The organism is Thalassospira sp. (genome assembly GCF_048059015.1).
In the GTDB taxonomy this organism is placed as follows: domain Bacteria; phylum Pseudomonadota; class Alphaproteobacteria; order Rhodospirillales; family Thalassospiraceae; genus Thalassospira.
The window spans coordinates 255,001-484,536 of the sequence record NZ_JBLLNT010000003.1; the positions used below are offsets into that span (position 1 = coordinate 255,001).

Sequence of the window (229,536 nt, forward strand, 5' to 3'; positions counted from 1 at the left end):
CTGCGACAATATCTTATTTGTGCTGCTGCGATTGCAGGGCTTTCACTGGCCGGATGTTCCGGGACCAACCTGGTTCCCAATACGGGATCTGGTGGCGGCGGCGATGGTAAAAGCAACCAGCCCGCACCGGCCTTTACCCAGTTTACAGATATTCCCATGCCATCGAACTCATCGCTGGACATGGATAAAAGCATCATCTTTGGCGCATCAGATGCCTGGCACGGAAGACTGGTTTTGAATTCCGGCGGCTCGCAAGCGCAGATGTATGACTTCTATGAGCGCGAAATGCCAAACTTTGGCTGGAGCAAGGTAACCGTGGTCCGTGCGGACATTTCGGTTTTGGTCTATGACCGCGAAAACCGCGTCGCGACCATCAAGCTTACCGGCGGTTCGTTTGCTGGATCCGTTGTTGATATCACGGTATCGCCGAAAGGCTGATCCACCGGGTCTCACAAATCAGCAAAAAATAAAGGGTGCCATCTGGCACCCTTTTTTCTTTGATCGTCGTATGTTTGGGCTGCTTAGCGCGTGCCAAACAGACGGTCGCCCGCATCACCAAGGCCCGGCACGATGTAAGCTTTTTCATTAAGCTTCTCATCAAGGCCTGCGGTGTAGATCGGAACATCCGGGTGCGCATCCTGGAAGACTTTGACGCCCTCAGGTGCAGCCACCAGCGCCATGAAACGGATATCCTTGTCAGCAACGCCATATTTATTCAGCGTATCGATCGCAGCAACAGCCGAATTACCAGTTGCCAGCATCGGATCGACCAGAATGAAGGTACGGCCTTCGACTTCCGGGAGCTTGACGAGATATTCGACCGGCATGTGGGTTTCCGGATCACGATAGAGGCCGATATGGCCGATACGTGCGGACGGCATCAGATCAATCAGGCCATCGGCCATGCCAGAACCGGCACGCAGGATCGGCACCACGGCAAGCTTACGGCCCTGAATGACCGGTGCACTCATCGGGCAGATCGGCGTCTGGATTTCTTCGTAGCTGACCGGGAGCTCGCGGGTGATTTCATAGCCCATCAAAAGGGCGATTTCCTTGAGCAACTGACGGAAGGTCTTGGTCGAGGTATCGACCTTGCGCATATGGGTCAGTTTATGCTGGATCAGCGGGTGATCAAGAATATGAAGGTTGGGGAAATCCTTGTGCGTGCTCATGTTTCTACCGGCCATCCTGTCTTGCGGGGCAGTCATTACGTCTTAACAACCGCCTGAAATTTGCTTCTGGGCCTACCGCCTAAAGCCTTTGCCCGATGATGGCAAGTAGAATGCCGCAAACAGAGGGCAAAAACAAACCCGTTCGCGGTGAAATCGTCAATCGCCCGGAAAGCCCGGTGAAAGCCCGGCACCCGATACGAAAAACGGGGTAGTGCATCCCTGCACCACCCCGTTTGGTTCGACACATTATATATGTGTGCTATTTGACTTCACGATCATTGGGCTCGGCGCGAACTGGGAAACCGTCAATCGCGTGGTCCTTTTTGATCTTGGCCGCGTCATCACGCGCAGCAGCAAGTGATGCATAGGCACCGATACGGACATAGTACCAAGCCGCGTCATTTTCCGGACCCCGGACAACCACCGCAACCTGAAGGCCCTTCTTGCGAAGTTCTTCTGCGCGCTGGCTGGCATTTTCGTGAACCTTGAAGGCACCAATCTGAACCGAGAACGGCTTGTCGGCACTTTCAGTCGTTGAAGCCTCGGCTTCTGCAGGCGGCGCAGGCTTTGCTGCGGTTTCGGTTGGTGCAGTAGCCGGTTCTTCGGCTTCGGCTGCAGGCTCTGCTTGCTCGGAGGGCGCCTCTGCTGCGTCACTTACTTCCGGTGCGGCCGGTGCTTCTGGCACGTCGGCGGCCTTTGCAACGTCGCGAATTTCCGGGGCAGAGATCGAAGATGTGTCAGAAGTGTATGCATCTGCCGTCTCAGTCATGGCTGCGGCGTCCGAGCTTGCAGTCTCTGAACTTGTTTCGCCCTGACCAGACAATGCTTCTGTACGCTGGGCAATCAGGTCACCGACCGGATCATCACTATCAGCGGAAATTTTTGGTTCTTCAACCGGCGTTGCAGGCTCCGGAACCGGTTCGGTCATGACGACCGGCGCGTCCGGTTCAGAGGCCAGCATCTCGACCGGGGCTTTTTGTGTCGGCATGCTGACGGTCGTGTCTTCGGAATCCATAAACAGGCCTGCGCCCACCAGCATTCCGGCAAAGAACAGCACAAGGCCAAGCATGCCAGCGCCTGTCACCAGGCCAAGGAGGGTTTTGCGATCCATATCAGCTATCCGTGCATTAAAGTTTTGCCGATCACGCGAACGAGGATCCCCTCGCCCGTTGCCATCACCATGCCCGTCCCGCCCATAGATAAAGGCAGGAAGTGGTGCATCCTTTTGCCCGGCTTCCGCATCGGAATCGGTTTCAGGCGTTGCACGCAGATCGGGTTTGTTGGTTTGGTCTTCGCCAACCATGAACTTGGCCATCCTTCACGACATCAATTGATACTGACAATTTGTAACCGCCAGCACGTTTATAAAACGCTAAAGCCGTTCAATCAGACGCAGTTGGCGAGCGAAGGAGCATATGAGGATGGTTATTGGCGGCTGGATGGACTTGGACATGGTCGAGTGCATGGCAGCCCGCGGGCAAAAAAAAGGGGGACTGGTATGTTCCCCGGCATTGTCCCGCACAATTAACCGGATACCAGTCCCCTCGAGTGAGAGAGATCGACCTTCGGGGAGAGAGAGTCCCGAAGATTGTGGTCATCAGGCACGCCATGTCAGCCTGATGACCGGTCACAAACGACATTGCCGTCTGCATTTGACAAACACAGTCATAGAGCATCGAAATTCTAATTGCAAACGATTATCACACACATTCGCATATTTTTTTCAGAAAGATCAATTCGGTGACTTCAAAACCCACATTCCATCCACCATTTAAAAGCGAACTGGACAGACCGGGAACACGATCATTTTGGGAAAATTTCGCAGATTTCCGCAGAAGACACCAACTAAATGATTGTTTTCCGAATTAAGCTCTGTTTGGATCAGAAAAACTACTCTTAGAAGTAGGGGTGTGCGGGAGCGCAGCGCCGAGACAAAAGATAATGAAAAAATACGGTTTGCTCTGGAGTGTTGAATATGACGGGAGAAAAAGCCGCGAAGACGGCTAAGTCGGGAGGTGTAACCAGCCTTCTGACGTTACGGCGAATCTTGCTCGTAATTGGTTTGCTGGTTTCAGGAGCTGTTACATGGATGCTTCTTTGGACTGGCGACACATATAGAAACTTTGCTGTCGAGACGCTTAATAACTCGGTCAGCGGTACGGTTAACTTCTTTGTCGGGTCGCGCGTGGCCACCGACTATGCCGACAAAATCACGCCGATTGGCAATGAATGGTCACGTTTAAGCAGTTTGGTAAAAAGCTATCAGGAAAATGACCAAACCCGTATGCAGGCAGAGCTTGATATTCTGTCGAATACGAGTGCAGTCGTTCAGGGTGAAGTCCTGTTGATTGATGCGATTTCCTATGATCAGGAATTCAATCAGCTTGCGACATCCAACGCCAATCTTGGATCAAGTGTCGCAGACGACCCGGACGTTAAAGCGTTTCTGGTTGGACGCGACAAGGGTGAAGCACGTAAGCCAGCAAGCTTTATGTGGACCACGCCAGAAGGCCGCCCGGTCTTTAGTTTGGTTCTGCCGGTTGGCGGGTTCCGCGCTGTTGGCTTCCTGGAGGTCATCACCGATCCCCTGCCCCAGCTTGAAGGGATCGGCAAGGTGCTGGGCGGCAACTTCCAGATTTTGGACAACTCGGGTGCTGTTGTATTCGAAAGTCTGGAAACTGGTGCCGCAAGCGAAGGTGGCGAAATTCTGGCCGAGGCAGATACAAATGCCCAGGGCGAACAAGCCAGCATCGCACAAGATAGTGCAGCCACAGGCACAACACATCGCGCAGCCGTTGATGTGACCATCAGTGACGGCCGTGGTGGCGTGTGGGCCAATGCCGTGTTTGACCGCGACATTACCGACTTCTATGCCCAGACCGATGATCTGCGAACCCTGTCGATCGAAATCCTGGTTGGCGTGCTTCTGGCAGCCTGGGTGGCCGGTTGGGTGCTGTTGCGGACCACGGTCTTCCGCAATCTGCGCGGATTTGCCCGTGCAATGACCTCGATCTCGGAAGGTGACATCAATGTCAGCCTGCCACGTGTGGGCAGCGATGAAATTGGTGACATGCGCAAGGCATTGGTCGCACTGCGCGAATCAGTGCGTCAGGCAATGATCTTGCAAAACATGGTTGAAAACACACCGACCATGACTGCCCTGATCTCGCCAGAAGGCAAGTTGACTTACCTTAATGCCAGTGCGCAGGAATATGTGGGTGGCACGGCAAGTTCGGTTTCGGGTGACTTCCTGAAACTTGGTCCGGATTTCCAGGCCAAGCTTTCCAACCCGAACAACCTGCCCTTTACCGAGGTGATCGACACAGAACGTGATTACCTTGACGTTCTGGCTGCACCGGTACGTGACAAGGACAATGTCCTTTTGGGTACGATGCTTGCCTGGAACGCAGTGACCCAGCGTGAAGAAAGCAAAATCGCTGTGGCTGAGATGATGGCCGAAGTTGCCCGTGTGGCACAGTCGGTCACCGAACAGTCCGAAGGGTTGCTGAGCCTTGCAAGCGAACTGACCAGTCAGTCCGAAAGCACCGCACAGCAATCTGGTGATGCGCTTGGTGTGTCGCGTGAAGCGGCATCAAATACCCAGAACGTTGCCACCGCGGTTGAAGAGCTTTCATCCTCCATTGCCGAGATTAACCGTCAGGCGACCGAGGCTTCTGATGTGACCGGACGGGCACAGCAGCAGGCAGAGGAAAGCCAGCGCAATATCGGCTCGCTCGAAAAGGCAAGTTCGGAAATCGGATCGATTATTGATCTGATCAACGATATTGCCCACCGCACCAAGCTTCTGTCGCTGAACGCAACGATTGAAGCCGAACGTGCAGGCGAGCTTGGCAAAGGTTTTGCCGTGGTTGCAAACGAGGTCAAATCGCTTGCCGATCAGACGGCGAATGCGACCGGCCAGATCGGTGATCTGACAACTGCAATTCAGCAGGAAGTTCAAAAAGCGGCCCAATCGATCAGCATGGTTGGTGACGTTATTCATCAGGTCAACGATATCCAGTCGACCATCACCCATTCGGTGGATGAACAGCGCCGCGCAACCAGCGAGATTTCCGAAAACGTTCAGCGTATTGCTGAAGGTGCTGGCTCCATGGACCAGATGATCCGGTTCGTGAATGACGGTGCGCAAGGCACGGGCCGCAATGCCCATGATCTGAACACCGCCAGCCATCAGCTTTCGGAAGTGGCCCGCAATCTTTCTGACAAGATGCGCGAGTTCAGCAACCGTATGAAACTGACCTGATCACGGGTCAAACAGCGATCTCAAAACAAAGGGCGGCATCATAACGATGCCGCCCTTTTTCGTCTCACACCGCGAAAGCCGAGATCAGCTTGCCGCCGACTTCGATGCAATTTCATAAAGATCGCGCGAGATTTCCGGCTTGGCCAGAATACGATCCAGTGCCGCCTTCATCTTCTTCGCACGGTCCGCATCATATTTGGCCCATTTACCAAGCGGTGCGCACAGGCGTGCGGCCACCTGCGGGTTGATGTCATCAAGCTCGATCAGGCGATCAGCATAGAACTCATAACCTGATCCATCCTTGGCATGGAAATGACGCGGGTTGCCCATGGCAAAGGCACCGACGAGCGAGCGGACCTTGTTCGGGTTGCGCATGGTAAATGCCGGATGGCTCATCAGATCCTTGACGCGTGCGAGCGTATCATCGCGTGACGACATGGCCTGAAGCGCAAACCATTTATCAAGAACCACGCCATCCTTGGCAAAGCGTTCCTCGAAATCGGCCAATGCTTCGGAACGACCGGCATGATCAAGATGGTTGAGTACCGAAAGTGCTGCCATCTGATCGGTCATGTTGTCGGCCGTGCGGTATTGCTCAGCCGCCAGATCGGCAAACTCGCCCTTCCCGCTTGCCACCAGATAACCCAAAGCCACCGCACGCAATGCGCGCTGCCCAGCCGACGTTGCATCCGGGGTGAAGGCCGCATTTGATGCGTTCTGGTGATAGGTGTTGGTAAAATCATCTAACAGCCCAAGACCAATGCGTTTGCGAAGCTCGGTTCGGACCTGATGAATGGCTTCGGGGTTGGCCGGTTTGCGCTGTTCCGACAAGAATTCCTCGCCTGGCAGCACCAGCGCATCAGCACGGAATGCCTTATCAAGATCGTCGTTGGTCAAGGTTGCCCGCATGGCATTGATGAAGGCATCAACGCTTGCGCCTTGCGCATCAAGGGCGGCCGCCGCATCACCGTTATTGTCTTCAAATGCCGTGATGGCCGAAAGCATCAAACGGGTTGCGTATTTCTGACCTGCTTCCCAACGATTAAAGGCGTCAACATCATTGCCCATCAGGAACACAAGTTCATCATCAGGCTGATCGGTCATGACATTAACCGGGGCAGAGAAACCACGGTTAAACGACACCACCGGCGCCTCTGCCACGTTATCAAAAACAAATTCCTGTGTTTCTGATGTAAGTTCAACGGTCTTTGCCACCAGATCAGTGCCATCCGCACCCAGAAGGCCGACCGAGATTGGCATATGCAGTGGCTGTTTATCGGGTTGGCCCGGGGTCGGGTCGGTTTTCTGCGATACGGTCAGGCGGAACTGTTTGCCATCCGCATCATAGGCGCCCTTCCAGGTCAGCTGCGGCGTACCTGCCTGCGAATACCACCGTTTGAGCTGGGTAAAATCGGCGTCATTGGCGTCTTCCATCGCCTTGGCAAAGTCATCACAGGTTACGGCCTGTCCGTCATGGCGATCGAAGTAAAGATCAATGCCCTTGCGGTAGCCATCCGGGCCGAGCAGCGTATGCATCATACGGATCAGCTCGGCACCCTTTTCATAGACGGTGGCGGTATAGAAATTGTTGATTTCCATATAGCTGTCCGGGCGTACCGGATGGGCCAGCGGCCCGCCATCTTCGGGGAACTGACGTGCGCGCAGCTGGGCAACATCCTTGATGCGCTGCACCGGGCGGGATCGCTGGTCCGCCGAAAACTCCTGATCACGGAAAACAGTCAGGCCTTCTTTGAGTGACAGTTGGAACCAATCGCGACAGGTCACACGGTTGCCCGACCAGTTGTGGAAATATTCGTGTGCCACAATGGATTCGATCAGTTCGTAATCCGTATCGGTCGCGGTATCGGGCTTGGCCAGGATATATTTGGCGTTAAAGACATTGAGGCTTTTGTTTTCCATCGCTCCCATGTTGAAGTCCGACACAGCGACGATGTTAAACAGATCAAGGTCGTATTCCAGACCATAGACCTCTTCATCCCACTTCATCGACCGGATCAGGCTGTCCATCGCGTAATCGCAACGGTCTTCATTGCCATGTTCGACAAAGATGCGCAGCGCCACATCACGTCCCGACATGGTTTTAAAGCTGTCTTCAACGCAGGCCAGATCACCCGCCACAAGCGCGAACAAATAGGACGGTTTCGGGAACGGATCTTCCCACACGGCAAAATGCCGGCCGCCATCCAGATCACCACTATCATTCAGGTTACCGTTCGATAGCAGAACCGGGCAGCTCGCCTTATCGGCATTAATCGTGACCTTATAGGTCGCCATGACATCCGGGCGATCCGGGAAATAGGTGATGCGACGGAACCCTTCGGCTTCGCACTGGGTGCAAAAGGCGCTTTGCGATACATACAGACCTTCAAGCCGGGTATTGTTCGCTGGCGAAATCTGGGTTTCAAATTCGGCAATGAAATTTTCGCCAGGTGCGGTGAAGCGAAGACCGTCGCCATCGACGGTAAAATCGCTTGATGCGAGGCGTTCATCATTTAGCGTCACGGACAGAAGTTTCATATCCTCGCCATGGAGGAATACTTCATCACCGATGCCGGTACCGCGTGCAGGATTCGCAGCCATGAAAAGCCGCGATTTGACGTTTGTGACGTCCCGATCAAGATCAAAAACCAGTTCGACCTTTTCTACAAAAAAGTCAGGTTCTTTATAGTCTTTGCGGTTTATCACCTGCGGCTGTTCTGACATTTCTGTGTCCTTTTTCCCTTGGTCTGCGCGGTTTTGGAACGGATTGTATAAAATCGCCAATATTGCAGCGCAGTGTCGTTATTCAGAACTGAATTTCGGTCATTGGATTAACTGATAGGATAAATTTCATTTTTCCTCAAATGCGGAGTTTACGGCACGTATTTTAGTATGCATAATCCCAAACGGTGGCGCGAGGGGGGCCGAAGTTTCACATTTCGTGGGGCGAGAGTGATCTTTGGTTTCCCTCACTCCTTCTGCCAATTTCCAGAACAAAATCAGTTAAGTTGTTTTGCGGGCAGATGGGCGCGTTTCCGGTCGCATCCACCTCAAAATCAAAATTATCCCAACATTTCTCACCTAACACTTTGTGAGTCCGTTTGATCGGGATAGAATAATTGCGACCTGTCGGGGAACATAACTTCCAGGGGATAATCGCCAATGTCCGAGACATTCCAATTCTGATCGCTGATGACCATCCACTTGTTCGTGGCGCACTAAAGCAGGCATTATCAACAGAACTGGATAACGTGACAGTGTTTGAGGCCGGAAGCCTGTTTGAGGCTTTCGATCAAATCGAATCCCGCAAGGGCGATATCGACCTTGTCCTTCTTGATCTTCATATGCCCGGCATGAACGGCTTTACCGGCCTGTTTTCACTCCGTGCATCCTATCCCGACATTCCGGTTTCCATCGTATCAGCCAGTCAGGAACTGCCGGTTGTGCGCCGTTCCATCGAATATGGCGCATCGGCCTTTGTTCCGAAATCAGCGCCAGTTGATCAGATCGGCCTTGCGGTTAAAACCGTTCTGGATGGTGGCATGTGGATGCCCGATTGGGCACGCGAAGCCATGGAAAACGGCCCGGCCGATGACGAAGCCACTGGCCTTGCCGAAAAGATCGGCCAGCTTACCCCGCAGCAATTGCGAGTTTTGAACATGCTGACCGAAGGCAAGCTCAACAAGCAGATTGCTTATGAGCTTGATGTGACTGAGGCCACCGTTAAGGCCCACGTTTCCGCGATCTTGCGCAAACTGTCAGTCCATAGCCGCACACAGGCCGTGATCATCGCCCGTGAATTGCAGCTTCAGGAACCGGCAATCGAGGCCTAAGAGATTACCCTCTTCAAAGTCCCCTGCTCATCCCAACGAATCCCGTATTATCCTGCTGCGTTCAGGATGCTTGCGGCTGTTGATTTGATCGAGTTTGCCACCGCCTCAATCGCGGCATCATCATGAAGCGCACGGGCAATCGTAAGCCCGCCGATCAATATCCCCAAAAACGACCATGCCTTTGCCGTGCGTTGATCATCGGGAAACTGCGGCAATCCCTTTGCCACCAATGTCGCAATTGTTTGCATTTTACGATCATAAAGGGCACGGGTTTCTTCATCGGCGCGCGTCATTTCCGGTGACAGGCTGGTCATGGCACAGCCACAGGCCAGATCATCGCGATGGGCCCGACCAAGATAATAATCAATAAACGCTTCGGTCCAGCCATCGCCAAAATCACGCTGGAATCGCGGGATGCCGTCAATCACTTCATCCAGTCCAAGATCAAGGGCGGCACGAAATGCGCCGTCCTTTGATCCGAAATGGGCATAGAACGCACCGGATGTGGCATTGGCCGATTTCGCAATGCCATCCACCCCGACCCCGGCAAAGCCAAACTCCCGAAAACCGCGGCTTGCAGCATCAAGAATGTTGCGACGGGTTTCTTCCTTGCGCGTCTGGTTTTTGACCATGTCATCCTCAAAAATATATCGACCGTTATATTTTTAATTGACAGCAGATCGATTGTCGATCACTCATTTAAATAACGATCGTTATATTTTTAATTCCACGGATCAAACATCATGACAGATGAAACCAAAACCCCCGCTGATTTGCGGACCAACCCACCGGCATCGGCCCGCGATTTTCCAGATCGCAGAAGCTTTTTAAAAACGGCTGCCACCGGCCTTGCCGTTGCCGGCACCACCCTTCTTGCACCATCCCTCATGCGCAATTCCCTTGCCGCCCAAACAGGAACCAAATCCATGTCACAGAACGCCTTTATCTATACCGAACTGCAAATCTCGGCCCCGTTTGATCAGGTGCCCTGGAAACGGATCAATGATGCGATCAAGGCCCAGCCGGGCTTTATCAACAAGACCTGGCTATCTGGTGTTGGCAATCTGTCGGCTGGTGGCATCTATGGGTTTGATAGCATTGAAAACGCCCAGAAATTCGTCACCGACTATTTCCCGGCAGAAGCCAAAAGCTTTGGCGTTGCCCAAACCACCCGCGTTTTTGATGCGGTTGCAACGCGTGAAGCCAGCCTTGATATGAATTCCACCCATTACGGCGCAAAGCTTTCGCAGAAACCGGGTGCGTTTGTTTACACCGAAGTACAGCTTCACGTTCTGCCGTTTGACAATGGCCCGTGGCGCGAATTCAACCCGATCCTGAAACAGCAACCGGGTCTTTTGTCCAAAACCTGGCTAAGCGGCCTTCACACCGGAACCGTTGGTGGTTTCTATGCCTTTGACACGATTGAGAACGCCAAACGCTTTGCGCTTGATTACTTCCCGACCGAGACCAAGGCATTGAACGCAGCGTTCTATACCCGCGTGTTTGATGCAAACGCGACCGAAGAAGCCAGCATTGATATGGCATCGCCCTTCTACGGCTAATCCGCGTCTGACCACCTGACAGCAATGGCGCATCATCAAACCGGTGATGCGCCATTGCCATTCGCGAGTTCTGGAACAAGCCAACCCTCCGGCGCGTTATCACCCCACACCCTGCCGCATGCACCCTGCCCGGCAGACCACGCCGGAGAACCTGCATGAGCGATCCCGTTACGACGGAACCCGCAACACAATTGAACCCGTCGAGCCATTCGACGAAACCGCAAGCCGATATTGCCGCCAACGCGCGTGCGCTGGTTTATCGTCGTGCGCGGACGATTTCCGTGATCGGGACATTTGCCGTTTTGTTGCTGGGCTGCCTTTACATCGCGCAAAGCCTGTTGCTTCCGGTCGTTCTGGCGTTTCTGTTGTCACTCGTCTTCTCCCCGCTTGTGCGGATCTTGGCCAATGTCCGCATTCCGCGTGTGTTAAGCGCACTTGCGATTGTCTTGACACTTAGCGCATCTGTCATTGCCGGGATCTATGGGCTGAGCGGCCCTGTATCGGGCTGGATGGATGATGCGCCCCGGATCGAGGAACGCTTGCGCCTGCGTTTGGCGGACCTGAGCGAGCCACTGGATAAACTCCGCGCCGCCCAGCAACAGGTGGCCGAGGCCACCGATCAGAACAATGGCGATCAGGATGTGCAAAAGGTTGTCGTGACCGAACCCAACCTGATCAGTCAGGCGGCACAGGGCGCGCCAGATATCCTGGCCGGGATCGCCATGATGCTTGTTTTACTACTGTTTGTGCTTTCGGCAGGCGATCTGGTTTATGAAAAGCTTGTCCGTGCCTTGCCGACATTTGGCGACCGGCGCAAGGGGCTTCGGATTGCTCATGACGTGGAACGCGAAGTATCGCGCTATCTTGGCACCATATCGCTGATCAATATCTGTCTTGGCATTGTGGTCGGAAGCCTGATGGCGATCATTGGCCTGCCCAATCCGGTCCTGTGGGGCATTGTTGCCGCCGTACTGAATTATGTGCCTGTACTGGGTGCTCTGACCGGGATTGCGATTGTCGCCATCGTGGGCCTTGTTTCCATGCAAACCACGGGTGAGGCACTATTGGCCCCGGCACTTTATTTCGCCTGCACAGCGCTGGAGGGCCAAATCATCACCCCGGCACTTGTGGGCAATCGGCTGCGCATCAATTCCATCGCCATTGTTCTTGCCGTCGCCTTTTGGGGGTGGATGTGGGGTGTGGTCGGTATTCTGGTGGCTGTCCCGCTTTTGATCGTGACGCGCGTGATTGCCAATCATGTTGACGGGTTGGGGGGACTTCGCGAATTGTTGGGCCCGCACAATCCCGGCAATGGCAACGGATCAAACCGCGCCCTGCCAGCACGGGTAAATTCCGGCAGTTCGTGATGAACCGCCATTGCCATTGCCAAATGACCTGATCGCTGCCACCTTTGGGCCATGAACAAGGTCGAAATCATATCCCATGATTGTCTGGGCGTTGAGGCTGTGATGGCCGAAACCCGGCATTCCTTTGCCAAACACACGCATGAGGCGTTTGGCATCGGCTATATGTACTCGGGTGCGCAAAAATCCGCCTCCGGGCGCGGCGTGGTCGAAGCCGGTGCGGGGAACATCATCACCGTCAATCCGCGTGAAGTGCATGATGGGCATCCGATTGGCGACGGCCCGCGTGGTTGGAACATGCTTTATTTCGACCCGGACCTGATTGCCAAAGCTGCGTCTGATCTTTCCGATCACGCCAGCACCAGCTTTGAATTCACCCGCCCGGTGATGGATAGCCCGCAAGTACGGCAGTGTTTTGCCGCACTGTTTGAGGCCATCACGGATGGCACGATGGAAACGGCACAGCTCCGGCGTGAAGAAATGCTGCTGATGATGCTCCATCACGCCATGATCATGCCGGGCGAACCAGCGACCAAATCCAACACCCGCACCGCCGTCGCCCATGCGCGGATCAAACGGGCCAAGTCACTGCTTGATGACAGCCCGACAGACAGCCACAGCCTTGAAGGTTTGGCCGACACAGCGGGGCTTAGCAAGTTTCAAACACTGCGCGATTTCACCCGTGCCACGGGCCTGACCCCGCATGCTTACCTTGTTCAGCGCCGCATTGATTTGGCGCGCGCGATGATCAAATCAGGCGACAGCCTTGCCGATATCGCCAATGCTGCGGGCTTTGCCGATCAAAGCCACCTCAACCGTCATTTCGTCCGTGCCTTCGGCATAACACCGGGCCGCTATGCCCGTGCGGTTCGGGCGAACTAGTTCAAGACCCCAGAAACGACCGCGAACCAAACGTCATTCCCGCGAAGGCGGGAATCCATCTTCGCCGCGATTGCCCATGGATTCCGGGTCTGCGCTCCGCTCCGCCCGGAATGACGGATTCAGGCGGATAACCAGATCATGCAATTCCGTTCAAGAATGCCACGCACGCCGTCCGTAGATTGACCGCACCGCAGTCAAACGAACGGAGCCAACATGATCAGCCTCGATTATCTGATAACGTCCCTCATCATCGTCGCCCTGCCCGGCACGGGCGTGATCTATACCCTTGCCCTTGGACTGGGGCGCGGCATGAAAGCCAGCATCTGGGCCGCCTTTGGCTGCACACTTGGCATCGTCCCGCATATGGCCGCCAGCATCCTTGGCCTCGCCGCCCTGCTCCATGCCAGCGCGGTCGCCTTTGAAATCGTGCGATACTTGGGTGTGGCCTGGTTGCTTTATATGGCCTGGGGCATGTGGTTTGGGACAGGTGCAATGAAAGTCACCGCGAATGAGACCAAAACCGGCATCGCCAAAATCATCCGCGACGGCATCCTGCTCAACCTGCTCAACCCTAAACTATCGGTCTTCTTCCTCGCCTTCCTGCCGCAATTTGTTAGCGCTAACACCCCCGACACGACGCTCGATATGACCCTGCTTGGCCTCATCTTCATGGCGATGACCTTTGCGGTGTTTGTAGTTTATGGCTGCTTTGCCGGAGCGCTTCGCAGCCACATCATCGAACGGCCAAAGGTTATGAGCCTGATTGGCAAGAACTTTGCCGGGGCGTTTGTTCTGATGGGCGCGAAACTTGTGTTCGCCAGTCGCTAGAACAACATTGAGCCCCGACCACGACTGCATGGTACTCTGTTCCTTATTGAAGGAAACTTTTCCATGCAAACAGGATATGCCATCAAGACTAAATCTGACTATGACGCAGTGATGGAGCAGCTTGGAAAGCTCTGGCATGCCATGCCCGGTACGCCTGAAGCCGATCAGCTTGAAGTGCTTGGCATCCTGATTGACCAATATGAAGCGCAACAATTCCCGATAACGGCCCCGGATGGCGTCTAGGCCGCGCTGTTTTATATGGAACAGAACGACTTGGAACGCGCTGAACTTGGCAAGCTGCTTGGCAGTAGTTCCCGCGCATCAGAATTACTCAATCACAAAACCAAACTATTTCTCCGCAGATCAGGAAACCGAATAAGGCTTGGAATATTCTAGCAGATGTTTTGATGCAGTCGGTTCGCGAAAGTGCTTGGTTAAGTCTCGTTCAGATTGAGCAGTTTCTGCCTTAAATCAGCAATGAGCACTTCCTGACGACACATCTTGGCTGCGCCATCGTACCCCGGATACATAGTTGCCGCATTTACCCCCAGTAAACTACACTTTTCATACAGTTCGGGAACCAAGCGAATTGGGAAGGTATACTTTGTGAACAAATGAAGGAGATGTTTGTTCTGGAGCATATCCAGTTCAGAAGTTTCATGTCCCTGCATAACAGTGAAAACCCCTTGCTGAGCGGCCAAGTTCACACTTGTAAATCCAGGGACATTAACGACTGTAAACTGCTCTCGATAAGCGTTCACGGATTTAATGTCTAAAGAGAACACTGCCAGTTTCTGATCCGTTATCAACTCCCGAACCTTACTCACGCATAGATCACCCGCACTTGCTTCTTGATCGAACTGGCGAATCAACTGTTCAATTGCAAAGTAAATCGCCACAACTGGTGACTTAGACCAGTCTAATAAGCGCGTACTAACTCCGTGGTGTTGAGCTTGCGCCATAAACTGCAAAATGCTTCGGTCGTTGCCAGGCCACCTACCTGAGTACTTAATTGGATCAACATGCCGTGATTCTGAATTTGGAATAACTAAGTTTTCGAGTGCATGCCTGAGCATGTGAGAATCACCGGAAACTCTCAGACCTGATCTGTCACAAGCGTTCAAAAAGTTGCTAAGATTTACTATCTCATTGAATACCTTAGGCCCATCTGGAAACCTCTCATCGACAACTGATTCTAAAAAGAAACTTGTATGCCGATCTCGGCAAACAGATGGAGCCAATCCCCAGGTACTATCTCCTTGTCCACGAAATAAGCGTTCTGTATCACTGCTTTTCACAAACTCGAGCAAAACACTGTCCGCACAGTCGAACTCTTGAACTTTGATCACTTCCGAAAACGCCAAAGAACGCTCCTCCTAATATTGTTCACTCCGCCGCATCACTCCCCAACCGATTAAGCGCACGTGTCATCAGTGCACGCAGCTTGGCCGGGCGGAGGGGTTTGTTAAGCAACGAGAAACCCTGTTCTCGGATCAGATCGGCGGTCTCGGTTGAGCGGTCGGCGGTGATGATGACGCCCGGCACGTTAACGGCGTGAACATCGCGGAGCTTGATCAGGACATCAAGGCCGGTCTGGCCGGAATCAAGGTGGAAATCGGCAAGGATGATGTCGGGGGAGAATGTACCCCGCCTGGCTTGCGTGTTGGTCAGAAGGTCTTCGGCGGCCGTTCCCGATTGTGCGGTTGCCACAACGCAATCCCAGTTTTCCAGCATGGCGCGCATGCCATCAAGGATCGTCGGTTCGTTATCGATACAGAGCACACGCAGCCCGCCCAATTCGCCCGCCATGCGGCGTTTGGGTTTCGGTGCGGCGGCTGTATTGGCAATGCCCAGCGGCACTTCGACCGAGAAGACGGTGCCGCGCCCCGGCCGGGAACGTACCGATACGCTGTGACCAAGTGATTTCCCCAGACGGTCTACGATGGCAAGGCCAAGGCCAAGGCCCTTTACATCGGTGGTTTCCGGGCCTTCGAGGCGATGGAATTCACGGAAGATGATTTTCAGTTTGTCTTCGGGGATGCCAGGCCCGCTATCCCAGACTTCGAGTTTGAGCTTATCGCCGCGCACACGGCAACCGACCACCGCCCCGCCGGTGCGGGTATAGCGCATGGCGTTGGAAATGAAGTTTTGCAGGATACGACGGAGCAAACGACTGTCGCTGCGTACCCAAAGATCGCGTTTATGGACCTTGAAGCTAAGCCCCGCATTTTCGGCAATCGGTCCAAATTCGGTTTCAAGCGCGCCCAGCACATCATTGATGGCAAAGTCGCGAATGGTCGGTTGCATCGCACCTGCATCGAGCTTGCAGATATCCAAAAGCTCGTTGAGCAATTCCTCAACCCCTTTAAGCGACAAATCAACCTTGCCCACCAGATCAAGCACGTCTTCGGCCAAGCCCTGTTTGCCGCCCAAGGCCACCGTGAACAGGCGCGCGGCGTTAAGTGGTTGAAGCAGATCGTGGCTGGCAGCGGCAAAGAAGCGGGTTTTGGTGTCGTTGGCTGTTTCGGCCTGTTCCTTGGCATCTGATAGTTCGGAGTTTAGAACTTCGAGTGCGTGGGTACGTTCGGTCACGCGCGCTTCAAGGCCTTCATTGGCTTCTTTCAGGGCCTGCTCGGCGGTTTTGCGCTCGGTGATGTCGTGATAGATGCAGAAATAGCCCAGCACTTCGCCGGTTTCGTCAAAGTGCGGGATATAGGTACCCTCGGCATAGCGGCCTTCGCGCACGCCCTGAATGCCGCGTTCATCATTGCGGTTACGCTCAATCGCCGGGAATTCGATCTCGAAACTCTGACGATAGCCCTTAAGCACCAGATCAATCATCGGGGCGAGATGGACAAAGCGCTCCTCGCCCACCGCTTCGCGGACGGCCATGCCATGTGCCTCAACCCGACGCAGGCCAAACATCCGCTCATACGGGCGGTTGGTAAAGCGCAAGCGCTGGTTCTTGTCGGCATAGGCGATCATGACCGGGATATTGTCGGTATAGATGCGAATGTTGCGTTCGCTTTCGCGCAAGGCTTCTTCGGTCCGGACACGCGCGGTGATGTCGGCAATGGTGGCAACAAAGCCGCCATCGGGCATCGGGTTGGTGCGGATTTCAAGCACCATGCCGTCAGAACGTTTACGCTCGTACGTGTGTGGCAAACGACGCATCTGGGGGGCGGCATTCCGACCCAGCAAGATATCGATATCAACCGATCGCGTGCCGTTGACCCGGCATATCTGAACGAGTTCGGATAGTGGCAAGGTCACCTGAATGTCGCTTGTGGCGATGCCGAGCAAATCGATAAAGCGATGGTTCCATGTCGCCAGACGCAGGTTCTGGTCAAACACCGCGACACCTTGGGAAATGTTTTCAAGCGTGTTGAGCAAAAGGTCACGGTTGAATTTGATGGCCTCGGAGGCTTCATCCAGAAGCTCCATCGCATCACGGCGCGAGACGGCCTTATCGGGCAACAACAACGCCATAACCATGCGTGAGGATGCCGCCCCAACCGCACCGGACAGAAGATGTTCGGTAAAATTCGCCGCATCAACATCGGCCATATCAGATCGTTTGGGTTCCCCATCGCGCGATTGCAGGTAATTGCGAAACGCGCGCTGCGCCCAATGTTTGCCCAGGAAGCGCGCAGCCAGATCTTCAAGATCGCCAAGAGTGACACGGCCCGGCCAGGTATCATTGCGCGTCTTGGTATTTTTGCGCCAGACATCAACAAATACCTGTGCCTGACGACGCTGGGTGACACCCTGCACACCCACTGCCGATCCGACAAACATCAAAACGAAGTTCACACCAAGCGACCAGACAACCCCGTGGGTCAAGTGATCTTCAATGCCGACACCCAGCAACGCCTGCGGGTTGAGGATGGCAATGCCAAACGGCCCCTCGGTCAGGATCGATGCCGGAAGAAGCCCGCCCTGCACGAAGGTCGGCAGCAAAAGCGTATAGGCCCAAAGCACAAAGCCCGATGTCAGGCCAAGCCGAACGCCAGTCCGGTTGATGTTCTTAAGGTAAATGGCGGCCAGTACCGCCGGGCCAAACTGCGCCATCGCGGCAAAGGACAACATGCCGATATCGGCAAGCGCGTATCTTTCCGACAGATAACGATAAAAGCCATAAGCCAGAAACAGAATGGCGACCACAGCGGCACGGCGGATTTTCAGCAAAACCTGACTGACATCGCCTGACATGCGGCTTTGGATTTTTTCTGAACGCAACAACATCGGCATGACCAGATCGTTACAGACCATGGTCGAAACCGCGACGCACGATACAATCACCATGCCGGTACTGGCCGAAAGCCCGCCGATAAAGGCCACAACCGCCAGCCAATCCTGCCCGGCGAGTAATGGCAAGGTCAGAACAAACGTATCGGGGTTGACCTGCGGGTCGCCGCCAAAACTGAACAATCCGGCAATGGCAATCGGCACGACAAAGATGTTGATCGCAATCAGATAAGCCGGAAACAGCCAGCGGGCACTGGCCAGATTGCGGCCGTCGTCATTTTCAACAAAGGTAACGTGGAACTGACGCGGCAGACAAAAGATCGCCAAGGCGGCAAGCAATGTCGCGACAAAGAAATGCGATGTCAGCCAGTTATCGGGGATAAACAGCTCGCGCACCATGGGATCGGATAGCGCGCGTTTATTGATATCGGCAAAGCCGTCAAACATGCCGTAGACGACAAAGAAGCCAACCATCAAAAGCGCGATCAGCTTGACAATGCTTTCGAACGCCACGGCAAGGATCAGGCCATCATGATGCTCGGACGCGTGGATATAACGCACGCCAAACAGGATGGCAAAAACCGCCATCAGGATGGTGACATAAAACGCGGTATCCTTGGAAAAATGGCCTGCGGAATGGCGGACAACCTGTTCGCCCAACTCGCCAATCAGCACATCAAATGATAGCGACACGGCTTTGAGCTGAAGCGAGATATAGGCAAGAACACCAACAACCGCGATCAGGGCAACAAGGGCCGCCAGACTTTGGCTTTTGCCATAGCGCGATCCCAGAAAATCGGCAATCGAGGTAATGTTTTGCTGATGGCAGACGCGTGCGATTTTGGTCATGATGCCAAAACCAATGATCATGACAATGATCGGCCCGATGTAGATCGGCAAGAACGCCCAGCCGCGCGTTGCCGCCGTCCCCACCGACCCAAAGAAGGTCCAGCTAGTGCAATAGACCGCCATGGACAGCGCATAGATGGTGGGCTTGAGCTTGGACGCGCGCCATTTATCGGCATATTTGTCGCCATAATGGGCAATGGCAAACAAAAGACCGATATAGGTCATGGCAACAATAAAGATCAGTCCGCCCTGAAGCATCCGTGCGCAGCCTTTTTTATAGCCGCCATTTCAGGCGGTTAAGCAAATTCCGGTTCGGGGACTATACCACGGCGGCGTTATTGTCTAAAACGACGCAAATTCATTTGAGTCTTAAAGATCAAGGAAAGCGTGGTTGATATGCCGTCTGACTATGGCTTTTACGCTGGAATTCTGCGCTTTGTCGCAAAGAAAACCGAAACCGAAGACCGCGAAATTCGCATCATGATGGGCCATCTGGCCGGTATTTCCGATGCGATTGAGCAATCCGGGCGCTTTATGGTGGAACGCAACAATTGCGAAAGTGCCGCGCGCGCCTTTGCCGGTGTCGCCAAATTCCTGCAGGAACGCATCCTGCCAGAGGCATTGAATGCCGGGAATGAAGGTGCGGTCGAGCAGCTTAAATGGACGATTGAAACGTCACTTGTGATGGCGGCCGAACTGGTCAAACGGGCCGCGAATGAGGAGCTTAAAGATCAGGACAAATTCACGTTCTATCTGCCCAAAGCCCCCAACGCACCGACCGTGCATTAAGCACAGACGAACACCGATTTTGACGACTTCAGATCAGGGTGCCTTGGCACCCTTTTCTTTTATCTGCGTTCAGGACAAAGCGGCTTCTTCGGCCACCACGCGCAGATAGGCTTCTTGAAGTTCTTCCAGGACTGATTTGGCCGGTTTGGGCGCACCAAGATGGATATGGCGCAGCTCATCCATGAAACGCTGCCACATGGCTGGTCCGCCGTCCTCCAACAATTGGGCACGGATCGACAGTTCCTTGGACACTGGCGTATGCCGCCTTCCCCATGCCCCCATTTGCACCAAAAGCGGGACAAGCTCGATTGCTGGTTCGCTTAGGCTATAGATCGATTTTTGCGCGTGGCTTGGATCGGGGGATTTGAACAACAATCCTTCTGCGACCAGTCGTTTCAAACGGGCCGAAAGGATGTTGGATGCGATGCCTTCTTCGGACTGACCAAGCAGTTCCCGGAAATGGCGGCGATTGCCAAACATTACGTCGCGAATGACGATCAGGCTCCAGCGATCACCAAGAACTTCCAATGTCAGATTAATCGGGCATCCCGAACGGTGCTGATCCATTCCCAAAGCATCCTTTTTAACACTGGTTGCAAAATAGGATCGGTTTTGTTAAAAGGCAACTGATTGCATAATGCAATCAGTTTTCATCATAACGGGAGGCCACCATGCCCATCACATTCTACGGTCATCACTTCTCGTCCTTTTGTCAGAAAGCGTTAATTGCGTTTTATGAGCACGGACTGGATTTCACATTTCGCGAGATCGATTTTCAGAACGAAGAAATCATGCAGGAACTCGGCAATCTGTGGCCGATCAAGAAGATGCCGGTGATTGTTGATCAGGGCAGAACCGTGATTGAAAGCAGCATCATTGTTGAGCATGTCGATGAACACTATCACCGCGACTTTCGCCTGATCCCGCAAAATTCAGAACAGGCGATTGACGTTCGGTTCATGGATCGATTTTTTGACAATTATATCGCCACACCGCAGATGAAGCTGGTGATTGATGCGATGCGCTCTGAAGGCGAACATGATCCCTATGGCGTCGCCAAGGCAAAGGTGATGCTTGAAACATCCTATGCCTGGCTGGATGACAAGATGAAGGATCGAACATGGGCGATTGGTGACGACTTCACGCTCGCCGATTGTGCTGCAGGGCCGCATCTGTTTTATGCGCATTGGAGCCACCCGATCGATGCGAAGTTCAAAAACCTGCACGCCTATCGGGATCGGTTGATGGCGCGCCCATCTTTTGCCCGCTGCGTCGAAGATGGCCGTCCCTACCGGTCGTTTTTCCCGATAAAAGTTGCCAACATGGACTAACCGGTCTTCCTTCGCGCCCCCAAGCATACCGCATGCAAAAAGGCCGACACGAAACCGTGTCGGCCTTTTAATCTGGGATGAACCAGGATCAGGCGTGCTTAGGACGCAACATTGGCAAAGACATTGGCGCGCTGGTTAAGGGCTGTTGCCTCAAACTCCTTGCCATAAGGCGCTGCCTTTTTCGCAAAATCCATCAAGGACGCATAGATGCGGCCATTAAGATCATTCTTGCCTGCAATTTCCTCGACGGCTTCTTTGGCGGCACCGGCAAAGGCATTGATCAGATCATCATTGAAATGACGGATCTCGGTCCCCTTGGCGAGGATCGCCTGATAGGACTGAACGTTGTTGAACGTAAAGTCTGCCAGGGTCTGTTCGACATTGGCCTGTGCGGCGACCGCAACGATTTCCTGCAAGTCTTCTGGCAGTTCGGCGAATTTGTCCTTGTTGATAAAGACTTCGATGCCCGAACCCGGTTCGGCAAAGGCCGGGGTGTAGTAATATTTGGCAACCGATGCCAAACCGAACGCGTAATCATTCCACGGACCAACCCATTCGGCTGCGTCAATTGCTCCTGACTGCAAGCTTGGCAGGATTTCAGCAGCTGGCAGAAGCGACGGGGTCGCACCCAGACGACGCATGGCTTCGCCACCGATACCGGCATAACGGACTTTCAGGCCCTTGAGGTCTTCGACCGTGTTGATTTCCTTGTTGAACCAACCACCGGCCTGAAGGCCCGTATTGCCAGCCAGGAACGGCTTGACGTTGAACTGGGCATAAAGCTCATCCCAAAGCGCCTGACCACCGCCAAACCGCAGCCAACCGGACAGTTCCCACGCCATCAAACCAAACGGAATGGTGGTGAAGAACGATACGGCCGGATCCTTGCCAAACCAGTAATAGGGCGTGGAATGGGCCAGATCGGCAACGCCCTGTTCGACCGCATCCATGCATTCAAGTGCCGGGACAAGTTCGCCCGCACCATAAACGGTGATTTTCAGACGGCCGCCCGACATCTTGTTCACACGTTCGGCAAACAGTTCGCCATTGGCACCAAGGCCCGGCGTGCCTTTTGGCCAAGGCATCACCATGCGCCAACTTATGGTTTCATCGGCTTTAACGATGGACGGGGCAGCAGCAGTTGCCGCAAAAGCACCAGCAGCAACGCCGGCACCGCTCAGAAACGCGCGACGTTTCATTGTGGGGCTCCAATTCGATATTGGTAAAATTTTGCGCGAAATACCCGCAAAGGTAATTTCATGACTTTGTTTGACGACAAAGTTACGGCTTTTGGCGCGGGCAACAATTCATGTTTGCGCGATGCTGCGTCCCGTAAACTGCATGACATCGACATTTCGTCGACAATTCTTCACCCAAAGGTTCAAAGAATTTGGTTCACCCCAAACAAAAAGGGGCCGCCCGAAGGCAGCCCCTTGATGCATGTGAACCGGTTGGTTCGATATGTCGCCTTAGAAGCCCCAGACTTTCGCACGCTGCAAAAGACCGGTTGCTTCGAATTCCTTGCCATAGCGCGCGGCTTTCTGAACAAGGTCAAGATAGCTTGCAGCAATACGTCCAGACAGATCGTTCTGGGCAGCAATCTCGTTAACAGCCGCTTTGGAATGTTCTGCCAGGGTCATGATAACTTCATCTGGGAACTGACGGACTTCAACGCCCTTGTCGATCAGCGGCTGATAGGACTGAAGGTTGTTGAAGGTAAAGTCAGCAAGCGTGTTTTCAGCAATCGCCTGTGCGGCAAAGCGAATGATCGCCTGCAGATCCGGGGTCAGGGCATCGAACTTGTCTTTGCCGACAAAGATCTCAAGACCCGGTCCAGGCTCGTGGAAGGCCGGGGTGTAGTAGAATTTGGCAACCTGATACAGACCAAATGCCAGATCGTTCCAAGGACCAACCCACTCGGCCGCGTCAATTGCGCCCGACTGCATCGATGGCATGATTTCGCCCGGGGGCATCATGGTGACGTTGGCACCGGCACGGCGCATTGCTTCACCGCCAAGACCGGCATAACGCATTTTCAGGCCCTTAAGGTCATCAAGCGAATTGATTTCCTTGTTGAACCAGCCACCAGCCTGCATGCCGGAGTTCCCCGCATAGAACGGGACAACGTTGAATTCAGCGTAAGCTTCTTCCCAAAGCTTCTGGCCTTCGCCAAAACGCAGCCAGCTTGACAGCTCCCACGCGGTCAGGCCGAACGGAATGGTCGAGAAGAAGTTAAGAGCCGGGTTTTTACCCTGCCAGTAATACGGGGTGCCGTGTGCCATTTCGACCACGCCCTGCTCGACTGCATCCATGCATTCGAACGGCGGAACGATTTCACCACCACCATAAACGGTGATGTTCAGACGACCATTGGACATTTCCTTGACCATGGCCGCAAATTTTTCTGCATTGGTGCCAAGGCCAGGCGTGCCCTTCGGCCACGGCATTACCATGCGCCAATTCAGGCTTTCCTGTGCGGAAACGATTGCCGGTGCAGCAACAGATGCGGCAACCGCACCCGCACCAAGACCGGCTCCTTTAAGGAACTGACGACGTTTCATTGGGATCCCCTTAATTCTTGTGTTTTGATGGTTTTTTGCGCAACCACCACCCTGCGGAGGGGGATTTTGGCCAAAAGATGCGCCGGTTTCCACTATTTTTGCGTGATCGGGGAAAATAAATTCCCCCGACGCTACGGCATGCTGGTTTTGCTGCGCGAAATGGCGCCCTAACCCAGATAGCGATTATAATCGGCAACGAATTGCTCGACCGTGCCAGCCCCAAGCGGCGTGTTGTAATATTGCTTCCAATAGGCGGCCAACGCATTGACGTCATTGGCATCTGCTGGCATGGCCGCAGGTGCGCGGTAATAGCGAATACGACACATCGCGGTTGCATAGGCCAGATTGCTGGCAAGCTGCCCTGCCTTGTCAGGCGTGCCGTCGGATAGAGCCGGTTGGGCGGCAAGGAAGCCATCAACCTTTGCCTTGAGCTCCGCCCGGCCCGGATAATCAAGATAGTTCACATAGCAATCATTAAGCGTTGCCGGTTCCATCTGAAAGATGCCCATCGCCGGGCCACCACCAACCTGTTTGATATAATCACCCAGATGACTTTCATGGGCCGCCGTTCCCATGATCAGGTTTTCTGCAACGTCTGGTGCAGACAGATCCAGTGCAGCGAGTACTGGCTGGACGACCAAGGTTCTTAGTTGTTCCGCATTGATAGGCATCGCGCCCTCCATTCAACTCATGGTTTTGGTTTTCCATGACGTTTGAGGACATGCCTTTGAGAAAAATTAGCGTCTATCCCGTAGAAATCCTTGGAACTACTCTAAAGAGCCCCTCCTTTTGGGATAGGTTTGTATACTTACATATAATTAACCTGGCATATTCGATACCAACCTAAAGTTAAGCGCCAACATACGACCGCATAATGATGAACTGCTTTGCTCGAGGGGACAGAGAATATGCATCCAGAGTTACGCCGTCGGCTTGAATTTATCGGGTTCGGCAATTCCAAGGTTACACAACTCAAACGTGCCTGGCCGGTCATTGAAAAGAACCTTCCACCGATCCTTGACGAGTTTTATCGCAAGGTGATGGGGAGACCTGAACTGGCCAAAATTGTTGGCGATCCATCCAATATCGAACGCCTTAAGAATGCGCAGCGCAAACACTGGGCCAAGCTTTTCGAAGGAAGCTTTGATGACAGCTTCTACGAAGATGTGCGCCGCATTGGTAAGGCGCACGAACGCATTGGCCTGACACCGGAATCCTATGTGTCGGCCTATAACTTCATGCTCGGTGAAATTTCGGCATTGCTCTACAAGCAATTCCATCGCGATTCTCAGGTATCGCTGATGGTGGTTGCGTCGATCAATGCCCTACTGGTCGATGTCGAAATGGCCATCACCGTCTATTACGAAGAAACCCAGAACACCTATTTCAACAAGCTTCAGGAAATGTCGAAGGAGTTTGAGGAAACCATTGGTTCTGTGGTGTCGGCCGTATCATCGTCTGCAGCTGAAATGTCGCACGCCTCAGACACCCTGATTTCAAGCATGTATGAAACCCAGGGCGAAGTTCAAAAGGCCCAGGGTGCTGCGGAAATTTCAGCAGACAACGCGACCACGGTTGCCGGTGCCGCCGAAGAACTTGATAGTTCCATCCGTGAAATTTCAAGTCAGGTGTCGCGTGCATCGACCATTTCCAACGAAGTCGAAGAGTCCGTGCAAAAAACGTCCGAGACGATCGAGGCCCTGAATGCTGCGGCCGATCAGATCGGAACCGTGGTTGACTTGATTGATAAAATCGCAAGTCAGACCAACCTTCTTGCCCTGAACGCAACGATCGAGGCGGCCCGTGCCGGTGAAGCTGGCAAAGGTTTTGCCGTGGTCGCAAGCGAGGTCAAAAACCTTGCCAACCAAACCGCCAAGGCAACCGGTGACATTACCGAACAGATCAATGCTGTTCAGCAAAGCACGGCAGCCGCGGTAAGTGCCATTCACACGGTATCAGGCCAGATCAGCAATATTGTGGACTCGGTCACCGCCATCTCGGCCGCTGTTGAGCAGCAAGCAGCAGCAACAACTGAAATCAGCGGCAATATCAACGCGGTATCGTCAGCCAATCGGGATGTGAATACCAGCCTTGAGACCGTGAATGGGACAGCAACCCGAACCAGTACGGTCGCAAACGAAGTTTCTGGTGTTTCCAAGCAACTTCAAAGCAACTCTGAACGGCTGCGTTCAGATGTCGACGCCTTTGTTAAACGCCTGACAGCGACAAGTTAACTCCCTCCTATCCAAAGGACACCCCACTGGGCGCAGAGCACCCCGTTCTGCGCCATTTTTTGACTGAAACGATAGTAATATTCAAAATCATTCGCATTTAAATAATCAGTTTGCTATGACAACCAAACGCGGTGCTGCCATTTGGCACGGACTGTTGGATCACCCTGCCCGCCTGTGCCGGGCAAAAACCCGATGAACCAACATCACACCGCACGGCATTTGATCGCCCCTTCATGCAAACATCTGAAATGCGAAACCCGATATGACATTCAAACACTTACGCCGTCTCGTCGCCGCATCCTTCATCATCACTGCCGCAGCCCAGAGTGCTGCCACCGCTGCCAATGCCGGTGAAACCATCACGCTTACCGATGTGTCGGGCCGTGAGGTTACCCTTGAGGTGCCGGTTAAACATATGATCCTTGGCGAAGGACGGTTTTTGCCATCAATCGGTATTCTTGATCCGGAAAACCCGGTGCGCTGGATTGCAGGCATGATGGGTGAATTCAAACGTCTTGATCCGGGATCTTATGCCCAGTACGAAACCAAATTCCCCGAGATCGATGACATTCCACTGATCGGGCGCAGTGGCGAGCAGACCTTTTCCACCGAAAAGGCGATCACGGTTCTGCCAGATGTGGCGATCTTTGGCATTTCAGGGGGGCACGGCCCGGGATCAAAAAGCCACGAAATCCTGTCTGCCCTTGGTGCGGCGGACATCCCGGTCGTCATGATCGATTTTCGCGCCAAGCCGTTTGAAAACACTCCAAAAAGCATCCGCGTTCTGGGCAAACTGATGGGCAAGGAAGATCAGGCAGAAGCGTTTTTGAAGTTCTATGAAGAAAACCTCGCCAAGGTGACGGACCGCACCAAGGACATCACCAACAAACCAAGTGTCTTTCTTGAAAGCCGCGTTGGCCTGCAGCAACATTGCTGCGAAGCTATGGGCAATGACATGATTGGCAAGTTCGTTGAACTGGCCGGTGGCCAGAACGTTTTTGGCGATGAAATCCCCGGCGTGATTGCCCAGGTATCGCTTGAGCAGATCTTGCTTAAAAACCCGGAATTCTATGTCACGACCGCAGTTGGCTCTGCCGGGTTGGATCCTGAAACCAACTCCAAACGGATTGTTCTGGGGGCATCCACCAATGCGCAACAGGCTGCCACATCGCTGGCACATAGCATGGAACGCGTCGGACTTTCCGAACTGGACGCGGTGAAAACCCAAAAGGTCTATTCGGTCTGGCATCACGTTTATAACAACCCGATCAATGTCGCGGCCCTGCAAGCGATGGCGAAATGGTTCCACCCGGAAACCTTTGGCGATGTTGATCCCGATGCGACCCTTGCCGAGTTCTATGATCGTTTTCAGGCGGTCGATTTGAACGGCGTTTACTGGATTGGCCTTGATCAGGCGTCTTCACAATAAACGCCACTAACCATCGGACCCCATGATGAAAGATGAGATGAGCGGCGCAGCACATGCTGCGCCGTCCCTTGCACAGCAATATCGCCGATTTGTGTTCAAACGGATTTTCTGGCTGTGCGTTTTTTTGACCGCCCTAATCGTATCCTTCGTCACCAACGTGATCACAGGCCCGGCCATGTTGTCCTTCTGGGATGTTGTGAACGGCATCCTTGATCGCGAAACCCTGTCCGGTGCGATGCAGGTCATCGTGTTTGATGTCCGCCTGCCCTTTGCGGTTTTGGCCGTCATTGTCGGCGCGACGCTTGGCCTTGCAGGTGCGGAGCTTCAGACCGTCCTAAACAACCCACTGGCAAGCCCATCGACGCTTGGCATCATGCATGCAGCAACACTTGGGGCATCGATCGCGATTGTCTTTCAGCTTGATCAGTTCGGGTTGCCGGAAAACTATATCGTGCCGATCTTTGCCTTTGCCGGTGCGCTGTGTGCGATCTTTCTGATCCAGATGCTGGCAGGGTTTTATGGTGCGACCATTGATACGGTCGTTCTGTTTGGTATTGCCCTTGTCTTTGCCCTTGATGCCTTGGTTGCCCTGATCCAGTTCGTCGCCGATAGCGACAGCTTGCAGCAAATTGTATTTTGGACCATGGGAAGTCTTGCGCGCGCTACATGGGAAAAGATCTCCATTGTCGGTGCCGTCTTTGCGCTTTGTGTGCCCTTTAGCATCCGACATGTCTGGAAAATGACAGCCCTTCGCGGCGGTGAAGATTACGCCAAAAGCTATGGTGTCTCGGTTGAGCGACTTCGCATGCTGGTTTTGCTGCGCGTCGGGGTGCTCACCGCCGTTGCCGTATCCTTTACCGGTGTGATCGGTTTTGTTGGTCTTGTCGGCCCGCATATCGCGCGCCTCGCCTTTGGTGAAGACCATCGCTACTACATCCCGGGATCGGTTCTGGCCGGGGCCTTTATCCTGTCGGCCGCATCGCTTACGAGCAAATCCATCCTACCGGGCATCATGATCCCGGATGGCATTGTCACAGCGCTGATCGGCATTCCGCTGTTTCTGGCATTGCTGCTGTCGCAAAAGCGGCGCGGATAAGGGGACCTCATGACCAGACTTCATATCCGCGATCTTGTCATCGCCCATGGCAAGAAAACCATCCTGTCTGAGATCACACTTAAAAGCTTCGCGCCCGGCAGTGTCGTTGGCGTGCTTGGCCCAAACGGGGTTGGCAAATCAAGTTTTCTGCGCACTCTGGCGGGACTTGCGAAATATGATGGTTCCATCACCTATGACGGGGCAGAAAACCGCAAGCTCAGCCACAATGAACGCGCACGCAAGGTCGCCTATTTGCCGCAAACCTTGCCGCAACCCACAAACCTTGTGGCCTATGAGGCGATCATATCCGCATGCCGTGCAGTGCGCCCGGATCTTATGCGATCAGATGTCGAACAACTGACCGAACGGGTATTTGAACGCCTCAATATCAGCCATATCGCTTTGCAACCGCTTAGCCGCATGTCAGGTGGGCAACGCCAGATGGTCGGCCTTGCGCAGATCATTGTGCGTGAACCAGACATCATGTTGCTTGATGAGCCGACCAGTGCGCTTGATCTGCGTTGGCAGCTTGGCGTTCTTGATGTTGTCAAAAACCTTGTGAAGGACAAACAGGGTCTGGCGCTGATTGCGCTGCATGACATCAATCTGGCCATGCGCCATTGCGATCACTTGATCTTGTTTGGCGAAGGCGGTGTGCTGTCGCATGGCAGCCCGGAAACCGCGATGACGCCGGAAATGCTCATGCGCGCCTATCAGGTCGAAGGCCGGATCGAGACCTGCTCACAGGGATCCCCCTTCATCATTGTCGACGGGCTTGGGCAATCCGCGTCAGACCCACATTCCATACCGCAAGGAGCTTGATCCATGTTCATCACCAAAGGATTGGTCACAACCGACAAGGCCGGCAAATATCTGGTGCAGCTTTGCAAACATTTTGCCCACAAGGTCGATGTTGATCTGCGCGAAACATCGGCCGACGTTGCCTTTCCCATGGGTCCCTGCACCATTACCGCGACCGAGGATGGACTGATTTTCCAAGGTCAGTCAGAAAGCGATATCGGCCTGGAAAAGATGAAAGGTGTGATCATCATTCATCTTGATAAATTTGCCTGGCGCGAAGTGCCGATTGAATATCGCTGGGAAGACAGCACGGCATAAAAGCCTGCCAAAATCTTTGCCACCCAAAACAAAAACGCCAGCCTGTTGGGGCTGGCGTTTTTCGTATCAGCGCAGGTTATAGACCACCGGAATGGTCAGCGTGATGCTGTCTTCAAGCATATCATCAGGGAATGGCGGGAATTGCCGCACCCGTTCGATCATGCGTTCGGTTTCACGGTCCAGAAGTTTCGACCCGCTGGCCGAGACCATTTTGAACACCGAAATCGATCCATCCCGCGCAATCACCAGAAGGACACTGTTCTGGCCTTCAATCCCGCGCCGCTTGGCGCGATCGGGATATTCGCGGTAGCGGTTGAGCATCTGAAGAACCGATGACTGGTAATCCACCATCGCCGCCTTGCTGGCCGCACCGCCACCACTGCCCGATGACGCAGCCGCCGCCTGACTTTGGGCGACCTCGCCCACGGTGCCGTCGGACTTGCTGGAATTGGTCAGGCCTGCGGGTTGCGGTTTGGGTTCCGCCTGTTTTTGAACCGGTTCGGCGACTTCGACCTTTTTGGGTGCTTCAACCTGCTTGACGGGCGGCTTGGGCTTCATGCGCACCGGCAGAACTTCGGCAAGCTGCTGGACGACAACGGGTTCCGGCTCGGGTTCTGGTTCTGGTTCTGGCTCCGGTTCGGGCTGAACCACTTCTTCAATGACCGGTTCGGGAATTGGTTCGGGCTCTGGCTCCGGTTCGACAATCGGTTCCGGCTCCGGGATCAGTTCGGGTTCCGGTTCAGCCTCAGCCACTTCTTCGGGTTCGGGTTCCGGTTCGGGAATGGGTTCGGGTTGTTCGACCGGTTCGACAACTTCTTCTTCGGGCTCAGGTGCTGCGACACTATCAACTGAGTCCGCACTTTGTTGATCGACCTCGGTCTCACCCGTCACGGATTGGCCTGCACCAAGCGATATGCTGATGCTTTGCACTGATCCTGCCCCGCCCCAGCCAGACGGCTGTGGTTCCGGCATAGCAAGCACAATACCACCGGTCAGAACAATGCCGGTCAGTCCCGTTGCAATCAAAAGGTCGAGACGTTTTGACATGCTATTCCTGTCCCGCTTCCATTGCTGTCATCAACTGGACCTTATCGACGCCAAGCTCCTGCAGGCGTTTTAAAAGGGCAACGACCTTCGCCCCCTCGGTCGCGCGATCCGCACGGATTTCAACAGGACGGCCGATATAATCGACCGGCAACATCGAAGACAGACGATCAAGCCCGCCTTTCAGATCATCAATGCCGATCTCGCCACCTTTGCCAAACCACAGGACAATGGTGTCTTCGGGCTGGGCATCGGCGGTGTGGCTGGCAGGTGGATCAACTTCAAAGGGTCCGAGTTTCTGCAGGCTTCCGGCGATCATGAAAAAGATCAAAAGCAGAAACACAATATTGATCAGCGGCAGCATCGGTTCCTGAACAGGACCGTCCTCGGCAATCTGGATGCGGCGTTTCATTCGACAAACTCCACATCCGTTACCCCGCCACGTCCCAGCGCATCCATCACATCAATCAGATGCTGCAGGTTAGCGCCATTAACCGGGCGCAGGCGCACCGGAGATCCGGCGTAATCACGCACAAGGGTTGGTGCCAGATTGGAAAGTGACACCGCTTCGCTATTGATTGAAAGCCCGCCATTGGCATCGACATTGACCGTTACCGGACGCACGTCGCTTTGGCTGGTGGTTTTGCCATCGGTGATGCTGACCGACATCTCAAAGCCCTTCCAATCGAGGAAGCTTGAGGCGAGCATGAAGAAAATCAGCAAAATGAAGACAACATCAATCAGCGGGGTCAGACCGATCATCGGTGATGAACCGCGATTACGTTCGCGCAATTGCATAGGGTTATTCCAGGCCGGATTTTGGCAATATCGGATTATTCGGCAGCGTGACGCAGCTCTGCCACGTTAGAAGCCCGCAGAGTGGCCTTGTGGGCCAACTCGCCCCGATTGACAACCATGGTGCAAACATCTTCCATAACGGCTGCTGCACGGCCAATAACACCCTGCATCCACATATGGAATGCGGTTGCCGGGATCGCGACCACAAGTCCGATTGCCGTGGTCAGAAGGGCCAGCCAGATACCACCAGACAAAACAGACGGATCAATGCGGCTACCGGCCCCTTCCATACGCTGGAAAGCTTCGATCATGCCCATGACCGTGCCCAGAAGCCCCAAAAGCGGGCTTAGCACCGCAATGGCCGACATGATGCGCAGACCACCATTAAGGCCATCGATCTCCTTGCGTGCACGCGCAGCAATCAGATCGGATGCTGCTTCGCGTTCGTGCGAGGATGCAACAGACAAGGTCATACCCGAAAGACCGATACGAGCTGCCGGATGACGACGGCGCGCCAAAAGTTCGGCTGCGCGAACTTCGTCACCCGATGACAGGTGGCGTTCGACATCCTTGACAAAACCGTCGGCAAATACGCCACGGCGCAGGAATCCAACCAGCTTATAGAAGAACAGCACAAGCCCGATCAGCGCCATCGCGCCAAGGACCCAGCCAACAATCCCTGCCCGGTCAACCTGTTCAATCACCGGCAATGCGGTCAGGCTATCGACAAAGGACGTGCTTTGCGTGGTGGCCATCGTATCAACAGGAAGCCCCGTTGCCGGATCAACCATGACAGTGCCATCTGCATTGAGCGTTCCGGTCGCAGACGCATCAGGTGCAACTGCGCCATCGGAAGTAAGCGGGCTTTGCGCATCAAGGGATGCGGCCGACGGATTTACGGGATCAGGCATGTAACTTTTCCGATCAAATAGACGATCATCACCGGACGTCCTGCTCCGGTGCATTTGAAACTGATTTGCATTCTTTACAGTAAATAGAATTGCGATGCAATCGCAACCAACATCAGACACAGCTTTTTCGTGCATATCTGCCCCGCCTTGCGCGGGCATCGTGATGCGATGGAATGTCAGGAAAGATTGGCGGGACTGGCCAATTGGTTGGCGCCAGAAGCCGGATAAGCAAAACCCCCGGAACTTCTGAGTTCCAGGGGTTTTGAATTGGTGAGCCCGACAGGATTCGAACCTGTGGCCAACTGATTAAAAGTCAGTTGCTCTACCAACTGAGCTACGGGCCCTCAACGTTGGTGAGCGGCGTTTTAATGGGACTGGCCGCATCGGTCAACCCCCCTTTTTACCAGAAAACGCACATCTGCCATGAATTCGCATCAAAAGCCCGGAAAACTCCGGTTTTGTGCCTTTAAAAAATTGTCATAAAACAGAACGGCACAGGGCAAATCACGACTACCTTCGACCGGACATCAAATTCGATATTTGCGGGGAAATACGGACAAAGAAAAAGCCCCCGAAACCGGTTAGGTTTCAGGGGCTTATTGGTGAGCCCGACAGGATTCGAACCTGTGGCCAACTGATTAAAAGTCAGTTGCTCTACCAACTGAGCTACGGGCCCTCAACGCTGGTGAAGCGCGTTTTAATGGCACAGGCGGTGCTGGTCAACACCTGTTTTCCATATTTCTCGACTTTTTGCACTTTCACACCCTAAAACGCGAAAGCCGCCCCACGAAGGGACGGCTTTCGGTTGCAACGGATCGAAATACGCGATTACTGCGCGTCTGCAGCAACCTGCATTTTGACGATTACGTCCGGGTCTGCGACGCTGCCATTGGCCCACGGCGCACCCTTTTTGATCATGTCAACATAGTCCATGCCCTCAGTCACTTCACCCCAGATGGTGTATTGACCATCAAGATGCGGCGCATCGGCAAAGACGATGAAGAACTGGGAATCCGCACTGTTCGGGTTTGCCGAACGTGCCATGGAAACCGATCCGCGAACGTGACGTTCGTTGGAGAATTCTGCATCAAGCTTCTTGCCAGAACCACCGGTGCCATTGCCTTTCGGATCGCCGGTCTGTGCCATGAAGCCTTCGATCACACGATGGAACTTAAGCCCATCATAAAAGCCCTCACGGGTCAGTTCCTTGATGCGCGCAACATGGTTGGGCGCAAGGTCCGGGCGAAGCTGGATCACAACGCGGCCATCTTTCAGATCAAGATAAAGCGTGTTTTCCAAATCCTGAGCGACAGCGTCGTTTCCATTGGACATGGTGATAATTCCTAGTACGAGAGCGATTATTGAGAATAGACGAAAAAGACGCATGGCCTGCGTTATTCCTTTTCTTCTGCCAGCTTTTCGTGCAAGCGACTAAGCACGTTAGCAGGCACAAATTCAGTAACGTTACCGCCCAGACGGGCGATTTCCTTCACAAAGCGCGAAGAGACAAACTGCTGTTTGTCGGACGCCATCAAGAACACGGTTTCGACTTGCGGAGCCAGACGGGCGTTCATGCCCGCCATCTGGAATTCGTATTCAAAGTCCGACACCGCCCGAAGACCACGGATAATGGTACTTGATCCGTTTTCCTGAGCGAAATGCATCAGAAGCGAAGAAAATGGCTTTACCGAGGTACGGGCAGCAACTTCGCCGCCCGCAGCCTTCAGCGCACCTTCAACCAGCGAACAGCGCTCCTCGACCCCGAACATGGGCCCTTTGCCGGCATTGACAGCAACACCGACAATCAGCTTGTCCACAATACGGGTCGCACGACGAATAATGTCCATATGGCCCTGGGTTACCGGATCAAAGGTCCCCGGGTAAATCCCGATGCGCGATACGGTAGAAGACGTTTCAGTCATCGAATTTCCATTTATGCGTCGCTGTCTGCGCCTTCAGAGTCCGGCGAAGCATCGCCGGCATCATCAGCACTGATTTCTGCAGTGTCGGTTGCGCCATCAACAGTGCCTTCCGCACCTTCGATGTCGCCCTCTTCACCTTCGTCGTCACCGCCAAGGTTTGACAGACGTTCGACCGCAACGACCTGTTCGTCGTCAGCCGTACGGAACAGCGTCACACCCTGGGTCTTACGACCGGCAATACGAATGTCGTGGGTCGGCATGCGGATGACTTTGCCACCATTGGTGACCATCATCAGCTCGTCGCCTTCTTCGATCACGAAGGATGCAGCGACATTACCGTTACGTTCAGACATCTCAATATTGGCAAAGCCCTGACCGCCACGGCCCGTGACGCGATATTCATAGGCCGAGGTCCGCTTGCCATAACCGTTTTCAGTCACCGACAGGATCAACTGATCACCGGCGAGAATTTCCTGATAACGATCAGCACTCAGAACTTCGAGCGGCAGGCTGTCTTCGGTGATTTCCTCACGGCGAAGCTTACCGGCAATCGACAGATACTCGTCGCGTTCTTCCATGGTGACATGATTGCCAAACAGAACCGACATGGCAATCACGGCATCTTCATCCGCCAGACGAATGCCACGCACACCAACCGAGTTACGGCCGGTAAAGACACGAACATCACCCACGCGGAAACGAATGCACTTGCCCTGACGGGTCGTCAGAAGAATGTCGTCATCATCGGTACAGGTCTGAACCGCGATCAGCTTGTCGCCACGATCTTCTTCAAGCTTCATGGCGATCTTGCCGTTTGATTTCACATTCACGAAATCGGCAAGGCTGTTACGACGGACGTTACCGGTCGAGGTGGCAAACATCACATGCAGGTTCGGCCATTCTTCCTCATCAGGAAGCGGCAGGACCGTGGTGATATATTCACCCTCGGACAGCGGCAGCAGGTTCACAAGCGCCTTGCCGCGTGACTGCGGCGTACCAACCGGCAGACGCCAGACTTTCATTTTATAGACCATACCTTCGGAGCTGAAGAACAGAACCGGGGTGTGGGTGTTGGCAACGAACAGCTTGGAAACGAAATCTTCCTCGCGGGTTGCCATGCCCGAACGGCCTTTGCCACCGCGACGCTGTGCGCGATAGGTCGACAACGGAACACGCTGGATATAGCCGCTGTGCGACACGGTCACGACCATGTCTTCACGGGCAATCAGGTCTTCGATGTCATGTTCGAATTCGGCTTCCTGAATTTCGCTGCGACGTTCGTTGGCGAACTCGTTGCGCATTTCAGTCAGTTCGTCCTTGAGGATCGTCAGCTTACGCTCGCGCGAGCCAAGAATATCAAGGAAGTCTTTGATCTTCTCGCCCAATTCGGTCAATTCGGCCGCGATCTTGTCGCGTTCCAGACCGGTCAGGCGATGCAGACGCAGTTCAAGGATCGCACGCGCCTGTGCTTCGGACAGACGATACATGCCATCGCTTGAACCGATCTGGTTCGGATCGGCAATCAATTCGATCAGCGGAACGATATCGCCCGCTGCCCAATCGCGTGCCATCAGCTGTTCACGCGCAACAGCCGGATCGGCCGCATTACGGATTAGCTTGATCACTTCGTCGATATTGGAAACCGCAATACCCAGACCAACCACAACGTGGGCACGCTCACGTGCTTTTTTCAGAAGATGGATCGTACGACGGGTAATGACTTCTTCGCGGAACTCGACAAAGGCCTGAATGATGTCCTTAAGGTTCATCAGTTCCGGCTTGCCACGGTTCAGCGCAAGCATGTTCACACCAAACGAGGTCTGAAGGGCGGTGAAGCGGAACAGCTGATTAAGAACAACATCAGAGTTCGCATCACGCTTGAGCTCGATCACCATGCGAACGCCTGAACGGTCAAACTCGTCACGCAGATCGGAAATGCCTTCAAGCTTCTTGTCACGGACCAGTTCGGCGATCTTTTCCATCAGGGTCGCCTTGTTCACCTGATAGGGAACTTCGGTGACGATGATGGCTTCTCGGTTCGCACGGACTTCCTCAACATGGGTGCGTGCGCGCATCACGACCGATCCACGACCGGTCTTGAACGCCGAATGGATGCCCGAACGGCCGAGAATAAGTGCACCGGTCGGGAAATCCGGACCGTGGACAAATTCCATCAGACCTTCGACGGAAATACTGGGATCATCGACATAGGCCATGCAGCCATCAATGACTTCGCCAAGGTTATGCGGCGGAATATTGGTCGCCATACCAACCGCAATACCGCCCGCGCCATTGACCAGCATGTTGGGGAAACGTGCCGGAAGAACCGAAGGTTCCTTGGTGGTTTCGTCATAGTTGTCGCGGAAATCGATGGTGTCTTTATCGATGTCATCAAGCAGGAAGTGCGCGGATTTCGCCATGCGGGCTTCGGTGTAACGCATGGCGGCGGCTTTATCGCCATCCATGGAACCGAAGTTACCCTGACCATCAATCAGCGGCAGGCGCATGGAGAAATTCTGCGCCATACGGACCATCGCGTCGTAAATCGCGCTGTCGCCGTGCGGGTGATATTTACCCATCACGTCCCCGACCACACGGGCCGATTTGCGGAACGGCTTGTTATATTCAAACCCGTTCTCGTGCATAGCGTACAGAATACGACGGTGTACCGGCTTCAGCCCGTCTCGGACATCAGGCAGCGCACGGCTCACGATCACGCTCATCGCGTAATCGAGGTAGCTCCGGCGCATTTCTTGTTCGATGGATACCGGGAAAATATCGCGGCTCTCGGAATTGGTCTCTTGGGTGGACAAAGGCCGTGACCTCTTAAACGCTTGATCAGAAATAATTCAATCGGCGTGACATGCACAAGTTTTCAAGCACATGCCGGACCAGAAAGGCGGAAAGTATCAGGTTTGTCGCACACAAACAATATTGACAAATCCCATCCTTCCGCATTGGACGATAAAGTTCGGAAATTATCGCAGAAATCGACTTTTCTCACTGCGAAGACTTGGTTTTTTCGCTTTCCGGCGCTTCCATCACCGGCGCCATCGGATCACATTTTTCAGACCCTTGCACAGATACCGTATCCTTGCGACCAAATCGCATCTGCGATGCAGCAATCCCGCACAGAATAACGGCCAGGGCAATCAGTGCATTTGGCTGGGGCACCTCGCCCAGAACGATAAAGCTGATCACGACACCAACGGCCGGCACCAGATAATTATTGAACACAAGGAAACTGGCCCCCGCCACGGCAATCAGCTGCAGGATCAGGAACATGGCAATCCCGGTCGGGAACATACCCAGATACATGATGGCAAGTGCGCCCGATGCATCCCACTCCATCGTCCATGGTTGATCAAGGATCAGGGTAAAGGGCATCAACATGGCGGCCGCAAAGGTCAGGATCACCGCAGTTGACCCAATGCGCGGCTGATCGCGCAGATTACGTGCCACCAGCGATGAAATGGCATAGCCAACCGCCGCGACCAGAATGGCCAGCTGGAACAGGAATTCCCCACCCAGCCCCGACAGTGTTTCAGGCCCAACCAGAACAATGACGCCGATCGTACCCAGAACAACACCGATCACCTTGCCAAGGGTCAGCTTTTCGTCATCGGTAAAGAAATGCGCCAGAACCACCGTCGTCAGTGGCACAGTCGACATCAGGATCGCGGCCAACCCGGCATCAACACGGGTTTCGCCATAGCTGATCAAAAAGAACGGAATGGCATTGCCGATCAATGCGACCAAAAAGGTCGAGATCCAGGCACGCCGCCCCTTGGGCATATCGGATTTTCGCAGCAACGCAAAAATCCACAAAACCAGGGCCGCAAAGCCAAGACGCCCGCAGGCGACCACCAATGGAGAATAGGCATGCACACTGATCTTGATGAAGGTGAATGAGCTTCCCCACATCAAGGCCAGCAGCAAGAGCAAGCCATATTCACGAATTCCCGGACGTGTCATGTTCCCAGCCTATTTTCGCCATACTTGTTGGGCCATATCACAACGGTCTGCTTCCCGACGTTGTAAAGCCATTCACAGCGTTAGAGGCCAGCTTGCAATTAATCAAGGAAATAGAACCAAATCACCCAACCGGGATGGTCATTTCCACTTGCGCACACCACATAAGATCAGGAGCAAACGCAACACTCAAAGTCCCCACTTTACAGCGCAAAGCGCGATGACAGCCGCGTGACAAATCCACTTTGATCGACGGCCTTGGGCCAGATCAAAGCGCAATCGTTGTAAAAGTGGAAAAACGCACAATCAGCAGAAGTTAATTGTTGCGAATGATTTGCAATATCGATACATTGCGCGCAACAAAAGAAAAGCCGGGATATGAAATGATGAGTTACGTCGATCAGGAATTGACCGTGGAAGACATGCTTGCCGATCCGATCGTGCAGACCTTAATGCGCTATGATGGCATTTCTGCCAGTGACGTTCGTCACACGATTGATCAGGTAAATCAAAATCGCGCGGATAATCCGCCACAACTGGTCGCAACCAGCACTCATCACAACCGCCAACATTGGGCAGCCCCGCATCCGACATCCAATGGCGTGCGCCACAACGCAGCCTGATGCGCCAGAACTTTCTCCTCTAACGCATAGGCCCTATCGCGCAGGCGCGTTCAGCGCCCAGTCATATTCATAATCGCCGACATCAAGACTTTGTCTGTCACCCAGCAGGTTCAATAGGTCCTGCCCGGCAAAGCGTTTGAGATGATCGATGAAATCCACATCGCGCTTGCCGAAATCATCGCGATACCAGTCATACAGACTTGAAAGCACCCATTCGCCGTCCTGATTACGGCGTACCGCACGTGGATGATTGATGAAGTCTTTGGCGGCCTGATCCAGTTGGGCCTCAAGATTTTCCGCATCAAAGGCCACTTCAGCCAAGGCCGGGCAGCCGATCGACGCGCAATTGACCACATAATGAATACGCGCATCCCGCCAAATCGGGCGCAGAATGCGATGTTCGATATCATCAAGGCTAAGCGTTCTGCCCTCAACCGTGATCAGCTTCTTGCCCCATGGCCCAGATGAGAACAGGCCAGGTGAAATGTCGATATCGCGGATACTGTCGACCGGATAGTGATCAAGCACCACCTTCACCGTCAGCGCGTTATAAAGATTGATCCAATAAGCCATCTGCTGATCACGGTTGAAATCATCAATCGCGATATTGGTCAGCATCGTGACATAGGCATCAACGCGCGCAGCCCCGCCATCTGATGTCGCGCGCCCGTAATCAAAGCTGCTGGCGCCGGGCGCTGTCACGACAAGATAGTCATCCAGCACACTCTGCCAGGCAGAATGATCAATTACCTCAGTGCTTTGCGCATCATGGGCCTGCCAATCCGGCCACAGATCGGCCTTGGGCGCAGCCACTGCCGGGCCTGCCACCATCACGGCGAAAAATCCAAAGCAAACCAGAACTGCCAGAACCAAGCGCATCTTCGTCAAACCACTTAATGATCAACACTGCCATAGTCATACGCGGATCAGAACCACACAGTCCCATCAAACCGGCGTGATCGGGCATAACGGCTTTATGTACTATAACCGCGAGTTGGGCTATAATAGGCCACCATGATACAGGCAGGTGCAATACAGGTCATCCCCGGGAGTGGTGGGCAACTTGGCCAGATCATTGCCACACGCGCCCTGCCCGGCTCCGGGAGCCAACCGCCGACCAACGGGTCGGGCGGATCGGGCGCGCCTGCGCCACAAACATTGCCTGCGGCCGTGGCCCTCGTCCCGCTTTCAAGCAACATCCCCGCATCCCAACAAGCTGCCCCGCCTGCCCCACCTGCACAAAACAGTGCCGCACGCGGCGAAAATGCCGGTGCCAATGCGGGAACATCGGGTGCGCAACCGCCACCGCCGCCACCTCAAGCAGCGCCGGTCAATAGTGCGGCTGCGGTCATCACCGTTATTCAGCAACTTGATCCGCGCGACATTGATGGTGAAACCAGTGCTGAGGACACCGACACCAGAAGCCCGACCGAACGTCAGCAGCAGGAACGCGAAGACACACCGAGAAGTGCGCGCCAACCCACGGCCAATCCGGCCCTTCTGACCGCGTCCGAGCGCGAAATCGTTCAGGAATTGCGTGCACGTGACGCTGTTGTCCGAACAGAAGAAGAAAGCCACCAGACCCTTGCCGGCGCCAATGCCGGCATGATCAGCTATAGCTATACCGCAGGCCCGGACGGTCGGCTTTATGCCACCGGCGGCAAGGTCAGCATCCGCCCGATACAGGGACTGGACGGCATTGCCGCGATTGCCAATCAGGCCGCGATTTCGCGCGCGGCATCTGTTCCGGGAAGCTCGGCTGCTGATTTCAATGTCGCCAAGGGCGCATCGATGAACATCTCGACCATGATCGCCTCACAGGCCAGCGCGGCGGCGGAAAGCTATCGCATGACGCTGGGCCTGAATGCCGCACCCAGCACGGTTGATCTAAGCGGCTAGAAATCTCCCCCCGCCCCGTCATTCCCGCGCAGGCGGGAATCCCATAGAACCTACACGCACCTTTGGCACGACCAACATCCAGATTCCGGCCCGTCGCTACGCGCCGTCCGGAATGACGCTCACCCAACAAAAAAGCGGCCCCGTTGGAGCCGCTTTTGTTTTGTCTTTATCGGCTTAGATCAGGCGTAATGCCAGAACACATCAAAGCCCGGATTAAACACCGTGACCGGACCTTCGCCGGTTTCGATCTTCTCAGCAAACTTGGCCGGAACATCGCGTTTTTCCAGCGTGATCATATCGCTGTTCAGCGGCAGGCCGTAATATTGCGGACCGTGGATCGACGCAAAACCTTCAAGCTTATCAAGCGCACCTTCCTGCTCGAACACATGTGCCAGAAGCTGCACGGTGTTGTTCGCGGTAAAGATACCGGCACAACCACACGGGCTTTCCTTGCGCTCATCGGTATGCGGTGCTAAATCGGTCCCCAGGAAGAAGCGTGCATCGCCTGACGTTGCTGCCGCACGAAGCGCCAAACGGTGCTTTTCACGCTTGGCCACCGGCAGGCAATACATATGCGGATGAATGCCACCGACCAGAATGGCATTCCGGTTAATGATCAGATGGTGCGTGGTAATGGTCGCACCCAAATTCTTGTCATTGGCCTTCACATATTCAACGCCGTCTTCGGTCGTGATGTGCTCCATGATCACGCGCAGTTCCGGCAGACGCTTGCGCAGCGGATCAAGAACCCGGTCGATAAACACCGCTTCACGGTCAAAGATATCGATTTCCGCATCGGTCACTTCGCCATGCACACAAAGCGGAATGCCAAGCTCTGCCATCCGCTCAAGCGCTGGCATCGCATTATCGAAATTGCGAACACCACTGTCGGAATTTGTCGTCGCCCCGGCCGGATACAGCTTCAATGCGGTGATCACACCAGCCTTGTAGCCTTCCTCGATATCATCGGGATTGCTGCCCTCGGTCAGATAAAGGGTCATCAGCGGGGTGAATTCATGCCCCTGCGGGATCACAGCCGTAATGCGGTCACGATAGGCCACGGCATCTGCAGTCTTGACCACCGGCGGCACCAGGTTCGGCATGATGATCGCGCGGGCAAAATGCTCGGATGTCTCACCAATCACACCTTTTAACATCTCCCCATCACGAAGATGCAAATGCCAGTCATCAGGACGGCGAAGGGTAATGCGATTTGTCGACATGTGGCGATCTCCTGGCAACCAATAGTCCGTGCGGGAAATGTAGAGCGTTACCTAGCAGATTGCTTGAAGTTTTGGAAACTGAAAAGGCCAAACCCAGTGTATGCCAAGCACTCAAAAAACGTTACCCAAACATCCAAAAACAATCATAGGATTAATATCCACATGATCTTCTAGCGCCAAAAAGGGAGGCTTCATTAAATCAAGGTGCAACAATTTTGGCGAACTGTCCGCACTGCCGAACAATTCAAGCTGGATTTACCTGCATACAAACCTTCGAGTACCAAGAGGAATTTGAGCAAGCAGGAAAACGCTATGCACGCATAGTACGTAACGGATTTTTGAAGTGCCCGGTTTGCAACCATGCAGTTATCGGCGTCGCAAAGGACGGTAAGGTTTCTTACACTCCTTCAACTGAATTGGATGTTCCCGAACATCTACCGCCGAACGTCGAGAAATTTCTGCGACAAGGATTAGAAAATGTGCACCGCAATTTTGATGCCGCAGGAATGATGTTCCGAAAGGCTCTAGAAATAGGCCTTAAGGAAAAATATCCAGAACTAAAAGATAGCCTTTACAAAAACATAGAGAAACTTGCAAAGGACAACGCGCTAACGAACGACTTAGCTGAATGGGCCCATCATATAAGATTTGCAGGAAACGACGCAGCGCATGACGAGACATTCACGGAAGCTGAGGCGAAGGAAATGCAACATTTCACAGAATTGGTGCTTACTTACATTTTCTCCCTTCCAGAGAAAGTAAAAGCTCACTCCGTCGCCAATCAGCCTGACTAGCTGTTTGAGCTCGAGAGAGATTCTCCATATCGAGGTAAGGTGTCGTAGCCACGCGAAATGGCTAAGCATTTCTGCCTGACCTTCTCTCAATGGGCGAGTGATGGGACTTGCCCCCACGCCCCGCCCTATCCTGCCCGCCACTCTTTCCAGCTGCTCTTTATCGCTTCGATCAGGCCAGCGAAAGCACCGGCCCCTCAAGCAGGTCCATCAATTGGCCGAAATATCCACCTGATCGTGCGGGCGAGGTCGGATCAGAGGTGATGGCCACAACCAGATCCTTTTCTGGATGTGCAGCAATGATCTGGCCGCCATAGCCGCGGGCGATAATGAAGCCACTGGTACTCAGGAACCAGCCATAGCCATAATCAAGACCTGAATAAGGCGATCGGGTACGGGCCTCCGTTGATTGGTCTATCCAGTCGGTCGGAATGATCTGATCGGTATCAAACCGGCCCTGATCACGCATGAGCGCCCCGATGCGCAACATTGCGCGCGGTGTTAGCGCCATTTCGTTCCCGCCGAAATAATAGCCCTGCGGATCGCGTGTCCATGCAGGAATTTCAATGCCAAGCGGTTGACCAAGGGTCGCGCGCGCTTGCGCAAGCAGGCTTTTTCCCGTCGCAACCGTCAGCACCACACCAAGGATATGCGTCGTGCCGGTGGAATAGATCATACGCCTGCCGGGTGTTGCGACCATCGGGCGGCGCAGCGCAAAGGAAACCCAGTTGTCGGAATTGACCCACGCGCCGTAGTTTCGCCCCGAGGTGCCCTCAAGCCCGGCCCGGAGCGTCACCAGATCTTCGATGGTTAAATCTTCCACACCGGGGGTGGCATTTGATGGAATGATAGAGGGTGCGACTTCGCCGATGGTGGCCTTGACCGAGGGGATTGCCCCGTTTGCGATCGCGCTTCCCGTCAGAAGCCCGATGATGCTTTTTGAGCAGGATTTGATATTCGCCACCCGATCCAGCCCCGGCCCGCGTGGCGCTTCGGCGACGATGACCTCATCACCGCGCTGAACCATGATGGCATGAAGCTGGGGCATATCCGCAATCCGCGACCGGATGTCGGACGGTGTTTGGGCAAAGGCCCGGCCGACAAAGGGAATTGCCGCAGCCCCCAGAAGGCTTGCCGAAAAGGCACGGCGGGTCAGCATCGATTGCAATTTGTCACTTGGTCTGTCGCTTGGTCTGTCGCTCGGCATTCCATCAGTCCTTGGCGGTCGGGATCAAATGCATATGCGCGCTATACGCAGTCCAAATGATTATGGACCGCACCGCGCGACTTCCGGCCCATCGCCCCGGAAGTAAAATCCTTATTGGCAATCAATTCGTCAGGAATGTGACATCAACCCACGAACGGAGAAAATCGCGTCGTGCCGGAAATCAGGCCTGAAACGCGAAAAGGCCAGGCATTTCTGCCTGACCTTTTCACAATGGGGCGAGTGATGGGACTTGAACCCACGGCCCCCAGTGCCACAAACTGGTGCTCTAACCACCTGAGCTACACCCGCCATCGTGTGGCGCGGTTTATATGGCCCGAGGCCCCCAACGTCAAGCGCATATTTTCACTTTTTTCCCCGGAAATTCGACAAACCTTTCAAAGCGCCGAATTTTGCGGGCTTTGGCCTTTTATCCCCAAACCAATGACGCAATTTGTATGATAATTTGCCCTACCTACCCGTCCGAACATCTTGCATGTCCGGGCACATGCCTTAATTAATGCGGATCAATAACATGCCCGCAAATGCGTGGGTTAAACCATGCATTCATATAACAGCGGGGCGCTTGCAACTTTTAAGCTGCGAGCAACGAAATAGATAACAGACGGAGTATCGGAATGAAGTGGGGCGTTCTTAGCACCGCCAAGATTGGCACGGAAAAAGTGATCCCGGCCATGCAGGAAAGCGATCAGCTGGAAATTCTGGCGATTGCCGGACGCGATCTTGGCAAGACCCGTGAGGTCGCCGAAAATTTGCGCATTCCGCGCGCCTATGGCTCCTATGAGGAGCTTCTGGCCGACCCGTCCATCGAGGCGATTTACAATCCCCTGCCCAACCACCTGCATGTGGAATGGACCATCAAGGCGCTTGAGGCCGGAAAACACGTTCTGTGCGAAAAGCCGATTGGCTTGGACACCGAAGATGCCACACGCCTGATCGCTGCACGCGATAAAAGCGGCAAGCAGGTGTTGGAGGCCTTTATGGTCCGCCATCATCCGCAATGGCTTGAAGCGCGCAAGATTGTCGAAAGCGGTCAGATCGGCCAGCTTACCGCCGTTCAAAGCATCTTTACCTATTTCAACGCCGATCCCAACAATGTGCGCAACAAGAAGGACATTGGCGGCGGCGGGTTGCTTGATATCGGTTGCTATTGCGTTGTCGGCCCGCGCTTTGTCACCGGCAAGGAACCGGTACGTGTTGTATCCCTGATGGATAAGGACCCGAAATTTGGCACGGATCGTCTGGTATCGGGCATGCTTGATTTTGGCTCGGGCCTGCAGGCAAGCTTTGTCTGTGGCACCCAGTCGGCTGCTGTGCAGCGCGTTCACGTTCTGGGCACCGAAGGCCGGGTTGAAATCCTGATGCCGTTTAACCCGATCCCGGAAAACCCGGCGATCATTCGGGTGGCTGGTCAGAAACAGCCGGGCTTTGACGAAGCGCGCGAGATCAAATTCCCGATCTGCAATCACTATACCCTGCAAGGCGAAGCCGCGACCGCAATCTTCAAAGGCGAAAGCCCGGTCGATTATCCGATCGAAGACGCGATTGCCAATATGCAGATTTTGGATGCGCTGACACGTTCGGCCAAGACCGGCAGCTGGGAAATGGTCAAATCCTGATCAATCGCCGCATCCACACCGAAAGACACAAAAGCCGGGGAAACCCGGCTTTTTCTTTGCGCAATCACGTCCCGGAAAACAGGGCCGATTTGGCTTTAAGCCGCGGGAACATGAAATCATTAAACGCCCGCACGCGCGGAACGGACTTCAGATCACGGTGCATCAGCATCCAAAGATCATTATCAAGCCCGTCAATCGCATCGCCCAAAACTGCAATATTGGCAAATGCCCCTGTCAGGAACAGCGGCAAGACCGCATAGCCCGCCCCGGCATCAACAAGCCGCGCAACATTTAAAAGCGAATTGCTGCGCATCGCCACATGCTGATCGGCAAAATGCCGATCGCGCCACTGGGCTGCCTTGATATGCGCCAAGCTTTCATCACAGGTAATCCACGCGCCATCGCCATGCTCGGGATGCCCCATCCCCTTTGCCCCACAGATCACCGACCGGATCGGGGCAATTTGCCGCCCGACCAGATTTTCGTTTGGCGTGTTGCTGGGTCGAATGGCGATATCGGCATCGTGGCGGTTAAGATCATAAAACCGGTTATCGGTCACGACCTGCACAGTGATTTCGGGATAGGCCTTGGCAAAGGCCGCCAAATCGTCACTTAGCACCGCATGAAGCAATGTATCGGTCGTGGTCAGGCGCAGTGTCCCTGATGGTCTGATATCTTGCCCGGCAAGGGTTCGGGCTAGCACGGCCATTTCAGCCTCAAGCTTTTCGGCCGTTTCCATTGCCGCCATGCCCGACGTGGTTGGCTGATAATCGCCCTGCTGTCGCTCAAACAACTTGGCGCCAACGCGATCTTCAATATCAGCCATACGCCTGAAAAGCGTTGAATGATGCAGACCGGTTTGCTTGGCAGCCTGGGTGATGCTGCGCGCGCGCCCGATTGCCAGCACCAGTTTCAAATCATCCCATTCCAGCATGTGCAATCCTCCGAACGAGACCACATTTTGATTCGCATCATTGCACATATCACTTGGATTATTGCAAATTTACTTCGCATCAATGCACATCAATACTGATCCCATCAGCCAACGATATTCCAGATGGAGATTGGAAAATGAGCAGAACCATTACCCGTGACGAGCTTAAAGCAGCCCTTGGCACCGCCAATGCCCCGACCCTGATCGAGGCCCTTCCGGCGCGTTATTACGTTGATGCCCACCTGCCCGGTGCGATCAACATCCCCCACGACGCAATTAACGAAGGGGTCAAACAGATCCTGCCGGATCTGGATGCGCCGATTGTCGTCTATTGCGCCAATGGCCCGTGCAAAAATTCCGGTATTGCCCAGATGGCACTCGCCAAACTTGGCTACACCAATGTCCGTGATTATCACGACGGCAAGAATGACTGGCGCGAAGCGGGTCTTCCGCTTCAGGGTCAGGGCGCGCTTGAGAAAACCGCATAACGCATAATCCCCCACCGCGTCACCGAAAACGGGCCGACATTTTCATGTCGGCCCGTTGATATGTGCGATGTCAGATTGCGGCTTTGCCAGCTTATTTGGCAAAGGCCTTTTTCATGCGCTCAATCGCTTCGGTCATTTTGGCTTCTTCCTTGCAGAAGCAGAAGCGCACGAAGTTGCGCACTCCGCCATCTTCGCCCTGATAGAAGGCCGAAACCGGAATGGCGACGACGCCTGCTTCCTTGATCATGATCTGACAGAACTCGACATCATCACAATCATAGCCAAGCGGGCGGAAATCGCAGGTGATGAAATAGGTGCCCTGGCTATCCAGCACATCAAAACCGACTTCTTTCAGGCCCTTCATCAGGAAATCACGCTTTGCCTGCATTTCCGCCGTGAAGGTTTCGAAATATTCATCATCCTTGTTCAGGCCATAAGCCACACCATGCTGCAGCCCCGGCGGCACGGTAAAGACCAAGAACTGATGCGCCTTTTTGATCGGCTCCATCAGCTTTGCGCAAGCCGTGATATAGCCGATCTTCCATCCGGTCAGCGAGAAGGTCTTACCAGCAGATCCGATGCGCACGGTGCGTTCATGCATGCCAGGCAGAGTCATCAGCGGCTTATGCTTGCGGCCATCAAACACCAGATGCTCATAAACCTCGTCACACAGCGCAATCACGTCATGTTTGATGCAAAGATCGGCAATGAATTGCAGTTCATCATCGCCGTAAACCTTTGAGCACGGGTTCTGCGGCGAATTGATCAGGATAAGCTTGGTCTTTTCGCTAAAGGCTGCGGCCAGTTCTTCGCGCGGCAAATCCCAGTGCGGCGGTGTCACGCGCACCAGTTTCGGGATACCACCGGCCAGCTTCACCATCGGAAGGTAGCTGTCATAAAGCGGCTCGATCAGGATGACTTCATCACCCGGCGCAACAAGACCAAGGATGACATCGGCCAGCCCCTCGGTCGCGCCAACGGCAACCAGGACTTCTTTTTTCGGGTCGACCTCGATGCCATAGAAACGTTTATTGTGGTCGGCAACGGCTTGAAGCAACTCGGGCACACCGGCCAGCGGCGGATACTGGTTGGACAGTTCCATCGTCGCCTTGGCGGCGGCTTCGCGGATATCGGCAGGGCCATCGGTATCGGGCGCGCCCTGCCCCAAATTGATGGCCTGATGTTTCTGGGCCAGTTCGTTCATCACTTCGAAAATCGTGATGCCGCCCGATGCGAAAAGTGGATTGCCGACGAAGTCAGTCATGAGGCGTCCTTATATAGTATGGTTCATACCGGCTGGTGGCGGCCGGCAGATCTTTATCCCTGATTCGCGAAACAATAGTTCGTTTCGTGCCATTCGGGCAAATATGCATGCCAATCAGTGCATTGTCGTGACAATTTCTGTCGCAAGAAGCACTGATATTGGCAAGCATAGAGCAGCTTACCCGCCAATGGTCGCGGAACGCACAGCTTAATTGCATATTTTTTGATCATTCTGCCTAAAACTCAATCACCTGCATTCAAGAAAATCTTAAAAATTTCATGGGTTTTGCTGGGTTTTCACACCAAAATCCTTAGAATGCCGGTGCCAACCAAAACTGGCATGGTCCGTGCAAAAGGGACTGGGCGAAGCATTACGCTTTCCGAGTTCTACGCAACTCTCGCAAAAAGCAGAGGGCGCTTAATGAAAAAGATCGAAGCCATCATCAAGCCGTTCAAGCTTGACGAGGTAAAAGAGGCCCTTCAAGAGATCGGCCTCAAAGGGATTACCGTCACCGAAGCCAAAGGTTTCGGCCGTCAGAAAGGTCACACGGAGCTGTATCGCGGCGCCGAGTATGTTGTGGACTTTCTGCCGAAGGTAAAGCTGGAAATCGTCGTTGAGGACACGCTGGTTGAGCGTGCGATTGAGGCAATCCAGCAAGCCGCTCATACCGGCCGTATCGGCGACGGTAAAATTTTCGTTTCCTCGCTTGAGGACGCGATCCGTATTCGTACCGGTGAACGGGGCAACGACGCGATCTGATCGGTCTTGTCTTTCATTGAACACCGTACGGTAACTAAATTTGAGTTTTAAAGGGTTGCATCATGTCTGACGCTGCTTCTGTACTTAATCTGATCAAAGAAAAAGGCATCCAGTTTGTCGATCTGCGCTTTACCGATACCAAAGGTAAATGGCAGCACACCGCGCAGGATATCTGCACGATCGACGAAGATGTATTTGTTGACGGCATCATGTTCGACGGTTCGTCGATCTCTGGCTGGAAAGAAATCAACGAGTCCGACATGATCCTTATGCCGGATCCGTCGACCGCTGTTGTTGACCCGTTCTCTGCACAGCCGACCCTGATCCTCGTTTGTGACGTTATCGAACCGGCGACCGGCCAGGGTTACGAGCGTTGCCCGCGTTCGACCGCGAAACGCGCACTGGCTTACATGAAGTCCGCTGGTATCGGCGACACTGCATATTTCGGCGCAGAGCCGGAATTCTTCATGTTCGACGACGTTCGTTGGAGCACCGCTCAGGAAAGCATGGGCTACGAGCTGGACTCTGAAGAAGGTCCGTACAACACCGGCACCGAATTCGAAGGCGGCAACCGCGGCCACCGTCCGGGTCCGAAGGGTGGTTACTTCCCGGTACCGCCGGTTAACTCGGCAAACGACATCCGCGCCGAAATGGTCAACTACATCAACGAAATGGGCGTGCGTTGCGAAAAGCACCACCACGAAGTTGCTCCGTCGCAGCACGAACTGGGTATCGCATTTGGCACCCTGATCGAGCATGCTGACGCTGTTCAGACCTACAAATATTGCATCCACATGGTTGCACACCAGTATGGCAAAACCGCAACCTTCATGCCGAAGCCGATCTTCGGTGACAACGGCTCGGGCATGCACGTGCACCAGTCGATCTGGCACGAAGGCAAGCCGCTGTTCGCTGGCAATGGTTATGCTGATCTGTCTGAAACCGCTCTGTACTACATCGGCGGTATCATCAAGCACGCCAAAGCACTGAACGCTTTCACCAACCCGACGACCAACTCGTACAAGCGTCTGGTCCCGGGCTTCGAAGCTCCGGTTCTGCTGGCATACTCTGCTCGTAACCGTTCTGCTTCTTGCCGTATCCCGTACACCGCGTCTCCGAAAGGCAAACGCGTTGAGATCCGCTTCCCGGATCCGCTTGCCAACCCGTATCTCGCATTCACCGCAATGCTGATGGCTGGCCTTGACGGTATCGAGAACAAGATCCACCCGGGCGAAGCAATGGACAAAAACCTCTATGACCTTCCGCCGGAAGAGCTCAAAGAAGTCCCAACCGTTTGCCGTTCGCTGCACGAAGCGCTTGATAGCCTCGATGCAGACCGCGACTTCCTGAAAAAAGGCGATGTCATGACCGACGATCTGATCGACGCATACATCTCCCTGAAAATGGAAGAAGTCATTCGCTTCGAACAGGCTCCGCACCCGGTCGAATTCGACATGTACTACAGCGGCTAACGCTAACACGTTGTTTCTCAATGATTAATTGAGATAGACGTTAGACTTTAAAGGCCTCTTTCGCCCAAGTACCGTCAAGGAAACTCAACAAGTCCCTAAACGGTGTCTAACGCGGAAGGGGTCTTTTTGTTGGTTATATTACGATCCCCAAGTGCGTTCGATGACGTTCCGGGCCCAGCCTTTATTGAGCATGCTTGACATCAACCATTCAGCAACCTTGCTTTCCTTTTTGATGTCCTTGACCGCTTCGAACTGCGCCTGAAACTTCTCTGGGATCTCGCGGGTGTTCCCAGCCATGACCCATTGTTCAAGTTCTTTGCGTTCATCGCCTTCAAGGGAATTGCGCAGGGCACACCGTTTTGGCGTCCACGCGGTCGGTGCAAATCGTGCGTTAGATGATTGATTGTCAGTCATGGCCCTGCCCGTTGTTATGAGGCAGGGTTTAGCAGATCGGGTTATTTGCGTGAACCTGAAAACACGGCCTTGATACCTGACGCGATCTTGCCAACCGCCCCAGCAACGACCTGCTTTGGCCCGCCTGCCTTGCCAGCTTCGCGCAGCGTCATATAGGTGATCACGATATAGGCACTGTATTCGACAATCTGGGAATACATCTGGACGTAGACGCCGCCTGTATCGCCGAAGAACTTTCCTGCGACCAAATCAAATTGAACAGGCACCGGGGCCGTGCCGAACACAGCCCAGAATCCAGCGGAAACTGTATTGATGACGGCCAACAGGATATCAACAGCAAACACTGACATGACCGGCCAAACCATTGCCCGAGTCAGTTGACGCACCACCCAAGGCCGCGTCGTCATCCGCATGATTGCCACTTCGGCGGCAGCTTCAGCAGGCAACGCTGCCAGCGTTTCCGCATCAACGCGACCGCCTTGGATTTCAAGACGTTCGTTTTGCGCGCGATACATCTCGATTTCTTTTGTCATCCGCTCGGCAAAGGCCTGTTTCTGGTCGTCTGGCAAAGCCTCAACTGCGGCTTGCAGACCCGTCTCGGTATCAGGCGCGGTTTTGCCGGTCACTTCTTCATAGACCTGCTTACCTGTATCGAACAGTTCAGCAGCACCCGAAATGGCACTGAAGATGGCTGGCAATGCGGCAAAGAACCCAACCATATCAACCCTCCACGTAACGGTGATAGTTGTCGATAAATTCGGCCTCACTGCCTTTGCCAAGGGCCGTGTTGTAATAACGCTTCCAGTACCGGGCCAAACCGGGCAGGTCATCAGCAGCAGGTAGAGCTTCTGACACCCGCATGTAATGGATACGGCACATCAGCGCCGCATAGGCCAGATTGGCAATCAGGTTGGCAGCATCGCTCAGCGCCGGGGCCTTGTGATGCTCTGCCTTTTCCTTGAGGGCAGGACGGTACTGCAGAAAGTTTTCCTGAATGTCATGAAGCGTTTTCGGCTCCATCTGGAAAATACCGCGCGCCGGACCATTGCCAAGCTGGACAAGGTATTGGCCCAATCCGGATTCCTGTGCCGCCGTTCCCATCAGAAGGTTCTCGGCGGCTTCCGACCACATGCCTGCGTCTTGCAGAACCGGGCGGATCACGCTTTCGCGCAAGTGCTTTGGGTTAATCATGGTCGATCTGCCTTTCTGTCTAGCTTGTCTTCGATCCGTTGCAGATACCGTTCGATCTTGGCGAACGCGGCCTCGGTTCGGGTTGCTTCGCGGTCCAGTCGGACCGACAAGCTGCGTTGCGTTACCTCAACAACTTCAAGGCGGGTTTCGATCTTCATCACGTAGATCGTCACCGATACGATCAAGGCGACCGTTGTAAGCAAGTGCCCTATGTTGAGCGTTTTCTCGAAATGAAATTTGCTGCCGTTCTGTTCTGCCATCTGCTCCCCCTTGGATCGGCGCATTAAAAAAGCCGCTTCACGCGGCCGGTCCCTTGATCTTTGCTTCGAGTTCTTGCCAGGCCTCGCCAGAAGCGACGAGGCAACTTGGCCCGTTTGGGTAAGTGAACAGAATTGTCCAGGTCTGCCCGTCCGGTGCTTTCAAGACTTCGATCACACCGCCGTTCGAGGTCACACCGACCGCAACAGGTTCCTCGCTGTATTTCTTGGAAAGGCTGTCGAGAACTTTTGATCGATCGCCACAGACCGGCGAAGCCTGCGCCTCTGGCATGAGGGGCAACAGCAATAAAAAAAGGACCGCTGTAACAGCGATCCCGAAACAACGGACGACCTTTTTCATGTCCTCATTCCTTGTCGGGCTTGGGGTGATCGCGTTTCACTGCAAGAACCTTGTTCAAAACGCGGTCGGTATCGGCGGGCAGGTCAACGCCGTTCAACCGTTGCTGGTTGACGTACTTCCAAAACGCGTCTAGCTGCTCGCCAATCGGCGGATAAGCAAGACGACGTTGTTTTGATGTGCTGTGTGCCATATTCCGTTACTCCTTAGTATGCCGGTACCGAGACCACCTGCTTAATGCGTTGTTCCTTGTTATTCGCCGTGGTGATTTCCCACAGATAGCTGCTGCCGGTCTGCGCTGATACATCACCCTCTGCTTTGATCAACGTGTCATCTGCTCCAAATGCTCCAATGACAGTGATGTTGCATGTCGACCACGTCGACCCGCCGTCAATTGAAACTCTTACGATCCGATCCGTTTCTTCGGTAACAGCGTCAATATCTTCAACGCGCACATAAACAGTAACGTCGGTTGGTTCAGCGGTTTCAAGGCTGGCCGCATCGGGACGCAGCGTCATGTTCGTTGCATCTGGCAAATCAACGATTTGAAATCTCAAACAGCAGCGGGTCATTCGACGAAACTGTTCCTGTCGTAGTTCCATCCGTGCTTTGCAGACGAACATGACGGGCCGAGCCGACCAGTGAGATGGCGTAGTATCCAGTTCCCGTCGTAATAGTGTCCGTCGCCAGCGTCACTTCTTCTCCGGAAAATGACCCTGTATCAGACCCTAGAATGGTAACATTTGCCCAACAATCGCCCGATGATGTGTTGCGATAAACGTTCATTTCACTCAGGGCATACGACGCCCCAAGATCAAACTGAACATAATCACCAGTGTTCGCAGCGCCTGTTCCTTGCCACGATGTGCCAGTGTTCCCGTCGCTCAGATTAGAAAGCGCACCGGCAATTGTTGCCACATTTGAGGTTGGCGTAACGCCTGATGCGCGATCAGTTCCAGCGCCGCCATTATTGTCGTAATAATCCCCGGCGGCGTCATATGTTGCATTTGTTTTAACAGCCAAACTGTCCGTAATGAAGTTGTCGGAGATCAGCGCGCCATATGTTCCCGCAGGGTCATTCGCTTGGATGTCTGCTTTGATGTACGCAGTGATTGACACGTCTCGAGCAGTGTCGTCACGAACATTCGTAAGCTGGGATCCATCAACGGCGGGAAGTTTTGCAGCTTCGTCCAGAGCGACGATTTCGTTTGCCGCGGTTCCGACTGGAAGGCCGATAAGAGCCTTGTCCTCAGCCACCCATTCGTCACCTGCCTCATTCACTGTAAAATCAAGGCACAAGTAGTCACTAGCAAGAACGATACTTGCCCCACCATTGATCAGCGCACTATCTGCCGCAGAAATCGTCAGATCCCCACTGCCAGCTGTCCGACAAATGCCAATATTGTAGCCCGCTGCCAAACCGGAAAGCGCAGGAAGAGTGACCGGAACGTCAGACACTGCGTTATATGTAAACAGCGTCAGGTTTTCGCCTGCGCCTGGCATGAATGCCCCGGTCTTTTGTTCCCCGCTGGTGTATGGATATGAAGCAGCTGCAACCGCCCTATCCGCCTGCGCCTCGGCAAGGTCGACATAGGCTTGCGATGCAGCGGCACCTTCGACCATCAGGAAATCGCTGCCATCTGCGGTAAAGCCAAGGATCTTGTCGGCGCGTTGGGCTTTGGCTGGGAGGGTTGGAATCTCATCATCACTGGCAGGAAAGCGAACACTGCGTTCGATCTGGGACTGCTGGCGCTGGTTCTGAATTGCGATGGCATCGCCCATGCGCTCGACAGTGGCTGGGGGAAGTTTGTTGCCCGTAAACGCCTCAATTTGCGACAGCGGCGCAATGCTGTCCACGGTAACAATCATGCCGTCTGCCGGGGCCGTGGCGAACGTCACAGTTCCGCCCCCATCATTACCGATACCAGTTACGCTGTCGATTTCCAGATCGCCAGATTCACCCGTCGCAATAACGGTATAGATCGCTTTCAAATGCTCTTCGCGCGTTACCTTGAAGCCATAGTTAAATGTCGTCGTTACTCCGTCACTATTCGTATTAGTCGGCGGAAGGTTCGCTTGTACCGTCATATCGATTTCCCATTAAAAAACCCCGCCGAGAAGCGGGGTTGTTTTGTTAAGGACGTACTTGTTATTCGTCGTCGGTCATCTCTGTTAGGCCGATCTGCCAAAGGTATGAATGCATTCGTCGTGCACCTTCGATTTTCTCAAGAGGCGATCCGGAACGCTCCATCAATTCCGCCATCAGGCGCGGATCTTTAGCCGCCTCGATCAGAAGGTCGTTGACCTTGCCGCGCGGCACCTTGTCAAAGACCTTACGCGCCGTTGAAGCCCCGCGACCAGCTGCGACAAGTGACGCATTGCTTTGACTGGCCATCGCGCCGAACCGCGCGCCAACGATGGAAGAAACCATGTCGATCAGCATGTCCGGTCCGTTTGAAAGGTCGTCAAGCGCGCCAACACCTGACAGGGCATCAATGATGCGTTCGGCCTGATCAAACATCGTGTTAAGGCGCTGGACTTCGTCGGCTTTGAAAATGCCCGACTTTGTCATGATATCCATGATTGACGGTTGGCCCGGGCGAATAGGTGCTTCAAGAACCCTACGAATGCCGCCGATATCGATTGCACCGGATGATGCCGTGCTGCGTTTTACAGCATAATCAAGAATGGTGGCTTTTAGGCCTTCAACTCCATCTGTACCGCCGCGTTTGGCAGTCTTGGCAAACCCTTCAAGGGTGCGAAGCGGGGCAGTGCCCGACGCAATCGCCCGTGACAAAGCGTCAACCGGGTTTTCAAGGTTGGACAGTTTGGAAAACGCTGCACGTTGTTCAATGGCTTTGCTTGCCCCTGTCGCAGCCCGCTCCATCGCCTTCATGCCGTCACTGGTTTTCACAGCGTCAAGCATATCAGCCTTCGCCTGCGGGAACCGATCCAGCACCGCTCCATTGTCACGGATGAACTTGGACAGGCGTTTCGCGTTGACCTGCCCCGTTTGCGGATCAACGGACTCTGCTGCAGCGATCCGCAACATGCGTTCCTGCGCGTCGATCATTTCATCAACGGCAAGCTGCGCATCCGGAGACGCCATGTTCATATCCGGAATAAACCGGGTTGCGCGTTCCAGTTCATCCATGCGCATGGCAGTTGCTTCGGCACCCCCGGCAAAGACGCGGCGAACCAGAAGTTCCGGCGGGATGCGATCGGCACCGCTCCGGGTCGAAGCCGAAGCCGTCCCGGCGAAGGTCCGTCGGAACGTTTCGTTAAGCTGGCGCGAGAACACCCGTGCATCTGTAACGGTTTGGGCAACGTCATCACCAACACCGGCCAGATCATCAAGGGCAGCCTCGGCCATCTGGCCATAGATGCGACTGTCATTAAATTCCTGCTTGGCATCGGCTTCACGGGCAAGGGCCAGCATGCGTGACCGGAAACGCAACAGTTCCGAAACATCGGTTCGGCCCTGTCCTTCGCGCATTCGGGCGACAAATCCCTCAACGATGGTCGGTAGCTTTTCCTCTTCCAGAAGACCGGCACGGACATCGTCAAACGCAGTGATCACGTTTCCGGCATTGGCTTGGCGATCAACCGGAATGCGGTCCCAAAGCTCACGCTCAACAGCGCGGGCTTCTGACAATGCCGTTTCCACGGCGTCACGGGCGACACGTCCAAGCTCAGCGCGTGCCGCTGGTGTGTCCTTGGTGATCTTCTCCGCCGCTTCCAGTGCCTTTCGCTGCGCGTCCTGAACCCGCGCGGTCAAAAGGCCGTTAAAGTAGCGCTGGCGCAACTGAGCTGCGGCACGCAACGCTTCCGGGTCGCCGGTTCGAGCAAGGGCCGTGATCATGTCGCCGATGGCAGACAAGCTGTCTTCGGCGCGTTTCTTCGCCTCTGCCCCAAGCTTGGCACTGCTTTCGGCCAGCTTCTTTTCCATCGCGATAAGGGCTGGCGATCCGGTTTTCTGCCCCGCCGTCATGTTAAGGCCGGGCAGTCCCGATTGACGCAGTGCTGTCGCAAGCTGTTCCGGATCTTCGCCGAACTCGCGCACGACTTCCTGAATGATCTGACCAGCACGGGTTTCGCGTGCGCCAGGACTGAACACGCCAGCGGCACGGCGCAGCGTTGCTGCCCCGGTTGATGACATGCTCGTCGCAATGCTGACCGGGCTTAGAAGGCCTGCCGCGACCTCCGCACCGATGCGAACAGCGTCATTTCCCGGGTAATAGGTTTCAGCAACACCGGACGCAACACCAGCCGAACCAAGGGCAGACAACTCGGCCATGGTAAAGGCCTGCGGGGCGCGGGCTGCTGTTTCGATGATCTTGTTAACACCGTTACCAATCAGGGACGGGGCAAGACGCGCACCGGCACGGGCCGCAGCCAGTGGTACGGCTGCAAACGGCAAACCGCCACCGACAACTTCACCACCAAAGGCATAGGGCCGCAACTCCGGCGGAAGATCATCGACATTGCCATAGGTCATCGGCGCATCGGCGCCAGGAAGTCTTATCGCAGCGGCAAAGTCACGCGCCTCATTCCCGGCCATGTTCCCGGCAATACCACCAATGATCGCACCTGCCGGAATCGACACCGGCCAGAGCGGCGGCGGTGCGGCGGCACCAATCGCGGCCCCGGCACCCATACCGGCCAAAGTGCCACCCGTTTCGATCATCGCACCAGTTGCACCACGTCCAACGGTTGATACTTTGTCAGAAAGGCTTGTTGTTGGCTCCGGGTCGCTTTCCCATGGCGCGGAAGTGTCGGATGGCTGGTCGCCCTGACCAACCATCGCCTCGCCGCTGTTTTCAGAAACAGACGACCGCGCCAAATCAGGTGTTGCACCGCCGCCGATCAGGTTGCCATCGATATATGCGCCATAGCCGCCTGTATCGAGCGGACGAACGTCGATATTGGGTTGCGACACTTCCGGCGCAGCAGCACCTGCAACAGTGTCATTCTCCCAAGGTGCGTTACTGGTTGCCATTCTCGCCGCCTTTCACGCGGATAACACCGTTCGGGTCAATATATTGCTGTCCCGCCAGAACGTTCTGCCAGTCCTGCGCGGTCTTGACGCGGGTCGGAACGCCAAGGTTCTGGCGGAAGTTTGCAAGCGCATTCAGGATGTTCATGGCTTGAATGCGTTCTTCACGGCCAACCTGCGGGTTGTTTGCCGTTTTATAAGCAAAGTCCTGCCGCTTCTGCAGGGCGTCATCAATCCCGATCAGGCGGTTTCGGTAAGCTTCCGGGTTGTCGATCAGTCGACCATCGATATTGATTTCCTGTTCGATGGCTTGGCGCTCACCTTCGGCATAGCGCGGGTTGTTCTGAAGGACGCGCACCAGATCACGCTGCAGGTTCGGGATATAAGCCCGCGCCTGGGTGATTTGCGGATCGTCGAAATTCTCGCCAACGACCGGCAAGCGCCCAAGGAAGTCAACAGCCGCCGGACCAACCCCCGTAACCTTATCGGCCAAAGACCACGCGGTTTTTTCCGGATCTACTTCTTGCAGCGATGGCTGCATCTGTTGCGCCATGGCCTGTTGGGGTGACATTGCACCACCCTGACCGGTCGCGTTAACAGGCTGACCGCCGGGACGGATCAGGTTTCCGGTGTTAATATCCCATTCATAGCCCCGCTGGTTCAGTGCATCCACGACATGCGGCGGCAAGATAGGCTGGGTAATCGATCCGGTATCGGGATCTCGCTGCGGCGTCATGTACCCGACAACAGAGCTTTCAAAGTTACGCTCCTGCTCCGGTGTCATCATGCCAGCGGCGAATGCGGCGCTACCGTTGGTCAAGTTGGCGAGAGCGATGCCAGACAAGCCTTTGCCAAAGCCGAAACCGCCGGTATCAACATCTGCGCCAGCCATTTTCTGAACTTCGGCTTCCGTGGCAGGGCGACCAACAACAGATTCAAACTCTGAAACCTTCTGCGGTAGCGTTTTGCCACCTGTCGTAGAGATACCTGCAATGCGCAATCGCTCGGATGCATCCGGATCGCGACCCATGATCGCCCTGAACTCTTCGATTTTGGCCATACCGGCGCGTGCGGCTTTATCCAGCTCAATACGCTGCGACGCGACACGCGATCGAATGCGACGTGACGTGCCTGCGTCAAGGTTTTCAAGAACGCCTGGCACGGAAAGGATTTCCTCCGCGCCATCCACATCACCCCGATCAAGCAAGGATGTTGCGGCACCTACAATAATGTTCTGACGACCCGCCTCCTGCGCGGAAAGGAAGTCTTCCTGCGTCAAAGCCGGTCCCATATCGGCCAGTTCTTCGTCAAGGCGCTCAAACAGGCCCACCATCGCGCCCGGATCGTTATAGGCGGCGTCGGCAAGTTCGCGGGTTGTTCCGTCCAGCTGGTTGGCAACAATACGGCGGCCTTCTGCGATTTGGGTAACAGCGGCCTGATCCGTCAGTTGGGAGCGGATTCCGTCAAGGCGTTCAAACAAACGAACCTTGCTTTCCGGACTGCCCTGCCAGTCATTTAGCAACTGATCCTGCGTGTCGCGAAGCTGAACGGTATAGTTTTCGGCAACGGTTGGGTCGCTGAAATCGCCTTCGGTCAGAAGGCGGCGATACTCGCCCCGCGCCTGCTCTTCGAAACCACGAATGGCACGCGTCAAATCAACCGCTTCACGCCGCGTCTGAATACGATTACCGGCCTGTTCCGCTGATCCGGCCAAGGCCGCTACGCCCTGCGCAATAGCCGTATTGGCGCGACCTGATTGCGCCGCCGCTTCGACCGGGACACGGACATTCGCGCTTACCGGCTGTGGGATATTACCTGCCATGTCTTACCTCAGATAATTGTCTCGATTGCGGAAATAATATTGACCTCTGTTGGCCGATCCGCTCGTAAATGAACCTCCGCCAACTGATGGCTGGCTCGAACCAAACAAGCCCAAGTCCTTCCAATTGTCGTGCCCGCCGAGCAATGAGGAACTTGCGTCCAAGAAGCCTCCGATCATGCCCGCTCTCCCTGAGCGCCGCGCGGCATTCGCACTCTGATTTCCGAAATAATAGATGTCAGAGATATCTTGCGCCGCCATGCTGTCGGTTTCGTCAAGGACAAGACCCGGCGTGCCTTCAAGGGTGACACCTGCCGCGCTGTAACGGGCGCGTTGTGACGCCAAAAGGCGCTGATTTTGCCGCTGGCGCTGAGCCGCGTCCCGCGACGCCTGTTCGCGGATCAGATCGGCTTGGCGGTTAGACGCCCTACGCGCCTCATTCGCGGCATAAAGCTTGGCCCCGGCACCAAGAAAAGGGGCGGCCTTTGCCAATCCTGAAAGGATGCTTTCAAACATTAATCACCTGTCGTAATGCGTTGGACAAAGGCGCGGATGTTGCACGGCAACGGCCCGTCACCGCCGAACCCGAATGTTCCGTCTTCGTCAAACACGTCATTGATCGTCAGCGTCTCGATCCCGGTGAACATCGGTACCAGATCACCGACAAGGGTTTGCGTGGTCATGAACGTTGCATCGCGCAGCGTTTCGCGGTTTTTGCCGATTTGCAGAACTGACGTGTTGAGGAGATCAAGGCTGGCACCCGTGACGCGTTTTTTCTTTGCCCTGCCGCTGCCCTGCGCCGATCCCGGTTCAATCGGTAACGTCTGGCCGTAAAACGGCGCGTTTAGGCCTGCCAAAAGCTCGTTTGCGGTCAAACCATCGGGCAATTCAATATCGCCATCGCCGCCGCCATCATCTGTCACGGTAACGGCAGGAAGTGCCGCGCCATCGGCCAGCAGTTCAACGCTTTCACCCATCAGGTGCGCCAACCCGCCAAAGGTCGAAAGTGCTGTTTCTTCGGAATAGGAAAGCGCACAATCAAGATAGCGTGCCGTATCGATGTCGGTGCTGTCTTCCGGGTCGTGGAAGTCTTCCAGAATTTCGAGATACCGCACGGTCTGCTCGTTAATGGTGCGAACGACCTCAAGCCACAGAACATCGCGCCCATCCATGAACACAGTGCCGATTTCCTCGACCTTGCCCCACGCATTGTCGTCATACGTTCCGCCGATCTTGTGGCGGTGCCAGGCATAAACGCTGTTTTCGCGGTCATAGGTCATGCCGACAAGCTGGCCGTCGCCTTCACGCACGCCCCAGATGATCGGCACCGGGTCACGCGCGATGGCAAGCTTGCTGATTTTCCCCGCCCTACCCGGACCGGCAATATGTTCGGCCCATTTAGTGATGTCAGGCGCATTAAACGCATCATCTTCAAACGAATAACTGAACTCATGGACGCGCTTCTGCGACCGCGACAGGAAGAAGAACGAGTTGTTCTTGCGCACCGGCTTGATTGCTGCCGATCGATCATTGGCATGGTCGCGGTTCAGGATCGAGCTTGGCGTGATCGGCTCATAAAAACCGCCAGCCCCTGACACGGTTCTCGCTTCGTCACTGGTGCCAAGATAAAGCGCCCGCCCAGATGCTAGCCACGCAATGGCACCTTTAGCGGAAATATCAAACACAAGGGCGTTATCTTCGGCTGTACCAGTCGTGAAGTCCAACAAACGTGGCCCTGAGCTGCTTGGCGTTCTGCTGACCCAGAACTTACGTTGTTTGGCTGGTGTGGCTGCCAAAACAAGCCGCTGCTGATGCTCAGTGATATAGGCTGGCCAATTGGTTCCGGTCCATTCTGTCGGCTTGTTGGTGATCGTCGGCGTGCTGTTAAATGTCCAGTTTGCATGATCGGTGCGCGTCAGGGTCGCAATGCCAATCTCGGGATGGGTGATGTAGAGCGTGTCTTCGATTTGCTGATAGTCGAACCCGAAAATCTGGGTGTCGTCGTAAACCGTTGTGACTTCGTAGATATTGCTGCCGCCATCCAGAACGTGACCGATGTTCCCGTTCGCGTCGGCGCGATAGAACCGGACATAGGTATCTCCGAACTCCAGCATATAGGTATCATCGGCGCTGTATTCGAACGGAACGAGGCGCACCTTTTTGGCGCTGTCCTTGACCTCGGCAATAAACCGGGTTCCAGGGCGGCGCGTCAGCATGCCCTGCGGCAGAACGATAATGTTCTCGCAAAGCGCAAGGCTGCGCTGATAGTTTTCAAGGTCGACGTTCCCGGCATATTTCGGGCTGACCTCGCCACGGTCAAAGCTGAACTGCGATAGAAGACGAACCGACATGTCAGAACCCCATCGCCGTTTCAAAGCCGGATTTTTCGGGCTCGCTGCTCTGGTTCTGCCAAAGCTGATCGGCGGTTTTGCCGATCGCAAGGAACCGCTCATAGGTCACTTGCATGCGCTCAACCCCGGTGTTCGACCCTTCGGTTGACTGCGCCACGGCAAGGGCAAGGGAAGCGCCCATCACATCGGCAAGATACTGATCAAGGCGGGCATAGCTGCTGCGGCGGCACGAAAACACCACCTGCAGCGGGGCAGAAACATCGGTCAGGAGATAATCACCCTCGCGTTCCCATTTCTGCGTAACGCCAAGGGAGATGCCTTCTTTTTCAATAGACCAGACACGCAAACAATCGGCCGGCAGAAGATATTGATATGAATATCCAAAGGCGGGCGTTTCCGTTGCGTCGGACAACAAGGACCGTTTTTTCGCCCAAGTCCACGAATGGGCAGCAAGGACGCGATCAACCGCACCCCGGAAATAAGCTTTTGCAAGGCGCGCGCGGTCGCTGTCTTCGTCAAGCGACGTAATCGGCTGTTCGCCAATCAATTGCATGGCAATATTTGCAATGTCTGTTTCGCTTGGCATGGCGCACCTTCATTAAACAAAGGATCAAAAGAAAAGGGCCACCCGATTGGGCGGCCCTGAGTTTCATTGAGGGTAAAAAGAAACCCGCCTTACACGGCGGGCTTGGTGTCGGTTTTAGGCTCCGCCGTTTTGGCCGGGGTTTTGTTCTCGGCCTTGGCGGCGGGCTTGGTGTCGGGTTTCTTCGGCGGCGTCCATTCTGGATCCTCGGGCTTCATCCAGCGGTCCGAAAACATTTCGTCCGGAACGCTAAACTTGGCGTCGATTTCGCGAATACGCCCACCAAAGTAACCTTTGGCTGTTGCAATGACTTTGACCATGTCGCCCCCTTACGCCGTCTGAACGCCGTGGACGATACCGGCTTTGGCAAGGCCCGCAGTGGTGGTCGCGGTGCCAATGACATAATTCACGCGGATAAAGCGCTTCATGTCATTAGGCAGAACGGCAACGCCGAATTGAAGACCTGCAACAAGATCAGCCAAGGCGTAAACGCGAGACTGTGCAACAACGACGTTGGTCGTGTCGAATGCCTCTTCATCCGCCGTTTCGATCTGGAACTGCATGGTCGCAGCACCGCCAGACGTGACCGTTTCCGTCAGCTGGACAAGGATCGGAACCGGGTTGCCCGGCCCGACATTGCGCGCCAGAGCAGCCGCAGCGCCGTAAACGGTGCCCGGAGCCCCGGTATCAATGGCGTTCGTCGAATTATAGGTGCCCGCTGCCTGCGAGACATCCTGATCATCCGAGAACATGAGTTCTTTGGAGAAGATCATAACTCTTCCTTTCGATGATGAATGAAATCAGGCTGCCTTAGGCAGCCGGGACAACGGATTCGGTGTTCAGAAGCGAGTCAGTTTCGCGGATTGGGATGCCACGATAGGTCATTACTTCCTCGCCTTCGATTTCCCGCGGGGTCAGACGAACAAAGCTGTCACTGGAACCGCCATTGGTTGCAAGACCGTCGAGTGCTTCGAGAACATCGCGGTTGCAATAGATCGCCTGGCGGCCAATCGCAGCATCGCCCCGACGCATACGGCTCTGAAGTTTGTAGTAGGCTTTGCGCAGGAAGCTATAAAGGTCAACGCTACCGGCCTGCATGTCGGAAACATCGATGTTCGCGACACGAGCGTTGTAACGCCAATCAGCAACAGCCAAACCAACATGCCAAGTAAATTTCTCTTCCTTGACGTAATAGGCATTGCCATCGCCATCGGTAACGCGCTGCTCGCCCTTGTCTTCGCGTTTGACGCCTGCCTGAGTGCCCTGCGGATACAGAAGATGGGTGAAGCGATCACCCCAGGTCACAAACCAGATCGAGGTATTGTCGGAGCCGGACCCGCCAGCATGAACAACCTGGTTGCCAGCACCAGAACCGCCACGGACGTTGTAACGAGCCGATAGGCCCTTGAACTTTTCCGGAGTGGTAGCGGTGTCGTGGTAGAACAGACCGGACGCAACTTCCTGATTCATGGCTTCAAGAAACGCCATCGCTTCATTCATGCGAATTTGCGCTTCCTTCCCGTTAGCCAATTCAAGAACGCGGGTATCAATCGAAGAAAGACCTTCGACAAAACCGGTCGTATCTGTGACCTGCTGAACCGTGGATTTGGACTGTGGAATACCCTGATAAAGACCACCCCACGCGAGGCTCGGATATCCGGTTCGGATTTTGTGCTTATGCTCGCCGCCACTGTTACATTCCATGGCGATGGCGTCGTCAAGGATGGGGTTCTGCTGCTTCAGCAGCTCAATGATACGAGCATTAGACCCGTTCGGGTCCGCCTGCTTGTAAACGTCGATCAGGTCAACGTAAGTGTTGCCAAGAGTGGCCATGTCTTAACCCTTTCTGGTTTCGTTCGGATAAAGGACTTCGGCCGTATCTTTTTCCCGGCCTTGAGGTTTGCCATTGCCACCATCGACAAAGGCGCTTTCGCCCACGGCACCCGCGAGTGCATGGGCAAACTTGATGAACCGTGCGTCCTGATGGAGGCCGGTCTTTTTCATGAATTCGCCAAACCCTTCGGGCGCGTATTTCTGCACCACACGGTTGGCAAGGGTGATGTTCTGGGCTGCGTCCTTGCCCCACTCCTTCTTGAGTGCGGCTGCGGTATCCTTCTGTTCCTTGGCCGCTGCGGCTTCAAGTTCCGCCATGTAACTGGCTGTGTTCTCGGCGTCGGCTTTCAGGATGGACTGCAACGCAGAAACCGGGATATCAGCGGCAAGGGCTGCTTCGGCCAGATACGCGGGCGGGGTGTATCCTTCGGGCAGGTCGATGCCTTCGAGATACCCTTCTGCCGTCTCCGGCACGCCAATCGCGGCACGGAATGCGGCACGGTCATCATCGCTCGCGTCATCGCCCGGAACCTTGAAATAGCCTTCGGGGATCTCCGGTGCTTCGCCGCCCAATTCATTCCCTTCCGGCAGTTCCAAAGAAACACCCCCGTCCTGATCATCAGAAGCGGAGGTGTTTGGTGCGTCGGCTTCGTTGCCTTCCGGTGCGGGCGTATCAGTGCCCTGACCCGGATCAATATTCGGATCGGTCATTGGTCAGTTCCATCTGTGATTTATTGAACTCGGCTTGAAGGTTGGCGGCATGGAGCCGCAATTTCGCCATCTCGCTTTCGGGGATGCGAAGGATATTGATGATGTGATTGGCGATTTCGCGCTTGCCCTCGTTGCGTTCAATCGGCCCGCCGGGCGGCGTGACATCGGCCCAACCGGCCTGCAACAGAAGGTCTTCCAAAACGGCTTTACCGTTCTCGGTCGAGAACACCTGACGGTATTGCTCTGCCAGCAACACAGCATCATTCGGCTTTTTCTTGTGGGGCCAGAACCAGAAAAGCGCGCGCATTATTGCTGCCCTCCGCCTGCCATGGTTTCAAGAACCGGCGCCATTTTCGCGGCTTGCTCGACCTGCATTTCCTGTTGTTCTTGCGCTTGCATTGCTTGCTGCTGCTGGGCGCGGGACTGTCGAATGGCCTGAACCGCTTCACGGTCACGCCAGACAGACGGGGCCGCGCCGAACGACTGGCCGACTTCATAAGCCGCCTCGTCGAAATCAACGATATCGAGAACACCCGGATCGTACTGCGCGATCTGACCCACGGCATTGATCGCCTGCATGTTGTTGCTGGCCTGACGCGACCGGCGCAACTGCGACAGTGGGCTGGTAAATTCAAGATCGATCCCGCCGTTGTCGCGCAACATATCAGGCATGGCTGGAAGGTTGATTTCGCCGTTTTCGACCTTGCGGTTCAGAATGCTGATTTCACGCGCCACCAATCGACCAAGCATCGCTTCTTGCTGCTCAAACGGCGGGGAAAGAAGATCTGATCGTTCCTGTGCGCGAATAAGCGCCTCGGTCGCGGTCGTGTCAGGTTTGTTCAGGAACACGGCAAACAGATCAAGATAAAGGCTGGCATTCACCTCGTTGGTGAACATTTCAAACATCTCGTTGCCAAGACCCGGATTGCCGCCCATGGCAAGGGGCTGGACAAGCTGCTGACCGCGTGAGTTGATCGCGCCCCGGTTTTTCGCCCCGGCATTGATGTTCAGAACGCCTTCGAAGTCCTGATGAACCCCATAGGGCGGGTCAATGTTCTTTTCAGCGGCACGCATCAACAGGCGTTTGGCGTGGTGCGCGGCCTTCATGTCCGGCAGGGCGCGCATGCCAGGGGAATACCCGTATGGCAAACGCGGATCTACCCGGCCAAAGCTTGAGAACAGATAGGGCATTTCATACTGCCCGCCCTCGCGCATGACCTTTTTGTTGTCCACATCGACATAAACATCATCGAATGCGAAATCGTTGCGGTCGTTGGTGCTGGGGTAAACCGCATGAATGATATCGAAATGCTTCTCGCCGCGCTGTTTCGGGTCTTCCAGAACGCGCTTGACCGGTTCGGCCAAGCGATCTTCGCCAAACTTCTGCGCCATCTGCTTCGCGGTCATCGGAAACTTGCGATAAACCGTGTCCTCAATCCCGGCGGCATTGACCGTGAACACGATCTGTTCCAGCGGAATATAGCGATACAGGAACGGCGCATCTGATCCGAATTGTTCCTCGACATGGATGCAAGGAACGCCATAGGCCATCATTTCGCGATATGCCGGGCCAATGGCAGCCTGAAAACCGGCCTTGCTGTCATAGCGATAGGAAAACAGGCGCTTGCGATACGCGCTGGTATATTGCTGAACGGCCTTGTTATCGATCAGGTCATCATCGATCGGTTTCAGGTCGTGCCACATATCCCCGCTTGGCACCAGCAACGACAAAGCCGCCGACGCCGAACGCTCCAGCGCAATCACCGGGCGCGAATTGCCGATCTTCGCCAGTCGTTCCACATCCCATTTCGATGATGGCGACGTATCGTTGAACGACGACAGCGGATCGCACACCTCCGACACGCGCCGCCAGATCGACCGGAACCCGACACGGTCGGATTCAAGCGAATTACGCCGAACGATGATGTCATTTGCCAGTGAATCGGCCATTGCGTTTTCCCAAAGAAAAAGGCCGCCCCAAAAGGAACGGCCTTGTGTCAGTTTGTTTTAGTCAAAGAAAAAGGCGGCTCGTAAGCCGCCTTAATTAGCTGTCTTATCCCACATCCAAGGTGGACAAGGGTCCCATTTTGTAAGTGCTACCCGGATCATCATCACTGCCGAACCGTTAAATTTGCCCTCAAGTCCTCGCCAGTATGAGTTAATCACCTCAATAACATGGTCAACCGTTGTTCCTTCTGGCGCGCAGACAGGTATGTTGTCAGCGTTTATTGACTGCTCAAAAGCAATATCGTCCAAAACGCCCGCAACATACATTTTACACATTTCTGACCGATCAACTGAGCGGACAGAGCTATTGCAAATCCCCGCCAACTGATCGCCTGTCAAAAACATCATCTTTGTGAGACGCTCTGCGCTAGCATTTCCTGCGTGTAGCAGCGCTATCAAAGCCACTGAAATAACGACAAGGCGCATCACCCGCCCCACTCCAGCTTTTCAGGTGCTCCGTTTGGCACCTCAACACGCTGATATGCATCTTGGGTTATGAAACTTACGCCGTGAGAGGCCTTGCCTTGGTCGAAATCAAACGCAGAGAACAAAACGACGAAGTTCTGGCCTTCAATTCTTCCATAGCCGGTCTGGTTCTTGAGAGCCGATGGACGAAAGCCGCCATAAACCTCCGCTCCAAGATCGCCCTGCACTACGTCGAGATCGGCTACATCGTTAACAAACGTCACCCCGCAACTACCTGGGCCACCAACCGCAATAAACGAAACGTTCCTGCCATCTTCAACGATCTGGTAGTGCCAGACCTTGATCGGGCCGGTTACGTCCTTTAAGTCAAACTCCTTGCCACTGTCGCCGGTATAAGCCATGGCGGCTTTGCGCAGCGCAGTCGTATCCCCGACATATGGTATACACACCGTTTTCGCAGCATCAGCAACGGTTGCGGAGTAATCCTTGTTCGCGGGTGCTTGCGTCGTCTGACACGCGCCCAGAAGCAGAAAAAAGGCCGTGGCGGCAATTTTACGGATCATTGTTTTATCTCCCTGATCTGCAAATCATGCCATTTCAACCTTGACGCGTCCATTGCAATTGATTGACCCGTTTTCTACAGCAGTTCTTCAATACCGCGCAGTCGGGCGTAACTGATGTTAAGCGGGCTGAAAGTGCGCCGGATCGTGTTTGGGTTTGGCTTCGGCGTGGTGGTCGTGCCGGTGCGCGATGTTGAAAGCGCGGTGTTTGTGGCCGGAAGCAATACCGGGTTGTCATTGGTTTGTCGACCGCCGGGATATTGGTTGCCGAGAGTGGCTCTGTTTCCTGCAGGTGAGAACATGGAGCCTGCGGTATTCGTGCTTGTCGGCCCAGTCGCCACAACCTTATCCAAATCCACAACATTGTCATCAAGCAGGCCAACGCCAGACGCGACCAGCCCGCCAACACCGGGCATTCCGCCAAGGGCATTTGCGACATAACCGATGGCGTTACGGGCCGGTTTCGGATCGGCTGCAACCTTCGTAGCGGTAGCGCCGACAGATGCGCCAAAAGGACCGGCGGCAAGGAAACCAAGCGCACCAGCGCCCAAAGACGCGGCATTCGAACCAAGGAATCCACGCGGGTTATTCACCCCGAACTGATCCTGCACCCACGATCCGAAACGACCAAGCGCTTCACCGATGGAGTTAATACCCTCTTCATCGTCGTTAAACACGTCAGACGCCTGATTAACACCGCCAGTCAATCCACCCAACGCGGCAACAGCGGCACGGTCACGACGGTCAAGCTCTGCACGCATAGCGCCCAAGGAGCGATTTGGCGCGGCTTGCGCTTGCGGGGCTTGGTTATTATTGCCCCCACCATTCCCGCCACGCGATGGCGCGTTACCACCACCTCCGCCGCCACCAAACAGTCGGTCAAACTGCTGCTTTGACATCTGGTTTGCACCACCGTCGCCTTGACCACGGTCGCTGCGGCTTGGGCCATAATCACTTCCGCCCCAGCCTTGTCCGTCTGTTCCTCTGATCGACATGGTTTAATCCTCAGTATTCCGGCTCGTAAGCCATTTCGGCGCGTTCAACCGTGATGGTTCTGCGCACAGGGCGGTTGATCCGGTCAAACAATTCGGTAAAGGCCCAGACCAGCGCGTCAAGGCGATCTGGCGACCCTTCGCCCTCGTACCCAGCTGGGGTCATCAGGCACATCTGTTCTTCTAGCTCCGGATACGTCCCGACATGCGAAACACGGCCAAGCGCGTAAAGCGCAGAAATCGGCTCGGCCCGGACATGCTTGCCACGGGTGGCGCGAACTTCCTCGATCCGAATGTTACGACGCACACTTTCAAGCGTATGGCGCACCATGTCGCCGCCCTGGTTAACCTCGATCACGACGCAATCCGCGTCATGCAGGTCATAGGCAGCAACAACACTTTGTGCCCATTGCTGCGGGCTGCCACGGCGCGACATATCATCAAGGACATAGCCGCGACCATCTGCGCCCAAGCCGCACACCACAATGCCGTGATAATCCGATCCATCATTGCTCGTCACTGCTGGATCAACCGCAACCACGATGCGCGACATTTCCGGGGCTTCGTCGCGGCGATGCTCCTGAAACATCTGCCGGTTCCAGATCGCACCAAGTGCCGTCGGTTCGTAATCGCCTTCCCAGATGTGACGATAGCGGTCGGAACGGTGCTTTCTGTCATATTGCCGTTCTTCCTCAAGCTCGACCGGAAAGAACGGGTTATCACCATAATTGGCCTGAACAACGGTTGCGTTGTCCGGAACAGATACGCCGCGTAACAACTCGTCGACCGGATCAGACGCACGGCGCGGGTTCCAGCTAAACCAAAGCTCCGATCCCGGCGAACGAATGGTCGGCCGCAACATCTCAAGCGATCGGGCCGACATGGTTTGCGCTTCTTCGACCCATGCCGCGTCAAAACCCTCAAGCGACTTGATGCTTTCTGCGGTGTGGTCCTGCATGCCCTGAAACAGGAACAGGCCGTTGCCAGGCGTGACAATCCGGTCATCCAGAATGCGGAAGTGATCCGAAACGCCAAGGCTTCTGATCTTGTCCTCAAGCAAACGCTTGGCTGATTCCTTCAGGCTCTTTTGAACCTCACGCACGCAGACCATGCGAAAGCCCGGTTTGATCAGCGCGGTTTCAACGCCAAGTTCGGCGAAGAAATGCGACTTTCCCGAACCACGACCGCCATGCGCGCCCTTGTAGCGTGACGGCTGCAGCAGCGGCAGAAACACGCGCGGCGTCTGGATATCAAGCGTTGTCATTCTTTGGGATCAACCACAGTTCGGCGGATCTCATTCACCGTCACGTTGTTGGCGACCTCGCTCTGATCTTTCCAGCCGAAGTTATTCTTCAGCGTGAAGACAATGCCGACTTTCTGGCCTTCGTCACGTACAAGCTTTTCGCTGAGTTGCTCCTCGACCGCCAGTTTGGCAAAGGCCATCAGTTCCTGAATTTCCTCGCCGCGGTTGCCGTTGGCGTAATGCATCATCGTGTCACGGCTGGCAAAGCCAAGCGCAAGCTGTAGGCCCGCCATGGTGAACGGGCGCTTTTCGTCAATCTGACGCTGAAAATACGCTTCGACCACGGGCCGCATTACATCGGCACTGTCATAGTCGCGCGGCTTACCCAACGGGTTCAGCGACGGGCAACCCTTTTTCAGGTTTGGATTTGCCATGTGATCGTCCCTATTTCCACGGATCATGCCGGTCAAAGAACCGCACAGCGCCAATCGTTGCGCCAATGATGGCAAGGCAGACCAGGACGATGAAAACAACAGCGATTTTCATGTCAGTCCTCACCACTCCAACGCACCCGCTCGATCTGAACGTGGTAATCCACACCATCGACCGTGACCCAGATGTCACCTGTTTCAACCAGGCCAGAACTTCGGCCCATATCAACCGCTGTTCCCTCGTCGCAAACTTCCTCAAGCTTTTCAGCCACAGTGTCACGGAATTGGAACAGCGCGTTCATGTCACTCCCCTTTCAAAAGCCGCTTTACGGCACGAAACGGCCAGACCACGGCATAGACGATCAGGATCAGCAGGGAGGTCAGTGGGTTGTTCGTGTTGTCCATGTCAGTTCCCGTTCCCGTACAGCGCATTGATTGCGTCTGCTCGTTTGTCTGGCGAGAGGTTGCGGGTCATCCATGTGGTGAAGTCCGGGTTATCCGCGATAACACAGCACATGCCGTTGGTGATGTTGGTCACGCCGCGTTCTTCCTCGGTCTCATCGCCAACCGACCAAACCCACCAGATCGCGTGCATGACTTCGTGAAGAAGGGTGTTTACCGCTTCTGGCCCAGCAAGATGATTTGAAATCTTGATAACGCTACGGACGTGGTCGCACGACCCTAACTTGTCACCGCAGTTGCGCCGTTCTTCTTCGTCCATGAGGTGGACGCGGTACCGCTGGTACCCCACCTTGATTTCAGTAGGGAAGCTATTGCACCATTTGTCCATCACTTCCACCCCGCCAAATCCTCATAGCGCAGCAGAACAGCCACAACGGGCCGTTCACCGCAGCTTGAGCAACGGAGCCTTTCCTTCACTTGTTTCAGGGTTTCGCCGCCTCGGTGTCGCTTGCAGATGTCCTGCCAAAGCATCACGCGGCGTTTGCGACCGCACCGGCATTCGCAGCCTATCGCGGCGTATTGGCGACGGTTCCAGATGGTTCCTATCGCGGTGTTGTCGAGTTCTTCCATGTCGGGCCTCTTGGCCCTGTCCCTGCTTTCAGATAGCGGAACGGGTGGAGAACTTCAAGGCGCTTCGGGACCGCTGGTCAGGCGGCCCCGACTGATCGCGAGCGTGACGATCAGGATTATTGGTCGGCAGGTTTTGCGATAAGTTCTTCGTAACTTGCAGCTTCGGCCAATGCGCTACGCAGGCGATAGCCTTCAAGCTTCCAGATCTGATTGCGCGCATTGTCACGGGCAATCTTGCGGCCGATTTCACGGTCAAAGTTGTCCGGGCTGGCGCAGGCGCTTTCGCCGACAACATGAAAACCATTCTTCAAGGTAAGCGCGCAGACGGTCAGCGTCGTGCCAGGGAATACGTGGTACTGCTCGGTCAGGATCGTGTCATCGATCTCGCCCGGCGTAATACGGGCTGCAGTCAAGCCTTTGTCAACGATCTCTTTTTCAATCTGTGCTTCATTCTCAGTCATCTATCTAATCCTCTATCTGAAACGAAAAACGGCGGCCCGCGGTACTAGCGCGATGCCGCCGTCCATAGAACCCCACGAGAGGTTCTGTTTACATCCATCCAACTGATGCATTGCTTGTTACGGCGATGTCATATGCCCGATGGAAGGGCCTCGTTCCCGGTGTTCCGGGTATTCCGGCTGGCCGCTCACATGCCGCTGTTTAACTGCTCCGCCCTATGTCTTCAGGTGACGAAACGAGCAGTACCAACCTTGCTCCCCACAGTGGCACTATGGGACGAGCAATTTGCATAATCTGCAATTTGGCTGATTGCTCCACCGGGAACCACCCGCGCCCCGCTCTTGCACTCTCGCATTCCCAACGGCCAAGCGCGGCTGGAACATCCGTCGGTACTATCAGTGAAGTCGGCACATGCGACCTGTCACGGTCAGCAGCGGATGCCGAGCAAAACAAAACCCGCCGGATCGCTCCAAGCGGGTGAATGAGGACAGAGGCGTAATCGATCGTACCATCCAGCAGCGGATCAGCAGCGGCCCCGGCCATGTTGTGTTTTCGCGCAGCCTTCAACGCTTCAATCAGCGTCCTACCGTTCCCGAGCCTTCGCAAAGGACTGCACGAATCAAAAATGCGCCCCCGGTTTCCCGTAGGCGCAATTCTTAAACTCTACAGATTTCATGGCATAAATTGCCCCCGAGGTCAAGAGTTCGTTCTCAAACTGTTCGGGTTGGGTTCTGGGTTTGTGTCACGAGCAATAAAGGCTGCGCACCCAATCGTTACCGAAAAGCTGAAGGATAAATCCCGCCAACAGCAGCAAAATTCCAGTGTTCGACAGCGCTTTGTTTCGCGCATAGCCTTTGTTGTTGTCGACCTTGATCGGGTTGTCGTCCTTTAGGTTAAGAGCGAGACCAACTTCTTTGCTGTACTTAGGCGCAATCCCAAAGAAGAAAATCAACACCGCCCCAACGATATCCATCAAAAGGCCTATCGCAGACAGCATGGCTCCGTTGCTCATCATCCCCACCTCTTCAATCGGCAAAACTCTTCCAACACCTCTACGAGGTTGTTAAGCGCCCAACCTTTGCGCTTTCTGCGGGTTTCGTCAACGTAGGATGCAGAGTGGCACTCTCCGATGATCTCGATTGCAGCGGCATGACGGATGAACCGGTCGGGATGATCAACGGCACCCATCACCCGGTCGGCCCATTCCAGGTAATCGCGCTTCAACCCGCTGATATACTCCTGAAACAATTCCTCATCGCTCTTGCCCGCCATCAGGTCAAGGTCTTCGCCAAGCCGCGCAACCTTGACCCGGACCTGCCCCGTGATGACGAGATAGCCTCGTGCAATCCGATCAAATGCCCGCTCACATGGCAACGGACTGCGTTCCATGGCATCGAACAACCGTCGATCCTGCTTACGGCGCGTCGCGCCTTGTTTGGTCCGGGTGCCGCTGATTTTGATGATGACGGTATCGGTTGCCTGATCTTCGTCAAGCTGGACCGGTCGAAAACGCTGCTCTGTCTTGGTGGCCTGCTCCGCCATATCTGCTCCTGCTCCAAACCTTGAAATACGAAATCGACGCTAGATGTGTTTTTCTGCCCGTGTGGCGCGTTTGCGCTCCTGATATCCACTGATAGCCAAAATTACTCTAGCCGCACCTCAGCGGTCGAAATACGCGCCGCAATCGTTATTCCCTCGGTCCAATCGGCTCCGGCCCGCTGCCGAAGGGGTTGAAGCCGTCGTCATCAGACGGCCCAACCAGCAGGCATTGAATGTCGACCATGTTTCCGAGAAGTTTCGGCGGAACGGAGCCACCGTCGCGATCAGGCGCCTGATACGGGAACGTGTGCGCCGACACAGTGACCGGCGTGTATGGCGCAAAGCCCGTTAGGTGTGGCGTGATTTCCTTGGCAAGATCGGCGCAGGCCTTGTGGAGTTTTGCGTTGGTTTCTGGTTTCATTCCCCCCTCCACAGCTTGCCGATATCCATATGCAGCACAACGAAATCCACAGCGACCTCAGAGAAGTTTTGCTTGGCTGAACTGAGCAGATCACACAGCGTTTCCCACAATGCATGGGCAATCATCAGGATGGTTGCCACCGGAATAGAGATTGCGTACAGCGGAACAATACAAGTCCGACGAAGCCAGATGTTTTGGATGTTTTTCACGCGGAACCTCACGCTGCACCGCCTTTCAGGGCTTCACGGGCCTTGATCTGCCACCACAGCAAGTCGGTGGTCTGAGTGGGGCTTGAAATGTCGGTAAGAAACGCCCGCAGCCGTTCGATCTCGGCGGATTGGGTGTTGATCTGTTCCTGAAAACGCTCGACCGATGCCACAAGACGATCACCGCAGTTGCCGTGGTCGCTGTCTCCATCGAACCACTGATCGGCCATCAAGATAGCCATCTCAACGCGACCATATTCGGCATCAAGTTTGCGGAATTTGATGATCTCGTCCGCAGCATCATGCAACAACCGATGAGGCCATTTGATCTCTGCGTTGGGATGGCCGACGCATTTCGCCCGAAGCTCGGCAACGATATCCCGGTCATTTTTCGCCTCGTCACTGCCCATGGGGTTATTTTCACTCATCGCATCCTCCTTTAGGGTCCGAAATCTATTCGTGGTCATGAGGCAAAAGCCTTGGTTTATGCGGGTTGCGCGTGGAACTGTTGCGCCTTCTCAAACTCGTCTTTCGGCATTTTCTTCACCTCAAGCCTTGCCCCGAAACCTTCATCGGTCTGACGCTTGAAGCACTCCATGGCCCTTGCCGGTACTTCGATTTCGATACGCCCAAGGGATTGACCGCGGCGGTAAAGATCGCGGGCTTCGTGAAGGTCTTCGTTGGGTGCCGTCCAAACCATGTAACCCGTTGCGGCTCGATCGAACGCCATGCGGGGAGGTCGTGACATCTTGGCCGAAAGAACACCTTGCGCCATCACCCAAGCCGCAGCCTGCAGGTATTCGCGCAACATCGCCTGCCCTGCTCGGGTCTTGATCTGTTCGAACAGCGGTTTGCAGTTCGCGATAATGCGGCCGCGTTCGCCGTTGGCCATGTCACGGGCGCGGTCGTAGAAATGCTTCGGCTTGACCGTCTCGGTCTTTTGGGCCGGGCGGTGTTTGTCGTAAGCGATTTTGATCTGGTTGACGCTGGGCCGGTCCGGACATTCATCGACCAGTCCGTCAATCGCCTTGTTTAGGATCTTCGGATCAAGCCCGTTTAGCCGGTCCTCGTATTCGACCTTGGCGATGTTCGACAACGGATAGCGCCAGGCGGCGTTAATGCGTTCAACGGCTGTGATAATCTCGGGATCAGTTGACATTCTCGACCTCCTCACCTCGCGATGCGGCAAGACGCTTTCGGAAATCGGCCTTTTCGGCCTCCTCGGCGTCTTTGCGGGTTTTCTCTCGATCAACGGGGAATTGCGTCAGGTTCGAACGTGCGCCGTTGCGCAGAACCTTGGCCACGTAAGCCGGTGGTGATGACGCTGCTGCGATTTGGGCCTGAGCTATCGCGCCCCTGACCTGATCGGCTGGGTATGCCTTCAGCCATTCGTTGATCAGTCTCGGCGCTTGCGTCTCGGTCGAACCGGTTGCGATGAGGTAATCCCGACCTTCGCTTTCGATCCAGATTTCATCATCGTCACGCGCCTGCGCGTCTGAGATAGATGATAATTTATTATTATCTATCTCTGTTGGGCTGTTGGGTTGTTGGGAAGGATGTTCCCAGGATTGGTCCGTGGTGTTATCCGTGGAAATATCCGTTTCGTTATTTTCCAGTGGCTTATCTGATTTTTTGCCTTTTTTACGGTCAGACTGTTGCTTAACCTGTCGTTCAACGTAACCCGCTTCTTCTCGTAACCTCTTAATGAAAACGACCCCGTTTTCGGACGTCAAAAACGGACGAATTGCAGGTCCAATTCTGCTGTTCCAAAGTCGGGTTGACACCTTCGCGACACGGGCAAGACGCGCATCATCATCGGGCAGCGAACAATCTTCCTGAGACCACATCGCCATAATGATCAGCATGTAAGCGCCAATCTCATCGGTCTGCAGGTGCTGGGTCTTGCGATGGAACGCATCGATCCATAGCGGGCAAGGCCGGTTTGCGCGTGATCTGGCGGCGTTAAATTTGCTCATTCCGCAGCCTCCGCGTCGAACTTTCCGACCTCATTGCCCCACGCATCCCAACCCGGACGGGTCTGGCGCGCGAAAAGCTCCAGATACGGGCCATCAAACAGCCCTTCGATCAGGTCATAGGCGCAGTCAGGCTTGCGACTGTGTTCGCGTACCTGTGCCTCGATAAGGTTGCGTGTTGAACGGTTATTGATGGACGGCTTGCCGCGCGTCCCGACAAGGAACAACTCGGCAGCGCTGCGAAAGACATAGCCGGTACCGAAAGGGGTTTTGCCGTGCTTGGTCTTCTTGTGCCAGGCGCCGCCTGATTTGTATTTGAAGCCCCATGCCGCCATCAGATCGATCGCTTCGGGCAGCATCGGGAAGGTCGCCCACATGAAACAGACTGAGTCTTTGCCCGCCGCGAATTCGACCGGAATGCGCTTGATCTCATCAATGCTTTCGCAGCCGTAATGCGCCTGCGGTGATTTCTCCAATCCCTTGTCGGAAAAGGTTTTGAACGGCCACGGCGGGTCGGCATAAATCACGCCATATTTGAGGGACGGGAATTGCATCACGAAATCACCTCCGCGCCGGAACGCTCAAGGTAATAGCCGCGCGTATTCACGGTAATGATGGATAGCTCGGAACCGACGTAAGACAGCTTCTCGCGCAACCGGGATAGCTGGTGTTTGAACACATCAACCCAATAATCCGGCATTTCGTCCGGATCAGGCCAAAGGACTTCGCAAATCTCTTCGGTTGTCTTGATATGCCCCGGGTGCTGACGGCACAGAAATCCAAATATCGCCATTTGTTCCGGCGTGACGATCACCGCACCTTTAGACGCAGCCAGAACAATCCGGTCGCATTCTCGCGGGAAAATGATGCGTGTGGTCGAAAACTTACGATGAAATGCCTTACGAACGACTTGCTCAGACCAATGCGCATGACCGGTTGGTCGCCCACGACGCGGATTAAGCAAGCTCGGCGCCTTGCGAAGTGAGGCATTCCGCGCAGTATCCGGCCTGATTGACCAGTCGCGTGTTGTGATGCTGTTCATTGTGGCAACTCCATGCCAGCACGGCGCATCAGCTCGATGCCCGTGATTGGCGTGCGACCGATGAAGCACATGCCGGTGCATCCGTCATAGAATGCGCCTGCCACCTTTTCGGCGGCTTCCTCGAACAGGTTCGGCTTGTCTTGCTGGATAGCGACCTGAACCGGCTTGTAACGTTTCGCCAGGCGGGCGTCAGGTCGGCCGTGATTGGGCTTGCGCTGCGGCGGCGGTAAATCCCCACCTGCCAATGCAACGGAACGTGACGCAGTTTGACGGGACGCAAAATCAAACCGATCGATCAGCGCGTCAAGGATCTCGTTGCGCTTCTTGCCCTCGGCCATCATGCGGTTTGCAATATCGACAACGGTTTCGCGTTGCTCTTGAGAAAGGCGATCACCACGGTTCATTGTGCTTCACCCCGCTTCGCATGAACGTAATCGGGATCGGCTTTGCCAACGATGCCTGCGGCGTTGGTCGCGGCCAGTTCTTCAAGAAGGCTTTCCGCACACTTGGCGCGATACTTACCCATGGCGCGCGTGTCTTTGCGTTTACGAGCATCAAGCGCACCTTGGCGGTTTTTGCTGTATTTGCGCTGGGCGGCGAATGCATCGGCAAAAGCCTGCCGTTCATCAGGGCTGATCTGGTTCATAGCAAAACTCCGTTCTGCTCCTTCGCCCAATACAAAAGGGCGATGGCGTCTGCTTCGTTGTCGTCTTTTGGGGAATGTCCGCGCTTGCGTGCCGCAGCGATCATTGCGTCTTTCTTGGCGTTGCCTTTGCCTGTCGCGTGTTTTTTGATCGTGCCGACGGGAACGCCTTCATAGGCGATCTTGTTTTCCTCACACCACGCGGTCAGATGAGCCAAAAGACCGCCATAGACATGCGCAGCATCGGTGCCGGTGTGGCGTCGAACTTCCTCGAAATACACGGCGTCCAATTGCCCGTGCATATAGAGAATTTCCTGCAACCACCGGCGGAATTTGAGGTATCGCATCCCCCCGCCCTCGAAACGGCCGGCAGAGAAGTTCTTGGACCCGCTATCGATCGGTTTTGATCCGATAATCGAAGCCCAGCCGGTTGTCGTTCCGAGGTCGAGGGAAAGGATTTTCATAATCAGGCCGCCTCGTTTTCTTTTTCGAGGTCGTCGGCGTGATGTTCGTCAATGCCTTCGGCGTTGTCGTCACCATCAAGCAAATCACGCTGATCTGGTTCGGGTTGCGGCATATCGCCGCCGTCAAAGTCATCCTTTGAACCGGCAACAACCAACAGAACGCATTGACCCTGTGCGTCGAACAGGGCATGACGGTCTTCGGCGCTCTTGGACATGGAAACCACGCCCTTAATACCGTCTTTGATCGTCACCTGATCGAGCTGGGCCGTGATCACCGTGCGCCCCTGCCGTGCAATGGCGCGAATGGCATGGTTGATCAGGTTTTCGCTGTGCTCCGAAAGACGGGCGATGAATTCCTTCTGCTCGTCTTCGCTCATTTCCTGCCAGGTCTTCGGCGCGTTGCGGAACCAGTCGCAGACGGCACGGCAATAATCGCCTTTCAGGTTGCTGGCGACTTCACCGATTTCGCTTTCAGGCACTTCTTCATGGGTTTCAGACATTCGGTATGCTCCTCAATGAAAATTCTTGTTTGCTCGTTTCGCCTTTGCACTTGCTGGTCATGCAGTGACCAAACTCGGCGGTGTGGTGCGGCGTGCCTCTGCCAGAAGGCTCAGTCACAGCGGCTTTGATCTTCCGAACTCCCTCTTGGAACCTTTCGGTTTTCAACCTTCAGGCGGAGAATCAGGGAGGGCTTCATGGAACAGGATGCTTTTGGCTACATCGTCCGCCGCACCAATCAGCAGACCGTGATCTGCTCGTTGCTAAGGCGGTGCCGGGGCTTGTCGCGGGCGACAGGGGAAGGCCCCGGCACAGGTCAGAGAGGGTGCAGGCATTACCCTGCGCGGTTCATGGCTTCCTCCGTTGTCATATGCAGCGCCATTTCGCCTCGCGCGGCCCGCTGCCCGACCTTTCCCAAAATGCCCTTACCTGTCCGGGCCAGACTTTCACCCCAAATGCCCGCCCCAATCTTCAAATCGGGGTCGGGCTTGTTGCGCGGGCTGCCATTTCACCAGACCAGCGCCATTGGCTGGCGGTGAAGATGGGTTGCGTCTTTCGGAGGGTCAGAACCGTGCATGGTGGCCTCCTTTGCTGCTCAGGATGCTTTGTTGATGTTCGTGACGTTGCCCTTCTTGCGGATCGCCTGAATGTCGCGGCGCTTGGCTTCAAGGACTTCAATCGCTTCACAGATCGCCGTTTCGACCTGATCGCATTCATAGGGAATGATTGCTTCACCGCCCGGGCTGTCTGGATGGGTTGCGGCGCGCAACTCGGCACTGATATTACCGACCTTCTCGACCGCATCGGCCAGCCGTTCCAAAAGGTTGCCTGGCTGGTGATTGATGGCATGACCAAGATGCTGCTCAACCGCGTCCTGAAACGCTGTCAGGAACTGCGGGGCATGGCCGTGACCAAGCAGCACAGCCTCAAGCGCTGCTGCATCGACACACCGGATTTCAACGGCATGATCATCGGGATCGCTGGCACGACGCAGTAGCGACATGCTCTTGCCAGTCGCGCCTTTCACATCGTCATCAGACAGGACAGCAACGGCAAAGGCCGCGGCACTGTGAAACGTTCTGGCTTTACGGGGCTTGGTCATTGGAAATCTGCGCTCCGATTACAAAGGACGCTGTTGCGTCAAACAGTTATCTTTCAACTTGTCCGGTTTGCTCCCCGGGCTGCTCTGCTCTCCGAAAAAAGACCCGAGGGGCTAAGGGGGTTGCGGCCCCTCGGGCAAGTTTCGTAAAGGGAGGTCATTCACGTCTGGAAGACGTAGGACCGGGTAACAACGGCCCCTTGCCACATAACGGCGTGGCCCCGATGCCCGGCTACGTAAGGGGAAGAAAACGCGCCGGTAATGCTTTAGGCAACGAGGTCGTAGAAGTCTGTTGGGCTGACCTTGCCGTTTGTCACTTGGTGGATTTTGGCCATCACATCTTTGTGCGGAATGCGGTCGCCATTCTCGTATCTATGGAGCGCCATCGGCGTCACACCTATCAGAGACGAGAATTCAACCCGCGTTCCCTTGTGCTCGTCATTGAGGTATTGGCTAAGCTTCATCGTCGCCTCTAACTGTTTTGGATACATCCAACGGGAAGACTATACCAATATGGTTACAGAAACGCAAGCCATTTTGGATATCCCAATAACCAAGGGAATCTGCCATTTTGGCGACATGACGAAAAAATCTGGAAATAACATCGCCATCCTTCGCGAGGCGAAAGGCATGACCCAAAAGGAGCTGGCCGAGGCTATCGGAACCAGCCCCATGCAGATGTCTCGGCTTGAGCGCGGATTACGCGACCTGCGCCCCCACTGGATAAGGGCGCTGTGCGGAGCCTTGGATTGCTCGCCAGATCAACTGTTAGGATATGAAGCCCCTACCCTTGGGGAGACTCCACCCCTAAAGAGCCAAGCATTACAATACCTCCGGTCGATGTTGACTTCACCGCCGGGCCTCGTGACCTCCCTATCGTTGGAAATGTGCGCGGAGGAGATCAAGCGTTCTTTCTAGACAACGGAGAGGTACAGGGGATGGTTCACAGACCGGGACCACTGATCGGCGTTCCTAACGCTTTCGCCTGCTATATGACAGGAGACAGCATGGAGCCACGGTTTGAAGAGGGAGAGCTTCTTTACGTCAACCCAATCAAGCCACCACGACCGGGACACTACGTACTAATTGAACTCCAGGATCACCAAGCATACGTCAAGAAGCTAGTCAGAAGAGCTGGCGACATGGTGATTGTAGAGCAGTTCAACCCCAAGAGAGAGATAACCTACCCAGCCCAAGATGTAAGACACATCTATCGCGTAGTCGGGCAATTCACCGATCAATAACCAAAAAGAAATGACACAGCCAAACAGCCCGCCCAAATGGCGGGTTTTTTGTTGCCTTGGTTACGAGCGAACCATAAATAACCATAACGGTTAAATTTGTTATTGACGGCAAATAACCATTGTGGTTACTATAACTCATCACAGCGAGAACCGCGCCACGATCAATCAACCGGCGCAACACAGGAGAGCGTGATGAGCAACATTTATTCAGACCTCGACGATGTGGATTGCGCGGCACAGATTGCGCTGATCAAGGAAGAGCAGAACAAGTTCACCCGTGCATTGTTCAATCTGAAATTCGAACTGCTGCCATCCACCATTGATCCGGTCGCCGCCGACAAGCTGCGCGACATCCTGTCGAACCTTGAAAGCGACATGATCGGTCAAGTTCAGGACGAGATCATTTCCGAGTTGCAGGCCCGCATCGATGAAGTCCGTGAAGAGGACGAGCGCGAAGATTACCGCGCCGAAGTCCGTCACATGACCGCACAGCACATCAACATCAAAGCATCAGCTTAACCTGATCGAAGCCGGGTCGCGGCCCGGTTTTCTTGAGTGTTAACAGCAAACATTGAGGACCGTAAAAATGGAAGCAGCAGTTCAAGAAAGCACCGAACTCGTCAGACGCGAAGACCTCGTCCCTGAGGCGATTTTCAAATCGGGTGCAATCGACCCACTCCTTTCGGAAATCGCGGCAAAGGCCCGCGCTGTGCTGCCAAACGCCGATGTATCAACTGTCAAAGGCCGGAAAGAAATCGCCTCTGTGGCTTACAAGGTCGCACAGTCCAAAACGCTACTTGATGGGCTTGGCAAGGATTTGGTTGCTGGCTGGAAAGCACAGGCTACCGCTGTTGACGTGGAACGCCGTCGTGTGCGCGAATTTCTCGATAACCTGAAAGACGAAGTTCGTCAGCCGTTGACCGACTGGGAAACAGCAGAAGAACAACGCATTGCCGCCATCAAGGCCCGCATCAGCGATATCGAAGAGCTTGCCATTGATAGCAACGTCACCGTTACCGGCGCCGACGTTGACCGTCTTGACCAGCGTCTCGATCAGATCATGAAAACAGTGATCGATGAGAGCTTTGCTGAGTTCAAAGCAGATGCGGCATTGGCAAAAGACAAAGCTATTGGAACGGTTTCAGCCGCTCTTGGTGAGGCCAAGGAAGCCGCACGCATCGCAGCAGAGCAGCGCGCAGAACAGGAACGAGAAGCCGCCGAGCGTGCAGCTCGCGAAAAGGCAGAAGCCGAGGAACGCGCCAAACTTGAGGCCGAACAGAAAGAAGCTGAGCGTCAGGCATGGGAAGCGCAGGCCAAGCAGCGTGAAGAAGCCGCAGCAAAGGCCGCTGCCGAAGAGGCGGAAAACCGCGTCCGTGCCGAGGCAGAAGCCAAGGCGCGTCAGGAAGCAGCAGCCAAGGCAAAAGCCGAGGCAGACGAGGCGCACCGCATTGCCAATCAGGAACATCGCCGCACCATCAACAACGAAGCCTTGAAGGCAATCGCGGCTATCGGCGTCAGCGAAGAACAGGCAAAGGCCATCGTTCTTGCCATCTCCAACGGCGATATCCCGCACGTCAGCATGAACTACTGACCACTGACTTCACCGCAGCGCATCTGCGGGTGCGCTGTCATGAACTCAGATAGGAGCGAGTTATGAGTGAGGCAAAACATACGCCGGAGAATTGGGAAGTCACAAATCAAATAGCTGCAACGGGTATACGGTTTGGGCGCGATCATCTGATCGCAAGAAAAGTACCGACGTAGTGGCTAGTTTGTTCTTGCCTTACAGCGCGAGCGCAGAAGAACGCCGGCAGTGCGTTAAGGCCAGATCAAAGATGATTGCCGCAGCGCCTGACCTTCTTTCATCGGCAAAAGACCTGATTGCTCTAATTGAACACCCAAGCGTCGAGCATGACGAAGCATGCCCGCAGATTGTTGCAATGAAAGCAGCCATCGCCAAAGCGGAGGGCCAGTCATGACCCAAATCAACTGGTACGACCTCGCCCGCGTTGACCTGGATGACATAGACGACATGGACCCAGACCAGATCGCTCGCAACACCCCGGAAGTCCATGACGTGGAATGGGCGGACGAGCTGTCACCCCGGCATGATGTCAACCGGTTCCTGATGGTCGTCGGGACAATAACGGCCTGCGTGACCATCGTTCTCTATGCCCTGTCAGAGATGCGCGAACCTCTCGGCAAGGTCTGGGCATGGCTGGGGCTACCGTCATGATCTGCAACTCACGCCTTGCAATTGAGGCCCGTGTCGCATGGCAGCGATCCTTTGACCTGCTGACCTCAGATGACCCGGCAAAACGCATGAAAACCATGCACGAGATTAGCGAAGACATCTGGTTGCAACGCATCCGGCATCCGCTAACCGTCCAGATGGCGCGCACAGTATGCCACGTCAATTCTGATCGGATTACGCGAGGGGACGTTCAATGACCGCCATGATCCACAGATTAACGCGCCCGCTCCGGAAGTGGTGGGCACACAGAAGGATGTTTCAGTGATGAGAACCGACATTGAAGGCGTTTACGACTGGATACGCGAACCAGATAACGCGGAGTTCTTTTCATACGGGGAGCTTCTTGAGTGGGTCGAGAACCGTCCGATCTCACACGTGCTATCTGTAAAGAACGAATTGAAAGCCCAAGCCGCCCTCATCGCAGAACTGGTTGGGGCGTTGGAAAATGCACAACAGTACATACCGATCGATGCTGTCGAATGTCGTGGCGACCAGTGCCGCGAACCGTGGTGCATTTCATGCTTTGGGGAAGAAGACGCCGCCAAGGCAATCGAAGACGCGAGCAACCACAATTGCGAGATCAAGAAAGCCCTCACCAAAGCCAAGGGATCGGAGCAATGAGCCAAGCACAAGAAATCCATTACGACGCCCTGCACAACACGTTGCCAGACTTCGAGCCGTTCGAAATGCCGCAGGCAGAACCAATTCCCTTGCCCGACAACGCCTATGGCGACGGTGTGTATTTCGATCTAGCCGAAGACGTGTATCACGCGCAGCCACGCCTTTCGGCATCCGGTATCAAGGCGACACAGGCCAGCATCGAGGACTTCTGGCACGACAGTTGGATGAACCCGCTGCCGGATCGCGAGGAAAAGGACAGCTTGACACTTGGCAATGCCTATCACGCACGCATTCTGGAAGGCCGCGAGGCGCTTGATCGCCAGTTCGCCCCGATGATCAACAAGGCTGATTATCCCGACGCGCTCGAAACCATGGATCAGATGAAGAAACGACTTAAGGCGCTGGACCTAAAGGTTAGTGGCAACAAGCCGGAACTGATCGAACGGCTTAAAGATGCTGATCCTAATGTTGTGGTTTGGGATGAAATCGTTTCGGAGTACGGCAAGAAACATGCCGGGAAAACGTTTCTTCACGCTGATCAGTTGCAACGCATCGAATATGCCGCCGCCTTTATCGAAAAACACCCGACCTTGGGTAAGGCATTTCGGGGTGGATACCCGGAAGTCACGGTTCTTTGGACCGACCGCGAAACCGGCGTTCGGATGAAGTCACGGATTGACTACCTGAAACCAAGGGCAATCGTCGATCTTAAATCCTTTGCCAACAAGTCGATGAAGAACATCGAACGCGCCATCACCGGCGAGATCGCCAATTACCGCTATTTCATTCAGGCCGCAGTGTATTGCGAGGCACTGGAACAGGCAAAGGAACTGGTGAAAATGGGCAAGGTGATCGGGGATGTTGACCCGGACTGGCTCAAGCAGTGCTGCGCCACGCCTGAACATCAATTCATGTTCGTGTTCCAGAAATCAACCAAGGCCCCGCTGGTGCGGGCCCGGATTATCCCGCGTGACCGGATGCTGATCGAAAGCGGCCGGTCGGCCATGAAGATCGGCATGCGCCAGTTCCGTGAATTTTATGACCGTTTCGGCGACCAGGGGGAACCTTGGATCAATATCGAAGCCATGCAGCCGGTGAATGTCGAAGACGACGAAATCCCGGTCTGGGCGTTTGAATAGGAGGACTATCGTGACGAACCAAGTTGCAACGATTGAGAAGACCAAAGCCCCGGCCAAGGTCAATGCAGTTATCCCGCAAAACCGCACCGAGATCAGCGAGTTTTCCGTCGATCTAATCGCAGCGGGCATGGTGCCAAACAGCTACAACAAAGGCAGCGCGCAGGAAGTGCACGCCAAGCTGTGCATGTGCATTACCAAAGGCCTTGAAATCGGCATGCCGCCGATGATGGCGCTGCAATCGATCTACATCATCAACAACATCCCGGCGATCTATGGCGATGGCGCAATCGCTCTGGTTCAGCGCAGCGGCAAGATCGAATGGATGAAAGAAACCATCGAAGGAAAAGGCAGCACCGATAACTGGACCGCTGTTTGCGAGATCAAGCGCGTCGGGCAGGAAGAACCATATCGCCGCACGTTCAGCTTTGAACAAGCCAAACGCGCCAAGCTGGCGACAAAACCCGGCCCGTGGATGGCATACCCAGAACGTATGTTGCAGATGCGCGCCCGCGCCCTCGCTTTGCGTGACGGCTTTGCCGACGTGCTGTGCGGACTTGGCATCGCCGAGGAAGTGCAGGACATCCCGGTTCAACAGGAATCCGTATCAACCGCATTCCTTGACGATGGCGACGACACCGACGCTATCGAGGATCACAGCACCGAGCAGACGCAGGAAGAACAGCCTGCCGATAAGCCGAAGGCCGACCCTGAAGACTGGGCCAACAAGTTCATTGCAGCGGTGAAGGCCTGCGCGACCGTCGACGAGGTAAACGCCCTGCACACCAAACATCAGACCGTCCTTGATCGCTATGCCGATGAATACGAGGACACCTATCAGCGCATGCGTGACGCCGAAGACGCCCGCATTGAACAGCTTTCGCAGGAGGCGGCGTGATGGAAAATCAGGCACTCAAGGACATTTCTGCCGAACGTGAACGTCAGATCGATGTCGAAGGCTGGACGCTGGAGCATGATGACACGCACGACAAATGCGAGATGTCTCGCGCGGCAGCCTGCTATGCCATGTTCGCCGCCTACCCCAACGTGGCGGGCGCATTCTTTGCAAACCTGATCCTCAACATTTGGCCGTGGGACCAGAAATGGTGGAAGCCAGAAACGCGCCGCCGTGACTTGGTCAAGGCCGGTGCCCTGATCGTTGCAGAAATTGAACGGCTAGACCGGATCGAAGCAAAGACCAGCAAATAACAAAACGGCGCTGACAAGGCGGCAACCTCGCCAGCGCCCATCAATCCCCGCACTCACAATGCAACAAGGAATCGACTTATGGAGCATAACAACAAGAAGCCACGCGGCAAGGCGAACGGTGTTGACGCCGTTGTCGGGGCGCGCATCCGCGAACGCCGCACCCAGCTTGGCATGTCGCAAGAGGCACTGGCCGAAAAGCTCGGCCTGTCATTCCAGCAAGTACAGAAATACGAAAAGGGCTCTAACCGGATCGGCGCGGGACGACTTTATGAAGTCGCCAAGGTTCTCGCCGTTCCTGTCGAATGGTTCTATGCCACGCTCGATGATGGCACCGAAGCACCGGCAGAAATCGGCACCAAGGCCCTGCGCCTGATGCAGCGCTTCAACGCCCTGCCCGACCCGCTCAAACAGGGGATCTATCTCCACGTCGCCAACACCCATGACTTTTATGTCGCACGTCAGGGAGGTGGGGTATGAGCTTCCAGTGGAACCTTGATGACGAAATCGTTGTCGACAACTTTGCCGGTGGTGGTGGCGCTTCAACCGGGATCGAAGAAGCCCTTGGATGTCCGGTCAATATTGCAGTGAACCACGACGCAAACGCTGTTGCCATGCATCAGGCGAACCATCCGCACACGCTACATCTTTGCGAAGATGTGTTTACCGTGGATCCTGTTGCTGTTTGCAAGGGCCGCCGCGTCAAGCTGGCGTGGTTCAGTCCGGATTGCACCCATCATTCCAAGGCCAAAGGCGGGAAACCAAGATCAAAGAAGATACGAGGCCTTGCATGGGTGGTCATCAAATGGATGGGGAAAGTGCGCCCCCGTGTCGTCTGCCTTGAAAACGTCAAGGAATTTCAGGACTGGGGTCCGCTGACCAAGGACGGACAGCCCTGCAAACTGCGCAAGGGCAAGACGTTCCGCCATTGGATCAAACAGATGGAACGCCTTGGCTACAAGGTAGAATACTGGGTACTGCGTGCCTGCGACTATGGCGTTCCAACGATCCGTGAACGCTTGTTCCTTGTCGCCCGCTGTGACGGCCAACCGATCGTCAAACCGGAACCAACCCACGGCGACCCGAAGTCAGATGCCGTCAAACAGGGCAAACTCAAACCATGGCCGGTTGCTGCCGATATCATTGACTGGTCACTGCCCTGCCCGTCGATCTTCATGGACCCGGATGAAGCCAAACAACGCGGCCTGAAACGGCCATTGGCCGAAAACACCATGAAGCGCATCGCACGCGGCCTGCAGAAGTTCGTCTTTGACAGCGCCGATCCGTTCGTTGTCACCGTCAATCACGGCGGCGATACGTTCCGGGGCCAATGCATCGATCACCCGTTTAACACCGTTACGGCGGCACGTGACGGGCATGGGTTGGTGCAACCGTTTGTCCAGCACGTTCAACATGCCAGCAACCCCAATGGCACGATGGCGGTTGACGAACCCGTGCGCACCGTCACTGCCACACCCAAGGGTGGCGGCATGGCGCTTTCATGCGCATACCTGGCGCAACACAACAACACGTCATCTGACAGCCGATCGGCAGAAACACCGCTTTCAACTGTGACAAACACCGGGTCGCAACAGGGTGTGATTGCCGCCCATATCACCAAATTCCGCAATGGCGCAACGGGCCACGAAGCAACCGCCCCGCTGGCAACCGTAACCAGCGGCGGGAAAATGGCCCGCCCCGGGGGCGCCAACCCACTTGGGCTGATTGCCGTGCATATCGATCGCCAGTTTGGCGCAAGCAATGGTGCAGACGTGAACGAACCGACAGGCACCATCACCGCAGGCGGTGACGGCAAAACAGCCCTTTGCACATCGAACTTGGTAAAGCTGCGCGGGACATGCCGGCACGGGCAACCTGTGACCGAACCAGCACCAACTGTCACAGCGGGCGGCTTCCATATCGGAGAGGTTCGCGCGTTTTTGATGAAATACTACGGGACCGGCGAAGGCCAAGTTTGTGATGACCCGCTTGGCACGGTGACATCAAAGGAACGCTTCGGGCTGGTGACGATCAAGGGAGAAGAATATCAGATCGTTGATATCGGCATGCGGATGCTGACGCCACGCGAACTATACGCCGCGCAGGGTTTCCGTCCTGATTACAAGATCGGTGACAACCCGGAAATCGACGGCTTCAAGTTCAGTAAAAGCCAACAGGTTGCCAAATGCGGCAACTCTGTCTGCCCGCCGCTGGCAGCCGCCGTCGTCCGCGCCAACGTCCAGCCATCCGCGCTGCACCAGCAACAAGGAATGTCGGCATGACCATCACAGCAAAACCAATCCTGTTCAGCGCGCCGATGATTAAGGCCCTGCTTCGTGAGATCGAAAACCCCGGCACGGGTAAGACGCAGACGCGGCGGATTATTAAGCCGGATCCGATTGTCCCGGCTGATCTAGAGCATACCGTTAACGAAGCATGGCAATCAGGTTTCATTGACGTCAAATGCCCCTACGGCAAGCCCGGCGATCTGCTTTATGTGCGGGAAAGCTATTTCCAGCGCGGGCATTGGGAGCCGGTGAACGGCAAGAAGACCAAGGGCGGAAAGCAAAAATGGGCATTTACCCCGGAAAGCCATGACATACAGTTTTCTGAACCGGATGAATACCGCAAGGCCCGTGACGCAAAAGACCCTTTCACCGTGGCTTGGCACCAGCGCTTGGGCAGGTTCATGCCGCGCCGTTACAGCAGGATCACGCTTGAGGTTGCGGATGTGCGTGTCGAGCGGTTGCAGGATATCAGCGAGGAAGATGCAAAGGCAGAAGGCGTTTACCGGGACGAAGACCGCCCGGAAGAACATGATTACCGCAATAATGAATGGATGTGCCCGAAGTGTGCCGGAACTGGTCTGTTCACTGCTTATGGCTGGGGTGGCGTAATTCCCGACGCGGACTGTTCCGAATGCGACACCAGCAAGCAGAAGTTTGAGCATCTTTGGACATCGATCAATGGCGATGACAGTTGGCGCGCAAACCCGTGGGTCTGGGCCGTGTCCTTTAAACCTCACCTGATCAACCTCGATCAGTTCATCAAAGGGAGGGCTGCGGCATGACGATCACCCTAAGCGACACTCAAAACGCAGCCGTTAACGCCATCATGGACTGGTACAAGCAGCCAAAACCGCAAGAGTTCTACCTCGCAGGTTATGCAGGATCGGGGAAATCAACCTTGACCGACGAGGCAATCAAACGCCTCAAGGACGAATGCGGTGTAAACAAGGTTTGCACCGGGGCCTATACCGGAAAGGCGGCCTATGTCTTGCGCCAGAAAGGCGCAGAAAATGCACAGACCATTCACTCGATGATTTACACCGCGATCACTGACGAAGCGACCGGGGAAGTCAGGTTCGAACTGGACAAGGACGGTGCAGCGGCGCAGGCAGATATCATCATCCTTGATGAATGCTCTATGATTGACGAAGCCATGGCCGATGACATCCGTTCGTTCGGCAAGAAAATTCTTGTCCTCGGCGATCCCGGTCAGCTGCCGCCTGTTCGCGGCGCTGGCGCTTTCACCAACCGCAATCCTGATGTGTTCTTGCACGAAATTCACCGGCAGGCCGCAGACAGTCCGATAATTCAACTGGCAACCAAGGCACGCCAAGGATTGCCGATCAGCCTAGGTGACTACGGCCCCGGCGTCCGAGTGATTCCGTATGACGCTGCAGCAGGTGAATATGTCTACGACGAAAACAGCCAGGTCATCTGCGGTCTGAATAAGGTCAGATGGAACCTGACGCAGAAAATTCGCCGCCACCGCGGCTATGCCGAACGTAAACCTGAACATGGCGAGACAATCATCTGCTGTCGCAATGACCGTGAGCGTGGGGTTTTCAACGGTCAACAAGGCGTTTTCCTATCGTCTCAGATGTGCCCGACAGAGCCAATGTTTGAAGACATGACCTTCGATCTCGAAGGACGCAAAGAGCACGTCGAGATGACGGTTCACCCCTACCTTTTTGATCAGCATTTCGAAGGACCGATCCAGCGACCGCGCATTGAAAAAGGGATCGGTGAATTTGATTGGGGCTATGTCCTTACCTGCCACAAGGCGCAAGGTTCGCAGTGGCCGCGCATCACTGTGATTGATGACAGCAGATCATTCCGCGAAGACCAGCGCAAATGGCTCTATACCGCCATCACCCGCGCCGAGAAGGAGCTTACGTTGATCGTGAGGAACGCAGCATGAAAATGAAAGTATCAGACCTCGACGGGCGCGCGCTGAATTGGGCGGTTGCGTTTACCCTGTATGGCGAGCCGTCAGCAGTTTATCCAAACTCTTTTGCATTTGATGAATCTTCAAATGTAAAAGCGGTATTAGTGGCGCGACTTGGTGTCGTTTCTATAGATCGCGATGAATTTAATCCATCAGGTAACTGGGCGCATGGCGGCCCAATCTTTGAGAAAACAGGAATATTCCCGACTTATTGCCATGACTGGGACGCATTCCACGGACCTCAAACAGATCCGATGCCTTACGAGGCAGAGGGCGAACGCTGTGTGATGTATGGCGAAAAGCCTTTGATAGCTGGTTGCCGTGCCGTTGTTTACAACGCTGTCGGCCCAACAATCGAAATCCCCGACGAACTGTGCGAGGTGGTTTCATGATCGTAGCAGCAGCAATGATGATCGATGGTGAAGTCAAAGCCCTGCCCGCACCGGCACGGCATCATGACATTATCGGCCGATGGCCGATGCCGGAACACAAGCACGGACTGCAAGGCTTCATCGATCACGAACACGGTTTTGTCACACGCAAGGCAGCATGCCGGATCGCCCGGGAAGAAGGCCAGCTTGTGGGGCGAACCAAGACCGGGCCTAAAGACATTCTATTCAGCGAGGATCTTTGGTGATGACACAGCGTAAGGCAGTGGTGGATGTTTTTGAATTGTCAGAACTGGATACAGGGCAGCGCGCAGCGAAGCGCGCCGGTTGGACGCATATCGCCCAAGGAATGCTACTGAAAGAAGGCAGCAATGCAGGCAAACTCACCAAGGAAGACGTGGAGATCGCGGCGCGGGCCATTGCCGAAGAACGGACTGTGACATTCACTGACGATTGGTGGAAACAGGAATTGGCGCACTATTACAACATGAGCGCCGAGTTTCCCGATTATGAGAATAGTCAATCTTTGATTCCTGATGCCATGCGCGAGGCGAAAGCGGTGATCAGATCGCTTGGACTTGAGGTGGAGGGTTAAATGAGCAACTTTGACACAAACAGCGGTGCCGTCATCAGTGATTGCGGCAAATACCGCTATCGCCTCTGGCGCATCTGGGACAAATCAAAACCCCTAGTCGGCTTCTGCATGCTGAACCCAAGCACCGCAGATGCATCGGTTGACGATCCCACGATCAGACGCCTGATCGGATTTGCAAAGGCATGGGGTTACGGCGGGTTTATCGTCGTCAACCTGTTCGCGATGCGGACGCCAAAGCCGGTAATGCTCAAAGCGGCAGCGGATCCAGTTGGCCCCGACAACAGCAAGCACATTTCCGAAGTCGCTGAAATGGTCGACACGATGGTTTGTGCCTGGGGAACGCATGGGAAGCTTGCTATGGCTGATAAGCTGGCAATGGCTTGCATGCATGGGCAGACCGCAGCCAAGGCCCTGCACATCAATGCAGACGGATCGCCGAAGCACCCACTTTACATCAAGGGTGATGCTGTGCCGGTTCCGTTCAGGGGAGGTGATGAATGAGCGCATTGCCAGCCAACATCCCGCCGCGCTGTATGTCTGAGGAACAGGCCTGTGAATATGTCGGCTTGACAAACCAGAACACTTTTCAAAAGGCGGTCGATGCGGGGATTTTCTGCCCAATCCCTTACCGTGACCGCGCCGGGATCAGAAAAAAGGTCTTTGACCGCAAGGTCTTGGACAAGGCCCTTGACGAACTAGGAGGTCTTACCAACGATGACGACATGGCAAAACGATTGCTGCGGGGAAGCATCAATGGCAGGGCCCAACGGGGAAAGGCTGCGGTATCTAACCGCGCGCCGCAACACTGACGGCACATTTCGGTATTACTGGCAACGGCGCGGGCAACCTCTGACAAGGATGCCCGATGACCGGTCACAGCGTATCAAGGTTTTGAATGCCCTGAACGATTTGGCAGACAAGAACTACGAGATCGATCGAAATCTGCTGCTGAACCTAGCCAAAAGCAATCAGCTGACAGCGCACTCGGTTTCCCGACTAGCAACGCTCGGTCAGGTGGTGGAGAACGAAGGGCAGAACTGGCCCGGATCAATCGGCTGGGTGATTGCCAAATACAAGAATAGTCGAGGCTTCAAGGAACTGGCTGAAGGAACGAAGAAGTTCTACATCCAGTATATGAACGAGGTTCATGCCCTCGGGCCCGACCTTCCGATATCAGCCTTCACGACCCCGATGCTTCAGGACTTCGTCGATACCTTTGACGGTATCAAAGGGGCAGACCGCAAACTGAAAACAATCTTGAACCTGCTGTTCAAAACGGCGATCAAATGGGAAGTGATGGACAAGAACCCGGCACAATTCCTTGAAACAACGCAAGGCAGCCGCAGGCAGATCGTATGGGAACCGGCAGAGATTGAAGCCTGGTATCATGCCGCTCAGTTCGGGGATCGCGCCTTTGCGACAACCACTGCCTTCTGTCTGCTGCAGTACACGGCCCAGCGGCCAATTGATGTTCTCAAAATGCCTGTCAGTCACTTCAATCCAGCAACGAACATGATCCGGGTAAGACAGCAAAAGACAGGTGCGTTTCTTGAGATCCCGCTACACCGTGACGCAATCGACCGGATCGCAGAAGCGGTCAAGCTGGCAAAGGAAGACGGATGCACCACCATCGTTCAGCATGAAGGTCGGCCCGTGCCATATACCACGTTCCTGAATAATTTCAGGCGGGCAACCGCAAAAGACATGGCGCATCTGCAACCGCGTGACCTCAGAAGAACGGCAGCGGTTCGGATGTCAGAGGCCGGTGCAACAACGACTCAGATCAGCGCCGTTGCCGGTTGGTCGATTGAGCAGACTTCAAAAATCCTCGAACATTATGTCCCGCGAACAACTGAAATGGCGCGTGGCGCAATTGCGGCATGGGAAAAGAGTGTCTAACGCGTTAGACTTTTTAGACATGTAAGTTATTGATTTTATTGATTGGTAGTAGTTCGACATGTACTACAGCGGCTAATCCTTTCACCCGAAAGGAACAAGCTTACGGAAAACGCCCGGCCATTTGGTCGGGCGTTTATTGTTTGACCAGCATCCTACCCTAACTACTCCTACGAATAAGGTTTGACTATACTAAGGTACTGACGTCTAATAATGATTACATACAAATATAGCATATTCGATGCTGGCTCGGTTGGTGTAGAACCATAGGGAAATAACACCTCAAACCGTATCCATCGATGCCAGACTAATCTTCTGGGAGGTGTTTGCATGGTGGACCAACAGCCCCTAACAAAGTCCCTAGACAACCAGATTGATAATATTTCGCGCCTTTGGAACGGCGGTAACAAGCAGTTGGCCGTAAGCCTTTGCCAGCAATTACTGCAACAAAATCCGCAGAACGCTCAAGCCCACAAGACATATGCCCGCTTTCTTGATGAGTTCAGGAAATGTTGCTGCGGCAGCACAGCACTATGAGGCATCCTGCAGCGTTCCAGCCACTACCCCGGACTGTTTCTTTGCATTTGCCGAGCTCCTCAAGAAAATTGGCAAACCAGATCTCGCCGAAGAAGTTTTGAATGTTGGAAGCAAGAAGTGGCCGGACAATGCGCTGATGTTGCGCGAACTGGGTGTCGCGTTAGCCGAAAACGACAGCCATTCCCAAGCGATGACTGCGTTTGACAACTATTTAAAGCTTGAGCCAGAGGATTGGATCGGCTGGAATCATCTGGGGTGTGCCCGCGCTCAAAACAATCACGCGGATCAAGCTCTTGCATGCTTTGACCAAAGCTTATTGCTTATAGCCAAACACAACCCTAAAAACGCCACCTCGAAGGACGTAGAAAACGTTCGCCTGAACAAAGCGAACGCGATGATACAGGCTGGCAAAACTTTCGATGCACGTAGAACATTAGAAGATGTTCTGAAAGAAAACCCAGATAGCCATCGAGCCTGGTACGAACTATCCAACCTTGTGAAATGCACCCCACAACAAATCACACGTATGGAATCCTGCCTTGAGCGCGTGACATCCGTTGGTAATCAAGACGCAATGCGTGATTTGCACTTTGCATTGGGACGTGCTTGGGACCAAGCAAACGCGCCGGAAAAGTCTATCGACCACCTGAACCAAGGCAACAAGATCGTTCGCACAGCTTTGACCTACAATTCCCAAGAAGTCTGCGGAAAAGTAAGGCATACTCCGCACTTTTTCCCACCCAGCCTGTTTCTGAACATATCGAAGAAGGCCTCGGAAAAGCCGACAGGATTCCGCCCAGTCTTTATCGTCGGAATGCCAAGAAGTGGATCGACACTGACCGAGCAAATATTGTCCGCACATCCTGACGTGATCGGCGCAGGCGAACTGACGACACTCCCGAACATATGCAAAACGATGCTCGGCAGCAATTTTGCGAGCTGCCCAGAACATATGAAAATTGCTGCTTCACCAGAAACTCACGAGAAAATCCGTAATGTCTATCTTGCTGAGTTAAAACGTATCGCCAGTGATTTGCGTCCAGATGCTGACATTGAAAACGGGAATATCGTCGTTGTGGACAAGATGCTGGGAAACTTCGATATGATCGGGATGATTGTTCAAGCAATACCTGAAGCTCGTATCGTTCACTGCCGTCGAAATCCGATTGATACTTGCTTGTCCTGCTATTCCATGCTTTTCCGCTCCCCAGTCAACTACTCCTACAATCAAACGGAACTTGCGGAATTTTACAAAGCTTATGACGATCAGATGCATTACTGGCACGAAACCATTCCATCATCCGTTTTGATGGAAACCAAATACGAAGACATGGTCGCCGATACAGAACACCAAGCCAGAAAACTGCTCGAGTTCGTCGATCTCCCCTGGGACGAAACTGTTTTGAATTTTCACAGGAATAAGCGCTCGGTGAGTACCGCAAGTATGGTTCAGGTACGCAAACCGATATACAACTCCAGCGTAAAGCGTTGGAAGCCATATGCTCCTTATATTCAGCCAATGTTGAGTGTTCTTGGCGATAAATGATAAGGCTGACGAGCAAACAAAAATCAACTATGGTTACGACCTGCAATTGAAAAGGGTTTAGCTTGGCAATGGAAGCCCAAGAACATCTGAAGCGCGTTAAGGAGCTGTGGGCTTCTGGACAGCATCAGAACGCAGTCAATGAGTGCCAAAAAGCGCTTTCCATATTTCCCCAGCACCTAGACACGCGCCACTTTTATGCTTTGATGCTAAATGCTGCCGGTCGGGTGGAGGATGCATTTCAAACACTAAAGAACCTTTGTGAACGTCCCGATGCGCCACCAATCGTATTTCAGGATTTGGGGCGTATTTTGATGGCGGCAAACAATGCAGATTTAGCGCAAAAAGTGCTTCAATTTGCATTACAGCGCTTTCCTCAGCATGCTGCAGGCTACAGAGAACTTGGCTTGGCGATGCTTAAGAACCGAGAACCGTTACAGGCGATCGAAGTGCTCGAAAAAGGCACTCATCTTGAGAGGGGCGACTGGTCCTTATGGCAGAATTTGGGGATGGCCTATGCTGAAATCGAAAAACCTAACGAGGCCGTACAGCACTTTGATCGTGCACTGAAAATTTGCGGATCACCCGGCAATTTGAGCGAGCCGTTTTACACACTGCCGACCCCGAATGATATTGCTGGAATTAAACTGGCAAAAAGCGACTCACTGAACCACGCTGGTAGAATTGAAGAGTTGAGAAATTGCGTCCTTGATGTTCTTGCCACAGCACCAGAGAACACTCAAGCTTGGTACGCTTTATCCAATTTGATGCACTTCAGCAGTGAAAGCCCTGAATTACAACAAATGGAAAACCTCGCAAAAGACGCTTCTATCGCTGGAATGCCCGCTATTGCAAAACAGTATCTGAACTTTGCTCTCGGCAAAGCATGGCGAGATGCAAAGTCCCCTGAAAATGCCATGAAATACTATGACACGGCCAACCGACTGCGGCGGGCCGATTTCAATTACGACAATGAAGCTGCGTGCTTACACTTACAGCATATTAAAGACCGTTATCCAGCAGCTTGCTTTAGCGACCTGCCCGCTATCGCCTCAAACAAAGATAGCGCTGATATTCTTTTTGTGATCGGAATGCCTCGGTGTGGCTCAACATTAACAGAGCAAATTCTATCGTCGCATCCCCATGCGCACGGCGCAGGGGAACTACTCATTGCTCCGCAACTTAAGCAATCGATTTTTGGCGAACTCTTCCCTTTCACATCTCAAGAGAACCCGGATAGTGAAACCCAAACAAAAATTCAGCAGTTCGGCAGGGAATATCGACAACAACTCGAACAACGTTTGAACCAACGCGGTCAAATGGATCAGATTGGCCGTGATCATGTTATTGTTGATAAGATGCTTGGCAATTTCATGTGGGTTGGATTAATACTGCAGGCTATTCCAAATGCCCGCTTCATTCATTGCACACGCAATGCTGTGGATACTTGTTTGTCCGCCTACACACTGCGTTTTTCCAGCGGGTACCCTTACTGTTTTGATCAATCTGAGCTCGGCAGTTACTACAAAGCTTACGAAGATTTGATGGCGCATTGGCATAACGTCGTGCCTGAAGACCGTCTGTTAAAAGTTTCGTATGAGCGTATCGTCGCAAACACCGAAAGCGAAGCGAAGCGGATCACTGAATTCGCAGGGCTTGCCTGGACAGACAAGGTATTGAGCTTCCACAAAACGCGTCGAGCCATCCGAACTGCGAGCTTTGATCAAGTCAACAAACCGATTTACTCAAGCAGTGTTGAACGCTGGAAACCTTATGCAACATGGTTGCGGCCACTCCTTCAATCACTTGGACACGCTGAGTTGAAAGAAGAAATTTGAGTTCCAAGGCAAGTCAGTCCCCTGACCAACACAAAATTCTTATTGAGAAGTCCCTTCGGCTGCTGGAAGGTGGAAACCTGACAGCTGCTGAACATACCTTTGCCCGCGTCGAAGATACGGCGCGGATGACAGCGCAGGGTCTGTATCTACAGGCAAGAATTCATGAAGCGCATGGTAACAACTTACTCGCCATCAAAGCTTATGAGAAAGCCTGCAACCTTCCAGATTCAGTTCCTGAACACTTTCTCGATCTTGCAAGTTTAATGAGACGGGTTGGCAGTATTGCACAAGTTCGTGACGTTCTCAGGATAGCCTTTCGGCGATTCCCTGATGACTCCAGGATAAGTGCTTCTTTGGGGGCTGCGTTGCTAGAAGAAGGCCATATATCTCAAGCCCGTAAACTTGTGGAATTTGCCATAAGATGTTCTGGCAACAAACTTCTGGCGCATGAGGTCTCCGCAAGCATTTATCGCGCGATCGGACAACCAACTACCGCTTTAGCACATCTTGAGGAAGCGCTCGTATGCTCAAAGGAACTCTCTGGCAAAAAGAGCAAGAACAAACAAACTGAACTTTCTCTGCTTATCGCTGAGACTGCAAGAGAAACAGGGGATCTAGATAGATCAGAGAAATTGCTGCGAAAAGTAATCCGCAGCAATCCCCTCACAACCAGAGCCTGGCTCATCCTTAGCGACGTGATCCGCTTCAAGGAGAATTCACCAGAAATCGCCCGCATGACGAATATACTTTCGGGACGTGACGGAAGCTTATCTAACTCTAACAGAGTTGATCTGGAGTTTGCCATGGGCAAAGCGTGGATGGATGCTGGCCAACCGAACAAAGCCATGCAACACCTTCAAGCAGGAAATTCTCTTCATAGATCTCAAATCAGCTTTGATGGCAAAGCTGTGGCCAATCGGCTTCAGAATTACGCCGACTGTTTTGACCAATCCATGTCAAAAGCCATGCGGCAACAAGACTCCGAAAAACCGGGCAAAACTCCAAAGGTAGCCTTCATCGTTGGGATGCCTCGCTCAGGAACAACCCTGATTGAACAAATCTTGTCCAGCCATAACAAGGTATTTGGCGCAGGAGAACTGACAACACTTCCGCGCCTCAAGAATGCGGTGCTCGGGAAAGATTTTCCTGATACTCCGGGCAGTTTTCAGCGAGTGAAATCAATCGAAAATCTAACAAGTTTGGCAAATGCCTACTTGAAGGAGGTACTCCAACATCTCCCACCATCTGATGATGGTTACCATTACATTCTCGACAAGATGCCTGGCAACTTTATGTTTTGCGGACTAATCGCAATGGCAATGCCACACGCCCGGATAATTCATTGTCGCAGAAACCCGATCGACACCTGCCTATCTTGCTACAGCAAGTATTTCGTTTCCGGCCAGAGTTTTAGTTACAATTTAACGGAACTAGGTAATTACTATCGTTCATATGACACTCTGATGCATCACTGGAGACAGGTACTGCCGCCAAATCAGTTCATTGAAGTTGAGTATGAGAGTGTCGTTGAGGATCTGGAACATGAAGCAAAACGATTGCTAGATTTTCTAGAGTTACCTTGGGACCCCGCTTTACTTGAGTTTCACGCCTCAGACCGCGCGGTCAGAACTGCCAGCGCCAATCAAGTCCGCAAACCGATCTATCGCAGCAGCGTCGAACGCTGGCGGCCGTATGAGAAGGAATTGGCGCCGTTATTTGAGGCCCTTGGCATCAATCCCGCCTAACCTGCCGTAAAACCAACACATTCCGCATCACTGAGCAAACAGGATGCCGGGACATGAGCAAACAGCAAACGGCTGCCAATACGTCACCATCAAAGATCAGTCCGTCGAGCGCAAAGCAGCACAAACTTACGGTCGGGTTGGCGGAGATCAGAAAGCAGTGGTCGAGCGGGCATGGTCGTACCGCGCGGAAAATCTGTGCGAAGCTGATGGTCGAATATCCCGATGATGGCGAGCTGATGCAGATCAGTGGCTTGATGCATAATGAAAGCGGTCAGATTGCCGAGGCCGTCAAATGCCTTGAAAAGGCGTGTAACTGCCCTGCCCCAAAGCCGGTTTACTTCACCGATCTCGCAGCTGTCCTTGCCAATGGCGGATATGAAAATCAGGCCAAGGATGTTTTGCGGCAGGCCGTAAAACGCTATCCTCTGGTTGGCAAGATTCATCTGCAGCTGGGTTTGCTTGAAGCACGCGGAATGGGGACGCGGAATGCGATCCCGCATTTAAAACGCGCGATTGCCTTGGCCCCGAAGGATTGGACGTCCTGGAGTGCGATGGGTGTTATTTTACTGCAACTCGATGATATCGAGGCTGCCATTCAGCATCTGGCAAAGGCCGTTGGATATGCAGAGGAAACCGGTGGTGCCAAGGCCATCAATGACATCAAGATCAGCATTGGCGAATGTCACAAAGAACTCGGCAATGTTGCAGAAGCCTGCAAACTGTTTGAAAGCGTGCTTTGCGAGGAACCACAAAACATCCGCGCGTGGCATTGCCTGCCCCTGGCAACCAAAGTTCCCGAAAATCACCCAGCTCGCGCAGTGATTTACGACATCTATCAATCAGGCCGCTATCAGAAGATGGCGCATAACGAGCAGGAAATGCTGTTATTTTCCATCGCCAAGCTTGAGATGGAACGCAAGGCACCCGATGCCGCGATGAAGGCTTTGAGCGAGGCCAACCGGATCAAGCGCCAAACCATCACCTACTCGCCCGAGGCGATCGACGACATGCTTGCCCATGTGCGCAAGCAGTTCCCTGCCGAGCGGTTTGCAAATCTGGGGCCGATCCGCGATGACTGTGATGAACCGCAACATGTATTCATCGTTGGCATGCCGCGATCGGGCACGACATTGACCGAACAAATTCTGAGCTCCCACCCGGCGATCTTTGGCGCGGGCGAGCTTGATACGATGGTCTATCACCATCACGCATTGATCGAGCATAAGGTCAAAAATGGTGCGCTGCGCGACGATGTGATGAAATATGACGACGATTTTATCCGCATCCTTGGGCAGGTATATCGGCAAGAAACCCTTGGCCGGATCGGACGCATTCAGGCAGCCAATACCGACGCCAGAACAACCCGGCGCATTGTCGATAAGCTACCATCAAACTTTACCCGTGCGGGCATGTTGGCCTTTATGCTGCCCAACACGCGGATCATCCATTGCCGTCGCCATCCGTTGGCATCATGTTTTTCGATCTATAACCGGCGTTTTGGCGGCGTTCAGAACTTCGCCTATGACCAGCGCGATTTGGGCCACTACTACAACACTTATGAAGGTTTCATGGCGCACTGGCGATCTGTTCTGCCAAGTGATCAATTTATCGAGGTCGATTATGAGGATGTTGTAGAGAACCTAGAGAGCGAAGCCAGACGCCTGATCGATCTTGTCGGACTACGATGGAATGACGCGTGTTTAAGCGCCCACAAAACAGAACGCCAAGTCCGCACCCATAGCGCCCTTCAGTTCCACAAACCGATCTATCGCAGCAGCCTTAAGGGATGGGAGCCCTATGTCGCGCATTTGGGTCCGTTGCTTGAAACGCTTGGCCTGGACACATCTGGCAACCCGATCAAAGGATCTGTACGCAAAGCCGGGTGACGAAGACGCAAAGTACTCCGTCACCCGCCAAGCGTGATACATCAATCCTGATGCAGTTCCGGTTCAAGGGCTTGTGAATAGACGCAATAGCGTGCCTTGCCGGCTGCCTTGGCTTCATACATGGCTTTGTCTGCACGGCGGAGCTGTTCGCTCATATCGCAGCTGCCGCCATCAAATACGGAAAAGCCGATAGAGGCGGAAATACCGCAATCAGTGCCTTCCCACAGGAAAGGCTGCTTCATCTCATCAAGGATGGCGTCGGCAATCACAGACATTTCCTTTTCGCCGCCCTTGTTGATGAACAGAATGGTGAACTCATCCCCACCAAGACGTGCAACTTCCTCTGCCCGTCGTGCGGCACGTTTCAATCGCTTTGCGGTTTCGACAAGCACCCAGTCACCGGCCGCGTGGCCCTGCGTATCATTCAAGCGCTTAAATCCATCCAGATCGAGGATAAAGATTGATGCGGGTGTGTCAGTGCCACGCAGGACATTTTCACACTGATCAAGCTTCTGCATAAATCGCGCCCGGTTAGCCAGGCCGGTGAGCTCGTCATTATTGGCCTTGTTTTGCAATTCGCGCGCGGCGTGCTTTTGCTTGGTGATGTCGCTTGTCCACCAAAGCACTGCATCCTCGCCCTCGAACGGCAAAGGTTCCAGCGACGTTTTAAGCCATTTGGCTTCGGGCATGTCCGGACGGCGCAGACGAATTTCAACGTCATGCAACTCGCCCAACATATCCATGTCTTTGAGCGACTGTTTGCGATAGCGTTCCGACAGAAGGATCGAGTCAGATGGCTCTTTTTCCTGCTCAAGCCCCAGCATGTTGGAAAACGTGCTGTTAAAGAACTTGAAGAGCCCGGTTTCACGGCTTGAAATCCCGACACCGATTGGCGCACTTTCAAGAAGCCCTGTCAGGCGCTGTGATGCTTCAGCAACTTCGGCCTGCGCCTTTTTAAGGCTGGTGACATCAATCAGCGATCCGATGGTTCCCGCAATTGCACCGCTTGGCCCCTTCAGGCTTGAGGCGGCGAAGAGGGCGGATCGTTCTTCGTCATCAAGAACAAAACAGATTTCATCACGCACCTGCCCTTCGCTTTTCAAAAGCGGTGCTTCGTGATCGGCAATGGTTTTAGCTAAGCTTTTGGGCGCGATATCACCAAGCTTCTTGCCTGTGACATCCTTGCTTTCAAGGCCGAACAGTTCGGCGAAGGCATCGTTGCAGCGGCTGATAACGCCATCGAGGTTTTTGAGATAAACCGGGGTTGGCAGGACATCAATCAGATGCTGAATAAAGGTTTTATGTTCAGCAAGTGCCTTGGCAAGTTCCTGGGCTTTGCCACCATCGCGCAAAACAAGGGCGACGGTATCGCCGGGTCCTTTGTCGCAATACCAGATAAAGGGCGTTTTCCCCATCCGAAAGCCCGGCAGGTCTTCATGTTTGCCCGAGGAGATGGCATTCATCGCCGTACGCACCGCCAACACCGCATCGCCGTCGGTGAACTCACCGTTTTTGGCAAGGTAAGCGAGGAATTGCTTGATCTCGGTCCCGGTGCGCAAAACTGATTTGGCAGCCGCAAGCTGCTTTTCAGCAGCCGGGTTAATGTGAACGACCTTATGGCCGTTGGGATCAAGGAATATAAGACTATCGCGCGACAACGCCGCCGTTGCCACAACATCCGCACTGATTGACAAGACACCCGGAACGCCGCGAAACGGCGCACTCCCTTAAATTCGTTATGATTGATGTCCCAAACCAGACCTGTTGTTCGGTCTTTAGCTATTTATATGCGCAACCCATTGCATATACCCAAGGATAAGTCATTACTTTTCTTGCGAACAGTACCCTGATTAGATCAATTCCAACGTTTGGTCTGATCAGGTCAGTGGCGGCAAATCGATATAGCCGCGATCGACGCAATGTTCGAGTTCGCGGGCCGCTGCCAACATTTCCTGATAGCATTCGCGCAGGTGTTTGAGCTTGGCAAGTTCTTCTTCTGTCGGGTGCTGATCGCTGCGATCCGCCGTCAGACGAAACGCATATTTCAGATAATCTGCACGCAAGCGGGCAACCGTGATCATAAGCGGCACGGCGTTTTCGACTGTCATGTCGGGGATCGCCGGGCTGATGATCTCGTGATTGATTTCTTTGAGCACATGTTCCATGCCCATCATGAAACGGCTTTTGCTGCGATTTGGATCTTGGGTCATAACCGTTGCTCCTTCGTCATAACGGCCTGAAATCAGGTTATAGTATCACGCCGGAAGGTAAAAACTCCTATAACAGTTTACCACTGATGGTCGCATTGATTTACGGCAATGATCGCAAGCACAATTGATCGCAACTTGCAGGCTGCGCCCAACCGCGCTAGAGGATGGGACAACAGTTTTTCAAAGACGGGAATTTGATTATGGAAGCACGCGTAAAGTGGCTTGAAAACCTTACCTTCACCGGCACCAGCGGCACCGGCCACGGCGTTGTCATGGACGGTGACAAAGATAACGGCTTTGGCCCGAGCCCGATGGAAATGCTGCTGCTTGGTCTTGCTGGCTGTTCGTCGATTGACGTTGTGCATATCCTGAAAAAAGGCCGCGAGAACGTCCTTGATGTTGAAACCGAGGTCAAGGCAGAACGCGCTGAAACCGATCCCAAGGTCTTCACCAAAATCCACCTGCACTTCAAGGTAAAGGGTGAAGACCTTAACGAGACCAAGATCGGCCGCGCGGTTGAGCTTTCAGCAGAGAAATACTGCTCGGCATCCATCATGCTATCCAAAGCAGCCGACGTGACCCATAGCTGGGAAATCATGGAATAAGCCAAATCCCGTTGCCTTTTTGAGGTCACGTTTATTGGCTACCCAAAGCGGTCTGGAAACAGGCCGCTTTTTTGGTACTCGCACCACGGGGCTGCACGCGCTAACATCAAGTGCGGAAAACAAAATCAAGAAGCCAATCACATCTTCAGGACACGGAGCGAAACCCATGGTCACCTCGCGGCTATTGCGCACAAGTCTGGCATCCCTTGCACTTGGTGCGGTATTGGCATTGGGGGCATGCTCTGACAATGATCCGCAACACAGTCCGTCTGATCATGCGGTCAAGGCACCGACAAATGATTTGTCCTTTGCCGATTATGTGAAATCCACCCGCCAACAAATTCATGACGTGCTTGCGACCGAACGCTTTGCCAAGGAAGAAGAACCATTTGGCGGCTATAATATCGATCAGGTTGTTGATATGCGCGCACCCTTTGCGATCGAGCCGGACGACATTTCCTGTGACAAGGTCGGCCGCGATCTCGCCCATGGCGAAAATGTCGGTTTTCTGATGATCCATGGCCTGACCGATAGTCCGTTTTGGTTAAGCGATGTGCGCGATCATCTGCGCAAACAGTTTCCCTGCGCATCCATCCATGGCGTTCTTTTACCCGGCCACGGCACTGTTCCGGGCGATCTTATGAATGTGAAGTTCGATGATTGGCTGGCCACCGTTCGCTATGGCGTCGATGCGTTTGGCGAGGAGATCGAGCATATCATCCCGATTGGATATTCGATGGGGGCGGCCCTTATCGGGCGCGATTTTGATGCTCGCCAGCGCGATGACCGCATCAGCGCCATGATCATGCTGTCCCCAGGCCTCACTGCAAAAAGCGAACAGGCCTGGCTGACACCCTATGCACGCCATGTCAAAAAATGGGTTGGTCAGGGCAAGAACAGCGACCCGGCGAAATATGGCTCGATGGCAATGAATGCCGCGGCCGAATTTCACCTTCTGACCGAACCCTATCGCGATGGGTCGGTCAAAAACTTTGATATTCCTGTCTTCCTTGTCATCAGTTCGGATGATCAGACGGTTGATCCACTGGTCGCGGTTGATTTCTTCTGCCAGAAGGTACAATCGGACACCAAACATCTGATCTGGTATCAGGGCGAAAACAAGGACATCGACGAGCATCCCAAATGTGATGCGATTGACTTTATAAGTTCCGCCAATGACGAGATGCGCACCATCAATCACGCCCATACCGCAATCACCATGCATCCGGAAAATCCGGTTTACGGTCTGAACGGCACGGTACGCGATTGCGGCCATTATGATGACGCGAAACAGCATGCAAGTTGCCAAACCGGTCAGGATACGGTGTATGGCGAACGTAACCTGGTTGGTTCCGCGACACCGGGAACGCTTCGCCGTGGGACGTTTAACCCTGACTTCCCGGGCATGAGCGATAAAATGTCACGCTTCATCCTTGCAGCACTTGGCGTTGAACCAGATATCCTTGCAGAATGAACTTTCCCTGATCAGGCGATTTGATGACTTTTGCCATTGATAGCTTCACCACCGAAGACGGCATTACCCTGCGATACGGGGTTCAAAACCCCGAACACGCCAACATCTTTGTCCTGATATTGCAAGGACGTGGCGAGTTTATCGAACGCTATCAGGAAACCGCAGACGACCTTTCTGAACGTGGATTTGGTTGCGTGACTTTTGATTTTCGCGGCCATGGCGGATCAACCCGTGAAGCGGATGATGTGATGATGGGCTATGTCCGCGATTTGACCCATTACATGTCTGACACCCACAGCGTGATCAACCATATCAAAGCCCGGCACGGGATTACCTGCGACATGCTTCTGACCCATTCGACGGGTGGGCTTGTTGGAATGGGCATGATGCTTGATCATCCGGAACTTTGGCGCAGTGCCGTTATGATTGCGCCGTTCTTTGGCCTTGGAGGGCCTGAATGGCTTTCGCTGGCCGCGCAATTCCTGTCTGGCGGTCTTTGTCGTTATGGCTTTGACAAGCAATACCTGCCCGGCCAAAGCGGGCTTACGCCACTTACCGATTTTGATCCAGAAAACATCCTGACATCTGATCCTGATCGTTATGCGCGCAACCTTGCGATCCTGAAACAAGCACCGGAACTGGTGGTTGGTGGTGTTTCTGCCGGGTGGCTTGATGCGTGTTTCAAAGCGCAGGCAAAAACGGCAATTAGGCTTGATCAGTTAAAATCGGGTCTATGGCCCCTGCCCCCGATATCGGTGGTTCTGGCGGGTAATGATCAGGTCGTGTCAAACAAGGTGACCGAAGAAATCCTCGGTCAGGTTTCAGCGATTACAATCACCGAAATCCCCGAAGCCCGTCATGAAATCCTGCAGGAACGCGATCTTTATCGTGATCAGTTCTGGGCAGCGTTCGACGCCCATGTCGCGCGCCATCACGATTAACCGCTGACCTTTACCGGCTCGATACGACGGCTGCGAAATTGGCTGGGTGCCAGGCCGCGGTGTCGTTTGAACTGGCGGTTAAAATGCGACAGGTTTTGAAAGCCTGCTTCTTCGGCAACCTGATAAATCGGCATGTCAGATGACAGTAACAAGCTTGCTGCCCGCCCCAATCGCAACCCCATCAAATAATCCTGAATGTTTGATCCCATATGGCGGTGAAAGAAGCGGCGTAATGTCCGTTCGCTCATCCCCGCATGTTGCGCCAACCAGGCACTTGTGACCGGCTCCAGGTAATTCCCATGCAAAACGTCCAACACCCGCCCAAGGCGACTTGCGTCATCATGTTCCGGGATGGCGGCATCAAAGCGTTCAGAGGCCAGCGGGCTTAGTTCCGTGGCGTCCATCAGAGTTCTCAGAACTTCGATCAGCATGATCAATTGATCGGCGGCATTACCATGATCAAAGTCAGGTGCGAATGCCGCGACCTTGCGTGCGGTTTGCGCATCAAACTTCACCCCGCGTCGAGCCAATCGAAGCGCGTTTTCAAGACCGACCAGTTCCGGCATGGTTCGACAGACCGAATTAATCCAATCAGATGTAAACCAGAAGACAAATGCTTGGTGCGCAGTCTGGTTTGGCGCAACCTGCAAGGCCGCCTCATGTGCGCGCATGGTTTCCTGATTGGTTGATGGTGGTGCGGCATTTGCCGAATGCCATGTATGGGGCAAGTTCGGCCCCAGAAGAACCAAATCATCATCACCATACGCAGCGATATGATCCCCGACATAGCGCTGCCCCTGACTTCCGAGGGTCAGTGTCAGTTCATATTCCGGGTGGTAGTGCCATTCAAACGGGATCGCCGAAAGGTTCCGATGCAGCCCCTTCCACGATCGATCCTTGGCAATCTGAACATGTTCAAACAAAAGCTTCATGACTTGGCACCACGTCTATTCGGTAGATCCATGACGTCATTTTGGCCAAATAGTATCATTCTTTGTCCGTCGTGTCAGTGGGCAAGCCATCGGGATGCTGATTAAATTTGATCAATTCAAAACCAAAAACCCGGAGGACTTTCATGTCGATGCTTGCCACTGCCCCCGCGACCGCCACCCCCAACAGCGACCGCCCCGGAAACGCGTCGGTCAAGGAAGTTCAGGGAACGCAGCTTCACGATCTTAAAAAGACTTTGCCGCTGCGTGTCCTGTCCGAGGATGATTTTGCGCATTGGCAGACCTATGGCTATGTGATCATTCCAAATGCCGTGTCGGCCAAACAGGCCCAGGCAACCGTCGATCTGCTTTGGGAGTTCGAGGAAATGGACCCGAATGATCCCGAAAGCTGGGGCCGCCCGCAAATGCGCGATCATGCGATGAAGGAGCTTAATAACTCCGGCATGGTCGAGATTTATAACCATCAATGCCTTTGGGACAATCGCCAGACCCAGCGCATTTATGATGCGTTTGTTGATATCTGGGACCGCACCGATCTTTGGGTTTCAATTGATCGGGCGAATTTGAACACGCCAAACAAAGGCAACCGTGCCTTTGATGGCTTCATCCATTGGGATGCAGATACCAGTGCCGATCCCCTACCGATCAATGTTCAGGGGGTGCTATCGCTTGTCGATACCACGGAAGACATGGGCGGGTTCCAATGTGTGCCCGATCTGTTTGCCAATTTCGCCGATTGGCGCAAAACTGCGCCAGCGGACCGAAACCCGTTCCAGCCTGATATGGACACAGTCCCCTATACGCCCAAACGCATTGCCATGAAGGCCGGTGATCTTGTGATTTTCAACAGCCTGCTTGCACATGGCATTCGTGCGAACAGATCCGATCAGGCCCGCATAGCGCAATATATCTCCATGGCGCCAGCAACCCCTGAGGAACAGGACCTTGTCGATTGGCGGGTTAAAAGCTGGTCAGAACGCCTTCCGGCACGCGGCCATGCCTTCCCCGGTGATCCGCGCAATTGGGAACAAACCCGATATGATCGGGCGGAATTGACGGAACTTGGTGAAAAGCTTCTGGGCAAGACGCCTTGGTGACATCGCACTTAAGAACGAAAAGAGCGCCCTTTGCTGGGCGCTCTTTTACATTTAGAAATCTGCAAACAATTAGGCTTGCAGCTTCGCCAGAAGCTTTGCCTTGGTCGCATCATCGACAAAGCCGGCCTCGATTGCCGTGCGGGTCACGCCAAGAAGCTCTTCCTCGCTAAAACCAAACACATCATGGGCGCGCTGATATTCGTCCGCAAGGCTTGTAAAGAAGAAGGGCGGATCATCTGACCCCAGCGTCACCTTCACGCCCGCCTCATAGAATTTACGCAGCGGGTGGGCCGCATAATCCGGATAGACCGAAAGCGCGATGTTCGATCCCGGGCAGACTTCCAGAACGATCCCGCGCTTTGCCAGCGTTTCGACCAATTTCGGGTCTTCGATGGATCGAACGCCATGCCCGATACGGGTGACAGGAAGTTTATCAATCGCATCCCAAACGCTTTGCGGGCCCTGCACTTCGCCAGCATGGGTGGTGCAGCCAAGTCCTGCGTCGGCTGCGACCTTAAAGGCCGGATAAAAAGTTTCTTGGGAAAACATGCTTTCATTGCCGCCCATGCCAAAGCCGACAATATAAGGGTGCGCACACGCTGCCGTTTCCTTGGCGACCTTAAGGGCAATATCACCACCGACATGGCGCACACAGGTCATGATGATCCGGCCAATGATCCCGGTTTCCTTTTCCGCGCGGTCGATGCCATCAACAATCGCTTCAAGATGATCATCATAGGAAAGACCGCATTCCGCCGCATGGGTCGGCGAACAGAACAGCTCGACATAAAGCGTGCCAACCTTTGCCTGTTCGGTCAGGTAAAAGTAGGTCAAATCCGCATAATCCTTTTTGGTGCGGATGGCAGCACTGGCTTTATCAAAGCTTTTCAGGAATTCTGGAAAATCGTTCCAGATATAACGATCTTGATCATCGTAGATGTCATCGGACAGGGCAATCGCATTGCGCGCAGCAAATTCACGCACGAGTGCAGGTGTCAAAGCACCTTCAAGATGCAGGTGCAATTCTGCCTTTGGAAGGTTTCGCGTCATTGGGGCGCTCCGGCGTTTTAAAAGGTCTTTTCTTCTACGTAGAATTACCTTCTAACCCGAAGCACCCGCAACGTCACGCGGCAACCGCTTTGCGCGATGATTTCTGTGCCGACTTGACCGTGGCGATATCCGGATCTTCGCCAAGGCTTGCCAACGGACCGATATAGGCTTCAAACCGCTGCCATTTGCCAAGCGAGTCCTTGAAAATAGGACGCCGCACTTGGATCATGCTGGCCGTGGTGGCTACTCTGCCCTCACGATAGAACTCCAGGCATTTCGGATCCCATTCCAGCCCGCAATGCGCAAAATAGTCTTTGGTCACCGCTTCCGGATCAGCCACCAGATCTTCGTAGCAAAGATCATACAGCTTGCCGTTGGCATCACTCTCAAAGAACGCATTCATCAGATCGACATAGGAGTGGTAGTAGTCGGCAAGCTCGCCCAGATCATCCGCATAGCGCATCGGAATGGAGAACGGTGTTGTGTAAATCGAAAGGCACGTCGCCAAGGGATGACGATGGGTGTGAATAATCGGCGCGTCCGGGAAGACACGGCGGATCATCTCAACCCGTACGAAGTTCGCAGGCGTTTTGTTGGTTACAAACAGCTTGGTCGGCGCATAGGATTTCAGCGCCTCAAGATACAGCTTGCGGATCTTGGCTGCGGCCTTTGCGTCAATCTTTGCCAGTTGATCGGAAATCTTGCCACGTCCGACAACATCCGTCACCGCCTTGGCAAAATCACCGATTTCACCCGCAGCATGCACATCAGGATGCGCACCCAAAATACGCTCGGTCAAGGTTGTCCCAGAACGCGGCATGCCAAGAATAAAGATCGGCTTGGGACCATCTTCATTATCCGGGATCGATACCGAAACTGCGTTTTGTACTGTCGCCATTTCACGAAGCTTCGTCATCTCGACCAGCTCACGCTTCATGTCAAACGGGCGCTCCGCACGATCGGCTGCATGACCCTTTTTGTAGTAGTCAAACGCCGCTTCCATATCGCCGTTGGTTTCAGCAATTTTGCCAAGTGCGAATGCGGCCTTGTATCGCTCACCCGCAGCGGCCTTACCATCTGCAAGGATCGCTTCAAGGTAACGCGGCGCATCGTCCGGCATTGATTGCGGGCGCATGAATGAAATGATCAGATAGGGTTGCGCACCAAAATTGGATTTGCGCTCAATGATCGCAAGGCAGGTTGATACAGCCTTCTCAACTTCGCCAGCCAGCGCATAAGAAGATGCCAAAAGCATGCGAACAGGAAGATTGTTCGGTGCGCGCGCCACGCACTTTTCCAGCACTGCAAATGCATGGTCGTGCTGTTCCTGATGCAGGTAAACACGCGCCAGCAATTTCTGGGCATTTTCGTACTGCGCACTCTGTTCGGACACTTTGGTAAGCAACTCAACCGCGCGCACCAGCTTGGGCGCAAAGCAACGGCCGGGGCTTGTTGCAACAACCCCCTGGAAAATTACATCTGCCAAAATGCAGCACAAGGTCTCATCATGCGGCGCAACACGCAGGCGCGCCTCAATCAGGGACTCGACTGAACTGAAGTCATTTGTAACATAAGAATATTGAACAAGATTCTGCGCGACAGCGCCAAAGTATCGGTCAGAAACCGGTACTTCTCGAAACAGTTTTGAAAGACGTGCCCAAGCTTTGGCTGGCGTGCGACCTTGCAACTCGCTGACCACTGTCATGAGCTGAATATCTACCCTTTTCGGGTGTACGCGCAAAACTTTAGCACCAATCGTCGCCGCCCGATCAAAATCGGCGACTGACATTGCGTGTTTGATATCCTTCGCAATGTCGGTATTCGTCTGCGTCATCCATTTGTCCCTGGCTGCGTTTGTAACGCCCCCTCCCCAAGCACAAAACGACTATAGGTCATTTATTGAATGTCGCACAGCACAAATATCTGAGTTCAGGTACAGAATCACAGAAATGTGACTACAAATCCCAACCAACGCTGCAATCTGCTGAAAATACCTTCCAAAACAGCATTGCTTTCGAAGGCCAGTCAGTTAACCAGCTGCAATTTTGGCAGAAATCCATCTAAACCCGTTTAACGCGAGTCGGAAAAAGAAGTTCGCGCGATGCCAAAAGTGCGCCTGCGACAATCAAAATACAACCAGCAATCACAACGGGTGTCGCAACTGCTTTACCAAACGCGATCAGCACACAGGTGCTCAGCAACGGCGTCCCATAGGATGCCACGCCCAGGATCTGGATATCACCATGTTTGGTGCCATAGTCCCAGACAAAGAATGCCGCCCCAACAGGGCCAAGCCCAAGTCCGATGATCGCCAGCCACTGCGATGGGTTGGGTGAAACCCAAACTTCCGTCATGCCATGTGTGATGAAACCGAGCACAGCTGCACCGGCACAAAATCCACAGACCGCATTGACCGGCACATGGCGATATCGACGGTTTAGTACGGAATAGCCAGACCACAGGAATGAACAGATAATTGCAGCGCTATAACCAAGACCGTAGGCCGGATCAAACGACAGTCCCTGCCCTTTGCTGACAAGCAGCACCGCCCCGGAAAGACCAAGGACCGCACCGGCAATATGATGCCATCGCAGGTTTTCACCGGGCAAAAGTGCCGAGAACAAAACGATAAATAACGGCCACAGATAGGCAATCAGGCTTGCCTCGACCGCGGGCGCATTGGCAAGGGCGACAAAATAAAAGAAGTGATAGCCAAACAGACCCAAAACGCCCAGCACCCAAGCTCCAATTGGCTGGCGCAAGGATCGCAGCACACTCCCGCCCCGAAGCATGATCCAAACCGCACTGAAAATACTGGCAATCGCAAAGCACAGGCTTACCAATTGAAACGGCGATGGCGGAAACCTCGGTCGTAAAAAGCGCCAAAAGCGACCAAAGCAACACGGCAATGCCACCGATCATGGTCGCTGTTCGTTTTTCCACCGCGTGGGTCATGTCGCATTCCGATCTTGTCTTAACTATCGGAACGGAAGATGACGGAATTGACGCGATCCGTCTTTGCCCAAACTCCAATAATTGAGCCCAATCAGCCGATCATTAGACAAAGAAGGACCGTGGTAGTTTAGGCGCCAGGCAGGTTTAGCTTCTGCCGTCGGACTGAAATCGGCGACATACCAAATCGGCGGGAAAACGCGCGTGAAAAGGCGCTTTGATCAGTAAATCCAACCTCTTGGGCAACATCGGCCATCGAGAGTTCAATCTGATCATCTTGAAGCATCGCCCACGCGGTTTGCAGACGCTGCTCGGTCAGCCAACGCATCGGGCTGGTGCCAAGATGTTTTTGAAACGCCGTAAAAAGGCTGCTTTCCGATTGTGCGGCGATGCGTGCCATATCGGTGATGCTGATGTCGTCAGCCAAGCGGGTTTCGGCCCATGCCGTCACGCGGATCAAACGGGACGGAACGTCGGAATGTCGAAGACCATCCACTTTTCGCGTGTGTCCCAAAATCGCGCGCAGATTGCCCAGCATCGCGTTGGAACGGGTATCCGCGTCCGCGTCATCGCTATGTCTAGTTTGCCCATCAAGCAGCCCGACAAGGCTTCCTTGATGCCCTGATTGCAGCTCCAGATAACTCGACGCACTTCCTGCTTTGTGCCAAAGCGCTTCGATCCCGGATTGACGCGCGAGATTGATATCCACATCGAGGACTAAAAAGCGATTGAGCCCCTCTGCCCGGAAAGCATGGGTTCGGCCCGCTTCGACAAAGGCAAGCTGACGGCCACACACTTCCCCACCACGCCCTTCGACCTCAAGCTCAAGCTTGCCGAGATCGGAGATAATGATCTGGTGAAAATCGCTGTGACTGTGGCTTTCCGCCTGAGCGCGATAATGTCGCAGGCTGTAGTGCATTTTGTCCTCAAAGCCGGCGAACCAATCGCCAATCTAATGTCGAGACTGAATTAACTTTACCAGTTGCGTTGCGTCCAGACAGTGAAAATCGCATCATTGGATGGATGATATCCCTTGTCACATCGCCCGTTGGGCAAACTCAGTTCAACACAGAACGCAGCACCTATTGAACCTATGATATTGATAAATATATCACTTATTTCATGGAACTGTTCTTGTTCGCATCACGTATGGTATAAAACGAAACATTAGAATACATCGCGACACACAAAACGATGTTGCGAAGCTGCCAAGACAACCGGGGAGAAGATGATGACCTATTGTGAAAAGTGTGACTCCAATCCGGAAATCGCGCCGCGCACGGGCACCCTGTTTCTATGGCCACCGGTTGCCCACACCACGGGCAAAATCCTTGCCGGTGCAAAATCGATCGGTGTGGGTGTTGAAAAGTCGCCATCGGTTGCGACACTTTCCATCCATTACAGCCGCCCCGGCCTGCGCGCCCTGATCGATGCGATTGCCAAAGACCTTCTTCCCGAAGAACTCTCTGATACCAAGGCATTGATCATGCCGGAAAACCAAAACCCCGATATTGATGATATCGCCCGCCTGACCAGCCTTGGCGCGATCCGGGCTGCAATTGGTGCCGAATGGCTTGGTGATTTGCTGCGTGACCAGCGGCTGAATTCCGCATTCCAGCCGATATTTCCGATCCATGACCTAAGCACGCCTTATGCCCATGAATGCCTTGTCCGTGGTGCCGCACCAGATGGCACCGTGATCAGCCCGGCCCAGCTGTTTGACGCAGCACAATCGGCAACGCTTCTGTTTCAACTTGACCGGGCGGCGCGTGCGGCGAATGTCCGCAATGCCACCAAGGCCGGTGTCAGCGGTAATCTGTTTATCAATTTCGCGCCCAGTTCCATCTATGATCCGGATTCATGCCTGCGTTCGACCATTGATGTGGTCGAGGAATGCAATCTTGATCGCAGCAATGTCGTGTTTGAAGTGACCGAAACCGAAAAAGTCCGCAGCACCGAACATCTCAGCAATATTCTGGAATCCTATCGCGCATCGGGCTTTCGCGTGGCCTTGGATGACGTTGGATCAGGTTATTCCACATTGAACCTGTTGCCGGAATTGCGTCCCGACATCATCAAGATTGACCGCGAACTGGTTGATCATGTGGATGGGGACAAATTCAAACAGGCGATCGTCAGCAAGCTGATCGCACTGGCAAAACAGCTTGATATTCAGGTCGTTGCCGAAGGCATCGAACGCCGCGAAGAACTTGAATTCCTTGCCGAACATGATGTCGATTACGTGCAGGGTTACCTTCTTGGCAGACCGGCATCGGCCCCGTTCAGTCCCGCTGCATCTTGATCCGAAGCGGATAACGCCGCGTTAGACCTGCACCATCTCTTCGATTTCCCGGCGGACCATGCGTTTATAGCTCGCCACGATCTCGCGTCCTTCGCTTGGCGGGACTGAAATGGCAAGGCGCATGGTGGCCTCCCCGCTATACATGATCAGCAAGCAGCGAGCTGAAAACACTGACGCATCGCCATCATTTTTGCGAATGCGCAGGATTGCGCGTGTCAGCTGATCGGCATTGGCACGGCTGACTTCCATTTCCATATCCCGAAGCGTTTTATCAGCCTGGGTTCCGGTCCAGATGTCGCAAATGACCGGCTCGGCCAGAAACAGCTCGTAATAGGTATTGATCAACTGATCAAAGGCTGCGATCAGCTCCTTGGCGGTTTGCGTTTCGGCCAATGCCTCTTCGATGCAATGCTGGGATTCATCGTTATAACGATCAGCAAGCGCATGAATGATCGATGCCTTATCAGGGAAGTATTGATAAAGCGATCCGATCGAGACTCCCGCCTTTTCTGCCAGTTCGCCCATCTTCATCGCGTCGCTGCCATGGGTAGAAATCAGCTCACACGCGACTTTGAGGATGTTCTCGACCCGCTCGCGGCTTCTTTTTTGCGTTGGCGCTTTGCGCATCTTTTTTGCATTATCTGGCAATTACTTACATCCCGTTTTCACCTGCAAGTTCCGTCTCGTTTCACGACGGCTTGCAGGATTTTGATCGCACGACTCTCTTGACGAACAAAATACGAGGATTTATCACATTTGGCAAATGTGAGGATTTATCACATTTTGAAAACTCAAATCAGGAGCCATCAAAATGCAGACCAAACCCCGCTTTCTTGTTCTTGGCGCAACCGCCAAAACCGGCCGTCGCGTTGCCGAAAAACTGATCAAAATGGGCCATGATGTGCGCGCTGTTTCGCGTTGTACCGACATCGCCTTTGACTGGACCAAACCCGAAACCTGGGACGCCGCATTGACCGATATCGATGCGGTCTATGTCACGTTCCAGCCCGATCTGGCGGTGCCGGGATCTGATGAAACCATTGCGGCCTTTGCCAAGCTGGCCCTTACCAAGGGTGCAAAGCGCATGGTGATGCTGTCCGGCCGTGGCGAAGATGCCGCCCATCGCGCCGAGGATGCCCTGCATCAGTCAGGCGTTGAAGCAACCGTCCTTCGCGCCAACTGGTTCTTCCAGAATTTTAGCGAAGACCTTTTCCTGCCCTATATCCAGCAAGGCACCCTTGCCCTGCCCGCAGGCGATATCCCCGAGCCATTCATCGATACCGATGACATTGCTGATTGTGCGATTGCCTGCCTGCTTGATGATCAGCATATCGGCCAGACCTATGAGCTTTCCGGACCACAAGCCATGACCTTTGCCGATGTTACGAAAGTCTTGGGCGATGCTTCCAACCGCAAGATCGACTTCATCCCGATCACCCTTGATCAAATGGATGAAGGCATGAAAGCAGATGGCGTTCCGGACGATTTCCGTTCGCTGATCCGCTATTTGTTCACCGAAGTCCTTGATGGCCGTAACAGTACGCCGACCAATGACGTTGAACGCATCCTTGGCCGCAAGCCAAACAGCTTGCAGAACTATGCCCAAAGCGTTGCCAAAACCGGTCTTTGGAGCATCGCAAAAAGCGCCTGATGTAAAAAAGGGCGCGCAACCGGCTTGGTGCGCGCCCTTCTCATCAATTAGCGACCATCGAAATAAAGGCTATAGAGCAAACAGTGCCTTGTTTTCTTCGATGATTTGCGGAAGACGCTCCATGCTTCCCGAAAGGTGCTTTCGCATTTCTGCACTTGCAGCAATGCCATCACCCGACTGAATGGCGTCAATGATGGCCTTGTGGCCTTCAAGCACGGAAACCATTTTACCAGCCCGTGGCAGATCAAGGGTCCGCACCCGGCCAAGATGACCACTGCGTGCAGAAATCTGCAGATGCAGGTTTGACTGGTTCACACCGTTAAACAGGGCGGCATGGAAACTGTCATCAAGCTGCTTGTACAGATCAATCTGTTCAATATCGCCCACCAGCGCCTCTTGCATCTTAAGAATGCCCTTGGCCTTGGTCACCGCCGAAGACTTTTTAAGCTCGGACAACTGACGGACAACCTCGCATTCCGCCGCAACACGCAGGAAATGTTCCTCGCGGATCCGGTCGACATCGATCTTCGTCACCACCGTGCGAGATTGCGGGTAAGAGACAACAAGCCCGTCCTGCTCAAGACGCATGATCGCTTCGCGAACAGGGGACTGACTGACCTTGAAGCTTTCAGCCAGTTCCGCACGAACAAGGGTGGTTTCCGGCAAAAGTGCCAGCGCGATAATCCGGCTTCTGATTTCTTCATACACCAGTGCTGACGCCGGGACATGGGCATTGGCTTTGATACCCGCTTCATGCATCGCGATCAGTCCGCTCGTAGATGTGTTCATATTCATCTATCTCCCTGGCAATTCTACGAATGCCTAAATCCTTGTGATCACTCATTACATTAATGTGTTGGGCAACAACAACGTCAAACTTGGCACCGCCGCCATCAACACAAAGAAGATCAACATCGCAATGAAGAACGGAATGGATGCCCGGCTATAGGCACCGGTTTTGACATCCAATATCCCGCACACGGTAAACATGATCACGCCAACAGGCGGCGTCAGCCCGCCGAAATTGATCAATGTGACGATCAGAATGCCCATATGAACCGGATCGTATCCGGCATTGACAAGAACCGGCATGACAATGGGCGTCACCAGCAAAATATTGGCAGCGCCTTCGAGGAACATGCCGCTTACGACAAGAACCGCGACGACCAAAATCAGGATCATGGTCGGATTTTCGGTCAGTGTGGTCACAAATTCCGTGATCTGCTGCGGGGCACGTTCGATCGTCATGGCATAGCCCAGAACAGCAGCCATGATGATCAAAAGCATCACCATGCCCAAATCAGAAATCGATCCAGTCACCGCTTCTTTGAACTTGGCAAAATCAAGTTCGCGATAAACGAACAGGCCTACGCCAAGTGCATAAAACACAAGGAATGCGCCCGCCTCGGTCGCGGTAAACAGGCCAAACCGGAAACCGACGATCAGGATCACCGGAAATGCCAGCGCCCAGATGCTTTCAGAAAAACTTGAAAGCAATTCCTTGCCAGCCGGGAATTCAGGAAGGTCGGGTTTATAGCCGTTTTTGCGTGCGACAAACCACGATGTCACCATCAGAACGACGGTCAGGCAAATGCCCGGCACAACACCCGCCAGGAATAGCCGGCCGATGGAAACTTCGTTTACAAACCCGAACAGGATCAAACCGATGCTGGGCGGAATGGTCGCGGTAATCACCGAACCAAATGCCAGAACAGCAGCCGTTGACGCCTTGGAATAGCCCTGCTTGATCATGCTGGGACCAAGCAGACGCGCCTCCATCGAGGCATCCGCAACCGCCGACCCGGAAATGCCCCCCATCATAAAGCTCAGCACAATGGAAACCTGTGCCAGGCCACCGGCCATCCAACCGGTCAGAAGACGGGCGAATTTAACAAGCCGGTAGGTAATGCCGGTCACGTTCATCAAATTGCCGGCCAGAATAAAGAACGGTACGGCCAAAAGCGGGAAGCTTTGCGTGGCTGTGACCATTTTCTGGATCACAACAGTTGGGGGCATCGCACCACTGACGACAAAGACGGGGATAGAGGCAAGTGCCAGCGCAAAGGCAACCGGCATACCAATAATCAGAAAAACGCCAAACAGGCTGGCAATCACAATCAACATCAGTTGGTCCCCCTGTTCCGAATACGTCGAACAAGCTGAGACACCATGGTTCGCATCATAAGCAAAAGACCAACAACCATCGACGCATGGATGTAGGAGGCATTGATTTGTGCCGCACCCACCAGACGGGGATGCATCAGGATCATGTTGGTCCAAGCGTAATTCAACAGAAACGCAAGGAAGCCGATGACCACAACAATATTAAAGATTTCAACCAGCGCACTGGCGCGCGGTGACAGGATTTCTTGCAAGACCTGAAGGCCGAAATGACGGTCTTCCTGCATGGCGATGTCGGCTGCCAGCATGCAAAGCCAGGCAAAAATAAGCTGCGCCATTTCCACCGACCAGATGATCGGCGATCCCATGGCACGCGCCACCGATGCAATGGCCACAAGGATCACGACAGCGACAAGCAATCCCCCGGCACAGGCAAACTCAATACGCTTGAGCATGTATTCTATTCCATCTTGAAGTTTGAAGTGCGTTGCCCTGCACAGAAGGCAACGCACATTCGTAAGGCAGAAGGTTTCGCAAGAGTGCTTAACGCCCAAGGACCTTGTTAACGATCTTTGCCTCTGCTTCGAGATCAAGCATCTGGTAAACCGGTGCGACGGCTTCCTTGAACGGGGCAAGATCAACGTCGCTGACTTCAACACCGCTTGCGGCAACGTCTTTAAGTGCCTTCTCGCCAAGCTCAATGGTCAGGCCCGAAGCATAGCGACCATTTTCAACCGCCAGATCACGCACGATCTGCTGGTTTTCCGGTGAAATTTCGTCCCATGCCTTGGCCCCGACGACAAGGGCAGTAACCAGTTGAATATGACCGGTTTTGGTCACGTTCTTGATCACTTCATAAAGCTTGGCATTCCAGATTGCGGTCGGCTGTGCTTCGGCAGCGTCAATCGTGCCAAGCTGAAGGGCCGAATAAACTTCGCCCCAGGCAATCGGGGTTGGCTCTGCCCCCATCGCGCGGATGGTTTCAATCCAGACCGGTGCGCCGATGGTGCGCATACGAACACCGGAAAGATCGCCCGGATTTGCCACAGGTTTCTGGGTCAGTGCATGACGTGCGCCCTGATACCAGTTTGATGCAATCATCACGAGACCGGATTTCTCACGCAGTTCATCGCCCCATGCGATGTAATCGTCAGACAGGGCGAATTTGTCAGCCTGTTCGTATGTATCAAACAGGAATGGTGCTGACATGATGGCAAGTGACGGCACGAAGCTCGACAAGCGGGCGACATCCGTCACGGTACCAACACCGGCCCCGGCGCGGGCCTGATCGATCATTTCGGTCGTGTCGCCAAGCTGTGAGTTGTGGAACACCTCGATGATCACATCACCATTGGTGGCCTTTTCCACATCCGCTTTGAATTTTTCAAGTCCCTGCCCCATCGGATCGTTCGGTGCCAATACCGTCCCGATGCGAAGCGTTGTTTCCGCCATTGCCGGCATTGCAACCGCGGAAACCGTGCCCGCAAGCACAGCACAGAATCGGAGTGATTTGAGCGTAAGTCTCATTTGGTAGTCCTCCCGTTAAATTGGCATTTGCCATTAATTGATATTTTAGTTTATTTGAAATCTTAGTGATCGATTAACGATCTTGTCAACAAGATTTTCAACTTGTAAAAATCGTTATTATTCAAATACTTAATAAATATCGACCCGATCATCGACCGCGCACTTGTAATCAACCAAGGCAAGATCAGTGAGCTAACTCATTGGTAAAATTTGGGAATTTTCGCGCTAATCAGCATGATCGACGATGCCGCCATCCGGGCCGTCAAACTGGTCAAAATTGATCACGCGATGACAACACGACCATGAATTTTACATGGTCGCGCCATTTGCGTGTTCAAAGCAGATGAAAATCGATCGGAAGATTGCAGCTTCTTGCGCGCTTACCGCGCCACGCTGCGATACTTGGCCGGAGTCAATCCGGTGATGGCATTAAACCGGGTTGTCATATGCGCCTGACTGGAAAAACCGGTGGCATGGGCAATTTCGGCCACCGACAACTTGGGATCTGTCAGCATGTTTTTTGCTGCTTCCACCCGACGGCGCAGGACATATTTATGCGGTGCCTCGCCAACCGATTGGCGGAACATCCGGGCAAAGTGATAGGCCGAAAGATCGGCAACGCTTGCCAGTTCCTCGATCGTCAATGGCTGATCAAGATTGGCTTCGACGAAATCAAAAACGCGCCGTTTGACCCGTGGTGACAAGCCACCGCGCACTTTGAATTCAAGATCGCGCCGCGTTGAATAGCTGCGCAGCATATGCCCCATCAAAAGCTGCCCGGCATTGGACATGGCCATACGATCGGCTGGCACATCCCAATCAAGGGGCAGGATTGCCTGACGCACGGTTTGTTCGATCAAGGGATCGAGGAAGAAGGTCTTTTCGGGAACTTCGACCGCGTTGGGTTCGATATCAAAGGCCTCGACCACCGCACGTTCCCAAGCCGAATGCGGGATATAAAGATGGAACAACTCCACCTCACCCTGCACGACCCAATCTGATGTCATGTGGGCGGGCATCAAACAACACCGGCCCGGACCACCGCCGGTCAGCGGATCGGTTCCAATTTTGCGCTGAATGCCCGTACCACCAGTGACATAGAGACTGATGGTATGGTGATCGGGATCGGTATAGCGGGTCAGGACATCGGCCTTGCGCCGCCAATGGGCGACCGAAATGCTGTCACCAAAATCGCCCGCGCGCAGCAGATTTGCATCCCCAATCAACTGATTGAAGACTTCAAATTTCTGATAGCGCCCGTTGGGTTGAAAACCCGACTGGGACGATGAGGCGACAATAGGCTCGGACATCGATGGTTCCTGTATCTTGGGGACCAATCATCGCACCGCGATCCAAACTTGCAAAGCCCGATCAAAGCAACCCTGCCCTGTTTTGCGCAAGAATGTGAAAACAGGGCAGGATCGGGGGTAGCTGATCACCAACTTGGGCTTAAAGCCTAATGACGATCAGACGGGGTTGGCCAGTGCATCAACGGGCCAGACAGCACATCACCCGCATGCGGGAATTGTCCGGCACGTTTTTGCTGGCTTTCATACAATTCGGCCGGGGTCATGGTGGTGATGTCGCGAAGGGTTGCCGGATCAAGGGCCAGGATTTCCTTGATCGATTTTTGCTTTTCCCACTCTGCCCGCCAGGCATCAAGCGCCTTGCGCAGATGACCAAACAGGCCAATGGGCGAGGTTGAAGGTTTGTCTGAAACACGCTCCGCACCGTGAGGCCCAAGCGCAATCGTGTCATATCCATGCGATATTACGGTCTTCATGATGAGCATCTCCAAAAGTTGATGCGCCAATGATGAGCCTTTCTCATTGATTAGACAAACGAGAAGATTTAACCTTATCTATTAGAAATTCTCACACATAGTTTGACAGCGTCCATCCCACCGTGCGGGACCATGACAGTCACAACCAAAGAGGCTGGCGATGAATTCCACTGCTCCGATGATTTACAATCTGGATCTTGATCTGGCGCGCACCTTTGTCGCGATCTGCGAGACCGGGAATTTTTCGCGTGCGGCCGAACGGGTTCATCGAAGCGCATCAGCCATCAGCCTGCAGGTCAAAAAGCTTGAAGGCATGGTGGGGCGCGAGCTGTTTAAACGCGAAACGCGCAAGGTCACAATGACCGAAGATGGTGAGGTTTTGCTGGGCTATGCCAGACGGCTTTTGAAGCTCAATGACGAAGCCATGTCGCATTTCCATGCCCCGGAATTTTCCGGCACGGTGCGGTTGGGTGTGCCCAACGATACTGGCATTGTTGCGATCCCGGAAATCCTGAAACGTTTTGCGCAAAGCCATCCGCATGTGGATGTCGATGTGCATCTTGGTCCGACGCGCAATTTGCGTGACCGCATTGCCACAGGCGACATCGACATCGCGATTTTTAGCTTCGATCCCGAACTTGATCGCCAGCCCCCCATTCATTCCGAACCGCTTGTCTGGTTGGCTGCGCGCCACGGCACGGCACTTGATAAACGCCCGCTTCCGGTTTCCATGGCCGAACCCGGATGCTATTGGCGGACCATGGCGCTCAAATCACTTGATGAAGCAGGCCTGGAATATCGTGTTGCCTATACCAGTGAATTTTGTCAGGCGCAGATTGCCGCTGTTCGCGCCGATCTTGCGATTGCGCCCCTTCCGATCAGCGTGATTTCCGATGATCTTGTCCATCTTGGTCCGCGTCATGGATTGCCGGAACTTGGTGAATACCGAATGACCCTTGCCATCCGTGACGGCCATGGCCCGGTCGAAACAGCACTGGCCGAACATGTTGTGGCTGGCTTCAGGAAAATCTCGGAACGCGGCATGCGTGTTTTTGCATGAGCATCGGGACGCCCCCCAACGCCCTATTGATCAATCAAACCTGATGGCAAGAATGTAAAACTCACCGCAAGAACGTGAAAGCCGCCAGATAAAACTTGTGGCTTAATCGGGGATATCGGATATGCCCCACATATCCGTTGCACAACCACCTCCCCGCGCCACCAACCTTTTGCGGGGTGTTTTGAAAGCCCCAATAAGATGACTGCCCTTTTATTCATAATCGTCACAGCCTGCTGGGGATTTACCTGGTACGCGATCAAGCTTCAGATCGGGCCGATCCCGGTTGAAATTTCGATCTTCTATCGCTTTGCGCTCGCGGCTGCCGTGCTTTGCGGCTTTTTGCTTTTGACGCGTAAATGGCGTCCGGTGCCGTGGCGCGCCCATCCGTGGATCGTGCTTTTGGGCTGCGGGCTTTTTGGCATCAACTTTATCCTGATGTATTCGGCGACTGCCTATATCGCATCGGGCATTGTTGCCGTGATTTTCACCACCTCGACCATCTTTAACGCGCTGGGCAACTGGGCGTTTTACGGCAACCGTCCGGGGATGCGTTTTGTCTTTGGTGCGGCCTTTGGTCTTGGCGGGATTGCCTGCCTGTTTGCCAATCAGATCTCTGCACTTGCCCATAACCCGCATGCGATCACGGGCATGTTGCTCGCCATGTGTGGAACGGCGGTGTTTAGCTGCGGCAACATGGTCTCGGTCAAGCTTCATGCCATGGGCATTCCCAACCGCGATGCGGTCGCGCGCGGCATGATTTATGGCACCGTATTGCTGTTCATCTTTGCAAGCTTCCGTGGTCAGACCCCGGTCATGCCAACCGATCCGCTTTATATCGGTGGCCTGCTTTATCTGGCCATTCCGGGATCGGTCGTGGCGTTCATCGCCTATCTTGCGCTGGTCAATCGGGTTGGTGCAGGTCGCGCGGCCTATGTCACCGTTCTGTTCCCGGTTGTCGCCCTTACGGTATCGACCTTCCTTGAAGGTTATGTCTGGACGCCGATTGGTGCGACCGGCCTTGCCATGGTGCTTCTTGGCAACATCACGATATTCGCCAAGCTACCGAAATTCATTGGAACAAAAGCCAAGCCCCTTGCGCAGCAATAGCATCGCAATCATTTAAGCGATCCGCAAACGGGGTGCCAAAAGCACCCCGTTTTTTGTTGCCTGCTCCACCCCGCATGCCCGCCCAGCGATCATTGCGTCGCCGCGATCAATCTTGATCGGGTCATGCACATCCATGTCCGAATCTGGCGAGCATGTGACCCTTAACATCCGTATTGTTCGCTCACCCCGCGCCACCACCAAACCAGCGCCTCCCAACTGCCACCAGCGATTGGAATGACCATGTTACCCACAGAAATCACGCCCCACACCCACGCCCCCGATGACAGTTTCGAGAACAGCAAATACGCCTATGCCATCCGGCTTGAGTATGGCTGTGACCCGGATATGATTGGCACCCGACCGATTGAAAGCCCCAAAATGCCAACAACAAAACCCGACCTTAAGATGGATGGCACAAGCTGGATCATGCTTTTGATCCTCTCAGTCCTGTGGGGTGGATCGTTCTTCTTTACCGAAATCGCCCTTGTTGATTTGCCACCCTTTACCCTTGTGCTGTTGCGGGTCTCCATCGCATCCGTGATCTTGTGGTGGGTGGTTTTGTTGCGTCATATCCCGATCCCGCGCGATCCGAAATTCTGGGGCGCGATTGCGATTATGGGGGCGTTTAACAATCTTGTGCCCTTCTCGCTGATCGTTTGGGGCCAAACCCATATTGCCAGCGGTCTGGCCGCGATCCTGAACGCCACCACCCCGCTTTTCACCATCGTCATCGCCCATATTGCGACCGACAATGAAAAGCTCAATCTGCGCAAGGCGCTGGGCGTTCTGATCGGCTTTGCCGGGGTGGTGATTATTATTGGCCTACCGGGCGACGCCACCGCGCCAAGTGATCCGGAAGCCATCATCTCGCCCTTGAGCGTATTCGCACCCTTTGCCGTTTTGCTGGCGACGTTTTGCTATGGCTGCACGGGGGTGTATGGCAAACGATTTGGTGGCATGAACCCGATCCTGACGGCAGCAGGCATGACAACGGCATCAAGCATCATGCTGATCCCGCTTGCTGCTGCCATCGACACCCCATGGGCACTACCGATGCCAGCCCCGCAAACCATCCTGGCCGTGCTTGGCATCGCCGCACTTAGCACCGCACTGGCCTATATCCTTTATTTCGCGATCCTCAAACGTGCCGGGGCATCGAACCTTTTGCTTGTCACCTTTCTGATCCCGGTCAGTGCTATCCTGCTTGGTGTCGGGTTTCTTGGTGAAACCCTCCTGCCCCAACATATCGCGGGCATGGGCGTAATTGGTGTCGGGCTTGCCGTGATTGATGGTCGGTTGATTTCCAAAAAAGCGTGATGAAAACAGAATTTAAAACTTAGCCATTGACCTAACTATTAAACACAACTATAGTTAGCCGCATGGATAAGTATGACACATCACTCGACACCATCTTTCACGCGCTGGCTGATCCGACCCGTCGGGCGGTCGTCCAGCGCTTGGTGAAAGGACCAGCACCGGTGAAAGAGCTGGCAGAGCCCCATGACATGGCCCTGCCTTCTTTCATGAAGCATTTGGGTGTGTTGGAAGACGCGGGATTGATCGCCTCGGAGAAACAGGGCCGTGTGCGCACCTGTTCGTTCAATCCTGAAAAACTGGCCGCAGCAGAGAAATGGTTTGATCAACAGCGCGCCCTGTGGGCAAGCCGTTTCGATAATCTCGACACACTGCTGGCATCAATGCAGGAAGGAAACGATGAAACCTGATCTACGCTTTAACTTTATCGCCGATATGCAAAAAAGCACTTTGACCGTGCGTCGCGAGTTCGCCGCAAAACGGCAGTTGGTTTGGGATTGCTACACCAAAAGCGAGCTGCTTGATCAATGGTACGCCCCAAAGCCATTGACCACGAAAACCAAATCCTTTGATTTCCGCGAAGGTGGGCATTGGCACTTTGCCATGATCGATCCGAACGACACCCATTACTGGAGCCGCACGGATTACGAAACGATCACGCCGATTGATGGCTATACCGGGCATGACAGCTTCACCGATGAAACGGGCGTTGCAAATCCGGACTTGCCGCGCTCGCACATCAGCATGAGTTTCACCGATCAGGGCAAGCATACGCTGATCGAAACCGTGGTGACCTATAACTCACCCGAGGACCTTCAGACCGTGATTGATATGGGTATGGAAGAAGGCCTGGCATCCACCCTTGATCGCCTGGACGAGCTTCTGTTGAAGCTGAACTAAGGCATCTGTGCGAATGATCTTACACAGGGCGGAGCCGTGAAAATCGGCTCTGCCCAGTGCGTTTTAGCCGCCAATTGGCTGCTCATAAACCACCCAGTTCGAAGCCTTGCCGATCCGATCATAAAGCTTTCGCGCTTCTGCGTTGTCCTTTGCGGTGATCCAGGCAAGCTTGAACCACCCGCGTTCCCGGGCGATTTCATCAAGCTCGGCCATCAGTGCTTCGGCAACACCTTGGCGACGTGCGGCTGGGGCGACAAACAGGTCATCAAGCTGCCCGAACCACGCACCGGTCAATGTTTCCGGCACCGCACGATATTGGGCAAAGCCGACAACCTGTGCATCCTTCACAGCCAGAAGGCATTCCATTGGCCCTTCGGGATCAAGGATCCAGCGCCATGTGGTTTGCAACACCGCCTCGGACGGCGTGCAATCATAGAACGCCATATAGTCCGTAAAAAGCTTGGCCCAGGCATCATGATCGGCCTGTTCGGCGGCGCGGATCATCATTGCGGATGTCATTACTCTGCCCCTCCTGCGCCAATGCGATAAAGGTTGGTTCCCTCCGCCTTGGCGGCATACATCGCCTGATCCGCCAGATGGATCAAGGTATCAAGTGTACGGGCATGTTCGGGATAGATCGAAATACCAAGGCTGGCGCCAACCTGATACGTCTTGTCGTCCGAGGCCATCGGGGCCGAGACTGCACCAAGTATCTTGTCGGCCAGTCCGTGGACCTCGGCATCGGTTTCCAGATCTTCCAGCACGACGGTAAATTCATCCCCGCCGATGCGTGCCACGGTATCCGATGCGCGAACGGCGCTCATTAATCGTTGACCGGTGGCGATCAAAATACGGTCGCCCGCCGCGTGACCACGCTGGTCGTTGATTTGTTTGAAACCATCAAGATCAATGAAGACAACCGCGACACGCTTTTTATGGCGCTTGGCCCGCTCAATCGCCTTTGACAGACGATCCTCAAAAATGATCCGGTTGGGCAAACGGGTCAGCGGATCATTAAAGGCAAGATCACGGATTTGATCCGATGCTTCGCGTTCTTCGGTGATGTCACGCACGACCCCCATCATTTTGACGGTTTCGCCCGTGCCATCCTTGATCACGTTACCGGTTTCACGCAGCCAGCGAATATGCCCATCCGGCCAGACGACCCGGTATTCTTCGTCATGGTTTTCCCCGGTTTCGATACAACGAAGTTCGCCTTGGCGGACGCGTTCACGGTCATCGGGATGCACGGCATCGCAGAACAGGGAATAGCTTGGCGTGACCTCGCCCGGTTTGTATCCGAACATGCCATAGATCGCGTCCGACCAATAAAGCTCGTCCGTATCAACCCGCCAATCCCAGGTCCCGATACGCGCGAAATACTGGCTTTGTTTGAACCGATGTTCGTCGTCAGTTACCCCTGCGCGTACACGCGAAAGATCATGCACCAGTAGAATGCGCGTATTACCACCCTGCTCACCCGGACCGACACATGATACTTCAACCGGGAAAGCCACACCGTTTGCGCGAACCGCGTCCATACGAAACGTGGCATCCGCCAGCACATCGCCCGCAGGCATTTCAGGCAGAAGATCGGAAAGAGCAATATCTGCTTGCGCGCCATCGGTTTGGCCAAACATGCGCGCAGCGGCCACGTTAACGCCAATCACCACGCCACGGGCATCAACTGTCAAAACGCCGTCAGAAGTGCCCGAAATCAGCCCATCAAGTAGATTAAGCCGTGCCCGCGCTTGCCTTCGCAATCGGATCATATAGGCCACCGCGCCAACGGCAAGGATGGCAAAAACAATCAAGAAATGAACGGCGTAAGGCATCGATGGGCGTGGTCTTTTCAAGTAAATTCGTAGCGCTGAATATATACATACGTCCGTATAATGAAAAGCCAACCTTTGAGCAGAAATTATCCTTACGGGAAATCATCACCCGGCCTATCGGGCAAAAGCAGGCCGCGTCGAACAAACTCCTGATCCCAAACGTTTGGCATCTTCGGGCAGCGGAGTGATCTGATGCACTTCATCTTGGCGCGACAATCACCATTTAATTAAGCACAGCACCATTCCGCACGTCCTTTAACCTACTGATTGCCGTCAGATAATGATTTGACGTCCGTCAAATTCGCAAAGGGTCAAAGTTGGATATTCATCAAGAGTTTTTCGGAACAGAAAGCAGCATTACCCTGATGAAAAGGAGTGCGTCGCTTTGGTCATTGTTAAAGGACAATCCAAGATTTGCCTATTACGGCCGGACAATCGCCCTGTCCGATATAGAGACCGATACTGCTGAAATCCTTGGATCAATCGCATCTTTGCTCGGCGCATCTGTTGCCTATTATTACCCGAAATATAAGGCCGATGACTTATTCGCAGAGCTAAAAGAACGCGGTTTTTCGTGCGACCGCCATGAACATTATTGGGGTGGTGACGCCGCCTATGAGGCCAGCCGTCAAATCCTTGAGAAACACACGCTACCAGATGATCTGTCGATTGTTGCACTCGACCAATCATCTCCGACTGCACTGGTTGCCGATGTTGCGGCACTTTGCCAATCCTGTGATGTCATGCCCGTACCGGGTGCCATCATGCGGGGTCAAGCCAGGCGTGGCATCAACCTTGTGGCGATTGATGCTGCCGGCGTGCCGGTTGCAAGCGCATCCTCGTTTGTGATGCATCATCCGTCAGGGCCCTGGCCAAACGATGTGTTTTGGGGGATGCTTGCCACGCGCGAAGACAGACGTGGCCAAAAGATCGGCTTGATCCTTGGCGCCAATGCAATCATTCATATGTGGGAAAAGGAAGCCGCCAGAGGTTTCATGACAGGCGTTCGCCATGACAACCCCTCCTCCCAAGCGCTTTGTAGAAAACTGGGGGTAACGGACTCTGACTGGATTTACGCATCCTGCATTAACAATGAAGTCCTTGGCCGCGCCAGCGTCACCAAATAGGTAATCTCTCATTTGCAAATCGTCAAAACGAAACAAGCCCTACACTAAGGAATGCAGGGCTTGTTTGAATTTCAGCACCTAGTTCTGAGCTGCCCTGATCTTGCGGACCGATTGCCCCGAAATCCCCCAATCATCGAGGGATACTTCATCAATCACGACAAAGGTCGTGGCAGGTGATTTGTTCAGAACATCCTGAAGCAGATCGGTCACGCCCTTGATCAGCTGAGCTTTTTCTTCGGGCGTTGGGCCGGTTCCATCCGGTCCGCCTTCGCGGGTAACCTTGATATTGACGTATGGCATGGCTTAGCCCTCCTTCGTTTCGTGATAGGCGAACACCTTCGTGATCACTTTCCAGCCGTCATCGGTGTGGATCAGTGTCAGCAGGTCCTGATAATTCCGGCCCATCATGGTCATGCGGGCCTCGACCAAGCCCATCTGACGGCCGGTTAACGTCACCCGATCAACGCTTTCGCTGCGTTTCTCGCCGCGTACCGCCGGCGGTTCGCGGTTATCGATCCGCGTCATATAGGCTTCCAGATCCATGAACTCGTGATTGCCCTCGGTCGCGTTGACATAGGCAAGTTCGGGATGAAAAACCGTGCGCAGAACGTCGCTATCAGAATGATAAAGGCCTTCGAAATAGCGCTCCATCAGGCCATCAATGGCAACCTCGTTGGCGGATTTCATCACACCAGCCCCTCGGCCTTCATGGCAGCCAGGGTCGCCGGGCGCGCCTGAATACGTGCAACAAACTTGGCAAGGTTCGGCCAGTTTGATAGATCGATTTCCTTGAAGTTCGCCCAGTTCACCAGAACGAAGGTGTAGGCATCCGCCACCGAAAAGCGGTTTTCGACAAGGTAGTCACGACCATCTGACAGCACGCTTTCAAGATGATCGAACTTTGATGCGACCTTGGTCTTTGCTGCAGCCTGCTCTGCCGCGCTTGCGCCGTCGGTAAAGAGCGGCCCCCAGGATTTATGAAGCTCTGCCGCAGCGAAGTTCAGAAACTGCTGCAAACGCGCACGTGCGACCGAGCCCAAGCTTGGCGAGAAGGCACGATCAGGATGGGTATCGGCGATATGCTGAAGAACCGCGACACCCTCGGTCAGATGCTCACCCGCTTTGATCTCAAGGGCTGGAACATAGCCATTCGGGCTGATTTCGCGATAGGCACGGCCGGTCTCCGTACGGCCCTCCTTGGTATCGACACTTTCGATGTCAAATTCTGCACCGACTTCGTGCAACATGATGTGGCTGGCAAGCGAACATGCGCCCGGAAGATAATAAAGCTTCATTGGTAGCTCCTTTGGTTTGGTGTATGGCCCCTTTTTGCCAAACCAGACGAGCAATTGATAATATCGAGTTTTCATGATAACGATCTATAAAATAGATCATCTTGAGGATCCGATAAATCTGGAACAACTCATCGCGGTTGACGCGGTTGTCAGCACCGGCACTTTTCGCGGGGCGGCAGACCGCCTGAACAAGGCGCAATCAGCCATCAGCCATCAAATCCGCAAGCTGGAGGATGAGCTGGGCTTTGCCATCTTCTCACGCGAAGACTATCGCCCGCGCCTGTCATCCGAAGGCGAAGTTTTCCTGCGCGAAGCAACCCGCGTGCTGGATCAGTTCCACCAACTTCAGGCCACAGCCAAAGAACTGCGCAGCACGCAGGAACCGCTGGTTCGGATTGCGCTGACCGCGACCATGTCGCTTGAGCCGATCCTGAAAGTCCTTGGCGAAATCGGCGATAAGTTCCCCAACACCCATATCGCTGTTTCGAGCGAAATGATGGGTGGCCCGCTGGCCCGCCTGATGAAGGGGAATGCCGATCTGATCATCGCGGGGCTCGAAGGTGTCGATATCGATCATGTCGAAACCACCCCCGTCGGCTCGGTCGTCATCCGCCCGGTCGCGCATAAAAGCTTTGCCGTGGCACAGCGCAGCGGCATGCGGTCGCGCATGGAAATGCAAAGCTATGTTCAGGTGATTGTTTCTGGCACTGGCGGCCCGGATTTCGATCAATCACGCGATGTGCTTGCCGGTGGACGCCGCTGGACCGTATCAGATTTCGCCACCAAAAAATCCGTCATCATGAATGGCCACGGCTGGGGTGGCCTTCCCGAACACATGATTGCGGATGAACTCAAAAGCGGTGAACTCGTAGCCCTCAATGTCGAAGGCTTCCGCCCCCGCCATACCGAAGTCTTTGCCATCCGACGGCGTGATCAGACGATGGGTCGGGTATTGGGTGAGATTTGGCGGGCGCTTCAAAACCAGTCTGGGGCAGCGCAACGCTGATATACAGCTCAACGGTAGGGGAATTGTAGAAACCAGCCTTGGGCGTAGAAATGAAATAAGCCCTGCATCCCATGATGCAGGGTTTATTTAAATGGTAGCGGAGGAGGGACTTGAACCCCCGACACGCGGATTATGATTCCGCTGCTCTAACCAGCTGAGCTACTCCGCCACAAGTAATCTTGTGGTGTTCCGTGTCGTTCGGAACGAGGCGGTTTTTAAGTCAGGGAGCCGTCCCCGTCAAGCGCCTTTTTGACCATTTTGTCAAAAAAGATTCCGACAAAACCAGCAGGCGAGGAACATACGCCCTCGCCCACCATAATCGTTTGCCAGCTGGCTTCACGCTGCCGTTGCCGGATTGCTCAGAAGCTCTTCACGTGTTATCCAGCCACCACCCAAGACTCGCTCGCCCTGATAGAAAACGCCGGCCTGGCCCGGTGCGATGCCAAACTGGGCATCATGGAGCTCGATACGGGCTTCGCCGCTTGCTTCGGGGAAGACGGTTGCTGTGGTCGGCTGCATCGCCGAGCGCAGTTTTACTTCGACCTCGACACCCTTTTCATCGACCTGATCGCCATCAAGCCAGTTGAGCTCTTTGACATAGACCATTTTCTTGGCAAGGGCGGCTTTGGGGCCGACCACGACCTGACGTTTTTCAGGCACGAGTTTAACCACATAAAGCGGTTCTGCCGTGCCACCGATATTCAGGCCACGGCGCTGACCGACCGTGTAATGGATCAGGCCACGGTGATCGCCCATGACGTTGCCATCGATATCAACGATCTGGCCCGGTTCACCGGCCTCAGGACGGAGCTTTTCGACCAGACGGGCATATTTGCCATCCGGGACAAAGCAGATGTCCTGGCTGTCGGGCTTATCGGCAACTTCCAGACCGAACTTCGCGGCAAGTGCACGGGTTTCGGCCTTGCTCATCAAATGGCCAAGCGGGAAACGCAGGAAATCGAGCTGTTCCTGTGTCGTGGTAAACAGGAAATAGCTTTGATCGCGGTTCGGATCGGCTGCACGGTGCAGTTCGGCACGGCCACTGGCACCGAGTTTACGCTGCACATAATGGCCGGTCGCCATGCAATCGGCACCCAGATCATAGGACGTTTCAAGCAGATCGCGAAATTTGACGGTCTGATTGCATTTCACACACGGGATCGGGGTTTCGCCGCGCATATAGCTGTCGGCAAAGTCATCGATCACTTCTTCGCGGAAGCGTGATTCGTAATCAAGAACGTAATAGGGAATGTCGATATCCTCGGCCACTTTGCGCGCATCATAAATATCGCGCCCGGCACAGCAGGATTTCGCACGGGTCGGTGCGTTCGCACCCATATCATAAAGCTGAAGCGTGATGCCCACCACGTCATAGCCTTCTGATTTCAGAAGGGCTGCAACCGCAGAGCTATCCACCCCACCCGACATGGCAACAACCACACGGGTATCTTCGGGGGCCTTATCAAAGCCAAGAGAGTTCATTTTTCCCACCCATCTGCGGGTCAAGGCCGCAGCGACAAGAAGTTCATACAAAGTTCGATCTCAAACGACCAACGGGCGGCGCGTACGCCACCCGTGACGGTTTATTCGGGCTTATATAGGCGATGTTGACCTATTTTGCCAGATCAAGTCCCATCTGCCAGAAATCGGCTTCAAGGCGGCTTGCCTTGGCAAAGGTGTCCACCAGACCTTCGATGCGTGCTTCGCCGCCACGCTTGGCGACGGTGTGCTCAAGAAGGTCAATCTCGGCCCTTGCCACGTCCTGGAACTCATCGGACGCGTACATCTCAATCCATGCCCGATATGGATTGCCGTCGAGCTTTGTATCAGAACTTGCCATCAGGCGGTTTGCGATTTCGGCATAGCCAACCATACAGGGCATCAGGGCAGCTTGAAGATCAACCACATCGCCCTGAAGACCGCGATCAAGTACATAACGGGTATAGGTAATGCACGCCCGGGCTTCGGGTTCGGCGATGATATCGGCCTCGCTCAGCCCCCACCCCTTGCAGAATTCCAGATGCAGGTTCATTTCCATATCAAGGATCGCATGAACCGTGCCGGAAAACTGGCGCATTGCCGTCAAGTCTTCGGCCTTATAGACCGCCAGCGCATAGGCGCGCGAAAACTGGATCAGGAACAGGTAATCCTGGATCAGGTAATGCTTAAAGGCTGCTTCTGGCAGGGTGCCATTGCCAAGCTGCTTTACAAAATCGTGGCAGACATAGCTTTCCCAGGCATCGCTTGCGCGTGCGCGCAGTTTGCCAAACAGGCTATCGGCCGGGATGATGTCGGTGAAACTGGCGGTCTGGCTCATGGGGTGCCCTTCCCTGTCTTTTTTTGTGGTCGTTAAACAAAAACGGACCAGCCCACATCACGCAGGCTGGTCCGGAATGTCTGTGGTTTGTGTGCAGGCCGAATGGCGCACATCACACTCCCAAGATCAATCGCGTTCGTCGATCCAGGCCATCTGGATGGCTTCGAGAATCTTCTCGTTCGATTTCGCGGGATCGTCTTCGAACCCTTCAAGCTCGCAGACCCACTTATGCAGGTCGGTAAAGCGAAGGTTGAGGTTATCCTTGTCAGGATGTGCTTCCTCAAGCTCGATCGCGATGTCCTGAATATCTGTCCAACGCATATTCGTCTCTCCTTTGGTGCCGGGATATGGCGACGCCTACCCGGTCAAAAGAAGGTCAAACTTACTTGTCGACCATCATGTTGCGGGTCGCAGCCGGCAGCATAACGCGCAGGCCGTCAAGCTCGTCGCTCATGATGATCTGGCAGCCAAGACGCGAGGTCTCGGTCAGGCCGAAAGCAAGATCAAGCATGTCTTCTTCGTCTTCGGACGGCTCGTCGAGTTTATCGAACCAGTCTTCGTCCAGAACAACGTGGCAGGTCGAGCAAGCCAGCGAACCTTCGCATGCACCTTCAAGGTCAATGCCGTTCTTATGGGCAGCTTCCAGTACGGACAGGCCGTCGGCAACGTCGAATTCCTTTTCGGTGCCATCGGTCTCAACAAAAACGATCTTAGGCATCTGTGCCCTTCTCCTCGGTAATACTTTTCGTTCGATCTCTGTTTGCGTCTTGCCTTTGACAAGACGCTTTGTCCGACCTGACCTTTGGCGGTTGCACGGGACAATCGCCGCAAGTGGCCGGTTTGTCAATTATGCCAGTGCCAATTAGTTCACTTATCAGTTCACTTCATCGACATTTTGCCCGGCAAGTGCCTGGCGGATCCGGCTATCCATACGTGCTTCGGCAAATGGTCGGGACGCATTTTCAAGCGCCTCGGCCGCTTCGTTAATCGCATCACGATCATCGCATGCCATTGCTGCTTCCAGCTTGGCAATCGCATCATTGATGTTTTTATCGTCCTCGGCAGTCAGCAGATCCCGATCCGCTTCCATTGCGGCGCGCACCGCCAGAATATTACGGCGTGCTTCAACGCGTGCTTCGGTCAGGACGCGCAATTCCATATCTTCGCGGGCATGAACCATGCTGTCGCGCAGCATGTTGGCCATATCCACCTCATTGATGCCATAGGTCGGCTTGACCGCGACTTCCTGTTCGGTACCGGTGGTTTCTTCGCGTGCCGATACGGTCAAAAGACCATCCGCATCAACGTTGAACTGTACCCGAATGCGGGCAGCACCAGCCGCCATCGACGGAATACCGGTCAGAACAAAGCGCGCGAGCGAGCGGCATTGATCAACCATTTCACGTTCGCCCTGCACCACATGGATCATCATGGCCGACTGGCCATCCTGATAGGTGGTGAATTCCTGGGCCTTGGCGACCGGGATCGGCGTATTGCGGTCAATGACCTTTTCAACAATCCCGCCCATGGTTTCAAGCCCAAGCGACAGCGGCGTCACATCGAGAAGAAGGTTATCAGAACCACCTGTAAGTGCCTCTGCCTGAAGGGCAGCACCAAGGGCGACAACTTCGTCCGGATCGATATCCGAAAGCGGTTCTTGTTCGAACAGATCGGCGACCGCCTTGCGCACGGCAGGCACACGGGTCGAACCACCGACCAGAACAACGCCTTTGACGTCTTCGGCCAGAATGTCCGCGTCATCAAGAACCTGTTCGGTGATTGCAGTCGTACGCGCGACCAGCTTGCCAATCAGCGCTTCAAACGCGTCACGGGTGACGGTGTGTTTGGTTTCAGTGCCGTTCAGGTCAACAGAAACCTCAACCGCATCCTGATCAGTCAGGCCTTCTTTGACCTTACGTGCGGTTTTAAGCAGGCGTTTGGCGTCCGATGCATCAAGCGCATCCGTCGCACCGCCGTCTTTGCGTTCTGCCAGAAGATGTTCGGCAATCGCGTGATCGAAATCATCCCCACCAAGGGCCGCATCACCGCCGGTTGCCTTCACCTGGAAGACACCCTTTTGCATCTTGAGCAACGAGATATCAAAGGTCCCGCCGCCAAGATCGTAAACGGCATAAAGCCCCTCTGCCCCGTTATCAAGGCCGTAGGCAAGGGCAGCCGCGGTCGGCTCGTTAACCAGACGCAGGACTTCGATCCCGGCAAGCTTGGCCGCATCCTTGGTCGCGGTACGCGCGCCATCATCGAAATAGGCCGGAACCGTGATCACGGCCTTTTCGACCGGCTTATCAAGGCTTTCTTCGGCACGCGCACGCAGCGCGCGCAGGATATCAGCCGATACCTCAACCGGGGTCAGAACCCGATCACCGACATTCAAGCGCACCATCATCGGCTCGCCATTTTCGGTTTCGGATTTTTCCGGGACTTCGACATGATATGGAAGCGTTCCGGCAACCGATTTGACGTCTTCAAGGCCACGACCCATCAGGCGCTTGACCGAAGACACCACACGGTTGGCATCGGTATTGATGTGATCACGGGCTTCTTCGCCAACCACCGGTGCGTCTTCGCCGTAATAAACGACGGACGGCACGATGGCATTGCCACCGGACTTGTCGCGCAGCACTTCGGGTTTTTCTTCGCGTGAAATCGCAACAACCGAGTTGGTGGTACCAAGATCAATACCAACAGCAATCTGGCGCTCATCTTCGTGGGGAAGCGGCGTTTCACCCGGTTCGTGGATTTTAAGCAGAGCCATGAATTCTATCCGTTATTTTAAATGATCAGGCAGCGGCAAGGCGCGACTTCTTCGCGCGCGCTTCCTCGGTCATTTTCATCAGGTATCTCAGACGGGTGGTGAGTTTTTTGGCAACGTCAAACGCGTCATTGGTCAGTGCTGTACCAAGTTCCGCTTCACAGGCGCGGGCCTGTTTGCGGGTATCCTTGATCATCGCATCAATGGTGCCCTTGTCTTCGGCATCATGAAGCGCTTCGCGCATTTCCATCGCTTCCATCAGAAGTTCCGGATCATTGACGGTATGGCCTTCGCCACCCTCGGGTTCAATGCCGGCCAGACGCAGCATGTAATGCGCGCGTGCAACCGGGTTTTTCAGTGCCTCGAAAGCCTCATTAAGGCTGGCAGCCTGTTGGGAAGACAGAGCCTGCTCACGACCGGATTTCGATGCGAAACGGTCAGGATGGAGCAGTTGCTGCTGTTTAAGATAGGTTGCTTCCATTGCGTCGATATCAACGACAAAGGAACGTTCCAGGCCAAAGCGGGTGAAATGATCAAGCTGGCCCGGAGCCTGAATGGCGTTGCAGGTGTCACAAAACAGTGCGCTGACTTCAACCGGTCCCTTGCAGGACCAGCAAGCTTTGTGTGCTGGATGTTCTGTATTGCTCACGCGATGCACTTCCGAGGATTAAGACAAAAACAAATCAGTCAAAAGGACGGTCTAAAAACGTGGTTGCGCACAACCAACCGGCCTTTTCAGGCGATGGCCCCGGCGATGAAACCGGGGCCATTACCAAACAGAAAGCAGGGAAAGCCCGGCCTGATCAGACGTGGAAGGATTCACCGCAACCACAACGACCTTTTTCGTTGGGGTTCCGGAAAACGAAACCTTCTTCCATCTTGTTGACCTCGTAGTCCATCTCGGTGCCAAGCACGAACATGATGGCTTTGGGGTCGATCAGGATTTTCACGCCATCTTGCAGCTCGACGACTTCTTCGAAGCCACTGGCATCGTCAGCATATTCGAGCGTGTAAGACAGGCCCGAACACCCTTTGCTGCGCACACCAAGCCGAATGCCGTGCGAGGGTTTGCCCCGGCTATCAAGCAGTGCCTTGATGTGATCAAGCGCAACCGGTGTGACAGAAATCGGTGACGGCAGAGCCATTTTCTTCTCCTGAACTTCCGAAAACGAAGCGATGGTGACGCTGCTTATTCAGCAGCGTCAGCAGCCGCACCGTTTTTGGTTTTGTAGTCGCTGATGGCTGCTTTGATCGCGTCTTCAGCAAGGATCGAGCAGTGAACCTTAACCGGCGGAAGTGCGAGTTCTTCAGCAATCTGCGAGTTCTTGATCGAACCGGCTTCGTCAAGCGACTTGCCCTTGACCCATTCGGTGATCAGCGAGCTCGACGCAATCGCCGAACCGCAACCAAAGGTCTTGAACTTCGCGTCCTCGATGATGCCTTCCGGGGTTACCTTGATCTGCAGCTTCATAACGTCGCCACAGGCCGGTGCACCAACAAGACCGGTACCGACAGCAGAATCATTCTTGTCCATCGAACCGACATTGCGCGGGTTTTCGTAATGGTCGATCAGTTTTTCACTATAAGCCATGGTCGTTCTCCAATAATCTTTTGGTCTCTCTCACGAGACGATGACGTTAAATCAGGCGCTTCTTAGTGCTCAGCCCATTCGATCGACTTGATGTCGATACCTTCCTGGGCCATTTCCCAAAGCGGGCTCATCTCGCGAAGGCGCTCAACAGCGGTGCAGATTGCATCAACTGCTTCGTCGAGCTCTTCTTTGGTGGTGTAGCGGCCAATGCCGATACGTAGCGAGGTGTGTGCGAGTTCTTCGTCAACACCAAGCGCACGCAGGACATAGGACGGCTCGAGAGAGGCCGAAGTACAAGCGGAACCCGACGAAACAGCAATGTTCTTGATGTCCATCAGAAGGCTTTCGCCCTCAACATAGGCAAAGGAAACATTGAGGTTACCGCAAACGCGGGCTTCTTCGTCACCGTTCAGATAGATGTCTTCAAGACGATCACGGAAACGCGCCAGGGTGTAATCGCGCAGTTCAGCCAGGCGTGCGTTTTCTTCTGCCATTTCATTGGACAGAATGTCACATGCCTTGCCAAGACCAACGATCAACGGGGTCGGCAGCGTGCCAGAGCGCATGCCACGTTCCTGACCACCACCGGTGATCTGGGCGATAACACGAACGCGCGGACGGCGACGCACGAACAGTGCACCAATGCCTTTCGGGCCATAGATTTTGTGGCCAGAAATCGACATCAGGTCGATGTTCATGTCTTCAACGTCAAGGTCGATTTTACCAACAGCCTGTGCGCAATCAGTGTGGAAGAACACTTTGCGTTCACGGCAGATGGCACCGATTTCCTTGAGCGGCTGGATCACACCGATTTCGTTGTTTACGCCCATGACGGAAACAAGTGCGGTTTCATCGGTGATCGCAGCTTTGAGTTCTTCAAGGTCGATCAGGCCGTTTTCCTTAACGCCAAGATAGGTCACTTTGTAACCTTCCTGCTCAAGGTGACGGGCACTGTCGAGCACGCATTTATGCTCGGTCACGACCGTGATCAGATGCGGCTTCTTCTTGCCATAGAACTTCATCACACCTTTCAGTGCGAGGTTGTTCAATTCAGTCGCACCCGAGGTAAAGATGATTTCTTTAGCGGATGCGTTGATGATCTTTGCAACCTGACCACGCGCAACTTCAACCGCGTCTTCGGCTTCCCAGCCAAAGCTGTGGTTACGCGAATGCGGGTTACCGAATTTCTCGGTGAAATACGGCAGCATCGTCTCGACGACACGCGGGTCGGTCGGCGTCGTAGCCTGGTAGTCCAGATAGATCGGCTTTGCTTTAAGCTCGTTCATATTTAAGGCTTCCTCACTCACTCTCTTGTCAGGCAGCGTGACGCGCTTTCTTACGCGCTGCATTGCCCCTCATCCGGCTCCAAACTCGGATAAACGTATCGATATCTTCGTCGGTCGTTTCCAGTCCCAGACTGACCCTGATGGCCGATCCGGCGTCAGAAACGCCCATTTCCTTAAGTACGTGGCTTTCACGTACCTTGCCTGATGAACAGGCTGATCCCGAACTGATTGCAACACCTGCCAGATCCAGTGCCATCACCTGGGTTTCCCCCGGCATTCCCGGCAAGATCAGGCAACTTGTATTCACCAGTCGCTCCGTTCCCTTACCAGCGATCAGAAGCTCCGGGGCCTCTGATGCCAGTTCCGTTTCAAGACGATCGCGCATTTCTGCGACCTTCGTCATGTTCGCCATTTCGGCTTCGGCGCGCCGGGCCGCGGCATCAAAGCCTGCGATCCCCGGTACGTTTTCCGTGCCGCCACGGCGGTATTTTTCCTGTCCGCCACCCCGGATCTGGGGGACCAACATCACGCCCGGTGCAATCGCCAGAGCGCCAATTCCTTTTGGGCCGCCGATCTTATGGGCCGAGATCGACACCATATCAACCAGCAAACGGCCCATATCGACCGGCATCCGGCCCAATGCCTGTACGGCATCGCAATGGACCTTTGCGCCATATTCGCGCGCCAGAAGACCAACTTTGGCAACCGGCTGAATGACGCCGGTTTCATTATTGGCCAGCATCACCGACACCAGAACCTTCTGCCCGGCGTCCGATACTTCTTTAAGCATCATCTCAAGGGCGCCCAGATCAATCACCCCATTGCCATCGACCGGGATGCGTTTCGCATCATGGCGTCCCTCGATCACCGAGGGATGTTCGATCGCACTGGTAAAGACGGTGACGTCTTCAAGTCCGTTCAGCACCAGATTGTTGGCCTCTGTCCCACCGCTTGTGAAAATGATCCGTTCAGAATCACCCCGACAAGCTCGGCGATGGTGCGACGCGCATGATCAACGATCTTGCGGGCCGCACGGCCACTGGCATGAACTGATGACGGGTTCCCCGAAACATCCATCGCAGCGATCATGGCCTGCTTTGCCTCGGGGCAGAGCGGCGCGCTTGCGTTGTAGTCGAGATAAACCTGTTCGGCCATCAGTTTGTAATCATCCTTATTCTCATCTGCCCTCGATATAGAGGAGCATTTACTGTGCCGCAACCTGTGACGGCTCTTCTATTTGCGTTGTTTTTGCCGGGAAGGTGCGAAGCGTTCCGGCAACATTGCGACCAACCACATCGGCCAAGCTGACCGACGCCAGATAGAGATAAATCTGGTTGCCCAGTTCTTCCCACAATTCATGGGTCTGACAGCGGCCCTTATTGGCCTTGCAGCCTTTGGGTGATCCTGATTTGCAACGGGTTGCGCGGATCGGCTCGTCAACGGCCAAGATCACGTCGGCAACACGGGTTTCATCAGCCGTACGGGCCAACAGATAACCGCCGCCCGGCCCGCGCACGGAACGGACAAGCCCGCCTTTGCGCAATTTGCCAAACAGCTGCTCAAGATAAGACAGCGAAATTTCCTGGCGGTCCGCAATATCGGCAAGTGCGACCGGTCGGTCCTTGCTGCTTTCAGCGAGATCGACCATCGCCATAACGGCATAGCGGCCTTTGGTACTCAGCTTCACGGTGCGTCCTCCTGCCTTGCTATCGTGTTCGGCCAATCATGTTCAGCCAGTTGGAGATCCCGATAGCGGGCTGTTCATTTCACATCGCGCAAACGATATTTGCGCAAATCCTATTCCGACGATGCTACGATACGCGGTTTTTCCGGCGTTACGTCATCACCTGATTTTTCGGCTTCAAGGGCTGCGACCTTGTCACGAAGGCCCTGAACTTCACGGCCAAGTTCTTCGAGTGCGCGGGCCACCGGATCGGGCAAATCGCCAAGCGGCGTACCATAAGCACAGAAGCGATCATCGGTTTCACGACGAACGATCTTGGCGGGGATACCAACAACAGTGGCACCTTCGGGCACTTCGGACAGCACAACAGCATTGCCGCCAACACGTGCATTCTTGCGCACGGTGAACGGGCCCAAAATCTGTGCGCCGGAACCGACAATCACACCGTCCTCAAGGGTCGGGTGACGTTTCAGACCACGTTGACCTTCGCTATTCACGCTGGGCGATGTCCCGCCAAGGGTAACCCCCTGATAGAGGGTAACATCATCGCCAATTTCGGCGGTTTCACCGATCACGACCCCCATGCCGTGGTCGATAAAGAAGCGTTTACCGATCTTGGCACCCGGGTGAATTTCAATCCCGGTCAGCCAGCGGAAAATCTGTGACAGGAAGCGCGCCGTAATGCGAAAACCGCGCTGCCACAGCCAATGCGTTCCCCGATAGCCCATGATTGCGTGAAACGCCGGATAACTGATCACGACTTCCCAACGGGATCGCGCCGCAGGGTCACGGGCAATCATCGCGTCAATTTCCTGACGAATTAGCTTGAACATCGGGTGGTCCACTGTGTAATTAGTACCTTCGATTCCCGGCAGCCACGCCTAGCCCCGTCCTCGCAACATAAGCAAGATCGGGTTTCACAGGCACCATCGGGTTAGCCGGAATATAGGATAACCGAGTAACTTGGTCAAGTATTTGCCCAAAGCAATTTATGCGCAAACACGAAAAAACTTACAAAAAGACTCGGATATTTTTGTTACACACATCTTTCCATTCGTGGACAGGAGCAGTCTGATCCATGCCTGAGGTCATTTTTAACGGCCCCGAAGGTCGCCTTGAAGGTCGCTACCATCATAACGGCGCTGACGATTCGCCCATCGCGCTGATCCTCCATCCGAACCCGCAACAGGGTGGCACAATGAACAATAAATTGTGCTTCAACATGTTCAACATGTTCAAGGATCGTGGCTATTCTGTCATGCGTTTCAATTTCCGCGGTGTTGGCCGTTCGCAGGGCGTTTACGATCAGGGAATCGGTGAACTGTCTGACGCGGCATCCGCCCTTGACTGGATGCAGACCTATAACGCCAATGCACGCGCAACCTGGGTTGCCGGTTATTCATTCGGCTCCTGGATCGGCATGCAGCTTCTGATGCGCCGTCCGGAAATCGATGGCTTTATTTCGGTTGCAGCCCCGGCAAGTGAATATGACTTCACCTTCCTGGCACCCTGCCCGTCTTCCGGCATCCTGATCCATGGTACGCAGGACACGAACATTCCGGTCGCCTCGGTCAACAAGCTTGCTGACAAGCTCAATGCCCAGAAAGGCATCGAAGTTGATATGTGCGCGATTGACGGTGCCGATCACTATTTTGCCAAACAGCAAGATGACGTGATCAAGCATTCGGTTGCCTATCTGGACAAGCGCGGCGCCTGATCGCGCGCAGCAATTCAGACAAACACAAATACGAAAAGGCCGCCTGATCAGGCGGCCTTTTTTGTTGTGTAAAGCTTCCCGCCGCAACATGGCTCCGGCACACCGGTAGTTCCGGGGAAGCTTAGCGGCAAGCCGCGCAAATGGCGCACAGCCAAATAGCCAAAGCATTCAGCCTCAACCGCATCCCCGTCCCAATCAAGTTCATCAACCGATCGCACAGGAACACCTAGACGCTCATTAAGCTTGGCCATCACATAATCATTGTGACGCCCGCCCCCGCAGACAAACCAGCTTTTGGGCTCAACGGGCAGATGGTTCACACCCGCAACAATGGCCGCAACCGTGCAATTGGCAAGTGTTGCCGCACCATCAGAAACACCAAGCTTTGCTTCTGTCACCAGACCATCGATGCGAAGCGCCATATCCTCGCGATCAAGGGATTTCGGCGGGACACGATCAAAGTATGGGTCTTCAAGGAATTTGACTTCGACCATCGGATCACCATTGCCTGACGCCGCAGTCGCACCATTCAGATCGACCGGATTGCCGGTATAGCGCAACATCCAGTCATCGATACGTGCATTGCCCGGGCCGCAATCAAAAGCCAGCAATTCATCACCTTCACCGATCCATGTAACGTTTGAAACCCCACCGATGTTTAGAACCGCGACGGGCACGTCCACCCCGGCACTTTTCATCAGGGCCGCGTGATAGACCGGGGCCAATGGCGCACCCTCCCCACCGGCCGCAACATCAGCCAAACGGAAATCTGCCACCACCGGGATGCCGGTTTTTTCCGCCAACATATGTGGTGTTCCGATCTGACGGGTCAGACCCGATGCCGGTTCATGAAACACGGTCTGCCCGTGAAAGCCGATAATGCCGATTTCACTGGGTGACATTCCCGCTTTGGCCAGCAACATGTTAACGGCATCAACATGCACCTGCGTCAAATCATCTGCCACAACATGTTCAGAGTTGGTCGCACTGCGATTACCAAAACATCCGCGCATGCGTTCGCGCAATTCCGGGGCATAGGGCACGAAAACAGACTGACCGAGCCTGCGGACTTCAACGCCATCGGTTTCAATCAGGGCCGCATCCACACCATCAAGTGACGTGCCGCTCATCATGCCGATTGCAGTGATCCAGTCTTGTGTCATGTCGTGCTCCGCATCGCATTTTGCCTTGTTCGTTCGCAGCTTAAGGAGAAATCATCGCGAAATCGTTACCGGGATAGCAGTTCTGCGTGCCGATGCGTTGCCGAGCAGATGTTTTCTGTGCTAGATCATCGCCTCCGCACCTATTGGCGGCTCGAATTTTCTATCACAACCAACATAGCGCAAAAACCATGACTGAACTGAAGTCTGATTTTCTCCGCGTCATGAATGACCGCGGTTACATCCACCAATGTACTGATCTTGAAGGCCTTGATGCCTATGCATCGGAAAATACGGTGGTGTGCTATGTGGGTTATGACTGCACTGCAGACAGCCTTCATGTCGGATCACTTGTATCGATCATGATGCTGCGCTGGCTGCAGAAAACCGGACATAAGCCGATCGTCTTGATGGGTGCTGGCACCACGCGTGTTGGTGATCCGACGGGCCGTGATGATGCCCGCCCGGTTCTGACCGACGAAGTCATTGCCGCGAACATGGCAGGCATCAAGAAGGTCTTCCAGCAGTTCCTGACGTTTGGCGATGGCCCGACCGATGCGGTCATGGTCAACAATGCCGATTGGCTGGACAAGCTGAACTATATTGAATTCCTGCGTGATTTCGGTCGCCATTTCTCGGTCAACCGCATGCTGAGCTTTGACTCGGTCAAGCTGCGTCTGGAACGTGAACAGTCGCTGAGCTTCCTTGAGTTCAACTACATGATCCTGCAGGCCTATGACTTTGTTGAGCTGAACCGCAACTATGGCTGCATGCTGCAGATGGGTGGTTCGGATCAGTGGGGTAACATCGTCAATGGTGTTGAACTTGGCCGTCGCGTGGATGAGAAATCCCTGTTTGGTCTGACGACCCCGCTTATGACCACCGCATCCGGTGCCAAAATGGGCAAGACCGCAGCAGGTGCTGTGTGGCTGAACGAAGAACGCCTGTCGTCTTATGACTATTACCAGTTCTGGCGGAACACCGAAGACGCGGACGTGATCAAATTCATGCGTCTGTTCACCGAAATGACGCTTGAGCAGATTGACGAATACGCCAAGCTCGAAGGATCGCAGATCAACGAAGCCAAAAAGGTTCTGGCATTCGAAGCTGTCAAACTTTGCCGTGGCGAAGAAGCAGCCCTTACTGCTGCTGAAACCGCACGCAAGACCTTTGAAGAAGGTGTTCTGGCTGATGACCTTCCGACCGTGGAAATCCCGCGTGCGGAGCTTGAAGCTGGCATTCCGGCATTTGATCTGTTCCGTCGCGCGGAACTGGCCAATACCGGTGGTGAAGCACGCCGTCTGATCAAGGGTGGCGGTGCGAAGCTCAATGACGAGAAAGTCAGCGACGAAAACGCCACCATCACCGCAGACGCGCTGAACTCTGATGGTGTGATCAAGGTATCGGCGGGCAAGAAACGCCATGTCCTGATCAAGCCGGTCTGATTGCCCAGCACATGAGAATTGAAAAGCCCCGCAGCAAATGCTGCGGGGCTTTTTGTTTGTCTGCGTGATGAGGCATCGCGCCCTAGCCCGGCTCTGCCCCGGTGATCAGGTTACGAAACACACCGGGCACAAAGGTCGAGAGCGGATTGACCGTAACACTTGGCCCATCAAGGTCGCCTTCAACCGTGTAGGTCGGCGCAAAGATGCCGCCCCCTTCCTCGCCCACCAGCAAATCCCCCAGGATCGGGATCGCACCAAGGGCGGAGTTCAGCGCATAGATCGGCACAATTGATCCAGCCAGACGGATTTCCGATTTCGCCAGATCAATTGATCCATTTGCCGTCACACCAACGGCCGTCCCGTTTGCGGCAAATTTCGACATCGAAAGCACATCATTCACATAGGTGAAGTCGCCATTCAGCTCGTCAAACGAAATGCCATTGCCCTGCAAGACATCGTTCAAACCGGTAAGCGACGCGGCACTGAGAACGCGGGCGGCAATCGGAGCATTTACAACACGGAAGTTGCTGACATTGACTTTACCGGTAAATGGCTGGGCGACTTCGCGTTCATCCACCGTGCCTGTGATCGAAAGGTTCCCGGCCAGTAGATTTTCGTACATATCAACAGCACGCAGGAACTTGCCAGCATCTTCACTGGTCAGCGTCACGTTGCGCGTCAGGAAATCTTCGCGGGTCACCTGAACGAACACATTGGCGCGATCGCCCAGCGATCCGTTTAGAACCAACCGATCCCATTCCTGCCCGACGACATGAATGGATCCTTTAACATCGCCCAGCAGTTCGCCATTGGCCATGACCATCTGTTCGATATTTACAAACACCTCGGTCGTGCCACCATCGCGGCTTGCCTGCTGTCCGATACCGCCACTGTTGGGTGCTTTCATATCGCGGTCTTTTGCATCGACCTGCGTATCATCAGCGACGATCCACGGTGTCGCGATCAGCTGACGGGCAGTGATTTCAAGTTCGCGCTTTTGGCCATTCTGGCTAAAGGTCATTTTCCCGTCATTCAGAAGCGGGTTATCGCCCTTTAGCAGGAATTCCTTGGCGGCCAATGTGACGATGAAGTTTTCATCACTGGTTGGTTCATCAGACGTATCGTCTTCGGCCTTTTCGATCAGATAGCGCAGATCAAACTGCGTCCCGCTCAGATCGACAAACAAACGCCCACCCGGCCCCATACGAATGGTGCCAGTCATATCGGTGTTTTGACGGAAACGGGTGTTTTCAATTTCAAACGCCCATTGATCATCGACCGGATTATCACCGCGCCAACGTCCACGACCGGCGGCCTCGACAGCAGGTGCAGACAGGGCAAAGGAATTTAAAACACCACCGCCGTCATAATTGACGGCAACGTCGAATTTCGCCTTGGCCTCTGCACCGGGCATCTTTTTATATTCAACGCCCTCAGCCGGGATTTCGATGCTGACATCATTGAGCCCAACATCCCCGTTGATCACGACATTGGCGTCCGAAACCTTGATATCGACTTTGCCCTTGGCCATGCCTGCGACATAAGGGCCGGGATCAAGTTCGATCTGAGGCAGGATGGCAAGATCAAGATCACCGGACAGGACATAGTGGCTGCGAAGGTCTGCCGCACTGTCAAAACTTTCGACCCAGTTGATCCTGGTTTTGCCTTTGCCGATGCTTGCCGTACCGCCAAGCTCAAGCCCCTTGGTATTCACCTGAAGCTCGAAACTACCGTTTTTGACATCCATGCCCCGGAAGACTTTGGTGATCGCGGCATTTTCAATCCGTGAGGCAGCAGCGACTTCGACATCATCAAATGTCACATCACGCAAAAGCGGGAAATGAAGACGCACGCGCGTTGCCTGCTCACCGCTGACCTGTGCCGGATCAATGCCAAGACGGGTCGCAAAACCAAGCGGTTTGGCCTCGATCAGTTCAAGCGCCTTGCGCGCACTGCCATTAGCAACAATTTCGATGTCTGCATACGGGGTCGGCTCATCAAGTTTGGTGAACAGGATACTGGCATCGGTCACCTTAAGCCCGTCTGCCTCGCCTTCATTCACATAGATGTTAAAGCTGGTTTCATCGAAATCGGCCCGCCCTGCGGAATTGAGCACATCGGGCATCTCACCCAGATAATGTACCCTTACACCAGACATCGTCATCTGCCCGCCAAGATCATCAAGAACGATCTCGCCTGTTTGATCCTGATGCAGTTCGGTATGTAGGGTGGCCTGATGAACAATGCCCTCGGATAGGTTGGTCACGACCCATGTGCGCGCATCCTGCCCGACATTTTCCGGCCACAGACGGTTAAGATCGTTGGTCGCGACATCGGTTGCCTTGGCATCCAGACTAAGACGCCATTGACCAAACGGATCGAGCACCACACCGGTCACATTGGCACTGGCATCGCCGACATTCAGTGTGACGTCATCAATGTTAAACCGGCCGGGTACAAAGCTTGTCGCGATGCGACCGTCACTGACCCGATAAGTCGCGCTGATTTCAGATGGCAATGAGATAACGCCACTTCCGACCACAAGATCAGTGGAAGCAGAAATCAGTTCGCCATTCACGTGATATTTGGCGCGCACCTTGCCCGATACCGGCACATAGGCATCACGCAGTGGCTCAAAGATATCCGAAATGCTCAGAAGATCGGAAAGTTCGACCTCGCCCAGATCGGCTTCAAGGTCGATCTCGCCGCTTTGGCGGCTGTAATCGCCGCTGACATCGACATGAGTTGAAATTGCACCGGCACTGACTTGCAAGGATGCCTCTGCCCCGATACCAAAAGCCTGCCGCGACAGATAGATGTCGGCTTCTGGTGCGGCCCAAACCAAACCAAGCTTCTGATCGCGCACCTGAAGGTCCGCATCAACGATGCCGAAACTTTCGAAATAGGCGGCGGCCGGGAAATCGGTACGCTCACCCGACAGGATTGCGATCACATCCTGAAGCACCTGACTACCGGATTTCTCAATCGGCGCGTCGACGGGTTCAGCGGTTTCAGATGCGCCGCTATCAGGAAGCGGTTGTGCGGCTGTCTCGACATCGGTTGGGGTTGGCAGCTCGATGGTTACCGAAGGTCCGCGACCACGATCATAGGCCAGATCGGAAGCATCATCGGCATCTTCGCCAGTTGAGATGATCCCTGCCAAGGTATCGGCATCAGGGGCTGCTTCATCCGCAACATAGCCGATATCTATTTTGCCATCCGCACTACGTTCAAGGCGGATGCGCGGACCGATCAGGTTCATTTCGCGCAGGGCCAAAACGCCTTCAAACAGTGCTTTGCTCGAAAAGACAACATCGGCTTCGGGGATGTGCAGCAATTCGCGATTTTCCGGACCAAAGATGCTGACATCGCGCAGTCCGACATCGAACTTCTCAGCCCATCCGCGCCAGCGCAGAACAAGATCGCCAACAGCCAATCGGTTATCACCCATCGACTTGTTAAGATGTTCGACAATATAGGGGGTCAGGCGGTGCAGAGACACGGGTTCCTTGGACAGCCGCCATATGGTGACGCCTGCGAACACGCCAACAAACAGGATGACGGCTGATAAAATCAGCGCCAGCCATCCGGCAAATGTTTTAACGTGGCGCACTCTTTATACCCTGTGTTCCCGATGTCATATTTGGCAATAACACCAATCTGCGCAGTCCGGTTGCTTGTTCAGCATTCACGATGAACAATATTAGTTAAAAGTACCAGACTGTTAAGTAGGGTCTGAACCATTAAATTGCTTTTTGTCCGATCACAGAAAAGCTAAACAGAGACATGTCACCCTGTTGATCAGGACATCAAACTCCTTGCAGAGACTGTGCAATCAGGAACAAGCCTGTGCATAGCCCGGTTCGTTACCCTTTCGCAATACAAGGAACGCAAAAAGTGTCTCTTTCCTGGATTTCGAAGGACCTGCCCCAAGCCTTTGACGTCGACCGCGTTGCCAATGCGTTTGAACGCTGGAACGGGCTCGGTGATCGTCCGGTATTTGAAAGCCTGTCAGATAAAATTGGCGATATTGCGTCCAATCCCCAGACACATGCGGTTTTGGCTGCCCTTTTTGGCAACAGCCCCTATCTGACCAATCTGTGTTTGCGCGATCCTGATGTTGTGTGTGACGTGTTTGATCACGGTCTTGATCAGGCCTTTGCCAATGCGCTTGATCCGGTCCGCATCAGTGCGGATGCGCGTGATCTTGATCAGGCGACAACCATGGCAACCGTGCGCCGGGCAAAACGCCGTGCGGCCCTTGTGATTGCGATTGCCGATATCTGCAAGGGCTGGCCGCTTGATAAAATCACCTCGGCGATTAGCGAGACGGCTGAACGCACCCTTGATTTCACCATGGCGCATTGTCTGTCTGCGATGGCGAAGCTTCGCAAATATGATCTGCCCAATCCTGAAAACCCGCTTGAAGGATCAGGGATCTTTTGCATCGGCATGGGCAAGCTTGGCGCGGGGGAGCTTAACTATTCATCCGATATCGACCTGATCTTTCTTTATGATCAGGACGTGGTCACATATCTGGATGACGACCGCCTGCAGCAGGATCTTGTGCGCATGGTGCGTGACATCACGCGCGTGATGGAAGAACGCACAGGCGATGGCTATGTGTTTAGAACCGATTTGCGCCTGCGCCCTGACCCGGCATCGACCCCACCGATCCTGTCAATGATTGCGGCGGAAACCTATTACGAGACTGTCGGGCAAAACTGGGAACGTGCGGCCATGATCAAGGCGCGCATTGTTGGCGGCGATCGCAAATCCGGTGATGAATTCCTTGAAATCCTACGCCCCTTTGTCTGGCGCAAGCATCTGGATTTCCTGGCCATTCAGGACATTCATTCGATCAAACGTCAGATCAATGCCCATAAAGGCGGATCAAAAATCAACATCCCGGGCCATAACATCAAACTGGGCCGCGGCGGCATTCGCGAGATCGAATTTTTTGCCCAGACACAACAATTGATCTGGGGTGGCCGTGAAGTTGCCCTGCGTGACAAGGCGACCTGCGATACTTTGCGTGCGCTGACCAAATTTGGCCAGGTATCCGATGACGTCCGTGATGAAATGCTGCGCGCTTACGAATTCCTGCGCACGGTCGAACACCGTCTGCAAATGATCAATGATCAACAGACCCAGACTTTACCCGAAAGTGATGATGGCCTGCATGCATTGGCCACCTTCCTTGGCTATCCGACACTTGATGCATTCAAAGCCGATTTGCTTTTGCATCTTCGTAATGTTGAAAACAACTATGCCGAACTGTTTGAAGATGACACGCCGCTGACGGGCAGTGAAACCGGCAACCTTGTTTTCACCGGCACCGAAGACGATCCCGATACACTGACCAATCTCCGCGAGATGGGTTTTGAAAATGCCGAAAACGTGTCGGTTACGGTACGTGGCTGGCATCATGGTCGGTATCGCGCCACTAGGTCACGCCGGGCACGTGAAATCCTGACGGAATTGATGCCGACCTTGTTGGGCGCGCTTTCCAAACGCACCAACCCGGATATGGCATTCCGGGCCTTTGATGATTTTCTCAAAGGTCTTCCGGCAGGCGTACAGCTTTTCTCGCTATTTACCGCTCATCCGGAATTGTTGGAGCTTCTGGCGCAAATCGCCGGAACGGCGCCGCGCATGGCGAAATATATCGGGCGCAATGCATCGGTTCTGGATTTCGTTTTGATGAAGGGCTTCCACGAAGAACTGCCCGATGCCGATAGCATGTTGTCCGAGCTTGATGCCCGCCTGTCGCGCGAAGACATGGTCGAAGACTGGCTCGATGCCGCGCGGCGTTGGGCCAATGATCAGAAATTCCAGATCGATGTGCAAACCATCCAGAACCGCCACACCCCGCATGAAGCTGGTCGGGCCTTGGCCGATGTTGCCGATGTCGCCATCCGCGCCCTGTTCCCGCGCATTGCCGAAGACTTTGCAGCCAAGCATGGGCATTTCAGCGATGGCGGCTTGGCGGTCTTTGCGCTTGGCAAACATGGCGGGCAGGAACTTTCGCCCGGCTCCGACCTTGATATGGTGTTCATCTATGATGTGCCAGAAGACGCCGAAGAATCAGATGGTGATAAGCCGCTGACACCGGGCCATTATTTCATCCGGCTGAGCCAGCGTTACATCAACGCCCTGTCGGCGCCCACCGCCGAAGGTGTGCTTTTTGAAACCGACCTTCGTCTGCGCCCGAGCGGGTCCAAAGGGCCGCTTGCAACCCATTTCAAAAGCTTTGAGACCTATCAGCACAATGAAGCCTGGACGTGGGAACATATGGCACTGACCCGCCTGCGCCCGGTTTATGGGCCCAAGGCGCTATGTGACAAGGTACTTGAAACCACCAATGCGGTCCTGTGCCTTGAACGCGATCCTGATCAGCTGGTGCGGGCTGTCTTTGACATGCGCAACCGGATGGAAGCCGGCAAGGGTGATAATCATCCATGGGCACTTAAGATGCGTCGGGGTGGTTTGGTTGATCTGGAATTCATCGCGCAATATCTGCAACTACGTCACGCGCACACGCATCCCGAAATCCTGTCACCAACCACACGCGTTGTGTTCAAGAACCTTGGCGCGGCAGGTATCCTTGATGGGGATGAGGCAGAATTTCTGGCCAATGCCGGGTCATTCTGGCTGGCGTTGCAGGCGATGTTGCGCCTGACGACCGAAGGTCCGTTTGATCCGGAAAAAGCCAGCTCTGATCTGCAACAGATGCTGGCCAATGCGGGCAAATGCGATGATTTCAAAGCGCTTCAGGACAAGATCGAAGATACCGCCACCCGGATCAAATCGATCTATGACCGCATCATTGCCGAACCGGCCGAAAAGGTCGCCCCGCCAGACGAGGCGCAATAACAACAATAGCTTCACACAATATGATCCGAGCCCCCTTGCCTTCCCTATAAGGCTTTGTATTTTCAGTGTCCGGTATGGATGCGGATCGGATCGCAAACCAGAACGAATTGATAGAGGATAGAACATGACCCTTGATGTTGGTGACAAGGCCCCGGATTTCGAACTGCCGACCGATGGCAATGGCAGTGTGAAACTGTCTGATCTGGCGGGCAAGCCGGTGGTGATCTATTTCTATCCCAAGGACATGACGCCGGGCTGCACGACTAAGTCCTGTGAATTCCGTGACGCGGAGCCGGACTTCAGCGCGGTTGACGCTCAGATCATTGGCATTTCCAAAGATAGCGCTTCCCGTCATGACAAGTTCAAAGCCAAACATGACCTGAACTTCATCCTGGCATCGGATGAAAACGGCACCACCTGCGAAGATTACGGTGTCTGGAAAGAAAAAAGCATGTATGGCAAAAAATTCATGGGCATCGAGCGCACCACTTTTGTCATTGATGGCACGGGCGTTATTCGCAAAGCCTGGCACAAGGTCAAAGTCAAAGGCCATGTCGCAGAGGTGCTTGAAGCAGTTCGCGCGCTCTAAGCCACATCGCACAACAAAAATTTTGCAAAGGCCTGGCATCAACTTGCCGGGCCTTTGATTTTTTAGCGTTCCAGACTGGTTGTATTGCAAATTTTGGGCAGCATCAGCGCATACTGATTTGTTGCCTAACCTTGTTTGTCAGGATAAAAATTCGGATATGGGAGTATAGGTGAGCAGGTTTTTCACCTATTCGGATAAATACAAAAACCGGTATGCCGGCAAAGCAGGTAATCCAATGAACAAGAATGTTGTCGATCTTGACGATCAGATGCTGGCCGATTTTCGCGATGAAGCCCACGACATCATCAATTCAATTGACGTCCATCTGCAAAATGCACGTGGCAAAAGTGATCCCAATCATCTGACAGCCATCCAGCGCGAAGTTTTCAATCTGCGTTACAAGGGCAAGTCGGTTGGCGCGCCGCTGATCAATCTGACCAGCCACCGTCTGGCAGACTATGTCACGACGTGCAAGGAACTGAACGAAGGCGCGATCGAAGATATCCAGGCCTTTGTCGATAAAATTCAGTCCCTGCTGGATGGGGATATGACCGCAGGCGGCACCGATACCGCCGAATTCGTGCGTGAACTGCCGTCCAAACGTGCACCTGATATCGATCCCAACTGGCTCAAGAAAGCCAATGTCGAAGCATTGCTGGTCATCCCGCAGCGCTCCATGGCAACCATTCTTGAACGCGAACTTGCTGCATGCGGTTATCGCAGCTCGGTCACGCAGACCTCGTTTGAGGCCATCGAACTTGCTGTGCGTACCCGCCCGGATTTCATCATTGTTGCCAAAACCATTGATGAGCTGACCGGTGTTGATCTGGCCAACGCCCTTCAGGCGATGCCAAAAACCCGTGCGATCCCAACCGCGGTTCTGACATCGGATGCGCCAAACCATCCATCGCTTCAGGATCTGCCATGCCGTACGGCGATCATTCGCAAGGGCAATGCGTTTGGCGAAGATCTGGCCGAGGCGCTGGCGCGCTTTAACATCACCTGATCACATCAGACATCCTGATTTGATGAAGGGCGGTCCGCATTCAGGCAGACCGCCCTTTTCTTTAGGGTCAGGACCTATTAATTTGATTTGAATGGCAGAGCTTATATTTGTGAAATCCAAGAAAAATCCCGCCGAGCGGGTTGGCATCCCGCGCAAGGGGTTTGACGCGGGAGTTCGCAAATATAAGCTCTGTCCTTCGGATCGCTCAGATTTGCACGGGCTACTTTGTCGCAAAACCTTGAAAGATAAGTATCTTCCTGCGGCTTCGCTTCGCGTATCCGCACAAATCTGAGCGACCATTCGAACCAAATTAATAGGTCTTGACCCTAACATTGACCATATGCCCCGCAAATGGCAGACAAAGCCAAGCTAAATTCAATCCCACACCCGGACGATCATGACCAAACTGACCCTTGCCGAGGCCGCCAAGCGCGCCCTTCTGACCGAAGACGCCACCGAAAAAGCTGATGTCACTGCCGAAATGGCGGCGATGTGGCGCGATGGCGAGATTACCGAGGTCGGGTCAACGGACCTTCCAGATCGTCCCGGCCGTCCGGCAAAGCCGGAATTGCTGCCGCCCAACAAAATGCCTAAGCGCAAAAAAGGAAGCGTTCAGGGCCGCATCGGTCTTTTGCATGCGTTGGCACATATCGAGCTTAATGCCATTGATCTGGCGTGGGATTTGTGTGTGCGCTTCCCCGATGCTGGCATGCCGCGTGATTTCCATGATGCATGGGTGCAGGTGGCCGATGATGAAGCGCGTCATTTCAAAATGATCAACAAGCGTCTGGGTGAAATGGGTGCGGCCTATGGCGATCTTCCCGCCCATGACGGGTTGTGGCAGACATCAATGGATACGGCTTATGACATCTTGCCGCGTCTGGCCGTCGTGCCGATGGTGTTTGAGGCCCGCGGCCTTGATGCCACCCCGCCGACCATCGAACGTCTGTTGGCACATGGCGATACGGAAAGTGCCCGCATTCTGAAAATCATCGCCCATGATGAAATCGCCCATGTCGCGGCGGGCCGTAAATATTACGAATATGTCTGTGATCAGCGCGACCTGCCCTACTACACCACCTGGCACGACATGTTGCGCAAGCATTTCCGTGGGCCGCTAAAACCGCCGTTTAACGACGAAGCCCGTTATGAAGCGGGCATGCCGCCTGATTACTATCAGGATTACGTTCTGGAATTGCCCGAGGGCGCAGAGGATCTGTAACGTCCCCTGATCCCTCGGACACCATCAGTATTTAAAGATCACGACCGCTATAGGGGTCTTCGGCGTAATAACGCACAGGCACCTGATCACCGACAATCGTGCCAATCCGGTCGATCCAGCGATTAAGCGCGTCATGAGGTTGCATATCCAGATCGGCCTCATGGGCGAGATGGGTATAGGCATATACCGCGATATCAGCGATGGAATAGCGGTCATTGGCCAAGAAGCGATTGCGCGTCAGATACCGATCAAGATACCCCAACACACCGCAGGCCCCGGCACGCCGTTTATCAAGCTGCCCCTGATTGCGTTCATTCTTGCCCGTCAGGTTCCAGTGACGCAGCGTTGCGATGGTTGACTGGACATAATCGGTTTCAAAGAACAACCACTGGCTGACCTTGGCTCGTTCATAGAGATCCGTTGGCAGATAGTCGCTACCCTCTGCCAGATAAGTCAGGATGGCATTGGATTCAGCAATGCACCGACCATCATCAAGCTCCAACACCGGTACGGCACCGGCCGGGTTGCGTTCAAAAAACGCATCGGTGTGGCTTTCACCTTCAAAGATCGACAGCCATTCGGTGTCATATTCAATGCCAAGATGCGCGCAGAGTTGACGCACTTTCCAGGCATTTTGCGAACCCGGGTAATCATAGAGTTTCATGGTCGTTCCTTTCACAAGACAAAGGGGTGGCGTTCCAGCCTTTTGCTTGGCTGGTTGAGATATTCAGATTGTCAGGATTTCGAAGGGTCTAAGCAAGCAGACGCCCGCAAATATTCAGGCCGCTTTGGCCAACATGGCGGCTTCGTGTTCAAGCAGCCATTTCTTGCGATCAAGCCCACCGGCATACCCGGTCAATGTGCCATTTGATCCAATCACACGATGGCAAGGCACAATGATCGAAACCGGGTTAAGCGCATTGGCACGTGCGACCGCACGAACCGCATTTGGTTTGCCAAGTTCAACAGCCAACCCGGCATAGGAAACACTTCTGCCATTCGGGATCATGATCAGGGCATCCCAAACCGATTTCTGAAAATCGGTTCCGATCATATTGACCGCATTCATTGGCAATTCGCCCGCAACCCCATCGAAATAGGCATCAAGCCAGTTGGTGACTGCTTTGGGTGCAGCCCCGCCCTCAACCCATTCAAGGTTCTTGAAACGGCGGTTTTGAATGGTTTTCAGGCGATCATCATTATCTTCGAAATCGAGATGAACCAGTTTGCCATCCACACATCCAAGCGACAATTTCCCGATCGGGCTTGGGTGGCACACAACGTTGATTTGGGTATTCATCGTCATTCTCCTTCCAATGCGGACCAAAGGTATTGCGCGGCATATGCCCGCCATGGCCGCCAGTTTTCCGACAATTCATCAAGTGGTTTTGGTTTATCCGGGCCGCCGCCCATGGCCGATGCCTTGAGGATGCCAAGATCCGCTGCCGGAAAAGCATCGGGATCCCCAAGGCCGCGCAGGCCAAAGTAATTCAATGTCCATGGTCCGATCCCCTTGATCGCGGTCATGGCATCAATCAGCTCATCACCGGATTTCTGGTCGCAATCCGGTGCCGCAAACAGATCAATCACATCGCTTAGCGTCTGGGCACGGCGCGTGGCCAGGCCAACGGGCATCAATTCCTGCCCGACCAGTGTTTCAGGTGCCGGGAACAGATGGGTCACACCGGTGTCTGCGACCAAATCATCTGGCAAAGCTTCGCCAAAGCGCGCAACGATGCGGCCTGCCAATGTGCGGGCAGCAGCAACAGATACCTGCTGTCCCAAAACCGCCCGCATAGCCAGTTCAAACCGGTCCCAGCAACCAGGCACACGCAATCCCGGGCGTTTATCGACCAACGGTGCCAACAGCACGTCATCGGCAAATTGTGCGGTGATGGATGGCACATCGGCGTCCAAATCAAACAGACGACGCACACGCGCGCCAAGCTCAAGAACCGCTTCACACGCCGGCCCCCGCAAGATCACCTCAACCCCGCTTTGATCCGGGGTGAAATGACAATTCATCAAACCGATACTAGATCCCATCTTGAACCCACGGGCATAGGTGCGTTCGCGAACGGCTTCCAGACCCGGAATGGCGCGTGCCCGGAAGAAGGCCAGAAGATAGTCCGCATCAAATGGCTGACGGGCGCGCAGACGCAGGATCAAATCATCATTGCGCGGGGCAAAGGGATCACTTGATCCGGATTGCGTTGGTGTTTTGGTTTTGATGCCACGACGAAAGGCGGTTGGCGCCTGCCCATAGGCCTGCTTCATCGCATCATTAAACCGGCGCAAACTGCCAAAGCCTGCAATATCGGCGATCTCGGTCATGGTCAGGTTGCTATCGACAATCAACTGCCGTGCACGCAGAAGACGGCGGGCCTTGGCATGTTCCTGTGGGGTGACGCCGGTATGTTCCTTAAATATCCGGCGCAGATGCCGATCACCAACACCAAGGCGATCCGCAAGTCCTGCGATGGAGCCATCTTCAAGCGCGCCTTCATCAATCAGGCGCACCGCACGGGCAACAGTCGCATGAACACCGGCACTGGCCGGGCTTCCGGGGGCGGCTTCGGGACGGCAGCGCAGGCACGGGCGGAACCCGTGCGCAATTGCGGCTTCTGCGCTTGGATAGAATTCCACATTGACGCGTTTGGGCGTAACCGCCGGGCAGATCGGACGACAGAAAATCCCGGTGGTCAGAACGGCGGTATAAAACCGCCCGTCAAACCGACGGTCCCGGGTTTTGAGTGCCTGATAGCAAATATCGTTATTGAGCTGTTCCATGCCCGGCAGTTTAACAGAGCACAGAATAAAAACTCGCCAAATTCGAACTCACACGTGAAAAGCTTTATCCGCGCTTAGGCACCACCTAGTTCAGCGGAATGTCGTTTTCGGACTTGCCATCCTGATACTGCGCCGACAGGCGATCATACTCGTCCGAGATCGCCTTGGCGCGCCCAAGATAGTCGGCCTTCTGATCATCAGCGCAGTCCGCAACCATGCCCATCATCGAATGGCTGTCCCAGAAGGCATTGGATTTATTGTATTCGCCGTCTTCGAGGGTGAAGACCTCCTTCATGATTTTCAGATCATGAGGAATGGCAAAGGCATCGCGCAAATCTTCGTAGGAGAAGAAGTAATAGAAATTATCAAATCCGGCCCATGTGATGGCCGACAAACACATCGAGCACGGCTCATGCGTGGACAGGAAAATCAGATCAGACGTCGCCGGGCGCTGATCGGCGGGTATTTCATAGAACCGCTTGAGACAATGCACCTCGCCATGCCACAGCGGATTTTCGGTTTCATTGTTGGTTTCGGCAATCACCAGTGAAAGATCATCTTTGCGCAGGATTGCCGCACCAAACAGCTTGTTGCCATCCGAAACACCGGCACGGGTTTTGGGCAGGATATCGTCCTCAAGAACGGAAAACAGGCGTTCAAGGATGTTCTGGTCGGTGTTTGCGTCAGACATGATGGTGGCCCCTGATGAAATGCATTTTTATAGGCACCATTTCATCGTGTCGGGGCCGCCATGCCAACCTGTTTTTCGTCTTCTGATCGGGGAAACAGCGTCGCGGTATGCTTAACAATCAAATACCGCGCAATATCCCGTCACTATCGGGCATCTGACGTCGTTCCGGGGGAACCGGTGTATAGAAATCACGGTTCAGAAGTGTCGTGATCGCGATTAATGTTGGCGATTTGGTATCGCGCACCTTGGCGATCAGGGCGTGATCAACCGGCGCCATTTCGCGAATTTTCAGAACTTCGAATACCGGACCATTAGGGGTGGCTAATTTGAACTGGTCGCCGACTGCGACCGGACCAAGGGACTGTTGGGCCATTTGGGACTTCACCTGACGTAAGACGTTTGCTCAGCGCAATGCCTGCCATTGACCGGTGGTGTGCCGATGATTTGTTATTGCTTGGCAGGTCTTGCTTGCCCACACCATGGCAAAGCTATTCGGCAATTGTGTGACAGAAACAGGATTTTTGGGGGCAGTCGCCATTTTCTGCGCCTTTTGACACCATCGCCCGCGTCATTATTTCCCCGCTAAAAGCAAAACACCCCGCCAAATGATGACGGGGTGTTGAAACTTTTCAGGTGGTTAGACCCGATCAGCCGATATCTTCGATCTCGCCAGCCGACCCTGTGACCTTGGCGGCTAGGGCTGCTGCCATAAAGGCATCCAGATCACCGTTCAGAACACCCTGGGTGTCCGAGGTTTCCGTACCCGTACGCAAATCCTTGATCATCTGATAAGGCTGCAGGACGTAGGAACGGATCTGATGGCCCCAACCAATGTCGGTTTTGCTGTCTTCGACGGCCTGTGCTTCGGCTTCGCGCTTTTGAAGCTCCGCCTCATAGAGACGGGCTTTAAGCATCTTCATCGCCGTGTCGCGGTTTTTATGCTGCGAACGGTCGTTCTGACACTGGGCAACGATGCCGGTCGGAATATGGGTAATACGAACCGCAAAATCAGTACGGTTAACGTGCTGACCACCGGCACCCGATGCACGGTACGTATCGACACGAAGATCCTTATCAAGGATTTCGATTTCGATATTGTCGTCAATCACCGGATAGACCCAAACCGACGAGAAGCTGGTATGGCGACGCGCCGAGCTGTCATAAGGCGAAATACGCACCAGACGATGCACGCCCACTTCGTTCTTCAGCCAGCCATAGGCATTCAGACCTGTGATCTTGTAGGTCACCGATTTGATACCGGCTTCCTCGCCATCACTTTCTTCGAGCATCTCAAGCTTGTAACCCTTGGACTCTGCCCAACGGTAATACATGCGCGCCATCATCGATGCCCAATCCTGTGCCTCGGTACCACCGGCACCGGCATGGATTTCAAGATAGGCATCATTGGCGTCAGCTTCGCCAGAAAGCAGGCTTTCAAGTTCGCGCTGAGCGGCGATCTCGCGGATCGCACGCAGGCCTTCTTCGGCCTCTGCAACCGTGTCAGCGTCGCCTTCGGCTTCGCCAAGCTCGATCAGCTCGATATTGTCTTCAAGCTCCTGAGCGAGCTTTCTATAGCCATTGATGGCATCATCCATCTGGGTACGTTCACGCATGACTTTCTGCGCGTTTGCCGCGTTGTCCCAAAGGGTCGGGTCCTCGGCAAGTGCGTTCAGCTCGTCAAGGCGTCTAAGAGCGTTATCCCAGTCAAAGATGCCTCCTCAGCAGTGCCATCGACTGCTTGATTTCATCGACCAATGCCTGTGCTTCAGCGCGCATTGATGTCTCCGTTATTCATCTGAAATTCCGTGGGCCACGTTCGTAACGCGGCAAACTCGGCGCCGCTTATAGCAGTTTTTGCCGTTCTTGAAACCCCTGCAACCATGCAAAAACCCGGCACAGAATTCGTGCCGGGTTGCGCAAGAAAGTTCTGATGACCTGATATGGGGATCAGCCCAAAACAGGATCAAGCGTCACGGTGTAAAGTTCTTCGTCGGTCACATCGCGAAGCGATACGCGGAACTGCTCGGTTTCAGCATCGATATCGACCAGCCCGAAGAACTGCAAACCATAGGATGGCGGCAGGTTAACGCCCTGCTCCTCGGTCGGGTGCTTGGTGAATTTCACCTGCGGACCAAATGTGTTGTCCATCTCATTCGGGCCAAAAGTCCCGGCATGCAGCGGACCAGATACGAATTCCCAGAACGGCTCGAAATCCTGGAACTGGGCCTTGTTCGGGTCATAGTAATGGGCGGCGGTGTAATGAACATCCGCTGTCAGCCAGACGGTGTTATTGATTTTCGCATTTTTGATGAAACGCAGCAGTTCAACGATTTCAAGTTCACGACCTGCCGGTGCACCATCACCATTGGCAAGGTTTTCAAACGTGCTTTTGTTTTTCCAGTCATCATAGACAATCATGCCAACCGGCATGTCAGCGGCGATGACTTTCCAGGTTGCCTTGGAATTCAAAAGACCACGTTTGAGCCATTCCATCTGCGCACGCCCAAGGAAGTCGGTGTTATCGGTTGGGGTCGTGCTGTTATTGGCATCATTGGTGCCGCGATAGGTGCGCATATCAAGGAAGAAGATTTCCAAAGACGGACCATAGGACACCTTGCGATACACGCGGCCCGGTTCGGTCGCATGTTCGGTAATCGGCAGCATTTCGCGGAAGGCACGGTTGGCACGCGCAGCCAAAAGGGATGCCGATTTTTCGGTATAGCGGTCATCACCCAACAGCATCTCGCCCGGATACCAGTTATTGGTGACTTCATGGTCATCCCATTGATAGTAAACCGGGACCAGACGGTTGAACTCGCGCACATGCTGATCAAGCATGTTGTATTTATAGTTACCGCGAAACTCGTTGATGGTTTCGGCAACCTTGGCAGTGTCTTCGGTAGTGATGTTTTTCCACACCTGCCCGTCCGGGGTTTGCTTGGTTTCGGCAAACGGCCCATCAGCATAGATGGTGTCACCGGAATGGATGAAGAAATCCGGATTGTGTTTGGCAATCGTGGCGTAGGTTTTCATGCCGCCACGATCTTCGTCAATGCCCCAACCCTGCCCGGCAGTATCGCCTGACCAGCCAAAACGAATGTTGCGTTTGGCGGCCGGTGCGGTACGGAAATGGCCAATGACGGGTTCGGATGATGCGCGCCCGTCATCAAGATTTTCAAAATGGATCTTATAGAAGATGTCCTGCCCGGCAGGCAGATCATCAAGCGCCAGTTTGCCCGCAAAATCGCGTTCTTCGAGCACATCGACATGGGGAATACGGACCGAGTTTTTGAAGCCTTCGGTGGTTGCGATTTCCGTTACCATCCGGGATGCACGATCAGCCCGGCCCCAGATGCAGGCGGTGTTGGCGGTGACATCGCCACTTTGCACCCCGTGGGTAATGATCGGGCGGTCCGATGCGCGCGAGATTGACGGCATAAAGAAACCACCCATGGCCGATGCGGCCCCCGCGGTCGCGCTGGTGGTCAGAAACTTACGACGGGAAAGTCGAAACGACATCACTAAACCCTCTCCAAGGCATGAAATAAAACCTTGAATATGATGACAAAATCCAATGACAGACCGATGTCACGCACTTGATAATTTTGTCATCGTTTGATGACGAAACAACATCGTCAAACACCCGATTTGAAAGCAAATTCGTTCAGATGAAAACATCCCTGAACGAACAAAGCCGGATGCTGATCACATCCGGCTTTGTTGATATTCTTGCGACCTGATTTTAGTAGATACCGCCAGGTCCGGAAACAGCGCCACCGCTGCTGTCTGATCCGCTGACACCGGTATAACCGCCATCAATCACGCCTTCGGTTGATGCCGGGATGGTGCCTGGTTTGAAGGCTTCCCAAATCACGTCCTGATCGCCCGGACGGGCCGGCAGACCGGTGCGCAATTCAACACGCACCATGCGAATGCCCGGAGGTGTACGGAACGGGATGGCTTTGGTGCCTTCAAGCGCACCGCGCATGAATTCCTTCCAGATCGGGGCTGCCGCACTGGCCCCCTGCTCCTTGTCACCAAGGGATCGGTTGTCATCAAAGCCGACATAAACACCCACAGCCAAATCCGGCGAGAAGCCGACAAACCATGCATCACGTAAATCGTTGGTCGTGCCAGTTTTACCTGCCAGCGGATAGCCAAGCTCGGCAATGGTTCGGCCGGTACCGCGCGATACAACGCCTTCCATGATATGAACCATCTGGAACGCACTGGCCGGATCGGTCAGCTGTTCACGGGTATCAGGCAGATCAGGCGGCATCTGATTGCGGAATGCAACGTCCTGACATTGTGCGCATTCACGTTCATCACGACGATAAATCACATTACCACGGCGATCCTGAATACGGTCAATCAGAGTCGGGGTGATTTTCTTGCCGCCATTGACCAGCTCGGCATAGGCGGCTGTCATGCGCATAACAGTCGATTCCGCCGCACCAAGCGACATGGACAGTACTTCTGGCAACTCATCGACAATCCCGAACCGTTCGGCGTAATCGGCAACCTTTGGCATGCCAATCGTCTGGGCAAGACGCACCGTCATAAGGTTACGGGATTTTTCAATACCAAGACGCATGGTCGAAGGACCATAGAACTGGCCGCTATAGTTCCCCGGCTTCCATTTCCCAAGACCCGGCCCCTGATCAATCACGAACGGTGCATCAAGCACCAGCGTTGACGGCGTAAAGCCATCATCGAGGGCAGCCAGATAGACAAACGGCTTGAAAGCCGAACCCGGCTGGCGACGGGCCTGGGTTGCGCGGTTGAACTTCGACAGATCATGCGAGAAACCACCAGACATCGCCAAAACGCGACCGGTATGCGGGTCCATCGCCACCAGACCACCATTCACATTGGGGATCTGACGCAGGCCATACGTGTTTGGCGGCAGTTTTTCGCCATTAAGTTCGGCAAAATGTTTAACGAAAACAACATCGCCCGGATTAAGCACATCAGACGGACGGTTCACGACCGGGCCAAGGGTTTGGCCCGTTTGCCACGGACGCGCCCAGGTCAGGAAGCGCAACGGAATACGACCCTGCTCGCCCGAAGCCAGACCAAGCTTGGCTTCGTTGGCATCGGTATCAAGAACAACCGCACGGTCCCACGGAACGTCTGACGGGGTTTCGACTTCGCGAAGCGCCTGCTGCCAGTCACCCGACAGATCAATCGTCGTGATCGGGCCGCGCCAGCCATGACGACGGTCATAGGCAACCAGACCATCAAACAATGCCTTGTCTGCAACATCCTGCATACGCGGATCAACGGTCGAACGGACCGACAAGCCACCGTCATAGAGCATGCCTTCGCCATAGCGATCAACAAGCTGACGACGGACTTCCTCGGCGAAGAAATCAGCCTGATAGGTATCAACCAATTCACGGGTTTTACCTTCAAGCGGCGATGTCCATGCTTCCTGTGCTTCGGCTTCGGTGATGTATTTTTCTTCAAGCATGCGGCCAATCACCCAGTTGCGGCGGGCTTTGGCTTCGTCATGATTGCGCACCGGATGATAGTTCGACGGTGCCTTTGGCAGGGCGGCAAGATATGCGGCCTCTTCGACGTCAAGTTCATCAAGTGACTTGTCGAAGTAACGCAAGGCTGCGGCGGCGACGCCGTAGCTGCCACTGCCAAGGTAAATTTCATTGAGGTACAGCTCTAGGATATGTTCCTTGGAAAACGCGCGTTCGATACGGAACGACAGGATCGCTTCCTTGATTTTGCGTTCATAAGAAACTTCGTTGGTCAGAAGGAAGTTCTTCGCGACCTGCTGGGTGATGGTCGATGCACCAACCGGTCGTTTGCCGGTCCCAAGATTGACGACGTTGGTAACCGCAGCACGCAGAACAGATGCAAAATCGATCCCCGGATGGGAGAAGAAGTTTTTATCCTCGGCCGCGACAAAGGCGTCGATCACCTTGTGCGGAATGGCCGAAATCGGAACAAAGACGCGTTTTTCACGCGCATATTCAGCAATCAACGCCCCGTCAGATGCATGAACGCGTGTCATGACCTCGGGCTCGTAATTTTCAAGCTGGGTATAGTCGGGAAGTCCCTGACCAAAATGCCAAAAGATCGCCAGAGCACCAACGCCCCCTGCAATCCCCATCAGGAACAGAACACCGAAAATACTGAGTAAAATGCGCATGTTAAGCAGGTCTTTTCGTTTTGTTGGCTCGATCCGAGGAGCGCGCATATTCCTGCACAATCATCGGAATTGCAATGTCCCACCGGATTTCCAAATCCTACTGGCATCCAATCAGGCCGGAACCCCGCACTTAGCCCCATTATAGAGGCAAAAAAGTGACGAGGTTGTGACAGCCCGCACGCCAGTTAAATTTTTTATAAGCGCGTATCCGGCGCACTCAGTTTAACATGGTGCGCCCCGTCCTGAACATGAAGACTTGTGAATATTATGCAAAGCGCGCGCGCATGCGCACCACCCGACATTCTTCAACAGTTTCAGGGATCAAGCCTAGAACTTGTGCTTTTCGAAATAGAGATCAATCGCCCGTAACACCGCATCGGCGATCTTTTTGCGATGGCCCGGCTGCTGCAGAAGTTTGGCGTCGGTCGCATTGGACAGATAGCCCATCTCAAACAGTGCAGATGGAATATCAGGCGCCTTAAGAACCGCAAAGCCTGCAAAACGATGGGTTCTGCGTTGAAGCTCAATACTTTGGGCAAGCTGGCTGACCATGTTTGCCGCAAGCGTTGCCGACAGGTTCATGGTTTCGCGCTGGGCCAGGTCAATCAGGATGCTTTGCACCAAGGAGTTTTCATCAGAAAGATCAATACCGGCGATCACGTCGGCCTTGTTTTCCTTGGACGCCAAGGCGGCGGCTTCTTTATCCGATGCGTTTTCAGATAGGGTATAAACCGACGCACCGCGATGCTTTGGGTTACCAATTAAATCCGCATGAAGCGAGATAAACAAATCTGCCCCGCCCTTACGCGCAATTTCAACGCGCTGGCGCAGTTTCAGGAAGACGTCCTTGTCACGTGTTAAAAGCACACGATAGCGCCCGGTTGCGGTCAATGTATCGGCAAGCTGACGGGCGGCAGCCAGTGTCAGGTCCTTTTCATAGACATTGCCAACACCAATGGCTCCGGGATCAACCCCACCGTGACCGGCATCAATCGCGATCAGTGGCTTTTCATCCCCGCCACGACCAGATTGGACAGCAACATCAACGCTTTGTTCGGTTGCACTGGTGTCGTTACGGCTGCGTGCAGAATAGGCTTCCATGCTTTTGCGTGATGCGCTCAGGAACGTTTCGCGCTCTGCCGGTTTAAGATCAACGACCAAACGGTTGGGCTTGCCCCCGCCTGCTGGCAACGAGAAGATCTTTGAAACCAGCGATGGCTTGGCAACGTCAAGAACAACGCGGAAGGTGCCCGGCTTAAACAGGCCGTAACGCAAACCGGAAATCAAACCACCACCCGATGTCACCTTGCCCGGAGGGGCGCTCCAGTCGATTTCAGGCATATCGATGATGATGCGATAGGGATCGGGCAGCAGGAAATAGGTAAAGTCGACATCACGATCAAGATCGATCACAAAGCGTGTGTAATCGGGATAAACGCCCAAACGCGCACCCAGCACCTTGGCGGCCTGTGCATTGGCACTCGTCGCGGCAAGCTGGGCTGAAAATAGCAGCAAAAACAATATCATTGCCGCCTTCACCATTTTGGGGAAGGTCCGGAAGAATGATACATTTCGCACAGAGGAACGTGTTTTTGCGTGCCGTGAAGTCATCTGTTGTGCTTGCGCCTGTCTGAACTGCCTAAGCAAGTGATAACCGCTTATAGCAATGCGTTGGTTAACGGGCAATTGACCAACAAGAGAAGTTCTAAAAGGCTTTCCTCAACCCGTCATTTGCACAAGCCAACCACATGACAGGACAAAAGCATTGTCTTTTCATACATTTGCCGGAGATTAATCGTTTCGGGTGAAATCGCGCGGAAATCTTCGCGTTTTTACTCGCGACTGTCAGAAAGTCGTTATCTGGTGCAACAAAACTGTTTGTCGCAGCCGAATAAAACGGATATGTTGCACCCGAGAATTCCTATGCTTTGTGGTATAAACCTAAAACCCACCAGGCTGAGGACGCGACTAGAACAGTTCTTCAGGTCGGTGTCTCGGTGACGCGGCAATTCCCGCTCCCGATAGAGCCCTCCTCCCAAAGGCTGTCTTGGCGCGCTCGAGAAATACGCAACCTAAATTCGTTTCAACATCAAAACCAGGTCCGAACCGGAAGAGCAGCCGACACGCGATGAACCATAGACATACAGGACATATCGCGACCTTATTGGACGGCGCCTCCGGATACGCCGGTTTGTTTGCATATCAGCGCATTAGTGCGCGTGGCATAGAACTGGCGGGACCTCCAGGAACAGGTTCCGAATGGTTAAACGCATGCTTATCGATGCAACGCACGCGGAAGAAAGCCGTGTCGTTGTTATTAATGGAAATCGCCTAGAAGAATATGACGTCGAAACTTCGACGAAAAAGCAAATCAAGGGAAATATCTATCTCGCCAAAGTCACGCGAGTAGAACCGTCGCTGCAGGCGGCCTTTGTTGACTATGGCGGAAACCGCCATGGTTTCCTTGCGTTCAGCGAAATCCATTCCGACTATTACCAAATCCCTGTCGCCGACCGTGAAGCCCTGTCACAGGGTCATTCGCAGGTAAAAGACGCCGAAATCGTCGAAGACAATATCGGTGATGGCGAAGACAGCCCGAAAAAAGACAAGAAACCGACCCGTTCGCGTTCGCGCCGCAAACCGCGCGCCAAGGACAAGGACGAAGCGGTTGAAACAGCAGCCGATGCAGACGCGACCGAAGTCGTCGAAGCAGCCGCTGATGCGACCCCGGCCGATGCCGAAGGTGCCGCAGACGCAGCAACCTCTGAAGAAGAGGATGCAAAGCCGCGTCGTCGTCGCACGCGCAATCGTCGCAAGAAAGCCGATGACGTCGAAGCAGCATCTGATGATGGCGCACCGTTCGAAGACACTGATGGCGATGACACCCCGACCGGTGGCAATGCGGCAATGTCGGCAGAAGTTGCTGAGCTGACCATTGATGTCGATGCAGAAGACGGTGAAGAGGCTGTCACCACGCTTGATATCGATGCCGATGCAGCGGGCGAAGAAGATGTCGAAGACCTTGGCGGCGATGATGCCGACGAGTTCGTCGAATCGCACAGCCGTCAGCTTCAGAAGCGCTACAAAATTCAGGAAGTGATCAAGCGCCGCCAGATCATTCTGGTACAGGTCGTCAAGGAAGAACGCGGCAACAAGGGTGCTGCCCTTTCGACGTTCCTGTCGCTGGCTGGCCGTTATTGCGTTCTGATGCCAAACACCCCGCGTGGTGGCGGCATTTCGCGCAAAATCACCAATGCCAAAGACCGCAAGCGTCTTAAATCCATTCTGGCCGAGCTTGAGATTCCGGACGGCATGGCCGTTATCGTTCGTACCGCTGGCGCAGAACGGACCAAAGCCGAAATCAAGCGCGACTTCGATTATCTGATGCGTCTATGGGATCGTATCCGCGAAACCACCCTTCAGAGCCAGGCACCGTGCCTGATCTACGAAGAAGCCGATCTGATCAAGCGTTCGATCCGTGACCTTTATGCACGTGATGTTGATGAAGTTCTGGTCGAAGGTGACGAAGGTTACCGGGTTGCCAAAGACTTCATGAAGATGCTGATGCCATCGCATGCCAAGCGTGTGCAGCCCTATAAGGATCAGGGCGTGCCGCTGTTCCACCGTTTCCAGGTGGAAAGCCAGCTTGATGCGATGCTCAACCCGGTCGTGCAGCTTAAATCCGGTGGTTACCTTGTCATCAACCCGACCGAAGCACTGGTCGCGGTTGACGTGAACTCCGGTCGTTCGACCCGTGAACGCAACATCGAAGAAACCGCTTACAAGACCAACCTTGAAGCAGCCGAAGAACTTGCACGCCAATTGCGCCTGCGTGACCTTGCCGGTCTGATCGTTGTCGACTTTATCGACATGGAAGATCACCGCAACCAGGCATCGGTCGAGCGCAAGCTGAAAGAAGCAATGCGCAATGACCGCGCACGTCTTCAGATCGGCCGCATCAGCCCGTTTGGTCTGCTTGAAATGTCGCGTCAGCGCCTGCGTCCGTCGCTGGTCGAAAGCGCGTTTGAAGTTTGCACCCATTGCCGCGGTGTCGGCCTTGTCCGTTCGATCGAAAGTGCGGCCCTTCATCTGCTGCGCGTGATCGAGGAAGAAGGCATGCGTCGCCGTTCCGGTGCGTTGACCGTCCATGTTGCAAGCGAAGTCGCCCTTTACATCCTGAACCGTAAACGTGATTCGCTTGGCGAGATCGAAAGCCGTTACGGCTTCAGCGTCATGATCTTTGGCGATGACAGCCTGATTTCTCCGGATCACCGTATTGAACGCACCCGTGCGAAGAAAGGTGACGAGCTTGAAGAAGCTGCTGCACCGGTTCTGAACACCGATAGCGTTTCGCTGACCGCGATTGAAAATCCGGTTGATGCCGACGAAGAAGAAGAAATCGAGCGCTCCGAAGACGATGATCAGGGCGGTAAACGCCGCCGTCGTCGCCGTCGTCGTCGTGGTCGCAATGATGATCGCGATGATCGTAACGATCAGCAGCAGGAAGCATCGACCAATGATGCCGACGATGCCGATGGTTCGGACATTAACGGTGATGACGATGACGAAGAAAGCCAACGCAAGCGTCGCCGTCGCGGCAAGCGTGGTGGCCGTCGTCGTTCCCGTCGTCAGGAATTTGATGGCAACCGTACACGTTCACCTAATGATGATCCGGCACTGACAGCAGCACGCCGCAACCGTGATCACGAGGCACCGGACGGTTCCGAAGAAAACACCGTGATTGACGCCGAAACCGATGGCCAGGACGCAGACAGCTTCGATCAGGAAGGTGTCCGCGCAGGTCGTTCGCGCAGTACGACGGCACCGGCACCAGCCCGTCCGCGTCGTGATCGCAACGACAACCGTCGCAACCGTCGTGACCGTAACAACCGTCCGGGCAAGGATGGTGGCGATGTGAAAAATATTCCGATCCAGTCTGGTCCGGCACCGGAAGCAACCGCTGAAAGCAAACCTGACACCGCCGCGACAGCACCTGCAAGCGCCCCGGCCGAAGTAAGTGCACCAGTTTCAGCACCGGTAGAAAAACCTGCACCGGCACCTGTGGCAGAAGCCCCGAAGGTCGAAGCACCGGCAGAAAAGCCGGCTGAGCCGAAGGCTGCTGAGCCCAAAGCTGAAGCACCGGCACCAGCTCCGACGCCCGCCCCGGAAGCTGCCCCTGCTGCGGAACCGGCAATGGATGAAAAGCCGAAGCCGAAAAAACGCGGCTGGTGGAGCCTTGGTCGTTAAGACCGCCTGACAGAGAACAAACAAAAAGGGCTGCCCATCGGGCAGCCCTTCTTCGTTAGCGGTTACTACTGGTTAATTCAGCGTTTCCAGCTCTGCAGCGCCTTGACCGCACCGATCATGGTTTCTTCGCTATGCGCGAACGAGAAACGCACATAGCCCTTGCCGCGCATCCGGTCAAAATCGGTGCCGGGCGTTGTGGCAACCCCGGTTTCTTCAAGCATCTGGCGACAGAATGCTTCACTGTCTTTGGTCAGTTCACGGACATCGGCATAGAGATAAAACGCGCCATCAGCCGGGGCGAATTTGGTGAAGCCTGCCTTTGGCAATCCATCAAGCAAGATTTCACGATTGCGCGCATAGGCCGCGATATTGGCTTGAAGTTCTTCTTCGCAATCAAAGGCAGCGACTGCGGCGACCTGTGACAGTGCCGGGGCAGAGATGAACAGGTTCTGCTGCAGGCATTCCACCGCACGCATCAAATCTGGCGGGACAATCGCCCAGCCCAGACGCCAGCCCGTCATGGAAAAGTATTTCGAGAAGCTGTTGATGATGATGGCCTCATCACCGAACTCAAGGGCGGTGCATTCGGCCACATCGCCAAAAGAAATACCCTGATAGATCTCGTCACTGATCAGGCGAATGCCGTTATCGCGGCAGTAAGTTGCCAGTTCGCGGTACGTTTCAACATCAATCATGCTGCCAGCCGGGTTTGACGGGCTGGCAACGATCAGACCATCAACCGGCTCGTCCAGATCACGCAACATCTGAACGGTCGGCTGGTAATGGGTTTCAGGCCCTGCTGGCAGATTGACCGTATCAATGCCAAGCGCGCTTAGAATGTTGTGATAGGCCGGATAACCCGGTGCAGCCATGGCAACACGGTCACCCGCATCAAAGGCCGCCAGAAACGCCAAAACAAAGATCGAAGATGATCCGCTGGCAACGCAAACGCGGGCCGGATCGACCGATACGCCAAACTTGGTTTTGTAATGCCCGGCAATCGCTTCGCGGAGCGGATCAATCCCCATGGCGTTGGTATAGCCGATCAGATCAAACTCGAGCGCCTTGGCAGCAGCTTCGCGGACCTTGCGCGGGGCTGGCGTGCCCGGCTGGCCCACTTCAAGATGATAGACAGCTTTGCCTTCCTTCTCACGCGCATTGGCCGCGCGCATCACATCCATAACAATAAAGGGCGAAATCGCACCGCGAAGGGACTGTTTCAAAGCCATCTGTGGGGTCCTGAGTTGTTTAATATGCAACAGGGCAGAAAGATCATAATCCCCTGCCCTGTTTGATCGTCGTCTGATTAACGGGTTCCGGCCATGCCGCCGCCTGCCGGATCGGCAATGAATTGGCAGCTTTCCGGATGGGGTGGCGTTCCTTCAAGGCAGCGAATGATATTCACCGAAGAAGGCCCGTTGGAATTAAGGGCAATACCCGATGCCGAACCGGCACCAATCAAATCTTCGGCCATGGTCGCGATCTGTTTGGTCGCACCAGCCGGGGTACCAGTTCCGGCAATCCCGTAATAATATTCCCAAACAAACGGGTTCACCATCAAGGCCGGGCCCATCAGCGGCGTTGCCGCCTGTGCCGCGTCACCCGCTGCCAGGTTCAAACCAAAGGCTTCGGCACCAAGGCCCGCACCAAACGGGGTGTTCATGGTGGTGACACAGGCCACGGCATTCGCCGCACGGTCGACTACGACGAAACCACTCCGACCTGCTGATGCCTGACCAGACTGGTTGCCCGACGTGATATCGGCCAGATAACGGTTCAGGATATCGGCAAGCTCACCACCCTGCGTGATGACATTCGCGCCATTGGTCGAACGCGGCGGATATGCCAGATACAGCGTTTCATTACCAACTTTGACCTCGGTCGCGGCTTTCCATTCAGGGCGATAGCCACGCATGTCGTCAGCCGTCAGCGTACCACCAGCAGCCTCAACCGCATTGGCGATATCCGCACCAAGCGCACCATTATAAAACTCGCCCGGGCCTTTAACGCGAAGCGACGTCAGAAGGGCCGCAAGGTTCACGGAACGAATACGATCGCCAACTTCAAGCGTCTTGCCATTGGGCATAAAGATTGCGCTAAGCGACGGACTTGCGGCGATGCGATCGCGGTTTGCTTCGATGTCATTGACCAGCGAACGCGATACCGGCACACCAAGACGGGCATATTGTTCAGCCTGGCTTAGGAGCGATCCCCACTGCAGGCGGCCATAGCGCGCGCTAAGCGCATAAAGACCGCGCGGGACTGCCGGAATGGTGGTTGCGGTCTGGCTTGCGCTGGTCCGTGTGCCTGCGCGTGGCCAGAAATCAAGAACTTCGACCTTATTGCTTTCGCGGTCATGGACAACGCAAACGCCGCCGCCACCGATCCCGGCAACCGATGATTTGGTCACCGTCATGGTCGCATACAGCGCCACAGCCGCATCCGCCGCCGTCCCGCCAGCCGAAAGAACATCACGCGCATTGCGCACTGCGCGCGGCTCATCACCGACCACGCCACCGAAGTAACCGGTAACTGCCCCTATTTGACCAAGATTTTCTGTATCAGTACTACTGCAGGCAGCAAGACCGGCAGTCATTGCGATTGCAAACGCGATCCGCCATGATGGCTTGCGCGTCGGCATTGAACCGACATCAGTCGAACGAAAATATGGAACGCACATTTTGCTCAGACGCATTATTACTCTCACTGCCATTTTCCTCGTTGCCCTGCCTAGCACGGTTTTTGCGCAGGGTCGTTCTTTTATCCGCGATACCGAGATCGAAGAAACCCTTCGGATGTATGCCACGCCCATTTTCAGGGCAGCGGGCCTAGATCCGAATGGTGTGTCCATTTATATCGTTTCCGACAACAGCTTGAACGCATTTGTTGCCGGGGGGCAAAAGCTTTTTATCAATACTGGGCTGTTGTTAAAAGCACAAACTCCCGAACAGGTTATCGGCGTTATGGCCCACGAAACCGGTCACATATCCGGCGGCCATCTTTCGCGCGTTCATGATCAGCTGCGTAATGCGACGGCAATCTCCATTCTTTCGACCATTGCCGGTGTCGCAGCAGGCGTTGCTGCGGGCCGGTCTGATGTTGGTACGGCGGCCATTCTGGGCGGCCAGAACGTTGCCACCCGTAACTTCCTTGCCTATTCGCGCACCCAGGAAAGCAGTGCCGATCAGGCCGGTGTGAAGTTCCTGACCAATGCGGGGATTTCATCGCGCGGTGTCTTGGAGTTCATGCAGACCCTTGAAGGACAGGAATTGCTAAGTACGGCGAGTCAGGACCCGTATCTTCGAAGCCACCCCTTAACCACCGAACGTGTCGAGTTTTTGGCAAATTACGTTGCCAACTCACCACTCAAGGATGCTCGGGTCAGTGATGAGCTTTACGAGCGCCATGCCCGAATGCGCGCCAAGCTGTTTGCCTTTACCAACCATATTCAAAATACGCTGCGCACTTATCCCGAAAGCGACACCAGCATTTCGGCTCGTTATGCCCGCGCGATTGCCTATTACCGGGATTCGCAGCTTGAACCAGCATTGAAGCTGATTGATGAGCTGATTGCCGATGAACCCAACAACGCCTTTTTCGAAGAACTTAAAGGGCAGGTTCTTTTGGAATTCGGACGCGCACGCGATGCCATCGCCCCGCTTGAAAAATCAACCGAGCTTTCCGGTAACGCCCCCTTGATCAGACTTCTTTTGGCGCATGCAATGATTGAAACCGGTGATGCAGCCTATCTCGATCCGGCAAAAAGCCACCTGATTGGTGTGTTGTCACGTGAACGTGGTAATGCATCGGCCTGGCGGTTCCGTGCAATCGTTGAAAACCGTCTTGGTAATGAAGGTGAAGCGTCGCTTTCACAGGCGGAATACAGTCTTCTGACCGGAGATCGCAGTGCCGCAAGCTATCACGCGGTTCAGGCCGACCGGAAACTTGAAAAGGGAACGGCTGCCTGGCTTCGCGCGCAGGATATCTTGCAGGCCACCAATCCCGATGGAGTCCCAGGCAAGGACAAGCCGAATTGATGTCGGCATCCGGTTTGCAAACCGGCACGCCGACCCAAAACCGATCTTTGTTCACAAAGGCACGTTTGTTCGCGTCACTGATCGCAGTGGCGGGCGCGCTTGGCGTTGGCAGTTGCACATTGCCTGACGCCGGTGTGGATGCCGCAGGCGACCTTAAACTTCTCTATGCGCCCTTCTCGCTTTCTAATCCGCCGCGTTACTGGTCTGTCAAACAACGGCCATTTGGCTCGGTTCAGATCAGGAACGAAAATGGATCTGGTCTCGCAGAACCGCTGGCATGGCAGGATAAGGACGGCAGGATCGCCTTGGCCGCACGACCCGGTGTTGGTTTTTTTGAACTTGGTCGACGCACCAACGTCATTGTTCTAGCATCCCCGTATCTGTCGTTTGACTGGCAACTTAACAGTACCGCCCAGATTGGCGATGTTGAGTTGGTGCTGGGTTTCCGGCAACAGGATCAGGGAAGCTGGTCCGAGGGTGATCTGGGATCGGGCAAACCACCAATTGATCAGCTGGTGCGCATCCCGGTCGGTCAACCAACGGTGCGTTACGGTGAATGGCAAAGGGAATATTTTGATCTATCGACACTTTATCGCCGCTACTGGCCTGATGAGCCAAGTGACGAAGTCCGGCTGGTTTGGGTTGGCATCACGTCAGGTGCGGAACACAAACCGGCTGTGAGTGCGATCACCTATATGACGCATATTTTACTTTCCCGTTAGCAGCGTGATCACGTATCACAAAGACATGACATTCAACGACAGGTCATGAAACGCCTGATGATAAAAGGACGCCCCATGAATTCTCGGATCGTTAAACGCTTTCTTGGTGCCACGGCACTTGGCGCAACCATGATGTTTGGCGCGCAGCCTGCCCTTGCCGATGAGGCGCTTAGTGCTGATCAGAAAGCAGAAATCGAAACTGTGATTGAAAAGTATCTCATCGAAAACCCGGATGTGCTGCTGCGCGCCATTCAAAATGTTCAGGTTTGGCAGGCCACTGAAAAAGCGCGCGAGCAGTCCGAGGCCATCACCCCGGTTTGGGATGCGCTTGTCGCGGATAGCTCCGTTCCGTCTATCGGCCCAGTTGATGCGCCAGTGACCGTGATCGAGTTCTTTGACTATCACTGTGGCTATTGCAAACGCGCCTTTGAAGGCGTGATGGACATCGCCGAAGAATATGATGGCAAAGTCCGTACCATCTTTGTCGAATTCCCGATCCTGCGCGAAGAAAGTGCGCATGCTGCCCGTGCTGCATTGGCTGCGGCAAAACAGGGCAAATACATGGAAGTGCACGAAGCCTTCATGAATAACCGTGGTCTTTTGGATGCCACGCGCATCGACGAGCTTGCCGCGACCGCGGGCGTGGATGTTGCTAAAATGCGCGAAGACATGAAGTCCCCGGAAATCAACGGCATGCTCGCACAATATTCCGCCATGGCACGCTCGATCGGTGTTAGCGGCACACCAGCCTTCCTCGTTAACGGCTCGCTGGTATCGGGTGCGGATATGGAACGCGTTGAAGGGCTGGTTGAAGCAGGTCTTGAAAAAGCATCCTGATCCAAAACGGATCGTGCTTTTGACAGGCTGACTACATTTGCAGTTCGCTTGTTACGCAAACTCAATAAAACGACAAAGGGCCGTTTCGATATTGAAACGGCCCTTTGTTTTAATGCGTCATACTTCGTGTATGATCAGATGATCCCGGCAAGCGGTGAAGACGGATCAGCGTATTTCTTTTTCGGCATACGGCCCGCAAGGAACAATTCACGACCGGCAATGATCGCGTGCTTCATTGCACGTGCCATACGGATCGGGTCTTTTGCCCCGGCAATCGCCGTATTCATCAAAACACCATCACAGCCAAGTTCCATGGCAACAGCCGCGTCAGATGCGGTACCAACACCGGCATCAACCAGAACCGGCACATTGGCGTTTTCCTTTATCAGGGCGATATTGACCGGATTCAAGATGCCCATACCCGATCCAATCAGGGAACCAAGCGGCATGATGGCGCAGCAGCCCATATCTTCAAGCATCTTGGCCTGAATGGGGTCATCGCTGCAGTAAACCATCACATCAAAGCCGTCCTTGATCAGTGCTTCGGCAGCTTGCAGAGTTTCTGGCATGTTTGGATACAGAGTTGCCTGATCACCAAGCACTTCAAGCTTCACAAGGTTCCAGCCCCCTGCTTCGCGGGCCAGACGCAGTGTGCGGACCGCATCATCAGCCGTAAAGCAGCCCGCAGTGTTGGGCAGATAGGTGTATTTCTTCGGATCGACATAATCGACCAACATCGGCTGGTTCGGATCGGTCAGGTTTACGCGACGCACGGCAACCGTGACGATCTCGGCACCGGATGCTTCGATGGCGATTTTGGTTTCTTCGAAATCCTTGTATTTGCCGGTACCGACCAGCAAACGGGATGAAAATTTCTGACCGGCAACAACAAAACCGTCGTCATCCGCCGCGGCAAGATCAGCTTCTTGCGATCCGCCACCGATGAAATGGACGATCTCGAACTTGTCACCATCTAAAAGCGGCGTGTCGCCATAAGCCGTTTTCGGAACGATTTCGAGATTGCGTTCAACCGCAACCTTGGTCGCGGCGATCCCGAGTTCACCAAGCAATTCAGCAACATTTCCGGCATTTTCGATATTGCGGTCTTCACCGTTGATCGTCAGGCGCATCTTTTTCGTTCAATCCCTGTGGTATCAAAATCTTCATGATTGCCGCGCAGTATGCGCAGCAGCGGGGTTTGAAGCAAGCTGTCTTCCAAGGCTTTTGCACATTGCTGATGCGCATGGGTTGGAAACGGGTGCAGTTCGTTTCAGGTTCCCGACTTTGGCAGATTTTCTTTAACGCCACTGCAAAGTTGCGTCAGACTTTGGTCGTGTTATAAACGCAACACCGAATGTTGGGTATGTGGGAACGGATAACATTCTGGTCATCAACAAAGATCAGTCCGGAATTGACCCCGCTGACACATGCCTGAATTGAATGTCCTTGCGGCAAGAACAAAGGTGATCTGGTTGACAGGTTTTCCCAAAAACCGACAAGAAGACTCTGGCATTCTTGGCACGGCTGAGGCATATACGCACACATCGGTTGCGATCCTCGATGCTGTCGCGGCATCAGATTTGCCGAACATTGAGGTCCATCTGTCCAAAATTTTTAAGCGGGACACGTTAAGACACACTTCTAACGTCTCGAAAGCTGCAAACGGTATGATCTATGGCTTTGGCTCCCAGAGCTCTTCAGACGCCCTGGATGCCATGCGCGGATTGATCCACACACCATCATAAAAGATATCGAAATGAGCAAGTTCAACATCGACAATGACGCCATTCGCCAGCTCGCCGAGCTGCTGGACGACACCAATCTGACCGAAATTGAAGTTGCCGCTGGTGACAACCGTATTCGCGTTGCCCGTCAGGGCACCATGGTTGCCGCTGCACCGGCTGTGGCACCTGTTGCTGCGGCTGCACCGGCTGCGCCTGCGGCTGCTGCACCGGCTGAAGCTAGCGCGCATCCGGGCGCTGTAAAATCACCGATGGTCGGTGTCGTTTACTTCGCACCGGAACCGGGTGCTGCGCCATTCATCGCGGTTGGTTCGTCGGTTTCCGAAGGCCAGACCCTGATGCTGATCGAAGCGATGAAGACCTTCAACCCGATCCGCGCACCGAAATCTGGTAAGATCACCCAAATCATCGCGACCGACGGCCATCCGGTCGAATATGACGAACCGCTCGTCATCATTGAATAAGCCGGGGTAAGTACCGCATGTTCGACAAAATCCTGATTGCCAACCGCGGCGAAATCGCGCTCCGTATTCAGCGCGCCTGCCGTGAAATGGGCATCAAAACTGTCGCAGTGCATTCCACCGCGGATGCCGATGCGATGCATGTCCGTTTGGCCGACGAATCGGTTTGTATCGGTCCGGCTGCGTCAAAAGACAGCTATCTGAATATTCCAGCCATTCTTTCGGCTGCTGAAATCACCGGCGCAGAAGCAATCCATCCGGGATATGGCTTCTTGTCGGAAAATGCCGACTTCGCCGCCATGGTTGAAGAGCACGGCTTTGCCTTCATCGGCCCGACGGCAGAACATATCCGCATGATGGGTGACAAGATCACGGCAAAACAGACTGCTGAAAAGCTTGGCATTCCGTGTGTTCCGGGTTCTGACGGTGAAATCACGTCTGTTGACGAAGCCCGCAAATGCGCCAAGGACATCGGCTATCCGGTTCTGATCAAGGCATCGGGCGGCGGCGGCGGTCGCGGCATGAAAGTGGTAGAGCGCGAAGAAGATCTTGCCGAAGCATTTTCCATGACCCGTAAGGAAGCATTGCAGAACTTTGGCAATGCGGCAGTTTACATGGAAAAGTACCTTGGCAAACCGCGTCATATCGAATTGCAGGTCATTGGCGACAGCCATGGCAATGCGGTTCACCTGTTCGAGCGTGATTGCTCGTTGCAGCGTCGCCACCAGAAGGTTCTTGAAGAAGCACCGTCTCCGACCCTGACACCGGAAGAACGCCACCGTATCGGTTCCACGGTTGCCAATGCCATGATCGGCATGGGCTATCGTAACGCTGGCACGATCGAGTTCCTCTATGAAAATGGCGAGTTCTATTTCATCGAAATGAACACCCGTCTTCAGGTGGAACATCCGGTCACCGAAATGATTTCGGGTGTTGACCTTGTGCGTGAACAGATCCGCGTTGCGGCTGGTCTTGAGCTTTCATTCAAACAGGAAGACCTTGAAATTCATGGTCACGCCATTGAATGCCGTATCAATGCCGAAGATCCGCAGACCTTCGTTCCGTCACCGGGCAAGATCAAGGAATATCATGCACCAGGTGGTCTGGGCGTGCGCGTTGATAGCGGCATCTATGCTGGCTATTCGATCCCGCCCTATTACGACAGCATGATTGCAAAGCTGATCGTGCATGGCCGTGACCGCGAAGAATGCATGATGCGCCTGCGCCGTGCACTGGCTGAATATGCGATTGGCGGCATTAAAACCACCATCCCGCTGCACCAGACCCTTCTTGCCAACCCGGACATCCAGAAAGGGGATTACGACATCCACTGGCTGGAAAAGTTCATGGGCATGAAGAAAACGCTGTGATCAGCGATTGCAACGATTTTAAACGGGAACCTTCGGGCTCCCGTTTTTTTGTGTCTACCCCTCAAAGTAGGGCGTCCATTTTGGTTGGCTTGGCATCAAAAAGTTAATCAAACTGCTCTAACATTTCCATTTATGCTAGATGGGTTGCATGCCTGATCTTGTCTGGCACGGGCAAGTTGCTCATATGTAAATGGACGTCATTGAGACAGGATTGGAACAATTATCACTGCGATCATGTCGAACCAGCTGACCCCTGATCTGTTGATCCGAGCCTATTCCGTCGGCCTGTTTCCCATGGCCGAAAGCCACGATGATCCAACGCTTTACTGGATTGATCCGGAATGGCGCGGTGTATTGCCGCTTGACGGTTTTCATGTGCCGCGCAGTCTGAAAAAGGCCGTGCGCAAGGGAACCTATAAAATCCACGTCAACCGTGCCTTCCCCGATGTTATTCGCGCCTGTGCGGAACCCACCGACACGCGTGATGATACATGGATTAACAGCAACATCCTTGATGCCTATTGCGCGCTTCACAAGATGGGCTGTGCCCATTCGATTGAGGCCTGGAAGGATGGCGAGCTGGTTGGCGGCCTGTATGGCGTAAGCCTTGGTAAGGCATTCTTTGGCGAAAGCATGTTTTCGCGTGCAACCAACGCCTCAAAGATTGCCCTTGTCCATCTGGTCGCCCTGATGCGTCAAGGCGGGTTCAGCCTGCTTGATACGCAGTTCGTCAATGATCACCTCAAGCAATTTGGCGTTTTGGAAATCCCGCGCGAGCGGTATCGCAATGAATTGGCCAAGGCACTGGCCGGGCGGGCAAATCTTCCGTTTGAGGTTGAACCGGAATTTCTTGAACTCACCCTTGCAGGCAGCGATAGTTAGGCACGTTTGCGCCAATATGGCGCACCACCCTGCCCCATATTGTGAGCCATCTATGCACATTCGCCCTGCCACCCAACAAGATATCCCCGCCATTCTTGAAATCGTCGCCCCCACATTGCGTGCCGGTGATACCTACGCAATTGATAGCGACATGAATGATGATCAGGTCATTGCCTATTGGATGGGACCAGACAAGGTCACATTGGTCGCCGAAGAAGATGGCAAGATCGTTGGCACGTATTACATTCGTCAAAATCAGGGCGGCGGCGGATCACATGTTTGCAATTGTGGTTACATGACATCCCCCAAGGCCACCGGGCGCGGTATTGCGCGCCGGATGGGTGAGGATTCTTTTGTCCGCGCCAAGGAACTTGGTTACCGGGCCATGCAGTATAACTTCGTCATCGAAAGCAATGGCGCAGCGGTGCATCTATGGCCAAAGCTTGGCTTTGAAATTGTCGGTCGCCTGCCCGGTGCTTTCATGCATCCGACATTGGGCGAGACCGATGCATTGGTGATGTATCGCAAGCTTTAGGCTGCAAATATTCCGATAGAAAAAGGGCGGGCACCATTGGCACCCGCCCTTTTTCGTTTTCAGTAAACCGTTTGATCAGAACAGGAAGCGGACACGGAGCGTGCCTTCGATCGCTTCAAGCTCCTTGCGCACGCCAGCACCCGGTTTGATTTCTTCGTCGACTTCGACAACCACGTAACCAACGCCACCTTCAGAACGCAGGAACTGGCCGCTGATGTTGATGCCACGCGATGCAAACACATCGTTGATCTTGAGCAGAACGCCCGGGACGTTGCGGTGAATATGCATGAAGCGGGTATGGGTGCGATCCTTGACCGGAAGCGATACTTCCGGGAAATTCACAGCACCAAGGGTCGAGCCATTGTCGGAATAGGTGATCAGCTTGTCGGCAACTTCGATGCCGATATTTTCCTGTGCTTCCTGGGTCGAACCGCCGATATGCGGGGTCAGGATCACGTTGTTCATGCCACGAAGCGGGCTTTCAAACAGCTCATCCTTGCCAGCAGGCTCAATCGGGAACACATCAAGTGCCGCACCAGCCAAATGGCCGCTTTCAAGGGCTGCTGCCAGATCATTGATCACGATGACATTGCCACGTGCTGCGTTGATCAAATGCGCGCCCTTTTTCATCTTGGCGATTTCGGCTGCGGTGATCATGTTTTTGGTCTGCTCGTTGGCCGGAACATGCAGCGACACCACGTCGGATTTCGCCAGAAGCTCGTCCATCGAAGCACAGGAATTGGCGTTGCCCAAAGCAAGCTTGTTGACCACGTCATAATAAATGACGTTCATGCCAAGCAATTCAGCCAGAACTGAGAGCTGCGATCCAATATGGCCATAGCCGATAATACCAAGGGTCTTGCCACGCGCTTCATAAGAGCCAGTGGCATTTTTCAGCCAACCGCCTTCATGGGCCGCCGCATTACGCTGCGGAATGCCACGAAGCAGCATGATGATCTGACCAAGGACCAGTTCCGCAACCGAACGGGTGTTGGAATACGGTGCGTTGAAGACCGGAATGCCGCGCATCGCAGCAGCCTTGAGATCAACCTGATTGGTACCAATACAGAAGCAACCGATAGAGGTCAGCTTGGATGCGGCATCAATAACTTCTTCAGTCAGTTTGGTGCGGGAACGAATACCCAGGAAATGCGCATCAGAGACAACGGACTTCAGTTCGTCCGCGTCGAGCGCAGCTGGGTAATGGTCGACATTAGAGTAGCCGGCCTCTTTGAACATCTTTACAGCGTTTTCATGGATACCTTCGAGCAGGACGATCTTGATCTTGTCCTTCTCCAACGAAAGTTTGCTGTTCACGGCGCACCATCCTTTTCTTCGCGAGGGCGACACGGGAAAATCCCGAGCCGTTTATCAGGCCGTTCCGTAACGGCCCGTGGCCCAATGAAATAGGACTTAGAAGCGCTTCCGTCAAAGGCTTTCCCTTGCGTAATATTGCATTGCGCCTATCTTCTGAACGCATATACCGGCTAATGCGTATAAAAATAAGGGCCCGGACGTGAACCGGGCTGATCAGGGACCAGCTGTGGGAATATAAATTTGGCTGTCGAAATCAAAACCGTGACCGATATCCACAAGGTTGGACAGGTCCAATGGGACAAATGTGCTGGTTCTGACAACCCGTTTGTCAGCTTTGCTTTCCTGTCCGCCATGGAAGACAGCGCATCGACAACCGCCCAAACCGGATGGCAGCCCTTTCACCTTGTTCTTGAAGGAGAAGACGGAAATGCAATCGGCATCGTTCCGCTCTATGTCAAAGCCCATTCATATGGCGAATATGTTTTTGACTGGAGCTGGGCGGAAGCCTATGAGCGCGCAGGCGGGCGATATTACCCAAAACTGCAATCAGCTATCCCGTTTTCCCCTGTCCCCGGCCCAAGATTGCTGGTTGCACCTGACCATCCGGATCCAGATAGCATCCGACGCATCCTGATTGACGGGCTTGCGATGCTGCCCGAAAAACTCGGTATGGCGACGTTACACGTCACGTTCTGTCATGGTGATGAAAGCCAGATGATGGAAGATGCTGGCTTCTTGCGCCGCACGGGCATCCAATATCATTGGCGCAATCGCGACTATCAAAGCTTTGACGACTTTCTGGCGGCCCTGAATTCGCGCAAACGCAAGAACCTGCGCAAGGAACGCAAACAGGTACTGGATGCCGGTTACAGTTTCAAGGCGCTGCGCGGTGATGAGCTTAAGGCCGCGCACTGGGACCGGTTTTATCATTTTTATCACGACACGTCGGACCGCAAATGGGGGCAGGCCTATTTAACGCGTGAATTCTTTGAACTGCTGCATGAACGCATGCGTGATCGCACCGTTTTGGTCAGTGCGTTTCGTGATGGGGAAATGGTTGCTGGCGCGCTTAATCTGATCGGGTCGGAAACGCTTTATGGGCGCAACTGGGGCACGATGGATCGCACCCCGCTTTTGCATTTCGAGACCTGCTATTATCAGGCAATTGATATCGCGATTGAAAATGGCCTTAAAACGGTCGAGGCCGGCGCACAGGGCGAACACAAGATCCAGCGCGGCTATGAACCCGTCATCACCCATTCAGCCCACCTGATCGCTGATCCGGGACTAAAGCGCGCTGTCGCCCAGTTCCTGCGTCAGGAACAAAATCACATCGCGCAAGATCGTGACTATATCCTGGCTGAACACAGCCCCTATAAGCAGGTTGCGGAGCAAACCCCAGCGGATACTTCAAAGAAAAAGGCGTGAGGGTTACTCACGCCTTTTTTGAAATGATCTAGCTGGCTGAACTAGACAGTTCGAACGTCATCAAGGAAGCCATTCACATGGCTTCTAAGTTCATCATTGGCCGCAGCCAGCCGCCCGACACTATCAAGCTGACCGTTCGACAAATCGCCGCTTTCGGTTGTCGCATCGGCAACGCTTTTCACAGCATTGGAAATGGCGACATTGCCATTGGCCGCCCCTTCGACACTACGCGAGATTTCCTCGGTCGCGGCCCCCTGTTCTTCGACCGCACTGGCAACGACCGACATCAGTTCATCAATTTTATGAATGGTGTCGGCAAAGCCACGCACGGCTTCGGAAGCAGCGCCAGTTTCGCTTTGCATCTCGGCGATTTTCGCAGTGATTTGCTCGGTCGCCTTGACGGTCTGGGATGCAAGGTTTTTGACCTCGCCCGCAACAACGGCAAAGCCCTTGCCCGCCTCACCCGCACGGGCACTTTCAATGGTCGCATTAAGCGCCAGAAGGTTGGTTTGATCCGCAATGTCACTGATCAGATTAACAACCTCGCCCACACTTTGGGCTGCTTCATTGAGCTTCTCGACCCGTTCATTGGTGCGTTCCGTTTCACCCACAGCGACCTGAGTGATTTGCGTAATCCGGGCTACCTGCGACGAGATTTCGGCAATTGATGCCGAAAGCTGTGCGGTTGCGGATGCAACGGTTTCGATGTTGCTAGACAATTCTTGGGCTTGTTCAGCAACATTCTGCGCATCCTGATTGGCCCGAACCGCATGCGATGTCAGCGTTTCGGATGCCGATCGGACCTCGGCCAAGGCAGCATTCACCGATGTCAGAACGTTTTGAATTTTTGAATCGAACCCTTGGGTCAGAACCCCCATACGTTTGCCACGCTCGGCCTGACGTTGGGCTTCGACCTTTTCCTGTTCCGCCATACGCGCACGCTCGCGCGCATTTTCGCGGAAGACTTCAAGCGACTTGGCCATCGCCCCCACTTCGTCGGTACGCTTCATGTCAAGGGTTTCGATATCAAGATTACCCGATGCAAGGCTTCCCATTGCTTCGGTCATTTTGCGGATCGGTGCTGCAATCATCCGCGACAGTGTTCCGCCAAACAGTGCTGCCATCGCAATCAGAAGCACAACCCCCACACCAAGCGTGATCTGGAAGATGCGCATTGCTTGATCGACTTTGCTTTCCACATCAAGGATCAGCTCATCAATGTTTTTGGCAAGCGCCGACGCGATCATACTGACCTGATCAGACAGATCACGCGGCTCGCCCGATGCTTCGATCGCGCGGGCATGGTTGACGGTCAAATAGTGACGCATCAGTTTGGCCTGCTCGCTTGCGATTTCTTCCCAACGGTCAATCGCACCATCCATCTGTTCGATCAGTTCAGCAACCTGTGGGTTGATCGTCATGTATGTTTTCAAAACGTCGGTTCGAATATCGATCTCTTCGAGCGACTTCTGATAACTGGTCAATCCGTTTCGATCCCCCGTCGTCAGGAAATAGATGAGCTCCTGACGCGCCATCAGGTACGACCGGTCCAGATTGCGGTAATCGCGTTCGAACTCGGACAGATAGTCGCGTTGTTCATTGGCATTTTTGACCTGCATGGTCGCAAACATGCCGGCCGCCGCGACCATCAGGATCACGCCGATCATCACGGCGAAACAAGTGGTCAGCTTTGCGGGAATGGAAAGGTTTTTAAAGAATTTCATGGCGTTTCTCCCTACCGGCTGCTGAGACGCGCGAGTTCGTTAAGATTGACCTCGATGGTCACAGCACCAATCGGCTGACGCTGCGCGTTGCTCATGGTCATGTTGAGTTGCGAACGCCAGGTATCGGAGTCTTCGTTATATTCGGCCTCGTCAATAAAGACCGCGTCGGGACCATTGGGATATGTGTTCTGAAACTTGCCTTCGTCACCTTGCCAGAAGTCCGACGTGATCGAGCTTTGCCCGACATTCAGCCCCACGGCATCCATGACGAAAATCTCGGCAAACAAGCCACCGGATCGTGCCTGGATCTGTGTCAGGTAACTTGAAAGCGGATTGGTCAGAATGGCGGCAACAAGCGGCTGGTCGTCTGCTTCGCGCTCAGCCCGCCATTGTTGGTCGGCCGCGTCAATTTCCGCCTGCGTCATGTCTTTGCGCAGTCGGTTCTGCGAATTGATCGACAATTCGACAACAGGATTGGCCAGCCATTCGCGGATATCACGTATCACTGCATCAGTGATCAATGTGTTGGGGTCACCGGGCAGCTCTGCTTTGGCCATAACAGACCCTGGCGTGGCAACCAATGCAGCCAACATACCCGCGAGGATCATACTTCTTGTAGACAACATCGGCGTCACTCCCAGATTTTATTCTTGAGGCTTTAACCAACTATCTTTAAGTATGTGTACCTATTCTTACGAAAACAATACTATACTCAGTGGAATGGAAAGTGATCCGTTGTGGAACCACAGCAGAAGACCTTTCACACATTGGATATGTGAATTACAAACACTCAGACAAGAGTGTCACTGCATTCGATGGGAAATGGGCAAGAAAAAAGCGGCGGTAAAACCGCCGCTGAGTTTGGTTGGGACACGAGCAAACTGCAGAAGATTACGTTGTTCCAGGCGCGAAACGCGCCCCTGCAAAGAACAACTGTCCGCGATGACCTAAGCAGGAACCGTGCCAGTTTTTATAATTCTGGAAAATCCGATGTTTTTTGCCACTTCTGTGGGGTTATCCACCCTGTACAGAAGGAGAGTATAAAGGCATCTTTGCATTTCAAAATGCAAATATTGCAAAATGCAATAAATGATCTTTGCATTTTGCAAAGCGCAGTTCCAGACAAAAATCTTCAAGTCCGTCGAACGCGCCCTTGGCGGGCTATTTTTTGCGTTTTTTCTTGCGCGCACCAAAGTTCAAAAGTGCCGGCGCCTTTTCGATGATTTCTTCAAGGATGGATTTGGCCGCATCAAGATCATCACGCGCGGAGGCATCTAACTGACTGATATATTTCGGCTCCGAGATCATCCGCTCCGCCTCATAGAGCGTGCGCAATTCACTTTGAAACATCTCGCGCGCACCTAAAGGAAGGTTTTCCTTGGCACTCATAACAAAGAAGAACTTCAAGCTGGTTTTGATCACGATGCGCAGCATCAGGACCTGAAGTTTATGGAATTGCTCTTCGAGCTCTTCTTTCTTGGGATGCTTTTCAAGCCGCTTGAGGCGTTCGGCAATGATCAAAGACAGCGCTTTGAAGTTATCGACCTCTTCACGGAACGGGCGATAGCCGGTGATGTCCGATTTATCGGCACTTTTCTCAAGCGCATTGGCCAAGGCAACCAATTTACGCGCACGCAACTCCAACCGGGAGACAAACTCCTCGACTTCCGTGCGGTATTTCCTCTGTGCAGCTTGGCTCATCGCGCTTCTGATATTCTTTTATAATTAATTGGGCCCGGGAATATCCTTCCCGGGCCTCAATCTATACTGCCAATGATTAACAACAAGCTCAAACCTTGAAACTGATTTTTCAACCAGCCATTTCAGGGTTCTTTTTCTGTTGTTTCTTGTCACTTTCATCTTCTGGATAGCGGAAGGTGACAGCATCATCTTCGATATCAACCAGAACAGCCCCACCTTTGGAAAGCTTGCCAAACAGCAATTCCTCGGCGAGCGGCTTTTTGACATGCTCCTGAATAACGCGGCCCAACGGACGCGCACCAAAGGCAACATCATAACCGCGCTCTGCCAACCAGCTGCGCGCGGCTTCGGTAAGTTCGATCGACACGTTACGATCCGCAAGCTGGACTTCAAGCTGCAAGATGAACTTGTCGACAACCATTTTGACGACTTCCGGCTGCAGGTTGGCGAACGGAATAACCGCATCCAGACGGTTACGGAATTCCGGCGAGAAGGTGCGCTTGATCGCTTCTTCATCTTCACCGACGCGCATCTCGCGTTTGAAGCCGATTGGCGGCTTGGCCATGTCCGATGCGCCCGCATTGGTCGTCATGACCAACACGACATTGCGGAAATCGACCGTCTTACCGTTATTGTCGGTCAGCTTGCCATGATCCATCACCTGCAGAAGAATATTGAACAGGTCCGGATGGGCCTTTTCAATTTCATCAAGCAGAACAACCGCATGCGGATGCTGATCAACAGCATCGGTCAGAAGACCGCCCTGATCAAAGCCAACATAGCCCGGAGGCGCACCGATCAGGCGTGAAACGCTGTGGCGTTCCATATATTCCGACATGTCAAAGCGAACGAACTCGATCCCCATGACAGTCGCAAGTTGCTTGGTGACCTCGGTCTTACCAACACCGGTCGGGCCAGAGAACAGATAACTGCCAATCGGCTTTTCCGGTTCACGAAGGCCCGCACGGGCAAGCTTGATCGCACTGGCAACCGCTTCGATCGCCTTATCCTGACCAAACACCACGGTCTTAAGATCACGCTCAAGATTTGCAAGCGCCTTACGATCATCGGTCGAAACCGATTTTGGTGGGATGCGGGCAATTTTCGCAACGATCTCTTCGACGTCACGCTTGCCCACAGTACGCTTGCGCTTGCTTGGCGCGACCAGCATGCGCGATGCACCGACCTCGTCGATCACATCAATAGCACTATCTGGACGCTTGCGATCACTGATATAGCGTGACGCAAGCTCAACTGCCGAACGAATGGCTTCGTTGGTGTATTTGACCTTGTGGTGATCCTCGTAATAGGGCTTCAGGCCCTTAAGGATCTTGACGGTATCTTCTTCAGACGGCTCTTCGACATCGATTTTCTGGAAACGACGCACAAGGGCGCGGTCCTTTTCAAAGTGACCACGGAATTCCTTATAGGTGGTCGAACCGATGCAGCGCAAAGAACCACTCGCCAAGGCAGGCTTCAGAAGGTTCGATGCATCCATCGCACCACCCGACGTGGCCCCTGCCCCGATCACGGTGTGAATTTCATCAATGAACAGAACAGCACCTTCGTACTCTTCCAGTTCCTTGACGACCGCCTTCAGGCGCTCCTCAAAGTCACCGCGATAGCGCGTACCGGCCAGAAGCGCACCCATATCAAGGGCGAAAATCGTGGCGTCAGCCAGAACTTCTGGCACATCACCATCATTGATCCGGCGCGCCAGACCTTCGGCAATGGCCGTTTTGCCAACACCCGGATCACCAACATAGAGCGGGTTATTTTTCGTACGGCGGCACAGGACCTGAATGGTGCGGTCAATCTCGCTCTGACGACCGATCAGCGGATCGATCTTGCCTTTCTGGGCCTTGGCGTTGAGGTTAACGCAATAGGCCTTAAGCGCCTCACCTTCGGCAGGAGCACCATCTTCACCTTCTGGTGATGACATACCTGCAACCGGTTCTTCATCCGCACCACGCGGGATGCGACGTTCATTAAGCTCGGTCGCCTTGGCAATTCCATGCGAGATATAATTCACCGCATCAAGACGGGTCATGTCCTGAAGCTGCAGATAGTAAACCGCATGCGATTCACGTTCGGAGAAGAGTGCGACGAGAACGTTCGCCCCGGTGACCTCTTCGCGACCGGATGATTGCACATGGATTGCTGCGCGCTGAATGACGCGCTGGAACCCTGCAGTCGGCTTGGGATCAACCAAGCGCGCACTGATCAGGCCGGAAAGTTCGCTGTCGGCGAATTCCAGAAGGTCGGACCGAAGACGATCAATATCGACGCGGCAGGCTTTCAGCACTGAAAGCGCGTCCTGATCTTCGGTCAGCGACAAAAGAAGATGTTCAAGAGTGGCATATTCGTGCCGGCGCTCTGACGCATATGCGAGCGCACGATGCAGGCTTTCCTCAAGATTGCGCGATAGCATATGTCACTCCTTCTCTAAGGTACACTGCAGCGGATGTTGGTTCTGGCGGGCCAGATCCATGACCTGGTTCACCTTGGTTTCCGCTATTTCGTAAGTGAACACCCCACATACCCCCACACCTTTGCGGTGTACCTGAAGCATGATTTCGGTGGCCTCTTCCCGACCCTTTTCAAAAAACCGTTCCAGTACGTGAACGACGAATTCCATCGGTGTGTAGTCGTCATTCAGCAACAGCACCTTGTACATGGACGGCTTTTTCGTCTTGGGCCGTGTCTTTGTTACGATCCCCGTGTTCGGCAGATCAGTGCCGTCATTATCCTGTTCAGTCATCGTCTACTTACCGGAACCCTTATTTTCTGCATGAACTCCATGATAGGTCATTGCCAAACTCTTTCAAAGGCCGCAGCGCGAATTACACGCTTAAATTATTGTCCATCTTCAATTCATGTAGGCTGAGAATAACCCGCTGCAAGATCACCGAACAAACTTCGTTGAATTGATTTTCTTCGCACAGCAGAAAACCGCGATTGTCGCGCGACCGGCAAAGAAAAAGCGGACATGACAAGAAGTCATGCCCGCTTTCAAAACCTGAACCAGGTCTGTGAAAATACGTTTAGCCGTATCATTTCATCACAGCATTTGTCGCCTTGCTAAAGGCATTGAAGCTGTCAGTGATCGCAGCAAGCATGATTTCCTGAACTTTCTCACCCTCAGCAACGCTGCTTTCATAATAGCGGCTGACGATTTTACCATGCAGTTCCTGAAGGTCAGCAAGGCTTTCAACCTTGGTCATCGCATCAAGATCGCTTTGGGATGCTTCGAACTCTTTCTGCATCCATGTCGCAAGCTCGGTGCCGATCCCGCCGGTTTTTTCAAACAGGGTCAGGGTCGCCTGCCAAACTTCTTCAAAGCTTTTTTTCTGAGTATCAATCAGATCTTCGTACTGAGCCGCAACCCGCGATCCCGCGCCGGAAAAGACATCGGCCTGACCGGTCATGGTTTCAAACATCTTGTTGAATGCCTCATTGGCTACCGACACGCCATCTTCAAACGCATCATTGCTTGCGGTCATGATGGCTTCGATTTCCGGGGTCTTCCAAAGTTCCATATAAGGCTCCATCGCCGATGTATCCATGAACATCGACCCAAAACCAAATACGTCACCAAGCACAGATGGTGCGGGCGCTGCTTTCGGCTTTGCTGCGATCTTTGGTTCTGCCGGTGCAGCAGCAGCCTTTTTTGGCGCAGCTTTGGCAGGTGTTGCTTTTTTCGGGGCGGCAGATGCGGCCGTTTTGGTCGTTGCCGCGGATTTGCTTTTGGTGGTCACGGTACTGGCCTTTTCGGTTTTGGGTAAGGATGCGGGCGCGGTTGCTTTTGGTGCCGCCGGTTTTGACTTGGCAGCGACCTTTGCAGCACTCGGCTTTGCAACAGGTTTTGCCTTCGCGCTGGCTTTGGCAGGCGCAGGCTTGGTTGGCTCGGACTTGGCTTCGACTTTCGCAGGCGCCGGGCTTGGCGCCTCTGGCGCACTGGTCGCTGGTTTGGGCGCTGCTGCTTCAGCCGGTTTAGCTGGCGCAGCCGAAGCCTCCGAAGATGCTGTCGGCGCACTTGCGACTGCTGCAGTCGGCTTGGAGATTTCTGGTTTTGCAGCCTCAGCCACCACCGGTTTCTCAACTGGGACGGCCTTCTCAGCCGGGGTCGCGGGGGCCGCAGCACTTGCAGTTGGTTTGGAAACAGGCTCTGAAGGCTTTTCGCTGACAGCCGGTTCGGTTTTCTGAGCAGCGGCCTCGATTTCTGATGATGTCATCACCACGCGCTTTACTGGCGCATCCTGAGTGGATGCTGGCGCGGGTGCCGTTTTGCTTTCACCTGCAGCAGAGGCGACTTTCGCCGGTGCAGAGGACTTTGTTCCTGATTTCCCAGAAGTTTTCTGCTTGGAAACAGCCATTGCCTCAACCTCCTGATTGACGGGATACTCATCCCGGCTCAATGTTGCATTGCAACATAACCCTAGATGGAATTACCGCCACAGGTCAAGCACACTTTAGTGACATTCTTTACACAGCCACGCTGACAATCTGCTGTCGCACCGATTGAAAACACTGGAGCTTTTCCAACCTTCTCCAAAACCGAAGCCCAAACAAGGCATTAGCAAATTCGCTAATGTGCAATGCAACAGAAATAAAAAAGGGACACGTTTTTGCAACGCATCCCTTTTTCGAACCTGATGGTGGCAGCCCGGCTTTAACGCAGCATGTTTCCGCGAACAGTCCGATAGAAATCGCGGGAATCGTTGTTTCGGCTATAGGCCAGTTGCGCAGCACCCTGTGATCGAGCGTTTTCCAGCTCAGGCGGCACAGGCAGATCGCTCTCGATACTTGAATTACGCGTCAGCACATCGGGGAATGACAGCGCGCGCAGGTCATCAACACCAGACATCCAGGTCGCCATTGTGACATAGCCGGAAGAACAACCCAATGCGATCCAATAGTAATCATCGGAATAAAGCCGCAGCCCGTCACGGCTCTGCGTGCCGAACCCTTCGGCCTGAAGTGCGTCGGTAATGTCGATATAGGCATCACGATCAATGACATCGACGGCCTTTTCACCACCAAATGCGCCAAGCGGCGCATTTACCTCGACATTGATTTCTTTAACCTGCAACGGGCCGAACACGCGGCTGGTCAGATCAAATTGCTGATTGCCCCGATGCGGGGTCAGCTCGAACACGCGGACCTCTTTGTAAAATTCAGCATTATAGACAATGCGAATCTTGCCTTCGGCGTCACCTGCCGAACAGGCCGTACGCAGATCATCCGCATTCAAATAAGAAAACCAGGATGCCTTGCGTACAAGCGGGTTGCTGATGTCGTTCGTTGGCGTATATGCGCAGCCAGCAAGGCCTGCTGCTACAAGTGTGACAACACCTGCCCTATTAAATTTATGGCGCTGAACACCTATCTTATTGAGAACTGGGGCGATTAAACTAATCATTCGATCCTCGATTTTTTGCCGATCTGCGGATATAAAAGATACTTTCGCGTACAAAGATGGCCATCGCAAGGCCACGGTTCGAATAGCCGATTTTTGATCCTCTTAAACATTTGTTTAAGGCTGGGATGCGAGACTGAACTTATTTAGTTCTTGGGGACTACCGAAAGCCGAGCCCGTATAATGCCTTTTATGACACCTTCCGGGCCAAAAGCGATGGCCACAGCACCGCTCGTGACACGCAGCTTTTTCAAGCGCGCGTATCTGGCTGCGTTTTTGTGTCTTACAGCAATCCTTTTCTCGACCATCCTTGCGCCGACCAGTGCGATTGCTCGCACCTACACGGCGATGATCATTGATGGCGATTCAGGCGATGTGCTTCACGAATATCGCGCCGACCACAAGGTTTACCCAGCCTCGCTGACCAAGATCATGACACTTTACATGGTCTTTGACGCACTTGAGCGCGGTAAAGTTTCCCTGTCGACCCGCATGAAGGTTTCCAAACGTGCCTGGGGTCAGGCACCGTCGAAGCTGGGTCTTCAGGCTGGTGAAACCATCTCCGTCAAGGATGCGATCCTGGCACTGGTTACCAAATCAGCCAATGATATCGCCGTTGTTGTTGCCGAACATCTTGGCGGCACCGAGATTAAATTTGCCCAGATGATGACGTCTGAGGCGCGCCGGATTGGCATGACGCGCACCACTTTCCGCAATGCTTCGGGTCTTCCGAACCGCGGACAAATGACGACTGCGCGCGACATGATCAAATTGGCTGTCGCCCTTCGCAAAAACTACGGCAGCTACTACCACTACTTTGCGACCCAGAAGTTCCGCTTTGGCAACCGTACCTATGGCAACCATAACAATCTTCTGGCGTCCTATTACGGTACTGACGGGATCAAGACCGGCTATATCAACGCATCAGGCTTTAACCTTGTTGCGTCGGTCAATCGCAATGGCAAACGCCTGATTGGCGTTGTCTTTGGCGGCCGCACGGCACGAACCCGCGATGATCAGATGAAGAAGCTTCTTGATCAGGCCTACATCAAGCTGACCAAGGAAGGCGAAATCCTTGTCCCGCGTCCGCGCATCAGCCCTGAAGACAAGATCCTTCCTGCTGATGCACAGCTTCTGATGGCGAAACGCGCAACCCGCCGCGAAGCAGAACAGCCGGGCCGTATCGATACTGAAACCGTCGTAACGCGCCTGAAACCGGAAAGCGCAAGCGGCTGGGCCATTCAGGTTGGTGCCTTTAGCGATCAGCGTCGCGCCCAGGAAGCCGTTTTGGCCGCTGCGCGCACAGCACCAGATGTGCTTCGCTTAACGCGCGCTGCAGTTGAACAGCAGGCCAGCGGTACCGGTATCGTCTACCGCGCCCGTCTTCTTGGCTTTGACGGCGAGAACGAGGCACGCGCAGCCTGCGCAGCGCTTCGCCGCGAAAACGTTGCCTGCATCCCGGTAAACGCTGGTGATGCCGGCTAATCAAACAGCCTTAAGCGCACAGATACAAAAAGGGCCATCAGATCACTCTGACGGCCCTTTTCTTTTATCTAAAGTGCCAGCCTGGCTGGGGCTTAGTGCCCGCCACCCGGAGCAAAGAAGTCATCCGATGACAGCCCGCTTTTCACCAGCTGATCGGTAACTTGTGACTTAAGGCGCACTAGACCTGCATCATCGCCCGCTTCACAACGCGCAACGATGGCTGGCTGGGTGTTGGATGCACGTAGCAGCCACCAGCCATCTTCGGTACTGACACGCACACCATCAATGCCACTAACCTCAGCACCGGCTTCTGCCAAGCGCGAACGCACTTCTTCGATCAAGGCAAACTTGCGATCATCCGGGCAGTCAATCCGGGTTTCCGGGGTATTGACAGCAACCGGCATTGCATCACGCCACTCGGCAAGACTTTTGCCACTTTGGACCAAAATGCGATACAGACGGACAGCCGCATAAGTCGCATCGTCATAGCCATAGTAACGTTCGGCAAAGAAGATATGCCCACTCATCTCACCAGCGATCGGCGCCTTGGCTTCGATCATCTTGGTCTTGATCAGCGAGTGGCCAGTCTTCCACATGATCGCATCCCCGCCAAGACGGTTGACCTCGTCAAACAGGGTCTGGCTTGCCTTGACATCTGCAATGATCGCAGCACCGGGCTGACGTTGCAGAACGTCTGCGGCATAGATCTGCAGCAGCTGATCGCCCCAAAGGACGTTGCCATTGCCATCGATCACACCAATACGATCACCGTCACCGTCAAAAGCAACACCCCAATCGGCATTATGCTTAGCAACAGCGGCTTTCAGATCAACCAGATTGGCTTCAACCGTCGGATCGGGATGGTGGTTCGGGAAATTACCATCAATCTCATCAAACAGCAGATGATGGGTACCCGGAAGCTTTGCAGTCAATTTACGAACCACATCACCAGCAGCACCATTTCCGCAATCCCAGACAATCGTCATCGGGTTGGGAACATCACAATCAAGCTCAGCAACCAGGCGATCAACAAAACGGTCATCGACATCGATATCCGATGCCGTGCCCTGCCCGGTTTCAAAATCACCCGCAGCCGCAATCTTGCCCAGTTCCTGAATAGCTTCGCCAAATACCGACTTCCCGGCATTGAGCATCTTGAAACCATTATAGTTGGACGGGTTGTGCGATCCGGTCACCATGATCCCGGCATCGGTCTTTTCATCATAGACAGTGAAATACAACATGGGCGTCGGTCCACGACCGATGCGCACGACATCGCAACCAGTCGAAAGAATGCCATCAGCCAATGCCGCTGCCAGTTCTGGCGAGCTCAATCGTCCATCACGCCCCAACGCAACGCGTTTCCCGCCGGACCGGCGAACCATCGTACCAAATGCCTTGCCCAATGCATTGGCGTCAGCAGGATGCAACGTGTCCCCGACAATGCCACGCACGTCATATTCACGCAGTACCGAGCGATCAAAAGTATGTCCGGCGGAATTCGTCATAATGTGGATTAGCCTCCGATAGATGCACGACCAACACAGGAATAGCTGAAGCCGTTCTCAGCCATTTCGGTCGGGTCATAAACGTTACGTAGATCAACGACGATCGGGTGCTTCAGCCCGTCCTTGATACGATCCAGATCCATACCGCGGAATTCATTCCACTCGGTCAGAACGACCATGGCATCGGCATCTTCGACCGTCGCATAGGCGTTTTCGCAATATTCAATGCCATCAAGAAGTTTCTTGGCTTCTTCCATGGCTTCGGGGTCATAGGCCTTGATTGTTGCGCCCGCCGCAATCAGGGCCGGCACGATATCAAGGCTTGGCGCGTCACGCATGTCATCGGTATTGGGTTTGAATGCCAAGCCCAGAACACCGATGGTTTTGCCAGAAACAGAACCACCGCACGCAGAAATCACGCGATCTGCCATGGCCTTCTTACGCTTGTTGTTCACGTCAACAACCGTCTCGATGATGCGAAGCGGGCTATTATGTTCCTGCGCGGTGCGTACAAGTGCCAGGGTGTCCTTCGGGAAGCAAGACCCGCCATACCCCGGCCCAGGATGCAGGAATTTCTTGCCAATACGACCATCAAGACCAATACCACGCGCCACGTCATGAACGTCGGCACCGACCTTTTCACAAAGATCGGCGATCTCGTTGATGAAGGTGATCTTGGCCGCCAGGAACGTGTTAGCCGCGTATTTGATCATTTCCGAGGTTTCACGCGTGGTGAAAACAATCGGCGTTTCGATCAGATAAAGCGGACGATAAAGATCCGACATCACTTCGCGCGCGCGTTCGTCACTGGTACCAATCACAACACGGTCCGGGCGCATGAAATCACCGATTGCCGAACCTTCACGCAGGAATTCCGGGTTGGACACCACGGCAAACTCTGCATCTGGGCGCTTTTCGCGGATAATGCGCTCAACCTCGCGCCCCGTACCAACCGGAACGGTTGATTTGGTGACGATAACCGTGAAACCGTCCATGGCTTCCGCTATTTCTTCTGCCGCTGCATAAACGTAGCTCAGATCGGCATGGCCATCCCCACGACGGGTCGGCGTACCAACTGCAATAAAGACCGCGTCTGCGTCCTTCACACCTTCCTTAAGGTCGGTGGTGAAGTTAAGGCGCCCTGCCTTGACGTTGTTTTCGACCAGAACTTCAAGACCAGGCTCGTAGATTGGCATGATACCGTCTTCAAGACGGGCGATCTTCTCGGCATCCTTATCGACACAAATGACATCTGTACCGAATTCGGAGAAACAGGCACCGGAAACAAGTCCAACATATCCGGTCCCGATCATTGCTACGCGCATAGACGTTTTACCCTAGTAAGTAATTGCCAATCGGGGAGCAGTGCTCCGCTCCCCGACCGACCATATTGCAATTAAATGATTATTCGGCGGCTTCGCCTTCGGCAAACTCATGAATAAGCTGACGCACATCATCGCGCATATCTTCACGCGCCAAGGCAAATGCCATTGTCGCCTTCAGGAAGCCGATCTTGTTACCGCAATCAAAGCGACGGCCTTCAAAGCTGTAGCCATAGAACGGCACCTTGCCTATCATGGCGGCCAATGCGTCGGTCAACTGGATTTCATTGCCAGCACCGCGCGGAATATTTTCAAGCACCTCGAAGATGCCCGGATCAAGGATATAGCGACCGATTGCCGAAAGGGTCGAAGGTGCCTCTTCCGGTTTTGGTTTCTCAACCATGCCGCATGCGCTGATCAGGCGACCATTGGTGCCTTCAACTTCAAGAACACCATAGCGATGCACTTCTTCGCGCGGCACATCCATGACGGCCACCATGTTGCCACCGGTACGGCCATAGCTATCGACCATCTGCTTCATGCAGGGTGTCTTGGCCTGTATAAGGTCATCGGCCAGCAAAACAACAAACGGCTCATCACCAACCAGCGATTTCGCGCAAAGAACAGCATGCCCAAGGCCAAGCGGATTACCCTGACGGGTATAGGTCACGCGACCATGTTCCGGGATCATGCTAAGCGCTGTTTCAAGCGCATCTTTTTTGCCACGTTCGGCAAGAATCGCTTCAAGTTCAGCAGAACGGTCGAAATGGTCTTCGATTGCAGTTTTACCGCGACCGGTCACAAAGATGAATTCTTCGATGCCTGCAGCGATGGCTTCTTCAACAGCGTATTGAATCAGTGGCTTGTCAACGACCGGCAGCATTTCTTTCGGCATTGCCTTGGTTGCTGGCAAGAAACGCGTGCCCATACCTGCAACCGGAAATACTGCCTTCTTAATCTTCTTCGACATTTAAATACTTCCCTTTTCAACCGCTGCATGCCTGCCTGTTCAAGACCGAGCCGCATATATGCTTCTGCCACATTTCCCGAACACGGATCAAGCAAGCGTACGCGTAATCCACGCTAATCTTTACATAGCCGTAACAAAAGGCTGCGTGCTGCATTGATCTTTGATGCCAGATAGTCCGAGCCACCATGATCTGGATGGACGGCCTTGATCTGGATCTTATAAGCCCGATTGATGTCTTCCCGCGTCGCGTGCGCGCCGACACCAAGAATTTTGCGGGCCTCATCAATTGTCATGTCAGACGCGTTGGAATTCCCCTTGCCACTTTGCCTGTACTCATCGTCGCTGCGGTCGCCTCCTCCGGCGTGAGAACCATATTCGCCATTATCTGCCGAACGCCAATTTTGCCATCCCGCACAATCGGGACGTCGTTCAAAATAGGCTTCCAGAACCGCTTGGCTTTGATCGGTTGCACTGCAACAGTCAACATAAAGCAACTGCAGGTCGTCAACCCCCAAGCTGTCCAAATCAGCCCCGGCATAGGTTCCCGCAAGCACAGAACCCCGCATTTGCCCGCTTTCAAGATCAAGCAACATATGCAGAATTTCTGTCCGGATCTCCGACACAGTCCCGGCACCCGCTGTCTGGTTACCAAAATGTCCCGGTTGCGCCCGCTTGCGCGACGCAGCAAATATCCTTCGAAAAAGTGGCCACAAAAAGCCAAGCTTCATGATCCGGACCAAAAATGGAACCGCCGCCGCCAAAGCCGCAGCCATCGCCGCAATCTTGCCGGTCAGAAGCAACCAGGCTGCCAAGATCACGAGCAGCAATATGACGAGAAAAAGGCCAACCTTGCGGACATCTTTGGGCTCAGCCTCTGTCATCCAGCGGATCAGAAAGCCCGCAGCAACGAAAATCGCAATGCCAATCAAGAACCACTGCATCAGCGTGATTTCCGCAATTGATGACCAAGCCTGAGAACTTCTTCGGAACCGGTTTTGCTTTGATAAGCAGAAAGCGCATCCTGTCCGCCCACCGCATAGCTTGCGACAGCCCCCAGAAGATCACGAAGTTTTTTGGCAGAACTGGCATCAAACTGCATGAATGCACCGTCAGTTATGCGTGCGATTTCGCCAAAAGCGAATGCCGCATCAGGATCGCGCCCCTCTTGAAACATGAATGCTTTGACACCTTTGAGTGCGAGTTTCCCGGCCAATGGGGCCAGATGATCAACATTTTCCTCAATACAGTCACCGACATATATCAAGGCATTGATCTTTTTGCTGTTTGCTTCACGCTCGACATGCGCAAGGACGCGTTCAATCTGGGTGTGTCCGGCCCGACAAGTGACCTTGGTGATATAATCGCGAAATGATTTGGCATTGCGCGCCCAACCACTTGCCTTGCATTCCCCAAGTCCGCGAAAAAACACCAGCTGAACATCAAGTGCGCCGATGCCATCGACCGCCTCAAACATTTCTGCCTGAATTTCCGCTGCCGTATCCCAGCTTGGCTGGCGACTGGCTGTCGCATCCATGGCAAAGATCAACCGTCCTTGCGCTGGCCCCGATGCCGGGGCAGACACCGCAAGATTGCGCGCCTGATTAAGGAAATCAGTAACGTCTTTCGCGTTTGACGTATCAGTGATGATGTCTTTGCGTGCCAAAAGAACCTGCCTGCTTCACATATCGGATGGACGGATCGTCACGTTCATCAAGATATAGGCCCCATCAGGTCAAATCGGCAACTCTTCGCCCTCGGCCGGTTTGAACCCGATCACTTCAAGCAGTGAGCGGACTTCCTGACGTGCTGCCATATGCGACATGCTCATCGGGATCCCAACGCCCTTCTCACGAAGATCAAGCAAGGTCAGACCTTTAAGGAAAAGCTCGCGATAAATCACACGCTCGCCAAAGCCGGGAGCAGCACGGAAACGAATGCGATCGCCAAGCTTTTCAACGATTTCCGCAATATCACGTTTGTTGCGCGCATCAAGATGCGACAAGCGGTTACGCATGACGATCCAGTCAATGGTTCCGCCATCAATCGCCGCACGTCGCTTGCGCGCATCCCAGACCATTTCGGCATAGATGCTAGGTCCTTTGATCTCCAAACTATCGGGATCAATACGGGCAAGCATATCAAGATCAATGAAACTGTCATTGATCGGGGTAATCAGTGTATCGGCACAGGCATGCGCCAAACGCGACAGGTAATTGTCACTCCCCGGGCAATCCATCACGACAAAATTACAGTTCAGCACCATCTCGCCAAGGGCTGTTGTGAAACGTTCACGCTCATCAAGCTTGGCTTCGTTGCCATCTGAAAGCTCGCTTCGGTAAATCGGGCGATGGTCGGGAACCGGAAGGCTCAGACGCTTTTTCTCGTTAAACGCATTGCGGTTTTCAACGTAGCGCGTCAGCGTTCCCTGCCGCGCATCGATGTCAAGTGACCCCACACGGAATCCCATTTTCATCAGCGAAACGATCAAGTGCATCGCGGTTGTTGATTTCCCCGATCCCCCTTTTTCGTTACCGATAACGATCACATGGGCGCGGTTCGACGGCGGTTGTTTGTCCGTCGCGGTCTGCTGGCCTGCGCTGTCCCCTGATGCGCTGGTCTCTTGCACCGTCATGATTGCTTGCTCCGTGTCTTCAGGCTTATTGATGTTGTCCCCAAGGCCAATCTCCCCAATGAGCCCCTTTAGAACCAAAAATCAAGGCAAAAGAAACACATCTCGGTGAGGTCCAATCACTGGCCACTAGCCAATCTAGAAGCACAAAGGTAAAGATAAGGGTAGCGCAACGCAAAAATGCGCCTGAAAACAAAATGAAAGGACGCAACGTGAAGTATCGGGCGGCTCTGATTGGCGGCATGTTTGCCAGCCTACTGCTTTCAACTCCACACTTGGCCGCGGCACAGCAAGCCGGTGGTTTTGAACAGATCCCCGATGAACAAAGCCCGGTAAGCTTCACATCGCTTCTCGAAGGTCAGCGCGTTTTCCTGCGTCAGTACCGCGAAAACAGCACGATCTTTGTCGGCCGCTGGTTTGCGCCCCGAACCGCGAACGAACCAAGCCAGGCGGCAAGCGATCTTCATCTTGAAACTGTCTATACCACCTCGGCACCGGGTTTTCGGTTCAGCACAGCCATGTCGCCTGAACAACTGCCCGCCATGTTCGATTCTCTAAAAGGTCGCAACATCCCGAATGGCCCGAATTTTGTTCAGGACACCCGGTACGGTCAGATCGCCTTTGCCCCGTTTGTGCGTGATGGATCACAATGTGCGTCCTTTGTCGGCCAATGGGATCCGCAAACCCAGGCCCAACGCGGCATTCGCATTTTGGGATATTACTGTACCCCGGTGCAAATCCAGTCCTGGGGGCAACCGGTTCCAGCTGATAAGCTGATCGACATCGTCGATGCACAGGAATTTGCCGCGATCTTCATGAAAAGCCTGACGATTGAACTGCCGGAAAACGCCGCGATCACCGACGCGGTTGTTGCCCGTGCTGGTAACGCAGAAGTCATTCAGCAGCCAGAAGGCGAAACCACGCCGGTTGCTACAGATGGCATTGATATTGTGACCAACTGGCAAAACGTGCGCGGCACCGGGAAACTGCGTTTTGATCAGCCATCAGGCGAAGGCACAATGATTGTCGATGATGCACAACGTCACTGCGAGGGCATCTGGCGCCATGAAGGTGGTGCCTATCAAAGCGGCACCCTGCCCTTTGGCAGCTGGTATGTTTATTGTAACGACGCGAGCTTCGCGCGCGGCCATTACACCAGCGAATCCCCAACCGTTGTCACCGGCGACGGCAAGGACAATCAGGGACAAGCTGTCTATTTCCGTCAGGCCAACTGATTTCGATCCCATTCAGGATCAAACGACCAATTAACGCCCCAAAGAAGACACACAAAACATGACTGCAGATATCCAAACCATCGTCATTGGTGCCGGCGTCGTCGGCCTTGCCTGCGCCAGATCACTTGCCAAAGCCGGCCGCGAAGTTCTGATCCTTGAACAACATGACGCGATTGGCACCGAAACCAGTGCACGTAACAGCGAAGTGATCCATGCAGGCATCTATTACCCCAAAGGCAGCCTGAAGGCAGAGCTTTGCGTCACCGGGCGCGAGATGCTCTATCGCTATTGTCAGGACAACGGGATTGAGCACAAACGCACCGGAAAGCTGATCGTCGCCACCGCAGAAGACCAGATCGAAGCCCTGAATGGTATCAAAGCCAAGGCGTTTGAGAACGGCGTTACTGACCTTACCTGGCTAACTAAGGCCGAGGCACTTGAGCGCGAACCGGCCCTTAATTGTGTTGGCGCCCTTCACAGCCCATCAACCGGCATTGTTGATAGCCACCAATTGATGGTAACCCTGTTGGGTGAAGCCGAAAATAACGGTGCAACGCTGGCCCTGAACACTAAGGTCACCTCGGTTAATCACGAAGACGGCTTGTTCACGGTTAATACGCAAGATGCCGACGGCGAAGAAATGAGCCTGACCTGCAATGAACTGATCGTTGCGGGTGGCCTGCACAGCCAAACACTTGGCCGTAATTTCACCGGACTTCCGGCCGACACCGTCCCGCCGCAGCATTATGCGCGTGGGTGCTATTTCACCCTGTCTGGCAAGGCACCATTTTCAACGCTGATTTACCCGGCGCCCGAGAGCGCTGGCCTTGGCATCCATCTGACACTGGATATGGGCGGTCAGGCGCGCTTCGGCCCAGATGTCACCTGGGTTGATGAACCAAATTATGACGTACCCGAAGAACGTCGCGCGGCCTTTGCACAAGCCATTCGCAAATACTACCCGGACCTGAATGAAGATGCACTGCAAACCGGCTATGCCGGTGTACGCCCGAAAATTCAGTCACCAAACGAGCCAGCCCGCGACTTCATGATTGCCGATGAAAAGTTGCACGGCCTTAATGGACTTGTAATGCTCTATGGTATTGAATCACCGGGTCTAACGGCCTCGCTAGCGATCGGGGCAAAGGTATGCGACCTGATTTCGCAATACGGCACCAATCAGGCAGCGTAAAACGACTGCCACGATGAAACATCGACGGATAAAAGCATGGGCAAGGAACGCGACAGCAAAGCTCACAAGATCAGTGCGCAGGTAACAGGCACCCAAATGCCTGTGACCAAGGCCGCTGTATCACGCCGTCGCTTCCTTGAAGGCAGCATGTTGGGGCTTGGCAGCGCCTTGCTGGCATCAAGTCCCCTTTCCCTACATGCACAGCAGCTTGAACCGTTCATCCCGGCCCCCAATAGTCTGAGCCAAGGGCGCGGCCTACCCGCAGAAACCAATAAACCCAAGGTCGATTTCACCGAAGAGATGCGCGAATATGTCATCGCGCTCAGCCGTTGGGCGAAAAGCTATCGCAGTGATTTTGCCGTGATTGCCTGGAATGCGCTTGAGCTGACCGAATTCCTTGAAACGACATTATTCGCAGCACGCGGCACAGCAGAACCTGCACGCAACTATTTGCGCGCCCTTGACGGCATCATGGTTGACGCCCCGTTTTACGGTTATGAAAACTACGCGGAAGCGACCAACGGCGAAGAAACCAAGTATATCCTGGGCTATCTTGAGCGCCTCAAATATGAAGGCCTGAAATATTTCGTTGTCGATTACACCAACAAATGGTCTGACATGCAGGCCGCGCGGCAACAAATTTCGGCCTATGATCCGCTTTATTACGGCGCACCTCCCCCGGGGATGCAGCTATCGTCCCTTGCCAAAGTGCCCAATACGCCGATTGGTTCGAACCCGCATGTGGTCGACGACATTCGTCAGTCAAAAAACTTCGCGATTGTTCTCGATAGCTCCCCGTATGGAACCAAGGATGCCTATCTTGATGCGCTGGTGGATACCAACTACGACACTCTGATCATTGATCCGTTCCATCGCGGCACCATCCCATTGACCTATGATGATATGACCCGGTTGCGCTACAAAAAAACCGGAACGCCGCGTACCTTGCTGGCCTATATCAATATCGCAACGGCAGAAACATATCGTTATTACTGGAAAAGCAGCTGGCGGCCGGGCAATCCAAGCTTCCTGAGCGAGGGAAATCTTCTGGCGCGCTGGGGTCAGGAACATCACGTCCATTACTGGTCCCGTGAATGGCAAAGCATGATCTATGGCAGCGAAGGCGCCTATTTGGGCGGTATCATGAAGCTTGGCTTTGATGGTGTGCTGTTGGGTGGCCTTGATGAATATGCCTGGTGGCTTGATTACTGATATCCGCCCCAAAAGTGGCCGTCTTCACAAACAAATGATCTGAAACTGCCACCGATCCACCGTCACACATTTGACGGAGGGCCCATGCTTATGCACTGTGATGTCACATTAAAACATAATCTGCATCGCAGTTAACAGGAGGCCCGAATGTCAGAACCGATCATTCATTACTTCTTTGTCCAGTCCCCCTGGTCTTTCTTTGGTTTTCGTCGTGCCGTCGAAATTGCCAAGAAACATGGTGTTGAAATCATCCATAAGCCATGCCGGGCAGCAGATGTCTGGGAACATGGGGGTGGTGTGCCGCTGGCAAAGCGCCCCAAACCGCGTCAGGAATATCGTCTGGTCGAACTGAAACGCTGGTCGGAGCATCTTGGCATCCCGATCAATCTGCATCCGAAATTCTTCCCGGTCGATGAAACCCTTGCGGCACGCACCATCATCGCAGTTCAGGAAGACGGCAAGGATGTCGCAGGCCTGACCGAAACGCTGATGGGCGATATCTGGTTGCGTGAACGCGACCTGACCCTGCATCAAACCGTGCGCGAGGCACTGATCGCCAATGGCCTTTCGGTCGAATATCTTGAAAGTGCCGATCTGCCGGAAATCGCCAAGATCTATGACGACAACTGTCAGACAGCGCGGGAGCGGAACATTTTCGGTGTTCCGACCTATTTCGTCGGAAATGAAATGTTCTGGGGTCAGGATCGACTGGATTTTGTCGACCGCGCCCTCGGCTAAGCGCGCTTAAAACGCCATCAGACAAAAACGACTTGGGCGGGGATTACCCCGCCCAAGTCGTTTTGGCCCCCGATCAGATCAGCAACCAGTATTGGTTTACCCCTTAGCCAAGGCGTTTGACGTGATCGACAACGAAACCGTCACAAGACGGATAGCTGTTTTCGATCATGGCAAGGGCCTTATGCTCGTCACTTGCAGCAACTTCGTGGGTCTGCACATCTGCCCAGCGATCGTCAAAGATTTCGTGGGAACGGTTTTCTTTGACACATTCGCGAACGGCTTGGTTGTGCAGTTCAACTTCGAATACGGTCTGGCGATGGTCTGTGAATGCAGACATTTCCGCCGATCTCCTTACTTTTTGTCCGGCGGCGCCGCCCAGACGCCGTCGTGTCCTGAACCGGGAATCTCAACCACAAGATACCCAACCGTGAGTTTACGTTTCGCGCCTTAACGAGCCGTAAATTGTCCGGTTAATTTGTATTTCTAGATTAATTGCTCCTGTTTCAAGTGCGAAAACGACATGGCTGCATGACCAGAATCCGGCACAAAGCTTGGATCAGAACAATTCCCGTTCAACCGCAGGATCGGGAAAACAATATCCCGATCTGCCCAAACCAAATTGCCTGAAACGCTGTTTTGGCCCCCTGCTGACCAGTCAAAAAAGAATCATCCGAGCCGTGATATTTTCACGTTTTGGCAAAAGCGCCTCATGCTGCAGCGCACAGGTCGCGTAATAATATTTCAAAACGCATCTGCAATGATCATAAAGTTCCACACCAGATGATCGCCCCAACCGAAACGTTCTTTTTTTGCTCCCACGTGAATTTGAAATTGATCGGAAGCCCATTGCATCAAACATAAAAGGATAAGCAGGCGGGAGCTTGCACCAAAACAATGATGCTGCCAGGAGGCTGCAAGAGGATGAACGTCTTTTCCGATATCGCATTTGATGGCCATGAACAGGTCGTTTTCGCCAGTGACGATGCCACGGGTCTGAAAACCATCATCGCCGTCCATAACACCAATCTTGGTCCGTCGCTGGGTGGCTGCCGCATGTGGCCCTATGCCAGCGAACAGGAAGCCATCCACGATGTGCTCCGCCTGTCGCGCGGCATGACCTACAAGTCAGCCCTTGCCAACCTTCCGCTTGGCGGCGGTAAATCCGTGATCATTGGCGATCCGCGCAGCCAGAAGACCCCGGAACTGTTCCGCGCCATGGGCCGTGCGGTTGAACAGGTCGGTGGTCGTTACATCGTCGCAGAAGACGTCGGCACCAGCCCCGCCGATATGGAACAGATCGCAAGCCAGACCAAACATGTTGGCGGCATCAATGATGGCTCCGACCCGGCCCGCACCGGCGACCCATCCCCGTTTACCGCCTATGGCGTCTTTATCGGCCTGAAAGAAGCAGTACGCTTCAAGCACGGCACGGATGAGCTTAAAGGCATGCGCGTCGCGGTTCAGGGCCTTGGTCATGTTGGCTATCATCTGTGCCGTATGCTTCACGATGCTGGTGCAAAACTGATTGTTGCTGACCTTAACACCCACAGTGTTAACTCAGCGGTCGAAGAATTCGGTGCCACTGCCGTATCCGTTGACGAAATCCTGTCGGTCGATGCAGACATTCTCGCCCCCTGCGCACTGGGTGGCGTGATCAATGATCGCAGCATCGACGCGCTGAAAGCTGGCATCATTGCCGGTGCCTCAAACAACCAGCTTGAGCATGACCGCCACGGCGAAATGCTGCGTGATAAAGGTGTTCTTTATGCGCCCGATTACGTGATCAATGCTGGTGGTGTGGTCGAAGTGCATTATTGCCGCGAAGGCAAATCAGTTGCCGAAACCAACAAACATATCGAAGGCATCGCCGCGACCGTGCGCGAGATTTTCGAACGCGCCAAGCAGCAGAACCTTTCAACCGGCTTCGTTGCCGACCGTCTGGCAGAAGAACGCTTTGGACTGGTCAAACGCGCCGCCTGATATTTTCAGGATCACGAGCAGACAAAACAAAAGGCGAGGCCCAAGTGGCTTCGCCTTTTTCCATTTCGGTATGTAGTGATCTGGCCTTTGGCGGATGTCTTATTCCGCGGCGATCGGCTCGTAATTCGCGGTAACGGCTGCTGCATCATCGCAATCGCAATTGCCACAGGTTTTCGACTGAAGCAATTCAGCACGCATGTGGCAGGCGCATTTCCCACACTGGGGCGCGCAGCCATGGAAGCGGAATACTTCCGCAGGACGCGTAGCACCGCCTTCTTCGGCAGCGCGTCGGACGTCTTTTTCCCTTAGTGCATTACAGATGCAAACATACATGGTGCAATTGCAATCAGTTATTAATTACGGCTGGAAATCTCTACGAGAAATGCGAATAGTTTTCAAACACTTTTGCAAATGCTGCACAAAAAAAATTCCCCAGAAACCCTAAGGTTTGTGGGGAATTTTCAAAAAAGTCGTTTAATCAGAAGGAGATCAGGCCACTGCGATATGGCTAACTACACGCGAAACACCTTTGATGCGGCGCACGATCGAAAGCACCTTTTGCAGCTCTTCATCGCTTTGTGCTTCGCCCATGATGTAGACGATATTCTGCACCGACTGCCAACGATAGTTGACCGAGCTCACCCCTTTTTCCGCCAATAACAAGGCCTTAATCTGACCTTCGATCCAGACGTCTGACACGGACTGGGTGGCCGAATCCGTCGGGACGGCGTTCTTGCCATATTCGTCTTCCGCCTGATGGTATGCGGCGATGGTTTCTTCGTCCGCGACAACCAGATGGTCATAGACGTTTTTAATGCGGGTATCCTGCTTGATCAGCGAGGTCACATCATAATATTTGGCCTTGGAATCCACCATGCCGGTAATCATGACGTCCTGTTTCCAGATATCGACATTCACATCCATCAGATAGGTGTGGTCGAGTTTGGAGAACTCGCCAAGAATGCCTGACTTGATCTGGGTATCCACCCACTGGTCGTTGCCTGTCCGGTCTTCCAACGGCATTTGCAGCGGTCCACAGGCCGCAAGCGGTGCAGCCAAAACTGCGCAAACCGATACCGTTTTCAGAACACGGCGGACACCGTGGGACACCTTGATCATTCGAGTTCTCCTTTTATTACCTGCCAAACAGGGCTGCCATTTTCGGGGTCGCTTGGCGACCGTCCGTTCCAATATGACACCCGTTACAAAGCCGCAGGACGCAATCTGTTCCAGACATCAGGTATTACAATGAATTTTGACGAAAAAAAGCCCGACAGCATTCTGTGGCGTAGCATCAAACAATTTTGTGATGATTGAAAGAAAAATGGACCGGGAATTTCTTCCCGGTCCAAGGTACGGATATCACTATCCGGCAGGCTCATCATCCGGACGACCGGATTGTCTTTGACCGCAAGCGATCAATTCTCGTCCATCGACATCAGCGATGCGTTCCCGCCCGCAGCCGTCGTGTTGATCGTGATAGTTTTTTCCGTGGCAAAGCGATGCAGGAATGCTTCATCAGGAAGTGCGCCGTCATCTTCGGCACCACTGTCAGAAATCAGCGACAGGATCGCGCCAGCGCGCTTTGCCAAAAGCTGCTTGAACGAGGTGACACGATCAAGCGGTGCAACACAGGACACACCGGCAATATCGCCATCATACATCGCACCAAGGCCCGTATTGGTACCAACCGCCTTCACAAGCTTCGCTGGAAGACCCGCAGCCACCACAAGACCCGGAATATCACCAAGCCATTTCTGATCACCTGCAAGGATCACCGCATTGCCCGCAGCCAAGGCTGCCCCCAAATGACGGATCACCCGTGCCGGTTCGGCATCCTTGTCTACCTGCACCAGATAAACCCCTCGACCAAGGCAATAAAGGTCGTTGGTTTCACCGGTCGGTCCAGGCATACGTTTTGGCGCAACAAAGCCGTTTTCAGCCAAGGCCGCAAAGTTCGCGACATGATCGGCACCAGCAACCAGGGCATCATTGCCAGACGCATCCATTTTCGCTGCCAGCTTTTCAAGAATGCGGACACGCTCGTTGCCTTCAACGGCCTGCCATTCTTCCTGGGCTGAAAGCATCGCGGCATATTCAGCCGATGCGATGACATCCTTAACAATGATCGGTGCGCGATCTTCAATGTAATCGTCGGCCTTGGTGCTGGCTGCAGTCGCAACCGGCTTGGCAAAGCGTTCGACATAGTGCGGACCACCGGCCTTCGGACCAGTACCGGACTTACCCTGCCCGCCGAACGGCTGAACACCGACAACCGCACCAATCATGTTACGGTTCACATAGCAGTTGCCAACGCGCAGCTTCTGGGAAATCTCGCGCACGGTACCGTCGATACGCGAATGAATACCCATGGTCAGGCCATAGCCAGATGCGTTGATCTGATCGAGGATCTTGGGCAGATCGCGCGCCTTGTAACGCACCACATGCACAACCGGACCAAACACTTCGCGTTCCAGAACATCAATCGACGGAATTTCGAAGCAATGCGGGGCAAAGAAAGTACCACCTTCACATTCCGGCAGAACATCACACGCATGAAGCAGCTTGGCTTCTTTCTTCATGCGTTCTGCATGGGCTTCAAGAACCTTGCGCGATTTCTCGTCAATCACCGGACCGACATCAATATCAAGGAACTTCGGATCACCAACGCGCAGTTCCTTCATCGCGCCGACCAGCATGTGGCAAAGCTTGTCGGCGATATCTTCCTGCACAAACAGGACACGAAGCGCCGAGCAACGCTGACCAGCGGACTGGAAGCCGGAAATGATCGCATCCTGAACGACCTGTTCGGGAAGTGCGGTCGAATCAACGATCATCGCGTTTTGACCACCGGTTTCCGCAATCAGCGGCAACGGAACACCCGGACGTTTTGCCAGCGCCTGGTTGATCAGTTGTGCGGTTTCGGTCGACCCGGTAAAGGCCACACCGGCAATGCGCGGATCATTGATCAGCTGATTGCCAATCACACGGCCCGGTCCCGGTACAAGGTTAAAGGCCGAACCCGGAATACCAGCTTCAAGGATCAATTCTGCGGCACGGGCCGCAACCAGTGAAGTCTGCTCTGCCGGTTTGGCAATGACAGCATTACCTGCTGCAAGGGCCGCAGTGACCTGCCCCAGGAAAATCGCAAGCGGGAAGTTCCACGGGCTGATGCATACGATCACACCACGGCCTTCAAGCGGGCTTCCTTCGCGGAAGGTTTCCTCGGCACGGTTGGCGTAATAGCGACAAAAATCGACAGCTTCGCGGACTTCGGCAACGCCATCGGAATAAAGTTTGCCTGCTTCGCGCTGACAAAGGGCAATGAACTCGTCCATATGATCTTCAAGAAGATCACCCAGACGACGCAATGCTGCTGCACGGTCGCTACCCGGTGTTTTATTCCAGATGTCATAGCCTTTAAGCGCAGAAACAACTGCCGCTTCAACATCGGCCTCGGACGCCTGAACCAGATCACCAACCTTTTCGCCAAGCTTGGCCGGGTTCAAAACATCAACCGGGTTACCCGTGACCAGTTTGCCATCGATCAGCGGTGCCGCGTTCCAGGTCTTACCCTGAATTTCAGCAAGCTTCGCATTCAGCGGTAGCAGCTTGTTGGTGTCGGTCAGATCGATCCCGCGCGAGTTCACACGACCCGCACCATAAAGATCAACCGGTGCCGGAATCTTCGGATGGCCCTTACGCGGAAGAGCCGCCATTTTCTCAACCGGATCGGCGATCATTTCTTCGATCGGCAGTTGTTCGTCCTGAATACGGTTCACGAAGCTGGTGTTAGCACCGTTTTCCAGAAGACGACGCACCAGATAGGCCAGAAGGTCTTCATGGGTGCCAACCGGCGCATACACGCGGCACGGAACATTTTCACCGGCCTTATCGACGATCTGTTCATACAGCGCTTCGCCCATGCCATGCAGACGCTGGAATTCAAAGGTACGGTCATTGCCCGCCATCTCAAGGATCGAGGCAACCGTGTGTGCGTTGTGGCTGGCGAACTGGCAATAAAACGCATCACGACGCGACAGCATCAGTTTGGCACATGCCAAATAGGAAACGTCAGTCGCAGCCTTACGGGTAAAGCACGGATAGCCGTCAAAACCGTTTTCCTGGCTGAATTTAACTTCGGTATCCCAATAAGCCCCCTTGACCAGACGCACCATCATCTTGCGACCGACCTTGTTTGACAGATCAGCCAGCCATTCCAGAACGTAGTAAGCACGTTTCTGATAGGCCTGAACCGCAAGACCATAGCCTTCCCAACCGTCAAGCTCCGGATCGGCAAACACAGCACCAATCACGTCAAGCGACAGGTCAAGGCGGTTGGCTTCTTCAGCATCAACGGTAAAGCCGATGTCATATTTTTTGGCCAAAAGAGCAAGCTGCTTCAGACGCGGGGTCAGCTCGTTCATCACGCGATCATAGTTCGCGAAATCATACCGCGGATGGATCGCCGAAAGCTTGACCGAGATGCCCGGGCTATCGATCGGACCACGGCCATTGGCAACGCGACCGATATCGTGGATCGCGACTTCATAGGCCTTATAGTAACGATCAGCATCTTCCATGGTGCGGGCCGCTTCGCCCAACATGTCATAGGAATAGCGATAGCCTTTTTCTTCGTTGGCTTTGGCGCGCTCGGCCGCTTCATCAATCGTGCGACCCATCACGAACTGACGGCCCATGATGCGCATGGCGTGGTTGAACGCCTTACGAATAACCGGCTCGCCGGAACGCGCAATCATACGTTTCAGCAAACGGCCCGGATCGGCTTTTTCTGCCTTGCCAAACTTGATGACCTTACCGGTCAGCATCAACCCCCAAGTGGATGCATTGACAAAAAAGCTGTCAGAATGACCAAGGTGGCTTTGCCAGTTGGCATCAAACAGCTTGTCCTGGATCAGCTTGTCGGCGGTGACCGCATCTGGCACGCGAAGCAGGGCTTCAGCCAGGCACATCAGGATCACTCCTTCTTTGCTTGAAAGTTCATATTCATGCAGGAGGGCATCAATGCCGCTTTTGCCGTTATCCGCCTTGCGAACGCGCGACACCAGCTGATAGGCGCGGTCCTGAACACGGGCGGTCTGTTCCGGCGACAACCGTGCAGCTTCGATAAGACGTTCAACAACAGCTTCTTCATCCGCACGATAGGAATCACGGATCTGCTGACGAATTTTGTTTGGTTGGGGCAATTCAGTGCGGAACATCTTGTTTGATCTCTCCCTGCATTTTCAATTCACCGATCCCGAAACCGGGTATTTGGCGCGGCCCTTTTGAAGCCTGATGGCACCTCTATGGCGACAGACAATAAGATTTCATCCAAAAAATGTGCTGCCAATTTTCGAAAATTTACGATATATCATCCAAACAATTCGCCTTTATACAGTCACAAACACTGGTTAGTTGGTTAAAATGCAGAAGAACCAAAAGAGCCTCGATAAGATCGACAAGCAGATCCTTCGGGAACTTCAAAATGACGGCCGTATGTCAAACGTAGAGCTGTCTCGCCGGGTCAATCTTAGCCCGACCCCATGCCTTGAACGTGTGCGCCGCCTTGAACAGCACGGTTTCATTACCGGCTATATGGCGACCCTTGATCCGCGCAAACTCAATCAGTCACTAGTTGTCTTTGTCGAAATCACTTTGGACCGCACCACCCCGGACGTTTTTGATGTCTTTGCCGCTGCCATTCGCAAGCTGCCAGAGATCGAAGAGTGCCACATGGTTGCTGGCGGATTTGATTATCTCGCCAAACTGCGGGTTGAAGACATGTATGCCTATCGCGAGTTCCTTGAACGTCTGTCTTCGGTTCAGGGCGTCAGTCAGACTCATACATATGTTGTCATGGAAGAAGTAAAAGTCCGGCCGGGCATTACGATCCCTTGATGTTCTGTTTTTTGGTTGATTCGCAATAGCTTAATGCCGCACAATTACAATTGTTCAAGACAGGCGAAAGACCTGTCGGTGTGAAGATTGCCGGAAACCAAATAAACAGAACAGGCGCAGAAACATGTCCGAAGTAACGTTCTATTTCGATTTTTCGTCACCTTACGGTTATCTCGCTGCCGAACGAATGGAAGCATTCGAATCGCGTGTCGGTGTCACCGTTACCTGGCGGCCTTTCATGATAGGCGCGGCTTTCAAGCAAACCGGACAATCACCCCTTTTAAGCCAACCGATTCGAGGCACGTATTTCCGCCACGATATGGAACGCTGCGCACGCTTGCAGAACACACCGTTTCACATCCCGGAAAACTTCCCCTACGCGGCCTTGGTTCCGACACGGGCTTTTTACTGGCTTGAATCACGATCGCCGATGCTGGCACGGAAATTCGCCAAGGATATCTATCGCGGCTATTTCGCCGATGGCCTGGATATGGCCAACCCGGAAAACGTCTTTGCCGCCGCAAGCCGCCATTCGATCAATGTTTCGGAAATGCGGGCAGCTGTTGAAAATCAACGCTGGAAAGATCACACCCGCACCGTAACCGAAGAAGCCATATCGCTTGGCGCGTTCGGATCGCCTTTCTTCTTCTATGAGGACGAGCCATTTTTCGGCAATGACCGACTTGAACAACTTGCCCAGTGGATTTCACTGCGCAAAGAGACAGCGGGCAGTCAAAGCGACTGATCGCACCTCCACAAACCAACACCACGCCATCAAGCTTTACCATTAAACTTTAACGGACCTTTCCAGTTGAAGCGCGCACCCGCCTGCCCTACCTCAATGCATGCAGATCGCATCGCCTTGGGACGTGATCGCATGCGCAAAAATAGGCTGCGAACAGGCTTCGCGGACGCAACAATCGTTCGGTTTCAGGTGGTTATAGCGTTCCTTATTTCCATATAGATAATTTCGGTACTGAAATACCTATTTAATATTGACGTTTACGTAAACTTCACCCATAACAACAGCCATAAACACCATTCACCCGGGCGCTTTCTTGCCCACAACAAAACGGTGCAGGCGGACGATGACGGTACTGAAATCTGCGGTAAATTCACGCTCTGAAGAATTCCGCAACAATGCCGAACATATGGAAAAGCTGGTTGCGGATTTGCGCGATCAAATCGCGACGGTCAAACTTGGCGGCGGTGATCGCGCCCGTGAACGTCACACAGGACGCGGCAAATTGCTGCCCCGCGAACGTATCCGCCAGCTGCTTGATATCGGCTCACCGTTTTTAGAACTTTCCCAGCTTGCCGCCCATGGCATGTATGGTGATGAAGACGTTCCGGCTGCTGGCATCATTACCGGCATTGGCCGTGTATCGGGTGTCGAATGTGTGATTGTCGCCAATGATGCGACGGTCAAAGGTGGTTCCTACTATCCAATGACCGTAAAGAAGCATCTTCGCGCACAGGAAATCGCGCTGGAAAACAATCTGCCCTGCATTTATCTGGTCGATAGTGGCGGTGCCAACCTGCCCCGCCAGGATGATGTTTTCCCTGATCGTGATCATTTCGGACGCATCTTCTTTAACCAGGCAACCATGTCGTCCAAGGGGATCCCGCAGATCGCGGTTGTCATGGGGTCATGCACCGCAGGCGGCGCCTATGTCCCGGCAATGTCTGATGAAAGCATCATTGTCCGTAAACAAGGCACGATCTTCTTGGGTGGCCCGCCACTGGTGAAGGCCGCGACTGGCGAAGTCGTCTCGGCCGAAGACCTTGGTGGTGCGGATGTTCACTGCAAAACATCCGGTGTGACGGATCATTATGCGCAGGATGACAGCCATGCGCTTTCGATTGCACGTGACGTGGTCAAGAACCTGAACTGGACCAAAAATCCCGGCCTGACCCTGACCGAACCGCGCGCACCGGCCTATGACCCGCGCGAGATTTATGGCGTGGTTCCGACCGACACCAAGAAGCCCTATGACGTGCGCGAAATCATTGCCCGCATCGTTGATGGCTCTGAATTTGATGAGTTCAAGGCACAATACGGCACGACCCTTGTTACCGGCTTTGCCCGCATCTTTGGCTATCCGGTTGGCATCGTTGCCAATAACGGCATTCTGTTTTCTGAAAGCGCGCTTAAGGGGGCGCATTTCATCGAGCTTTGCGCACAGCGCGGCATTCCGCTGGTTTTCCTGCAAAACATCACCGGCTTCATGATTGGCCGCAAATATGAAAGCGGCGGCATTGCCAAGGACGGCGCGAAACTTGTCACCGCAGTTGCCACAGCCAATGTCCCGAAATTCACCATCCTGATCGGTGGATCATTCGGGGCCGGGAACTATGGCATGTGTGGTCGTGCCTATAGCCCACGCTTCTTGTGGATGTGGCCAAATGCCCGCATCTCGGTCATGGGCGGCGAACAGGCAGCAAACGTTCTGACGCAAATCCGTGCCGATGCCGCTGAAAAACGCGGCGAAAGCTGGCCCGAGGCCGAACAAGAAGCCTTCAAGGCACCAATTCGCGATCAATACGAAGAACAAGGCCACCCCTATTACGCATCAGCCCGTCTTTGGGATGATGGCGTGATTGATCCGGCGGATACCCGCATGGTTCTTGGTCTTGGCCTGTCCGCAGCACTTAACAAACCGGTCGAAGAAACCCGGTTTGGCGTCTTTAGAATGTGAGGCTGCCATGACCAATGTAAACAGCGATAACATTTCTGATGTCGCCCTGTGTGAAGTTGCCGCCAACGGCGTTGCAACCATCACATTGAACCGCCCGGACATTCACAATGCGTTTGATGACGTTCTGATTGCCGATCTGACCGCAAAGATCGAAACGCTGAACGCCGATCCGGCCGTGCGCGTAATCATTCTGACCGGTGCTGGCAAAAGCTTTTCAGCCGGTGCGGATTTGAACTGGATGAAACGCATGGCGGGTTATAGCCATGCGGAAAACCTTGCAGATTCTCGTGCGCTTGCAAAACTGATGAAGGTTTTGAACTTCGCGTCAAAACCGACCATCGCACTGGTCAACGGGGCTGCCTTTGGCGGCGGGGTTGGCTTGGCTGCGTGCTGTGACATCGTGATTGCATCGGACCGCGCAAGCTTCTGCCTGTCCGAGGTCAAACTTGGCCTGATCCCGGCGGTGATTTCGCCCTATGTGGTTGAGGCCATCGGTGTCAATCAGGCCCGTCGTTACTTCCTGACAGCAGAACGTTTCAATGCCCAGACCGCCCAACAGATCGGACTGGTGCATGAGATTGTTTCTGGCGATGAACTGGCTGCCCGTGGGCAGGAAATGGCAGATATCCTGTTGGCCAATGGCCCGGATGCCATGCATGCCGCCAAGAACCTGATTTACGCTGTTGCCAATAAACCGATTTCTGATGACGTGATTGATGACACGGCACATCGCATTGCCGATCAGCGTGCAAGTGCCGAAGGCCGCGAAGGTGTCGGTGCCTTTTTGGAAAAACGTCCCGCGAACTGGAGCAAGAATTAACATGCCGCGCAAACTTCTGATCGCCAACCGCGGTGAGATCGCCTGCCGCGTGATCAAAACCGCCCGTCGCATGGGTATCCAGACTGTTGCAGTTTATTCCGATGCAGACGCCAATGCGCTTCATGTCAAACACGCCGACGAGGCGTACCATATCGGCGCCCCTGCCCCGAAAGACAGCTATCTGCGCACCGACCGGTTGCTTGAAGTTATCGCGCAATCGGGTGCCGATGCAGTTCATCCGGGTTATGGCTTCCTGTCGGAAAATGCCGGTTTTGCTGAAGCGCTGGAAAAAGCTGGTTGTGTCTTTGTCGGCCCACCGGCAAGTGCCATTCGCGCGATGGGATCGAAATCCGAAGCCAAGAAAATCATGGGCAAGGCTGGCGTTCCGCTGGTGCCGGGTTATCACGGCGAAGATCAGGACCCTGATCTTTTGGCAGCTGAGGCCGACAAGATCGGCTATCCGGTTCTGATCAAAGCATCCGCTGGTGGTGGCGGCAAAGGTATGCGTGCGGTTGAAAAGGCATCTGATTTCAAGGATGCGCTGATCAGCTGTAAACGTGAAGCCGCCAGCAGCTTTGGCGATGACCATTGCCTGATCGAAAAGCTGATCGTCAAACCGCGCCACGTGGAAATTCAGGTCTTTGCCGACAGCCATGGCAATGCGGTTTACCTGTTTGAACGCGATTGCTCCTTGCAGCGTCGCCATCAGAAGGTCATCGAAGAAGCCCCTGCACCGGGTATGAGCGAAGAACTCCGCGCCCAGATGGGCAATGCCGCCGTCGATGCTGCCAAGGCAATCGGTTATCAGGGGGCGGGAACGGTTGAATTCCTGCTTGATGCGTCGGGTGCGTTCTATTTCATGGAAATGAATACCCGTCTTCAGGTAGAACATCCGGTGACCGAGAAAATCACCGGCGAGGATCTGGTGGAATGGCAGCTTCGCGTCGCCGATGGCGAAAAGCTGCCAAAGGCTCAAGACGAACTCACCATTAATGGTCATTCCTTCGAAGTCCGCATCTATGCCGAAGACCCGCAGAATGACTTCCTGCCGGCCACCGGCAAGCTTGTCCATATGCGCATGCCACGCGAAACTGACCATGTGCGTGTCGATACCGGCGTTTATGAAGGCGGCGAAGTTTCCATCCATTATGACCCGATGATCGCCAAGCTGATCACGTGGGATGTCGACCGCAAGTCGGCCCTGCGTCGTATGGCATCCGCCCTTAATGATGTTCAGATCGTTGGTGTCACCACCAATACCGGCTTCCTTGGCAATATTGCCCGTCATCCGGCGTTTGAGCGCGGCGAAGTCGAAACCGGCTTTATCCCGAACTATCAGGATGACCTGATCCCGGCACCAAGTGCGCCTGATAACGAGGCACTGGCATTTGCTGCCCTTGATATCCTGCTGACCCGCGATGCAGAGGCCGCAAAACACGCAGCCCACAGCAACGATCCCTATTCGCCTTGGCACAGCACGGCTGGTTTCCGCCTGAATGATGATAACCACCACGACCTGATCCTGCGCCACGAAGGATCGGACATCGCGGTTAAGGTCCATTACCGCGCCGATGGCTATGTGATTGATATGCCAGATGGCAGCGCGGTAAATGCCATTGCCGAACATGACGACACCGGCGCAATCGTTGCGCGCCTGAACAATGTGCGCAAACGGGCATCGGTGCTTCGTGATGGCAATCGCTTGGCAATCTTCCGCGATGGTCGTTCGGATCGCCTGGAAATCTTTGACCCACTTGCTGCTGCTGGTGGCAATGAAGGTGCCGGTGGCGGCCTGACCGCGCCGATGCCGGGCAAAATCATCGCTGTCATGGCCGAAGCCGGTCAGTCGGTTACGGCCGGTGACAAGCTTGTCGTGATGGAAGCCATGAAAATGGAACACACCATTTCTGCCCCGGTAACTGGCACGGTCAAGGAAGTCTTCTTTGCCGTTGGCGATCAGGTTGACGATGGCGCGGAGCTGATCGCGATTGAAGAGGCCGAATAATGGCCGCCATCAGCGATCTTCCAAGCCGGGTTAAAATCGTTGAAGTCGGTCCGCGTGACGGGCTTCAAAACGAAAAGGTGATGGTGCCGACCAATACCAAGGTCGCGCTCATCCATCGCCTGAACGACGCAGGCCTGTCCGTCATCGAGGCCACCGCCTTTGTCAGCCCGAAATGGGTCCCGCAAATGGGCGATGCGCCCGATGTCATGGCACAGATCACCCGCAAAGCTGATGTGACCTATCCGGTTCTGGCCCCCAATATGAAGGGCCTTGAAGCAGCCATCGCCGCAGGTGCGACCGAAGTTGCCGTTTTTGGTGCAGCATCGGAAAGCTTCTCGCAAAAGAACATCAATTGCTCGATCACCGAAAGTCTGGATCGCTTCCGCCCGGTCGCTGATGCGGCGCGTGAAGCAGGCCTTGCCGTGCGTGGTTATGTATCGTGCGTTCTGGGTTGCCCATACGAAGGCGACATTGCCCCAGAAAAGGTCGCAGAGGTCGCCAAGGCCCTTTATGACATGGGCTGCTACGAAATCAGTCTGGGTGATACCATCGGCACCGGAACACCGGCCAAGGCGCAGGCAATGATTGAAGCCGTTGCCAAGCATGTGCCCACCGAAAAACTCGCCGCTCACTTCCATGACACCTATGGTCAGGCACTGGCGAACTTGCTGGCCGTCCTTCAGATGGGTGTTGCCGTGATCGACAGTTCGGTCGCAGGCCTTGGTGGTTGCCCCTACGCCAAAGGGGCAAGTGGCAATGTCGCGACCGAGGACGTTGTCTATATGCTCAATGGCCTCGGGATTGAGACCGGTATCGATCTTGAAAAGCTTGCCGAGACAGGAAGCTGGATTTGTGATCAGATAGGAAAATCAAGCGCATCGAAGGTCAATCTTGCCTTTGGCGCCAAACGCTTATCATCCGGGGAATAGTGAATGAGCCCGTCAAAATATAGCTTCCGACGGGCCACCCCAAACGATCTGCCAATGATTGGCCGCTGGCTCCATATCCCCGAAGTTATCCGCTGGTGGGGCGAACCTGCCGAGCAATTTGAACTGATTTCCGAAGATGTCGAACTGGCCGAGATGGCGACACTTATTGTGTCCTATCGTAATCGGCCTTTTGCGTTCGTGCAGCATTACGACGCCCATCAATGGCCACAGGCGCATTTTGATCCCCTGCCCGAACATACCCGCTGTCTGGATGCCTTTATCGGTGTGCCCGACATGATGGGATGCGGTCATGGTCAGATGTTTCTTAAAATGCTGACACGTCAGTTGTTCGAACGTGGCGCGCCCATGATCGGCATTGATCCCGACCCGGAAAACGAACGTGCCATTCGCTGCTACGAAGCCATCGGATTTATCGCCGGGCGGGAACATGAAACAGCGAAGGGCCCATGCCTTTTAATGACACTGGCCCCGCCGCAGTCAGATTAATCGGGTTATTTGGATTAAGCGGACCGAACCGCATCCAGGAACGTACCAACCTTTTGCCGCAGCAATTCAGACTGCTGTGACAGTTCACTTGATGCCGCAAGCACCTGTTCCGCAGCGGCCCCGGTGGAACTTGCAGCTTCGTTTACCCCGGCGATATTGGCCGAAACCTCGGTCGTTCCGGTAGAGGCTTCCTGCACATTGCGGGTAATTTCACCGGTTGCGGCCCCTTGTTCTTCGACCGCACTTGCGATGGTTGCGGCAATTTCACTGATTTCGGCAATTGTCGTTGTGATCGCGGCAATCGCATCAACCGCACCATTGGTTTCCTGCTGAATGCCTGTGATCTGGGTTGTGATTTGTTCGGTTGCCTTTGAGGTCGCGGTTGCAAGATTTTTGACCTCTGCCGCGACAACGGCAAAGCCCTTTCCTGCATCACCAGCACGCGCCGCCTCGATCGTGGCATTTAGTGCCAATAGGTTGGTTTGTTCGGCAATGTCGCTGATCAAACCAACAACTTCGCCGATCTTCTGCGCCGATTCCGCAAGGCCACGGACCTGCTCATTGGTGCGTTCGGCATCGGCAACCGCTCGGTTTGCCACTGTTGATGATTGTGCGACCTGATGGGTAATTTCGGCAATCGAAGTGCTGAGCTCTTCGGCGGCACTGGCAACCGTATGCACATTGTTTGATGCCTGCTCGGCGGCGGCGGCAACGATGCTTGATTGACGACTGGTTTCCTCAGCCGTGCTGGTCATGCCGCTTGCCGTTGCCTGCATTTCAGTCGACGCCGATGCAAGGGTTTTAAGAACGGCTGACACATCCTGATCAAAGCCTGTGGTAAGCTCCGAGATTTTTTCGGCACGTTTTTCACGCGCCTTGCGGGCTTCGGCTTCTTTGGCGGCAAGCTCGTCGGCACGGATCATGTTTTCTTTGAACACCAAGACCGCCTTGGACATCGCGCCAATTTCATCGGATCGATTTTGACCGGGGATAGTGGTTTGCTTATCCCCGCCGGCGAGCTGGTTCATCGCATCGGTAATCGCGCGCACCGGGCGCGAAATGCCCACGCCAATCACCCATGCCGCTGACATACCAACAATCACGGCAACCGCGGCAAGGATTTCCGTCCAGATTACCGCACTATCGGTCGCGGCCGATGCGTGGGCACCGAGTGCTTCCTGCTCTTTCTTGATCTCGAGTTTCAGCTGTTCAAGATTATCAGCAATGAGTGGCCCCAGTCGATCAAGGGTGCCGGTCACAAGTGTGTTGCGTTGGGGATCAGATGCCTGAAGGCCTGCTACCTGATTGAAGGCAGATTGATATTGCTTAAGCTCGCCCAATGAACGTTCGGCAATTGCGCGGCGTTCAGGCCGGATCAGCAAATCAACAAGGCCGGTATTATAGTCGATGGCAGCAGCTAGGCGTTCGGACACATTTCTCGACGACGTCGCTGCATCAGTTAGCAGGTAGTCCTTCATTGAAACACGTGCTTCAAGAAGATTGGCCTGAACGCGGGCAGCCTGATTGGTTTGGGTAGCAATCAGGCGGTATCGGGTGAAATCATCACCGACAATTCCAATCGAGATGACGGCAAATAATGACATCCCCCCCAGCAACACCAAGACCAGCCCGAACCCACCAAAGACTTTTGATGAGATTTTGAAGCCATCGATCAGAGTGGTCATCTCCCCCCCCCCCCCGCAAAGAGAAAACTGCTTCACATATGGGAACGATTGACACGTCTGGCGCGGGTTCTTGTGAACAAAATCACAACTTTTCGGCACTATATGCGTTAACGCTGAAGTGATGCTTCCCCAACCTTGGGGCGGCTATCGACAATGGCGGCAACCGGACGACATGCAAGCCGATAACTCATCATCCCGGTCAACGCACCAAACAGGCAAATACCGGCCACCTGCCCCCACAAAACGCCTGCGGCACCGAAGTAAACACTGCCCAGCCACACCAGGGGAATAACGCCCAAAAGCTCCTTGGTCAGATCGGCGATCATGGCAAGGTTCGGCCGGCCGGTGACGTTAAAGAATGTGTGCGATGAATATTGCAGCCCCAAAAACATATAAAGCGGGGCAATCGCGGTACAAAACTGCCCCAACAACACCGCCGTATCGGGCGTCGCGCGAAACAGTGCTGCCAATTGATCGGAAAACAGATAAAGCCCACCGGCAACCACAATCCCATAGCCGATGATAAGCCCCCAGACCGTGTGCCAGATCGCGCGCAAACGATCCCCACGTCCTGCGGCAAAGTTCTGGCCAATGATCGGTCCAATTGCCTGTGGCAGGGCCATATAGCCGACAAAGGCAAAGGGTGCGATGCGTTCAATGATTGCCATCGCTGCCACCGCGTCTGAGCCAAACTTTGCCATCGATGCCATGATGAAGCCGCTCGCCATCGGCGGGCCGATCTTGGCCAGCCCCACGGGTACTGTCACCTTGGCAATCTCGCCCAGATCCTTTGTGAATGTGGCGGCATCAAACCGGCCCAGCATGTTGTGCACATTGCGCACGCCATAAAACGCGATCACCATGATCACGACGCGCGAAATCACGGTCGCCCAAGCGGCCCCCTCAACACCCCAGCCAAAGCCAAAGATGAAAATCGGGTCCAGCACACCATTGGTCACGGCCCCCGCAACCTTTGCCCACATGGAGCGTTGCTTGGCCCCGATGGCACGTAAAAGGGCACCCGATGACATGCTAAGCACCAGCACAGGCAAACACAGCATCACGATCTGAAGATAACTGGTGCCCAAGGCATGCGCCCGGCCGACCGCGCCCAGCAAGGACAGCATATGCGGCGCCGCCAGCCACAGGATTATGGTCATCAGGACCGAAAGCCCCAATCCGAACAGCAAAATATGGGTTGCAAACACACGTGCCCGTTCGCGGTCGCCTTGCCCCTCGGCACGTGACACCAAGGCCGTCATCGCCGTTGAAATGCCAAGCGACACAGCAAGGGTAAAAAAGATCAGCGGCCAGGCGAAACCAAGCCCCGCCACCACATCCACATCCCCCAGAAGGCTCAGGAAAAACAGATCAAGCGCATCGACCAAAACCATCGCCACCAGCGCAAGCATGCTGGTATGCGCCATGCTGAAAATATGGCGCAGGATCGATCCCGTGACGAAATATTGCGGTTGCAATGCCATCTTCTGCCGTTAGCCACCTTGGTAAACGACTGGCTGCGATAAGGGGCTCAGTCGTTTTTGAAAGAACGTGCCGATGTATCGGCACTTGCCAAAAACTTGTGGCGGCGCGGCCCATGTCCGGCGGCCTGCCATCCGATCGGGCGCAGGTCTGTTTCCGGTACGGTGCGCCGTGATGATCCGTTTTCAGATAGTGGCGGTTTTGGCATGGCGACAAGGTCCGTACCCGCCTTCCATTTCGCGGCAATGATGCTGGGGTTATCCGGGCAAAATTCATTGAGCCGCGCGATCACGCGATGCTGAATATCGACGGCTTCGGGAAATGCCTGATCAGTCCAGAAACGTTTGCGCGGCCGGAAATAACCAACCTCGTCGAGGAACGACACACCAAAGTAATGGCAGGATTCGAGCGAGTTATAGAACAGCTCGTCAAACACGAAACTGCCATCCTCGCGCATCGAACGGTTCAGACACCAGGAGAGCATATTGCCCATCTGTGTTGCGGCAAATTCGCGCTGCGCATCACTCATGTGCGACCAGCCATGGCGAAAAATCTTCGCCACGTCATAGTTGTTGTGGTTGTTGAACTGCCCCCGGCTACGCCAGCCAAACGGATATTCATCATTCCGACGATCCAATGTCGTGCGGATGATGTTTGGCCATTGGCGCACATCGCCCTTGCGATAGGAAACGATGTGGAAGGTATAGCTCAGATCATCATAGCGGTGCGTTGTGCCATCCGATGAATACCACGGCCCCCAATAACCGGTTTCCGGGTTCTGGATGTCATCAAGGAAATCAGTAAAGGCCTTGATATAGGCATCCTCGAGATCGATACCGCGCACATGTTCACGGGTAAAGTTGCGCAAGCGTGGTTTAAAGCAAAGCTGTGCGAGACAACACAGAACCGATCCCAGCTCATCACGCTTGTTCCGTCCGGTCGCGGCAATGTCGGAGACCAGAAGATCTTCAAGATAGGCCCGCATTTTCGGAATGGTCGATACCGGTTCCAGAAAATGAAGCGGATAGCGCGGCGTTTGCTTTTCGGTGGCAAGTTCATGCAGGCGCACGATGGTCGCATCAAACTTGTGATGGAACTCGGTATATTGCCATCCCCACGATCCATCGATTGATGACTGACGCGCGACATAGCTTTGATCGGTTTCCTCAAAGCTGCTTTCAAGGCGGGCTACCAGATCATCAAGACGCGGCCAATAGGCAGTATAGCGCGCAAGCCATTTGGCGTAGATGTAAAGCTGCTGGGATGCGAGCATGGTGCGGCTATATTCGCTAAAGCGGCGCAAAACGCCCGCCATGGCACCAAGATGGTCGTTATATCTTTGTGCCTTGTCATGATAGGCGCGGTCATAACGGGCAAAATCCCGCCCGATCACGCATCCATCCACCGCATGTGCAAGTCCCAAAACAGAAGTCATCTATGGTAACGGCCACCTCTCTTGATCAAGAAAACGGCTGGGTACGATCAAACGCCAATTCTTTGCCCAAAAGATGGCACGAATTGACAAGCGGGGAAGTCGGTCAGGAAATGCAGTCGCAAGGCCCCGCGATCGCAAATTAATAGCCAATTATAACAACTTAAAGGTTGTTAGTACGACTGACATAAACAGCTATTAAGTGTATAGCCGATATTGCGACCTTACGCCACCCTTTTGGCGAAAACTATACCTACTTCCACTACCTTAGAATAATATGGGTGCACAGCTTCAACCTTGCAGAGAGCAAGTCGATATTTATTCTAAATCAGCAACTTGGTGAAAAATCGCCCGGTTGGCTTCGGGCAAAAAGAAAGGGCACCCGATCGGGTGCCCTGAAGGTAGAGCATCTCTGCTCTGTCCGAATGTATAGGATCAGCTGATCAGGATGCTTTCTGATCAAATGCCGCGCGGCGGCGTTCACGCAGGGACTGCGCAGTAACACGGCCATCGCCGGTCGGCTGATAATAAACCGACATTTCCTTGAGTGCTGCGCGCACTTTGGTCAATGCAGTTTCGCCATCAACCCGCAGGTCATAGGCATCAAAACCGCACCGATGCATATAAAGGATCTGGTCGCGCAGTACGTCGCCGATCGCGCGAAGTTCCCCCTTAAAGCCCATGCGCTCCCGCAATACACGGCCATAGGAATAACCACGACCATCGGTGTATGCCGGGAAATTGACCGTAATGATCGACAGGCGATCAAGATCATCTGCCAGATCTTCTGGTGCATCACCCGGATTAAGCTGAACACCCAGACCACCATTGCGGCCTAGAAGGCTGTCGCGTTCTTCCTTGAACCGTGCCAACGGCACGATCAGGTTTTCATCGCTGGATGGCAGGTCGCCTTCGGCGTCAACCGTGATCCATTCCTGTTCGATCACGCTGTCATTCTTAACGATCGCCATAAAGCACCTCCTTGAACGGGTCCATGCCGACACGACGATAGGTGTCGATGAAACGTTCGCCGCTTTCGCGGATATCAATATATTTGGTTACCAGGCTTTCGATCGCATCCACCACTTCGGCTTCGGAGAAACCGGCACCGGCAATTTTACCAATCGATGCATCCTGGCTGGCGTCGCCACCAAGCGTGATCTGATAGAATTCCTTGCCGCGCTTATCGAGGCCAAGAATACCGATATGACCAACATGGTGATGCCCGCAGGCATTGATGCAGCCGGAAATCTTGATCTTGAGCTCGCCAATGTCATGCTGACGATCCAGATCACCGAAACGCTCGGAAATGCGCTGCGACAGCGGGATCGAACGCGCGGTTGCCAGGGCGCAATAATCAAGGCCCGGGCAGGAAATGATGTCGGTAACATAACCAAGGTTTGCCGTACCAAGACCAGCCGCATCAAGCTCTGACCAAAGGGCAAACAGATCGGCTTTTTTCACATGCGGCAGAACAAGGTTCTGCTCATGGGTCACGCGGACATCGCCAAAGCTGTACTTGTCCGAAAGATCGGCAACCAGTTCCATCTGGGTATCGGTTGCATCACCCGGAATACCGCCAATCGGTTTCAGCGATACGTTGGCAATCGCATATCCCGGCTGTTTGTGTTCGATCACATTCGAACGCACCCAGTTAAAGAAGCCACGGTTGGCAGCCTTATGGACTTCGAAATCCGCATCTTCATCGGAAAGTGCTTCGAATGCAGGCGGTGCAAACTGTGCGATGTAGTGGGCGATTTCTTCGTCACCAACGCGCAGCGAACCGTCCTTGATCTGGGCCCATTCTTCTTCGACAAGCTCGCGGATTTTATCAATGCCTTCCTCGTGAACGAGGATCTTGATACGCGCCTTGTATTTATTATCGCGACGGCCAAAGCGGTTATAAACGCGCAAAATGGCTTCGAGATACGAGAACAGGTCGTTCTTGCCGATGAAATCACGGATGGTCTTGCCAACGAACGGCGTACGGCCAAGGCCACCGCCCACGATGACTTCAAAACCGGTTTCACCCGCATCGTTCTGATGCATGCGAAGACCAATATCATGGACCTTCACCGCCGCACGGTCATTGGGCGAACCGGTCACCGCGATTTTGAACTTACGCGGCAGATAGGTGAATTCCGGATGGAAAGTCGACCACTGACGGATCAGCTCGCAATAAGGACGCGGATCTTCGATTTCATCGGCCGCAGCACCGGCATATTGGTCGGTCGTGGTGTTACGAATGCAGTTGCCCGACGTCTGGATGGCGTGCATCTCGACATTGGCAAGATCAAGCAGGGCATCGGGAATTTCATCAAGCTTCGGCCAGTTATACTGGATGTTCTGACGCGTGGTGAAATGGCCATAGCCCTTGTCATATTTGCGTGCAATGCCACCAAGCTCACGCAGCTGATCAGCGCGCAGAGTGCCGTACGGGATGGCAACGCGCAGCATATAAGCGTGCAGCTGAAGATACACACCGTTCATCAAACGCAGCGGGCGGAACTGTTCTTCGGTGATGTCACCGGCCAGACGGCGCTTTACCTGTTCACGGAACTGTTCGGTACGTTCCTGAACAAGTTGGCGGTCAAAATCGTCGTAACGATACATGGGGTCTCTCCTTATACCGCCTGATAACCAAGGTCTTCGCGGACACTTGGGCCTTTGGTGCGCAGAACTTCGCGGTATTTTGTCGGAACCAGTCCACCGTCCTGCTGTTCAACGTCAATCAGATACGGCCCGACGATCACAACGTCGAGTTCGGGGGCGCTTGCCTCGGCCAGAAGCGCATCAGCAGCTTCTTTGCCTTCGGCAGTACGGGCATCGTTGATGCTTTCGCTCCAACCGCCATCTGCGGTCAGGAACACCACCAACCCGTCATCCAGACGGTTTGCCGTGACAACTTGCAGGGACATTCGGTTCTCTCAGCCTGTAAATCTCTCGGGGGCGGGCCCATTAACGGGACCTTTTCTGCACCAGAATTTGGCTGATTAACCACTATTGGTCAAGTTTTTTTGTGAAATAGACTTAATTACACTATTTTATATGTTAATATAATCCACGCTTGACCCTTGATCGTACTGGTTCTAGGTCAGGACACAGAATTTCTCCCTGCTAAGAAAAGCCATCTCGATATGCCCCTTCACATCATCAAGCTCAGCGTTGGAACGGAAACCCCTGAAGGTTTGCGTGAATGGCAAACCTATTTTCAGGCCACCTATGGCCGGGTTTTCCATACCACCCGCATGACGCCGAAACGCAAGGCGGAAATTCTTGATGGCGGGTCCATCTATTGGGTTTTCAAAGGTGCTATTCGTTGCCGCCAGCGCGTCATTGATCTTGAGGAATTCACCAATGAAGAAGGCACGAAATATTGCCGCATCGTGCTTGATCCCAAATTGATCGAAACGCGCCCCTACCCGCACCGCGCGTTTCAGGGATGGCGTTACCTGCCCGAAGACAAAATACCGCCTGATGACAAACAGGGTGGCGGCACCGATACGCTTCCCGATGACATGGCAGATGAATTGCGTGACCTTGGCCTGATCTGATCAGGTTTTCTGATCACGCGGGCGCCTCGGAACAATCTTCATCAATATCGCGCAGGGTTGCGGCTACCTCATCCTTCAGCCAATTAACAAAGGCCTGAACGCGCGGGCGACGCAGATGCTCTTCCGGGTAGACCAGATAATAAGCCCCGTTCGACGCCACACTTTGCGGGAACGGCCGCACAAGGTTTCCGGCCTTAAGATCCAATGCGGCCAAACTTGTCCGCGCCATGCCGATCCCCTGCCCCATCAGGGCTGCCTGGATCACCATATCGCCGGAGTTAAACCGAAGGCCACGGCTGACATCGATCCCTAATACCCCGACACCATCAAACCAGAATTCCCAATCAGCGGCATGCGGGTGGTTTATGATCGCGGTTGCATCATGCAGCAACTGATGACCTGCGATATCGGTCGGCTTTTTCAGTTCCGGGTTCGCTGCCAGATAGGCGGGACTACAGACCGGGAACGATTTATCGCGCATCAGCATCTCACAATGCAGGTTGGGATATTTGCCATTGCCAAACCGCACGGCAAGATCAATACCCTCGGTCCGAAGGTCCACAAGCCGGTCATCGGCATGAATGCGCACATCAATGTCTGGATAGGCTTCGCGGAAATATCCCAAACGCGGTACCAGCCACTTCACCGCAAAGCTTTGCAGGACACTGACCGTCACCACGCCGGTTTCCTCCACCAGCATCAGGCGTTCAATTTCATCTGAGATGCGCGAGAAGCCGGCACTGGTCGCATGGGCCAACTGCACGCCTTCTTCGGTCAGATGGATTTGCCGTGGCAACCGATGAAACAGCTTAAATCCCAGATATTCCTCAAGCTGACGGACCTGCTGACTGATCGCACCTTGGGTGACAAACAGCTCTTCAGAAGCTTTGGTGAAGCTTAAATGACGCGCAGCCGCATCAAAGGCGCGCAGGGATTGCAGGGGCGGCAACCGCATCAGGGATCACTCCAAACTTATGGATTAGAGTATCTAATCTGTTTGATCAGAAATACTCGTTTGTTCTGATCGGAATATAGCCGCACTATGGGTTCCACAGCAAACATTGCATTAGCAATATTAACCTATGGAGAAGATCATGGCTTATTCGGCTTGCCCTGCTCCTGCACTTCGGGAGACACAGGAAACCTCTGTCAAAACGATCGCCAGCGTGACCTTGACTGCCCGCATAAACGAGCTGGCTGAACGCTTTTCACACTTCTTGGCCGCCCGCCGTCAGCGCCGCATGTTGATGTCACTTAACGACCAGCAACTTCTGGATATCGGCCTGACCCGCGCCGATGCCGAGGAAGAATACCGGCAGTCCTTCAAACTGCTGTAATCCGCACGGGACCTGTTTCGTTCTCCGCCCCCACGGTTTTAAAGCGAAACAGGCTCTCCCTTCGTGCCACCAGCACAACCTGCACGCCTTATTCGGTCAGCGGCCCCCACCGTTGACCGTTTTTTTTTGCGCCTCATGCCAGAAGTCGCTGGTGTAATTTGATCCAGTTCATTGCAGCTTCTCTGATCTTGCCGCAAAGTTGTTGGAATATGGACATTACAACCGATGGGATCTGCGCGATGGCGGCACGCAAAAAGAAATCTGCTGACGTAGTCAATGAGGCGACCAACCGCACCGGCAAAAGCCGATCAGCGGCAAACAAGACCTCGGCAATGGCAACGCTTGATAGCGAAACCAAGGACCGCTTCCTGCTTGATTCTGAAAACATGACAATGGATCGCCTGGACGATCAACCGTCAGACAAAAAACCATCGCGCAAGAAAACTGATCCATCGAAGGCCGATCAACTGCCGCCCGATATCGACGTTAATCCCAAGGCACGGGCCAAGAAGATGCAAGGCAAACAGTATCTTGAACTGATTGCCCCGCTGCATATTGAGCTTCTTAAGCTGCAAAACTGGATCAAGTCGGAAAACCTGAAATCGCTGGTTATCTTTGAAGGCCGCGATGCGGCAGGCAAAGGCGGCACGATCAAACGGTTTACCGAACATCTCAATCCGCGCGGTGCGCGCATCGTCG

Annotated in this window: 228 protein-coding genes, 4 tRNA genes and 2 pseudogenes (2 of these 234 cut by a window edge); 93 read left to right on the forward strand and 141 right to left on the reverse strand. The window is 54.1% G+C overall.

Annotated features, from left to right (window positions below; translation table 11 throughout):
• On the forward strand, window positions 1-438 hold the 3' portion of the coding sequence (locus ACMZ66_RS05050) for a hypothetical protein (RefSeq protein ID WP_416935039.1). 9 nt of this gene lie to the left of the window's left edge; only the last 438 of its 447 coding nucleotides appear in the window; its start codon lies off the left edge, out of view; it ends in the stop codon at window positions 436-438.
• 83 nt (window positions 439-521) lie between these two features.
• Here the strand turns inward: ACMZ66_RS05050 and upp are convergent, their stop codons facing one another.
• Window positions 522-1,172 (reverse strand): uracil phosphoribosyltransferase, encoded by a 651-nt coding sequence (upp, locus tag ACMZ66_RS05055; protein ID WP_416935041.1) that lies wholly within the window; start codon window positions 1,170-1,172, stop codon window positions 522-524.
• A 259-nt stretch (window positions 1,173-1,431) separates the two neighbouring features.
• Window positions 1,432-2,475 carry an SPOR domain-containing protein gene (locus tag ACMZ66_RS05060; protein WP_416935043.1) on the reverse strand — a complete coding sequence of 348 codons (1,044 nt, stop codon included), beginning with the start codon at window positions 2,473-2,475 and terminating at the stop codon, window positions 1,432-1,434.
• 786 nt (window positions 2,476-3,261) lie between these two features.
• Between ACMZ66_RS05060 and ACMZ66_RS05065 the strand changes: the two genes are divergently transcribed.
• Window positions 3,262-5,436: a methyl-accepting chemotaxis protein gene (locus ACMZ66_RS05065; RefSeq protein WP_416935045.1), complete on the forward strand. Its 2,175-nt coding sequence runs from the start codon at window positions 3,262-3,264 to the stop codon at window positions 5,434-5,436.
• Window positions 5,437-5,520: 84 nt separating this feature from the next.
• Here ACMZ66_RS05065 and pepN read toward each other — a convergent pair whose 3' ends face one another.
• Complete coding sequence (gene pepN, locus ACMZ66_RS05070) at window positions 5,521-8,160, reverse strand: aminopeptidase N (protein ID WP_416935046.1); 2,640 nt, start codon at window positions 8,158-8,160, stop codon at window positions 5,521-5,523.
• 395 nt (window positions 8,161-8,555) lie between these two features.
• Here pepN and ACMZ66_RS05075 point away from each other — a divergent pair, with 395 nt between their 5' ends.
• Window positions 8,556-9,269, forward strand: a complete 714-nt coding sequence (locus ACMZ66_RS05075; protein ID WP_416935048.1) for a response regulator — start codon at window positions 8,556-8,558, stop codon at window positions 9,267-9,269.
• A 47-nt stretch (window positions 9,270-9,316) separates the two neighbouring features.
• Here ACMZ66_RS05075 and ACMZ66_RS05080 read toward each other — a convergent pair whose 3' ends face one another.
• On the reverse strand, window positions 9,317-9,901 hold the full coding sequence (locus ACMZ66_RS05080) for a TetR/AcrR family transcriptional regulator (RefSeq protein ID WP_416935050.1): 585 nt from the start codon (window positions 9,899-9,901) through the stop codon (window positions 9,317-9,319).
• Window positions 9,902-10,012: 111 nt separating this feature from the next.
• Between ACMZ66_RS05080 and ACMZ66_RS05085 the strand changes: the two genes are divergently transcribed.
• The 5 genes from ACMZ66_RS05085 (at window position 10,013) to ACMZ66_RS05105 (ending at window position 14,148) form a co-directional block, all read left to right on the forward strand.
• Window positions 10,013-10,831 (forward strand): YdhR family protein, encoded by an 819-nt coding sequence (locus ACMZ66_RS05085; protein WP_416935052.1) that lies wholly within the window; start codon window positions 10,013-10,015, stop codon window positions 10,829-10,831.
• A 155-nt stretch (window positions 10,832-10,986) separates the two neighbouring features.
• Complete coding sequence (locus tag ACMZ66_RS05090) at window positions 10,987-12,198, forward strand: AI-2E family transporter (RefSeq protein WP_416935054.1); 1,212 nt, start codon at window positions 10,987-10,989, stop codon at window positions 12,196-12,198.
• 51 nt (window positions 12,199-12,249) lie between these two features.
• Entirely contained in the window at window positions 12,250-13,077 is an 828-nt protein-coding gene (locus tag ACMZ66_RS05095; RefSeq protein ID WP_416935056.1) for an AraC family ligand binding domain-containing protein, read from the forward strand.
• A 213-nt stretch (window positions 13,078-13,290) separates the two neighbouring features.
• Window positions 13,291-13,905: a LysE family translocator gene (locus ACMZ66_RS05100; protein WP_416935058.1), complete on the forward strand. Its 615-nt coding sequence runs from the start codon at window positions 13,291-13,293 to the stop codon at window positions 13,903-13,905.
• Window positions 13,906-13,968: 63 nt separating this feature from the next.
• Window positions 13,969-14,148 carry a hypothetical protein gene (locus tag ACMZ66_RS05105; protein ID WP_416935060.1) on the forward strand — a complete coding sequence of 60 codons (180 nt, stop codon included), beginning with the start codon at window positions 13,969-13,971 and terminating at the stop codon, window positions 14,146-14,148.
• A gap of 191 nt (window positions 14,149-14,339) precedes the next feature.
• Here the strand turns inward: ACMZ66_RS05105 and ACMZ66_RS05110 are convergent, their stop codons facing one another.
• Window positions 14,340-15,269 (reverse strand): FRG domain-containing protein, encoded by a 930-nt coding sequence (locus tag ACMZ66_RS05110; protein ID WP_416935062.1) that lies wholly within the window; start codon window positions 15,267-15,269, stop codon window positions 14,340-14,342.
• A gap of 22 nt (window positions 15,270-15,291) precedes the next feature.
• Window positions 15,292-19,260, reverse strand: a complete 3,969-nt coding sequence (locus tag ACMZ66_RS05115; protein WP_416935064.1) for a NahK/ErcS family hybrid sensor histidine kinase/response regulator — start codon at window positions 19,258-19,260, stop codon at window positions 15,292-15,294.
• A 138-nt stretch (window positions 19,261-19,398) separates the two neighbouring features.
• Between ACMZ66_RS05115 and ACMZ66_RS05120 the strand changes: the two genes are divergently transcribed.
• Window positions 19,399-19,791: a hypothetical protein gene (locus tag ACMZ66_RS05120; RefSeq protein WP_416935628.1), complete on the forward strand. Its 393-nt coding sequence runs from the start codon at window positions 19,399-19,401 to the stop codon at window positions 19,789-19,791.
• 69 nt (window positions 19,792-19,860) lie between these two features.
• Here the strand turns inward: ACMZ66_RS05120 and ACMZ66_RS05125 are convergent, their stop codons facing one another.
• Window positions 19,861-20,358 (reverse strand): winged helix-turn-helix transcriptional regulator, encoded by a 498-nt coding sequence (locus ACMZ66_RS05125; protein ID WP_416935066.1) that lies wholly within the window; start codon window positions 20,356-20,358, stop codon window positions 19,861-19,863.
• A gap of 104 nt (window positions 20,359-20,462) precedes the next feature.
• Between ACMZ66_RS05125 and ACMZ66_RS05130 the strand changes: the two genes are divergently transcribed.
• Entirely contained in the window at window positions 20,463-21,122 is a 660-nt protein-coding gene (locus ACMZ66_RS05130) for a glutathione S-transferase family protein (RefSeq protein WP_416935068.1), read from the forward strand.
• A 98-nt stretch (window positions 21,123-21,220) separates the two neighbouring features.
• Here ACMZ66_RS05130 and ACMZ66_RS05135 read toward each other — a convergent pair whose 3' ends face one another.
• The 3 genes from ACMZ66_RS05135 to ACMZ66_RS05145 all read right to left on the reverse strand — a co-directional run bounded on the left by ACMZ66_RS05135 (window position 21,221) and on the right by ACMZ66_RS05145 (window position 24,354).
• Window positions 21,221-22,321 (reverse strand): TRAP transporter substrate-binding protein, encoded by a 1,101-nt coding sequence (locus ACMZ66_RS05135; protein ID WP_416935070.1) that lies wholly within the window; start codon window positions 22,319-22,321, stop codon window positions 21,221-21,223.
• Window positions 22,322-22,591: 270 nt separating this feature from the next.
• Window positions 22,592-23,683 (reverse strand): TRAP transporter substrate-binding protein, encoded by a 1,092-nt coding sequence (locus tag ACMZ66_RS05140; RefSeq protein WP_416935072.1) that lies wholly within the window; start codon window positions 23,681-23,683, stop codon window positions 22,592-22,594.
• 167 nt (window positions 23,684-23,850) lie between these two features.
• Window positions 23,851-24,354, reverse strand: a complete 504-nt coding sequence (locus tag ACMZ66_RS05145; RefSeq protein WP_416935074.1) for a hypothetical protein — start codon at window positions 24,352-24,354, stop codon at window positions 23,851-23,853.
• A gap of 237 nt (window positions 24,355-24,591) precedes the next feature.
• Here ACMZ66_RS05145 and ACMZ66_RS05150 point away from each other — a divergent pair, with 237 nt between their 5' ends.
• From ACMZ66_RS05150 to ACMZ66_RS05170, 5 genes are all read left to right on the forward strand, one after another.
• Complete coding sequence (locus tag ACMZ66_RS05150; RefSeq protein ID WP_416935076.1) at window positions 24,592-25,917, forward strand: protoglobin domain-containing protein; 1,326 nt, start codon at window positions 24,592-24,594, stop codon at window positions 25,915-25,917.
• Between the two features lie 262 nt (window positions 25,918-26,179).
• Complete coding sequence (locus ACMZ66_RS05155; RefSeq protein ID WP_416935078.1) at window positions 26,180-27,346, forward strand: ABC transporter substrate-binding protein; 1,167 nt, start codon at window positions 26,180-26,182, stop codon at window positions 27,344-27,346.
• A gap of 22 nt (window positions 27,347-27,368) precedes the next feature.
• Window positions 27,369-28,442: a FecCD family ABC transporter permease gene (locus ACMZ66_RS05160; protein WP_416935080.1), complete on the forward strand. Its 1,074-nt coding sequence runs from the start codon at window positions 27,369-27,371 to the stop codon at window positions 28,440-28,442.
• 9 nt (window positions 28,443-28,451) lie between these two features.
• Window positions 28,452-29,264, forward strand: coding sequence for an ABC transporter ATP-binding protein (locus ACMZ66_RS05165; RefSeq protein ID WP_416935082.1), 813 nt, complete (start codon window positions 28,452-28,454; stop codon window positions 29,262-29,264).
• A 3-nt stretch (window positions 29,265-29,267) separates the two neighbouring features.
• Window positions 29,268-29,561, forward strand: coding sequence for a DUF2218 domain-containing protein (locus ACMZ66_RS05170; protein ID WP_416935084.1), 294 nt, complete (start codon window positions 29,268-29,270; stop codon window positions 29,559-29,561).
• A 66-nt stretch (window positions 29,562-29,627) separates the two neighbouring features.
• Here the strand turns inward: ACMZ66_RS05170 and ACMZ66_RS05175 are convergent, their stop codons facing one another.
• The 10 genes from ACMZ66_RS05175 to ACMZ66_RS05220 all read right to left on the reverse strand — a co-directional run bounded on the left by ACMZ66_RS05175 (window position 29,628) and on the right by ACMZ66_RS05220 (window position 38,211).
• Window positions 29,628-30,608, reverse strand: a complete 981-nt coding sequence (locus ACMZ66_RS05175) for an energy transducer TonB (RefSeq protein ID WP_416935086.1) — start codon at window positions 30,606-30,608, stop codon at window positions 29,628-29,630.
• 1 nt (window position 30,609) lies between these two features.
• Window positions 30,610-31,017 carry an ExbD/TolR family protein gene (locus ACMZ66_RS05180; protein WP_416935088.1) on the reverse strand — a complete coding sequence of 136 codons (408 nt, stop codon included), beginning with the start codon at window positions 31,015-31,017 and terminating at the stop codon, window positions 30,610-30,612.
• Window positions 31,014-31,403 (reverse strand): ExbD/TolR family protein, encoded by a 390-nt coding sequence (locus tag ACMZ66_RS05185; protein WP_416935090.1) that lies wholly within the window; start codon window positions 31,401-31,403, stop codon window positions 31,014-31,016. The genes ACMZ66_RS05180 and ACMZ66_RS05185 overlap by 4 nt, the downstream gene beginning before the upstream one ends.
• Window positions 31,404-31,438: 35 nt before the next feature.
• Window positions 31,439-32,314, reverse strand: a complete 876-nt coding sequence (locus ACMZ66_RS05190) for a MotA/TolQ/ExbB proton channel family protein (protein ID WP_416935092.1) — start codon at window positions 32,312-32,314, stop codon at window positions 31,439-31,441.
• A 268-nt stretch (window positions 32,315-32,582) separates the two neighbouring features.
• A tRNA-Lys gene (locus tag ACMZ66_RS05195) sits at window positions 32,583-32,658 on the reverse strand.
• Window positions 32,659-32,914: 256 nt separating this feature from the next.
• A tRNA-Lys gene (locus tag ACMZ66_RS05200) sits at window positions 32,915-32,990 on the reverse strand.
• Between the two features lie 152 nt (window positions 32,991-33,142).
• Window positions 33,143-33,646 (reverse strand): peptidylprolyl isomerase, encoded by a 504-nt coding sequence (locus tag ACMZ66_RS05205; protein ID WP_416935094.1) that lies wholly within the window; start codon window positions 33,644-33,646, stop codon window positions 33,143-33,145.
• A 62-nt stretch (window positions 33,647-33,708) separates the two neighbouring features.
• On the reverse strand, window positions 33,709-34,236 hold the full coding sequence (gene coaD / locus ACMZ66_RS05210) for a pantetheine-phosphate adenylyltransferase (RefSeq protein ID WP_416935097.1): 528 nt from the start codon (window positions 34,234-34,236) through the stop codon (window positions 33,709-33,711).
• Between the two features lie 11 nt (window positions 34,237-34,247).
• On the reverse strand, window positions 34,248-37,049 hold the full coding sequence (gene gyrA, locus ACMZ66_RS05215; protein WP_416935099.1) for a DNA gyrase subunit A: 2,802 nt from the start codon (window positions 37,047-37,049) through the stop codon (window positions 34,248-34,250).
• Window positions 37,050-37,236: 187 nt separating this feature from the next.
• Window positions 37,237-38,211 (reverse strand): DMT family transporter, encoded by a 975-nt coding sequence (locus ACMZ66_RS05220; RefSeq protein WP_416935101.1) that lies wholly within the window; start codon window positions 38,209-38,211, stop codon window positions 37,237-37,239.
• A gap of 380 nt (window positions 38,212-38,591) precedes the next feature.
• On the opposite strand from ACMZ66_RS05220, the gene ACMZ66_RS05225 reads away from it, so the two are divergent.
• Window positions 38,592-38,831 carry a hypothetical protein gene (locus tag ACMZ66_RS05225; RefSeq protein WP_416935103.1) on the forward strand — a complete coding sequence of 80 codons (240 nt, stop codon included), beginning with the start codon at window positions 38,592-38,594 and terminating at the stop codon, window positions 38,829-38,831.
• A gap of 33 nt (window positions 38,832-38,864) precedes the next feature.
• Here the strand turns inward: ACMZ66_RS05225 and ACMZ66_RS05230 are convergent, their stop codons facing one another.
• Entirely contained in the window at window positions 38,865-39,710 is an 846-nt protein-coding gene (locus ACMZ66_RS05230) for a DUF547 domain-containing protein (RefSeq protein WP_416935105.1), read from the reverse strand.
• A gap of 135 nt (window positions 39,711-39,845) precedes the next feature.
• On the opposite strand from ACMZ66_RS05230, the gene ACMZ66_RS05235 reads away from it, so the two are divergent.
• Window positions 39,846-40,730, forward strand: a complete 885-nt coding sequence (locus tag ACMZ66_RS05235; protein WP_416935107.1) for a putative metalloprotease CJM1_0395 family protein — start codon at window positions 39,846-39,848, stop codon at window positions 40,728-40,730.
• Window positions 40,731-40,909: 179 nt separating this feature from the next.
• Here the strand turns inward: ACMZ66_RS05235 and pyrC are convergent, their stop codons facing one another.
• The gene (gene pyrC, locus ACMZ66_RS05240) at window positions 40,910-41,953 is read right to left on the reverse strand and encodes a dihydroorotase (protein WP_416935109.1); all 1,044 of its coding nucleotides are present in this window, start codon (window positions 41,951-41,953) and stop codon (window positions 40,910-40,912) included.
• Between the two features lie 215 nt (window positions 41,954-42,168).
• On the opposite strand from pyrC, the gene ACMZ66_RS05245 reads away from it, so the two are divergent.
• Window positions 42,169-42,747 (forward strand): DUF4145 domain-containing protein, encoded by a 579-nt coding sequence (locus ACMZ66_RS05245; protein ID WP_416935111.1) that lies wholly within the window; start codon window positions 42,169-42,171, stop codon window positions 42,745-42,747.
• Between the two features lie 169 nt (window positions 42,748-42,916).
• On the opposite strand, the gene ACMZ66_RS05250 is transcribed toward ACMZ66_RS05245, so the two are convergent.
• Together ACMZ66_RS05250 and ACMZ66_RS05255 are read right to left on the reverse strand one after the other, a co-directional pair.
• Window positions 42,917-43,951, reverse strand: coding sequence for a serine hydrolase domain-containing protein (locus ACMZ66_RS05250; protein WP_416935113.1), 1,035 nt, complete (start codon window positions 43,949-43,951; stop codon window positions 42,917-42,919).
• Between the two features lie 232 nt (window positions 43,952-44,183).
• Window positions 44,184-44,260 (reverse strand) — tRNA-His (locus tag ACMZ66_RS05255).
• Window positions 44,261-44,586: 326 nt separating this feature from the next.
• Here ACMZ66_RS05255 and ACMZ66_RS05260 point away from each other — a divergent pair.
• Window positions 44,587-45,588 carry a Gfo/Idh/MocA family protein gene (locus tag ACMZ66_RS05260; protein WP_416935115.1) on the forward strand — a complete coding sequence of 334 codons (1,002 nt, stop codon included), beginning with the start codon at window positions 44,587-44,589 and terminating at the stop codon, window positions 45,586-45,588.
• Between the two features lie 64 nt (window positions 45,589-45,652).
• On the opposite strand, the gene ACMZ66_RS05265 is transcribed toward ACMZ66_RS05260, so the two are convergent.
• Window positions 45,653-46,522: a LysR family transcriptional regulator gene (locus ACMZ66_RS05265; protein WP_416935117.1), complete on the reverse strand. Its 870-nt coding sequence runs from the start codon at window positions 46,520-46,522 to the stop codon at window positions 45,653-45,655.
• Window positions 46,523-46,659: 137 nt separating this feature from the next.
• Here ACMZ66_RS05265 and ACMZ66_RS05270 point away from each other — a divergent pair, with 137 nt between their 5' ends.
• Entirely contained in the window at window positions 46,660-47,010 is a 351-nt protein-coding gene (locus ACMZ66_RS05270) for a rhodanese-like domain-containing protein (protein WP_416935119.1), read from the forward strand.
• Between the two features lie 91 nt (window positions 47,011-47,101).
• Here the strand turns inward: ACMZ66_RS05270 and ACMZ66_RS05275 are convergent, their stop codons facing one another.
• Window positions 47,102-48,274, reverse strand: coding sequence for an aminotransferase (locus tag ACMZ66_RS05275; protein ID WP_416935121.1), 1,173 nt, complete (start codon window positions 48,272-48,274; stop codon window positions 47,102-47,104).
• A 420-nt stretch (window positions 48,275-48,694) separates the two neighbouring features.
• Between ACMZ66_RS05275 and ACMZ66_RS05280 the strand changes: the two genes are divergently transcribed.
• Together ACMZ66_RS05280 and glnA are read left to right on the forward strand one after the other, a co-directional pair.
• A complete protein-coding gene (locus ACMZ66_RS05280) occupies window positions 48,695-49,033 on the forward strand; it encodes a P-II family nitrogen regulator (RefSeq protein WP_007091888.1) in 339 nt (112 codons plus the stop codon).
• Between the two features lie 62 nt (window positions 49,034-49,095).
• Entirely contained in the window at window positions 49,096-50,505 is a 1,410-nt protein-coding gene (gene glnA / locus ACMZ66_RS05285) for a type I glutamate--ammonia ligase (protein WP_416935124.1), read from the forward strand.
• Between the two features lie 138 nt (window positions 50,506-50,643).
• On the opposite strand, the gene ACMZ66_RS05290 is transcribed toward glnA, so the two are convergent.
• The 26 genes from ACMZ66_RS05290 to ACMZ66_RS05415 form a co-directional block, all read right to left on the reverse strand.
• The gene (locus ACMZ66_RS05290) at window positions 50,644-50,919 is read right to left on the reverse strand and encodes a hypothetical protein (protein WP_416935126.1); all 276 of its coding nucleotides are present in this window, start codon (window positions 50,917-50,919) and stop codon (window positions 50,644-50,646) included.
• Between the two features lie 41 nt (window positions 50,920-50,960).
• On the reverse strand, window positions 50,961-51,638 hold the full coding sequence (locus tag ACMZ66_RS05295) for a hypothetical protein (RefSeq protein ID WP_416935128.1): 678 nt from the start codon (window positions 51,636-51,638) through the stop codon (window positions 50,961-50,963).
• A 1-nt stretch (window position 51,639) separates the two neighbouring features.
• The gene (locus ACMZ66_RS05300) at window positions 51,640-52,110 is read right to left on the reverse strand and encodes a hypothetical protein (RefSeq protein WP_416935130.1); all 471 of its coding nucleotides are present in this window, start codon (window positions 52,108-52,110) and stop codon (window positions 51,640-51,642) included.
• Entirely contained in the window at window positions 52,107-52,370 is a 264-nt protein-coding gene (locus ACMZ66_RS05305; protein ID WP_416935132.1) for a hypothetical protein, read from the reverse strand. Before ACMZ66_RS05305 ends, ACMZ66_RS05300 begins: the two co-directional genes overlap by 4 nt.
• 37 nt (window positions 52,371-52,407) lie before the next feature.
• Window positions 52,408-52,728, reverse strand: a complete 321-nt coding sequence (locus ACMZ66_RS05310) for a hypothetical protein (RefSeq protein ID WP_416935134.1) — start codon at window positions 52,726-52,728, stop codon at window positions 52,408-52,410.
• Window positions 52,729-52,732: 4 nt separating this feature from the next.
• Window positions 52,733-52,918, reverse strand: a complete 186-nt coding sequence (locus ACMZ66_RS05315) for a hypothetical protein (protein ID WP_416935136.1) — start codon at window positions 52,916-52,918, stop codon at window positions 52,733-52,735.
• Window positions 52,919-52,931: 13 nt separating this feature from the next.
• Window positions 52,932-53,243: a hypothetical protein gene (locus ACMZ66_RS05320; protein ID WP_416935138.1), complete on the reverse strand. Its 312-nt coding sequence runs from the start codon at window positions 53,241-53,243 to the stop codon at window positions 52,932-52,934.
• Window positions 53,244-53,262: 19 nt separating this feature from the next.
• Window positions 53,263-54,813 carry a discoidin domain-containing protein gene (locus ACMZ66_RS05325; RefSeq protein WP_416935140.1) on the reverse strand — a complete coding sequence of 517 codons (1,551 nt, stop codon included), beginning with the start codon at window positions 54,811-54,813 and terminating at the stop codon, window positions 53,263-53,265.
• 61 nt (window positions 54,814-54,874) lie between these two features.
• A complete protein-coding gene (locus tag ACMZ66_RS05330; RefSeq protein ID WP_416935142.1) occupies window positions 54,875-57,724 on the reverse strand; it encodes a hypothetical protein in 2,850 nt (949 codons plus the stop codon).
• Window positions 57,711-59,543 carry a hypothetical protein gene (locus tag ACMZ66_RS05335; protein WP_416935144.1) on the reverse strand — a complete coding sequence of 611 codons (1,833 nt, stop codon included), beginning with the start codon at window positions 59,541-59,543 and terminating at the stop codon, window positions 57,711-57,713. Before ACMZ66_RS05335 ends, ACMZ66_RS05330 begins: the two co-directional genes overlap by 14 nt.
• 3 nt (window positions 59,544-59,546) lie before the next feature.
• Window positions 59,547-60,056, reverse strand: a complete 510-nt coding sequence (locus ACMZ66_RS05340; RefSeq protein ID WP_416935146.1) for a hypothetical protein — start codon at window positions 60,054-60,056, stop codon at window positions 59,547-59,549.
• Window positions 60,056-61,891: a hypothetical protein gene (locus ACMZ66_RS05345; protein ID WP_416935148.1), complete on the reverse strand. Its 1,836-nt coding sequence runs from the start codon at window positions 61,889-61,891 to the stop codon at window positions 60,056-60,058. The genes ACMZ66_RS05340 and ACMZ66_RS05345 overlap by 1 nt, the downstream gene beginning before the upstream one ends.
• A gap of 1 nt (window position 61,892) precedes the next feature.
• Window positions 61,893-62,477 carry a hypothetical protein gene (locus ACMZ66_RS05350; RefSeq protein ID WP_278007037.1) on the reverse strand — a complete coding sequence of 195 codons (585 nt, stop codon included), beginning with the start codon at window positions 62,475-62,477 and terminating at the stop codon, window positions 61,893-61,895.
• 89 nt (window positions 62,478-62,566) lie between these two features.
• Entirely contained in the window at window positions 62,567-62,794 is a 228-nt protein-coding gene (locus tag ACMZ66_RS05355) for a hypothetical protein (RefSeq protein ID WP_416935151.1), read from the reverse strand.
• A 9-nt stretch (window positions 62,795-62,803) separates the two neighbouring features.
• Window positions 62,804-63,247: a Bbp16 family capsid cement protein gene (locus ACMZ66_RS05360; protein ID WP_416935152.1), complete on the reverse strand. Its 444-nt coding sequence runs from the start codon at window positions 63,245-63,247 to the stop codon at window positions 62,804-62,806.
• Window positions 63,248-63,284: 37 nt separating this feature from the next.
• A complete protein-coding gene (locus tag ACMZ66_RS05365) occupies window positions 63,285-64,307 on the reverse strand; it encodes a major capsid protein (protein ID WP_416935154.1) in 1,023 nt (340 codons plus the stop codon).
• A gap of 3 nt (window positions 64,308-64,310) precedes the next feature.
• Window positions 64,311-65,018 carry a hypothetical protein gene (locus ACMZ66_RS05370; protein ID WP_416935156.1) on the reverse strand — a complete coding sequence of 236 codons (708 nt, stop codon included), beginning with the start codon at window positions 65,016-65,018 and terminating at the stop codon, window positions 64,311-64,313.
• Complete coding sequence (locus tag ACMZ66_RS05375; RefSeq protein ID WP_416935158.1) at window positions 64,999-65,325, reverse strand: hypothetical protein; 327 nt, start codon at window positions 65,323-65,325, stop codon at window positions 64,999-65,001. Before ACMZ66_RS05375 ends, ACMZ66_RS05370 begins: the two co-directional genes overlap by 20 nt.
• Window positions 65,325-66,968, reverse strand: a complete 1,644-nt coding sequence (locus ACMZ66_RS05380; protein ID WP_416935160.1) for a portal protein — start codon at window positions 66,966-66,968, stop codon at window positions 65,325-65,327. Before ACMZ66_RS05380 ends, ACMZ66_RS05375 begins: the two co-directional genes overlap by 1 nt.
• A gap of 90 nt (window positions 66,969-67,058) precedes the next feature.
• Window positions 67,059-67,451: a Rap1a/Tai family immunity protein gene (locus tag ACMZ66_RS05385; protein ID WP_416935630.1), complete on the reverse strand. Its 393-nt coding sequence runs from the start codon at window positions 67,449-67,451 to the stop codon at window positions 67,059-67,061.
• The gene (locus ACMZ66_RS05390) at window positions 67,451-68,014 is read right to left on the reverse strand and encodes a hypothetical protein (protein WP_416935162.1); all 564 of its coding nucleotides are present in this window, start codon (window positions 68,012-68,014) and stop codon (window positions 67,451-67,453) included. Before ACMZ66_RS05390 ends, ACMZ66_RS05385 begins: the two co-directional genes overlap by 1 nt.
• Window positions 68,015-68,088: 74 nt before the next feature.
• Complete coding sequence (locus ACMZ66_RS05395) at window positions 68,089-69,006, reverse strand: hypothetical protein (RefSeq protein WP_416935164.1); 918 nt, start codon at window positions 69,004-69,006, stop codon at window positions 68,089-68,091.
• Between the two features lie 10 nt (window positions 69,007-69,016).
• Window positions 69,017-70,267, reverse strand: coding sequence for a PBSX family phage terminase large subunit (locus tag ACMZ66_RS05400; protein ID WP_416935166.1), 1,251 nt, complete (start codon window positions 70,265-70,267; stop codon window positions 69,017-69,019).
• Window positions 70,264-70,680, reverse strand: a complete 417-nt coding sequence (locus ACMZ66_RS05405; RefSeq protein WP_416935168.1) for a terminase small subunit — start codon at window positions 70,678-70,680, stop codon at window positions 70,264-70,266. The genes ACMZ66_RS05400 and ACMZ66_RS05405 overlap by 4 nt, the downstream gene beginning before the upstream one ends.
• Before the next feature lie 113 nt (window positions 70,681-70,793).
• The gene (locus ACMZ66_RS05410; RefSeq protein ID WP_416935169.1) at window positions 70,794-70,979 is read right to left on the reverse strand and encodes a hypothetical protein; all 186 of its coding nucleotides are present in this window, start codon (window positions 70,977-70,979) and stop codon (window positions 70,794-70,796) included.
• Between the two features lie 104 nt (window positions 70,980-71,083).
• On the reverse strand, window positions 71,084-71,476 hold the full coding sequence (locus tag ACMZ66_RS05415) for a hypothetical protein (protein ID WP_416935171.1): 393 nt from the start codon (window positions 71,474-71,476) through the stop codon (window positions 71,084-71,086).
• An 80-nt stretch (window positions 71,477-71,556) separates the two neighbouring features.
• Between ACMZ66_RS05415 and ACMZ66_RS05420 the strand changes: the two genes are divergently transcribed.
• Window positions 71,557-71,745: a hypothetical protein gene (locus ACMZ66_RS05420; RefSeq protein WP_416935173.1), complete on the forward strand. Its 189-nt coding sequence runs from the start codon at window positions 71,557-71,559 to the stop codon at window positions 71,743-71,745.
• Window positions 71,746-71,825: 80 nt separating this feature from the next.
• Here ACMZ66_RS05420 and ACMZ66_RS05425 read toward each other — a convergent pair whose 3' ends face one another.
• The 16 genes from ACMZ66_RS05425 to ACMZ66_RS05500 all read right to left on the reverse strand — a co-directional run bounded on the left by ACMZ66_RS05425 (window position 71,826) and on the right by ACMZ66_RS05500 (window position 80,517).
• Entirely contained in the window at window positions 71,826-72,170 is a 345-nt protein-coding gene (locus ACMZ66_RS05425) for a Gp49 family protein (RefSeq protein ID WP_416935175.1), read from the reverse strand.
• A 740-nt stretch (window positions 72,171-72,910) separates the two neighbouring features.
• A complete protein-coding gene (locus tag ACMZ66_RS05430; protein ID WP_416935177.1) occupies window positions 72,911-73,204 on the reverse strand; it encodes a hypothetical protein in 294 nt (97 codons plus the stop codon).
• Window positions 73,180-73,710, reverse strand: coding sequence for a hypothetical protein (locus tag ACMZ66_RS05435; RefSeq protein WP_416935179.1), 531 nt, complete (start codon window positions 73,708-73,710; stop codon window positions 73,180-73,182). Before ACMZ66_RS05435 ends, ACMZ66_RS05430 begins: the two co-directional genes overlap by 25 nt.
• A gap of 145 nt (window positions 73,711-73,855) precedes the next feature.
• Window positions 73,856-74,128 carry a hypothetical protein gene (locus tag ACMZ66_RS05440; protein ID WP_416935181.1) on the reverse strand — a complete coding sequence of 91 codons (273 nt, stop codon included), beginning with the start codon at window positions 74,126-74,128 and terminating at the stop codon, window positions 73,856-73,858.
• Complete coding sequence (locus ACMZ66_RS05445; protein WP_416935183.1) at window positions 74,125-74,337, reverse strand: hypothetical protein; 213 nt, start codon at window positions 74,335-74,337, stop codon at window positions 74,125-74,127. The genes ACMZ66_RS05440 and ACMZ66_RS05445 overlap by 4 nt, the downstream gene beginning before the upstream one ends.
• 8 nt (window positions 74,338-74,345) lie before the next feature.
• Window positions 74,346-74,762, reverse strand: coding sequence for a hypothetical protein (locus ACMZ66_RS05450; RefSeq protein ID WP_416935185.1), 417 nt, complete (start codon window positions 74,760-74,762; stop codon window positions 74,346-74,348).
• A 56-nt stretch (window positions 74,763-74,818) separates the two neighbouring features.
• Window positions 74,819-75,493 carry a hypothetical protein gene (locus ACMZ66_RS05455; protein WP_416935187.1) on the reverse strand — a complete coding sequence of 225 codons (675 nt, stop codon included), beginning with the start codon at window positions 75,491-75,493 and terminating at the stop codon, window positions 74,819-74,821.
• Complete coding sequence (locus tag ACMZ66_RS05460) at window positions 75,483-76,310, reverse strand: YdaU family protein (protein WP_416935189.1); 828 nt, start codon at window positions 76,308-76,310, stop codon at window positions 75,483-75,485. The genes ACMZ66_RS05455 and ACMZ66_RS05460 overlap by 11 nt, the downstream gene beginning before the upstream one ends.
• Window positions 76,307-76,861, reverse strand: coding sequence for an MT-A70 family methyltransferase (locus tag ACMZ66_RS05465; RefSeq protein ID WP_416935191.1), 555 nt, complete (start codon window positions 76,859-76,861; stop codon window positions 76,307-76,309). The genes ACMZ66_RS05460 and ACMZ66_RS05465 overlap by 4 nt, the downstream gene beginning before the upstream one ends.
• Window positions 76,861-77,349, reverse strand: coding sequence for a helix-turn-helix domain-containing protein (locus ACMZ66_RS05470; RefSeq protein WP_416935193.1), 489 nt, complete (start codon window positions 77,347-77,349; stop codon window positions 76,861-76,863). Before ACMZ66_RS05470 ends, ACMZ66_RS05465 begins: the two co-directional genes overlap by 1 nt.
• Window positions 77,346-77,753, reverse strand: a complete 408-nt coding sequence (locus ACMZ66_RS05475; protein WP_416935195.1) for a hypothetical protein — start codon at window positions 77,751-77,753, stop codon at window positions 77,346-77,348. The genes ACMZ66_RS05470 and ACMZ66_RS05475 overlap by 4 nt, the downstream gene beginning before the upstream one ends.
• Window positions 77,750-77,995, reverse strand: a complete 246-nt coding sequence (locus ACMZ66_RS05480; protein WP_416935197.1) for a hypothetical protein — start codon at window positions 77,993-77,995, stop codon at window positions 77,750-77,752. The genes ACMZ66_RS05475 and ACMZ66_RS05480 overlap by 4 nt, the downstream gene beginning before the upstream one ends.
• The gene (locus ACMZ66_RS05485; protein WP_416935199.1) at window positions 77,992-78,456 is read right to left on the reverse strand and encodes a crossover junction endodeoxyribonuclease RuvC; all 465 of its coding nucleotides are present in this window, start codon (window positions 78,454-78,456) and stop codon (window positions 77,992-77,994) included. The genes ACMZ66_RS05480 and ACMZ66_RS05485 overlap by 4 nt, the downstream gene beginning before the upstream one ends.
• A 2-nt stretch (window positions 78,457-78,458) precedes the next feature.
• On the reverse strand, window positions 78,459-78,956 hold the full coding sequence (locus ACMZ66_RS05490; RefSeq protein WP_416935201.1) for a hypothetical protein: 498 nt from the start codon (window positions 78,954-78,956) through the stop codon (window positions 78,459-78,461).
• A gap of 593 nt (window positions 78,957-79,549) precedes the next feature.
• Window positions 79,550-80,056 (reverse strand): hypothetical protein, encoded by a 507-nt coding sequence (locus ACMZ66_RS05495; RefSeq protein ID WP_416935203.1) that lies wholly within the window; start codon window positions 80,054-80,056, stop codon window positions 79,550-79,552.
• 263 nt (window positions 80,057-80,319) lie between these two features.
• Complete coding sequence (locus tag ACMZ66_RS05500; protein WP_416935205.1) at window positions 80,320-80,517, reverse strand: helix-turn-helix domain-containing protein; 198 nt, start codon at window positions 80,515-80,517, stop codon at window positions 80,320-80,322.
• Window positions 80,518-80,566: 49 nt separating this feature from the next.
• On the opposite strand from ACMZ66_RS05500, the gene ACMZ66_RS05505 reads away from it, so the two are divergent.
• The 25 genes from ACMZ66_RS05505 to ACMZ66_RS05625 all read left to right on the forward strand — a co-directional run bounded on the left by ACMZ66_RS05505 (window position 80,567) and on the right by ACMZ66_RS05625 (window position 101,176).
• Entirely contained in the window at window positions 80,567-80,971 is a 405-nt protein-coding gene (locus ACMZ66_RS05505; RefSeq protein WP_416935207.1) for a helix-turn-helix domain-containing protein, read from the forward strand.
• A complete protein-coding gene (locus ACMZ66_RS05510) occupies window positions 80,941-81,297 on the forward strand; it encodes a S24 family peptidase (RefSeq protein WP_416935209.1) in 357 nt (118 codons plus the stop codon). Before ACMZ66_RS05505 ends, ACMZ66_RS05510 begins: the two co-directional genes overlap by 31 nt.
• A 192-nt stretch (window positions 81,298-81,489) precedes the next feature.
• On the forward strand, window positions 81,490-81,816 hold the full coding sequence (locus ACMZ66_RS05515; RefSeq protein ID WP_416935211.1) for a hypothetical protein: 327 nt from the start codon (window positions 81,490-81,492) through the stop codon (window positions 81,814-81,816).
• A 67-nt stretch (window positions 81,817-81,883) separates the two neighbouring features.
• Window positions 81,884-82,888, forward strand: coding sequence for a hypothetical protein (locus ACMZ66_RS05520; protein WP_416935213.1), 1,005 nt, complete (start codon window positions 81,884-81,886; stop codon window positions 82,886-82,888).
• 244 nt (window positions 82,889-83,132) lie between these two features.
• Complete coding sequence (locus ACMZ66_RS05525) at window positions 83,133-83,276, forward strand: hypothetical protein (protein WP_416935215.1); 144 nt, start codon at window positions 83,133-83,135, stop codon at window positions 83,274-83,276.
• Complete coding sequence (locus ACMZ66_RS05530; protein WP_416935217.1) at window positions 83,273-83,533, forward strand: hypothetical protein; 261 nt, start codon at window positions 83,273-83,275, stop codon at window positions 83,531-83,533. The genes ACMZ66_RS05525 and ACMZ66_RS05530 overlap by 4 nt, the downstream gene beginning before the upstream one ends.
• Window positions 83,530-83,748: a hypothetical protein gene (locus ACMZ66_RS05535; protein ID WP_416935219.1), complete on the forward strand. Its 219-nt coding sequence runs from the start codon at window positions 83,530-83,532 to the stop codon at window positions 83,746-83,748. Before ACMZ66_RS05530 ends, ACMZ66_RS05535 begins: the two co-directional genes overlap by 4 nt.
• 67 nt (window positions 83,749-83,815) lie before the next feature.
• Complete coding sequence (locus tag ACMZ66_RS05540; protein WP_416935221.1) at window positions 83,816-84,172, forward strand: hypothetical protein; 357 nt, start codon at window positions 83,816-83,818, stop codon at window positions 84,170-84,172.
• On the forward strand, window positions 84,169-85,311 hold the full coding sequence (locus tag ACMZ66_RS05545) for a PD-(D/E)XK nuclease-like domain-containing protein (protein ID WP_416935223.1): 1,143 nt from the start codon (window positions 84,169-84,171) through the stop codon (window positions 85,309-85,311). The genes ACMZ66_RS05540 and ACMZ66_RS05545 overlap by 4 nt, the downstream gene beginning before the upstream one ends.
• Before the next feature lie 10 nt (window positions 85,312-85,321).
• On the forward strand, window positions 85,322-86,206 hold the full coding sequence (locus ACMZ66_RS05550) for a recombinase RecT (protein WP_416935225.1): 885 nt from the start codon (window positions 85,322-85,324) through the stop codon (window positions 86,204-86,206).
• Complete coding sequence (locus tag ACMZ66_RS05555; RefSeq protein ID WP_416935227.1) at window positions 86,206-86,517, forward strand: hypothetical protein; 312 nt, start codon at window positions 86,206-86,208, stop codon at window positions 86,515-86,517. Before ACMZ66_RS05550 ends, ACMZ66_RS05555 begins: the two co-directional genes overlap by 1 nt.
• A gap of 78 nt (window positions 86,518-86,595) precedes the next feature.
• Entirely contained in the window at window positions 86,596-86,994 is a 399-nt protein-coding gene (locus tag ACMZ66_RS05560) for a helix-turn-helix domain-containing protein (RefSeq protein WP_416935229.1), read from the forward strand.
• A complete protein-coding gene (locus tag ACMZ66_RS05565) occupies window positions 86,991-88,796 on the forward strand; it encodes a DNA cytosine methyltransferase (protein ID WP_416935231.1) in 1,806 nt (601 codons plus the stop codon). Before ACMZ66_RS05560 ends, ACMZ66_RS05565 begins: the two co-directional genes overlap by 4 nt.
• Window positions 88,793-89,584: a hypothetical protein gene (locus ACMZ66_RS05570; RefSeq protein WP_416935232.1), complete on the forward strand. Its 792-nt coding sequence runs from the start codon at window positions 88,793-88,795 to the stop codon at window positions 89,582-89,584. Before ACMZ66_RS05565 ends, ACMZ66_RS05570 begins: the two co-directional genes overlap by 4 nt.
• On the forward strand, window positions 89,581-90,720 hold the full coding sequence (locus ACMZ66_RS05575; protein WP_416935234.1) for an ATP-dependent DNA helicase: 1,140 nt from the start codon (window positions 89,581-89,583) through the stop codon (window positions 90,718-90,720). Before ACMZ66_RS05570 ends, ACMZ66_RS05575 begins: the two co-directional genes overlap by 4 nt.
• Window positions 90,717-91,139 (forward strand): phage protein NinX family protein, encoded by a 423-nt coding sequence (locus ACMZ66_RS05580; RefSeq protein WP_416935236.1) that lies wholly within the window; start codon window positions 90,717-90,719, stop codon window positions 91,137-91,139. Before ACMZ66_RS05575 ends, ACMZ66_RS05580 begins: the two co-directional genes overlap by 4 nt.
• A 14-nt stretch (window positions 91,140-91,153) precedes the next feature.
• On the forward strand, window positions 91,154-91,384 hold the full coding sequence (locus tag ACMZ66_RS05585; protein ID WP_416935238.1) for a hypothetical protein: 231 nt from the start codon (window positions 91,154-91,156) through the stop codon (window positions 91,382-91,384).
• Entirely contained in the window at window positions 91,384-91,731 is a 348-nt protein-coding gene (locus tag ACMZ66_RS05590; protein ID WP_416935240.1) for a hypothetical protein, read from the forward strand. Before ACMZ66_RS05585 ends, ACMZ66_RS05590 begins: the two co-directional genes overlap by 1 nt.
• Window positions 91,732-92,232 carry a DUF1643 domain-containing protein gene (locus tag ACMZ66_RS05595; protein WP_416935242.1) on the forward strand — a complete coding sequence of 167 codons (501 nt, stop codon included), beginning with the start codon at window positions 91,732-91,734 and terminating at the stop codon, window positions 92,230-92,232.
• Window positions 92,229-92,540 carry a hypothetical protein gene (locus ACMZ66_RS05600; protein WP_416935244.1) on the forward strand — a complete coding sequence of 104 codons (312 nt, stop codon included), beginning with the start codon at window positions 92,229-92,231 and terminating at the stop codon, window positions 92,538-92,540. The genes ACMZ66_RS05595 and ACMZ66_RS05600 overlap by 4 nt, the downstream gene beginning before the upstream one ends.
• Window positions 92,541-92,589: 49 nt before the next feature.
• A complete protein-coding gene (locus ACMZ66_RS05605; RefSeq protein ID WP_416935246.1) occupies window positions 92,590-93,630 on the forward strand; it encodes a tyrosine-type recombinase/integrase in 1,041 nt (346 codons plus the stop codon).
• 493 nt (window positions 93,631-94,123) lie between these two features.
• A complete protein-coding gene (locus tag ACMZ66_RS05610) occupies window positions 94,124-95,710 on the forward strand; it encodes a sulfotransferase (RefSeq protein ID WP_416935248.1) in 1,587 nt (528 codons plus the stop codon).
• Between the two features lie 68 nt (window positions 95,711-95,778).
• Window positions 95,779-97,545 carry a tetratricopeptide repeat-containing sulfotransferase family protein gene (locus ACMZ66_RS05615; protein WP_416935250.1) on the forward strand — a complete coding sequence of 589 codons (1,767 nt, stop codon included), beginning with the start codon at window positions 95,779-95,781 and terminating at the stop codon, window positions 97,543-97,545.
• Window positions 97,542-99,290, forward strand: coding sequence for a tetratricopeptide repeat-containing sulfotransferase family protein (locus ACMZ66_RS05620; protein WP_416935252.1), 1,749 nt, complete (start codon window positions 97,542-97,544; stop codon window positions 99,288-99,290). The genes ACMZ66_RS05615 and ACMZ66_RS05620 overlap by 4 nt, the downstream gene beginning before the upstream one ends.
• Window positions 99,291-99,343: 53 nt before the next feature.
• Window positions 99,344-101,176, forward strand: a complete 1,833-nt coding sequence (locus ACMZ66_RS05625) for a tetratricopeptide repeat-containing sulfotransferase family protein (protein WP_416935254.1) — start codon at window positions 99,344-99,346, stop codon at window positions 101,174-101,176.
• 41 nt (window positions 101,177-101,217) lie between these two features.
• Here ACMZ66_RS05625 and ACMZ66_RS05630 read toward each other — a convergent pair whose 3' ends face one another.
• Window positions 101,218-102,870 (reverse strand): diguanylate cyclase domain-containing protein, encoded by a 1,653-nt coding sequence (locus ACMZ66_RS05630; RefSeq protein WP_416935256.1) that lies wholly within the window; start codon window positions 102,868-102,870, stop codon window positions 101,218-101,220.
• Window positions 102,871-103,053: 183 nt separating this feature from the next.
• Entirely contained in the window at window positions 103,054-103,386 is a 333-nt protein-coding gene (locus ACMZ66_RS05635; protein ID WP_416935258.1) for a hypothetical protein, read from the reverse strand.
• 200 nt (window positions 103,387-103,586) lie between these two features.
• Between ACMZ66_RS05635 and ACMZ66_RS05640 the strand changes: the two genes are divergently transcribed.
• The 3 genes from ACMZ66_RS05640 to ACMZ66_RS05650 all read left to right on the forward strand — a co-directional run bounded on the left by ACMZ66_RS05640 (window position 103,587) and on the right by ACMZ66_RS05650 (window position 106,406).
• Window positions 103,587-103,991 carry an OsmC family protein gene (locus ACMZ66_RS05640; protein WP_416935260.1) on the forward strand — a complete coding sequence of 135 codons (405 nt, stop codon included), beginning with the start codon at window positions 103,587-103,589 and terminating at the stop codon, window positions 103,989-103,991.
• Between the two features lie 166 nt (window positions 103,992-104,157).
• Window positions 104,158-105,465 carry an alpha/beta hydrolase gene (locus ACMZ66_RS05645; protein WP_416935262.1) on the forward strand — a complete coding sequence of 436 codons (1,308 nt, stop codon included), beginning with the start codon at window positions 104,158-104,160 and terminating at the stop codon, window positions 105,463-105,465.
• 23 nt (window positions 105,466-105,488) lie between these two features.
• Window positions 105,489-106,406 (forward strand): alpha/beta fold hydrolase, encoded by a 918-nt coding sequence (locus tag ACMZ66_RS05650; protein ID WP_416935264.1) that lies wholly within the window; start codon window positions 105,489-105,491, stop codon window positions 106,404-106,406.
• On the opposite strand, the gene ACMZ66_RS05655 is transcribed toward ACMZ66_RS05650, so the two are convergent.
• Window positions 106,403-107,338 (reverse strand): helix-turn-helix domain-containing protein, encoded by a 936-nt coding sequence (locus ACMZ66_RS05655; protein ID WP_416935266.1) that lies wholly within the window; start codon window positions 107,336-107,338, stop codon window positions 106,403-106,405. The two genes, ACMZ66_RS05650 and ACMZ66_RS05655, sit on opposite strands and share 4 nt — an antisense overlap.
• A 143-nt stretch (window positions 107,339-107,481) precedes the next feature.
• Between ACMZ66_RS05655 and ACMZ66_RS05660 the strand changes: the two genes are divergently transcribed.
• Window positions 107,482-108,453: a phytanoyl-CoA dioxygenase family protein gene (locus ACMZ66_RS05660; protein ID WP_416935268.1), complete on the forward strand. Its 972-nt coding sequence runs from the start codon at window positions 107,482-107,484 to the stop codon at window positions 108,451-108,453.
• A 69-nt stretch (window positions 108,454-108,522) separates the two neighbouring features.
• On the opposite strand, the gene ACMZ66_RS05665 is transcribed toward ACMZ66_RS05660, so the two are convergent.
• The 4 genes from ACMZ66_RS05665 to ACMZ66_RS05680 all read right to left on the reverse strand — a co-directional run bounded on the left by ACMZ66_RS05665 (window position 108,523) and on the right by ACMZ66_RS05680 (window position 113,374).
• Window positions 108,523-109,503: an adenosine deaminase gene (locus ACMZ66_RS05665; RefSeq protein WP_416935270.1), complete on the reverse strand. Its 981-nt coding sequence runs from the start codon at window positions 109,501-109,503 to the stop codon at window positions 108,523-108,525.
• Window positions 109,504-109,576: 73 nt separating this feature from the next.
• Complete coding sequence (locus ACMZ66_RS05670) at window positions 109,577-111,337, reverse strand: tetratricopeptide repeat-containing sulfotransferase family protein (RefSeq protein ID WP_416935272.1); 1,761 nt, start codon at window positions 111,335-111,337, stop codon at window positions 109,577-109,579.
• A gap of 226 nt (window positions 111,338-111,563) precedes the next feature.
• Complete coding sequence (locus ACMZ66_RS05675) at window positions 111,564-112,418, reverse strand: DMT family transporter (RefSeq protein WP_416935274.1); 855 nt, start codon at window positions 112,416-112,418, stop codon at window positions 111,564-111,566.
• A gap of 167 nt (window positions 112,419-112,585) precedes the next feature.
• Window positions 112,586-113,374 (reverse strand): helix-turn-helix domain-containing protein, encoded by a 789-nt coding sequence (locus ACMZ66_RS05680; RefSeq protein WP_416935276.1) that lies wholly within the window; start codon window positions 113,372-113,374, stop codon window positions 112,586-112,588.
• Between the two features lie 309 nt (window positions 113,375-113,683).
• Between ACMZ66_RS05680 and ACMZ66_RS05685 the strand changes: the two genes are divergently transcribed.
• On the forward strand, window positions 113,684-114,757 hold the full coding sequence (locus ACMZ66_RS05685) for an EAL domain-containing protein (protein WP_416935278.1): 1,074 nt from the start codon (window positions 113,684-113,686) through the stop codon (window positions 114,755-114,757).
• 21 nt (window positions 114,758-114,778) lie between these two features.
• On the opposite strand, the gene ACMZ66_RS05690 is transcribed toward ACMZ66_RS05685, so the two are convergent.
• Window positions 114,779-115,405 (reverse strand): TetR family transcriptional regulator, encoded by a 627-nt coding sequence (locus ACMZ66_RS05690; RefSeq protein WP_416935280.1) that lies wholly within the window; start codon window positions 115,403-115,405, stop codon window positions 114,779-114,781.
• A 163-nt stretch (window positions 115,406-115,568) separates the two neighbouring features.
• Between ACMZ66_RS05690 and ACMZ66_RS05695 the strand changes: the two genes are divergently transcribed.
• Window positions 115,569-116,408: an SDR family oxidoreductase gene (locus ACMZ66_RS05695; RefSeq protein WP_416935282.1), complete on the forward strand. Its 840-nt coding sequence runs from the start codon at window positions 115,569-115,571 to the stop codon at window positions 116,406-116,408.
• 69 nt (window positions 116,409-116,477) lie between these two features.
• On the opposite strand, the gene ACMZ66_RS05700 is transcribed toward ACMZ66_RS05695, so the two are convergent.
• From ACMZ66_RS05700 to ACMZ66_RS05725, 6 genes are all read right to left on the reverse strand, one after another.
• Entirely contained in the window at window positions 116,478-117,197 is a 720-nt protein-coding gene (locus ACMZ66_RS05700; RefSeq protein ID WP_416935284.1) for a GntR family transcriptional regulator, read from the reverse strand.
• A 54-nt stretch (window positions 117,198-117,251) separates the two neighbouring features.
• Complete coding sequence (locus ACMZ66_RS05705) at window positions 117,252-118,532, reverse strand: TRAP transporter large permease (RefSeq protein ID WP_416935286.1); 1,281 nt, start codon at window positions 118,530-118,532, stop codon at window positions 117,252-117,254.
• Complete coding sequence (locus tag ACMZ66_RS05710) at window positions 118,532-118,984, reverse strand: TRAP transporter small permease (protein WP_416935288.1); 453 nt, start codon at window positions 118,982-118,984, stop codon at window positions 118,532-118,534. Before ACMZ66_RS05710 ends, ACMZ66_RS05705 begins: the two co-directional genes overlap by 1 nt.
• An 88-nt stretch (window positions 118,985-119,072) precedes the next feature.
• On the reverse strand, window positions 119,073-120,056 hold the full coding sequence (locus tag ACMZ66_RS05715) for a C4-dicarboxylate TRAP transporter substrate-binding protein (protein ID WP_416935290.1): 984 nt from the start codon (window positions 120,054-120,056) through the stop codon (window positions 119,073-119,075).
• 380 nt (window positions 120,057-120,436) lie between these two features.
• On the reverse strand, window positions 120,437-121,366 hold the full coding sequence (locus ACMZ66_RS05720) for a helix-turn-helix domain-containing protein (RefSeq protein WP_416935292.1): 930 nt from the start codon (window positions 121,364-121,366) through the stop codon (window positions 120,437-120,439).
• 146 nt (window positions 121,367-121,512) lie between these two features.
• Window positions 121,513-121,839: a hypothetical protein gene (locus ACMZ66_RS05725; protein WP_416935294.1), complete on the reverse strand. Its 327-nt coding sequence runs from the start codon at window positions 121,837-121,839 to the stop codon at window positions 121,513-121,515.
• A gap of 160 nt (window positions 121,840-121,999) precedes the next feature.
• Between ACMZ66_RS05725 and ACMZ66_RS05730 the strand changes: the two genes are divergently transcribed.
• The 5 genes from ACMZ66_RS05730 (at window position 122,000) to ACMZ66_RS05750 (ending at window position 126,220) form a co-directional block, all read left to right on the forward strand.
• Window positions 122,000-122,899: a LysR substrate-binding domain-containing protein gene (locus tag ACMZ66_RS05730; RefSeq protein ID WP_416935296.1), complete on the forward strand. Its 900-nt coding sequence runs from the start codon at window positions 122,000-122,002 to the stop codon at window positions 122,897-122,899.
• A gap of 198 nt (window positions 122,900-123,097) precedes the next feature.
• A complete protein-coding gene (locus ACMZ66_RS05735; RefSeq protein WP_416935298.1) occupies window positions 123,098-124,006 on the forward strand; it encodes a DMT family transporter in 909 nt (302 codons plus the stop codon).
• A gap of 240 nt (window positions 124,007-124,246) precedes the next feature.
• Window positions 124,247-125,323, forward strand: a complete 1,077-nt coding sequence (locus ACMZ66_RS05740) for a DMT family transporter (RefSeq protein ID WP_416935300.1) — start codon at window positions 124,247-124,249, stop codon at window positions 125,321-125,323.
• A 62-nt stretch (window positions 125,324-125,385) separates the two neighbouring features.
• Entirely contained in the window at window positions 125,386-125,730 is a 345-nt protein-coding gene (locus ACMZ66_RS05745) for an ArsR/SmtB family transcription factor (RefSeq protein ID WP_416935302.1), read from the forward strand.
• Window positions 125,720-126,220, forward strand: a complete 501-nt coding sequence (locus tag ACMZ66_RS05750) for an SRPBCC family protein (RefSeq protein ID WP_416935304.1) — start codon at window positions 125,720-125,722, stop codon at window positions 126,218-126,220. The genes ACMZ66_RS05745 and ACMZ66_RS05750 overlap by 11 nt, the downstream gene beginning before the upstream one ends.
• 63 nt (window positions 126,221-126,283) lie before the next feature.
• Here ACMZ66_RS05750 and ACMZ66_RS05755 read toward each other — a convergent pair whose 3' ends face one another.
• Both ACMZ66_RS05755 and ACMZ66_RS05760 read right to left on the reverse strand, forming a co-directional pair.
• On the reverse strand, window positions 126,284-126,739 hold the full coding sequence (locus tag ACMZ66_RS05755; protein WP_416935306.1) for a GNAT family N-acetyltransferase: 456 nt from the start codon (window positions 126,737-126,739) through the stop codon (window positions 126,284-126,286).
• Window positions 126,739-128,055 carry a diguanylate cyclase domain-containing protein gene (locus ACMZ66_RS05760; RefSeq protein WP_416935308.1) on the reverse strand — a complete coding sequence of 439 codons (1,317 nt, stop codon included), beginning with the start codon at window positions 128,053-128,055 and terminating at the stop codon, window positions 126,739-126,741. Before ACMZ66_RS05760 ends, ACMZ66_RS05755 begins: the two co-directional genes overlap by 1 nt.
• Window positions 128,056-128,420: 365 nt before the next feature.
• Here ACMZ66_RS05760 and ACMZ66_RS05765 point away from each other — a divergent pair, with 365 nt between their 5' ends.
• On the forward strand, window positions 128,421-129,182 hold the full coding sequence (locus tag ACMZ66_RS05765; RefSeq protein ID WP_416935310.1) for a GNAT family N-acetyltransferase: 762 nt from the start codon (window positions 128,421-128,423) through the stop codon (window positions 129,180-129,182).
• 78 nt (window positions 129,183-129,260) lie between these two features.
• Here the strand turns inward: ACMZ66_RS05765 and ACMZ66_RS05770 are convergent, their stop codons facing one another.
• From ACMZ66_RS05770 to gstA, 3 genes are read right to left on the reverse strand one after another with little or no spacing between them, the layout of a single operon-like run.
• Complete coding sequence (locus ACMZ66_RS05770) at window positions 129,261-129,482, reverse strand: tautomerase family protein (protein ID WP_416935312.1); 222 nt, start codon at window positions 129,480-129,482, stop codon at window positions 129,261-129,263.
• Window positions 129,483-129,485: 3 nt separating this feature from the next.
• Entirely contained in the window at window positions 129,486-129,869 is a 384-nt protein-coding gene (locus tag ACMZ66_RS05775; protein ID WP_416935314.1) for a nuclear transport factor 2 family protein, read from the reverse strand.
• On the reverse strand, window positions 129,869-130,477 hold the full coding sequence (gene gstA / locus ACMZ66_RS05780; protein ID WP_416935316.1) for a glutathione transferase GstA: 609 nt from the start codon (window positions 130,475-130,477) through the stop codon (window positions 129,869-129,871). Before gstA ends, ACMZ66_RS05775 begins: the two co-directional genes overlap by 1 nt.
• Before the next feature lie 73 nt (window positions 130,478-130,550).
• Here gstA and ACMZ66_RS05785 point away from each other — a divergent pair, with 73 nt between their 5' ends.
• On the forward strand, window positions 130,551-131,483 hold the full coding sequence (locus ACMZ66_RS05785) for a LysR family transcriptional regulator (RefSeq protein WP_416935318.1): 933 nt from the start codon (window positions 130,551-130,553) through the stop codon (window positions 131,481-131,483).
• 92 nt (window positions 131,484-131,575) lie between these two features.
• Here the strand turns inward: ACMZ66_RS05785 and ACMZ66_RS05790 are convergent.
• The 14 genes from ACMZ66_RS05790 to cysE all read right to left on the reverse strand — a co-directional run bounded on the left by ACMZ66_RS05790 (window position 131,576) and on the right by cysE (window position 141,964).
• Window positions 131,576-131,652, reverse strand: a tRNA-Met gene (locus tag ACMZ66_RS05790).
• Window positions 131,653-131,819: 167 nt separating this feature from the next.
• A complete protein-coding gene (gene mnmA, locus ACMZ66_RS05795; protein WP_416935320.1) occupies window positions 131,820-132,965 on the reverse strand; it encodes a tRNA 2-thiouridine(34) synthase MnmA in 1,146 nt (381 codons plus the stop codon).
• A gap of 130 nt (window positions 132,966-133,095) precedes the next feature.
• Window positions 133,096-133,800, reverse strand: coding sequence for a thiaminase II (tenA, locus tag ACMZ66_RS05800; RefSeq protein ID WP_416935322.1), 705 nt, complete (start codon window positions 133,798-133,800; stop codon window positions 133,096-133,098).
• A 126-nt stretch (window positions 133,801-133,926) separates the two neighbouring features.
• Window positions 133,927-134,121, reverse strand: coding sequence for a Fe-S cluster assembly protein IscX (gene iscX / locus ACMZ66_RS05805; RefSeq protein ID WP_416935324.1), 195 nt, complete (start codon window positions 134,119-134,121; stop codon window positions 133,927-133,929).
• A 61-nt stretch (window positions 134,122-134,182) separates the two neighbouring features.
• Window positions 134,183-134,518 (reverse strand): ferredoxin family 2Fe-2S iron-sulfur cluster binding protein, encoded by a 336-nt coding sequence (locus tag ACMZ66_RS05810; protein WP_416935326.1) that lies wholly within the window; start codon window positions 134,516-134,518, stop codon window positions 134,183-134,185.
• A gap of 156 nt (window positions 134,519-134,674) precedes the next feature.
• Window positions 134,675-136,573 carry a Fe-S protein assembly chaperone HscA gene (hscA, locus tag ACMZ66_RS05815; RefSeq protein ID WP_416935328.1) on the reverse strand — a complete coding sequence of 633 codons (1,899 nt, stop codon included), beginning with the start codon at window positions 136,571-136,573 and terminating at the stop codon, window positions 134,675-134,677.
• Between the two features lie 25 nt (window positions 136,574-136,598).
• Entirely contained in the window at window positions 136,599-137,219 is a 621-nt protein-coding gene (gene hscB / locus ACMZ66_RS05820) for a Fe-S protein assembly co-chaperone HscB (RefSeq protein ID WP_416935330.1), read from the reverse strand.
• Between the two features lie 154 nt (window positions 137,220-137,373).
• Entirely contained in the window at window positions 137,374-137,715 is a 342-nt protein-coding gene (locus ACMZ66_RS05825; RefSeq protein ID WP_416935332.1) for a HesB/IscA family protein, read from the reverse strand.
• A 44-nt stretch (window positions 137,716-137,759) separates the two neighbouring features.
• Window positions 137,760-138,161: a Fe-S cluster assembly scaffold IscU gene (iscU, locus tag ACMZ66_RS05830; RefSeq protein WP_416935334.1), complete on the reverse strand. Its 402-nt coding sequence runs from the start codon at window positions 138,159-138,161 to the stop codon at window positions 137,760-137,762.
• 62 nt (window positions 138,162-138,223) lie between these two features.
• Window positions 138,224-139,447 (reverse strand): IscS subfamily cysteine desulfurase, encoded by a 1,224-nt coding sequence (locus ACMZ66_RS05835; protein ID WP_416935336.1) that lies wholly within the window; start codon window positions 139,445-139,447, stop codon window positions 138,224-138,226.
• A 28-nt stretch (window positions 139,448-139,475) separates the two neighbouring features.
• Window positions 139,476-140,372, reverse strand: coding sequence for a cysteine desulfurase family protein (locus tag ACMZ66_RS05840; protein ID WP_416935338.1), 897 nt, complete (start codon window positions 140,370-140,372; stop codon window positions 139,476-139,478).
• Complete coding sequence (locus ACMZ66_RS05845; RefSeq protein WP_416935340.1) at window positions 140,366-140,602, reverse strand: aminotransferase class V-fold PLP-dependent enzyme; 237 nt, start codon at window positions 140,600-140,602, stop codon at window positions 140,366-140,368. Before ACMZ66_RS05845 ends, ACMZ66_RS05840 begins: the two co-directional genes overlap by 7 nt.
• 49 nt (window positions 140,603-140,651) lie before the next feature.
• The gene (locus ACMZ66_RS05850; RefSeq protein ID WP_416935342.1) at window positions 140,652-141,134 is read right to left on the reverse strand and encodes an Rrf2 family transcriptional regulator; all 483 of its coding nucleotides are present in this window, start codon (window positions 141,132-141,134) and stop codon (window positions 140,652-140,654) included.
• A 110-nt stretch (window positions 141,135-141,244) separates the two neighbouring features.
• Window positions 141,245-141,964 (reverse strand): serine O-acetyltransferase, encoded by a 720-nt coding sequence (gene cysE, locus ACMZ66_RS05855; RefSeq protein WP_416935344.1) that lies wholly within the window; start codon window positions 141,962-141,964, stop codon window positions 141,245-141,247.
• Window positions 141,965-142,209: 245 nt separating this feature from the next.
• Here cysE and ACMZ66_RS05860 point away from each other — a divergent pair, with 245 nt between their 5' ends.
• The gene (locus tag ACMZ66_RS05860; RefSeq protein ID WP_416935346.1) at window positions 142,210-142,848 is read left to right on the forward strand and encodes an alpha/beta hydrolase; all 639 of its coding nucleotides are present in this window, start codon (window positions 142,210-142,212) and stop codon (window positions 142,846-142,848) included.
• A 47-nt stretch (window positions 142,849-142,895) separates the two neighbouring features.
• Here the strand turns inward: ACMZ66_RS05860 and ACMZ66_RS05865 are convergent, their stop codons facing one another.
• Window positions 142,896-144,011, reverse strand: a complete 1,116-nt coding sequence (locus tag ACMZ66_RS05865) for an anhydro-N-acetylmuramic acid kinase (RefSeq protein ID WP_416935348.1) — start codon at window positions 144,009-144,011, stop codon at window positions 142,896-142,898.
• A gap of 188 nt (window positions 144,012-144,199) precedes the next feature.
• Between ACMZ66_RS05865 and tyrS the strand changes: the two genes are divergently transcribed.
• Window positions 144,200-145,453 (forward strand): tyrosine--tRNA ligase, encoded by a 1,254-nt coding sequence (tyrS, locus tag ACMZ66_RS05870; protein ID WP_416935350.1) that lies wholly within the window; start codon window positions 144,200-144,202, stop codon window positions 145,451-145,453.
• Window positions 145,454-145,535: 82 nt separating this feature from the next.
• Here the strand turns inward: tyrS and ACMZ66_RS05875 are convergent, their stop codons facing one another.
• On the reverse strand, window positions 145,536-149,066 hold the full coding sequence (locus ACMZ66_RS05875; protein ID WP_416935352.1) for an AsmA-like C-terminal domain-containing protein: 3,531 nt from the start codon (window positions 149,064-149,066) through the stop codon (window positions 145,536-145,538).
• 284 nt (window positions 149,067-149,350) lie between these two features.
• Between ACMZ66_RS05875 and ACMZ66_RS05880 the strand changes: the two genes are divergently transcribed.
• The 4 genes from ACMZ66_RS05880 (at window position 149,351) to ACMZ66_RS05895 (ending at window position 155,146) form a co-directional block, all read left to right on the forward strand.
• Window positions 149,351-152,329, forward strand: a complete 2,979-nt coding sequence (locus ACMZ66_RS05880) for a bifunctional [glutamine synthetase] adenylyltransferase/[glutamine synthetase]-adenylyl-L-tyrosine phosphorylase (protein ID WP_416935354.1) — start codon at window positions 149,351-149,353, stop codon at window positions 152,327-152,329.
• Between the two features lie 124 nt (window positions 152,330-152,453).
• Window positions 152,454-152,918: a thioredoxin-dependent thiol peroxidase gene (gene bcp, locus ACMZ66_RS05885; protein ID WP_416935356.1), complete on the forward strand. Its 465-nt coding sequence runs from the start codon at window positions 152,454-152,456 to the stop codon at window positions 152,916-152,918.
• A gap of 169 nt (window positions 152,919-153,087) precedes the next feature.
• Window positions 153,088-153,924, forward strand: coding sequence for a hypothetical protein (locus ACMZ66_RS05890; protein ID WP_416935358.1), 837 nt, complete (start codon window positions 153,088-153,090; stop codon window positions 153,922-153,924).
• 397 nt (window positions 153,925-154,321) lie between these two features.
• Window positions 154,322-155,146 (forward strand): ferritin-like domain-containing protein, encoded by an 825-nt coding sequence (locus ACMZ66_RS05895; protein WP_416935360.1) that lies wholly within the window; start codon window positions 154,322-154,324, stop codon window positions 155,144-155,146.
• A 31-nt stretch (window positions 155,147-155,177) separates the two neighbouring features.
• On the opposite strand, the gene ACMZ66_RS05900 is transcribed toward ACMZ66_RS05895, so the two are convergent.
• The 9 genes from ACMZ66_RS05900 to ACMZ66_RS05940 all read right to left on the reverse strand — a co-directional run bounded on the left by ACMZ66_RS05900 (window position 155,178) and on the right by ACMZ66_RS05940 (window position 166,320).
• Entirely contained in the window at window positions 155,178-155,810 is a 633-nt protein-coding gene (locus ACMZ66_RS05900) for a glutathione S-transferase family protein (RefSeq protein WP_416935362.1), read from the reverse strand.
• Between the two features lie 114 nt (window positions 155,811-155,924).
• Window positions 155,925-156,446: a methylated-DNA--[protein]-cysteine S-methyltransferase gene (locus ACMZ66_RS05905; RefSeq protein WP_416935364.1), complete on the reverse strand. Its 522-nt coding sequence runs from the start codon at window positions 156,444-156,446 to the stop codon at window positions 155,925-155,927.
• A 2-nt stretch (window positions 156,447-156,448) separates the two neighbouring features.
• Window positions 156,449-157,936 (reverse strand): DNA-3-methyladenine glycosylase 2 family protein, encoded by a 1,488-nt coding sequence (locus ACMZ66_RS05910; protein WP_416935366.1) that lies wholly within the window; start codon window positions 157,934-157,936, stop codon window positions 156,449-156,451.
• Between the two features lie 85 nt (window positions 157,937-158,021).
• Window positions 158,022-158,627, reverse strand: coding sequence for a nucleoside deaminase (locus tag ACMZ66_RS05915; protein ID WP_416935368.1), 606 nt, complete (start codon window positions 158,625-158,627; stop codon window positions 158,022-158,024).
• A gap of 118 nt (window positions 158,628-158,745) precedes the next feature.
• Window positions 158,746-159,000: a hypothetical protein gene (locus ACMZ66_RS05920; RefSeq protein ID WP_416935370.1), complete on the reverse strand. Its 255-nt coding sequence runs from the start codon at window positions 158,998-159,000 to the stop codon at window positions 158,746-158,748.
• Window positions 159,001-159,274: 274 nt separating this feature from the next.
• Window positions 159,275-160,403, reverse strand: a protein-coding gene (prfB, locus tag ACMZ66_RS05925; RefSeq protein WP_416935372.1) for a peptide chain release factor 2 whose coding sequence is annotated in 2 segments (ribosomal slippage) — window positions 159,275-160,333 and window positions 160,335-160,403 — 1,128 coding nt in all. Because the reading frame shifts where the segments join, the coding sequence is not laid out codon by codon here.
• Between the two features lie 171 nt (window positions 160,404-160,574).
• Window positions 160,575-162,146, reverse strand: coding sequence for an alkaline phosphatase D family protein (locus tag ACMZ66_RS05930; protein WP_416935374.1), 1,572 nt, complete (start codon window positions 162,144-162,146; stop codon window positions 160,575-160,577).
• A 223-nt stretch (window positions 162,147-162,369) separates the two neighbouring features.
• Entirely contained in the window at window positions 162,370-164,793 is a 2,424-nt protein-coding gene (locus ACMZ66_RS05935; RefSeq protein WP_416935376.1) for a penicillin-binding protein 1A, read from the reverse strand.
• Between the two features lie 327 nt (window positions 164,794-165,120).
• Window positions 165,121-166,320, reverse strand: a complete 1,200-nt coding sequence (locus ACMZ66_RS05940) for an N-acetylmuramoyl-L-alanine amidase (protein ID WP_416935378.1) — start codon at window positions 166,318-166,320, stop codon at window positions 165,121-165,123.
• Between the two features lie 732 nt (window positions 166,321-167,052).
• Here ACMZ66_RS05940 and ACMZ66_RS05945 point away from each other — a divergent pair.
• The gene (locus ACMZ66_RS05945; protein WP_416935380.1) at window positions 167,053-170,040 is read left to right on the forward strand and encodes an Rne/Rng family ribonuclease; all 2,988 of its coding nucleotides are present in this window, start codon (window positions 167,053-167,055) and stop codon (window positions 170,038-170,040) included.
• A gap of 77 nt (window positions 170,041-170,117) precedes the next feature.
• Here the strand turns inward: ACMZ66_RS05945 and ACMZ66_RS05950 are convergent, their stop codons facing one another.
• Together ACMZ66_RS05950 and ACMZ66_RS05955 are read right to left on the reverse strand one after the other, a co-directional pair.
• Window positions 170,118-171,269, reverse strand: coding sequence for a pyridoxal phosphate-dependent aminotransferase (locus ACMZ66_RS05950; RefSeq protein ID WP_416935382.1), 1,152 nt, complete (start codon window positions 171,267-171,269; stop codon window positions 170,118-170,120).
• A gap of 77 nt (window positions 171,270-171,346) precedes the next feature.
• Window positions 171,347-172,735, reverse strand: coding sequence for a gamma-glutamyltransferase (locus ACMZ66_RS05955; protein ID WP_416935384.1), 1,389 nt, complete (start codon window positions 172,733-172,735; stop codon window positions 171,347-171,349).
• Between ACMZ66_RS05955 and ACMZ66_RS05960 the strand changes: the two genes are divergently transcribed.
• From ACMZ66_RS05960 to ACMZ66_RS05970, 3 genes are all read left to right on the forward strand, one after another.
• Window positions 172,722-174,077, forward strand: coding sequence for a M48 family metalloprotease (locus tag ACMZ66_RS05960; protein WP_416935386.1), 1,356 nt, complete (start codon window positions 172,722-172,724; stop codon window positions 174,075-174,077). The genes ACMZ66_RS05955 and ACMZ66_RS05960 overlap by 14 nt on opposite strands.
• Window positions 174,077-174,799: a hypothetical protein gene (locus ACMZ66_RS05965; protein ID WP_416935388.1), complete on the forward strand. Its 723-nt coding sequence runs from the start codon at window positions 174,077-174,079 to the stop codon at window positions 174,797-174,799. The genes ACMZ66_RS05960 and ACMZ66_RS05965 overlap by 1 nt, the downstream gene beginning before the upstream one ends.
• Window positions 174,800-174,874: 75 nt before the next feature.
• A complete protein-coding gene (locus ACMZ66_RS05970; protein ID WP_416935390.1) occupies window positions 174,875-175,636 on the forward strand; it encodes a DsbA family protein in 762 nt (253 codons plus the stop codon).
• A 134-nt stretch (window positions 175,637-175,770) separates the two neighbouring features.
• Here the strand turns inward: ACMZ66_RS05970 and ACMZ66_RS05975 are convergent, their stop codons facing one another.
• Together ACMZ66_RS05975 and thiS are read right to left on the reverse strand one after the other, a co-directional pair.
• On the reverse strand, window positions 175,771-176,580 hold the full coding sequence (locus ACMZ66_RS05975) for a thiazole synthase (RefSeq protein ID WP_416935632.1): 810 nt from the start codon (window positions 176,578-176,580) through the stop codon (window positions 175,771-175,773).
• Window positions 176,581-176,766, reverse strand: a pseudogene (gene thiS, locus ACMZ66_RS05980) (sulfur carrier protein ThiS); the annotation flags it as partial.
• A gap of 297 nt (window positions 176,767-177,063) precedes the next feature.
• On the opposite strand from thiS, the gene ACMZ66_RS05985 reads away from it, so the two are divergent.
• The 5 genes from ACMZ66_RS05985 to ACMZ66_RS06005 all read left to right on the forward strand — a co-directional run bounded on the left by ACMZ66_RS05985 (window position 177,064) and on the right by ACMZ66_RS06005 (window position 180,626).
• Window positions 177,064-177,381, forward strand: coding sequence for a type II 3-dehydroquinate dehydratase (locus ACMZ66_RS05985; RefSeq protein WP_416935392.1), 318 nt, complete (start codon window positions 177,064-177,066; stop codon window positions 177,379-177,381).
• A gap of 11 nt (window positions 177,382-177,392) precedes the next feature.
• Complete coding sequence (accB, locus tag ACMZ66_RS05990) at window positions 177,393-177,842, forward strand: acetyl-CoA carboxylase biotin carboxyl carrier protein (RefSeq protein ID WP_416935394.1); 450 nt, start codon at window positions 177,393-177,395, stop codon at window positions 177,840-177,842.
• A gap of 17 nt (window positions 177,843-177,859) precedes the next feature.
• Complete coding sequence (gene accC / locus ACMZ66_RS05995) at window positions 177,860-179,209, forward strand: acetyl-CoA carboxylase biotin carboxylase subunit (protein WP_416935396.1); 1,350 nt, start codon at window positions 177,860-177,862, stop codon at window positions 179,207-179,209.
• 234 nt (window positions 179,210-179,443) lie between these two features.
• Window positions 179,444-180,091: a leucyl/phenylalanyl-tRNA--protein transferase gene (gene aat / locus ACMZ66_RS06000; RefSeq protein ID WP_416935398.1), complete on the forward strand. Its 648-nt coding sequence runs from the start codon at window positions 179,444-179,446 to the stop codon at window positions 180,089-180,091.
• 52 nt (window positions 180,092-180,143) lie between these two features.
• The gene (locus ACMZ66_RS06005; RefSeq protein ID WP_416935400.1) at window positions 180,144-180,626 is read left to right on the forward strand and encodes a GNAT family N-acetyltransferase; all 483 of its coding nucleotides are present in this window, start codon (window positions 180,144-180,146) and stop codon (window positions 180,624-180,626) included.
• Window positions 180,627-180,701: 75 nt separating this feature from the next.
• On the opposite strand, the gene serA is transcribed toward ACMZ66_RS06005, so the two are convergent.
• Window positions 180,702-181,943, reverse strand: coding sequence for a phosphoglycerate dehydrogenase (gene serA, locus ACMZ66_RS06010; protein WP_416935402.1), 1,242 nt, complete (start codon window positions 181,941-181,943; stop codon window positions 180,702-180,704).
• A gap of 240 nt (window positions 181,944-182,183) precedes the next feature.
• Between serA and ACMZ66_RS06015 the strand changes: the two genes are divergently transcribed.
• Window positions 182,184-183,371: a GNAT family N-acetyltransferase gene (locus tag ACMZ66_RS06015; protein WP_416935404.1), complete on the forward strand. Its 1,188-nt coding sequence runs from the start codon at window positions 182,184-182,186 to the stop codon at window positions 183,369-183,371.
• A 41-nt stretch (window positions 183,372-183,412) separates the two neighbouring features.
• Here ACMZ66_RS06015 and ACMZ66_RS06020 read toward each other — a convergent pair whose 3' ends face one another.
• The 7 genes from ACMZ66_RS06020 to ACMZ66_RS06050 form a co-directional block, all read right to left on the reverse strand.
• Window positions 183,413-185,095, reverse strand: coding sequence for a methyl-accepting chemotaxis protein (locus ACMZ66_RS06020; RefSeq protein ID WP_416935406.1), 1,683 nt, complete (start codon window positions 185,093-185,095; stop codon window positions 183,413-183,415).
• Window positions 185,096-185,106: 11 nt separating this feature from the next.
• Complete coding sequence (locus ACMZ66_RS06025) at window positions 185,107-185,652, reverse strand: hypothetical protein (protein ID WP_416935408.1); 546 nt, start codon at window positions 185,650-185,652, stop codon at window positions 185,107-185,109.
• A 604-nt stretch (window positions 185,653-186,256) separates the two neighbouring features.
• On the reverse strand, window positions 186,257-186,796 hold the full coding sequence (locus ACMZ66_RS06030) for a hypothetical protein (protein WP_416935410.1): 540 nt from the start codon (window positions 186,794-186,796) through the stop codon (window positions 186,257-186,259).
• Between the two features lie 109 nt (window positions 186,797-186,905).
• Entirely contained in the window at window positions 186,906-189,227 is a 2,322-nt protein-coding gene (clpA, locus tag ACMZ66_RS06035) for an ATP-dependent Clp protease ATP-binding subunit ClpA (protein WP_416935412.1), read from the reverse strand.
• 3 nt (window positions 189,228-189,230) lie between these two features.
• Window positions 189,231-189,557 carry an ATP-dependent Clp protease adapter ClpS gene (gene clpS / locus ACMZ66_RS06040; protein ID WP_008890601.1) on the reverse strand — a complete coding sequence of 109 codons (327 nt, stop codon included), beginning with the start codon at window positions 189,555-189,557 and terminating at the stop codon, window positions 189,231-189,233.
• Between the two features lie 292 nt (window positions 189,558-189,849).
• The gene (locus ACMZ66_RS06045) at window positions 189,850-191,172 is read right to left on the reverse strand and encodes a phasin family protein (protein ID WP_416935414.1); all 1,323 of its coding nucleotides are present in this window, start codon (window positions 191,170-191,172) and stop codon (window positions 189,850-189,852) included.
• Window positions 191,173-191,468: 296 nt separating this feature from the next.
• Complete coding sequence (locus ACMZ66_RS06050) at window positions 191,469-192,218, reverse strand: hypothetical protein (protein ID WP_416935416.1); 750 nt, start codon at window positions 192,216-192,218, stop codon at window positions 191,469-191,471.
• 213 nt (window positions 192,219-192,431) lie between these two features.
• On the opposite strand from ACMZ66_RS06050, the gene ACMZ66_RS06055 reads away from it, so the two are divergent.
• Window positions 192,432-193,700, forward strand: coding sequence for a serine hydrolase (locus ACMZ66_RS06055; RefSeq protein WP_416935418.1), 1,269 nt, complete (start codon window positions 192,432-192,434; stop codon window positions 193,698-193,700).
• 92 nt (window positions 193,701-193,792) lie between these two features.
• Here ACMZ66_RS06055 and pgmG read toward each other — a convergent pair whose 3' ends face one another.
• From pgmG to ACMZ66_RS06085, 6 genes are all read right to left on the reverse strand, one after another.
• Window positions 193,793-195,208 carry a phosphoglucomutase/phosphomannomutase PgmG gene (pgmG, locus tag ACMZ66_RS06060; RefSeq protein ID WP_416935420.1) on the reverse strand — a complete coding sequence of 472 codons (1,416 nt, stop codon included), beginning with the start codon at window positions 195,206-195,208 and terminating at the stop codon, window positions 193,793-193,795.
• An 8-nt stretch (window positions 195,209-195,216) separates the two neighbouring features.
• Window positions 195,217-196,533, reverse strand: coding sequence for a UDP-glucose dehydrogenase family protein (locus tag ACMZ66_RS06065; RefSeq protein WP_416935422.1), 1,317 nt, complete (start codon window positions 196,531-196,533; stop codon window positions 195,217-195,219).
• Window positions 196,534-196,612: 79 nt separating this feature from the next.
• Window positions 196,613-197,500 (reverse strand): UTP--glucose-1-phosphate uridylyltransferase GalU, encoded by an 888-nt coding sequence (gene galU / locus ACMZ66_RS06070; RefSeq protein WP_416935424.1) that lies wholly within the window; start codon window positions 197,498-197,500, stop codon window positions 196,613-196,615.
• Between the two features lie 113 nt (window positions 197,501-197,613).
• Window positions 197,614-198,441: a molecular chaperone DnaJ gene (locus tag ACMZ66_RS06075; RefSeq protein ID WP_416935426.1), complete on the reverse strand. Its 828-nt coding sequence runs from the start codon at window positions 198,439-198,441 to the stop codon at window positions 197,614-197,616.
• Window positions 198,441-199,163, reverse strand: a complete 723-nt coding sequence (locus tag ACMZ66_RS06080; protein WP_416935428.1) for a VWA domain-containing protein — start codon at window positions 199,161-199,163, stop codon at window positions 198,441-198,443. The genes ACMZ66_RS06075 and ACMZ66_RS06080 overlap by 1 nt, the downstream gene beginning before the upstream one ends.
• A gap of 69 nt (window positions 199,164-199,232) precedes the next feature.
• The gene (locus ACMZ66_RS06085) at window positions 199,233-200,132 is read right to left on the reverse strand and encodes a division plane positioning ATPase MipZ (RefSeq protein WP_416935430.1); all 900 of its coding nucleotides are present in this window, start codon (window positions 200,130-200,132) and stop codon (window positions 199,233-199,235) included.
• A gap of 194 nt (window positions 200,133-200,326) precedes the next feature.
• On the opposite strand from ACMZ66_RS06085, the gene ACMZ66_RS06090 reads away from it, so the two are divergent.
• From ACMZ66_RS06090 to ACMZ66_RS06105, 4 genes are all read left to right on the forward strand, one after another.
• Window positions 200,327-201,364: a hypothetical protein gene (locus tag ACMZ66_RS06090; RefSeq protein ID WP_416935432.1), complete on the forward strand. Its 1,038-nt coding sequence runs from the start codon at window positions 200,327-200,329 to the stop codon at window positions 201,362-201,364.
• Window positions 201,365-201,422: 58 nt separating this feature from the next.
• The gene (locus tag ACMZ66_RS06095) at window positions 201,423-202,556 is read left to right on the forward strand and encodes an NAD(P)/FAD-dependent oxidoreductase (RefSeq protein ID WP_416935434.1); all 1,134 of its coding nucleotides are present in this window, start codon (window positions 201,423-201,425) and stop codon (window positions 202,554-202,556) included.
• Between the two features lie 36 nt (window positions 202,557-202,592).
• Window positions 202,593-203,768 (forward strand): hypothetical protein, encoded by a 1,176-nt coding sequence (locus tag ACMZ66_RS06100; protein ID WP_416935436.1) that lies wholly within the window; start codon window positions 202,593-202,595, stop codon window positions 203,766-203,768.
• A 147-nt stretch (window positions 203,769-203,915) separates the two neighbouring features.
• Window positions 203,916-204,506: a 2-hydroxychromene-2-carboxylate isomerase gene (locus ACMZ66_RS06105; RefSeq protein WP_416935438.1), complete on the forward strand. Its 591-nt coding sequence runs from the start codon at window positions 203,916-203,918 to the stop codon at window positions 204,504-204,506.
• A 103-nt stretch (window positions 204,507-204,609) separates the two neighbouring features.
• On the opposite strand, the gene ACMZ66_RS06110 is transcribed toward ACMZ66_RS06105, so the two are convergent.
• The gene (locus tag ACMZ66_RS06110) at window positions 204,610-204,843 is read right to left on the reverse strand and encodes a hypothetical protein (RefSeq protein ID WP_416935440.1); all 234 of its coding nucleotides are present in this window, start codon (window positions 204,841-204,843) and stop codon (window positions 204,610-204,612) included.
• 584 nt (window positions 204,844-205,427) lie between these two features.
• Between ACMZ66_RS06110 and ACMZ66_RS06115 the strand changes: the two genes are divergently transcribed.
• Complete coding sequence (locus ACMZ66_RS06115; protein WP_416935441.1) at window positions 205,428-206,486, forward strand: Glu/Leu/Phe/Val dehydrogenase dimerization domain-containing protein; 1,059 nt, start codon at window positions 205,428-205,430, stop codon at window positions 206,484-206,486.
• 207 nt (window positions 206,487-206,693) lie between these two features.
• Here ACMZ66_RS06115 and ACMZ66_RS06120 read toward each other — a convergent pair.
• The 3 genes and pseudogenes from ACMZ66_RS06120 to putA form a co-directional block, all read right to left on the reverse strand.
• A pseudogene (locus ACMZ66_RS06120) lies at window positions 206,694-206,819 on the reverse strand ((2Fe-2S)-binding protein); the annotation flags it as partial.
• Window positions 206,820-206,975: 156 nt separating this feature from the next.
• Window positions 206,976-207,605: a BON domain-containing protein gene (locus ACMZ66_RS06125; RefSeq protein ID WP_416935443.1), complete on the reverse strand. Its 630-nt coding sequence runs from the start codon at window positions 207,603-207,605 to the stop codon at window positions 206,976-206,978.
• A 299-nt stretch (window positions 207,606-207,904) separates the two neighbouring features.
• A complete protein-coding gene (gene putA / locus ACMZ66_RS06130) occupies window positions 207,905-211,708 on the reverse strand; it encodes a bifunctional proline dehydrogenase/L-glutamate gamma-semialdehyde dehydrogenase PutA (protein WP_416935445.1) in 3,804 nt (1,267 codons plus the stop codon).
• A 205-nt stretch (window positions 211,709-211,913) separates the two neighbouring features.
• On the opposite strand from putA, the gene ACMZ66_RS06135 reads away from it, so the two are divergent.
• The 7 genes from ACMZ66_RS06135 to ACMZ66_RS06165 all read left to right on the forward strand — a co-directional run bounded on the left by ACMZ66_RS06135 (window position 211,914) and on the right by ACMZ66_RS06165 (window position 219,347).
• Window positions 211,914-212,387, forward strand: coding sequence for an Lrp/AsnC ligand binding domain-containing protein (locus ACMZ66_RS06135; protein ID WP_068518581.1), 474 nt, complete (start codon window positions 211,914-211,916; stop codon window positions 212,385-212,387).
• A gap of 124 nt (window positions 212,388-212,511) precedes the next feature.
• Window positions 212,512-213,132 carry a 2-hydroxychromene-2-carboxylate isomerase gene (locus ACMZ66_RS06140; RefSeq protein WP_416935447.1) on the forward strand — a complete coding sequence of 207 codons (621 nt, stop codon included), beginning with the start codon at window positions 212,512-212,514 and terminating at the stop codon, window positions 213,130-213,132.
• A gap of 343 nt (window positions 213,133-213,475) precedes the next feature.
• Complete coding sequence (locus ACMZ66_RS06145; protein WP_416935449.1) at window positions 213,476-215,086, forward strand: carboxyl transferase domain-containing protein; 1,611 nt, start codon at window positions 213,476-213,478, stop codon at window positions 215,084-215,086.
• A 7-nt stretch (window positions 215,087-215,093) separates the two neighbouring features.
• Window positions 215,094-215,906 (forward strand): enoyl-CoA hydratase/isomerase family protein, encoded by an 813-nt coding sequence (locus ACMZ66_RS06150; RefSeq protein ID WP_416935451.1) that lies wholly within the window; start codon window positions 215,094-215,096, stop codon window positions 215,904-215,906.
• 1 nt (window position 215,907) lies between these two features.
• A complete protein-coding gene (locus tag ACMZ66_RS06155) occupies window positions 215,908-217,911 on the forward strand; it encodes an acetyl/propionyl/methylcrotonyl-CoA carboxylase subunit alpha (RefSeq protein WP_416935453.1) in 2,004 nt (667 codons plus the stop codon).
• Window positions 217,911-218,840 carry a hydroxymethylglutaryl-CoA lyase gene (locus ACMZ66_RS06160; RefSeq protein ID WP_416935455.1) on the forward strand — a complete coding sequence of 310 codons (930 nt, stop codon included), beginning with the start codon at window positions 217,911-217,913 and terminating at the stop codon, window positions 218,838-218,840. The genes ACMZ66_RS06155 and ACMZ66_RS06160 overlap by 1 nt, the downstream gene beginning before the upstream one ends.
• Before the next feature lie 3 nt (window positions 218,841-218,843).
• On the forward strand, window positions 218,844-219,347 hold the full coding sequence (locus tag ACMZ66_RS06165) for a GNAT family N-acetyltransferase (protein WP_416935457.1): 504 nt from the start codon (window positions 218,844-218,846) through the stop codon (window positions 219,345-219,347).
• Between the two features lie 14 nt (window positions 219,348-219,361).
• Here ACMZ66_RS06165 and ACMZ66_RS06170 read toward each other — a convergent pair whose 3' ends face one another.
• From ACMZ66_RS06170 to ACMZ66_RS06195, 6 genes are all read right to left on the reverse strand, one after another.
• Window positions 219,362-221,032 (reverse strand): methyl-accepting chemotaxis protein, encoded by a 1,671-nt coding sequence (locus ACMZ66_RS06170; RefSeq protein ID WP_416935459.1) that lies wholly within the window; start codon window positions 221,030-221,032, stop codon window positions 219,362-219,364.
• Between the two features lie 107 nt (window positions 221,033-221,139).
• The gene (locus ACMZ66_RS06175; protein ID WP_416935461.1) at window positions 221,140-222,516 is read right to left on the reverse strand and encodes an MATE family efflux transporter; all 1,377 of its coding nucleotides are present in this window, start codon (window positions 222,514-222,516) and stop codon (window positions 221,140-221,142) included.
• A 47-nt stretch (window positions 222,517-222,563) separates the two neighbouring features.
• Window positions 222,564-223,949 (reverse strand): hypothetical protein, encoded by a 1,386-nt coding sequence (locus tag ACMZ66_RS06180; protein ID WP_416935463.1) that lies wholly within the window; start codon window positions 223,947-223,949, stop codon window positions 222,564-222,566.
• Between the two features lie 440 nt (window positions 223,950-224,389).
• Complete coding sequence (locus ACMZ66_RS06185) at window positions 224,390-224,917, reverse strand: DUF934 domain-containing protein (protein ID WP_416935465.1); 528 nt, start codon at window positions 224,915-224,917, stop codon at window positions 224,390-224,392.
• Window positions 224,904-226,559 (reverse strand): nitrite/sulfite reductase, encoded by a 1,656-nt coding sequence (locus tag ACMZ66_RS06190; RefSeq protein WP_416935466.1) that lies wholly within the window; start codon window positions 226,557-226,559, stop codon window positions 224,904-224,906. The genes ACMZ66_RS06185 and ACMZ66_RS06190 overlap by 14 nt, the downstream gene beginning before the upstream one ends.
• 11 nt (window positions 226,560-226,570) lie before the next feature.
• On the reverse strand, window positions 226,571-226,864 hold the full coding sequence (locus ACMZ66_RS06195; RefSeq protein WP_416935467.1) for a DUF2849 domain-containing protein: 294 nt from the start codon (window positions 226,862-226,864) through the stop codon (window positions 226,571-226,573).
• Between the two features lie 219 nt (window positions 226,865-227,083).
• Between ACMZ66_RS06195 and ACMZ66_RS06200 the strand changes: the two genes are divergently transcribed.
• Window positions 227,084-227,500 (forward strand): DUF1489 family protein, encoded by a 417-nt coding sequence (locus tag ACMZ66_RS06200; protein ID WP_416935468.1) that lies wholly within the window; start codon window positions 227,084-227,086, stop codon window positions 227,498-227,500.
• Between the two features lie 13 nt (window positions 227,501-227,513).
• On the opposite strand, the gene ACMZ66_RS06205 is transcribed toward ACMZ66_RS06200, so the two are convergent.
• The gene (locus ACMZ66_RS06205; RefSeq protein WP_416935470.1) at window positions 227,514-228,455 is read right to left on the reverse strand and encodes a transcriptional regulator GcvA; all 942 of its coding nucleotides are present in this window, start codon (window positions 228,453-228,455) and stop codon (window positions 227,514-227,516) included.
• 139 nt (window positions 228,456-228,594) lie between these two features.
• Between ACMZ66_RS06205 and ACMZ66_RS06210 the strand changes: the two genes are divergently transcribed.
• Complete coding sequence (locus ACMZ66_RS06210; protein WP_416935472.1) at window positions 228,595-228,837, forward strand: DUF1127 domain-containing protein; 243 nt, start codon at window positions 228,595-228,597, stop codon at window positions 228,835-228,837.
• A gap of 239 nt (window positions 228,838-229,076) precedes the next feature.
• Window positions 229,077-229,536, forward strand: partial view of a polyphosphate kinase 2 gene (ppk2, locus tag ACMZ66_RS06215; RefSeq protein WP_416935474.1) — the 5' portion only. Its footprint extends 557 nt past the window's final position; only the first 460 of its 1,017 coding nucleotides appear in the window; the start codon lies at window positions 229,077-229,079; its stop codon lies off the right edge, out of view.

Bases quoted from the DNA above. Each gene is read 5' to 3' on its own strand.
- ACMZ66_RS05095 (WP_416935056.1), top strand. From the start codon at position 12,250: ATGAACAAGGTCGAAATCATATCCCATGATTGTCTGGGCGTTGAGGCT.
- ACMZ66_RS05700 (WP_416935284.1), bottom strand. From the start codon at position 117,197: ATGAACACATCTACGAGCGGACTGATCGCGATGCATGAAGCGGGTATC.
- ACMZ66_RS05565 (WP_416935231.1), top strand. From the start codon at position 86,991: ATGAGCTTCCAGTGGAACCTTGATGACGAAATCGTTGTCGACAACTTT.
- iscU (WP_416935334.1), bottom strand. From the start codon at position 138,161: ATGGCTTATAGTGAAAAACTGATCGACCATTACGAAAACCCGCGCAAT.
- ACMZ66_RS05305 (WP_416935132.1), bottom strand. From the start codon at position 52,370: ATGGCAGAACAGAACGGCAGCAAATTTCATTTCGAGAAAACGCTCAAC.
- ACMZ66_RS05660 (WP_416935268.1), top strand. From the start codon at position 107,482: ATGTCGATGCTTGCCACTGCCCCCGCGACCGCCACCCCCAACAGCGAC.
- tyrS (WP_416935350.1), top strand. From the start codon at position 144,200: ATGACTGAACTGAAGTCTGATTTTCTCCGCGTCATGAATGACCGCGGT.
- ACMZ66_RS05300 (WP_416935130.1), bottom strand. From the start codon at position 52,110: ATGATTAACCCAAAGCACTTGCGCGAAAGCGTGATCCGCCCGGTTCTG.
- ACMZ66_RS05460 (WP_416935189.1), bottom strand. From the start codon at position 76,310: ATGAGCAAATTTAACGCCGCCAGATCACGCGCAAACCGGCCTTGCCCG.
- pyrC (WP_416935109.1), bottom strand. From the start codon at position 41,953: ATGTCGACAAATCGCATTACCCTTCGCCGTCCTGATGACTGGCATTTG.
- ACMZ66_RS05900 (WP_416935362.1), bottom strand. From the start codon at position 155,810: ATGAAACTCTATGATTACCCGGGTTCGCAAAATGCCTGGAAAGTGCGT.
- ACMZ66_RS05520 (WP_416935213.1), top strand. From the start codon at position 81,884: ATGGAAGCAGCAGTTCAAGAAAGCACCGAACTCGTCAGACGCGAAGAC.
- ACMZ66_RS05760 (WP_416935308.1), bottom strand. From the start codon at position 128,055: ATGCCTTACGCCGTTCATTTCTTGATTGTTTTTGCCATCCTTGCCGTT.
- ACMZ66_RS05735 (WP_416935298.1), top strand. From the start codon at position 123,098: ATGACTGCCCTTTTATTCATAATCGTCACAGCCTGCTGGGGATTTACC.
- ACMZ66_RS05770 (WP_416935312.1), bottom strand. From the start codon at position 129,482: ATGCCATACGTCAATATCAAGGTTACCCGCGAAGGCGGACCGGATGGA.
- ACMZ66_RS05125 (WP_416935066.1), bottom strand. From the start codon at position 20,358: ATGGATCAGCACCGTTCGGGATGCCCGATTAATCTGACATTGGAAGTT.
- ACMZ66_RS05670 (WP_416935272.1), bottom strand. From the start codon at position 111,337: ATGACGCAGACGAATACCGACATTGCGAAGGATATCAAACACGCAATG.
- ACMZ66_RS05365 (WP_416935154.1), bottom strand. From the start codon at position 64,307: ATGGCCACTCTTGGCAACACTTACGTTGACCTGATCGACGTTTACAAG.
- ACMZ66_RS05345 (WP_416935148.1), bottom strand. From the start codon at position 61,891: ATGTCGGTTCGTCTTCTATCGCAGTTCAGCTTTGACCGTGGCGAGGTC.
- ACMZ66_RS06140 (WP_416935447.1), top strand. From the start codon at position 212,512: ATGTCCGAAGTAACGTTCTATTTCGATTTTTCGTCACCTTACGGTTAT.
- ACMZ66_RS06030 (WP_416935410.1), bottom strand. From the start codon at position 186,796: ATGAGCCAAGCTGCACAGAGGAAATACCGCACGGAAGTCGAGGAGTTT.
- gstA (WP_416935316.1), bottom strand. From the start codon at position 130,477: ATGAAGCTTTATTATCTTCCGGGCGCATGTTCGCTTGCCAGCCACATC.
- ACMZ66_RS05235 (WP_416935107.1), top strand. From the start codon at position 39,846: ATGATACAGGCAGGTGCAATACAGGTCATCCCCGGGAGTGGTGGGCAA.
- ACMZ66_RS05380 (WP_416935160.1), bottom strand. From the start codon at position 66,968: ATGGCCGATTCACTGGCAAATGACATCATCGTTCGGCGTAATTCGCTT.
- pepN (WP_416935046.1), bottom strand. From the start codon at position 8,160: ATGTCAGAACAGCCGCAGGTGATAAACCGCAAAGACTATAAAGAACCT.
- ACMZ66_RS06155 (WP_416935453.1), top strand. From the start codon at position 215,908: ATGCCGCGCAAACTTCTGATCGCCAACCGCGGTGAGATCGCCTGCCGC.
- ACMZ66_RS05535 (WP_416935219.1), top strand. From the start codon at position 83,530: ATGATCTGCAACTCACGCCTTGCAATTGAGGCCCGTGTCGCATGGCAG.
- ACMZ66_RS05135 (WP_416935070.1), bottom strand. From the start codon at position 22,321: ATGAAACGTCGCGCGTTTCTGAGCGGTGCCGGCGTTGCTGCTGGTGCT.
- ACMZ66_RS06165 (WP_416935457.1), top strand. From the start codon at position 218,844: ATGAGCCCGTCAAAATATAGCTTCCGACGGGCCACCCCAAACGATCTG.
- ACMZ66_RS05175 (WP_416935086.1), bottom strand. From the start codon at position 30,608: ATGTCAAAACGTCTCGACCTTTTGATTGCAACGGGACTGACCGGCATT.
- ACMZ66_RS06075 (WP_416935426.1), bottom strand. From the start codon at position 198,441: ATGCAGTGGTTCTTGATTGGCATTGCGATTTTCGTTGCTGCGGGCTTT.
- ACMZ66_RS05440 (WP_416935181.1), bottom strand. From the start codon at position 74,128: ATGAAACCAGAAACCAACGCAAAACTCCACAAGGCCTGCGCCGATCTT.
- ACMZ66_RS05170 (WP_416935084.1), top strand. From the start codon at position 29,268: ATGTTCATCACCAAAGGATTGGTCACAACCGACAAGGCCGGCAAATAT.
- ACMZ66_RS06065 (WP_416935422.1), bottom strand. From the start codon at position 196,533: ATGCGCGTAGCAATGATCGGGACCGGATATGTTGGACTTGTTTCCGGT.
- ACMZ66_RS05515 (WP_416935211.1), top strand. From the start codon at position 81,490: ATGAGCAACATTTATTCAGACCTCGACGATGTGGATTGCGCGGCACAG.
- ACMZ66_RS06025 (WP_416935408.1), bottom strand. From the start codon at position 185,652: ATGGCCAAAGCAGAGCTGCCCGGTGACCCCAACACATTGATCACTGAT.
- ACMZ66_RS05835 (WP_416935336.1), bottom strand. From the start codon at position 139,447: ATGAACGAGCTTAAAGCAAAGCCGATCTATCTGGACTACCAGGCTACG.
- ACMZ66_RS05810 (WP_416935326.1), bottom strand. From the start codon at position 134,518: ATGCCTAAGATCGTTTTTGTTGAGACCGATGGCACCGAAAAGGAATTC.
- ACMZ66_RS05230 (WP_416935105.1), bottom strand. From the start codon at position 39,710: ATGCGCTTGGTTCTGGCAGTTCTGGTTTGCTTTGGATTTTTCGCCGTG.
- ACMZ66_RS06020 (WP_416935406.1), bottom strand. From the start codon at position 185,095: ATGAAATTCTTTAAAAACCTTTCCATTCCCGCAAAGCTGACCACTTGT.
- ACMZ66_RS05940 (WP_416935378.1), bottom strand. From the start codon at position 166,320: ATGATATTGTTTTTGCTGCTATTTTCAGCCCAGCTTGCCGCGACGAGT.
- ACMZ66_RS06185 (WP_416935465.1), bottom strand. From the start codon at position 224,917: ATGGCGATCGTTAAGAATGACAGCGTGATCGAACAGGAATGGATCACG.
- ACMZ66_RS05935 (WP_416935376.1), bottom strand. From the start codon at position 164,793: ATGCGCATTTTACTCAGTATTTTCGGTGTTCTGTTCCTGATGGGGATT.
- ACMZ66_RS05295 (WP_416935128.1), bottom strand. From the start codon at position 51,638: ATGGTTGGGTTCTTTGCCGCATTGCCAGCCATCTTCAGTGCCATTTCG.
- ACMZ66_RS05945 (WP_416935380.1), top strand. From the start codon at position 167,053: ATGGTTAAACGCATGCTTATCGATGCAACGCACGCGGAAGAAAGCCGT.
- ACMZ66_RS05910 (WP_416935366.1), bottom strand. From the start codon at position 157,936: ATGGAACAGCTCAATAACGATATTTGCTATCAGGCACTCAAAACCCGG.
- ACMZ66_RS05350 (WP_278007037.1), bottom strand. From the start codon at position 62,477: ATGCCAAGCGAAACAGACATTGCAAATATTGCCATGCAATTGATTGGC.
- ACMZ66_RS05315 (WP_416935136.1), bottom strand. From the start codon at position 52,918: ATGGCACACAGCACATCAAAACAACGTCGTCTTGCTTATCCGCCGATT.
- ACMZ66_RS05330 (WP_416935142.1), bottom strand. From the start codon at position 57,724: ATGGCAACCAGTAACGCACCTTGGGAGAATGACACTGTTGCAGGTGCT.
- coaD (WP_416935097.1), bottom strand. From the start codon at position 34,236: ATGACTGAAACGTCTTCTACCGTATCGCGCATCGGGATTTACCCGGGG.
- ACMZ66_RS05220 (WP_416935101.1), bottom strand. From the start codon at position 38,211: ATGACACGTCCGGGAATTCGTGAATATGGCTTGCTCTTGCTGCTGGCC.
- ACMZ66_RS05390 (WP_416935162.1), bottom strand. From the start codon at position 68,014: ATGATCCGTAAAATTGCCGCCACGGCCTTTTTTCTGCTTCTGGGCGCG.
- ACMZ66_RS05310 (WP_416935134.1), bottom strand. From the start codon at position 52,728: ATGAAAAAGGTCGTCCGTTGTTTCGGGATCGCTGTTACAGCGGTCCTT.
- ACMZ66_RS06160 (WP_416935455.1), top strand. From the start codon at position 217,911: ATGGCCGCCATCAGCGATCTTCCAAGCCGGGTTAAAATCGTTGAAGTC.
- ACMZ66_RS05120 (WP_416935628.1), top strand. From the start codon at position 19,399: ATGCCGTCTGACTATGGCTTTTACGCTGGAATTCTGCGCTTTGTCGCA.
- ACMZ66_RS05465 (WP_416935191.1), bottom strand. From the start codon at position 76,861: ATGCAATTCCCGTCCCTCAAATATGGCGTGATTTATGCCGACCCGCCG.
- ACMZ66_RS06115 (WP_416935441.1), top strand. From the start codon at position 205,428: ATGAACGTCTTTTCCGATATCGCATTTGATGGCCATGAACAGGTCGTT.
- putA (WP_416935445.1), bottom strand. From the start codon at position 211,708: ATGTTCCGCACTGAATTGCCCCAACCAAACAAAATTCGTCAGCAGATC.
- mnmA (WP_416935320.1), bottom strand. From the start codon at position 132,965: ATGAACTCTCTTGGCTTTGATAAGGCCCCCGAAGATACCCGTGTGGTT.
- ACMZ66_RS05470 (WP_416935193.1), bottom strand. From the start codon at position 77,349: ATGAACAGCATCACAACACGCGACTGGTCAATCAGGCCGGATACTGCG.
- ACMZ66_RS05915 (WP_416935368.1), bottom strand. From the start codon at position 158,627: ATGTCTGACGCAAACACCGACCAGAACATCCTTGAACGCCTGTTTTCC.
- ACMZ66_RS05455 (WP_416935187.1), bottom strand. From the start codon at position 75,493: ATGTCAACTGATCCCGAGATTATCACAGCCGTTGAACGCATTAACGCC.
- ACMZ66_RS05500 (WP_416935205.1), bottom strand. From the start codon at position 80,517: ATGAAGCTTAGCCAATACCTCAATGACGAGCACAAGGGAACGCGGGTT.
- ACMZ66_RS06095 (WP_416935434.1), top strand. From the start codon at position 201,423: ATGACTGCAGATATCCAAACCATCGTCATTGGTGCCGGCGTCGTCGGC.
- ACMZ66_RS05525 (WP_416935215.1), top strand. From the start codon at position 83,133: ATGATTGCCGCAGCGCCTGACCTTCTTTCATCGGCAAAAGACCTGATT.
- ACMZ66_RS05115 (WP_416935064.1), bottom strand. From the start codon at position 19,260: ATGCTTCAGGGCGGACTGATCTTTATTGTTGCCATGACCTATATCGGT.
- ACMZ66_RS05265 (WP_416935117.1), bottom strand. From the start codon at position 46,522: ATGCTGGAATGGGATGATTTGAAACTGGTGCTGGCAATCGGGCGCGCG.
- ACMZ66_RS05580 (WP_416935236.1), top strand. From the start codon at position 90,717: ATGAAAATGAAAGTATCAGACCTCGACGGGCGCGCGCTGAATTGGGCG.
- ACMZ66_RS05320 (WP_416935138.1), bottom strand. From the start codon at position 53,243: ATGACGCTGCGTCCCGATGCGGCCAGCCTTGAAACCGCTGAACCAACC.
- ACMZ66_RS05165 (WP_416935082.1), top strand. From the start codon at position 28,452: ATGACCAGACTTCATATCCGCGATCTTGTCATCGCCCATGGCAAGAAA.
- ACMZ66_RS05485 (WP_416935199.1), bottom strand. From the start codon at position 78,456: ATGAAAATCCTTTCCCTCGACCTCGGAACGACAACCGGCTGGGCTTCG.
- ACMZ66_RS05100 (WP_416935058.1), top strand. From the start codon at position 13,291: ATGATCAGCCTCGATTATCTGATAACGTCCCTCATCATCGTCGCCCTG.
- ACMZ66_RS06005 (WP_416935400.1), top strand. From the start codon at position 180,144: ATGCACATTCGCCCTGCCACCCAACAAGATATCCCCGCCATTCTTGAA.
- ACMZ66_RS06175 (WP_416935461.1), bottom strand. From the start codon at position 222,516: ATGGCATTGCAACCGCAATATTTCGTCACGGGATCGATCCTGCGCCAT.
- ACMZ66_RS05540 (WP_416935221.1), top strand. From the start codon at position 83,816: ATGAGAACCGACATTGAAGGCGTTTACGACTGGATACGCGAACCAGAT.
- ACMZ66_RS06050 (WP_416935416.1), bottom strand. From the start codon at position 192,218: ATGATTAGTTTAATCGCCCCAGTTCTCAATAAGATAGGTGTTCAGCGC.
- ACMZ66_RS05845 (WP_416935340.1), bottom strand. From the start codon at position 140,602: ATGGCCGAACAGGTTTATCTCGACTACAACGCAAGCGCGCCGCTCTGC.
- ACMZ66_RS05280 (WP_007091888.1), top strand. From the start codon at position 48,695: ATGAAAAAGATCGAAGCCATCATCAAGCCGTTCAAGCTTGACGAGGTA.
- ACMZ66_RS05865 (WP_416935348.1), bottom strand. From the start codon at position 144,011: ATGACACAAGACTGGATCACTGCAATCGGCATGATGAGCGGCACGTCA.
- ACMZ66_RS05905 (WP_416935364.1), bottom strand. From the start codon at position 156,446: ATGAATACCCAAATCAACGTTGTGTGCCACCCAAGCCCGATCGGGAAA.
- iscX (WP_416935324.1), bottom strand. From the start codon at position 134,121: ATGCGTTGGACAGATATTCAGGACATCGCGATCGAGCTTGAGGAAGCA.
- ACMZ66_RS05450 (WP_416935185.1), bottom strand. From the start codon at position 74,762: ATGAGTGAAAATAACCCCATGGGCAGTGACGAGGCGAAAAATGACCGG.
- ACMZ66_RS05625 (WP_416935254.1), top strand. From the start codon at position 99,344: ATGAGCAAACAGCAAACGGCTGCCAATACGTCACCATCAAAGATCAGT.
- tenA (WP_416935322.1), bottom strand. From the start codon at position 133,800: ATGAGCCAGACCGCCAGTTTCACCGACATCATCCCGGCCGATAGCCTG.
- ACMZ66_RS06210 (WP_416935472.1), top strand. From the start codon at position 228,595: ATGGCTTATTCGGCTTGCCCTGCTCCTGCACTTCGGGAGACACAGGAA.
- clpA (WP_416935412.1), bottom strand. From the start codon at position 189,227: ATGCTATCGCGCAATCTTGAGGAAAGCCTGCATCGTGCGCTCGCATAT.
- ACMZ66_RS06085 (WP_416935430.1), bottom strand. From the start codon at position 200,132: ATGACGGTGCAAGAGACCAGCGCATCAGGGGACAGCGCAGGCCAGCAG.
- ACMZ66_RS05370 (WP_416935156.1), bottom strand. From the start codon at position 65,018: ATGACCGATCCGAATATTGATCCGGGTCAGGGCACTGATACGCCCGCA.
- ACMZ66_RS05665 (WP_416935270.1), bottom strand. From the start codon at position 109,503: ATGACGCGAAACCTTCCAAAGGCAGAATTGCACCTGCATCTTGAAGGT.
- ACMZ66_RS05725 (WP_416935294.1), bottom strand. From the start codon at position 121,839: ATGAAGACCGTAATATCGCATGGATATGACACGATTGCGCTTGGGCCT.
- ACMZ66_RS05955 (WP_416935384.1), bottom strand. From the start codon at position 172,735: ATGCGTCTGAGCAAAATGTGCGTTCCATATTTTCGTTCGACTGATGTC.
- ACMZ66_RS05560 (WP_416935229.1), top strand. From the start codon at position 86,596: ATGGAGCATAACAACAAGAAGCCACGCGGCAAGGCGAACGGTGTTGAC.
- ACMZ66_RS05490 (WP_416935201.1), bottom strand. From the start codon at position 78,956: ATGTCTGAAACCCATGAAGAAGTGCCTGAAAGCGAAATCGGTGAAGTC.
- ACMZ66_RS05155 (WP_416935078.1), top strand. From the start codon at position 26,180: ATGACATTCAAACACTTACGCCGTCTCGTCGCCGCATCCTTCATCATC.
- ACMZ66_RS05395 (WP_416935164.1), bottom strand. From the start codon at position 69,006: ATGTCGATCAGAGGAACAGACGGACAAGGCTGGGGCGGAAGTGATTAT.
- ACMZ66_RS05185 (WP_416935090.1), bottom strand. From the start codon at position 31,403: ATGCAATTGCGCGAACGTAATCGCGGTTCATCACCGATGATCGGTCTG.
- ACMZ66_RS06200 (WP_416935468.1), top strand. From the start codon at position 227,084: ATGCCCCTTCACATCATCAAGCTCAGCGTTGGAACGGAAACCCCTGAA.
- ACMZ66_RS05710 (WP_416935288.1), bottom strand. From the start codon at position 118,984: ATGCTCAAGCGTATTGAGTTTGCCTGTGCCGGGGGATTGCTTGTCGCT.
- ACMZ66_RS05410 (WP_416935169.1), bottom strand. From the start codon at position 70,979: ATGAACGCGCTGTTCCAATTCCGTGACACTGTGGCTGAAAAGCTTGAG.
- ACMZ66_RS05745 (WP_416935302.1), top strand. From the start codon at position 125,386: ATGGATAAGTATGACACATCACTCGACACCATCTTTCACGCGCTGGCT.
- ACMZ66_RS05495 (WP_416935203.1), bottom strand. From the start codon at position 80,056: ATGACCAAGCCCCGTAAAGCCAGAACGTTTCACAGTGCCGCGGCCTTT.
- ACMZ66_RS05705 (WP_416935286.1), bottom strand. From the start codon at position 118,532: ATGTTGATTGTGATTGCCAGCCTGTTTGGCGTTTTTCTGATTATTGGT.
- ACMZ66_RS05360 (WP_416935152.1), bottom strand. From the start codon at position 63,247: ATGATCTTCTCCAAAGAACTCATGTTCTCGGATGATCAGGATGTCTCG.
- ACMZ66_RS05730 (WP_416935296.1), top strand. From the start codon at position 122,000: ATGAATTCCACTGCTCCGATGATTTACAATCTGGATCTTGATCTGGCG.
- ACMZ66_RS05610 (WP_416935248.1), top strand. From the start codon at position 94,124: ATGAGTTCAGGAAATGTTGCTGCGGCAGCACAGCACTATGAGGCATCC.
- ACMZ66_RS06180 (WP_416935463.1), bottom strand. From the start codon at position 223,949: ATGACTTCTGTTTTGGGACTTGCACATGCGGTGGATGGATGCGTGATC.
- ACMZ66_RS05475 (WP_416935195.1), bottom strand. From the start codon at position 77,753: ATGAACCGTGGTGATCGCCTTTCTCAAGAGCAACGCGAAACCGTTGTC.
- ACMZ66_RS05950 (WP_416935382.1), bottom strand. From the start codon at position 171,269: ATGGCTTTGAAACAGTCCCTTCGCGGTGCGATTTCGCCCTTTATTGTT.
- ACMZ66_RS06135 (WP_068518581.1), top strand. From the start codon at position 211,914: ATGCAGAAGAACCAAAAGAGCCTCGATAAGATCGACAAGCAGATCCTT.
- aat (WP_416935398.1), top strand. From the start codon at position 179,444: ATGTCGAACCAGCTGACCCCTGATCTGTTGATCCGAGCCTATTCCGTC.
- ACMZ66_RS05275 (WP_416935121.1), bottom strand. From the start codon at position 48,274: ATGACTGACTTCGTCGGCAATCCACTTTTCGCATCGGGCGGCATCACG.
- ACMZ66_RS05920 (WP_416935370.1), bottom strand. From the start codon at position 159,000: ATGGCCCAACAGTCCCTTGGTCCGGTCGCAGTCGGCGACCAGTTCAAA.
- ACMZ66_RS05480 (WP_416935197.1), bottom strand. From the start codon at position 77,995: ATGAACCAGATCAGCCCTGATGAACGGCAGGCTTTTGCCGATGCATTC.
- ACMZ66_RS05130 (WP_416935068.1), top strand. From the start codon at position 20,463: ATGCCCATCACATTCTACGGTCATCACTTCTCGTCCTTTTGTCAGAAA.
- ACMZ66_RS05065 (WP_416935045.1), top strand. From the start codon at position 3,262: ATGCTTCTTTGGACTGGCGACACATATAGAAACTTTGCTGTCGAGACG.
- ACMZ66_RS05060 (WP_416935043.1), bottom strand. From the start codon at position 2,475: ATGGTTGGCGAAGACCAAACCAACAAACCCGATCTGCGTGCAACGCCT.
- ACMZ66_RS06190 (WP_416935466.1), bottom strand. From the start codon at position 226,559: ATGTATCGTTACGACGATTTTGACCGCCAACTTGTTCAGGAACGTACC.
- ACMZ66_RS05530 (WP_416935217.1), top strand. From the start codon at position 83,273: ATGACCCAAATCAACTGGTACGACCTCGCCCGCGTTGACCTGGATGAC.
- ACMZ66_RS05180 (WP_416935088.1), bottom strand. From the start codon at position 31,017: ATGAAACGCCGCATCCAGATTGCCGAGGACGGTCCTGTTCAGGAACCG.
- ACMZ66_RS05965 (WP_416935388.1), top strand. From the start codon at position 174,077: ATGTCGGCATCCGGTTTGCAAACCGGCACGCCGACCCAAAACCGATCT.
- ACMZ66_RS05785 (WP_416935318.1), top strand. From the start codon at position 130,551: ATGATAACGATCTATAAAATAGATCATCTTGAGGATCCGATAAATCTG.
- ACMZ66_RS05105 (WP_416935060.1), top strand. From the start codon at position 13,969: ATGCAAACAGGATATGCCATCAAGACTAAATCTGACTATGACGCAGTG.
- ACMZ66_RS05150 (WP_416935076.1), top strand. From the start codon at position 24,592: ATGCATCCAGAGTTACGCCGTCGGCTTGAATTTATCGGGTTCGGCAAT.
- ACMZ66_RS05930 (WP_416935374.1), bottom strand. From the start codon at position 162,146: ATGTCGTTTCGACTTTCCCGTCGTAAGTTTCTGACCACCAGCGCGACC.
- bcp (WP_416935356.1), top strand. From the start codon at position 152,454: ATGACCCTTGATGTTGGTGACAAGGCCCCGGATTTCGAACTGCCGACC.
- ACMZ66_RS05715 (WP_416935290.1), bottom strand. From the start codon at position 120,056: ATGAGACTTACGCTCAAATCACTCCGATTCTGTGCTGTGCTTGCGGGC.
- ACMZ66_RS05635 (WP_416935258.1), bottom strand. From the start codon at position 103,386: ATGACCCAAGATCCAAATCGCAGCAAAAGCCGTTTCATGATGGGCATG.
- ACMZ66_RS05640 (WP_416935260.1), top strand. From the start codon at position 103,587: ATGGAAGCACGCGTAAAGTGGCTTGAAAACCTTACCTTCACCGGCACC.
- ACMZ66_RS06090 (WP_416935432.1), top strand. From the start codon at position 200,327: ATGAAAGGACGCAACGTGAAGTATCGGGCGGCTCTGATTGGCGGCATG.
- ACMZ66_RS05435 (WP_416935179.1), bottom strand. From the start codon at position 73,710: ATGGCGGAGCAGGCCACCAAGACAGAGCAGCGTTTTCGACCGGTCCAG.
- ACMZ66_RS06110 (WP_416935440.1), bottom strand. From the start codon at position 204,843: ATGTCTGCATTCACAGACCATCGCCAGACCGTATTCGAAGTTGAACTG.
- ACMZ66_RS05555 (WP_416935227.1), top strand. From the start codon at position 86,206: ATGGAAAATCAGGCACTCAAGGACATTTCTGCCGAACGTGAACGTCAG.
- ACMZ66_RS05755 (WP_416935306.1), bottom strand. From the start codon at position 126,739: ATGACATCCGCAATGATGATCCGCGCCGCCGAACAGGCCGATCATGAT.
- ACMZ66_RS05685 (WP_416935278.1), top strand. From the start codon at position 113,684: ATGATGACCTATTGTGAAAAGTGTGACTCCAATCCGGAAATCGCGCCG.
- ACMZ66_RS05340 (WP_416935146.1), bottom strand. From the start codon at position 60,056: ATGTTTGAAAGCATCCTTTCAGGATTGGCAAAGGCCGCCCCTTTTCTT.
- ACMZ66_RS05970 (WP_416935390.1), top strand. From the start codon at position 174,875: ATGAATTCTCGGATCGTTAAACGCTTTCTTGGTGCCACGGCACTTGGC.
- ACMZ66_RS05600 (WP_416935244.1), top strand. From the start codon at position 92,229: ATGAGCGCATTGCCAGCCAACATCCCGCCGCGCTGTATGTCTGAGGAA.
- ACMZ66_RS05655 (WP_416935266.1), bottom strand. From the start codon at position 107,338: ATGAAGCTTTTGTTTGAACATGTTCAGATTGCCAAGGATCGATCGTGG.
- ACMZ66_RS05720 (WP_416935292.1), bottom strand. From the start codon at position 121,366: ATGTCCGAGCCTATTGTCGCCTCATCGTCCCAGTCGGGTTTTCAACCC.
- ACMZ66_RS05080 (WP_416935050.1), bottom strand. From the start codon at position 9,901: ATGGTCAAAAACCAGACGCGCAAGGAAGAAACCCGTCGCAACATTCTT.
- cysE (WP_416935344.1), bottom strand. From the start codon at position 141,964: ATGTTCAAGCTAATTCGTCAGGAAATTGACGCGATGATTGCCCGTGAC.
- ACMZ66_RS06100 (WP_416935436.1), top strand. From the start codon at position 202,593: ATGGGCAAGGAACGCGACAGCAAAGCTCACAAGATCAGTGCGCAGGTA.
- ACMZ66_RS05260 (WP_416935115.1), top strand. From the start codon at position 44,587: ATGAAGTGGGGCGTTCTTAGCACCGCCAAGATTGGCACGGAAAAAGTG.
- ACMZ66_RS06055 (WP_416935418.1), top strand. From the start codon at position 192,432: ATGGCCACAGCACCGCTCGTGACACGCAGCTTTTTCAAGCGCGCGTAT.
- ACMZ66_RS05355 (WP_416935151.1), bottom strand. From the start codon at position 62,794: ATGGTCAAAGTCATTGCAACAGCCAAAGGTTACTTTGGTGGGCGTATT.
- ACMZ66_RS05325 (WP_416935140.1), bottom strand. From the start codon at position 54,813: ATGACGGTACAAGCGAACCTTCCGCCGACTAATACGAATAGTGACGGA.
- ACMZ66_RS06125 (WP_416935443.1), bottom strand. From the start codon at position 207,605: ATGATCAAGGTGTCCCACGGTGTCCGCCGTGTTCTGAAAACGGTATCG.
- ACMZ66_RS05650 (WP_416935264.1), top strand. From the start codon at position 105,489: ATGACTTTTGCCATTGATAGCTTCACCACCGAAGACGGCATTACCCTG.
- ACMZ66_RS05190 (WP_416935092.1), bottom strand. From the start codon at position 32,314: ATGCCTGATCCCGTAAATCCGTCGGCCGCATCCCTTGATGCGCAAAGC.
- ACMZ66_RS05250 (WP_416935113.1), bottom strand. From the start codon at position 43,951: ATGCCGAGCGACAGACCAAGCGACAGACCAAGTGACAAATTGCAATCG.
- clpS (WP_008890601.1), bottom strand. From the start codon at position 189,557: ATGACTGAACAGGATAATGACGGCACTGATCTGCCGAACACGGGGATC.
- ACMZ66_RS06170 (WP_416935459.1), bottom strand. From the start codon at position 221,032: ATGACCACTCTGATCGATGGCTTCAAAATCTCATCAAAAGTCTTTGGT.
- ACMZ66_RS05645 (WP_416935262.1), top strand. From the start codon at position 104,158: ATGGTCACCTCGCGGCTATTGCGCACAAGTCTGGCATCCCTTGCACTT.
- ACMZ66_RS05160 (WP_416935080.1), top strand. From the start codon at position 27,369: ATGATGAAAGATGAGATGAGCGGCGCAGCACATGCTGCGCCGTCCCTT.
- ACMZ66_RS05140 (WP_416935072.1), bottom strand. From the start codon at position 23,683: ATGAAACGTCGTCAGTTCCTTAAAGGAGCCGGTCTTGGTGCGGGTGCG.
- ACMZ66_RS05615 (WP_416935250.1), top strand. From the start codon at position 95,779: ATGGAAGCCCAAGAACATCTGAAGCGCGTTAAGGAGCTGTGGGCTTCT.
- pgmG (WP_416935420.1), bottom strand. From the start codon at position 195,208: ATGACGAATTCCGCCGGACATACTTTTGATCGCTCGGTACTGCGTGAA.
- ACMZ66_RS05895 (WP_416935360.1), top strand. From the start codon at position 154,322: ATGACCAAACTGACCCTTGCCGAGGCCGCCAAGCGCGCCCTTCTGACC.
- ACMZ66_RS05405 (WP_416935168.1), bottom strand. From the start codon at position 70,680: ATGGCAAATCCAAACCTGAAAAAGGGTTGCCCGTCGCTGAACCCGTTG.
- ACMZ66_RS05205 (WP_416935094.1), bottom strand. From the start codon at position 33,646: ATGTCCAATGGAAACGACGCTGTCGCTCAGGATTTGGAAAACACGCTT.
- ACMZ66_RS05375 (WP_416935158.1), bottom strand. From the start codon at position 65,325: ATGCGCGCGCTTTTCTGGTTCTGGCCCCACAAGAAAAAGCCGAATGAT.
- ACMZ66_RS05145 (WP_416935074.1), bottom strand. From the start codon at position 24,354: ATGCCTATCAATGCGGAACAACTAAGAACCTTGGTCGTCCAGCCAGTA.
- ACMZ66_RS06145 (WP_416935449.1), top strand. From the start codon at position 213,476: ATGACGGTACTGAAATCTGCGGTAAATTCACGCTCTGAAGAATTCCGC.
- ACMZ66_RS05270 (WP_416935119.1), top strand. From the start codon at position 46,660: ATGAGCAGAACCATTACCCGTGACGAGCTTAAAGCAGCCCTTGGCACC.
- accC (WP_416935396.1), top strand. From the start codon at position 177,860: ATGTTCGACAAAATCCTGATTGCCAACCGCGGCGAAATCGCGCTCCGT.
- ACMZ66_RS05385 (WP_416935630.1), bottom strand. From the start codon at position 67,451: ATGCGCCTTGTCGTTATTTCAGTGGCTTTGATAGCGCTGCTACACGCA.
- ACMZ66_RS05290 (WP_416935126.1), bottom strand. From the start codon at position 50,919: ATGACTGACAATCAATCATCTAACGCACGATTTGCACCGACCGCGTGG.
- hscA (WP_416935328.1), bottom strand. From the start codon at position 136,573: ATGGCTCTGCTTAAAATCCACGAACCGGGTGAAACGCCGCTTCCCCAC.
- accB (WP_416935394.1), top strand. From the start codon at position 177,393: ATGAGCAAGTTCAACATCGACAATGACGCCATTCGCCAGCTCGCCGAG.
- ACMZ66_RS05825 (WP_416935332.1), bottom strand. From the start codon at position 137,715: ATGGCTCTGCCGTCACCGATTTCTGTCACACCGGTTGCGCTTGATCAC.
- ACMZ66_RS05335 (WP_416935144.1), bottom strand. From the start codon at position 59,543: ATGGCAGGTAATATCCCACAGCCGGTAAGCGCGAATGTCCGTGTCCCG.
- ACMZ66_RS05425 (WP_416935175.1), bottom strand. From the start codon at position 72,170: ATGACTGAGAATGAAGCACAGATTGAAAAAGAGATCGTTGACAAAGGC.
- ACMZ66_RS05570 (WP_416935232.1), top strand. From the start codon at position 88,793: ATGACCATCACAGCAAAACCAATCCTGTTCAGCGCGCCGATGATTAAG.
- ACMZ66_RS05750 (WP_416935304.1), top strand. From the start codon at position 125,720: ATGAAACCTGATCTACGCTTTAACTTTATCGCCGATATGCAAAAAAGC.
- ACMZ66_RS05740 (WP_416935300.1), top strand. From the start codon at position 124,247: ATGTTACCCACAGAAATCACGCCCCACACCCACGCCCCCGATGACAGT.
- ACMZ66_RS05545 (WP_416935223.1), top strand. From the start codon at position 84,169: ATGAGCCAAGCACAAGAAATCCATTACGACGCCCTGCACAACACGTTG.
- galU (WP_416935424.1), bottom strand. From the start codon at position 197,500: ATGTCGAAGAAGATTAAGAAGGCAGTATTTCCGGTTGCAGGTATGGGC.
- ACMZ66_RS06045 (WP_416935414.1), bottom strand. From the start codon at position 191,172: ATGGCTGTTTCCAAGCAGAAAACTTCTGGGAAATCAGGAACAAAGTCC.
- upp (WP_416935041.1), bottom strand. From the start codon at position 1,172: ATGAGCACGCACAAGGATTTCCCCAACCTTCATATTCTTGATCACCCG.
- ACMZ66_RS06205 (WP_416935470.1), bottom strand. From the start codon at position 228,455: ATGCGGTTGCCGCCCCTGCAATCCCTGCGCGCCTTTGATGCGGCTGCG.
- ACMZ66_RS05585 (WP_416935238.1), top strand. From the start codon at position 91,154: ATGATGATCGATGGTGAAGTCAAAGCCCTGCCCGCACCGGCACGGCAT.
- glnA (WP_416935124.1), top strand. From the start codon at position 49,096: ATGTCTGACGCTGCTTCTGTACTTAATCTGATCAAAGAAAAAGGCATC.
- ACMZ66_RS05090 (WP_416935054.1), top strand. From the start codon at position 10,987: ATGAGCGATCCCGTTACGACGGAACCCGCAACACAATTGAACCCGTCG.
- ACMZ66_RS05590 (WP_416935240.1), top strand. From the start codon at position 91,384: ATGACACAGCGTAAGGCAGTGGTGGATGTTTTTGAATTGTCAGAACTG.
- ACMZ66_RS06150 (WP_416935451.1), top strand. From the start codon at position 215,094: ATGACCAATGTAAACAGCGATAACATTTCTGATGTCGCCCTGTGTGAA.
- ACMZ66_RS05695 (WP_416935282.1), top strand. From the start codon at position 115,569: ATGCAGACCAAACCCCGCTTTCTTGTTCTTGGCGCAACCGCCAAAACC.
- ACMZ66_RS05605 (WP_416935246.1), top strand. From the start codon at position 92,590: ATGCCCGATGACCGGTCACAGCGTATCAAGGTTTTGAATGCCCTGAAC.
- ACMZ66_RS05085 (WP_416935052.1), top strand. From the start codon at position 10,013: ATGACAGATGAAACCAAAACCCCCGCTGATTTGCGGACCAACCCACCG.
- ACMZ66_RS05985 (WP_416935392.1), top strand. From the start codon at position 177,064: ATGCCTGAATTGAATGTCCTTGCGGCAAGAACAAAGGTGATCTGGTTG.
- ACMZ66_RS05860 (WP_416935346.1), top strand. From the start codon at position 142,210: ATGCCTGAGGTCATTTTTAACGGCCCCGAAGGTCGCCTTGAAGGTCGC.
- ACMZ66_RS05400 (WP_416935166.1), bottom strand. From the start codon at position 70,267: ATGACAACGCTTGATATCCAGACGCCGCGCGTGTTTCTGCCGCTGCTG.
- ACMZ66_RS05775 (WP_416935314.1), bottom strand. From the start codon at position 129,869: ATGAAATCCGCCAACGAGGTTGCCATTGATGGCCTGATGGAGCGCTAT.
- ACMZ66_RS05595 (WP_416935242.1), top strand. From the start codon at position 91,732: ATGAGCAACTTTGACACAAACAGCGGTGCCGTCATCAGTGATTGCGGC.
- ACMZ66_RS05765 (WP_416935310.1), top strand. From the start codon at position 128,421: ATGAAAAGGAGTGCGTCGCTTTGGTCATTGTTAAAGGACAATCCAAGA.
- ACMZ66_RS06105 (WP_416935438.1), top strand. From the start codon at position 203,916: ATGTCAGAACCGATCATTCATTACTTCTTTGTCCAGTCCCCCTGGTCT.
- ACMZ66_RS05505 (WP_416935207.1), top strand. From the start codon at position 80,567: ATGGTTACAGAAACGCAAGCCATTTTGGATATCCCAATAACCAAGGGA.
- ACMZ66_RS05225 (WP_416935103.1), top strand. From the start codon at position 38,592: ATGATGAGTTACGTCGATCAGGAATTGACCGTGGAAGACATGCTTGCC.
- ACMZ66_RS05680 (WP_416935276.1), bottom strand. From the start codon at position 113,374: ATGCACTACAGCCTGCGACATTATCGCGCTCAGGCGGAAAGCCACAGT.
- ACMZ66_RS06195 (WP_416935467.1), bottom strand. From the start codon at position 226,864: ATGTCCCTGCAAGTTGTCACGGCAAACCGTCTGGATGACGGGTTGGTG.
- ACMZ66_RS05575 (WP_416935234.1), top strand. From the start codon at position 89,581: ATGACGATCACCCTAAGCGACACTCAAAACGCAGCCGTTAACGCCATC.